Source organism: Anaerotignum sp. (genome assembly GCF_040307045.1).
Classification (GTDB): domain Bacteria; phylum Bacillota; class Clostridia; order Lachnospirales; family Anaerotignaceae; genus Chakrabartyella.
Window position 1 is genome coordinate 173,014 of sequence record NZ_JAWRKF010000002.1, and the last position, 230,686, is coordinate 403,699.

At 39.3% G+C, this 230,686-nt stretch carries 195 protein-coding genes, 2 tRNA genes, 2 pseudogenes, 1 riboswitch and 2 other annotated features (2 of these 202 running past the window's edge); of the genes and pseudogenes, 64 read left to right on the forward strand and 135 right to left on the reverse strand.

Annotation, left to right across the window (positions count from 1 at the left end):
• The 13 genes from ABVZ64_RS00805 to ABVZ64_RS00865 form a co-directional block, all read right to left on the reverse strand.
• Positions 1–735 carry the 5' portion of a flavodoxin family protein gene (locus tag ABVZ64_RS00805; RefSeq protein ID WP_352399158.1) on the reverse strand. It extends 333 nt beyond the left edge of the window, so the window shows 735 of its 1,068 coding nt (coding positions 1–735); its start codon is at positions 733–735; the stop codon falls past the left edge of the window.
• Entirely contained in the window at positions 735–1,925 is a 1,191-nt protein-coding gene (locus ABVZ64_RS00810) for a Rossmann-fold NAD(P)-binding domain-containing protein (protein ID WP_352399159.1), read from the reverse strand. Before ABVZ64_RS00810 ends, ABVZ64_RS00805 begins: the two co-directional genes overlap by 1 nt.
• A 13-nt stretch (positions 1,926–1,938) precedes the next feature.
• Positions 1,939–6,789, reverse strand: a complete 4,851-nt coding sequence (locus ABVZ64_RS00815) for a hypothetical protein (protein WP_352399160.1) — start codon at positions 6,787–6,789, stop codon at positions 1,939–1,941.
• Between the two features lie 406 nt (positions 6,790–7,195).
• Positions 7,196–8,605 carry a S1C family serine protease gene (locus tag ABVZ64_RS00820; RefSeq protein WP_352399161.1) on the reverse strand — a complete coding sequence of 470 codons (1,410 nt, stop codon included), beginning with the start codon at positions 8,603–8,605 and terminating at the stop codon, positions 7,196–7,198.
• A gap of 514 nt (positions 8,606–9,119) precedes the next feature.
• The gene (gene trpS, locus ABVZ64_RS00825) at positions 9,120–10,124 is read right to left on the reverse strand and encodes a tryptophan--tRNA ligase (protein ID WP_352399162.1); all 1,005 of its coding nucleotides are present in this window, start codon (positions 10,122–10,124) and stop codon (positions 9,120–9,122) included.
• A gap of 70 nt (positions 10,125–10,194) precedes the next feature.
• Positions 10,195–10,419 (reverse strand): PspC domain-containing protein, encoded by a 225-nt coding sequence (locus tag ABVZ64_RS00830; RefSeq protein ID WP_352399163.1) that lies wholly within the window; start codon positions 10,417–10,419, stop codon positions 10,195–10,197.
• Positions 10,416–11,120 carry a RadC family protein gene (gene radC, locus ABVZ64_RS00835; RefSeq protein ID WP_352399164.1) on the reverse strand — a complete coding sequence of 235 codons (705 nt, stop codon included), beginning with the start codon at positions 11,118–11,120 and terminating at the stop codon, positions 10,416–10,418. The genes ABVZ64_RS00830 and radC overlap by 4 nt, the downstream gene beginning before the upstream one ends.
• Positions 11,121–11,123: 3 nt before the next feature.
• On the reverse strand, positions 11,124–11,618 hold the full coding sequence (locus tag ABVZ64_RS00840) for a ribonuclease FAU-1 family protein (RefSeq protein WP_352399165.1): 495 nt from the start codon (positions 11,616–11,618) through the stop codon (positions 11,124–11,126).
• Between the two features lie 13 nt (positions 11,619–11,631).
• Entirely contained in the window at positions 11,632–11,919 is a 288-nt protein-coding gene (locus ABVZ64_RS00845; protein WP_352399166.1) for a putative quinol monooxygenase, read from the reverse strand.
• A 171-nt stretch (positions 11,920–12,090) separates the two neighbouring features.
• Positions 12,091–12,483 (reverse strand): (deoxy)nucleoside triphosphate pyrophosphohydrolase, encoded by a 393-nt coding sequence (locus ABVZ64_RS00850; protein WP_352399167.1) that lies wholly within the window; start codon positions 12,481–12,483, stop codon positions 12,091–12,093.
• Between the two features lie 12 nt (positions 12,484–12,495).
• Complete coding sequence (locus ABVZ64_RS00855) at positions 12,496–12,801, reverse strand: hypothetical protein (protein WP_352399168.1); 306 nt, start codon at positions 12,799–12,801, stop codon at positions 12,496–12,498.
• 40 nt (positions 12,802–12,841) lie between these two features.
• The gene (locus ABVZ64_RS00860; protein ID WP_352399169.1) at positions 12,842–13,009 is read right to left on the reverse strand and encodes a hypothetical protein; all 168 of its coding nucleotides are present in this window, start codon (positions 13,007–13,009) and stop codon (positions 12,842–12,844) included.
• A gap of 56 nt (positions 13,010–13,065) precedes the next feature.
• Positions 13,066–14,301, reverse strand: coding sequence for a DNA polymerase Y family protein (locus ABVZ64_RS00865; protein WP_352399170.1), 1,236 nt, complete (start codon positions 14,299–14,301; stop codon positions 13,066–13,068).
• Between the two features lie 448 nt (positions 14,302–14,749).
• Between ABVZ64_RS00865 and ABVZ64_RS00870 the strand changes: the two genes are divergently transcribed.
• The 3 genes from ABVZ64_RS00870 to ABVZ64_RS00880 all read left to right on the forward strand — a co-directional run bounded on the left by ABVZ64_RS00870 (position 14,750) and on the right by ABVZ64_RS00880 (position 16,428).
• Complete coding sequence (locus ABVZ64_RS00870; protein WP_352399171.1) at positions 14,750–15,586, forward strand: metallophosphoesterase; 837 nt, start codon at positions 14,750–14,752, stop codon at positions 15,584–15,586.
• A 161-nt stretch (positions 15,587–15,747) separates the two neighbouring features.
• The gene (locus ABVZ64_RS00875) at positions 15,748–16,269 is read left to right on the forward strand and encodes a peptidylprolyl isomerase (RefSeq protein WP_352399172.1); all 522 of its coding nucleotides are present in this window, start codon (positions 15,748–15,750) and stop codon (positions 16,267–16,269) included.
• Positions 16,270–16,344: 75 nt separating this feature from the next.
• A tRNA-Leu gene (locus ABVZ64_RS00880) sits at positions 16,345–16,428 on the forward strand.
• Between the two features lie 217 nt (positions 16,429–16,645).
• Here ABVZ64_RS00880 and galT read toward each other — a convergent pair.
• From galT to polA, 5 genes are all read right to left on the reverse strand, one after another.
• Positions 16,646–17,602 carry a galactose-1-phosphate uridylyltransferase gene (gene galT, locus ABVZ64_RS00885; protein ID WP_352399173.1) on the reverse strand — a complete coding sequence of 319 codons (957 nt, stop codon included), beginning with the start codon at positions 17,600–17,602 and terminating at the stop codon, positions 16,646–16,648.
• 10 nt (positions 17,603–17,612) lie between these two features.
• Entirely contained in the window at positions 17,613–19,220 is a 1,608-nt protein-coding gene (locus tag ABVZ64_RS00890) for an ABC transporter substrate-binding protein (RefSeq protein WP_352399174.1), read from the reverse strand.
• A 16-nt stretch (positions 19,221–19,236) separates the two neighbouring features.
• Positions 19,237–19,791, reverse strand: a complete 555-nt coding sequence (locus tag ABVZ64_RS00895) for a lytic transglycosylase domain-containing protein (RefSeq protein ID WP_352399175.1) — start codon at positions 19,789–19,791, stop codon at positions 19,237–19,239.
• A 407-nt stretch (positions 19,792–20,198) separates the two neighbouring features.
• On the reverse strand, positions 20,199–20,798 hold the full coding sequence (coaE, locus tag ABVZ64_RS00900) for a dephospho-CoA kinase (RefSeq protein ID WP_352399176.1): 600 nt from the start codon (positions 20,796–20,798) through the stop codon (positions 20,199–20,201).
• Positions 20,799–20,815: 17 nt separating this feature from the next.
• Positions 20,816–23,470, reverse strand: coding sequence for a DNA polymerase I (gene polA, locus ABVZ64_RS00905; RefSeq protein WP_352399177.1), 2,655 nt, complete (start codon positions 23,468–23,470; stop codon positions 20,816–20,818).
• 190 nt (positions 23,471–23,660) lie between these two features.
• Between polA and ABVZ64_RS00910 the strand changes: the two genes are divergently transcribed.
• From ABVZ64_RS00910 to ABVZ64_RS00925, 4 genes are all read left to right on the forward strand, one after another.
• Complete coding sequence (locus ABVZ64_RS00910; protein ID WP_352399178.1) at positions 23,661–24,665, forward strand: ABC transporter substrate-binding protein; 1,005 nt, start codon at positions 23,661–23,663, stop codon at positions 24,663–24,665.
• A gap of 333 nt (positions 24,666–24,998) precedes the next feature.
• Positions 24,999–26,384, forward strand: a complete 1,386-nt coding sequence (locus tag ABVZ64_RS00915) for a hydroxymethylglutaryl-CoA lyase-like TIM-barrel protein (RefSeq protein ID WP_352399179.1) — start codon at positions 24,999–25,001, stop codon at positions 26,382–26,384.
• Positions 26,385–26,399: 15 nt separating this feature from the next.
• Positions 26,400–28,328: an aconitate hydratase gene (locus tag ABVZ64_RS00920; protein ID WP_352399180.1), complete on the forward strand. Its 1,929-nt coding sequence runs from the start codon at positions 26,400–26,402 to the stop codon at positions 28,326–28,328.
• 123 nt (positions 28,329–28,451) lie between these two features.
• A complete protein-coding gene (locus tag ABVZ64_RS00925; protein ID WP_352399181.1) occupies positions 28,452–29,450 on the forward strand; it encodes an isocitrate/isopropylmalate dehydrogenase family protein in 999 nt (332 codons plus the stop codon).
• Between the two features lie 205 nt (positions 29,451–29,655).
• On the opposite strand, the gene ABVZ64_RS00930 is transcribed toward ABVZ64_RS00925, so the two are convergent.
• From ABVZ64_RS00930 to ABVZ64_RS00955, 6 genes are all read right to left on the reverse strand, one after another.
• Positions 29,656–31,230: a CAP domain-containing protein gene (locus tag ABVZ64_RS00930; protein ID WP_352399182.1), complete on the reverse strand. Its 1,575-nt coding sequence runs from the start codon at positions 31,228–31,230 to the stop codon at positions 29,656–29,658.
• A 670-nt stretch (positions 31,231–31,900) separates the two neighbouring features.
• Positions 31,901–32,893: a hypothetical protein gene (locus ABVZ64_RS00935; protein ID WP_352399183.1), complete on the reverse strand. Its 993-nt coding sequence runs from the start codon at positions 32,891–32,893 to the stop codon at positions 31,901–31,903.
• A 379-nt stretch (positions 32,894–33,272) separates the two neighbouring features.
• Positions 33,273–33,758, reverse strand: a complete 486-nt coding sequence (locus tag ABVZ64_RS00940) for a QueT transporter family protein (protein ID WP_352399184.1) — start codon at positions 33,756–33,758, stop codon at positions 33,273–33,275.
• 346 nt (positions 33,759–34,104) lie between these two features.
• Positions 34,105–34,437 (reverse strand): cupin domain-containing protein, encoded by a 333-nt coding sequence (locus tag ABVZ64_RS00945; protein ID WP_352399185.1) that lies wholly within the window; start codon positions 34,435–34,437, stop codon positions 34,105–34,107.
• A 60-nt stretch (positions 34,438–34,497) separates the two neighbouring features.
• Entirely contained in the window at positions 34,498–35,049 is a 552-nt protein-coding gene (locus tag ABVZ64_RS00950) for a hemerythrin domain-containing protein (protein WP_352399186.1), read from the reverse strand.
• A 595-nt stretch (positions 35,050–35,644) separates the two neighbouring features.
• Entirely contained in the window at positions 35,645–36,088 is a 444-nt protein-coding gene (locus tag ABVZ64_RS00955; RefSeq protein ID WP_352399187.1) for a metal-dependent transcriptional regulator, read from the reverse strand.
• Between the two features lie 112 nt (positions 36,089–36,200).
• Here ABVZ64_RS00955 and ABVZ64_RS00960 point away from each other — a divergent pair, with 112 nt between their 5' ends.
• Together ABVZ64_RS00960 and ABVZ64_RS00965 are read left to right on the forward strand one after the other, a co-directional pair.
• Positions 36,201–36,434 (forward strand): FeoA family protein, encoded by a 234-nt coding sequence (locus ABVZ64_RS00960; protein ID WP_352399188.1) that lies wholly within the window; start codon positions 36,201–36,203, stop codon positions 36,432–36,434.
• A 27-nt stretch (positions 36,435–36,461) separates the two neighbouring features.
• Entirely contained in the window at positions 36,462–37,925 is a 1,464-nt protein-coding gene (locus ABVZ64_RS00965; protein ID WP_352399189.1) for a FeoB small GTPase domain-containing protein, read from the forward strand.
• Between the two features lie 126 nt (positions 37,926–38,051).
• Here the strand turns inward: ABVZ64_RS00965 and ABVZ64_RS00970 are convergent, their stop codons facing one another.
• The gene (locus ABVZ64_RS00970) at positions 38,052–38,243 is read right to left on the reverse strand and encodes a YwbE family protein (protein WP_352399190.1); all 192 of its coding nucleotides are present in this window, start codon (positions 38,241–38,243) and stop codon (positions 38,052–38,054) included.
• A gap of 90 nt (positions 38,244–38,333) precedes the next feature.
• Positions 38,334–39,194 (reverse strand): radical SAM/SPASM domain-containing protein, encoded by an 861-nt coding sequence (locus ABVZ64_RS00975; RefSeq protein ID WP_352399191.1) that lies wholly within the window; start codon positions 39,192–39,194, stop codon positions 38,334–38,336.
• A 424-nt stretch (positions 39,195–39,618) separates the two neighbouring features.
• On the opposite strand from ABVZ64_RS00975, the gene ABVZ64_RS00980 reads away from it, so the two are divergent.
• Entirely contained in the window at positions 39,619–40,116 is a 498-nt protein-coding gene (locus ABVZ64_RS00980) for an amidase domain-containing protein (protein ID WP_352399192.1), read from the forward strand.
• 278 nt (positions 40,117–40,394) lie between these two features.
• Here ABVZ64_RS00980 and ABVZ64_RS00985 read toward each other — a convergent pair whose 3' ends face one another.
• Both ABVZ64_RS00985 and ABVZ64_RS00990 read right to left on the reverse strand, forming a co-directional pair.
• Positions 40,395–41,366 (reverse strand): helix-turn-helix transcriptional regulator, encoded by a 972-nt coding sequence (locus tag ABVZ64_RS00985; protein ID WP_352399193.1) that lies wholly within the window; start codon positions 41,364–41,366, stop codon positions 40,395–40,397.
• A 234-nt stretch (positions 41,367–41,600) separates the two neighbouring features.
• The gene (locus ABVZ64_RS00990; protein ID WP_352399194.1) at positions 41,601–41,777 is read right to left on the reverse strand and encodes a hypothetical protein; all 177 of its coding nucleotides are present in this window, start codon (positions 41,775–41,777) and stop codon (positions 41,601–41,603) included.
• A 298-nt stretch (positions 41,778–42,075) separates the two neighbouring features.
• Between ABVZ64_RS00990 and ABVZ64_RS00995 the strand changes: the two genes are divergently transcribed.
• Positions 42,076–43,479, forward strand: a complete 1,404-nt coding sequence (locus ABVZ64_RS00995) for a recombinase family protein (RefSeq protein ID WP_352399195.1) — start codon at positions 42,076–42,078, stop codon at positions 43,477–43,479.
• Positions 43,480–43,658: 179 nt separating this feature from the next.
• On the opposite strand, the gene ABVZ64_RS01000 is transcribed toward ABVZ64_RS00995, so the two are convergent.
• The 4 genes from ABVZ64_RS01000 to ABVZ64_RS01015 form a co-directional block, all read right to left on the reverse strand.
• Positions 43,659–45,083 carry a sodium:solute symporter family protein gene (locus ABVZ64_RS01000; protein WP_352399196.1) on the reverse strand — a complete coding sequence of 475 codons (1,425 nt, stop codon included), beginning with the start codon at positions 45,081–45,083 and terminating at the stop codon, positions 43,659–43,661.
• Positions 45,084–45,129: 46 nt separating this feature from the next.
• Entirely contained in the window at positions 45,130–46,569 is a 1,440-nt protein-coding gene (locus ABVZ64_RS01005; protein WP_352399197.1) for a Na+/H+ antiporter NhaC family protein, read from the reverse strand.
• Between the two features lie 213 nt (positions 46,570–46,782).
• Complete coding sequence (locus ABVZ64_RS01010) at positions 46,783–47,775, reverse strand: ornithine cyclodeaminase family protein (protein WP_352399198.1); 993 nt, start codon at positions 47,773–47,775, stop codon at positions 46,783–46,785.
• Between the two features lie 152 nt (positions 47,776–47,927).
• Entirely contained in the window at positions 47,928–48,581 is a 654-nt protein-coding gene (locus tag ABVZ64_RS01015) for a GntR family transcriptional regulator (protein ID WP_352399199.1), read from the reverse strand.
• Between the two features lie 389 nt (positions 48,582–48,970).
• Here ABVZ64_RS01015 and ABVZ64_RS01020 point away from each other — a divergent pair.
• A pseudogene (locus tag ABVZ64_RS01020) lies at positions 48,971–49,816 on the forward strand (nucleoside recognition domain-containing protein); the annotation flags it as partial.
• Positions 49,817–50,437: 621 nt separating this feature from the next.
• Here the strand turns inward: ABVZ64_RS01020 and ABVZ64_RS01025 are convergent.
• From ABVZ64_RS01025 to ABVZ64_RS01040, 4 genes are all read right to left on the reverse strand, one after another.
• Positions 50,438–52,552, reverse strand: coding sequence for a methyl-accepting chemotaxis protein (locus tag ABVZ64_RS01025; RefSeq protein WP_352399200.1), 2,115 nt, complete (start codon positions 52,550–52,552; stop codon positions 50,438–50,440).
• A gap of 994 nt (positions 52,553–53,546) precedes the next feature.
• Positions 53,547–54,320 carry an ABC transporter ATP-binding protein gene (locus tag ABVZ64_RS01030; RefSeq protein WP_352399201.1) on the reverse strand — a complete coding sequence of 258 codons (774 nt, stop codon included), beginning with the start codon at positions 54,318–54,320 and terminating at the stop codon, positions 53,547–53,549.
• The gene (locus tag ABVZ64_RS01035) at positions 54,313–55,203 is read right to left on the reverse strand and encodes an ABC transporter permease (protein WP_352399202.1); all 891 of its coding nucleotides are present in this window, start codon (positions 55,201–55,203) and stop codon (positions 54,313–54,315) included. The genes ABVZ64_RS01030 and ABVZ64_RS01035 overlap by 8 nt, the downstream gene beginning before the upstream one ends.
• A 46-nt stretch (positions 55,204–55,249) precedes the next feature.
• Positions 55,250–56,239, reverse strand: a complete 990-nt coding sequence (locus ABVZ64_RS01040) for an ABC transporter substrate-binding protein (RefSeq protein ID WP_352399203.1) — start codon at positions 56,237–56,239, stop codon at positions 55,250–55,252.
• Positions 56,240–56,370: 131 nt separating this feature from the next.
• Positions 56,371–56,615 (reverse strand) — a binding site (T-box leader).
• 237 nt (positions 56,616–56,852) lie between these two features.
• Here ABVZ64_RS01040 and ABVZ64_RS01045 point away from each other — a divergent pair.
• The gene (locus ABVZ64_RS01045; protein ID WP_352399204.1) at positions 56,853–57,419 is read left to right on the forward strand and encodes a hypothetical protein; all 567 of its coding nucleotides are present in this window, start codon (positions 56,853–56,855) and stop codon (positions 57,417–57,419) included.
• Positions 57,420–57,530: 111 nt separating this feature from the next.
• Positions 57,531–58,025: a helix-turn-helix domain-containing protein gene (locus ABVZ64_RS01050; protein WP_352399205.1), complete on the forward strand. Its 495-nt coding sequence runs from the start codon at positions 57,531–57,533 to the stop codon at positions 58,023–58,025.
• 137 nt (positions 58,026–58,162) lie between these two features.
• Here ABVZ64_RS01050 and lpdA read toward each other — a convergent pair whose 3' ends face one another.
• The 5 genes from lpdA to ABVZ64_RS01075 all read right to left on the reverse strand — a co-directional run bounded on the left by lpdA (position 58,163) and on the right by ABVZ64_RS01075 (position 65,038).
• Positions 58,163–59,566, reverse strand: a complete 1,404-nt coding sequence (gene lpdA / locus ABVZ64_RS01055) for a dihydrolipoyl dehydrogenase (RefSeq protein ID WP_352399206.1) — start codon at positions 59,564–59,566, stop codon at positions 58,163–58,165.
• 58 nt (positions 59,567–59,624) lie between these two features.
• On the reverse strand, positions 59,625–61,172 hold the full coding sequence (locus ABVZ64_RS01060) for a dihydrolipoyl dehydrogenase family protein (RefSeq protein ID WP_352399207.1): 1,548 nt from the start codon (positions 61,170–61,172) through the stop codon (positions 59,625–59,627).
• Positions 61,173–61,319: 147 nt separating this feature from the next.
• Entirely contained in the window at positions 61,320–62,288 is a 969-nt protein-coding gene (locus ABVZ64_RS01065) for an alpha-ketoacid dehydrogenase subunit beta (RefSeq protein WP_352399208.1), read from the reverse strand.
• 34 nt (positions 62,289–62,322) lie between these two features.
• Positions 62,323–63,288, reverse strand: a complete 966-nt coding sequence (locus ABVZ64_RS01070; protein ID WP_352399209.1) for a thiamine pyrophosphate-dependent dehydrogenase E1 component subunit alpha — start codon at positions 63,286–63,288, stop codon at positions 62,323–62,325.
• Between the two features lie 385 nt (positions 63,289–63,673).
• Positions 63,674–65,038 (reverse strand): sigma-54 interaction domain-containing protein, encoded by a 1,365-nt coding sequence (locus ABVZ64_RS01075; RefSeq protein WP_352399210.1) that lies wholly within the window; start codon positions 65,036–65,038, stop codon positions 63,674–63,676.
• A 339-nt stretch (positions 65,039–65,377) separates the two neighbouring features.
• Here ABVZ64_RS01075 and ABVZ64_RS01080 point away from each other — a divergent pair, with 339 nt between their 5' ends.
• Positions 65,378–65,545, forward strand: a complete 168-nt coding sequence (locus tag ABVZ64_RS01080; protein ID WP_352399211.1) for a hypothetical protein — start codon at positions 65,378–65,380, stop codon at positions 65,543–65,545.
• A gap of 177 nt (positions 65,546–65,722) precedes the next feature.
• On the opposite strand, the gene sigE is transcribed toward ABVZ64_RS01080, so the two are convergent.
• The 11 genes from sigE to glyA form a co-directional block, all read right to left on the reverse strand.
• Complete coding sequence (sigE, locus tag ABVZ64_RS01085; RefSeq protein WP_352399212.1) at positions 65,723–66,457, reverse strand: RNA polymerase sporulation sigma factor SigE; 735 nt, start codon at positions 66,455–66,457, stop codon at positions 65,723–65,725.
• On the reverse strand, positions 66,454–67,308 hold the full coding sequence (locus tag ABVZ64_RS01090) for a sigma-E processing peptidase SpoIIGA (RefSeq protein WP_352399213.1): 855 nt from the start codon (positions 67,306–67,308) through the stop codon (positions 66,454–66,456). Before ABVZ64_RS01090 ends, sigE begins: the two co-directional genes overlap by 4 nt.
• 214 nt (positions 67,309–67,522) lie before the next feature.
• On the reverse strand, positions 67,523–68,095 hold the full coding sequence (locus tag ABVZ64_RS01095) for a cyclase family protein (RefSeq protein WP_352399214.1): 573 nt from the start codon (positions 68,093–68,095) through the stop codon (positions 67,523–67,525).
• 321 nt (positions 68,096–68,416) lie between these two features.
• Positions 68,417–69,703 carry a homoserine dehydrogenase gene (locus ABVZ64_RS01100; protein ID WP_352399215.1) on the reverse strand — a complete coding sequence of 429 codons (1,287 nt, stop codon included), beginning with the start codon at positions 69,701–69,703 and terminating at the stop codon, positions 68,417–68,419.
• Between the two features lie 321 nt (positions 69,704–70,024).
• Entirely contained in the window at positions 70,025–70,909 is an 885-nt protein-coding gene (locus tag ABVZ64_RS01105; RefSeq protein ID WP_352399216.1) for a LysR family transcriptional regulator, read from the reverse strand.
• A 435-nt stretch (positions 70,910–71,344) separates the two neighbouring features.
• Complete coding sequence (gene ligA, locus ABVZ64_RS01110; RefSeq protein WP_352399217.1) at positions 71,345–73,306, reverse strand: NAD-dependent DNA ligase LigA; 1,962 nt, start codon at positions 73,304–73,306, stop codon at positions 71,345–71,347.
• A gap of 21 nt (positions 73,307–73,327) precedes the next feature.
• On the reverse strand, positions 73,328–75,598 hold the full coding sequence (gene pcrA, locus ABVZ64_RS01115) for a DNA helicase PcrA (RefSeq protein WP_352399218.1): 2,271 nt from the start codon (positions 75,596–75,598) through the stop codon (positions 73,328–73,330).
• Between the two features lie 510 nt (positions 75,599–76,108).
• Entirely contained in the window at positions 76,109–76,417 is a 309-nt protein-coding gene (locus ABVZ64_RS01120; RefSeq protein WP_352399219.1) for a YerC/YecD family TrpR-related protein, read from the reverse strand.
• A gap of 86 nt (positions 76,418–76,503) precedes the next feature.
• Positions 76,504–77,223, reverse strand: coding sequence for a phosphatase (locus ABVZ64_RS01125; protein WP_352399220.1), 720 nt, complete (start codon positions 77,221–77,223; stop codon positions 76,504–76,506).
• A 612-nt stretch (positions 77,224–77,835) separates the two neighbouring features.
• Entirely contained in the window at positions 77,836–78,855 is a 1,020-nt protein-coding gene (locus tag ABVZ64_RS01130; RefSeq protein WP_352399221.1) for an aldo/keto reductase, read from the reverse strand.
• Between the two features lie 163 nt (positions 78,856–79,018).
• Positions 79,019–80,260 carry a serine hydroxymethyltransferase gene (gene glyA, locus ABVZ64_RS01135; protein WP_352399222.1) on the reverse strand — a complete coding sequence of 414 codons (1,242 nt, stop codon included), beginning with the start codon at positions 80,258–80,260 and terminating at the stop codon, positions 79,019–79,021.
• Positions 80,261–80,638: 378 nt separating this feature from the next.
• Here glyA and ABVZ64_RS01140 point away from each other — a divergent pair, with 378 nt between their 5' ends.
• A complete protein-coding gene (locus ABVZ64_RS01140) occupies positions 80,639–81,685 on the forward strand; it encodes a hypothetical protein (protein ID WP_352399223.1) in 1,047 nt (348 codons plus the stop codon).
• A 152-nt stretch (positions 81,686–81,837) separates the two neighbouring features.
• Here ABVZ64_RS01140 and ABVZ64_RS01145 read toward each other — a convergent pair whose 3' ends face one another.
• Complete coding sequence (locus ABVZ64_RS01145; protein WP_352399224.1) at positions 81,838–82,068, reverse strand: hypothetical protein; 231 nt, start codon at positions 82,066–82,068, stop codon at positions 81,838–81,840.
• A 179-nt stretch (positions 82,069–82,247) separates the two neighbouring features.
• On the opposite strand from ABVZ64_RS01145, the gene ABVZ64_RS01150 reads away from it, so the two are divergent.
• From ABVZ64_RS01150 to ABVZ64_RS01160, 3 genes and pseudogenes are all read left to right on the forward strand, one after another.
• Entirely contained in the window at positions 82,248–83,174 is a 927-nt protein-coding gene (locus tag ABVZ64_RS01150; protein WP_352399225.1) for a radical SAM protein, read from the forward strand.
• A gap of 20 nt (positions 83,175–83,194) precedes the next feature.
• A complete protein-coding gene (locus tag ABVZ64_RS01155) occupies positions 83,195–83,545 on the forward strand; it encodes a cupin domain-containing protein (protein ID WP_352399226.1) in 351 nt (116 codons plus the stop codon).
• Positions 83,546–83,767: 222 nt separating this feature from the next.
• Positions 83,768–83,827: pseudogene (locus ABVZ64_RS01160) on the forward strand (hypothetical protein); the annotation flags it as partial.
• A 412-nt stretch (positions 83,828–84,239) separates the two neighbouring features.
• Here ABVZ64_RS01160 and ABVZ64_RS01165 read toward each other — a convergent pair.
• The 16 genes from ABVZ64_RS01165 to ABVZ64_RS01240 all read right to left on the reverse strand — a co-directional run bounded on the left by ABVZ64_RS01165 (position 84,240) and on the right by ABVZ64_RS01240 (position 101,351).
• Entirely contained in the window at positions 84,240–84,977 is a 738-nt protein-coding gene (locus tag ABVZ64_RS01165) for a suppressor of fused domain protein (protein WP_352399227.1), read from the reverse strand.
• Between the two features lie 14 nt (positions 84,978–84,991).
• A complete protein-coding gene (gene ftsY, locus ABVZ64_RS01170; RefSeq protein WP_352399358.1) occupies positions 84,992–85,885 on the reverse strand; it encodes a signal recognition particle-docking protein FtsY in 894 nt (297 codons plus the stop codon).
• Between the two features lie 825 nt (positions 85,886–86,710).
• A complete protein-coding gene (smc, locus tag ABVZ64_RS01175) occupies positions 86,711–90,274 on the reverse strand; it encodes a chromosome segregation protein SMC (protein ID WP_352399228.1) in 3,564 nt (1,187 codons plus the stop codon).
• A 22-nt stretch (positions 90,275–90,296) separates the two neighbouring features.
• A complete protein-coding gene (locus ABVZ64_RS01180) occupies positions 90,297–91,568 on the reverse strand; it encodes a dihydroorotase (RefSeq protein ID WP_352399229.1) in 1,272 nt (423 codons plus the stop codon).
• Positions 91,565–92,494 (reverse strand): aspartate carbamoyltransferase catalytic subunit, encoded by a 930-nt coding sequence (locus ABVZ64_RS01185; protein WP_352399230.1) that lies wholly within the window; start codon positions 92,492–92,494, stop codon positions 91,565–91,567. The genes ABVZ64_RS01180 and ABVZ64_RS01185 overlap by 4 nt, the downstream gene beginning before the upstream one ends.
• Positions 92,495–92,513: 19 nt before the next feature.
• Positions 92,514–93,428: an RluA family pseudouridine synthase gene (locus tag ABVZ64_RS01190; RefSeq protein ID WP_352399231.1), complete on the reverse strand. Its 915-nt coding sequence runs from the start codon at positions 93,426–93,428 to the stop codon at positions 92,514–92,516.
• A gap of 1 nt (position 93,429) precedes the next feature.
• Positions 93,430–93,912 carry a signal peptidase II gene (lspA, locus tag ABVZ64_RS01195; protein WP_352399232.1) on the reverse strand — a complete coding sequence of 161 codons (483 nt, stop codon included), beginning with the start codon at positions 93,910–93,912 and terminating at the stop codon, positions 93,430–93,432.
• A 267-nt stretch (positions 93,913–94,179) separates the two neighbouring features.
• The gene (locus tag ABVZ64_RS01200) at positions 94,180–94,662 is read right to left on the reverse strand and encodes a DivIVA domain-containing protein (protein WP_352399233.1); all 483 of its coding nucleotides are present in this window, start codon (positions 94,660–94,662) and stop codon (positions 94,180–94,182) included.
• A 15-nt stretch (positions 94,663–94,677) separates the two neighbouring features.
• Positions 94,678–95,469: a YlmH family RNA-binding protein gene (locus tag ABVZ64_RS01205; protein ID WP_352399234.1), complete on the reverse strand. Its 792-nt coding sequence runs from the start codon at positions 95,467–95,469 to the stop codon at positions 94,678–94,680.
• A gap of 15 nt (positions 95,470–95,484) precedes the next feature.
• Complete coding sequence (locus ABVZ64_RS01210) at positions 95,485–95,772, reverse strand: YggT family protein (protein WP_352399235.1); 288 nt, start codon at positions 95,770–95,772, stop codon at positions 95,485–95,487.
• Positions 95,773–95,787: 15 nt separating this feature from the next.
• Positions 95,788–96,303, reverse strand: coding sequence for a cell division protein SepF (locus tag ABVZ64_RS01215; RefSeq protein WP_352399236.1), 516 nt, complete (start codon positions 96,301–96,303; stop codon positions 95,788–95,790).
• A gap of 30 nt (positions 96,304–96,333) precedes the next feature.
• Positions 96,334–97,041, reverse strand: coding sequence for a YggS family pyridoxal phosphate-dependent enzyme (locus ABVZ64_RS01220; protein ID WP_352399237.1), 708 nt, complete (start codon positions 97,039–97,041; stop codon positions 96,334–96,336).
• A 16-nt stretch (positions 97,042–97,057) separates the two neighbouring features.
• Positions 97,058–98,719, reverse strand: coding sequence for a biotin/lipoyl attachment domain-containing protein (locus ABVZ64_RS01225; protein ID WP_352399238.1), 1,662 nt, complete (start codon positions 98,717–98,719; stop codon positions 97,058–97,060).
• Positions 98,720–98,823: 104 nt separating this feature from the next.
• Positions 98,824–98,946, reverse strand: coding sequence for a hypothetical protein (locus ABVZ64_RS01230; protein WP_352399239.1), 123 nt, complete (start codon positions 98,944–98,946; stop codon positions 98,824–98,826).
• Positions 98,947–99,270: 324 nt separating this feature from the next.
• Positions 99,271–100,332, reverse strand: a complete 1,062-nt coding sequence (locus tag ABVZ64_RS01235; RefSeq protein ID WP_352399359.1) for an acyltransferase family protein — start codon at positions 100,330–100,332, stop codon at positions 99,271–99,273.
• A gap of 473 nt (positions 100,333–100,805) precedes the next feature.
• Positions 100,806–101,351: a hypothetical protein gene (locus tag ABVZ64_RS01240; RefSeq protein WP_352399240.1), complete on the reverse strand. Its 546-nt coding sequence runs from the start codon at positions 101,349–101,351 to the stop codon at positions 100,806–100,808.
• Between the two features lie 1,190 nt (positions 101,352–102,541).
• Between ABVZ64_RS01240 and ABVZ64_RS01245 the strand changes: the two genes are divergently transcribed.
• The 5 genes from ABVZ64_RS01245 (at position 102,542) to ABVZ64_RS01265 (ending at position 105,859) form a co-directional block, all read left to right on the forward strand.
• Entirely contained in the window at positions 102,542–102,847 is a 306-nt protein-coding gene (locus ABVZ64_RS01245) for an ArsR/SmtB family transcription factor (RefSeq protein ID WP_352399241.1), read from the forward strand.
• Between the two features lie 138 nt (positions 102,848–102,985).
• Positions 102,986–103,948, forward strand: coding sequence for a permease (locus tag ABVZ64_RS01250; RefSeq protein WP_502892574.1), 963 nt, complete (start codon positions 102,986–102,988; stop codon positions 103,946–103,948).
• A gap of 181 nt (positions 103,949–104,129) precedes the next feature.
• On the forward strand, positions 104,130–104,405 hold the full coding sequence (locus tag ABVZ64_RS01255; protein ID WP_352399360.1) for a thioredoxin family protein: 276 nt from the start codon (positions 104,130–104,132) through the stop codon (positions 104,403–104,405).
• Between the two features lie 4 nt (positions 104,406–104,409).
• Positions 104,410–105,459, forward strand: a complete 1,050-nt coding sequence (gene arsB, locus ABVZ64_RS01260; RefSeq protein ID WP_352399243.1) for an ACR3 family arsenite efflux transporter — start codon at positions 104,410–104,412, stop codon at positions 105,457–105,459.
• On the forward strand, positions 105,452–105,859 hold the full coding sequence (locus ABVZ64_RS01265) for an arsenate reductase ArsC (RefSeq protein WP_352399244.1): 408 nt from the start codon (positions 105,452–105,454) through the stop codon (positions 105,857–105,859). The genes arsB and ABVZ64_RS01265 overlap by 8 nt, the downstream gene beginning before the upstream one ends.
• A gap of 158 nt (positions 105,860–106,017) precedes the next feature.
• Here ABVZ64_RS01265 and ABVZ64_RS01270 read toward each other — a convergent pair whose 3' ends face one another.
• Positions 106,018–107,100 (reverse strand): sensor domain-containing diguanylate cyclase, encoded by a 1,083-nt coding sequence (locus ABVZ64_RS01270; RefSeq protein ID WP_352399245.1) that lies wholly within the window; start codon positions 107,098–107,100, stop codon positions 106,018–106,020.
• 472 nt (positions 107,101–107,572) lie between these two features.
• Between ABVZ64_RS01270 and ABVZ64_RS01275 the strand changes: the two genes are divergently transcribed.
• The 3 genes from ABVZ64_RS01275 to ABVZ64_RS01285 are packed head-to-tail and all read left to right on the forward strand — an operon-like array spanning position 107,573 to position 112,331.
• The gene (locus ABVZ64_RS01275) at positions 107,573–109,342 is read left to right on the forward strand and encodes a S8 family peptidase (RefSeq protein ID WP_352399246.1); all 1,770 of its coding nucleotides are present in this window, start codon (positions 107,573–107,575) and stop codon (positions 109,340–109,342) included.
• Positions 109,327–111,063, forward strand: a complete 1,737-nt coding sequence (locus tag ABVZ64_RS01280) for a S8 family peptidase (protein WP_352399247.1) — start codon at positions 109,327–109,329, stop codon at positions 111,061–111,063. Before ABVZ64_RS01275 ends, ABVZ64_RS01280 begins: the two co-directional genes overlap by 16 nt.
• Before the next feature lie 26 nt (positions 111,064–111,089).
• A complete protein-coding gene (locus ABVZ64_RS01285; RefSeq protein ID WP_352399248.1) occupies positions 111,090–112,331 on the forward strand; it encodes a peptidoglycan-binding protein in 1,242 nt (413 codons plus the stop codon).
• A gap of 102 nt (positions 112,332–112,433) precedes the next feature.
• Here the strand turns inward: ABVZ64_RS01285 and ABVZ64_RS01290 are convergent, their stop codons facing one another.
• Both ABVZ64_RS01290 and spoIVA read right to left on the reverse strand, forming a co-directional pair.
• A complete protein-coding gene (locus ABVZ64_RS01290; RefSeq protein WP_352399249.1) occupies positions 112,434–112,835 on the reverse strand; it encodes a pyridoxamine 5'-phosphate oxidase family protein in 402 nt (133 codons plus the stop codon).
• Positions 112,836–113,087: 252 nt separating this feature from the next.
• Positions 113,088–114,566: a stage IV sporulation protein A gene (spoIVA, locus tag ABVZ64_RS01295; protein WP_352399250.1), complete on the reverse strand. Its 1,479-nt coding sequence runs from the start codon at positions 114,564–114,566 to the stop codon at positions 113,088–113,090.
• Positions 114,567–114,869: 303 nt separating this feature from the next.
• Here spoIVA and ABVZ64_RS01300 point away from each other — a divergent pair, with 303 nt between their 5' ends.
• From ABVZ64_RS01300 to ABVZ64_RS01310, 3 genes are all read left to right on the forward strand, one after another.
• Positions 114,870–115,421, forward strand: a complete 552-nt coding sequence (locus ABVZ64_RS01300) for a helix-turn-helix domain-containing protein (RefSeq protein ID WP_352399251.1) — start codon at positions 114,870–114,872, stop codon at positions 115,419–115,421.
• A gap of 527 nt (positions 115,422–115,948) precedes the next feature.
• Positions 115,949–118,321, forward strand: a complete 2,373-nt coding sequence (locus ABVZ64_RS01305) for a glycyl radical protein (RefSeq protein ID WP_352399252.1) — start codon at positions 115,949–115,951, stop codon at positions 118,319–118,321.
• A 60-nt stretch (positions 118,322–118,381) separates the two neighbouring features.
• On the forward strand, positions 118,382–119,287 hold the full coding sequence (locus ABVZ64_RS01310; RefSeq protein ID WP_352399253.1) for a glycyl-radical enzyme activating protein: 906 nt from the start codon (positions 118,382–118,384) through the stop codon (positions 119,285–119,287).
• 211 nt (positions 119,288–119,498) lie between these two features.
• Here the strand turns inward: ABVZ64_RS01310 and ABVZ64_RS01315 are convergent, their stop codons facing one another.
• The 9 genes from ABVZ64_RS01315 to ABVZ64_RS01355 all read right to left on the reverse strand — a co-directional run bounded on the left by ABVZ64_RS01315 (position 119,499) and on the right by ABVZ64_RS01355 (position 130,378).
• Positions 119,499–120,506, reverse strand: coding sequence for an HD-GYP domain-containing protein (locus tag ABVZ64_RS01315; protein ID WP_352399254.1), 1,008 nt, complete (start codon positions 120,504–120,506; stop codon positions 119,499–119,501).
• An 888-nt stretch (positions 120,507–121,394) separates the two neighbouring features.
• A complete protein-coding gene (locus ABVZ64_RS01320; RefSeq protein ID WP_352399255.1) occupies positions 121,395–122,576 on the reverse strand; it encodes a M20 metallopeptidase family protein in 1,182 nt (393 codons plus the stop codon).
• Positions 122,569–123,495, reverse strand: a complete 927-nt coding sequence (locus tag ABVZ64_RS01325) for a DMT family transporter (RefSeq protein WP_352399256.1) — start codon at positions 123,493–123,495, stop codon at positions 122,569–122,571. Before ABVZ64_RS01325 ends, ABVZ64_RS01320 begins: the two co-directional genes overlap by 8 nt.
• Positions 123,496–123,756: 261 nt before the next feature.
• Positions 123,757–124,734 carry a pyridoxal-phosphate dependent enzyme gene (locus tag ABVZ64_RS01330; RefSeq protein ID WP_352399257.1) on the reverse strand — a complete coding sequence of 326 codons (978 nt, stop codon included), beginning with the start codon at positions 124,732–124,734 and terminating at the stop codon, positions 123,757–123,759.
• A 139-nt stretch (positions 124,735–124,873) separates the two neighbouring features.
• Positions 124,874–125,941, reverse strand: coding sequence for a DctP family TRAP transporter solute-binding subunit (locus ABVZ64_RS01335; protein WP_352399258.1), 1,068 nt, complete (start codon positions 125,939–125,941; stop codon positions 124,874–124,876).
• A gap of 36 nt (positions 125,942–125,977) precedes the next feature.
• The gene (locus ABVZ64_RS01340; protein ID WP_352399259.1) at positions 125,978–127,165 is read right to left on the reverse strand and encodes a M20 metallopeptidase family protein; all 1,188 of its coding nucleotides are present in this window, start codon (positions 127,163–127,165) and stop codon (positions 125,978–125,980) included.
• Positions 127,166–127,307: 142 nt separating this feature from the next.
• The gene (locus ABVZ64_RS01345; RefSeq protein ID WP_352399260.1) at positions 127,308–128,576 is read right to left on the reverse strand and encodes a TRAP transporter large permease; all 1,269 of its coding nucleotides are present in this window, start codon (positions 128,574–128,576) and stop codon (positions 127,308–127,310) included.
• Between the two features lie 3 nt (positions 128,577–128,579).
• The gene (locus tag ABVZ64_RS01350; protein WP_352399261.1) at positions 128,580–129,137 is read right to left on the reverse strand and encodes a TRAP transporter small permease; all 558 of its coding nucleotides are present in this window, start codon (positions 129,135–129,137) and stop codon (positions 128,580–128,582) included.
• A gap of 62 nt (positions 129,138–129,199) precedes the next feature.
• Positions 129,200–130,378, reverse strand: a complete 1,179-nt coding sequence (locus ABVZ64_RS01355; RefSeq protein ID WP_352399262.1) for a M24 family metallopeptidase — start codon at positions 130,376–130,378, stop codon at positions 129,200–129,202.
• Positions 130,379–131,165: 787 nt separating this feature from the next.
• Between ABVZ64_RS01355 and ABVZ64_RS01360 the strand changes: the two genes are divergently transcribed.
• The gene (locus ABVZ64_RS01360) at positions 131,166–131,957 is read left to right on the forward strand and encodes an IclR family transcriptional regulator (RefSeq protein WP_352399263.1); all 792 of its coding nucleotides are present in this window, start codon (positions 131,166–131,168) and stop codon (positions 131,955–131,957) included.
• Positions 131,958–132,076: 119 nt separating this feature from the next.
• On the opposite strand, the gene ABVZ64_RS01365 is transcribed toward ABVZ64_RS01360, so the two are convergent.
• From ABVZ64_RS01365 to ABVZ64_RS01375, 3 genes are all read right to left on the reverse strand, one after another.
• Positions 132,077–133,285, reverse strand: coding sequence for an EAL and HDOD domain-containing protein (locus ABVZ64_RS01365; protein WP_352399264.1), 1,209 nt, complete (start codon positions 133,283–133,285; stop codon positions 132,077–132,079).
• 401 nt (positions 133,286–133,686) lie between these two features.
• The gene (locus ABVZ64_RS01370; protein WP_352399265.1) at positions 133,687–134,034 is read right to left on the reverse strand and encodes a hypothetical protein; all 348 of its coding nucleotides are present in this window, start codon (positions 134,032–134,034) and stop codon (positions 133,687–133,689) included.
• A gap of 146 nt (positions 134,035–134,180) precedes the next feature.
• Positions 134,181–134,966, reverse strand: a complete 786-nt coding sequence (locus ABVZ64_RS01375) for a TrmH family RNA methyltransferase (RefSeq protein WP_352399266.1) — start codon at positions 134,964–134,966, stop codon at positions 134,181–134,183.
• Positions 134,967–135,238: 272 nt separating this feature from the next.
• Between ABVZ64_RS01375 and ABVZ64_RS01380 the strand changes: the two genes are divergently transcribed.
• The 3 genes from ABVZ64_RS01380 to ABVZ64_RS01390 all read left to right on the forward strand — a co-directional run bounded on the left by ABVZ64_RS01380 (position 135,239) and on the right by ABVZ64_RS01390 (position 137,407).
• Entirely contained in the window at positions 135,239–135,877 is a 639-nt protein-coding gene (locus tag ABVZ64_RS01380) for a lactate utilization protein (protein ID WP_352399267.1), read from the forward strand.
• A 341-nt stretch (positions 135,878–136,218) separates the two neighbouring features.
• Entirely contained in the window at positions 136,219–136,974 is a 756-nt protein-coding gene (locus ABVZ64_RS01385; protein WP_352399268.1) for a potassium channel family protein, read from the forward strand.
• Positions 136,958–137,407, forward strand: a complete 450-nt coding sequence (locus tag ABVZ64_RS01390) for a YaiI/YqxD family protein (protein WP_352399269.1) — start codon at positions 136,958–136,960, stop codon at positions 137,405–137,407. The genes ABVZ64_RS01385 and ABVZ64_RS01390 overlap by 17 nt, the downstream gene beginning before the upstream one ends.
• A 196-nt stretch (positions 137,408–137,603) precedes the next feature.
• On the opposite strand, the gene ABVZ64_RS01395 is transcribed toward ABVZ64_RS01390, so the two are convergent.
• Both ABVZ64_RS01395 and fumC read right to left on the reverse strand, forming a co-directional pair.
• Positions 137,604–138,779 carry an NAD(P)-dependent malic enzyme gene (locus tag ABVZ64_RS01395; RefSeq protein WP_352399270.1) on the reverse strand — a complete coding sequence of 392 codons (1,176 nt, stop codon included), beginning with the start codon at positions 138,777–138,779 and terminating at the stop codon, positions 137,604–137,606.
• Between the two features lie 196 nt (positions 138,780–138,975).
• Entirely contained in the window at positions 138,976–140,340 is a 1,365-nt protein-coding gene (gene fumC, locus ABVZ64_RS01400; RefSeq protein WP_352399271.1) for a class II fumarate hydratase, read from the reverse strand.
• Positions 140,341–140,804: 464 nt separating this feature from the next.
• Between fumC and ABVZ64_RS01405 the strand changes: the two genes are divergently transcribed.
• Both ABVZ64_RS01405 and ABVZ64_RS01410 read left to right on the forward strand, forming a co-directional pair.
• On the forward strand, positions 140,805–141,437 hold the full coding sequence (locus ABVZ64_RS01405) for an HAD family hydrolase (protein WP_352399272.1): 633 nt from the start codon (positions 140,805–140,807) through the stop codon (positions 141,435–141,437).
• Between the two features lie 335 nt (positions 141,438–141,772).
• Positions 141,773–142,147, forward strand: coding sequence for a DUF1622 domain-containing protein (locus ABVZ64_RS01410; RefSeq protein WP_352399273.1), 375 nt, complete (start codon positions 141,773–141,775; stop codon positions 142,145–142,147).
• Between the two features lie 404 nt (positions 142,148–142,551).
• Here ABVZ64_RS01410 and ABVZ64_RS01415 read toward each other — a convergent pair whose 3' ends face one another.
• Both ABVZ64_RS01415 and ABVZ64_RS01420 read right to left on the reverse strand, forming a co-directional pair.
• Positions 142,552–143,280: a YebC/PmpR family DNA-binding transcriptional regulator gene (locus tag ABVZ64_RS01415; protein WP_352399274.1), complete on the reverse strand. Its 729-nt coding sequence runs from the start codon at positions 143,278–143,280 to the stop codon at positions 142,552–142,554.
• Positions 143,281–143,502: 222 nt separating this feature from the next.
• Entirely contained in the window at positions 143,503–144,168 is a 666-nt protein-coding gene (locus tag ABVZ64_RS01420; RefSeq protein ID WP_352399275.1) for a YigZ family protein, read from the reverse strand.
• A gap of 184 nt (positions 144,169–144,352) precedes the next feature.
• On the opposite strand from ABVZ64_RS01420, the gene ABVZ64_RS01425 reads away from it, so the two are divergent.
• Together ABVZ64_RS01425 and ABVZ64_RS01430 are read left to right on the forward strand one after the other, a co-directional pair.
• Positions 144,353–144,574, forward strand: coding sequence for a hypothetical protein (locus tag ABVZ64_RS01425; protein ID WP_352399276.1), 222 nt, complete (start codon positions 144,353–144,355; stop codon positions 144,572–144,574).
• 2 nt (positions 144,575–144,576) lie between these two features.
• Entirely contained in the window at positions 144,577–144,756 is a 180-nt protein-coding gene (locus tag ABVZ64_RS01430; protein WP_352399277.1) for a hypothetical protein, read from the forward strand.
• A gap of 1,308 nt (positions 144,757–146,064) precedes the next feature.
• Here the strand turns inward: ABVZ64_RS01430 and clpB are convergent.
• Positions 146,065–148,647, reverse strand: coding sequence for an ATP-dependent chaperone ClpB (gene clpB / locus ABVZ64_RS01435; RefSeq protein WP_352399278.1), 2,583 nt, complete (start codon positions 148,645–148,647; stop codon positions 146,065–146,067).
• Positions 148,648–149,033: 386 nt separating this feature from the next.
• On the reverse strand, positions 149,034–150,638 hold the full coding sequence (locus ABVZ64_RS01440; RefSeq protein WP_352399279.1) for a family 10 glycosylhydrolase: 1,605 nt from the start codon (positions 150,636–150,638) through the stop codon (positions 149,034–149,036).
• A 327-nt stretch (positions 150,639–150,965) separates the two neighbouring features.
• On the opposite strand from ABVZ64_RS01440, the gene ABVZ64_RS01445 reads away from it, so the two are divergent.
• Positions 150,966–152,219 carry a shikimate kinase gene (locus tag ABVZ64_RS01445; RefSeq protein ID WP_352399280.1) on the forward strand — a complete coding sequence of 418 codons (1,254 nt, stop codon included), beginning with the start codon at positions 150,966–150,968 and terminating at the stop codon, positions 152,217–152,219.
• Between the two features lie 105 nt (positions 152,220–152,324).
• On the opposite strand, the gene ABVZ64_RS01450 is transcribed toward ABVZ64_RS01445, so the two are convergent.
• The 9 genes from ABVZ64_RS01450 to ABVZ64_RS01490 form a co-directional block, all read right to left on the reverse strand.
• Entirely contained in the window at positions 152,325–153,791 is a 1,467-nt protein-coding gene (locus tag ABVZ64_RS01450; protein WP_352399281.1) for a phospholipase D-like domain-containing protein, read from the reverse strand.
• Positions 153,792–154,023: 232 nt separating this feature from the next.
• Positions 154,024–154,545 carry an HD domain-containing protein gene (locus tag ABVZ64_RS01455; RefSeq protein ID WP_352399282.1) on the reverse strand — a complete coding sequence of 174 codons (522 nt, stop codon included), beginning with the start codon at positions 154,543–154,545 and terminating at the stop codon, positions 154,024–154,026.
• 609 nt (positions 154,546–155,154) lie between these two features.
• Positions 155,155–155,511 carry a stage V sporulation protein AE gene (gene spoVAE, locus ABVZ64_RS01460; protein ID WP_352399283.1) on the reverse strand — a complete coding sequence of 119 codons (357 nt, stop codon included), beginning with the start codon at positions 155,509–155,511 and terminating at the stop codon, positions 155,155–155,157.
• The gene (gene spoVAD, locus ABVZ64_RS01465; protein ID WP_352399284.1) at positions 155,511–156,542 is read right to left on the reverse strand and encodes a stage V sporulation protein AD; all 1,032 of its coding nucleotides are present in this window, start codon (positions 156,540–156,542) and stop codon (positions 155,511–155,513) included. The genes spoVAE and spoVAD overlap by 1 nt, the downstream gene beginning before the upstream one ends.
• Positions 156,543–156,548: 6 nt before the next feature.
• Positions 156,549–156,995: a stage V sporulation protein AC gene (spoVAC, locus tag ABVZ64_RS01470; protein ID WP_352399285.1), complete on the reverse strand. Its 447-nt coding sequence runs from the start codon at positions 156,993–156,995 to the stop codon at positions 156,549–156,551.
• 144 nt (positions 156,996–157,139) lie between these two features.
• A complete protein-coding gene (locus tag ABVZ64_RS01475; RefSeq protein WP_352399286.1) occupies positions 157,140–157,565 on the reverse strand; it encodes a stage V sporulation protein AB in 426 nt (141 codons plus the stop codon).
• Positions 157,562–158,188: a stage V sporulation protein AA gene (locus ABVZ64_RS01480; protein ID WP_352399287.1), complete on the reverse strand. Its 627-nt coding sequence runs from the start codon at positions 158,186–158,188 to the stop codon at positions 157,562–157,564. The genes ABVZ64_RS01475 and ABVZ64_RS01480 overlap by 4 nt, the downstream gene beginning before the upstream one ends.
• Before the next feature lie 343 nt (positions 158,189–158,531).
• A complete protein-coding gene (locus ABVZ64_RS01485) occupies positions 158,532–159,236 on the reverse strand; it encodes an MgtC/SapB family protein (RefSeq protein WP_352399288.1) in 705 nt (234 codons plus the stop codon).
• A 177-nt stretch (positions 159,237–159,413) separates the two neighbouring features.
• On the reverse strand, positions 159,414–160,211 hold the full coding sequence (locus ABVZ64_RS01490) for an undecaprenyl-diphosphate phosphatase (RefSeq protein ID WP_352399289.1): 798 nt from the start codon (positions 160,209–160,211) through the stop codon (positions 159,414–159,416).
• Between the two features lie 319 nt (positions 160,212–160,530).
• On the opposite strand from ABVZ64_RS01490, the gene ABVZ64_RS01495 reads away from it, so the two are divergent.
• The gene (locus tag ABVZ64_RS01495; RefSeq protein WP_352399290.1) at positions 160,531–162,141 is read left to right on the forward strand and encodes a DEAD/DEAH box helicase; all 1,611 of its coding nucleotides are present in this window, start codon (positions 160,531–160,533) and stop codon (positions 162,139–162,141) included.
• A gap of 432 nt (positions 162,142–162,573) precedes the next feature.
• Here the strand turns inward: ABVZ64_RS01495 and adhE are convergent, their stop codons facing one another.
• Complete coding sequence (adhE, locus tag ABVZ64_RS01500) at positions 162,574–165,216, reverse strand: bifunctional acetaldehyde-CoA/alcohol dehydrogenase (RefSeq protein WP_352399291.1); 2,643 nt, start codon at positions 165,214–165,216, stop codon at positions 162,574–162,576.
• Between the two features lie 824 nt (positions 165,217–166,040).
• Complete coding sequence (locus tag ABVZ64_RS01505) at positions 166,041–166,976, reverse strand: LysR family transcriptional regulator (protein WP_352399292.1); 936 nt, start codon at positions 166,974–166,976, stop codon at positions 166,041–166,043.
• Between the two features lie 284 nt (positions 166,977–167,260).
• Here ABVZ64_RS01505 and ABVZ64_RS01510 point away from each other — a divergent pair, with 284 nt between their 5' ends.
• Entirely contained in the window at positions 167,261–168,640 is a 1,380-nt protein-coding gene (locus ABVZ64_RS01510; protein ID WP_352399293.1) for a citrate transporter, read from the forward strand.
• 18 nt (positions 168,641–168,658) lie between these two features.
• Positions 168,659–170,509 (forward strand): asparagine synthase (glutamine-hydrolyzing), encoded by a 1,851-nt coding sequence (asnB, locus tag ABVZ64_RS01515; protein ID WP_352399294.1) that lies wholly within the window; start codon positions 168,659–168,661, stop codon positions 170,507–170,509.
• Positions 170,510–170,650: 141 nt separating this feature from the next.
• Here the strand turns inward: asnB and ABVZ64_RS01520 are convergent, their stop codons facing one another.
• From ABVZ64_RS01520 to ABVZ64_RS01550, 7 genes are all read right to left on the reverse strand, one after another.
• Entirely contained in the window at positions 170,651–171,340 is a 690-nt protein-coding gene (locus ABVZ64_RS01520) for a superoxide dismutase (RefSeq protein ID WP_352399295.1), read from the reverse strand.
• 315 nt (positions 171,341–171,655) lie between these two features.
• Positions 171,656–172,291 carry a superoxide dismutase gene (locus tag ABVZ64_RS01525; protein WP_352399296.1) on the reverse strand — a complete coding sequence of 212 codons (636 nt, stop codon included), beginning with the start codon at positions 172,289–172,291 and terminating at the stop codon, positions 171,656–171,658.
• A gap of 182 nt (positions 172,292–172,473) precedes the next feature.
• On the reverse strand, positions 172,474–173,502 hold the full coding sequence (locus ABVZ64_RS01530; protein WP_352399297.1) for a hypothetical protein: 1,029 nt from the start codon (positions 173,500–173,502) through the stop codon (positions 172,474–172,476).
• 1 nt (position 173,503) lies between these two features.
• Positions 173,504–175,102: an MBOAT family O-acyltransferase gene (locus tag ABVZ64_RS01535; protein WP_352399298.1), complete on the reverse strand. Its 1,599-nt coding sequence runs from the start codon at positions 175,100–175,102 to the stop codon at positions 173,504–173,506.
• 18 nt (positions 175,103–175,120) lie between these two features.
• A complete protein-coding gene (locus tag ABVZ64_RS01540; protein WP_352399361.1) occupies positions 175,121–175,348 on the reverse strand; it encodes a phosphopantetheine-binding protein in 228 nt (75 codons plus the stop codon).
• Between the two features lie 17 nt (positions 175,349–175,365).
• On the reverse strand, positions 175,366–176,157 hold the full coding sequence (locus ABVZ64_RS01545; protein WP_352399299.1) for a GNAT family N-acetyltransferase: 792 nt from the start codon (positions 176,155–176,157) through the stop codon (positions 175,366–175,368).
• The gene (locus ABVZ64_RS01550; RefSeq protein ID WP_352399300.1) at positions 176,138–177,655 is read right to left on the reverse strand and encodes an amino acid adenylation domain-containing protein; all 1,518 of its coding nucleotides are present in this window, start codon (positions 177,653–177,655) and stop codon (positions 176,138–176,140) included. The genes ABVZ64_RS01545 and ABVZ64_RS01550 overlap by 20 nt, the downstream gene beginning before the upstream one ends.
• Before the next feature lie 727 nt (positions 177,656–178,382).
• Here ABVZ64_RS01550 and ABVZ64_RS01555 point away from each other — a divergent pair.
• The 5 genes from ABVZ64_RS01555 (at position 178,383) to ABVZ64_RS01575 (ending at position 182,895) form a co-directional block, all read left to right on the forward strand.
• Entirely contained in the window at positions 178,383–178,874 is a 492-nt protein-coding gene (locus ABVZ64_RS01555; protein WP_352399301.1) for a YbaK/EbsC family protein, read from the forward strand.
• Entirely contained in the window at positions 178,871–179,308 is a 438-nt protein-coding gene (locus tag ABVZ64_RS01560) for an RrF2 family transcriptional regulator (RefSeq protein WP_352399302.1), read from the forward strand. Before ABVZ64_RS01555 ends, ABVZ64_RS01560 begins: the two co-directional genes overlap by 4 nt.
• 138 nt (positions 179,309–179,446) lie before the next feature.
• A complete protein-coding gene (locus ABVZ64_RS01565; protein ID WP_352399303.1) occupies positions 179,447–180,079 on the forward strand; it encodes a GntR family transcriptional regulator in 633 nt (210 codons plus the stop codon).
• Positions 180,080–180,193: 114 nt separating this feature from the next.
• Positions 180,194–181,330, forward strand: a complete 1,137-nt coding sequence (locus ABVZ64_RS01570) for an ABC transporter ATP-binding protein (RefSeq protein WP_352399304.1) — start codon at positions 180,194–180,196, stop codon at positions 181,328–181,330.
• Positions 181,327–182,895, forward strand: coding sequence for an ABC transporter permease/substrate-binding protein (locus tag ABVZ64_RS01575; protein WP_352399305.1), 1,569 nt, complete (start codon positions 181,327–181,329; stop codon positions 182,893–182,895). The genes ABVZ64_RS01570 and ABVZ64_RS01575 overlap by 4 nt, the downstream gene beginning before the upstream one ends.
• 199 nt (positions 182,896–183,094) lie before the next feature.
• On the opposite strand, the gene ABVZ64_RS01580 is transcribed toward ABVZ64_RS01575, so the two are convergent.
• The 13 genes from ABVZ64_RS01580 to ABVZ64_RS01640 form a co-directional block, all read right to left on the reverse strand.
• On the reverse strand, positions 183,095–183,910 hold the full coding sequence (locus ABVZ64_RS01580; protein ID WP_352399306.1) for a histidinol-phosphatase: 816 nt from the start codon (positions 183,908–183,910) through the stop codon (positions 183,095–183,097).
• On the reverse strand, positions 183,907–184,557 hold the full coding sequence (hisIE, locus tag ABVZ64_RS01585; protein ID WP_352399307.1) for a bifunctional phosphoribosyl-AMP cyclohydrolase/phosphoribosyl-ATP diphosphatase HisIE: 651 nt from the start codon (positions 184,555–184,557) through the stop codon (positions 183,907–183,909). The genes ABVZ64_RS01580 and hisIE overlap by 4 nt, the downstream gene beginning before the upstream one ends.
• A 13-nt stretch (positions 184,558–184,570) precedes the next feature.
• The gene (gene hisF, locus ABVZ64_RS01590) at positions 184,571–185,329 is read right to left on the reverse strand and encodes an imidazole glycerol phosphate synthase subunit HisF (protein ID WP_352399308.1); all 759 of its coding nucleotides are present in this window, start codon (positions 185,327–185,329) and stop codon (positions 184,571–184,573) included.
• On the reverse strand, positions 185,326–186,051 hold the full coding sequence (gene hisA, locus ABVZ64_RS01595) for a 1-(5-phosphoribosyl)-5-[(5-phosphoribosylamino)methylideneamino]imidazole-4-carboxamide isomerase (protein WP_352399309.1): 726 nt from the start codon (positions 186,049–186,051) through the stop codon (positions 185,326–185,328). The genes hisF and hisA overlap by 4 nt, the downstream gene beginning before the upstream one ends.
• Before the next feature lie 14 nt (positions 186,052–186,065).
• Positions 186,066–186,683 carry an imidazole glycerol phosphate synthase subunit HisH gene (gene hisH / locus ABVZ64_RS01600; RefSeq protein WP_352399310.1) on the reverse strand — a complete coding sequence of 206 codons (618 nt, stop codon included), beginning with the start codon at positions 186,681–186,683 and terminating at the stop codon, positions 186,066–186,068.
• A complete protein-coding gene (gene hisB / locus ABVZ64_RS01605; protein ID WP_352399311.1) occupies positions 186,684–187,271 on the reverse strand; it encodes an imidazoleglycerol-phosphate dehydratase HisB in 588 nt (195 codons plus the stop codon). It abuts the gene before it with no gap.
• Between the two features lie 10 nt (positions 187,272–187,281).
• On the reverse strand, positions 187,282–188,346 hold the full coding sequence (gene hisC, locus ABVZ64_RS01610; RefSeq protein ID WP_352399312.1) for a histidinol-phosphate transaminase: 1,065 nt from the start codon (positions 188,344–188,346) through the stop codon (positions 187,282–187,284).
• Entirely contained in the window at positions 188,343–189,626 is a 1,284-nt protein-coding gene (hisD, locus tag ABVZ64_RS01615) for a histidinol dehydrogenase (protein WP_352399313.1), read from the reverse strand. Before hisD ends, hisC begins: the two co-directional genes overlap by 4 nt.
• A gap of 9 nt (positions 189,627–189,635) precedes the next feature.
• Positions 189,636–190,277 carry an ATP phosphoribosyltransferase gene (gene hisG / locus ABVZ64_RS01620; RefSeq protein WP_352399314.1) on the reverse strand — a complete coding sequence of 214 codons (642 nt, stop codon included), beginning with the start codon at positions 190,275–190,277 and terminating at the stop codon, positions 189,636–189,638.
• Entirely contained in the window at positions 190,258–191,385 is a 1,128-nt protein-coding gene (locus ABVZ64_RS01625) for an ATP phosphoribosyltransferase regulatory subunit (RefSeq protein ID WP_352399315.1), read from the reverse strand. The genes hisG and ABVZ64_RS01625 overlap by 20 nt, the downstream gene beginning before the upstream one ends.
• Before the next feature lie 229 nt (positions 191,386–191,614).
• Complete coding sequence (locus tag ABVZ64_RS01630; RefSeq protein WP_352399316.1) at positions 191,615–192,610, reverse strand: zf-HC2 domain-containing protein; 996 nt, start codon at positions 192,608–192,610, stop codon at positions 191,615–191,617.
• On the reverse strand, positions 192,607–193,248 hold the full coding sequence (locus ABVZ64_RS01635) for a sigma-70 family RNA polymerase sigma factor (RefSeq protein WP_352399317.1): 642 nt from the start codon (positions 193,246–193,248) through the stop codon (positions 192,607–192,609). Before ABVZ64_RS01635 ends, ABVZ64_RS01630 begins: the two co-directional genes overlap by 4 nt.
• A 291-nt stretch (positions 193,249–193,539) precedes the next feature.
• Positions 193,540–195,132: a peptide chain release factor 3 gene (locus ABVZ64_RS01640; protein ID WP_352399318.1), complete on the reverse strand. Its 1,593-nt coding sequence runs from the start codon at positions 195,130–195,132 to the stop codon at positions 193,540–193,542.
• A gap of 236 nt (positions 195,133–195,368) precedes the next feature.
• On the opposite strand from ABVZ64_RS01640, the gene ABVZ64_RS01645 reads away from it, so the two are divergent.
• The 7 genes from ABVZ64_RS01645 to ABVZ64_RS01675 all read left to right on the forward strand — a co-directional run bounded on the left by ABVZ64_RS01645 (position 195,369) and on the right by ABVZ64_RS01675 (position 201,794).
• A complete protein-coding gene (locus tag ABVZ64_RS01645; RefSeq protein WP_352399319.1) occupies positions 195,369–195,746 on the forward strand; it encodes a RidA family protein in 378 nt (125 codons plus the stop codon).
• A 1,289-nt stretch (positions 195,747–197,035) separates the two neighbouring features.
• Positions 197,036–198,694: a biosynthetic-type acetolactate synthase large subunit gene (ilvB, locus tag ABVZ64_RS01650; RefSeq protein ID WP_352399320.1), complete on the forward strand. Its 1,659-nt coding sequence runs from the start codon at positions 197,036–197,038 to the stop codon at positions 198,692–198,694.
• Between the two features lie 9 nt (positions 198,695–198,703).
• Positions 198,704–199,219 carry an acetolactate synthase small subunit gene (gene ilvN / locus ABVZ64_RS01655; RefSeq protein ID WP_352399321.1) on the forward strand — a complete coding sequence of 172 codons (516 nt, stop codon included), beginning with the start codon at positions 198,704–198,706 and terminating at the stop codon, positions 199,217–199,219.
• A 13-nt stretch (positions 199,220–199,232) separates the two neighbouring features.
• Positions 199,233–200,243 carry a ketol-acid reductoisomerase gene (gene ilvC, locus ABVZ64_RS01660; RefSeq protein ID WP_352399362.1) on the forward strand — a complete coding sequence of 337 codons (1,011 nt, stop codon included), beginning with the start codon at positions 199,233–199,235 and terminating at the stop codon, positions 200,241–200,243.
• Between the two features lie 245 nt (positions 200,244–200,488).
• A complete protein-coding gene (locus ABVZ64_RS01665) occupies positions 200,489–200,671 on the forward strand; it encodes a hypothetical protein (protein WP_352399322.1) in 183 nt (60 codons plus the stop codon).
• Between the two features lie 212 nt (positions 200,672–200,883).
• Positions 200,884–200,957, forward strand: a tRNA-Pro gene (locus ABVZ64_RS01670).
• A 624-nt stretch (positions 200,958–201,581) separates the two neighbouring features.
• Positions 201,582–201,794 carry a cold-shock protein gene (locus ABVZ64_RS01675; RefSeq protein ID WP_313524846.1) on the forward strand — a complete coding sequence of 71 codons (213 nt, stop codon included), beginning with the start codon at positions 201,582–201,584 and terminating at the stop codon, positions 201,792–201,794.
• 69 nt (positions 201,795–201,863) lie between these two features.
• Here ABVZ64_RS01675 and ABVZ64_RS01680 read toward each other — a convergent pair whose 3' ends face one another.
• Positions 201,864–202,109 (reverse strand): hypothetical protein, encoded by a 246-nt coding sequence (locus tag ABVZ64_RS01680; protein ID WP_352399323.1) that lies wholly within the window; start codon positions 202,107–202,109, stop codon positions 201,864–201,866.
• 688 nt (positions 202,110–202,797) lie between these two features.
• Here ABVZ64_RS01680 and ABVZ64_RS01685 point away from each other — a divergent pair.
• A complete protein-coding gene (locus ABVZ64_RS01685) occupies positions 202,798–203,118 on the forward strand; it encodes a hypothetical protein (RefSeq protein WP_352399324.1) in 321 nt (106 codons plus the stop codon).
• A 964-nt stretch (positions 203,119–204,082) separates the two neighbouring features.
• Here the strand turns inward: ABVZ64_RS01685 and ABVZ64_RS01690 are convergent.
• The 6 genes from ABVZ64_RS01690 to ABVZ64_RS01715 form a co-directional block, all read right to left on the reverse strand.
• The gene (locus ABVZ64_RS01690) at positions 204,083–205,435 is read right to left on the reverse strand and encodes an alanine/glycine:cation symporter family protein (protein WP_352399325.1); all 1,353 of its coding nucleotides are present in this window, start codon (positions 205,433–205,435) and stop codon (positions 204,083–204,085) included.
• Positions 205,436–205,735: 300 nt separating this feature from the next.
• A riboswitch (glycine riboswitch) is annotated at positions 205,736–205,834 on the reverse strand.
• An 805-nt stretch (positions 205,835–206,639) separates the two neighbouring features.
• Positions 206,640–207,056: a twitching motility protein PilT gene (locus tag ABVZ64_RS01695; RefSeq protein WP_352399326.1), complete on the reverse strand. Its 417-nt coding sequence runs from the start codon at positions 207,054–207,056 to the stop codon at positions 206,640–206,642.
• 229 nt (positions 207,057–207,285) lie between these two features.
• Entirely contained in the window at positions 207,286–208,227 is a 942-nt protein-coding gene (locus ABVZ64_RS01700; RefSeq protein ID WP_352399327.1) for an ROK family glucokinase, read from the reverse strand.
• Positions 208,205–208,753 carry a GNAT family N-acetyltransferase gene (locus ABVZ64_RS01705; RefSeq protein ID WP_352399328.1) on the reverse strand — a complete coding sequence of 183 codons (549 nt, stop codon included), beginning with the start codon at positions 208,751–208,753 and terminating at the stop codon, positions 208,205–208,207. The genes ABVZ64_RS01700 and ABVZ64_RS01705 overlap by 23 nt, the downstream gene beginning before the upstream one ends.
• A gap of 29 nt (positions 208,754–208,782) precedes the next feature.
• Positions 208,783–210,708: a ferrous iron transport protein B gene (gene feoB / locus ABVZ64_RS01710; protein WP_352399329.1), complete on the reverse strand. Its 1,926-nt coding sequence runs from the start codon at positions 210,706–210,708 to the stop codon at positions 208,783–208,785.
• A complete protein-coding gene (locus ABVZ64_RS01715; protein ID WP_352399330.1) occupies positions 210,701–210,946 on the reverse strand; it encodes a FeoA family protein in 246 nt (81 codons plus the stop codon). Before ABVZ64_RS01715 ends, feoB begins: the two co-directional genes overlap by 8 nt.
• A gap of 137 nt (positions 210,947–211,083) precedes the next feature.
• Here ABVZ64_RS01715 and ABVZ64_RS01720 point away from each other — a divergent pair, with 137 nt between their 5' ends.
• A complete protein-coding gene (locus ABVZ64_RS01720) occupies positions 211,084–212,334 on the forward strand; it encodes a stalk domain-containing protein (protein ID WP_352399331.1) in 1,251 nt (416 codons plus the stop codon).
• 842 nt (positions 212,335–213,176) lie between these two features.
• Here ABVZ64_RS01720 and ybaK read toward each other — a convergent pair.
• From ybaK to gpr, 5 genes are all read right to left on the reverse strand, one after another.
• Entirely contained in the window at positions 213,177–213,659 is a 483-nt protein-coding gene (gene ybaK, locus ABVZ64_RS01725) for a Cys-tRNA(Pro) deacylase (RefSeq protein ID WP_352399332.1), read from the reverse strand.
• Positions 213,660–213,665: 6 nt separating this feature from the next.
• A complete protein-coding gene (locus ABVZ64_RS01730; RefSeq protein WP_352399333.1) occupies positions 213,666–214,505 on the reverse strand; it encodes a DNA-3-methyladenine glycosylase family protein in 840 nt (279 codons plus the stop codon).
• A 25-nt stretch (positions 214,506–214,530) separates the two neighbouring features.
• A complete protein-coding gene (locus ABVZ64_RS01735) occupies positions 214,531–215,769 on the reverse strand; it encodes a hypothetical protein (RefSeq protein WP_352399334.1) in 1,239 nt (412 codons plus the stop codon).
• Positions 215,759–216,175 (reverse strand): DUF6762 family protein, encoded by a 417-nt coding sequence (locus ABVZ64_RS01740; protein ID WP_352399335.1) that lies wholly within the window; start codon positions 216,173–216,175, stop codon positions 215,759–215,761. Before ABVZ64_RS01740 ends, ABVZ64_RS01735 begins: the two co-directional genes overlap by 11 nt.
• Before the next feature lie 371 nt (positions 216,176–216,546).
• Positions 216,547–217,560 carry a GPR endopeptidase gene (gene gpr, locus ABVZ64_RS01745; RefSeq protein WP_352399336.1) on the reverse strand — a complete coding sequence of 338 codons (1,014 nt, stop codon included), beginning with the start codon at positions 217,558–217,560 and terminating at the stop codon, positions 216,547–216,549.
• A 247-nt stretch (positions 217,561–217,807) separates the two neighbouring features.
• Here gpr and rpsT point away from each other — a divergent pair, with 247 nt between their 5' ends.
• The 5 genes from rpsT (at position 217,808) to ABVZ64_RS01770 (ending at position 221,997) form a co-directional block, all read left to right on the forward strand.
• On the forward strand, positions 217,808–218,068 hold the full coding sequence (gene rpsT / locus ABVZ64_RS01750) for a 30S ribosomal protein S20 (RefSeq protein ID WP_352399337.1): 261 nt from the start codon (positions 217,808–217,810) through the stop codon (positions 218,066–218,068).
• A 299-nt stretch (positions 218,069–218,367) separates the two neighbouring features.
• Complete coding sequence (locus tag ABVZ64_RS01755) at positions 218,368–218,778, forward strand: C-GCAxxG-C-C family protein (RefSeq protein ID WP_352399338.1); 411 nt, start codon at positions 218,368–218,370, stop codon at positions 218,776–218,778.
• 303 nt (positions 218,779–219,081) lie between these two features.
• Complete coding sequence (locus tag ABVZ64_RS01760) at positions 219,082–220,383, forward strand: thymidine phosphorylase (protein WP_352399339.1); 1,302 nt, start codon at positions 219,082–219,084, stop codon at positions 220,381–220,383.
• A 20-nt stretch (positions 220,384–220,403) separates the two neighbouring features.
• Positions 220,404–221,582, forward strand: coding sequence for a phosphopentomutase (locus ABVZ64_RS01765; RefSeq protein WP_352399340.1), 1,179 nt, complete (start codon positions 220,404–220,406; stop codon positions 221,580–221,582).
• 160 nt (positions 221,583–221,742) lie between these two features.
• A complete protein-coding gene (locus ABVZ64_RS01770) occupies positions 221,743–221,997 on the forward strand; it encodes a TfoX/Sxy family protein (RefSeq protein WP_352399341.1) in 255 nt (84 codons plus the stop codon).
• A gap of 193 nt (positions 221,998–222,190) precedes the next feature.
• Here ABVZ64_RS01770 and ABVZ64_RS01775 read toward each other — a convergent pair whose 3' ends face one another.
• Positions 222,191–223,465, reverse strand: a complete 1,275-nt coding sequence (locus ABVZ64_RS01775; protein ID WP_352399363.1) for an amidohydrolase family protein — start codon at positions 223,463–223,465, stop codon at positions 222,191–222,193.
• Positions 223,466–223,719: 254 nt separating this feature from the next.
• Here ABVZ64_RS01775 and ABVZ64_RS01780 point away from each other — a divergent pair, with 254 nt between their 5' ends.
• The gene (locus tag ABVZ64_RS01780) at positions 223,720–224,292 is read left to right on the forward strand and encodes a GNAT family N-acetyltransferase (protein ID WP_352399342.1); all 573 of its coding nucleotides are present in this window, start codon (positions 223,720–223,722) and stop codon (positions 224,290–224,292) included.
• 136 nt (positions 224,293–224,428) lie between these two features.
• Here the strand turns inward: ABVZ64_RS01780 and ABVZ64_RS01785 are convergent, their stop codons facing one another.
• Entirely contained in the window at positions 224,429–225,883 is a 1,455-nt protein-coding gene (locus tag ABVZ64_RS01785; protein ID WP_352399343.1) for a nicotinate phosphoribosyltransferase, read from the reverse strand.
• A gap of 411 nt (positions 225,884–226,294) precedes the next feature.
• Positions 226,295–226,536 (forward strand) — a binding site (T-box leader).
• 229 nt (positions 226,537–226,765) lie between these two features.
• Between ABVZ64_RS01785 and ileS the strand changes: the two genes are divergently transcribed.
• Complete coding sequence (ileS, locus tag ABVZ64_RS01790; RefSeq protein ID WP_352399344.1) at positions 226,766–229,879, forward strand: isoleucine--tRNA ligase; 3,114 nt, start codon at positions 226,766–226,768, stop codon at positions 229,877–229,879.
• A gap of 217 nt (positions 229,880–230,096) precedes the next feature.
• A protein-coding gene (locus ABVZ64_RS01795) for a redoxin family protein (RefSeq protein WP_352399345.1) crosses the window boundary here: on the forward strand, positions 230,097–230,686 show its 5' end (the start). It continues 673 nt past the right edge of the window; only the first 590 of its 1,263 coding nucleotides appear in the window; it begins with the start codon at positions 230,097–230,099; the stop codon falls past the right edge of the window.

The window sequence follows — 230,686 nt, forward strand, 5'->3', positions numbered from 1 at the left end:
GCAAGCAAGAATTGCAGGGTAAACCTCCTTGGTAATTACCCCACCATAATAACAGCTTGCCTTTTCGCTAAAGTGCATACACATGCGATAAGGGCAACCGCTGCAATCCTGAATGGTACCATTTCTCAGGGAAAGCTCTGTAATATCGCAGTTTCTAAGTTGATCCCGAATCATATTCCAAAGGCCAGCAGTGTTGGATGTGCTGTAATTGCTGGCATGAAGCACAAGAATATTCCCCCGTTTTTTGGCCAATGGCTGATATGCCATCACCCGCTTCACCATTTCTGCCGCTGAAATGTGATACGCCGTCAGGTTATCCGTTTCCAAATTCATGGCTTGTATGTTGTAGTTTAACAAATCCTTGGTGCCCTCAACCATGGCACGCCCCGGGAAGGAACATCCCGCCTGGTTTGCCGTAAACATCAACCCTCGCGCCACGGATTTTGTGTAAAGTTCACTTTCCCCATCAATAATAATGCCGCCAATGCTCCCCTCCAGCATGGAAGTATCCGTTCTCATTTTTTTCAGAAAACGACAATACTCCAAATTGACCCCGGAAATACCCAGTGGGATTGCAAAAATAATCCGTCGGTTTTTCAATGGGCCAAACCCATCCACAGTTTGAATGGTTTCCACTTCATAATCACCTAAGACATCTTCTAGCAAGGCACGCAGCCTTTTGGTACGAATTGCATCCTCACATTTTGGATAAACCAAAGTCAATTTTTCCTTCATTACATCTCCTCCAATCCACGAAAGGCTTTTTCCAATCTGTCAAAAAGCGGTTTCGGCAGTGGCAAGCTTTCCAATTCCAGTCCCCAAGGTGTACTTCTATTTTTGCATCCCATAAATACACCGCCCAAAAAGTTTGAGCTATAATGCCATTCTCCCTGCAAGGTTAAAATTAATGAGATGGCCGCCGAGGAAATGGCTGGTGCAACGTAGGGCTTAAAGCCCAAATCCCTAGTGCGTAAATTGGCATCAATGGCTAACTGGGTTAATTCCTTAGAAAGGCTATCATCGTAAGCTTCTATGCTGTTGGCAATAACCAAATCCTGACCGTGGGGGCCATAGGCTCTGCCCTCCCTTAAAAAGGAAGAAAAGCGTTTCTCCTTCTTCGCATAGTAGGCGGCACGGGCATTCATAACTCCCAAGCCATAGCCCTGAATCTGTTCGGGTAAAAGCCCTTTGCCATCAAAATTCCCAAGCCCATCGGTGTTACTTGCCAAAAATGCCACCTTACACAAGGGGTCAACGGGGTCAGAAACCACTGCAAAAAGCCCTTGAAATCCACATTCTCTAGCCTTTTTTGCAAAAATGAAAATAATGCCTCGGTTGGCTTCAAATTGCGCCATTCGTACATCTTTCACCTCTGCCCCAACGGGCGGAATACCTTTAGACGCACAAAATACGAATATGTCACACTGAAAAAGCTCATCTTCTTTTAATATCACAACCTCTGGCATCTTATGGTAATCCCAAGGATAAGCAGCCTGGTTTAATTCCATTTCCCATCTTTTACAAACAGCATCGTTCACATCATAAATGCCCAAGGTATGGATGCAATCGCCGCCCAAAAGCTTCAAGGCCGTCAAAACCGTACTTCCTACGTCCCCAAGGGCTAATAAATGAACTCTTTTTTTGTGGTCCTTCTTCTTTTCTAGGCGTTCTTTCCATTGTTCTGCCGTGGCCCAATTGAGATTAATCAAAACTGCATTGCCCTTTTCAATGTCTTTGGAAAATAACGCTCGTTCTCCTTGGGATAGCTTTTTGGTCTGCTCCCCTAGGGCGTTGCTGTCAAGGCAAAACAACCCCTCGCCACCCACCAGCTGGCCTAAGTTGGTTAGCCTGCAACAGCCTTTGTTTTTTTCTTTGGGTAATGAAACAGGAATCATTACGCCATGTTGAAATTCATATCGTTCCATGCTTCTCTCCTCTTTACTTCACCAAATGCTTCAGTCGAATTAGCCGTTCAATGTCATTCTCCAAATAAACCGATGCAGGCAAGTGGTAGTCGTAGCTCATACAATTGCCTCGGTCGGGGCATCTGGGAGAAATAACCACCTCGTTTAATCTGTCTAAGGTTAAGCTTCGCTCAAAGGCCCTTTGATATTCCTGCTCCAAAACCCGTAAAATATCCCTGGCATTTTGCAGACATACCATAGATAAATCAAAAATGGCATCTTTCGTTGCATTACTCAAAAATCCGGGCATCACATAGGGCAGCATCAAATTCACAGAATCGATCATACCACTATCTCTGCTTCTGATTTGCTCTACGCCATCCCCACCAATAAAGGGGTACATAGACGTTTCCACAAACCAAGCCAAAAGAGAGGGAATAAAGTATGCACTTTCTACCTGTCGGCCTTGAATTTCCATTAAATCTCGGCCACGGCCCGAAAGCACCCCAACAACAATGCGGTCAATATTCACCCCTTCTTCCTCAAAAAGAGGGTTTAACTCCCGAATTCGATAGCCTTTATGCAAAAGGTCATCCACCAAAATAACAGGGCGGCGGAAAGATTTTATCATCCTTACCTGGCAATCCAAGGGCAAGTATTGGGGAAATTCTTTGATTTTGAAAGATTTGATCTCCCGATCAAACACCTTTTCTGTATGCAAAACCTTAGTGACCGTGTTGGGGATTACAATACCCTTTAAAATTTTGCCAAAGGGTACACACATATTGGGCCCTAATTTTTTTACAGAACTAGGCTCCTTTGGGACACTGTTTGCCTTGGTGATTAGCTCGATCAGACGGTTGTGCATCATTCCTGCATCAAAGGAAATCACCAGCTCCCCTGGGTTCAATTTTGTCATTGCCCTTTGCATTTTACAATGGGCCTCACGCAAGGTAGCCAAAACCCGCTGGTTGCTGTTAAAGGGTTCTTTGATGGATGTTTGCACATTGTGATACAGGGTGATGGGGCTTTTCATATCCACAACGTAAATATCTCTGGCTGCATTTTTCACCAGCTTTAAAAAGCCTTGCCGCTCCAGCACATCCTTTACTTTTTCTGTAATCTCCCCTGACTTCAGGCTGAAAATGCAGTAGGTATAATCCTCCTCCAAGGCCTTAGCGATAGATTCTGTAAATAAAATCTGTTCCAAATCCTCTATTTTTGAATTTTCTCTGGAATAGCAAGCCTCAAATAAGATAATTTTACCCGATGTATTTTCCCTAATATAACTTGCCGTCTCAATGTTTTCAAACTCCCTATAAAGCTCTGTGGTTGCCAAATGACGATAAACCATAATGCCGTCGGGCTTGCCTCGGCCAAACTTATCAAACACCACAGTCATGCCACTGCCACTTTTATGCATGGCCTCCAACAGGTTAGCCACCACATCCGAGGGGATGGTGCTGCCAAAAAGCACCCCTTCCGCCTCCTCCACATCGGTATAACAGGCAACCTCCACGGCTTTGGTTTCTAGGAGCTGTTTATATTGTGGCTCTCTCAAATAAAGGCTGTTTTCATAAATATAGTTTTGCGCCACTGTATCAATTAGGTTGGAAATATCTCGGTTATGGTCAATATTCTCTCGAATACGGGTAGAACTTACATCCTCAAAGTGGGTGGGCAGTTTTAGCTCCAAAACCTCATTTTGGATGCAGTCGTAGGTTCCTTTCTTCTTTGCCCCTGTGTCGACATCCGTCTCCCTTAAGAAAAGGATATGAGGAAAGGTTTGTATGGAATGCTCCACAGGCTCAATTTTATAGGAAGATGCATTTTGCATCACATCACTTCCTGCCACCATATAAACCTCTTTATCGGGAAAAAGCTCCCTTAGACGTTTCAAATCCTCAGGGTTGGCAATATTTACCGGCACATTTTCTGGGAACAGATAAATATTTTCCTCGTTGGCAACAGACATATTGATAATCCGCCGTCTCACCATATGAGGTTGGGTTTTTTTTGACCAAGAAAATTCATCAATGGCCAAATACACAATAAAACCCATATTCCGAATCTCTTTTGCAATTTCCTTATGTCCCAAGGAAAAGGGGTCAAAACTGCCGGGGAAAAAGGCAACTTTGTTGGGCTCCACAAAAGAAAAACTGCCTTGGGTAAACAAATAATCACTAATAAAGCGGTAAATGGCATTCCAACTAGCGGTGTCATTGAAAAATGCCAACTCAGAGGTTTCAGTTTTATCTGTCAATGTCACTAGCTTTTTGCTGATAAAAGCAAAAATATTTTTCTTTTCATCTAGGGTTAGTCCATCACTACCAAATAGTTCGTGGCCAACAACCCAGAAAGCCTCTCGGTTTACGTTGGTGTGATAGCTGGCAAAGCCACTGAGTATCATCCCCATGATTTTCTTTTTTCTTTCCTCATAAATAGCCACATACTCAGGAAATCTAGCGCTATATTTTTCATAATGGCGTACCATAACACCAAGGGTATCCAGGGCAACACTGGCAATACGGTCGTTTGTGCTGCACTGCAAACGATGAATATCTAGGAGAAATTCGTTTAACTCTTTGGGATGCAAATACATCACATATTCACCCAAATATTGAGGGATGTATTTGGAAAACTCAAATTCCCCAATTTCCAAACCCTTGGTCAATTCAATGGCAACCTCGTTACGCTGATCCCAAGAAAGCAAGGGAGCAAGCTTCACCAATGTTTCCCCGGCAAAGTGGCGCACGGTCACCTGCTCACTTACCTTCAATAGGTTGGAGAGATGAGTAGCAACATGAAGCTTTGGCATGGTAACACCCATACGAATTCGTACATACAAAAGCTCAATATTAATAATCTTTATTTTCCATGGGGTTGCGGCCTTTAGGTTTTCCAAAAAAATATCGGAAACCACCCGATCATCCTGAAAAATGCGGTGGAAAGAAACCCCCCTAATTTTGTCTCTAATTCCGTAAGACTCCCCGATCATATATAACAAAAATTCCAAGCTCACATTACCCTTTATCGTGAGGCGTTCCACAATTCTCACCACATACTCAACCAGATCAGCTTTCTTACCATAATCCCCAGCCATTTCTTTTAAGTTCAAAAGAATGGCAGCCCGAATCTCCAAAGATTCCTTCTGGGCAAAGCTTTCCATAAAGGAAATAAGAATTTTTTGTTCCTCATCGTTCAATAAATTTTGTGGCACAGATGGCAGGGTATCTATCAAGATAAAAGCCGTGTCATCAGCCCAATCCGTCACTTTATAATACTCTAAAATAGAGGCAATATATTTTCCCCTTGCTTCTACCTTGCAGTTTTCCAGCAAAGATGTGACCACCCTTTTTAAGCCGTAACCCAACCAACGACGGTGTCGGTCTATCATTTTATGATCGGGCACGATGATCATATGCAGATATTTCTGCCACACATCAAAGCTGGAATTTTCATCCAGAATAATATCAACATTCAAGGGCAATTCCTTTCCATACTCCACATCGTAGCCAGCAATCATATTGCCCAGTAAGTCCCCGGCCTGACGGCGAATATCACCCTCTCTGTGTACCATCAATTCATACAAAAAGCTAATAGACATCTGCTTTTGCTTTTGGTTCATATATGTGAAATATTCAGAAAAAATATCCAAGTATGCCCTTGAATTTTTCCAATCTCTGGCACTTCTAGCTGTTTCTAAAATCGCCCCAAAGGATGCCTCGCGGCTTAATTTGTGCATCAAGCGAATATTGTGATCCACTGCAATATTTTTAAACACATCCACCGTTTCGTTAATATCCAACAATGCCAATTCCTTGTGGGATACCTCGCTAAGTTGCTCCTTGGTCAAATCTGTATTTACGCCAATGGAGTGCATATAGTGTTCAAAGTCCACTAATCGTGAATAGACATGGCGATAGCGGTTTTCTTTGGCTGGATCCAAATTATCCAGCTTGTCTAAAATCACCCGAAAGGATTCTTCCAAAGAATACAGCTCCATGACTTCCTTACCATTTATAAAGCCCTTGCTTTTCACCCGAAAATCGGCATAAATTAAAATCAAAGACTCAGCCGGCAAGTTTTCCAGCTCCAAGTCCCAGGTGGAGTGGTTGGCAGCAATATGGCCAATGTCGGAAAGGCCATTATTTTTAAACCAAATATCTGTGTAATAATAATGCAAATACGGAATTCGTTTTGCCTCGTTGTCCTTACAGCCAAATTTTCCAAGATCGTGACCTGCCGCCGCCCCGGAAATCAACCCCAAATCCACAGGCACATTGGCCTTTGCCAGCTGCCTGCCGATATGCATGGCAATATAATGTACTCCCGCCACATGGGCAAGGGTATCATAGGGTGTAACCTCTCGGCCAATTCTCATAATCTCATAGATATATTGCTCATTAAAACGGCTTAAAAACTTTGCATATTGCCCTTCATAGGGGCTATTTTTCATTTCCTCTGCTGTTGCAAAGGCAAAATCTCGGTTGATGCCAAAGGGTAGCTTTTCTTTTTCATAGGCCAAAAAAACCCGTAATACTTCCAAATAAAAATAAATCCCACGGCGTTCATGAACGTCAAGGATGATGTCCTTTCGATGGGGATACATCTCTTTGATTAAGAAGCGAAAGGTATAACTTAACCAACCCTCCTTCGGCACTTCTTTTGACAAGGAGGCAAGCATTTCTTCGCAATAGAACAGAACCTTTTGGCAAGAAACCTCATCCGTCTCTGTTATGGCAGCAATGGCATGAAACCAATACTCCTTATCCAAAAACATAGCGATGGACTTCTTTTTTAAGCCGGTTTTTCTAAGAAAATCTTTATTGGTAAGGGCCAAGTAAAGCCCTCTGTATATCACAGCGCTTCTTTTTTTATTCATAAGCAGCCTCCCTTGCATCTCTTTTTTCAATTTTAACACTACACCCCCATGCTTTCAATAGGCGTAACCTGTTTGCACAAGATTTCAATGAAATATTTTCAGTTGTTATGACAAATCAACAAAGTTTGTATGGGTTGTTTTCAACTTTAAAACCGAGTATGGTTTTGCATACCAAAATAGTATTCCCTATTAAAATAAGCTTCTCTTTTCTTTGATTTTTTTGTCTCAACAAACCTATTTTTCGCAAGAAAGCTATGAAAACACAGCCTCTCCTTGTATATCCCTGTAGCTTCTTTCTCCTTCTTAATAAAAAAAGCTCGCCTGCTTCAAATCAAGGCTAGCCTTGTTGAAGCAATCGAGCTTTTTTAACAGCGAATCTCACGCTAAAATTTTAGGGGTAGGGCATTTAGTTGTTTTTATCTGCAATGATTAGTTTTAAGTCATGGCCTGTTTCGCCATTTCTTACAACGTGAACATCCACAGTGTCACCCACTTTTGTTTCACCAATGATTTGAACCAGTGAGTCCATATCCATTACAGTTTTGCCGTTGACACTTGTAATAATATCGCCAACCATAATACCAGCCTTTTCCGCAGGGCCACCTTCGGTTACTTCCATGATCAGTGCCCCCACAGGCAATTTATAGAGATTTGCATTTTCGGAAGTAATGCTTGTGCCTTTTATGCCAATATAAGGCTTTGGCTGTGTTCCGTTTTCCAATAACTCTTCTACGATAGGCACAATCACATTGCTTGGAATAGCATAGCCCATGCCCTCAGCCATAGAGGAGTTGTATTTTGCTGTGTTGATACCAACGACTTCCCCAGCACTGTTTACCAAAGGTCCACCACTGTTACCACCATTGATTGCTGCACTGGTTTGCAAAACAGTCAGTTGATTGCCTTCTACATTAATGTTTTGTTCTGTCATACTAACCATACCATCTGTAGCAGAAAGACCCATACCCATGGCATTACCAATGGCAATTACGCTATCGCCAACTTCAAGGCTATCAGAATCACCAAAGGAAGCCACGCTTACATCTTTAACCCCTGCACTTTTCAGATCGTTCCAAGAAACGGTAAGAACTGCCAGGTCTGATTCGCTCTTTGTACCAACCACCTTCGCAGGAACCGTTACATCACCTTCCAATGTTACATAAATAGAAGTGGCACCGTCAATTACATGGTTGTTTGTAGCAATGGCAATCTTTGCATCATCGGAGAAGAAAATTACACCACTGCCTACGCCGTTGGATTCATAAGGAACGCTAAAGGAGCCAAAGTAATCTGCTGTACCGGAAACCTTTGTGGAAATGCTGACAACAGATGGCTTCACCCCTTTGATAATATCCACGGCTGACATGCCAGTCACATTGGAAGAAACCTTTTGTGCGATAACAGGGGTTTTTGTCACCGTAGGTTCATCCTCCAAATAATATTTTACAGCTCCATAGCCTGCGCCAATGCTGGCACCACCAGCAATGCTCACAATTAAGCAAGCCGCAATAAACTTGCCCCAATTGCGTCTTTTCTTAGGCGTTTTTTTCACCTGCTCTTCATAATGATACTCACGGACAGTGGGGCCATCCCCTTTTTCATCTTCATTAGTCTTCTCGTGATCCGCCTCTACATGGGCTTCTTCTTGGTCAAGGCGTTCCTCGTCCATTGTTTGTGTTTCCTCTCCCATAACGTTTTCTGTCATGGTCTCATCTATAGGTTCAGGCTCTGTTGCCGCCACCTTGTTTTCAGTCATTTCTGAATTTTCTGTTTCATTTTTTTTATTGTTTTGATTCATATCTTCGGGTTCGAACATATTGTATGCCTCCGTTCATTCATTTTATGTTATGAGTATACCGCAACCTTTTGAACAAAATATGAACGTAAAATAAATAATCGGTTAATTTAACGAACTTTCCACATACCCTTTAAAAAAGAGGGAAAGCTGTCGAATTTAAATTCGCCTGGTGGGGCTATTCCCTGTCAATGGGAAGTAATATAAGCACCTAGGTTTGAATTGGGCAAAGGCCCTTGGAATTTCATCTATAATTTTACTTTTCCCACTTCCTAAGCAAGCAAGAAAACCATGCCCCATTTATTTAGACCAATGAGGCAACCCCTGTTGCATAGGGCTATGGGCAAAAAAATAAATTTCTTTTTACCCATAACTCTTAAGGAACTCAAAAAAAGCATTGGAAAAAAAGCACGTACGGGCACAATTTGGCTTACATCTTCCAACGAATATCTTTGGTTTTATAGGTATACCTATGGTGACTTTCCCAAAAGTATACCTAATAAAGCCTTAACATCAACCCTCTAACCATGTGCTCTTATCGAATTTTTGTGGGAAAACCAACTTTTTTCTGAACCTTTGTTAAAGTTCTTTCTGCCATACGGCCTGCTTTTTCTGCACCGTTTTTAATCACATTGTCCAGATAATCTTTATTGGCCTCCAACTCCTTCACACGCTTTTGAATTGGCTCTAGATTTGCAACAACGGCCTCTCCAACAGCAGCCTTAAAGGTACCATAGCCTGCATTTGCAAATTCTCGTTCCGCGGCCTGGGGTGTGGCTCCTGTTACAGCACAATAAATCCCCAAAAGATTAGAAATCCCCGGCTTGTCCTCGCCAAAGCGCACCTGATTATCAGAATCTGTCATGGCACGTTTGAATTTATTCATAATCACCCCTGGCTCATCCATCAGTGCTATGGTGTTATTCTTATTTTCGTCGGACTTAGACATTTTCTTTGTAGGCTCTTGCAGTGCCATAATCCTTGCACCAACCTTGCCAATATAAGCCTCGGGAATTTTGAATGTATCGCCATAAACCCCGTTGAAACGTGCTGCAATATCCCTAGTGATTTCCAGATGCTGACGCTGATCCTCTCCAACAGGAACCAAATCTGCCTGATAAAGCAGAATGTCTGACGCCATTAAAACAGGGTAGGTGTATAAACCTGCGTTAATATTATCGGCGTGCTTGGATGCCTTATCCTTAAACTGCGTCATTCTGTTCAGCTCGCCCATGTAGGTGTAACAATTGAGAATCCAGCCCAATTCTGCATGCTGAGATACATGGGATTGATAGTAAATAATATTTTTTTCTGGGTCTAACCCCACCGCAAGGTACTGGGTTAATAAGTCCCTGGCTTGCTTGCGAAGCTTAATGGGATCCTGACGCACTGTAATTGCGTGCATATCAACAATGCAATATAAGCAGTCATAGTCATCCTGCAGTTTTGTCCAGTTGTTTAATGCCCCCAAGTAATTACCCAAAGTAATCAACCCTGAAGGCTGCATTCCACTAAATATTCTTTTCTTTTCATCCGCCATTTGTTTATCTCCTCTCCCGCAACACAATGAAAAAGATGGCCTGTGGAAACTCCCCAGTGCCACCTTACTGTTAGTCTTTTTCTTTATACTCGCCATCGATGTAGCCTGTATCTACAGGAATGATACAAACACAGATAACATAAGCCAAAATACCGATTAAAAATCCTGTGAAAACACTACCCAAAACCCAAACCAAACGAATCAAAGTAGGGTCGATGCTAAAATACTCACCAATACCTCCGCAAACACCGGAAATTTTTACATTCGCACTAGAACGATATAATTTTTTTGTCATAACTGTCCCTCCATAACTTCTTTATTCAATAATTTATTTTCCAGAAAACTAAATGTAGCACCATCCGCAACAATAATATGGTCTATCAATTGAACTTCAATGGCATACAACAATCTTGCCAATTTCGTTGTTGTTTCTATATCTTCAAAAGTAGGTTTACAACTGCCCCCGGGATGGTTGTGGGTAAAAATCACCGCCGAGGCTTGCATTTTCAGGGCAGCCTCCACCACAAACCTTGGGTGTATGACTGCTGAGTTAACAGTCCCTCCTGAAATTTTAACAGAATTAATGACCCTGCGCTTATTATCAAGACAAATCAAATAGAAAAATTCTTTGTTTTTATACGCCATTAAGGATAAGCAATACTCCACTGCCAGGCTTAACGAGTTTAGTACGGGCTTATTCCGCCATCTAGCTTGTATGCATCGCTGGCTGAGCTCCTTTTGCAAAGAAATCAATAAGGCTGTATTTATATTTATGCCACAAAGGCTGGCAATATCATAGGGTTCTGCTTCAACCAGGGTGGCCAGAGAGCCGAATTCTTTTATCATTTTATGGGCAAGAGGGTTTGTATCTCCCCTAGGCACAGCGTAGTAAAGAAGCATCTCCAAAAGCTCGTGGTCCCTAAAACCTTCGCCGCCCTCTTGAAAAAACCGCTGCCGCATTCGTTCCCGATGCCCACTGTGGATATTTGTCCCCATAAGCTACTCCTCTATTTCTAAGGGTTGAATCAAAGCGTCAAAGCCATTGCTATAAATGGTCTGCAATAGCGCATCCAACCGCCTAATGGCATCTTTGACATTTTTTATGGAAATCATACCATTATCCAAGCAATCCGCCAATTCTGCCAAATCAACCACCTTCACGAAACCATTTTCAAAAACGATAACATCCGCCAATAAATCGCTAAAAATATATGCATTATCTTCTTCATTATATTCCGTATCGATTATATCACAATAAAAATAAACCAGCTGGTTTTTTTCGTTCAAAAACTTGCTAACCTTATATCCCTTTCTTATGTAATAGCAGGACATTCCGTGATCAAAGTTTTCCTTAGGACGAAAAACACGCCACTTTGTTATAATCTTGTCCTCATCTTGATAAAGAATTTTATCATCCTTTAAGTATATTGTTTCACTTGGTACAAACCGCTTACGGTAGAGCTTTAGTTTATTCAATGCCGCACCCATCCTCATCTAAAAAAGCTCATTAAATAGGTAACACATCACACTGCATCAATTGGGAATCTTCCTTCAACTGCTGTATGAGAGGCACATAGGTTGTAAAGTGAGGGGAGCTTCTGTGGGCGTCCACCGCTGCTTGGTCCACATATTTTTCTACAAAGTAAAAAACACCCTCCTCCTTGGTATCTCTCACCAAGTCGTAATAAACACAACCCACTTCTTTTCTTGTTTCTTCAACCATTTTTGTGGCTAACTTTAAGTATTCATTTTCATTCTGCTTTGCCACCACATTTTTTGCGATTAACACGATCATGTTTCTCATTCCTTTTATTTTTTATTTGAATTTAGTTTATTATAAGAAATTATACCATAAATTACAAGAATGGAACTTCAAAACCATTGAATTATTTTATAATTATTTATTAATTTTTTTCAACGATCAGGTTAGTCCCGTCTTTAATGGCTTTGTTTTTTTCTAATTTGGTTATTTCATGGAACCCATGGCCATGAGGCGGCTCAAAATTTCCTGGTCTGCGGGGCAAAAATCGTATTTTGGAATCTCATCTACCTTTATCCACCGCAAATCGTTATGCTCTAGCAGCCGGGGTGTGCCTTGTAAAATTGTGGCTCGAAACAAGGTAAGGCCAATGGTAATGTCAGGGTAAACATGGGTTACTTCCATAAAAATCTCCCCCACTTGCACGGTAATACCCAATTCTTCCTGACACTCCCGAATCAAGGCTTGCTCTTTGGTTTCGCCTACTTCTTTCTTCCCCCCAACAAACTCCCATAAAAGGCCTCTGGCTTTATGGACAGGGCGTTGGCAAATCAAAAATTGGTCACCTTGGGAAATGAGGGCTGCAACAACTTCCGTCATATTCCCCACCTCTTAACCAAAATAGCCGCATTCACAAAGCAACCCTAGGCAGTCATTTACTTCCCTGTCGTCAAACAGAGAGCCATATTCACCCTTTACAACCAGTGACTCCATGGATAAATCCAAACGATTGTGCTTTTTCAAAATTTCAAAGTTTTCCGAGGAACCATTTCTGTCTAAAGCCCTCTTGGCAACAGAAACTCCTCCACGCTCGCCAATCTCTTTTAAAAGCCTTGCTGCGTTATAGCCATCTAACCCTTGGGATTCTTCCGCTTTTTTCATCCATTCTGCCGAGAATTTTTTCTCCATATCTGTCATGTTGCTTTCCTCCTGTTTTTTTATCTTCCAAGTATCTATATTATCTATTGATATTTAAAAATATAATTCGTCCCAAAATACACCCAATCACCAGTCCAACAAAGCCGGAATCAATGAAGCTATCACCACTAAAATATACCAAAACCCCTCTGCATAGAAACATTAGGATTAAAAACTTTATAAGTTCCTTCATCATCCGTCGATTCATGTCTCCCCCCCTAAATAAATTAGTAAAAGTTGCTTTTATCTGGTCATGCTTTCCTTCTATTTTTTTAGATGGTTGATTTTCAAGCTTCCACCGCCATAGGCTGGTTCAATCCCCCCAATAAAGGTGGAGCGAACCACCGTTTCCCTTCCATATTTTTTCCGTATCTCATCCATAGCAATATCCGCCTGTTTTTCCTTTGTCCAATCCTCATCCAACAAAGAAAGCTGAATGCAATCTTCCCTACAAAGGTGGCCCGCCCGAATGCCCAAATGGCGTAAAGGCTCTTTTTTCCATGCTTCATCAAAAATACGCTTTGCTGTTTCATACACCGCATTGGTGCAATCAATGGCATTTAAAAGCTTTGTTTGGTGGGAATACACCTGAAAGTCAGTGGTCTTCATGACCACCCCAATCTCCCTTGCGCAAACATTGCCTCCTCGCAGGCGCATGGAAACAGTCTCTGCCAAAGAGAGCAGAATTTTATAGGCCTCCTCCCGTTCCTCCACATCATAAGGAATCGTAGTGCTATTCCCAATGCTTTTCACCTCCTGCACCGAATCAGCCTGAGCAACTGCCGTATCATCTATACCATTGGCGTAGGCATGAAGCAATTTCCCATAACTTTTAAATTCTTGTTCCAAAAGAGCCACTGGGTACTTTGCCAATTCCCCAATGGTGCGAATCCCCATTTTCCGAAGGCGTGGTGCTGTTTTTCTTCCCACCATAAACATCTCCTCCACAGGCAACGGCCAAAGCTTCTGGGGCAACTCCTGGGGATATAAGGTTATGATTTTATCGGGTTTTTCCAGCTCACCTGCCATTTTTGCCAAAAGCTTGTTGCAGCTAATGCCAATATTTACGGTAAACCCCAACTCTTTTTTAATATGTTCTTTTATTTTTTTTGCTCCCTCCAAGGGAGGACCAAACAATAGCTCCATGCCTGTATAATCAAGAAAACCCTCATCAATGCTAAACGGCTCAATGCGATCGGAGTAATTGGAAAGAATGCGAAACATTTCTTCCGAATTTCTGGTATAGAGAGCAAAATCCGGAGGTACGCAAATGAGCTCTGGACACTTTTGCAAGGCAAACCCCTTTGGCTCACCCGTGACAATGCCATATTTTTTTGCCGGGGTGCTTTTGGCAAGGATGATGCCACGACGGCTTTCGCTATCACCTGCAACGGCTGAGGGAACGGTGCGCAAATCCAGCATACCGCCTTCTCTTAGCATTTGAATGGCACTCCAACTTAAAAACGCACTATTCACATCAATATGAAAAATTGTTCTCACGCTGCTGCCTCCTTTTTTCTAGAGTATACCATGATTAAGTCCTAGCTTCAATCTTAGGGGCGATGTGTAAAGTAGAAGAATAGAAAAAATCTCTCTCACCGCCTGACCTTATTTCCCAGTTTTCATGGCTATTATTTTTTACAAAAAGGGTAGATTTCAATCTCCCTTTTAACATATCATTAGAATTTTTATCTACTAAGGTAAAATCCTTTTAAGTTGTAAATAGAAATGCTTGTGTCATCTATGCCCCAAACTTTCAGATTTGTCATCAAACCAAAGATAAGTTTTCAGAGTAAACTTCAGAAATATTTCCACAAAAAACCTTTCAAATCTAGTATGAAACAGAATAAAATCCATCCCCTTTTCAAAAATTATAAAAACCTTTCTTGTTTTCCCTAATAAACAATTTTATAATAAAGAAATACTATGAAAAATGGCGGTGAACCCTTTGAACTATTTTAAAACAAAAATTGCCTGTTCTTTTATAGGTATGGCAGGCTTTTTATACTGGCAAAACAACGGCCTTATGTTAACCCCAAAAACCCTTTGCAAAAATGTTCCCCAGGGCTTTGATGGTTATAAAATTTTGCAAGTTTCCGATTTGCAAAACAAAGCCTTTGGCAAAAATCAAGAAAAACTCCTTCGCAAAATCACAAATGCCACACCAGATATCATTGTCATCACCGGTGATCTTATTGACCGAAACCGTACCAATTTAAATTTAGCCATGGATTTTGTGGATAATGCAGTTCACATCGCTCCCGTTTATTATGTTAGCGGAAACCACGAGCATCAATCGGGGTATTTTGATGAGCTGATAGAAAGGTTAACCAATGCTGGTGTAACTGTCCTAGAAAATGGGAAGTCTATCATTGAAAGGAATGGTGATGCAATAGAGCTAATTGGCCTTGCCGACAAGCGGGTAAACCCTTATTATGAGCAGGTGCTTTCCACCCTACTAAAGGGTTGTCATGAGGGACGCTTTCAGATCCTCCTTTGTCACCGTCCCGAATTATTCCAAACCTATGTAAAAAAAGGGTTGAACCTTGTTTTTACAGGCCATGCCCATGGGGGACAAATTCGTCTCCCCTGGATCGGTGGCATTTTTGCTCCAAACCAAGGTTTTTTCCCCACCTATACTTCTGGGATTTATGAAAAAGGCAGGACTACCATGATGGTAAGCAGAGGACTGGGGAATAGCACTTTCCCTTTTCGCATCTTCAACCGCCCGGAGCTAGTCCAGGTAACCTTAGTCAAAGAAAATAAAGTTTCTAAGAATATTTGATTCCCCTTCCACATTATGCTATAATGAGCCAAGCTATCCCGTTGAAAGGGACAAAAAAGCTCCAAGCCCTTTAGGGTTAGGCTTTCAAATGATTTTTGGCATAAACAAGCATTTTTCTGGCTGAATATCATTTTAAATTTGAATATGAAAGGAAGATTATAATGGCAAAAAACCCAGTTGTAACTTTTGAAATGCAAAATGGCAGCGTAATGAAGGCGGAACTTTATCCTGAAATCGCTCCCAATACAGTGAATAATTTTATTTCCTTGGTGAACAAAGGCTACTACAACGGTCTTATTTTCCACCGTGTAATCAATGGTTTTATGATTCAGGGGGGTTGCCCTGAAGGCACAGGCATGGGTGGTCCTGGCTATCAGATTCGTGGCGAATTTTCTATGAATGGCGTAAAAAACAACTTAAACCATGACAAAGGTGTTCTTTCCATGGCACGTGCTATGAACCCTAACAGTGCAGGTTCTCAGTTCTTTATTATGCACGAAAGATCCCCCCATCTGGATGGTCAGTATGCATCCTTCGGTAAGGTGATTGAAGGTCAGGACGTGGTAGATGCCATTGCAACCGTTCGTACAAGCCGTGGTGACCGCCCTGTGGAGGATCAAGTTATGGTTAAAGTAACCGTTAATACCTTCGGCGAAGTATACCCTGAACCAGAAAAAATGTAAAATTTTCAAAAAAAAAATAAAAAACTGCTTGCATTATAATTTATTTTATGTTAATATAAGCAAGCAGTTTTCCTTGCGGATGTGGCGGAACTGGCAGACGCACCAGACTCAAAATCTGGCGGTAGTGATATCGTGTGGGTTCGAGTCCCACCATCCGCACTTATAAAGCCCGAACATTTTTGTTCGGGTTTTATTTTTTTGTGCTATTCCCCACCTCCATCTACTCATCTGTAGTATATCCCCAAGGCTTTTCTTCCTGCCTCTGGGATACGCCCATTTAGTATGAGCAACTGTTGTGCCCTCCCCCTTGCCTAAGGTCTCTTACTCTTCCTTCTTATATAATAAAAAAGAGGCCCCCGAAAGGTACCTCTCATCTCTATTTTATTTTCCTACGATAATAGTCTGCCGCCTGTTCTGGCAAAACGGCGTTTATGTAACTGCCTGTGGCAAATTCAAAGCCTGCAAAACCTCCGATGCGAGGCAAAATTTCCAAATGCCAATGAAAATCTCCCCCCACTTGACCATCAATCAAGCATATGTTGTAGCCTACATCTTCTTTTAATACACAAACCTTTTGCAAATTTTTTTGCAGCAAAACAGCCAATGCCTCCAACTCCCCCTCAGTCACATTGGCAAAGGTTGAAATGTGCCTTTTGGGGCAAATCCAAAGCTCATAGGGAAATCTAGAGGCATAAGGTGTGATGGCCAGGAAATCTTCGTTTTCCATGACCACACGCAGGGCCTGCTCCTTTTCAAACTGAAGCATCTTGCAAAAAAGGCAACTCTCCTGTTGCATATGTCCCTGCATCAACACTTCCCTTTGGGGCACCATTGGCAAGCCTAATATTTGCCAGTGGGAATGGCGAATGCTCATACCTGCTGAAGGGCCGCAGTTTTTAAATATCTGAATATATTTTACATCTTCTTCCACCACCATCTTGCAATACCGCTGCTGCAACACCCCAAAGATCTTAGTCAGCCTTTGGGCAGAAAATTGGTCAATGGTTACTTCATGATAGGGGGTATCCACCAAAACCTCGTGTTGCCCTTTGCCTGAAATCAGTTCATAGAAGGGGTTCTGGCACAAATCCTTTGCCTCCTTGCTTACAGCAGGAAACATATTGGGAAAAACCCGAATTTGCCAGCAGTCGTCGTCACCATCTTGATAAAGGGGGGCCGTTGTTTTTTCCTCATGCCCACTACAAAAAGGGCATTGCTCACTGCCTTTAGCCTTTACCTCCGTTTTGTGTAAAAATTCATAGGGACGATTCTTTCTGTTTTCTGCACAAAGGGTCCATTCACCCGTAAATGGATTTTTTCTTAATTCAGACATTGTCTCCCCCCTATTCTTTTTTGCTATTAAATGTCCATTCATTGATGGTGTAGAAAATATTTTCTTCTGTTGGTACAACAATGCCCCCAACTCGGTTAGATGTGAACATTGCCTGGTTGCGATATGCAATGCTGATATATGGCAATTCCTCTGCAATTCGCTTTTGCAGGCTGCTATATGCCAGCAGAGTTTCCCCCTCACCCACAGCCTGGTTTGCTGCCAAAAGCAAGGCGTCCATCTGCTCATTTTCATATCCAATGTAGTTTAAGTCACCATTGCTGCCAAAAAAAGAGTATAAATCCGTAACAGGCGACATTTTCCATCCACCTACCACCAAATCAAAATCACCATTCGTAAACTTTTCTTGATACTGCTCAAAAGGCTGTATGTCTAAGGAAACATCAAAACCTAAAAGAGTCAGTTCATCCCGAAGCTTTGTGGCAACCTGTCTTCTGGCACTGTTTTCTTGGTTTGCCAGAATGCTCACATGTAACTGCTCTTGGCCATTCTCCCCTTCTTTTTCCAGCCTGCCATCACCATTTTTATCCACCCAGCCCACATTTTTCAATAGAGTGGCTGCCATATCACTGTCATACTCAAAGGGTGCCACATTCTCCTCATACAACCAGGAGCTAGGGCTTACAGGGGTATTGGCCATCTTTGCATATTGCAAATACACGGTTTCGCAAATTGATTTTTTGGGCAATGCATAGGCAATGGCTTGGCGCATACTTTTATCTTGGAATAGAGTTCTTTTGAAATTAAACCCGATAAAATCATATTGACTGCAGGTGAATTGATATACCCCAGAAACCCCTTCATCGGCATAACGTCCCGTTTCTATGGCATCCGTCACCAAGATATCCGTCATCCCTTGGTCAAAGGCATAGACATCCGTTTCTGCCCCTCCTGTGGTACGGACCGAGATATTTTCAATGGTAGGCGTTCCCCCAATATAGGAAGGGTTTACAGTCAGCTTCATCTCCGAGGCAATGGAGTATGATTGCATGGCATAGGGACCACTGCCCATGGGTGATAAATTTACATCACTTTTAGGGTCTGTTTGCCCCTGATAATACCCACCAGAAATAACGGGGAAGCTTAGTGCCGCCAAGTTTTTGCTAAACGGTGCACGAAAATGGATGTCTATGGAGTATGTTCCTGTTTTGCTGTAACCCGAAACATAATCCAACACTTTTTTATATACCGCATCCTCCTCTGATGCCCGAATGGTCTCGATGGAAAATGCCACATCATCGGCAGTTAGGGCAGCACCGTTTTGCCAAGTAATGTCGTTGCGAAGCTGAAGGGAAACCGTTAGCCCATCTTTGGAGATACTCCAGCTTTCAGCAACAGAGGGGGCAGGTTTACCTGCCTCATCAATGGCAATCAAAGGCTGGTAAATCAGCTTTAAAATGGTATCCACTGTTTCTTCTCTGTTACGCAGTGGGTTCAAAGTTTCCGGCACACGCATAGACAGGGTCAGGACACGGTTTTCAGCCTGACTTTGCTCCACACCGCCAGAAACGGTAAAATTATTGTTTTCTCCATCCTCCTTTGCACATCCAGAAAAAATCAGAGTGCCCAGAAGGAGAAAGACTGTTAATCTCTTTTTCATATGTGCCTCCCGAAAGCTACATACCATAACAAAGCTTATAAAGCTTTTGCACAAGCTCAACTTTTTTTACATAACTATTCGTCTCTGGAAAAGGAATTTCTTCCAGATGATAACCATCCTCGCTATACTGTTGATCCGCCAGCCATTGGCTCACCTTTCCATGACCTGCATTATAAGCGGCTAAAACTGTGGGCTGAACCTCGTGAAACTTTTCCTCCAGCCATTGCAAATACCATGTGCCTACGGCAATACTGGTTTCTGGGTCTTTTAAATCAAGGGTCTCCCCATCCAAGGTGTCCACCCGACTGGCAACCCACCAACCCGTTTCTGTCGTTACCTGCATCAAGCCTTTGGCATCCGCCCTGGAATGGGCATTGGGGTCAAACCTGCTTTCACAGAAAATCACTGCATATATTAAAGATTCTTCCACATCATACAAATTTGCATATTTCTCAACCTGCTCCTTATACTTAACGGGTAGCACCCTTGGTAGCACCACATAATAACCCATTGCTGCCACTGCCAGAAACAGGATGAGCCAGGTAACCAATCTCCTGATAATACGAAACATCTCTTCACCCACGATTCTATTTATATATGAAAGGTTTTTTCGAAAACCTTTTATGCAATATGCTAAATCACCTTAAAATCACATGTTTACTTAAAGATAAAGAACCACAGCAAAACCCTCCCTTTCCTACCTTTTGGGGAGGCTAGTTTTTTTGTGCAGCAAAAATGTCATCTTAACTTGCCCTAAAGCAAGCTTTTTCCCATCCCACAAAAACCCTTTGAAAAAAGAATGTTTATGTGGAACACTTCTCAAAGTATCCATTTAACAAGGCACTTCTCCTTGTCATTTAAAATTATAGTACTCCTGCATTTTAAGCCGGTGTGAATCCCATCCTAGCAAATGCCGGATTCCTATTGTATGGCCATATAAGCCATTTTCACACCAAATTATCGTCCCAGCCAAAAGCATCAGTTCTGTCCATACTTTTTCATCAACGAAGTCACTTGAGCCTGCACATTTTCCAAGGATGAACTGTTATCAATTATTTCTTGGGCATAACTTTTATATTCTGCCCATGATTTTTGATTTCCTATACGCGCCATTGCCATTTCATATGTAACGCCGTCCCGCTCAATGATACGGCGGGCGCGAACTTCTTCATCGGCATAAACAACCCAAATAGCATCACAAATTTCCACTAGGCCAGCTTCCACCAGCAAAGGGGCATCGATGATAATGCATTTTGCATTGTTTTGTTCTTTCAGCTCTTGTATTTGAAGTTGAATCTCCTGTGCGATATATTTATGGGTACATTGGTTCAGAAATTCCAACTTTTCTTTCTCCCGAAAAACAATCTCACCAAGCTTACGGCGAAAAATTTGTCCATCTTCTTGCAAAATACCCTCACCAAAATAGTTCACCAGCTCTGCATAGGCAGGTCGACCTTTTTTTATAATATCATGGGCAATCAGGTCTGCGTCAATGATGGCAGCCCCCTGTGCTTTTAAGCATTGGCTGACAACCCCCTTACCGCTGCCTGTGCCCCCTGTTAGTCCAATTACATTCATAGCAAATCCCTCATCTTTTATTTCGCCTCAAACCATGAGTTACCCTCATGGACATCAACATCCAAAGGAACCAAAAGCTGTGCCGCCTGTTCCATGTTTTCCTTCAAAATCCTTGCCACTTCATCTTTTTCTTCAACATGGGTCTCAATCAGCAGTTCATCGTGAACCTGCAAAATCAAACGAGAGCGATAGCCCCCCTCTTTTAGTGCCCTATGCACACGCACCATGGCAATTTTGATAATATCCGCGGCACTTCCTTGAATAGGCATATTCATGGCAACCCTTTCTCCAAAGGATCTCTGAATAAAATTGTTGCTTTGCAGCTCAGGCATGGCCCTTCTTCTGTGCCACAAGGTAGAAACATAACCGTTTTCTGTGGCCTGAACAATGGTATCATCCAAATATTTTTTGATGTTGGGATATTTTGCAAAATAGGCAGCAATATACTGCTCTGCCTCTTTTCTTGTGATACCCAAATCCTGACTCAAGCTAAAAGAGCCAATGCCATAAACAATGCCAAAATTAACGGCCTTTGCATTGCTTCTTTGCAACGGTGTAACTTCATCAAAAGGCACATGGAAAACCTGAGAGGCCGTCAACCTATGAATATCTTGATTGTTGCAAAAAGCATTGATCAATGTTTCATCCCCGGCAATGTGGGCAAGGACACGCAATTCAATCTGGGAGTAGTCCGCATCCAAGAAGCAGTAATCCTTGCTTTCTGGGATAAAAACTTTCCGTAGCTCCCTGCCCAATTCCAACCGAACAGGAATGTTTTGCAAGTTTGGCTCTGTGGAGCTGATGCGGCCTGTGGCGGTAATGGTTTGGTTAAAGGTAGAGTAGATCTTCTCTGTTTTGTCATCCATCACAGCCAGAAGCCCATCGGCATAAGTGCTTTTCAGCTTTGCCAATTGGCGGTAATATAATATTTTTTCCACCATAGGGTGTTCATATTTCAGCTTTTCCAAAACGTCAGCGGCTGTGGAATAGCCTGTTTTTGTTTTCTTTCCACCCTTCAAGCCTAATTTTTCAAACAAAATCACACCCAACTGTTTGGGTGAATTCAAGTTAAACTCTTCCCCCGAAAGGGCATATATCTCCTTTGTAATCACATCTATGCTTTCTTCCAAATTTTTTTGGTACACCAATAAAGCCTGTTTATCCACCCGAACGCCGTATTCTTCCATATCAGCCAGGACGTAAATCAAAGGCATCTCTATTTCATAAAAAAGCTGATTTTGCTGGTTGTCCTCCAGCTGCTTCTCCATAATTTTTTTAGCTTCAAAAGTTACTTTTGCTTGGGCTGTGGCAAAATTTTTTCTTTCATCTTGGGATAGTTGTTTAAAGTTCTTTTTGTTTCTGCCCTTGCCCAAAACCTCCTCTGCCCCTGGGAAAACCTGGTTTAAAAAGGTTCTGGCTAAATCGTCGTATTCATAGGAAGAACCTGTGGGATTTAAAATATAAGCTCCAATGGCAGTATCAAATGTAATCTTTGGGGTAACGCCAATCAGCCCACGCAAAAGTTTGATATCCTTTTTAATATCGTGGCCAATTTTAACAAATTCCTGGTTCGAAAAGAAGTCTGTTGCCAATTCAAAAAGTTGCTTTTGGCTTAATTCCTGCCCCAATTCAATCCAGCATCCCCCCAACTCCTCCTGAAATAAGGCCATACCTTGACACACGTTTTCATCAGTATAAAGAATGTATGCTGTTTCTTTTTTTTCTAAAATTGCAAAGAAAGCCTTTGCCTCATCAAAAGTATAAATCCCTTTAAAATCATGGATTTGCTCCGCCTGCACCTCTCCTTTTTCAAAGCGGTCATACATACTTTTCAGCTCCAAGCGCTTCACCAAGTCATAGGCGGTAGGGTTAAACAAATCTCGAATTTTGGTTTGCTCTTTCTCAAAGGGAATAGGCATATCCCTCACAATGGTAGCCAAAAATTTGCTTAGCCTGGCCTGTTCTTGAAAAGCACCAAGGTTTTCCGAGGCTTTTTTGGGCTTCACCTCCGGGCTATGGGCGATGGCATTTTCCAAGTCATGATAGGTCTGAATGATTTTAACTGCAGTTTTCTCCCCAATACCAGGGACCCCAGGAATATTATCAGAAGCATCTCCCATCAATGCCTTTACGTCAATAAATTCCAATGGCGTCACGCCATATTTTTCAATCACATCTTTTGCATAGTAATCTTCAGTTTCTGTGCGTCCGCCCTTTGTCTTGGGGATACGTACCTTTAGGGTTTCACTGGCAAGCTGCAATAAATCTCGATCACCAGAAACAACAACGGGCAAAACCCCCTGTTCCTCCGCCTTGGCAGAAAGAGTGCCTAAAATATCGTCGGCCTCATAGCCTTCCACCTCGTATATCTGAATGTTCATTGCTTTAAGCATTTCCTTAAGCAAAGGCATCTGCTCCCGCAATTCATCAGGCATCCCTTTTCTTGTTCCCTTGTATCCGTCAAACTCCTTGTGGCGAAAGGTGGGGGCATGTAAATCGAAGGCAACCGCCAAATGTTCAGGCTTCTCCTCCTCCATCAGCTTAAAAAGAATATTCAAAAATCCATAAACCCCGTTTGTATAACGTCCTTCGCTGTTTGTCAGCAAAGGAACGCCATAAAACGCCCGGTTTACGATGCTATTGCCGTCTATCAACATTATTTTTTCAGTCATAATAGACCTCCTAGTTTTTATAAAAACCCAAAATGGGGAAATCTGTGCGCACTTAGCCATGCTAATAGTTTATTATACACCAAATTTATGAAAAAACATATTACAAAAACCGAAATTTTCCCACGGACAATTTGAATTTCCCCTACCCCTTGCATATAGTAGCAATAAAAACATCCGCAGGAGGTCACTCATGAAAAAGTTCATATCCCTATTCTTAGCAAGCGGAATGACATTATCCCTTTTGGCAGGTTGTTCTTCCCAGCCCACTGCTGAAGCAGAACGAATCCCTGTTAGACTCAATGAAGTGGTACATTCCGTTTTCTATGCACCCCAATATGTTGCGCAAGAACTAGGCTTTTTTGAAGAAGAAGGTTTGGATGTAACGGTTGCCATTGGCAATGGCGCAGATAAATCTATGACTGCATTGCTGTCTGACTCCGCCGACATCGCCCTTTTGGGTACAGAAGCAGGGCTTTACGTTTACAACGAAGGCAAAGAGGACTATCCCAAAGCCTTCTTACAGCTTACCCAAAGAGCCGGCAACTTCCTTGTTTCCCGTGTTGATGAGCCCGATTTTAAGTGGGAAAACCTAAAAGGCAAATCCGTTATCGGTGGTAGATTGGGCGGCATGCCAGAAATGGTTTTAGAGTATGTACTAAAAGAAAACGGCTTAAAACTCAATGAAGATGTAGAAGTTATCAACAATATTGATTTTTCCTCTACAGCAGGGGCATTCACAGGCAACGTAGGGGATTATACCGTTGAGTTTGAACCCGTAGCCACTACATTGGAAAGCAGTGGCAGTGGCTTTATCGTTGCTTCCTTGGGTGAAGCAAGTGGCTATGTTCCCTATACCGTTTATATGGCTAGAGATGCTTTTATGGATGAACATCCCGATGTCATCGAAGCTTTTACAAGAGCAATTTATAAGGGTCAGGTTTGGGTAAAAGAGCATTCCTCAGAAGAAATTGCCAAAGCCATCTCCCCTCAGTTCCCCGATTCTGATATTGCAACTTTGACAACCATTGTAGAACGCTATAAAGCACAGGATACCTGGAAAGAAGACCCTGTATTCTCAGAAGAAGGCTTTAACCTGATTCAAGATATTATGGAAGAAGGCGGACAGTTAACAGCAAGAGTACCTTTTGCCGACTTAGTTAGAACTGACTTTGCAGAAAAAGTAATGAAAAAATAGTATTCCTCGTATCCCAGTGGGCTTTCTGTAGTAATACAGAAAGCCTGTTTTATTTGCTACGACTCACCACCATTTATGTATTATTCGTCAAAATAAATCATTTATTTTTTGCATAAATTTAATATGATTTTTTATTATTATTTATTTTTTCTATTAATATAATTCTACATATCACTAAAAATTGCTGGAATATAGGCATATTTTTGTAAAATGCCCAATTATATATATTAAAATTATGAATTATTTCATATTGACGCAATACAAATTAATTGATATATTTAATAAATAAAAGTTTGTTACAGTGGTAGTGATATCAAAAAACGGGGGGATTAAATGATAACTTTCAACGAAAAAACCAACCTACTAGAACTGAGAAAATACCAGTACAACTTACAAAACGTAGACGAACCAAACCTCTATCGGGATAATTACAACTATGATGAAATCCCAAAATGCACGTTTAACTATCGTTTGGTTCCAATGAATACACCCGAAGAAATCTGGATGACCGATACTACCTTTCGCGACGGTCAGCAAGCCAGAACACCATACACAGTAAAACAAATCACAACCCTTTACGAAATGCTAAGCCGCCTTGGGGGCCCCAAAGGAAAAATCCGCCAGTGCGAATTCTTCCTTTATAGCGAAACGGACCGCAAAGCCATTCGTGCTTGTCAGGAAATGGGGCTTAAGTTTCCCGAAATCACAGGCTGGATTCGTGCCACCAAGGAAGACTTTAAACTTGTAAAGGATATGAATTTACAGGAATGTGGTATTTTGGTAAGTTGCTCCGACTACCATATTTTTAACAAACTGCATAAAACAAGAGAACAAGCTCTCCATGACTATTTAGAAATTGTCAAGGCAGCCCTTGACTTGGGCATTCGCCCTCGTTGCCATTTTGAAGATGTAACACGAGCGGACTATTATGGCTTTGTTGTTCCCTTCGCAACGGAGCTGAAAAAGCTTATGGATCAGTATCAAATCCCCGTAAAAATCCGCTTCTGTGATACTATGGGCTACGGTGTGCCTTACCCAGGTGCAACCCTTCCCCGAAGCGTTGCAGGTATTATTTATGGCATCAACCACTTTGCTCAAATTCCCAGCGAATTGATTGAGTGGCACGGCCACAACGATTTCTATAAAGCAGTGGTAAATGCAACCACAGCATGGCTTTACGGTGCTTCCTCCGTCAACTGCTCTTTGCTTGGCATTGGCGAAAGAACAGGCAACACCCCCTTGGAAGCCATGGTAATTGAATATGCCCAAATGCGTGGCACACTGGATGGTATGGATACCACGGTTATTACAGAAATTGCTGAGTATTATGAAAAGGAATTGAACTATGAAATTCCCGATAGAACGCCTTTCGTAGGCAGAGATTTTAACGTAACTCGTGCTGGCATTCATGCCGATGGCATGGCAAAGGACGAAGAAATTTATAATATTTTTAACACAGCAAAAATCCTAAACCGCCCCATCGGCGTTGAAATCAATAAAAACTCCGGCTCTGCAGGCATCGCTTATTGGTTAAACCAGTACCTAGGTTTAAAAGGGGAAGCAATGATTCACAAAAGCTCTCCGGAAGCAACCGCACTGAAAGATTGGGTAGACAGCCTTTACGAAGATGGCCGTGTCACCTTTATCAGCAAAGAAGAAATGGTTGAAGCCATGAAAACTTTAACCCCCCATCTATACGCAAGAAAGAACAAGAACTAAGGAGGAACCTTATTTATGAACCTTACAGAAAAACTCATCAGCACCCATTTGGTAAGCGGAGATATGACACCCGGCAAGGAAATTGCCATTAAAATTGATCAAACTTTAACCCAGGATTCCACGGGAACCATGGCTTACCTGCAATTCGAAGCTATGGGCATTCCTCGGGTAAAAACAGAGCGTTCTGTGGCTTATATTGACCACAACACATTGCAAACAGGCTTTGAAAACGCAGATGACCACAAATATATCCAAACCGTAGCAAAAAAACACGGCATCTTCTTCTCCAAACCGGGCAATGGCATTTGCCACCAGGTGCATTTAGAACGATTTGGCAAACCGGGAAAAACCCTTTTGGGCTCTGATAGTCATACTCCTACCGGTGGTGGCATTGGTATGCTGGCCATTGGTGCTGGCGGCCTGGATGTTGCCGTTGCCATGGGTGGCGGTGCGTATTATTTGGCAATGCCTAAGGTTTGTAAAATCAATCTGGTGGGTTCCTTGCAGCCTTGGGTAACTGCAAAAGACGTTATTTTGGAAGTTCTTCGCCTCCTTTCTGTAAAAGGCGGCGTTGGCAAAGTAATGGAATACAGCGGGGAAGGCGTAAAAACCTTGAGTGTTCCCCAAAGAGCTACCATTACCAACATGGGTGCAGAATTGGGTGCAACCACTTCTGTTTTCCCAAGTGATGAAGTTACAAAGGCATTCTTAAAAGCACAAGGCCGTGAAGAAGATTGGATGCCTCTTTTTGCCGATGCTGGCGCTACATATGACGAAGAAATCACCGTGGACTTGAGCAAAATCGTACCTCTGGTTGCTTGCCCTCATAGCCCCGATAACATCAAACAGGTAAAAGAAATTGCAGGTTTGGCCGTAGATCAGGTGGCCATCGGCAGTTGTACCAACTCATCCTATACAGATATGATGACCGTAGCCGCTTTGTTAAAGGGCAAAACCGTTGACCCAAATGTTAGCTTGGTCATCGCTCCCGGCTCCAAGCAAGTTATGAATATGCTGGCGGCAAATGGCGCCCTTGCAGATATTATTTCCGCCGGTGCTCGTATTTTGGAATGCGGCTGTGGCCCTTGCATTGGTATGGGTCAAGCCCCAGCAACCAATGCTGTTTCCTTAAGAACCATCAACCGCAACTTTGAAGGTAGAAGCGGCACAAAATCTGCACAGGTTTATATCGTAAGCCCCGAAACAGCCATTGCTAGTGCTCTTTCCGGCAAGGTTACTGACCCCCACGCCTTAGGGGAGGCACCTTTGGTTTCCATGCCAGAGCACTTCTTGGTTAATGATAACTTGATTGTAGCACCTGCACCGGAAGGTGAAGTGGTAAATGTGGTAAGGGGCCCCAACATCCAGCCCTTCCCCAAAAACACAAAAGTACCTAAGGATATTTGTGGCGGCGCATTGATTAAAGTAAATGATAACATCACCACCGATCACATCATGCCCTCCAATGCAAAGCTTCTTCCCTATCGCTCTAATGTGCCTTACCTGGCAGATTATTGCTTAACCCCCTGTGATCCAAAATTCCCTGCTCGTGCGAAAGCAGCAGGGGGCGGCTTTATTATCGCAGGACAAAACTATGGTCAAGGCAGTAGCCGTGAGCACGCAGCATTGGCACCCTTACAATTGGGGGTAAAAGCCGTTCTGGCAAAATCCTTCGCCAGAATTCATATGGCAAATTTGATTAACAATGGTATTCTGCCTCTGGTTTTTGTAAACGAATGGGATTATGACTCCATTCACTTGGGTGATGACTTCACAATCAAATATGCTGTAGACCAAATTCGAGGCGCAGTGGATGGACAGGATGTCATCGTAACCCATGTCCGTACAGGGGAAGAAATTCGCACGCGCCTGAATATTTCCGTAAGACAGAGAGATATCCTTTTGGCAGGGGGCTTGTTGAATTATACGAAAGAATCAAACTAAGGACCAATCCCAGTTAAAATGTTTAGCACAATTTATTACAAAAAAACAGCCACGAAAATGGGTTCTACCCCTACCATCCCTAGAGGGGATAGAACCATTCGTTATATAGCAGGAGGAAAAAAAATGGCATATCATGTTACTTTAATCCCCGGAGACGGCAGCGGCCCCGAAGTGATTGCAGCAGCAAAGAAGGTTGTAGAGGCAACAGGTGTAGATATCCAGTGGGAAATGGCAGAGGCAGGTGCGGCCATGTTGGAAAAATACGGCACCCCCCTGCCTGATGAAACAATTGAATCTATCCGCAAAACGGGTGTAGCCTTAAAAGGTCCTATCACCACCCCTGTGGGCAAAGGCTTTCGTAGTGTGAATGTTGCTATGAGGAAAACCTTTGACTTGTATGCAAATGTGCGTCCCGCAAAAACTTATCCAGGCGTAATCACAAAGTTTGAAAATATAAATTTGGTTATCGTCCGTGAAAACACAGAGGATCTTTATGCCGGCATAGAACGTATGGTAGATAAGGATACCGCCGAAAGCATCAAGCTTTTCACAAGAAAAGGCTGTGAACGCATTATTCGTTACGCCTTTGACTTTGCTGTTAGAGAAGGCAGAAAAAAAGTAACCGCTGTCCATAAAGCAAACATCATGAAATGCACAGACGGTATGTTTCTTGATATTGCCCGGGAAATAGCCAAAGAATATCCACAAATTCAATTTAACGATAGCATTGTTGATGCCATGTGTATGCGCTTGGTGATGCACCCCGAGGATTATGACGTTTTGGTATGCCCTAACCTCTATGGCGATATTGTTTCTGACCTTTGCGCAGGTTTAGTGGGTGGACTTGGCCTTACCCCCAGCGCAAACATTGGTGTGGGCGGAGCGATTTTTGAGCCAATTCATGGCTCTGCTCCTGATATTGCAGGACAGCACATCATTAACCCTACGGCGGCTATTTTATCCGCCTCTCTTATGCTTGCCCATTTGGGTGCAGGCAGTGCTGCGGCAAGCATAGAAAAAGCCATTGAAAGAGTAATCGGCGAAGGTAAAACTCTTACTGTAGATATGGGCGGAACAGCTACCACTGAAGCGTTTACTGATGCAGTTATTGCAGCTTTATAGGCCTTTGAAAGCAATACCTGCATAAACAACGAAAGTGTTCGGATTATAAAATAGGTGGTGCCCATGCAGTTTTGTTTTTCCCTTCTCCCCTTCCCCTATTTTTTTAACCTTATACAAGTAAGTGATATGGATTTTTTAAATCCCAAAATAAAAACCCCCCCTTGTCTACAGTAATAAAACTGCATACAAGGGGGGTTTTTTCGTCTTATTCTTTAATTCCACCACAAAAATCAATGGTTACATAAAGATCCTTCTCTTTTTGTGCAACCCCAATTCCAACGGAATCCATAGATGAGTCCAACATACTGTGATACTGGGCTGGAGTACGAATCCACTGTTGATAAATATTGATGGCGTCGCCTCTTTGCTTTACAATAATCTCCGATGCATTTGTAAAATTTACACCACCCAGTAAAATTCGGGTAAAAGGGTTACTCCCATCTTTTGCAGTATAGCTAAAATAGTTGTTATCCACCATATCCTTTGAATGGCTAAAAGCAGTGCTGGCAAGCTTTTGGTTTTCTACCAAAAGGGGTAGCCCTTGCTCCTTGCGTTTGACTTGGATAATGTCAAACAATTCGTTTTTCAAAGAATCTCTCTCTGACGCAGTCAAACCACTCTTTAGATTGTTTCCATAGGCAAAAGCTCTATTTTGCAACAGTACACCCCGAATGGTGCCCTCGTAATCCAACGGGATTCTGACATAGGTATTATCGGACTCAATAATCCCACTATGCTCCACCAAGCTAATGAAGTTTAACTGCTTAATATCAGAAGAATTTCCCTCTCCCTTTGTTCCCAAATAAGAAAAATGTTTGTTTGGTGCAAATATTTCGACAATTTTGTTGTTTTCAATGGTTGCAAAAAAGTAGGTTTCATAATGACCAAGGTAAATATATCTCTTTAGCCCATAAACCGTATCATCAATACGGTCTGGCTCTCCCCACGCAGACTTCAGCTGTTCTGTGGTTTCACCCAATGAAATAGGCTTGTTTTTGATATAAACCGTTTCATATATATTTCTAAATTCCTTCACTTCTTGGGTTTGAGCCACTTCATTAGAGGAGGTCTTGCTTTCTTCCTTTGGCTTCTCCACCTTTGGGGTTTCCTCTACCTTATCAGCCTTCTTCTCCTCTGTCACTGTCTGTGTTTTATCCAAAGGTAACGGCAGATTCCCCTCAGAATAAGCAACTGCTTTCAAAAGGCCTATTACCGCCTCCTGAAATTGCAAATCTCTCATGGGATAAAACTTTCCATCATTGCCCCCAACCAGGATTTCCGCTTTACGGATCTTGTTAATCACATCAATGGATTGTTGAAATAGCATGGAAATATCCGAGAAAGCATATTCCTCTGGGGCAGAGGGTAAGGTAATGCCCCATACCTTCAAAATCCTGTTTAGCATGATTGCCAATTGCTCTCTGGTCAAGCTATTGTTCGGTTCAAACTTGGTTGGCTCGGTTCCGCTAATGATTCCAGCCTCATAAGCCACAATAACCGCTGGATCATCGCAATCCGTAAAGGGGCTTTCTCCCTTTGCAACCAATTTTTCTCCTTTGCTTTTTTCATATAAAAGCACTACGATCTTACAAAACTCAAGCCTTGTAATTTTTCTTCTGGCATCCAGCAGATCCTCTTGGGAAATCAGCCCCTTGGTATACGCCAGTTCCATAGAAGCCTCAGCCCATGGATCAGCATTCGTCACGATTGCTGCAAAAGCCGGCAAAGATGTTCCCATTGCCATCAGCAGCGTCATGATTACTGCGATAAGCCGCTTCATGTTATCATCCTCTCTATCATTCTTTGGTCTACATTTTTGGTTATATCAGTATCATCAAAGAAACAACTTGTCCCTTCGCAGTGACCTTCCCATAAGTTCATTTGTAAATGTTTTTTTCACCATATATTCTGCACAAGCACTAGAAAATTATACCAAAATCCCAATTCATTAGAATTTTATTAAATATTCCTGTGAAAAATAACAATCTTTCAGAATGAAAAGGACTACAAGCCCTTAAGTCATAATCCAAACAATTTTATCAAAAACAATGAAATGAGACATGATGCAGTCAAGAAAATATCTTTCATCCATAGCTTGGCTGTACCATGCCTTTATTTTTTTTCAATAATATCAAATCACGCCTACCAAAGGCTGTTGCGCTTTTTGTTTTGAGTAAGCTGCACATTATAAGCAAATGAAGACGTCAACCTTCTCTTTCAGGTTTTTTCTTTCCCTAAAGCCAATGCTTCTTTGCCGCCTTATGCCCTTTTAAAGCTTGTCCACCCAATACTTGATCACAAAAAACCTCCCACCGCCCCATCAAAAGGCGGTGGGATAAAAAGGTTCTACATAAGGCTTTTACGAAAAAACTATGAATATTATATCATAATATCTGAAAAACGCAAAATTTTTAGATATCAGCAAATATTTCCCCTTACACACAGCAATTTTATGGGTTGAAATTCGTCATTTGAACGGTTTCCGTTGGTTTTTTGGTCCACTCCAGCTCATCCTCTGGAAGTAGCTCCTGACTTCCGTCTTCCCTTTGTACCAAATAAGTATTTTCAATAAGGCCTGCCAAAGCATAAGGGCCATTGTCTATGTCTTGCAATACAGCGATAGGTTTGCCAGTCTTTTTTTCTATCGCCTCACCAATGATAAATCGATTCCATTGTTGAGACCAATAAATTTCCTCTATTACAACACGATCGCTCTGCTGCACAAACTTAGCATCTGACGGCAATTGCTTTCCAGTATCACCTGCAACCAAATATTTTTGATACCGCGTTAGGTTCAACTTAGGTGCATCCCCTTGGGTATTCCATTTGGCATCTGCGGCTTCACGTACCTTCACCCAGTTGTTGGGGTCTTCCAACTCCGGATTGTTCCAAATTTCATTCCAAGTGGCTTCAATTGCAATTGTTGTATTTAAAACAGATGAAAAATCTGAATCCCTATTATACAAAAATCCCCGCAAAAGTGTGGAGTTTTCAAAAGCACCTACCATCTGGTTTGCAGTTTCCTGCACTATAACAACATCCTTGCCCAACGAATCAACGGGAACAAACTGAATGTTATCCACTTGATAAAATTTCCCTATATCTCCTACATACTCATATACCTCTCCGCTAGGCGTATATGCTGCAACCACTGTATCCTTAGGACCAAAGTTTACAGAAACCACCACATCTTTTTCACCTTGTTCTTTATCCCCATTCACATTTCCATAATACACCGTTACTTTATTCAAGTCGTTTAAATCATAAGTATCCATTCTGCCCGTATCCTTCAGTACGCTTTTTGCTATGTCCTCTTGATTCTTCTCATTCATGCCTGTTATTTGCTTTTTCGTCAGCTTATCCGTCTGCCCATAAATACCCGCTGTATATCCACCAATTAGAACACAAACAACAGCGACGATCACCCATCGTTTTCGTTTCATTCTTCCACCTCCCCCTCCAATATATGCCCACAAAAATAAAAATATTTTAAAAATCCCAAAAGTTGGTTTTTGCAATCCAAGAATGAATGGGAACAAGCATATTTATTCTATTGATTCCCCCTCGCTCTCTCGTGGTTGAGCCATTCTTATACTCTTTTATATGATTTAGCCAGTTAAATATGCAATGATTCCATTTCCTTTTGCAAGTAAGGAAAAGCCCCACAAATCTTCCCTTTTTGTCGTTACCTTCCCCATAATACGAAAAATCTCCTTTATCTCACCAAAGGAACCATGGGTAAGCACTCCAACAAAAACCCATATTTTCCCATATAAATAAGGACGCCATGGTTTCCCAACAATGACGTCCTTTTTTTATCAATTATGCTAATTTCAACCGTGCCATAAGCCCCGGATTTTTCATCAACTGGCGGAAAACAGCATATCCCAAACAGGATACAGCCAAAAACTCACCTAGGGCAACGGTAAACATACCAAAAACCAAAGGGCATTCCCCTAATAAGTAAAGCTCAATACCAATAAAAGCATTGCAAAATACAGGCCACAAGCTAGCACCGAATAATGTTTTGCTGTGGGTGATTCCCCAAAGTGCTGCCGCAGTACAGGTTGTGCCAAAGAACACATCCATCATTCCAAAAGGGCTAAATAAATTTGCAATAAAGCAGCCTAAAATCAGCCCGGGCACATAGCGCTTATCAATAAACGCCAAAAGCACCAAAACCTCTGAGATACGCAATTGGATGGGACCAAAGGCCAATGGCGCAATTGCTGTTGTCATAACAACATAGATTGCGGCGACCATGGCCGTCACAACCAAAAGTTTTGTAGATACTTTGTTTTTTTCCATAAAAAAAACCCCCTGTTTTTTATTTTACGAGATGGTGGGACGGTCTTCCGTCCGTAGCAAGGAACATCTCATATATTTAATTATCCTTAACATATGGCATTATACAGGGGTTTCCCCAAAAATGCAAGGGTTATTTTCTTGGCAATGCTTTGGCCGCTAGGAAGCATAGGTATACCCCGATAAACCCAAATTTGTTTTTTATTGTTTCTTTTTCTAAGGGCATCATCCAGTGTGCTCCCCGATAAGCATCCACGAAGGAATCTGTTTTGACAAAAATAAAAAGCCCTTATGACAAAGGGCTTATCATAAACCATCTGGGTGTTTCCCTTTGCTTCTAAGGACTATATCAAAAAACAACCACCAATAACATCTTAAATCTTTCTTTGCCCAAAACAGCATGGGGATGCTTGGCAGGCATCACGATGGATTGCCCCTCCTTTAGCTCATATTTAACCCCGTCAATTGTAATTTGTCCTACCCCATCCAAGCAAGTCACAACGGCATCCCCATCGGATTCATGGGAGCTAATTTCTTCCCCTTTGTCAAAAGAAAAAATGGTCATGCTTACTGCTGAATTTTGCACCAAAGTCTTACTTACAACCTGTCCATCCTGATAGGAAATCTCATCTTTGAAGGTTAAAATCTGTGCTTTTTTGATATTTTTCAGCTTTTCATTCATTCATATCACCTCATAATTTTTTGTATTTATCTTTTTCCTAGTTCTTCTATTCTTTGCTGTTTACTGAATGTTTTGTTTGCTTAACCAGTCATCAAACTGTCTTTTTGTTTCTTCCGCCTCAAGTGAACCCTCAAATTCCTCTGTCTCCTGATTTACCAACTCAAGGAATCCCAGTGGCAAGCTTCGGTTTGCAAAGGTAAATGCCACATTGTCCTCTTTCTCGATATGCCTTTTCAAAAGGGCAGCATATTCCGATGCATTGGTTATAACATCAAGCTTCACTGCCGATGATGGCCCTTTATCATATTCCTCAAGTGCCTTTTCCAGCTCACCCAAATGATATCGGCCTAAGTCATGTTCTACCAACATACCTGTACGAATTAACTTTTCCGCCACCGTTCCCAATTCTGCCATCATAATGCGAAAAAGAATTTTTTCCTCTTTTCCATGGTGGTGCTTATCTGCATAAACCCTGCAAAAATAAATAAACTCTCGAAACCGCTGTGTATCAACAGCCTTTCCCTCCAAAATTTCAATGCACTCCTCCTTCATCACCTGTGTAAGCTTAATAATATTTTTATGTTCTTCCATTAGTAACTGAATTCCGTCCATATACGCCTCCTCATCTTGTGGCCACATCTTATTTCTTCTTAACTCCACATCCTGTTTGTCCACAAATACGATTTATCATTTTTTCCTTTATCACACTTACTTAAAAATAGTATTGCCTTCAAATGCTGGAGTAATCCCAAAATAACTTTCAATCCATCCTGACACAAGTTTCCCATAGTTTTTCAAATCTGTTTCATAGGTATACGATATACCAAAGTGTTATTTTACTCTGTTGTAAAAACAACACAATTTAAATAAAAAATGAAAATTCTACCTTCCATAAAACTAGATATAAAAACCCCAATAAATTTCAACTTCCCAAACCACAAAAATAGGATGCAAAAAAAGGCATATCCCTAAAATTCTAAGGGCATATGACGTTTTACAATAGGCTATCAAAAACGAAAAGCAAAACAACCACACGATTTGCTTTGTTGTGTAATATCTTTTCATCACACACTTCCTATGGCAAAAAGGGGAACTGGGTATATATCATCTTGTAAAGATTCTGAAACACCCTGTCCCACTTGACCATCTTTTTATGCAACAATCACCAACTATTATGAAAAATTCCCATCATTAAAAAAAGTATAAGTTAAAACGGACCATCTCCCTTTTGCACCTGCAACCATTGGGTAAGCTTGCTAAGGTTTTCAACGGTTTTGCGGTTTAAGAAATGTTCGATTTTTTCAACCTGCTCCAACTCATTGTCCGATTGGTTCAGTATGCGTAAAAATCCGTTCACTACCTCGTGGCGATATAAGAGATATTCCCCTTGGGCAAATCCCAGCTCGGTTAGGTCTATCTGTCCATACTTTTCGGAATGAACATAGCCCAAATCCTTAAGCTGCTGAACCATTTTCGTAACGGAGGAGGGTTTCACATTCAGCATCTTGGACAAATCACTTACCCGCACAATTCCGCTACCTTTATAAATTCGATACACCATTTCTAAGTAATCCTCCATGGCAGAGGTCAACTCTATGTCTTCATTTAATTGATATCCCTTTAAGGTGTAAAACTCATCTGACATATTCATTATTTTTTCCCCTTAATTTTATAACCCATAACATACACGTTTCTGTAATACTAGAATACTATGGTCTTAGAAAGTTTCCTTAACCTAAATTTATTCGAAAGGCGGAATTACTATGAATGTCAATTCTTTGAATGATATAAATCCTGGTGAACACGCTATTGTCAATGCTTTACTGTCTACAGGCAGTATGCGTAGGCGGTTGTTAGATATTGGTTTGGTTGAAAATACAGATGTTGAATGTCTTGGCAGAAGTCCTGGCGGCGACCCCTCCGCTTTCTTAATTCGTGGTGCTGTAATCGCAATACGCTCTGAAGACTGTAAAAATATTATAGTAACGAAAATGTAATCGGAATAAAAAGGGGGAGGTGCACAAATGGGTCTCACAAATAGTTCTATCGGAATCAGGGCAATTGATTCTGGCTTAGAAATTAAAAAACAAACACCTGATGATAAGGTGATTGCCCTTGCAGGCAATCCAAACGTAGGGAAAAGCACGGTGTTCAATGGTCTTACAGGCATGAATCAGCACACCGGAAACTGGCCGGGAAAAACGGTAACCAATGCCCAGGGCTTTTGCTCAACCAAGAGTCACTCTTACGTTCTTGTGGATATTCCGGGAACATATTCCCTTATGGCCCATTCCGCCGAAGAGGAAGTAGCCAGAAATTTTATCTGCTTTGGCAATCCCGATGCCGTAGTTGTTGTGTGCGATGCAACTTGCTTGGAGCGAAATTTAAACCTGGTGTTGCAGACTATTGAGATTTCGGAAAAGGTAATTGTCTGCATTAACCTAATGGATGAGGCAAAAAGGAAGCATATTAAAATAGACTTAGATACAATTTCTCAAAGGCTGGGTGTACCTGTCGTTGGTGCTGTGGCAAGAAAAAAGAAAAGCCTCTCTGACCTTATGGATGTTGTTGATAAAGTTACCGATGGCAGTATTAAGCCTACCCCTTTATCGCTGCGCTACCAAAAGGAAATTGAAGAAGCCATTGCTGTTTTGGAACCCGTCGTAAACAAAAAAGCCGGGGGGAAATTAAATAGCCGATGGTTGAGTATCAAATTGCTAGATCAGGATCAGTCGTTGATCAAAGAAATTGATTCTTACTTGGGGGCTGATTTTTTAAGAGATGGGGATTTAACCGAAGCATTGGATGCAGCAAAAGCCATTCTAGCAAAATACCAGTTAACCTTAGATCAATTCAAGGATAAAATTGTTTCTTCCATTGTTGCCGAAGCAGAAAAAGTTTGCCTTGGTGCTGTGACCCATGAAAAGGAAGGCTATCATGCATCTGACAGAAAAATAGATAAAATTCTTACCAGTAAGCTTACAGGTTACCCCATAATGCTGGCACTTCTTGCTCTGGTGTTTTGGCTAACCATAACCGGTGCAAACTATCCGTCCCAAGCATTGGCAGATGGTTTGTTTTGGGTGCAAGACCGCCTGACTGAGCTCTTTCAATATATGAACGCCCCTGACTGGCTTCACGGAATTTTGATATTAGGGGTCTATCGTGTTTTGGCATGGGTTGTTTCCGTTATGCTGCCGCCAATGGCTATCTTCTTTCCTTTGTTTACATTGCTAGAGGATGCAGGCTATTTGCCAAGGGTTGCCTATAACCTAGATAAATCCTTTAAGCGTTGTTGTGCTTGCGGAAAGCAGGCACTAACCATGTGCATGGGGTATACTATTTTGCAACTTAATTTCGGGGTTGAAGGAAACCCATGCATGACCAGTTCTTATTTCTACAAAGATAATTTACCACCACCAAAAAAAGCCCACGCGTTTCCCATAGGCTTTTCTTTATCTGATAGAACATATAAAATTTCACCATAAACACAGCGTTTTGATTTTTTTGTATCAATGAAAATGATAAATAAAAATATCTATTGTCCTTCTACAAAAAACCCTGGGTAAATGGGTCAAGCAATGTTTTTCTACTTGATTCCTTTTCCAATGAAATCAGCAAATTTCCTGTACCCGTCCTACCTGCCCATCTGTTAACATTACTTTAATCCCATGGGGGTGAAAGTTACTGTTGGTCAAAATTTTCCCAACTATCCCTTCGGTAAGTTTTCCTGTCCTTTGATCAGCCTTTAATACAATTTTAACTCTCCCGCCAATCTTAACATCTGCTCTGTTTTGTCCGTTCATAAACTCTCCTTCTTCCTACCGTATTCTATGCTTCTTGTTCAAGCAGTTATTTCAATTGAACAAACCTAAGGCATCCCCCTTTGTTTTTTTCTAAAAACGGGTTGCATACCCACACCGACGACAAAGTTCCTCACTAGGCTGTCGTGCCGAAAAACCTTTATAGAGGGCCTGAGCACGATCACCCCATAGAATTTCCGTAAGTGGTTTTTCAAAAATATTTCCCAGAGCAATATCCCCTCGGCTATCTAAACAGCAAGGCACAACGGTTCCATCACATAAAACCGCCATCTGGCTACGTAGCCCATGACAAAAAATAGGCTGATTTGTAGGTGGTTGGTCCAAACTGGGCCATGTAAAGCGTTCAGCCTTTCCCAGAAAAAGCCTAGGCGCCAGTGTGGTATTGCCTCTCTGCCTAAGTTTGCTTCTTGCCTCATCTTGGGCAGCTCCCTTCAATCCTAAAAAGCTGCATAAAGGGATAAAAATCCCCTCATTGTCAATGTCATTTGCCCCCAAATTCCACATCCTCAGTTCACAAAAAATCCCTTTTGCTGTTGCAGCTGTAACAAACTTCGCCACACCTTGCAGATACGCTTCCTTAGAATATGCACTGCCTTGCTCCATGCTGTGCAACGATACGCTGACTTTTCGTAATGCAGATGCATGCAACAAAATTTCTTGGGTTTGGGGAAACAACGTACCGTTTGTAGTAATATTCACGTTCATGGAAAGGCCATGGGCCACAGCTAAAATTTCCTCCAACTGAGGGTGAATCAAAGGCTCCCCTAATACGTGGAGATAAATATGGTCCGTATACGGCTTTGCTTGCTGAATGATATATGAGAACTCATCAATCGTCATAAACCGTGATTCACGAGGGTTCCCAACACAAAAACTGCAGGACAGATTACACACATTTGTGATTTCGATGTAGACACGAGATATTTTCTTCATAAGGTTTGCTCACTTTCATTGCTTTTACCCAAAAATTGAAATTACTAATACTTTTTCCTTCATTCAGTTGACAAATTTATGGCTTTAAACCATTGACTGTACCGCAAATAAACATTAACCCAAGTTTCGGAATAAATCAAATCTTTTTTCTTCCCCTTAAACTTACATGGTGTATCATTGCCAAAAACGGCTGACTTTCAAATCAAACTATTCTTGCTTATGGCCAAACCGCCACATGAGCAGAGCTGAAAACATGACTCTCTTTCCAAAAGAGCCTGCATCATAAAACAGAAAAAAGGCTTTGCCCTCCTTACCGAATTGGCCGTAAATTTAAGGGAATGCTTCATAGTAAAATTTACCTAAGTAAGTTCCACCATACACATTCATACATCCCCCTCCATACAATAGAAAGGAGGTGAAAACCATGAAAAAAGCACCCTATGATAGAGAAAAAGCGGTATCCTATGCTCACCAATGGGCATATGGCCGCAATCCTCAATTTTATAACTTTGATCTTCTTGGTGGAGACTGCACAAATTTCGTATCTCAGGCGGTGTATGCCGGTGCTGGGGTTATGAATCCAAAACCCACCTTCGGCTGGTATTATTACAGCCTAAACAACCGGGCTCCAGCGTGGACTGGCGTTGAATTCCTGTACAAATTCCTTGTAAAAAATCTGGGAGTGGGTCCTGTTGGGGTAGAAACAGATATGACTCAAGTTGCACCGGGGGATATTATTCAACTTGCATCAGAGGGAATGGCATACACTCATTCCACGGTAATTGTTTCCGTTGGAGCAAGCCCCTCTCCCGCAAACATCCTTGTGGCGGCACACACCCTTGACACTGACAACCGCCCATTGGATACGTATGAGTATGTTAATGTGAGGTATTTGCACATCACCCATGTAAACTCCTGGTAATTCTTCGCTAGCATCATGCCACTCCGCCTTGGTATCACCCCAAGGCATACTTATAAAGGAAGTTGAGCCCTAGTGGTAAAACTCAATAACCTCAGTACCTATATATTTTAAGTACTTTTCATAACTACTGTTTTTTTTAATTGCTTGCCTAGCAGGTTATGCTGCCTTCATAGTTGCTTTTATACACATTTTAACCATTTGACTTTGCGTCCAGGAATATGAATTCAACCTCGCAAAACTTCAATTTCATGCAAATTTCCCTACGAAGGTGGTTATTTTTACTTTGTTTTTTCCACTGGTCTTAGATACTTAAAATGCCGTTCAGGATTAAAATAAAAATAAATCAATCTGCCTGGGGAAGTGTCAAAACAGTAATCCGTGCTTTCAAAATCAAAAGTAGCCATTGCCTTTTCAATTTTTTCCTCAACACTTCGATTTTCCTGCTCGTAATCAAATGGTCCATGCTCAAAAACCAAATATTCCCCTTCAGGCACATCCACCATGAGCATTTGGGGTGGCACTTCCCCTTTATCATCAATAGAAAGGCGTACGCCATAACATTCCGTACGGGGAATCCCCCAATCGCAGAGTCTTCCCTTGGGATCATTCATATATGCCATAATTTGACCACTGCCGCTGTTAGGCTGGCTCCCTCCATCGTCATCCAGTTTGCCCTTAATACTATCCAGCAAGCCACAAATCGTTTCATAGTCTTGTCCGGGAATAAGGCTTTGTTTTTGCCAAAAGTCCCAATATCCATTGCTTTCATAATTTTTAATGTGCAAAAATTTGTGTGCAGAAATGGTTACCAAATAAATTTTAACATCCTCTGTGGATTTTATCATTCCAATCTCTCCAAAACCGAAAAAGTAGCGATCGAAAGGGTTAATTTTTGTACGAAGGACAACAGGCTTTGGCTTTTTTCGGTATTCACTTGGCGTTATACCATATGCACCCTTAAAAGCTCTTGTAAAAGCTTCATTGGATGAGAACCCATAGTCAAGGGCAATTTCCAAAATGCTCTTTTCCCCATCTCGAACTTCTTTTAATGCAAAAGCTAACTTCCGAAGTCGTAAATAGTCTCTAAATTGCATACCCGAAATCTCTTTAAATTTTCTCGTTGTATGAAACTCAGAATAACCCAACTTATGGGAAAGAACCCGTAGCGTTAGTGCCTCATCGTCCTGGCGGGTAATACATTCATCAATTTCGTCTACAATGCATTGAATTTGCTTATGCCACCGGTACATCTTTATGTTCACCTCATTTCCATCGCCCTAATTTTATTATAAAGAAATTTGGGATCATTGGCTTGATTTTACTTGCTGTTATTCTTCCACTTTTTTGGTTCAACCCTCTTAGCTTTTTCCCGCCTTGACTATGGCGGGCTTCTATCTATAGCAATCAGGTTTTACCTTTTCTACCATGTCCAAAGCCCATTGTATAACCCTGCTTTCCTCAAAAGGCTTGTCTGTCCATAGGGCTTACACCCATTTATCAATATTTGTGGTATTTTCTTGAAACATATTGCAAAGTAGTCTTCTTGCTGTTTCTGGTAATTGGTCCTCCCTTGTCACATACCCTCTCACGCTGTTTCTAACCTCACCGTTTGCCATGAAATGGGTCATCTTTCCTTTCCGCTTTTGCCTTTGTTCTGTCATGCCAACACCCCCCTTGCCTTATACTTATGAAAGCTAAAATTTGTCCTATACCCCACCTGAGCAACTAGCCTTGGGATTTTCCCATTGTTTAATCTTTTATCTTCTTAATACGCCTTCTTTCTAATCAAATGAAATGCACAATTAGCCTTCAAAGGCGTTGACAGTATAGGTAGGATAATAGACAAAGGTCTGGGGTTTTTTCATTGATAAAACCTTGTAACCTAACATATCATTTATTAATAACCCATAATCCCCCACAGCCCTATATGTGGGAAAGGGATTTCAAGGAGCTGAACCCATGGATAAAACATATGCGGTTTTTGGCTACGTCCGTGTATCCACTGACAATCAGCTTGAAAATTATAGCATCGAGGAGCAAATTCATCGTATAACGGCATATTGCAAGGCGAAAGGCTGGGTTTTGATAAAAATATATACCGACGGTGGCTTTTCCGGAGGCAATATGCATCGCCCTGCCTTGCAACAAATGCTTGATGATATGATAAAGGTGAATGTAGATGCTGTAATCGTTTATAAGCTTGACCGTCTAAGCCGTAGCCAAAAAGATACCCTCATGCTGATTGAGGATCAGTTCCTTTCGCACAATGTTGACTTCATCTCCATAAACGAAAATTTTGATACCTCTACCCCCTTCGGTCGGGCAATGATAGGTATTTTATCGGTGTTTGCCCAGTTGGAAAAGGATCAAATTACAGAAAGATTCACCATGGGTAGAATTGGCCGAGGAAAAGCAGGCTACTTTCATGGCGGTGGAAATGCACCCCATGGTTATGATTATGTAAATGGTGAATTAATGGTAAATGACTATGAAGCAATGCAAATTGAGGAGATCTATAACCTGTTTATTCAGGGAAAAAGTATCAATGCCATAACAAAAAGCATGAATGGCAAATATAAAAATCGTAACTGGACAGCAGCAGCCATCAGTAATGCCCTAAAAAACACCCTCTACATTGGCAAGGTGCATTTTAAAGGTGTTGCATATGACGGAAAACATACACCAATAATCTCTCTAGATCAATTCAATGAAGTGCAACGTCTGCTAAACTCTCAACAACGTCAGAATGGAAAAAACACAGCACAAAAGTCCCCTTTTCGTGGAGGGTACCTTTTATCCAGTTTGATTTATTGTGGCCGTTGCGGTGCACGGTATAGTGCAAACCATGGTTATTATAAATGTTATTCTCGCTCAAAGTCTTATTCAAAATTTATTATGGATCCAAACTGTAGAAACGAAAATTGGAACATTCAAGAGCTGGACTCCATAGTAATAGAAACCATCAGTGAGCTACTGGAAAATAAAGAGATGATTCAGCAGCTTATTCTAAAACCTGCATACAACAAAAATCACCCAATCGTTGCAGAAAAAATCAACTCCCGCATTGACACCATTAACAAACAGCTAACAAAACTCATTGAGCTGTACCAGGTAGGTAGCCTACCTATAGAAATACTAACCGACAAGGCGGCTGCCCTAGACCAAGAAAAGAAAATTCTACTTGAACAACTCCCTAGCAAAGAGGGCAATACCCATACCCTCACCCCCTTTATTGGAACAATAAGCACCTTTGAAACAGGTTTTAAAACCTTAGATTTGGATGCCCAAAGGTTGCTGATTGCAACCCTTATCCAACGAATTGAAATCAACGGGGACAATGTGAAACTGCTATGGAGATTATAATTTACCAACCCCATTTGTTATATTATCCTCAACGTTTCGTAATACAAAAATTATAGCATCAATTAAAAGGAAAATATACCGTAACCCATTTTTTTATATTTGGCAACAAAAATACATAACTGAAAAAGGCAGAACTAAGAGTACAGTTTTGCCTTTTTTCAATAACCTTTTGTAAAAATCTAACACGTAGGAAATCTAGAACATTTATTTTTCTTGTTTTCCAGCAAAGAAATCCCTACCGAACATAAAATGCATAAACCAGTGCCAACCAAAACCTCACTCATCCCCAATGGCGTACCCAAAAACTTCCATGCAATGCTGCCGAAAAATCCTGCTAATGTCCCCCAAATAATTCCTCCTGCTGTTGCCTTTTTCCAAAATAAGGCTAATACAGCGGGGATACCAACAGAGGCAGCATAAAAAGTCCAAGCAAACATTAACACATTATACACTCCCTCTACATAAAGAGCGATGATTACAGCAACAATCCCTCCAATCACCGTAAAAATTTTTGAATACCGTAACTCCTCTTTTTGAGATAACTCTCTACTCATCAGTGGTTCCATAAAATCAACCACGAAGGTTTGCGTAGAGATCAATAAATATGTATCTGCCGTTGACATAATGACTGCAATAATGCCGGAAATGGCTAAACCCAAGAGTCCCGTTGGGAGCACCCCAACAATTAATGCAGGTAACGCAGCATCTGCTGTTCCATACACCTCAACCACATCGGGAAAAAGGACAACCGCTGACAATGATAGTATTAAGGTCACAAAAATTGTACCGGCATAAACAGTGTTTCCAATAAACATTCCCCGTCTTGCAACCTTTGGGCTTTTTGATGAAAAAGCTCTTTGCCACATTTCTGCCCCAGCAAATGTGAAGATTAACGTTGTAAAAATAATACCGATAATATCCGGTGTTATATTCATTTTTAAATGATCAGCGGGCACTGATTCAAACAAAACTTTTAAACCACCAATTTTTTCTACGCTCAGTATTGGTAAAATCAGATATACAGACGAAATCAATACCAAAAACTGCAATACATCCGTATAGACCACACCAAACAAACCAGATACAGATGTATAACCAACGATGATAAAAAGGGCAATCCAAACTCCAATCTCAAAGGATACGCCTGTCACTGTCCGTAGTACAGTGGCAAAAGCCGCCAGTTGACTGGCAACCGTAGCCATCATAGCAAAAGAAATTAGCCCCGCAATCAGCAACCGAGCCTTTCGCCCAAAGCGATACTCCATAAGCTCAGGTATTGACTTAATATTGTACTTTGCCCCTATGCCTTGAATGCGTCCAGACATTGCAGAAAAAATATACATACCACGCAAATACGGTAACCCAAGCATGATGCCAACCAAACCTGATGAATACATAATTCCTCCACGGCCAATCATTGCTGACCCTCCTAGGATGGAGGCGCAGACTGTTGCCGCTATGACCAGTGTACCCAAACTTCTGGATGCAACAAAATAATCATCAGAATTCTTCACTTTTTTTCTGCACCAAAGTCCAACGTAGAGAATTACCAGCATATATACAAAAATAATGCATATATCCAGCCCACCAATATTTAGCTTCATTCCTTATCCTCCCTACTTTTTCTGCATTTCCTTGTGTATTCCCTGGCTAAAGTGCCACCCCTTCCTCCACCAACTCAAGATTTTCATCATAGTCTGCTTTTGGCATAAAAATATTGAAATAAGCAAAAAGAACAGTTAGCAGTGTTGCTGCCCATGCAGCGAAGGCATATGGCACATAACTCCAAGGGAGCACGCCAAGGGTAGAAATCACAAGCACTCCGCCACCACTCCATGGCACCAATCCGCCATAGTGGGCTGCCCCTTCAGATAAAGTTCTAGACAAACAAACCATATCTAACCCCATTTTACGGTAAGCCTTATCATACATTCTTCCGTTTAAAATGATAGATACATAAACAGATGAGCTTAGTAGCACAGTTGCCATTGATGTTAACACATTACAAAGCACCAAGGCTCCTTGGCTCTTTACCCGATTCAATAATTTTTCCATAATTGTATCTAAAACACCAATTTTCTCTAGTAAGCCTGCAAAGGTAAACGCGGCAAACAATAACATTACAAGACCTGCAAGGCTCATACAGCCACCACGACTTAATAGTGAATCAATTACCAAATTGCCGGTTGCAGACTTGTATCCATTCCAAACAATACCTGTGATTTCCTTAAATCCTACCCCCTGAAAAATTACAGCTTCGCCCATACCTAAAATAACGCCAATAAACAATACTGGTAAAGCAGGATATTTCATAGCAGCAAAGACAAAAACAAAAATAATAGGAATTAGCAACAAAATGTTAAAATCAAAGGATGCCGCAAGACCATCCCGTAAAGTTGTAATCTCCCCTATGCTTGCTCCCCCACTTTGGGGCAGCATAAACCCCATCACCAAATAGATGATCCCAGCAATCAACGCACCGCCACCGGCAGTTGGAATCATGTTGGTAAATAGTTTAATAATATTCTGTCCTGTGGAAGCAGCAGCCAGGTTGGGTGTATCCGATAAGGGGGACCACTTATCTCCCAAAAAACACCCTGAAACAATTGCACCGGCGGCCATAGGCAAGGGAATACCCAATCCCGTTGCAATACCACCCAGAGCCAAGCCTAAAGAGGTTAATATGCCCCAACTTGTACCTGTTACCATAGCTGCAACTGCCGTCATCAAAAAGGCTGAAAACAGAAATATTGCAGGCTTAATAATGCCTAGGCCAAGATAAATCATATACGGGATTGTTCCACTTGCAATCCATGCGGCTGAAACAAAGCCCGTTAACATCAAGAAATACAACGCAGGCATAGCAGTTTGTGCAACCTTATACACGTTGGAAAATAAGTCGTCCCATCCATGTCCTAAATAAACGCCATAAACGCCGCAAATCACTGCACAATATAAAACCCCCATGGCAGTAGGCGCCTTTGCTATTAAAGCGGTCCATATCATAATCACAACAAAAACAATCAGTAGTAGGATTGACTCTACTAAAGAAATCTTCCTTGGAACTTTTTTTGTTTTTTTCTCTTTCATACTAACTCCAAAATCTGGGCTAATTATGCTTTTTGATATTAGCCAGCAGTTCCGTTTTAAAGCCAACGGGGGGCCGAATAGTATTAAAAATTACATGTATGCTTTTATAAAACAAGCCTTACATATCAAAGAGGGGATGTAAGACTTGTTTTCAGGGAATCATTTACTAGCTTATGTAAAATCAATTTTCCTTTGTCATGCTTTGTTTTTTACTTAAAAATCGGCCACTTCCATCAATGGCAATACTCTGCCAATGCCTTTCTCCACTGCCTTTTCATATATATATTGTCCTAAGGCAATATCCTCTGCCGCAAAGCCAATATTAAATGCCAAAAAGCTCTCGTTGTCATTTTTTCTACCAATTTTACCGTTTACCAACTCTCCTAATTGGCAGTAAAATTCGGGCAAACCACCTTGGAACGCACCTGTCGTACCATAGGACATAGTCTGTTCTAAATGGTCAGTAATAATTTTATCTACACCGCCGTGGAGTAACTCTTTGGGCCATGCACGGCCTGCTTCAAGCCCTGCACCAACCATGCCCGGTTTGATTGCCTCAGCCGGAATGATAGGCGCATGTAATTTTTGGGTACAAGTTACAATAATATCAACATCCTTTACTGCTTCCGCTACGGAAGTAAAAGGAATCACTTCACATCCGCTTTTTTCTGGCATTTTGAGGCGATAATCCTCCAGCATACTCTCCTTCACATCACAAATATGGCAAGTTTCAATGGAGGGCAAAACATTTTTAATCGCCAATAGGTGCATTCTGCCTTGCACACCAGCACCAATAATTGCAATTTTCTTCGAATCCTTTCTTGCACAATATTTCATTGTGATTGCTGTTGCTGCTGCTGTTCGCACTGCAGTCAGCCAGCGACAATCCATAATACAAGTAGGCACTCCAGTTTCAGGGCAATTCATAATCTGTATCCCTAAAATCTGGGGCAAATCATGTTTGTAATTTGAAGGGTACCCACTAACCCACTTAATGCCACAAGCATCCATCCCTTTTAGATAAACAGGCATTTCATGTATAAAGCAATCCTCTCTGGAATGTACACCTCTTTTGGGTGGACACTCGATGGTACCCTTTGCTTGCTCACTGCATGCTCTCTCTATCGATGCAATAATTTCCTCCCATCCAATATTCAAGGAAATTACATCCTCCTGAGATAAATACAAAAACTCAACTTTCTTCATAAATCCTTCCTCCTTACCATCTAATTTTTGTAATGTTTGCACTTCTATAAAAATTAGTGTATAATGAGAAAACCCAGACCATGGGTAAGAAAGGGCTTTTCTGTACCGTGCCGCCAAGCTGGATTACAGAAATGTCCTTTTTCTCTTTCACACTAAATCCTATCTTCGTTCAATTGATCTAGGGTACTTTGATTATGTTCAATTGCCGCCTGATAACATTTTTGCGGGTCTCTTTGACGCAACGCATCCATAATTATTTTGTGTTCCCGAATAGCAAAGGAATCTTCCAGTGGTGTAACTTGAAACTTATCATAAAACAGCAAAAATACGTTGCACCGAATGGTCAGCTCTTGAATATACTTCTGAAAAAAAGAATTCCTTGATGCTTTGGCAATAACAAGATGAAACTTCTCATTAATTTCTAAAAATGCCTGCATATCGTGGGCTTCATGAACGATAATCTGCTGTTTAAAAATGTCCTCAAGTTCCTTCAATTCTTCATCCGTAATATGATAGCAAGCGCACCTAGTGGCTTCCGCTTCTAAAAGTTTCCTGCACTCATATGCATCCTGCATATCTTTTTTGGTTGGCATGGCAACAAAAGAGCCCTTCATGGGATAAGAAACCAATAATCCCTCATAGCTTAGTCGTTTTAAAGCTGCCCGAATGGGGGTCCTACTAATTCCAGTTTCTGCAGCCAGCTGTTCCTCAACAATTTTGTTCCCCGGATACAACTCTCTTGCTATAATTTGCTGTCTGATATAGTAATAAATATAGTCCTCGGGTCTCTGTCCATTTAATTCCATCAGATCTTCCTTTCCAGTTTATCCTATGTTTTATAAATCAATAATACACTATTGTATACAATCTTGTATACTGATATAAGTCCTAAACTTAAGTTCTATTTTTTATGAAGAATTGCTAATATACTTTTCCCAAAGCAACATTTATAGTTAATTTGCCAATGAGATGAATTTTGTTCAAATAAAATAGCTGAATGCCCAGGCCAGATAGACAATAAGGCATTCCTACTATCCTATCCACTTTGTATCACAATCCCAAACGACTGAACTCAAATCATTCTTGAACCCATTCTAACAAATGCTTTTCTTTCTATGCCTTTACAATATGTAATCATCAGATGCATTTTTATAGGCAACTGCAATAAAAATCGTAATACAAAATCATATATCCCATGTGCATGGGATTCGGTTGTAACGCTGCTGGTATTGTTGGCTGCCGCATTATTGACTCCCCAAGAGAGCGCCTTCTAGCAATCCTGACCAACAATTTTGTGCCTTGCAACGGTAGATTTCCTACTTTAATTGCAATTCTAACCATGTTTTTTGTAGGAACAGCAGGTGGTCCTATGGCCTCCCTCCTCTCCTCGTTATTACTAACACTAGTCATTGTGCTAGGCATCCTGGTTACCTTTGCTGTAACAAAACTTCTTTCCAAAACAATCCTAAAAGGCGTTCCATCATCCTTTACCTTAGAGCTGCCTCCATATCGCAAGCCACAAATTGGCAAGGTAATCCTTCGCTCCATTTTTGACAGAACCCTGTTTGTGTTAGGCAGAGCAATTGTTGTTGCTGCCCCTGCTGGTATGGTTATATGGTTGATGGCAAATATAAATATGGGTGATACCAGTGTTTTAAATCATTGTGCCGCCTTTTTAAATCCTTTTGCATCACTTATGGGGCTGGATGGTGTCATCCTTTTGGCTTTCATTCTTGGGTTTCCTGCCAATGAAATTGTAATTCCAATTATCATCATGACTTATATGGCACAGGGAAGTATTCTTGAATTAGATAGCCTGGTTCAAATGAAACAATTATTCGTGAACAATGGATGGACCTGGATTACTGCAATTTGCACCATGCTTTTCTCTCTCATGCACTGGCCCTGTTCTACTGCCCTATTAACAATAAAAAAAGAAACAGGCAGCCTTAAATGGACCTTCCTAGCCTTTGCTATTCCAACTTCCATTGGCGTGCTATCTTGTATCCTCTTTGCAACAATAGCAAGGCTATTTATTTAATTCCCTTTTTACCTAATGCTTCATTCAAAAAAGGCATACTCGTTTAACCAAGTGTGCCTTTTTTCTTTTACCTTCTACTATGCCAACACAAAGTTTCTTTTCTTGGTCTGGCTTCCCCTTTAGTCAAACCCAAGGTGAGACTTAGTCATTTCTATACCTTTCATATAACCTTCCCCTTATCTTCCCATAAAAGTGAATATACCAGGCTTGGTTGAAATTTTGATTTCAAGGAAAAACCTACAGGAACTACCTCTTTGATTGCCGTACCAAATCCCATAATTTTATATGATCTACAAATCTTTTCCATGCCTGTTTCAAGGTTTATTTTTGTAAAGTCCATCCTTCATAAAATACTGGTCTTTAATAGGTTTGCATCAAAAAATTTTCCGAAAATATTTTTACTTACATTATTTATTTCAATTGATTACTCTTTATTTTCTTAGCCTATGTTAAAAATAGTATGCTAAGATGCATGGTTGTATCTTCCTAACGGCGCAAAAAGACCCCCAACCGCTTAGTATTAAAACGGTTAAGAGGTCTTTTGTAGATAAAATTCAGCCTAAGCTAAAAGCCCATGGTTCCCTTCGTTAAGCCTTTGCAATTATATCACAGAGGTTTGAATTAATATTTAAAATCATCTTCCCCTTCATCAAACTGATCCATATCTTCATAGCTTTCTTTTTCCATGCTGTTGAAAAAAGTTTCTCTTGCCCCTACATCAGACTTTAATGTAAACCTTGACAACAATTCTTGTAACAACTGAGCCTGTGCAGACAGTTCTTCGCTGGCTGCCGCTTCTTCTTCAGCAGTAGCACTATTTGTTTGCACAACGGCAGAGATTTGTTCTACCCCAAGGTTTACTTGTGTGATGGCCTGAGCCTGCTCATTGCTTGCATTGGCAATATATTGAATGATTTCAGCGGATTCTTCAGAACCATGCACAATTTCTTCCAAAGAATTTGCAGTACGATTCACAATTAAAGTACCCTTTTCTATTGCATGCAAAGCACTTTCAATCAATGCAGAAGTATTTTTTGCACTTTCTGCAGATTTGCTTGCAAGGTTACGCACTTCATCAGCAACCACGGCAAAACCCCTACCTGCACTTCCTGCCCTTGCAGCCTCAACAGCCGCATTCAAAGCAAGGATGTTTGTCTGGAAGGCAATATCATCAATATTTTTAATGATTTTTCCAATCTCATTGGAAGTACGGCTGATTTCTTCCATAGCCTCAACCATAAGCTGCATCTGCTCCTGTCCATGGTTCGTTGCAGTGGTTGCATGCTGGGCAATGGCCTTTGCCTTTGTTGCATTTTCTGCTGTTTGCTTAATCTGAGAAGAAATGTCATTCATCGTAGCGGATAACTCCTCAATGGAGCTAGCCTGTTCTGTTGCACCTTGGGAAAGGGCCTGTGCACCACTAGAAACTTGATCAGAACCGGATGCAACCTGCTGTGAAGCCACACTAATCTGGCTAAGGGTATCATTTAACATTTCTGTCGTAGAAACCAGTGCCTCTTTGATAATTGCAAACTCACCATCATAGTTTTGCTTAAAATCAAGCTGCAAATTACCAGTACCAATTCGTTTTAACAATTCGGAAATCTCCTCAATGTAGGCAATATAGCCCTTCAGCCGCACAACCGTCTTGTTAAAGGAGTTGGCCACCAATGACGTCTCATCCCTTGTCTTAATATTAAGTTCAACATCCAAATCGCCCTCAGCAATTTTATCTGATACATTAGCCAACTGGCGTAAAGGTTTTACAATATTTCTAGCCGCTATATAGATGATTGCGCAGATTACCAACATAATCGCGCTAATAAAGATAAACAAGATATTTTGAGTTTGTTTAAATGGCTTTTCAAACTCTTGACTAGGCATAGCCGAAACCACTTTCCATCCCGTACTACCAATTGATGAAGTAAAGCCATATAGTTTTTGTCCATCCACATCGTATTCAACAACGTCTGCAGATACATTCATAAGCATATTCTCTGCTTCATCGCCAATAGGAAGGTCAGAAACGGACTGCATTACATACTCAGTCTTTGGGTGATACAAAACAGTGTTATTTCTTGTTACAAAGCAGTAATAACCCGTTTCCCCTAATTTCAGCCCACTAAACATTGTGGTTAATTGGTCCAAGGACATATCAACACCATAAGCACCAACCATTTTGCCATTATTATAAACAGGGCATGCAATTGTCACGACTAATTTTTGTGTACTTTGATCTATATAGGGTTCAGAAACAGCTACCCCCAGTCTTTCCATCATAGAAATATACCAAGCACGTTCTGTAATCTCCCAATCTCCACCCAAATCAGACACATATCCGTCAGACATGATTAACTGGCTTGAATCCAAATCTCCAATCCAAGCTGCTTGAATGTTTGTTGTATCAAGGTATTCTAGCTGCTTTAATTCATTCATGACTGCTTCAAAATCAGGTGAGTCTTTTGCATTCGTTTCAGGTCCAACATTTTCCATAAAATTTTTAAAAGTATTGTTTACAGCACCTGTCTCAACCATAGACATATAATCCGTTAGATATTGACTAATCTGCCATGATGCACTGATGGAACTTCTTTTTATGACTTCATTTGATTGCTCACTGATACTTTCTTTCACATGACCAACGACAATAAAAATAAGAACTAAAAACATAATTACAGATGGTACTATCGTCGTTAAAATCATTTTTCTTACAATGCTTTTTGTAAAAAACTTCATGTTTACACCCCTTTTTCCCCTTGTTTTCCTACAATCCAATTTCAAACTTTGAAATCCGCAAAATAATTCCTCCTATGTTTGGTGAAGGAGGTTAAATCGATTGATTTTATAAATAATGGCGGATTATGTTTACAATTTGCTGATATTACTAGGCCTCAGGCCTTTTTTGCAGCGTTTTTTTAATCTTGCAGAGAAACTTGATTTTTTTCTTAAGTAATTTACTTGCAGTAGCGAATCCCATTATAAGGGAATCCGCAAACAGTCCCACTTGCATTCAAATCAATTTAATTCTATTTTATTTTGTATGTCTGACAAAATAAAATCCTTCTTAGCGAAACCTTATGTAATCCCCTCCTGCTTGCAATATTTGCTGTGCACCGCTTTCCCCTTACAGTACAATTTGGTTTCCGGATCAATGCAATTCATAATCATCTTTCCACCCATTGTTTTATCTGTACAAAGCAAAACCCTTTAAATTTGATATAAAAACAACAGCATCCATGGGCGTCACAATGCCAAAATAAAACTATAGTGATTTATTACAAAATATGTAAAAAATTAATATAATTATTTTGCCTATAAAAAACACCCAATTATTTTGTTAAAATTTGTATATCCTTAATTTAACATAATTTTCCCCGATAATCAATCAAATTATACTAAAAAAATTTTATCTTCGACAAAATTTTGTTTATTTCATGAAAAAACTAGAGTTCAAGGAAAAATAAATTAATTATTTTTTTGAAATTAGAACGTGAAAGAACTCCAGCAAATTCTTCCCTTTGTTAAGAAACCAAATAATTCATATAAAAAAACAATGATATTGCCATTTCTAACTGCATTTTCTGTATTTTTTCTAATACTTAGTTACAATTTCTAATTCCTTTTTGTACCTTAAACTTTCACAAACATAAGTTTTACAGCCATTCTGTTTGCAATTGAGAATATAAATCAACAAATCTATTGTTCATTGTGACCAATAAAAAAGTGCGGCTTAATTGCCGCACTCAATGCTAATTGAAGTAAAGACATCTAATATATCTTCCACCTTCATTTTTTTCTTTTCTTCCTCTGCCAAATCCATGACGATGCCACCCTTATCCATCATGATTAGGCGGTTGCCATATTCCACGGCATACCGCAAATTATGGGTTACCATCATAGCGGTCAAATTCTTCTCTTTTACAACCTTGCCTGTCAATTCCATTATGATCTCAGCGGTCTTAGGGTCTAATGCCGCTGTGTGTTCATCTAAAATCAAGAACTCAATAGGTGTTAATGTCGACATAATTAAAGCTGCCGCCTGTCTTTGTCCTCCCGAAAGTGCCCCCAGCTTTACATCCATTTTATTTTCCAAACCCAAACCTAAAATAGAAAGTTGTTCTTTGTAGAAATTTTCCCTGGATTTATTGATCCCAAAGGATAAGCCAAAAGGTTTCCCCTTGTTATCTGCCAAAGACATATTCTCAAGCATTGTTAAGTTAGGGCAAGTGCCCATTGAAGGGTTTTGGTATACACGCCCAATGGATCGGTACCTTTGATAATCCTTCATTTTAGCAATATCTTTGCCGCCAACCAACACCTCCCCACCCTCGATGGGAATACTGCCGCAAATAATGTTAAGCATAGAGGTCTTTCCACTACCATTGCTGCCAACGATGGAAACAAATTGCCCGTCGCCAACAGTAAGGTGGAATTTATCAAACAAGCACATCTCTGTAACTTGCCCAGGATTATAGATTTTTGTTATATTTTTCAACTCAAGCATGTTCAGCACCGCCTTTCTTTCTGTCCCCCAAAACAAGGACTACCAAGAACAGCCCAGCCATTGCCAACTTTAGTAGGTTTGCGGGAAGCCCCATGCTAATTGCAATTTGAATACAGATTTTATAAAACACACTGCCAACCAAAACAGCAGTGGTGCCTTTTACAAAACCAAAACGCCTAAACAAGGTAGTACCAATGATAACCGTTGCCAAGCCAAATACCACCTGACCCGTACCCATAGTACTGGAGAAGGCTCTTTGTTCTTGGCAAACCACACTGCCGCATAGGGCAACCAACCCATTTGCAATGACAAGACCCAAAATCTTCATGGTGCCTTTATCCTTTGCTAAGGTTGTGACCAAGGTACTGTTATCCCCCACTGCTCGCAATAGCAATCCATTTTTTGTTTTTAAGTATAAATCCAACAAAAGCTTTACAATCAAAGCAAGGACTAGGGCAACGATAAACTTGCGATACATTAAAGACATGGAGCCCAAAACTGTCATTGTTGGCCCTGCCGTAAAAATGGTATCAATGGCACGTTCTACCGCAAGGTTAGATCCAGCAATTTGCAGATTAATTGAGAACAATGCAGTCATGGTAATAATACCTGCCAGCAAATCTCTTACACCCAACCTCACATGAATAAAACCTGTTACAAAACCTGCCAAAGCGCCAAAAGCAGCAGAAATCAAAAGCACCAAATAGGGATCCACCCCGTTTACCAAAAGTACTGCTGTGATGGCAGCCCCTAAAGGAAAGCTACCATCAACGGTTAAATCGGGAAAATCCAATATTTTATAGGTGATAAAAACCCCATAGGATAGCAATGCGTAAATAAAGCCCTGCGTTAGTGTACTAATCAATAAATCAACAAAAACCATACTCCAGACCTCTTTCTATATTCTCTCCTCCAAGATGGGAAAAGCTTTAATTTGTAGCTTCAATTGCTTTTTCTGCAATATCAGCAGGGACTGTGATTCCCATTTCTTCAATGGCACCGGAATTGATATATGTGTCAAAGCTTGTAATGGTTTCGTAAGGCATATCCTCAGCTGCACCTTCGCCCTTCAGTATTTTGGCTGCCATTGCACCAGTCTGCTTACCTAATGCAATGTAATCAATGCCCGCAGAAGCCACACAGCCCAATTTGACCTGCTCGATTTCACTACCGTAAACGGGAATTCCGGCATCGTTGGTTTTTTCTAAAATAGAAGGTAACACTCCAACAACGTTATTATCTGTCAAGTTTGAAATACAATCCACACCTTTTGCAATGATGCTGTCAGCGGCCTGTAAAACCTCTGCTTGCTGTGTTACACCAATGGTTTCAACTGCAAAACCATAAGCAGGGCCTTTTTCCTCATACTCTTTAATTGCAGAAACAGAGTTTGGCTCACTTGTTGTATAAATGATACCAATTGTTTTTGAATCAGGCTGTAATGCACGGATTAATTCCAGCTGTGCCTCCACAGGAAGCTTATCACTGGTACCTGTGATATTGCCTGTGTCCAGTTTTGCCTGTACAGGGTCGGTAATTGCTGTAAAAATAACAGGGATATTTTTATCCTCCGCCGCTGCATAGCAAGCTGTTGCAGAAGGTGTTGCCACGGCACACATCAGTGCCACATTGTTAGCAGAAAAATTCTGTGCAATCTGCATTGCAATATTATCATCAAATCCAGCATTCTGGTAATCTATGGTATAGTCGGTGCCTTCAACCAAGCCGCTTTCCTCTAAGCCCAGTAAAAAACCCTCACGGCAGTTATCCAAAGATGCATGCTGTCCATACTGAGAAATACCAATTACCGGCACATTGGCATTTGCGCTGTCACCCTGTGTTTCGTTGTTACCTCCACAACCTGTTAATGCTGACATACCCAGAACCATTGCCATTGTCATTGCTAAAAATTTTTTCATATAAACCTCTCCTTTTTCTCATCTAATACTTTTTCTATTCTCGTCTCATCTAATCCTATGTAACCGCCTAAGTGGGCACCCAACATCTTTTTCTTTTTATGAGCAAAAGAAAAAGCCCTATCCCCTTAATGTTATGGGACAAGACTTGAAATCCTGCGATACCACCCAAATTGACGATAAAAATCGCCCACTCGCTCACTGTACGATTATACAGTCCGTCTGGATAACGGGTACGGTTCCCGTCGGGTACTACTTGCCGAAGCTTTCGCCCGCCCTCTTAAGTCCATTCACCTATCGCCCTACTGTTGCAATCCCACCATCTGCAACTCTCTGAAAGCGGAACAAAAAGGTTACTCCTCTTAATCATCGGTTTATTTTAGATAAAATCATTATAGCACGCTCACCCAATAAGTCAAGAATTTTCATAAAAATGAAGCTAAAAAAGTTAAAACCTTTCCTTTTATTTCTTTGAGCTTTTACCAAAAGAATGACTTTTCCATACGCATTTAAGAATCCACCTTCCCATTGCTACAACTATTTTCATCTGATATACTTAAATTAAATGCAAACCTTATTTGCGAAACTTAAAATCTTAAAGCAAGGAGAAAATACATTGAAAAAATTCTGCTTATTCCTATTGGTATTTGTCAGCTGGTTTTGCTCTGCCTGCACCACCCCAGTGGATAACACAACAATGTCTATCCAACCCAGTAATTTTTCTAAGGAAACCCAAGAAGTACTAGAAATATTTGATGATGAAGTTGTTTTTTTTGACTGCAATTTAGATGAATCTGTAGCGTCTTATGCCGTCGATTTATGGGCATATCAGGATGGAAAATGGATTTTAAAAGGAAATACCTCAGGGGGCATTGAACGCTTAAATAATAGACTTGCCCTTAGGTTAATGGATAATGGCTACGACTTATATATTATTGATGAAAGTGGCTACTCCAAATACAGTGCCGATGATATTGGCACCGACTTCTCAGTAAGCACATCTGTACTCTCCAAAAAAATAACAAACCCAGTCCCCATTGAATGTAACAAAGAAATTCCCCTGTGGGTGAAAATAGGCACGGATAAACACGGAATTTCTCTTGGGGAAGCCTATGATTTCAGAAATGCGGATTGTAATTCGGGCGTTGCCATAACTGTTACATTCTCAGATAAACAGGTTTGAACCTCACCCCTATAACAACAGAATAGCACAAAAAAAGCAATTCGCCATCTGTGGGGAATACATAAATAGTATTTTTTGCTATACTTTTATTTGTTAAAGGAGGTAGCCCATATGAATCAGAACCAAATAGGAAAATTTATAGCAGAATTAAGAAAAGAAAGAGGATTAACACAAATAGAACTTGGTTCAAAAATTGGCGTTACAAACAAAACAATTTCTCGTTGGGAAAATGGAAATTATATGCCAGATTTGTCACTTATTATGCCCTTATGCATAGAGTTGGGTATCAGTGCAAATGAACTACTGTGTGCACAACGTTTATCTGATTCCGAATTTAAGATGAAAGCTGACGACAATCTACTAGAAGCAATTCAGCAGATAAAAAACTTGAAACACGAAAAAACGATTATTGATTTTTTTACTGGTGGCGGAACTGGTATCGTACTTTCGTGTATCTTTTCTCCCCCTTCAATTAGAAAAACATTTTCCCTACTCATCGGAATTTCAATAATTGGAATAGGCTGGTATAGAAAAGCAAAATTCGACAGATTAATTTTACAATACTTAGTAATATGTAATGAAAATACTTCGGTAAAAACAACATAAATGAACCTATCAAAAAATCAGGGCTCGCCAAAACTTATGGTGACGCCCTGATTTTTCACATAACCTTTATCTTTTGTACCCTAGGATCTTCCTATTCATTTCTCTTTTGAATAGCTTGGCTTGCATTGACCTTGATTCTATTTATTGGGAATATGAATTGCTCTTTTTTCAGCGGCTAAAGCTGCTTCACGCACCGCCTCAGTTACCGTTGGATGGGCATGAATTGTATTAATAACCTCGTCCACCGTTGCTTCTAAGCCAATGGCAAGAGCCCCTTCGCCAATCATATCCGTTGCCCTTGGCCCAAGGATATGCACTCCTAACACTTCGTTATACTTCTTGCCATACAAAATTTTGATAGCACCTACACCGCCGTTAGCAATGAGGGCCTTTCCGTTGGCAAACAGAGGGAAGTTCCCCACTCCATAATCAATGCCCTTTTCTTTTGCACTTTCTTCAGTCAAGCCAACTCCTGCGAATTCTGGCATTGTATAGACACAAGATGGGTTTGTTTTGCTGTCAAAGCTAGCTTTGTGTCCCAAAGCATTTTCCGCTGCCAGCTCTCCTTGGGCAGAGGCGATGTGTGCCAACATAATCTGCCCCAAGCAGTCACCAATGGCATAAATATCCTTTACACTGGTTTCCATATATTCGTTAACCTTAATTTTACCTCTATCGTGGCGGATGCCAACCTTATCAAGCTGCAACGCGGCAGTGTCTGTTCTTCTGCCTACGGCAACCAAAACCTTTTCTGCACTGAAGGCTTTCTTCGTACCCTTCATATCAACCTGAACTTCAGCATCGCCACCTTTATTCCCTACAGACAAAACCTTTGCCTCTGTCAAAATTTCGATACCTTTTTTCTCCATCAAACCACGGAGCATTGTTGTTAACTCGCCATCCATCATTGGCAATAACTTTGGCAATGCCTCAATAATTGTTACCTTTGTGCCAAACGCATGATACGCCGTCGCCAACTCCATACCAATGACGCCACCGCCAATAACTAGCAGGCTCTTTGGTGGATTCTCCAAAGAAAGTGCCCCTGTTGAGTCGATGCAAGCAGGGTTGCCTTCAACCCCAGGAATAGGGGGAATGGCAGGAACAGAACCTGCCGCAATGATAATTTTATCAGCAGTAATTGTTTCTGTTTTTCCATCTTTGTTTTTTACAGATAGGGTTTTTGCCCCTGTAAAAGAAGCCTCTCCTTCCATTACTTTTACTTTGTTTGCCTTCAATAAACCCTTTACACCGCCAACCAACTGGTTCACAACGGCACCCTTTTTAGCCAAAACCGCTTTCCAGTCATAGCCCTCAGCTTTTACCTGGATGCCATATTCAACGGCATGGTTCATTTCTTCCATAATTTCAGCGGCATGAAGCAACGCCTTCGTGGGGATACAACCAACATTTAAACAGGTACCACCCAGTCTGTTTTTTTCTACCAATGTAACCTCTGCCCCAAGCTGTGCGGCACGAATTGCCGCCACATAACCACCGGGGCCACCGCCTATTACAATTACACTTGTTTTATTCGCCATAATGATTTATCGGCTGGCCCAGTCAAAATGATCGAGCCCCGCCGTTTCCTCCTTTATCTTATACAAAAATTAACTCAGGGTTTTCCAAAAGCTGTTTCATATCACCCAAAACTTCCCCTGCCTCTCTACCATCAAACACTCTATGGTCAAAAGTCAACATCATATGCATCATAGTTCTAGGGCAGAATTCTCCTTTGTATTCCACAAATTTTTTCTTTGCAGTACCAAACCCAAGAATCCCCACCTGTGGAGGAGATATAACAGGCGTTCCAAAGTCAATATGATACATACCAACATTTGTAACTGTAAATGTTGCTCCTGATTGCTCTCCTCCCACAAGGGTGTCATCTTTTGCTCTTAGTGCAAGGTCACGCAAAGCCTTGCTCATTTCCAACAAGGAATACTGATCTGCATTCTTTAGTACCGGAACAACCAAGCCTTCAGCAAGGCCAACTGCCATACCCAAATTTACATAAGGGTAAGAACTTATGGTTTCACCATCAAAGGTGGAGTTCAACATCGGGTGTTTTTTTAACATTTTCACTGTTGCCAACATCAGCATATCGTTCATTGAAATTTTGCAACCTAAAACTTCCGCTTTATCCACATATTTTTGGCGCATTGACATCAAATTTGTAACGTCTACTTCTGCAAATACAGTCAAAGGTGCCATGGTTTCGAAGCACTTTCTCATATTCTTGGCAATAGATTTTCTGCGGCCACTTAAAGAAATTTTCACTACTTCCCCACTAGGATGTACATTCTTTACTTCGGGGGCTGCAATAGGTGCCACCTTTGGAGCTTCTAAGTATGCATAAACATCTTTTGCAACAATTCTTCCGTTGGGGCCTGTGCCACCAACCAAAGTCAGGCTGATGCCTGCACTTTTGGCAATGTTTCTTGCCAATCCTGTTGCTCTCACGTGGCCATCCCTTGCTACAGCATTGCCACCCTGAGGAGCACCCTCAGCCATAGCCAATGCTACGGATTTATGGCATACTTCGCACTCATTTGCACACATTGCCTGACTACCTGGAGTTGCCCCCTTGATCAATGCATCATAAGCCTCTTTTGTAGCCGCCACATAAGCAACGGTATGACCAACCTTAACGGTTTCGCCTGTTTTGGCAACCTGATGCAAAATACCATCTGCTGTTGCTTCACATTCCATTGTGGTTTTTTCATTTTCAAATTCAAAGATAGCCTGACCTTTTTTAACTGTTTCGCCTTCTGCAAGCTTCCATTCCCCAACCACACCTTCAATCATGGTTAAGCCTGCTTTGGGCATAACAACCTCACAGACATCAACAGTTGCAGAGGCATCTTGCGTCTCCTGAGGAGCCTCAACCTTTGCAGCATTCGTCTCATCCTTGCTTTCAGCAATGATTGCTACTGCCTCGCCAACCTTAACAACATCACCAACCTGTGCAAGGATTTTAATAAATCCGTCTGCATTTGCTTCGCATTCCATTGTGGTTTTTTCGTTTTCAAACTCCATCACCACATCACCTTTTTTTACCGCCACCCCATCTTCCACTTTCCAAGTAGAGATAGTGCCTTCAATCATGGTTAACCCAGCCTTGGGCATTACTAATTCAACACTCATATATTTTACCCGTAACCCCAAAAGGGTTACAGTTTCCTCCTATTCTTTGGATTTTTTTCAACGTAACCTAAAGTCAAGACAATGCATGCTTTTGCCACACAAAATCATTAAAATGGATACCTTTATCAACAAAGCATTTCTAATCCATTAGAATAAAGCCTTTACCGCATCTACAATCTTATCTGCATTAGGAACGCAAACCAATTCCAACGCTACGTCGTATGGCAAAGGTACATCCAAAGCCGCAACTCTCAAAACAGGGCCGTCTAATTCATCATACATTTCTTCCTGCATCATTGCGGCAATTTCTGCACCAATACCGCCAGTTTTGTTGCCTTCTTCAACAACAATTGCTCTGTGGGTTTTTTCTACAGATTTACGAATTGCTTCTTTATCTAAAGGAGCAATGGTTCTTGGATCCAAAACTTCTGCGCTAATGCCTTCTGCCGCCAATTTTTCTGCCGCTTCCAAAGCTTTTTTCACCATCAAGCCCATAGCAATGATAGTAATATCAGAACCCTCTCTTTTAATGTCTGCAACGCCAATGGGAATTGTATAATCGCCTTCAGGAATTTCTTCCTTCACCTGATATAACTGCTTATGCTCAAAGAACAAAACAGGGTTGTCAGAACGAATTGCACTCTTTAAAAGGCCTTTTGCATCTGCCGCAGTGGAAGGGCTGATGATGATTAGACCAGGGGTATGCATAAATAAGCTTTCCACACAATTGGAGTGCTCTGCTCCTGCGCCAAAAGCAGAACCTGCCGCCGCACGAATCACCATTGGAATTTTATACTGATCGCCATGCATAAATCTCCACTTAGCTACGCAGTGGTAAATTTCACTGAAAGCTACCAGTAAAAAGTCAGAATACATTAACTCAATACAAGGTCTTAATCCTGTCAGTGCCGCACCCGCCCCAACACCAATGATAGATGTTTCAGAGATAGGTGTATTTTTTACTCTATCTTCACCAAAAATTTCATATAAACCTCTTGTAATACCAAAAATACCGCCGTGCTGGGCAACGTCCTCACCAAACACAACAACTTTGTCATCTCTTTCCATTTCTTCTCTTAAGGCATCTGCAACTGCCTGACCATATGTAACCTGCATATTCGAAAACCTCCTTCGATTTTATCCACTAAAATTAAGCAAAAATGTTGTTGAACAAATCCTCAGCTGTTGCTTTGGGAGACGCCTCTGCGAAATCCACCGCTGCATTTAACTCAGCATCAATCTCTTCATACATTGTTTTGATTTCATCCTCTGTGATAAAATCGTTTTCCAGCATATAATTTTCCATTTTTTTCACGCAGTTTCTCTTTTTCTGCCACTTCTCAGTAATTGCAGGGTCACGATATTTACATTGATCCCCTTCAAAGTGCCCTCTCCAGCGGTAGTTCTTCGCCTCCAAAATAGCAGGGCCATTGCCAGCACGAACATATTCGGATAATTCTTTTGCAGCTTCATACACTGCTAAAACATCTGTACCATCAACAACCTTAGATGCCATGCCATAAGCCGCTGCACGGTCAGCACCTGGGTTTTCGATTGCTGTGGACTCATAAATACAAGTGGAAATTGCCCACTGATTGTTATCCATAACAAAAAGGATTGGTAATTTCCAAGCGGCCGCCCAGTTCATCGCCTCGTGAACAGGTCCACGATTGGAAGTACCATCGCCATAATAGCAATACACAATGTTATCTTTCTTTTCCAATTTCAGCTTGTACGCCGCACCAACAGCAAATGGCATATCGCATCCCAAAGTACCGCTCATGCCCAAAATGCCTTTGCTAAAGTCTGCAATGTGATTCACACCGCCGCCCCCACGGGAGTTACCATCTTGTCTGCCTAAAATTTCTGCATATATTTTGCTAAAAGGCACACCCAGCACACTGGAAATACTAACTACACGGTGAGCAAGCTTGAAATAATCTCCCTCTTTGCTTGTAACAAGGGTTCCAACGTGAGTTGCCTCTTGCCCAACACCGCTGTGAATATGTCCAGGCACTCTGCCTTCTTTGTAGATTGCTACCAGTTTTTCTTCAGACAATCGAGTGCCCAATAATTTTTTGTATAGATCTGTTATGAATTCCTTTGAATAAGCCATATGTAGGACCTCCTAATTTATTTTTGAAATAGAATTCTTACTGATGCCTATATTAAAAGCAATTTACATGCCAAGCAAAAATAAAATCCTAAATATTATTATTTGTTCACGTCTTAAAGCCTTTAAATTGTGGCTTATTACCGAAAAAAAATTATTTCGCCCCTCGTCACTTCTTGAAAAAAAAACAAGATTCCAATCAAAAAAAGTGTAGTAAATTCCCAACATATGTTGGCATTCACCTACACTTTTATATTACTTGTCATTCTTGTATTATAAATTCGTCTGTTTTACCTTGTTTTTCAATCAATACATAATCGTTTTTTGTCTACTTTTTTAAAACCTATGAAAAAAGTGTAGTTTTTTTGCAACACTCAATTTTTTTTCTCTACTTCACATTATATCTTTTTATTTTATCATACAAAATACTTCTGTCTATATCCAACAAATCCGCAGCCTTCTTTTTATTCCCCTTGGTTTGCTTCAAAGCCCGCAATATGGCCAGCTTTTCTGCTTCCTCTCGGGCACCCCGAAGGGTAAAATTGTTTTCTAGCTTTTTCTCAGCAATGCTGATTTTTAACCGTAAGCGTTCAAAATCCTCCACCGATAGCTCTCCTGAGTTGGAATAGTTAAAAGCCCTCTCAATCATATTCTCCAGCTCACGAATGTTTCCGGGCCACTGATAGCTCTCCAACAAATCCAACGCTTTTTGATCAACACCCGTAATACGAGAACCCAGCTCTTCATTTAACTTCTCAATAAAATGATTTACCAAGAGAGGAATATCCCCTTTTCTTTGGCGCAAAGGGGGAATTCGAAGTTCTACAACGTTTATGCGGTAATATAAATCCTCACGGAATTTACCTTCTTTCACCATCTCCACCAAATCCTGATTTGTGGTAAACACAAACCTCACATCCACTTCTTTTGTTTTTCCTCCAACCACTTGTATCTCTTTTTCCTGCACAACACGCAAAAGCTTGGCCTGCAATTGTAGGGGCATAGAGTTTATCTCATCCAACAGAAGTGTTCCACCATCCGCCTGTTCAATCTTGCCCTTTTTACCACCCTTCAAAGCTCCTGTAAATGCCCCCTCAGCATAACCAAAAAGCTCAGATTCCAGCAAATTTTCAGGAATAGCCGCACAGTTTAAAATCACGAAAGGCATTTTTGACCTTTGGCTTAAATTGTGGATAGAATGGGCAAAAAGTTCCTTTCCTGTGCCACTTTCTCCGTGAATTAGCACGGCAGAGCGGGTTCTTGCCGCCCTTTTGGTAAATTCGATTAGGCTTTTCAATTCAGGATCTTGGGTAATAATTTGATCAATATTATATTTTGTTCCTGTGTTTTCAAAATAATTATCACGATAAAACTGCACCTGCTTGTTCAAAAAACTCATTTTACTTTCTAACTGCTTCAGGGTTAAACGGCTACCCGTTGACGTAAAAGCAACACCGCCTAATACTTCATCTCCTCGGCGAATCAGCAAGCGGTTTATGACCATAGTTCTTCCATCGTGCTCAAAAAATTCTTCCACGCATTCTTTCCCTGTGCGTACAACGGCACTTAGGCCTTCATTGGGTACAAATTCCTGTAACTTTCTGCCTATGGGATAAGGCTTTGAAATATTATACAATTCCGCGTATTTTTCTGTCATATAAATAATGCGGCTTTGGGTATCAATGATTACAACAACCCCTAAGGACTCCATAAACTCCTTAGCTATGTCCTCAAAATTAATGTTTTGCTTCATTTTAAAACCGCCTTCCTTACCCTATGACATAAATAAAAGAACACACATTAATGATACAAAAAAGCAAACCTGTTTCTAAGCTCCTATTTGTGAAACAACATAAATGAACAACAACGAAAAAAGGTTGATTTTTTACTTACGAATATATTTCGTTAAATACCTTAAACTAATATTAAATTGATTATAGCACAAAAACTACAAAAAAGGTTGCCTTACCAAAGAAAGCAAAAGATATTTGTTGGATTGACCCTAGGAATATTACCTATGTATTTTAAATTTTTTTGTTTAATCAAGCCTGTGTTGGGCATATTATGAATCATATGAAAGGAGGGGGGAAATTTGCGTGCAATAGAATTTACAGAAGGTACGTCTCAATTGCAAGAAGTACGTTATAGTACCCATTCAATCAAACGTCAACAACAGGGTAGAGAGCAACAATTTTTTGACAACGGTCGTGGCAAAACCCTGAACTCTGACTATGAACCCTTACACTACCAAGATATATAAAATAAAACCTCCCCTATAACACCAACGAAGGGGGGGTTTTTATCCCTTTCTACTATATTATTAATCAATATTCTCTTTTTAAACAAAAAAGGCACCCTCCATGTCGAATCAGAAGGGTGCCTCGTTATGTTTCCAAGGATTTCTAAACTTTTATAATTTTCATTCAATAAAATAACCTCACATCATTTTATTAATTTCTTTTTTCAACCTACCAATGATTTTTTTCTCTAACCTAGAGATGTAGGATTGAGAAATACCCAAAAGGTCTGCCACTTCTTTTTGTGTTTTTTCTGAGGTTTCTGGCAAAATTCCAAACCGCATTTCAACAATTTTCCTCTCTCTACCAGAAAGTTTACCCATGGCATTATTTAAAAGCTCCCGATCCACCTCTTCTTCGATGTTCTTATAAATCACATCACCCTCAGTTCCGAGAATATCGGAAAGCAACAGTTCATTTCCCTCCCAATCCACATTTAATGGCTCGTCGATGGATACTTCGGACTTTGTTTTGCTATTCCGTCGTAAGTACATCAATATCTCATTCTCAATACACCTGGATGCATAAGTTGCCAGCTTGATTTTTTTGTCTGGATTAAAGGTATTGATTGCTTTGATTAATCCAATGGTACCGATGGAAATCAAGTCTTCCACATTAACACCTGTGTTTTCAAATTTTCTAGCAATATAAACCACAAGACGCAAATTCCGTTCAATCAAAACAGACTTTACCCGAACTTCGTCTTCACCACCAAGTTGCGCAAGCAGGATCGCCTCCTCATCTGGTTTTAACGGTGGGGGAAAAACATCGCTGCCGCCTATGTAAAAAACATCTTGGCCTTTTCGTTGTAATTTACGCAAAAACAAACCAACACGGTATTTCAATAAAAACAGGAAATATTTCCAGTGCTTCATAATTCGTCCTCCTCCAACAAACAAGGGGGCATTAATCCCTCATATGCCCCTGTAAAAAGATCAAAGGATATACCTATGTATAACTCTTTGTAACCTAAAACCTTTTCACCAAAACAAATCCGACATTCATCCGCAATAAAACCCCATAATGCCCCTTCTGGATTTCCTAAGCTAGTGTAGTGCATAGGCACAAGGCATTCCCTTGCCCCACACATGATTTTTTCACCTTCCTCAACAGAAAACAAAGGTAACACGGTTCCAATTTCCATAACAATGACACCTCTGCCCTCTCTTTTTAGTCCATTGCCCGTATCAATCAACACGCGGCCTTCCGCCCATTTTCCGTTCTTTCGAATGTAAACAGTGCAGAAATCACGTCGTCGCCTGATATGCGCTTCGATCCATTTACCGCCCATTTTCAGCAATATATAGCTAACAGAAATCCCCCAAACCAAATATTGCCACGGAAAGAATCTCTGTTTTAGAATTAGCCCATTACCTAAAATTTTTTGTGCCTGGGTGGACATAAACAGTACATTTAATCCGCCTCCAAGCAAAAAAGATGCAAATAAGGCAGTAAAAAAAAGACGTACAAAATTTTTTAAGCTCTTGGGTAAGTAAGCAATGGAAAGTCCAAGTATGATTAGCCCAAAAGAGAATAAAATGCTCCCATTATTGGGGAAAAATAAGAGCAAAAATAAGCAGTGACAGAAAGCAGATAGAAAAGCGCCTACAAAAAGCCGCCACCCTTTGGCATGAAAACCACTGATTCTTCCTGCTGCCCATAATAGGAATAAATCCATCATCCACTCCCAAAAAAACAACACATCTATGTAAATTGAAGCCTCCATTCTTTCCCTCCTGAAACAAATTATAGGCACGTTCCAGTGCGAAATCTGTCACAATCACTGAAAAAGAACAAAAAAAGAATGGCAGAGTTCGACTTCCTTCGACTCACCATTCTCTTTATTTTGATTTACAGTTTAAGAAACTGCTCTCTGTTTTCAATTTCAAAGTGATGAAATACCATTGGTTACAAAATTGCTCTTAAGAATAAGATACTAATTATTCATTTTCAATTCTTGCAACCACTCGACAAGGATTTCCAGTAAAACCTTCATAGTTCATTGGGAAAGTACACGCCTTGAAAAAGGCAACTTTCTTCCCATTTAATATGGACTTCAAATTACATAAGTTTTCAATTACAAATGGTTCTTGTTCTAATGAAAAATAGTGAATCAGTTTTTTTAGTCTGCATTTGCTTGATCTGACAAAATCCAAGCCTACAATACAAACATTTCTCTTTAGCAATTCATTCAAAATTTCAAAAGAAATTTTTGGAGGCTTGTTATAATACTCTTGGCTACCGTAGCCAACCGTTTCGCTATAGTTACTACAAAAAGCAACAAACATCCCTTCCTCAACTAAGGATAAATCAATATCAGTGGATTCGACCTCTCGCCCCTCTATGGTTGAAATATCAAACACAACACCCTGCCGCTCTAGGTACTCTAATGGAAATTCTTGATTTGTGCAATCAAAGTGGGTTCCAATATGTCCCGGTAAACATTGAGCTGCATTGCCTATGGCCTCGACAAACATTTTGGATGTCATTTTTAATGTGACATCTATAAGCATAATTCTATCTCCTCCCTCTTTTTCAACAAGATGTATTATATCATCATATTTTCTTCTGTGATAGCGTTTTCTTTCGGCAAAAATCTTCATTTTCGGCCTAGTTTAACATAAGAAATTACTATTCATGAAACGGCAAACAAGCTATTTTAGGCTGTAATCACTCTAATTTTGTATTTTTTTCTAAAACATTGGTTTACTAAAATTCTTTAGTTATGGTAAATTTTTTTGTGATTTATTAAAAATAAAAAAAACCTGTATTACAAGGAAATTTTCCCTTTTATCATACAGGCTTTACATTCTCAAAATGTATTTTTTTATTTTTTAATGATATACACGAATAATGGAAGACACTTCTTTCACCATAGACATAGTGGAAATAACGGTCATAGAGTCCATAAACTGCTTTTCCAAAACATCATAGGTTACTATAACCACCTCAGCAGTATTTCCTTGCTTTGTTTTTTGCAGCAGCATGGAAATGCTTACATTATTACTGCCAAACAAACCAGCCAACGCCGCCAATGTACCTGCCCGATCCTCTAGCTTCATCCGTACATAGTAACTGCTTTTGGTTTCACCAATATCTTTAACTGGAATTTTTTTATAACAACTACAGCCAATTCTTCCATTGCAATGAAAGTGCATATTCCTTGCAACATCAATAATATCCCCAACCACTGCGCTACCTGTAGGCATTTCCCCTGCTCCACGGCCATAGAACATGGCATCATCTACTGCATCCCCATGGATAAAAACCGCATTAAAGGAATCTTTTACAGATGCCAAAGGATGGCTTGAAGGAATCATAGTAGGATGAACCTTAACTTCAATTCCATTTTCTGTGTTTTTTGCGATGCCCAATAATTTAATTTCACATCCAAGCTCATGGGCATAGCGAATATCCTTGGCTGTAATCTTTGAAATGCCCTCAGTGTAAACATCATGGAAGGTTACTGGAGAGTGGAACGCAATGGAGGCCAAAATAGCCAGCTTTCTACCTGCATCATATCCCTCAATGTCTGCAGTGGGATCCGCTTCTGCATACCCCAAATCCGTAGCCAACTGCAAGGCATCGGCAAACTCCATACCATCTTCTGTCATCTTTGTTAAAATAAAGTTGGTAGTACCATTGATAATACCCATCACTTCTGTTATTTCATTTCCCCCTAGGCATTGTTTCAATGGGCGGATAATGGGGATACCCCCTGCTACAGCCGCTTCAAATAGCAAATCACACTTATTCTCTTTTGCAATTTCCAAAAGTTCATGCCCCTGCACAGCCATCAAGTCTTTGTTTGCAGTCACAACGTGTTTACCCTTTTGCAAAGCTTCTTTTATGTAAGTTCCAGCAGGTTCAATTCCACCCATAACCTCAACAATCATATCAATGCTATCATCGTTGATAATTTCACTCCACTGATCGGTAAGTTTTTCTGGTGCCACCTTATCCACATACTTCCCTTTGTTACGCACCAATATTTTTGAAATCTCAAGTTCGCTTCCAACTTTGCAAACCATTTGATCCTTCTGTTTTTCAATAATTTTATATACACCGCCGCCAACGGTTCCCATTCCCAAAAGGGCAATTTTACGAATATTTTGGTTCATTATGCTTTCCTCCATCTTACATAACTCATATTAGCTTTGATCATAAAAATATGACCGATATAAAGATTGTACGCATGAAAAGAGCAGATGTCAATATAAAAATGTCTTTTTTTGAAAAACATTTTTCCTTGACTCATATACACATATGTGAACTTTGTCTTTGAAATCTTCTAAAGTTGAAAAAAAACGCCTTTCATATAGTCATCCTTTCTAAAAAAAGAGTAGCGTCCCCTTTATTGAACAAGGCATTCAAAAATCAACGTTTTAAATAAAAAGAACGCATATTTCAAATTGATATGCGCCCTGAATTTTATCTTTTATTTATTTTTTCGTCATCTGGATAATATGTTCTTTAAATTTTTCAACGGCCGGTGGTAAGTATCGATTCACCACATAAGCCAGGTAGACCATTCGCTTAGAATAAGCCGTATCAAAATCCAATTTAACTACATTATAATTTTGAACAGATGGGTTGTCTGTAATAATGGCAATGCCTTGGTTTGCAGCAACCAACCCCGCCATAGAATTTACGTCTTCAAACTGGCATAAAATGTTGGGCATAATTTGCGCCTTTGAAAATAAATCATCAATGATACGGCGCATTCCGCTTTCCTTCGTATAACAAATCAAAGGGTAGGGACAAATATCTTGAATGGATACTTTCTTTTTTGTTGCCAAAGGGTGATTTTCAGGTACGATAACAACCAATCCCTGCTCATACACGGGGATAAACTCTACATCGCCTTCGTTTTCAACCATAGAGCAGAAAATCAAATCATATTTTTCTCTTTTTAAGTTATAAATTAATGTTTTTGTATTTCCTTCGTAGCATGAAAAAGAAATATTTTTATTTTGGGGATCATCCAAAAATCCTGCAATGATTTCCGGCACAAAATTGGTCCCCACAGATGTCATGTATGCCAAACCAACGTGACCGCCACCCACAGAAATCAGCCTCTCGATTTGGTTCTTCCCCAGTTCCAATTGGGTCAGTGCATTCTCCACATAAAACATATAAATCCTGCCGTACTTTGTCAAAACAACATTTCTTCCCTGCTTTTCAAAAAGATTTGCCCCCAACTCTTTTTCCATTGCAGCAATAGAATGGCTTAGCGTAGGCTGAGAAATATTTAATCTCTCCGCCGCTTTTGTATAATGTTCAAGTTCAGCCAGCGTTTTGAAATAATATAATTGGTTTAAATTCATCTCCTACCTCCTTTTTTCAATCATCTTCAACTTAATTATAGCAAAAACATAGAAATAAGCTATATTTTTTTGCCTTTTCGTCATAATCAATAAAAAAAAATAATGAATTTTACATATTAGTCATTTTATTTCAGATTACTTTGTAATTTTTACTATATTTTCCAATCATTTTTATTGGGGACTACTAATTTTTTTTATTAATCTTTTGGTGGATTCTTACTACATCTTGGTTTTTACTAATATTTCTTAAAACATACCTAACAAATTGCTTCGTTTGACTGATACGGACTTAAAACCCAAAGCTTCACCCAATATTTTTAAACAAAATTTTAGTGTTGTTTCAAGACTTGCCATTGTCACTTTTTCTTTTTCCCATTTTAAAAAAGCAGGTATCAATTTGATACCTGCTTTTTTAATGAAAAGCCAAAATTCTTCTTATTCATTAGGCGTAACCTGAAATTTTAAAATAAAATCTTCTTCACTGAGAATAGGAATTCCCAATTCTTTGGCCTTTGTATTTTTGGAAGATGAAGAATATACGTCATTATTAATCAAACAATTGGTTTTCTTCGTCACACTACCTGTCACCTTTCCACCTTTGCTTTCAATGGCTTCAGTAAGAGCTTTTCGGTTGGAAAACTTGACCAAATCCCCAGTGACAACAAAGGTCAACCCCCTAATCAAGGAGTCCTCATCCTCTGTCAAAACCGGCATTTTAATCCTCAAGTATTCCAAAGCTTCATCCAGCAGTTCCCTATGAGAATCAACCTGAAAATAGTGGCTGATACTATGGGCAATTACAGCACCAAAACCATCAATCGCCTGCAATTGGTCTTCCGTGGCACTTTTGATTTTTTCCAAATCATATGCAAACTGAGTGCAAAGCAGCTTTGCATTGCGTAGCCCTACCTGGTCAATCCCTAAGGCATAAATAAAATTGGGCAGCTCAACGTCTTTTGCTTTTTCTATAGAATTGATTAAATTTTGATATGACTTCTCGCCAAAACCCTCCATATTTTTGATTTCATTTTCAAATCTTTGCAACCTAAAAATATCAGGATACTGTTCAATAAAGCCCTTTTCCATAAATTTCTTTAAAGTTTCTTCAGAAAGGCCCTCCATATTCATGGCATCTCTAGAAACAAAATGGGTAAGCCTTTGAATGCGTTGTGCTGAACACTCTGGGTTTGTACAATATAATGCCTCTCCATCCCGTTGTTTTTTCAGCTGTGTTTCACCGCCGCAAACAAAACAGTTTTCTGGGATTTCTGCTGTGTCAGAACCTGTTAGATTCTCAGCAATTTGGGGAATAATCATATTTGCCTTGTAAACCCGAAGGGTATCGCCAATGCCTAATTTCAGTTCCCGCAAAATGCTAACATTATGCACGCTGGCACGGCTAACTGTGGAACCCTCCAGCTCCACAGGGTCAAAAACTGCTATGGGGTTCATCAGCCCAGTTCTGGATGTATTCCATTCAATTTTCCTTAGTGTGGTTTCTGCCATTTCATCCGCCCATTTAAAAGCAATAGAATCCTTAGGGAACTTTGCCGTTGTGCCAAGGCCTTCGCTCAAAGAAATACTATCAAAGGTAAGCACAAGTCCATCGGAAGCAATATCATTTTCCTTTACATGGCTACGAAACCATTCCACCTTTTCAGCCACTGAATTTACTGTGACCACTGTATGCTCCACAACGTCAAACCCCAGTTGTTTCAGCCATTGCAAGTTTTCCGCCTTGCTATCAGACAATTCTCTCCCTTGGGCTTTTACCAATGTAAAGGCAAAAAACTGCACTCGCCTTTTTGCTGCAATCTCACTATTTAGCTGGCGCACAGTGCCACTACATAGGTTTCTGGGGTTTTTATAGGCTTCTTCTTCATCCAATTCTTCATTGATGCGCTTGAACTCTGAGTAGGAAATAACCCCCTCCCCACGCAGCACCAAGCTACCTTTAAACCCAATGTGTAAAGGTAAATTGGCAAACACCTTAGCATTGTGGGTGACATCCTCACCGATTTCTCCATTCCCCCGAGTGATGGCTTGCACCAGTTCACCATTTTCATAGGTTAGCACAATGGTAAGTCCATCTAGCTTCCAGGAAAGAATTCCTGTTTTGTCGCCCAAAAAACTTTTTAGCTTAGCTGTGTCCTTTGTTTTATCCAAGGATAGTATGGGGCTGTCATGTTTCATTTTTTTCAAATTGCTCAAAACGGTATAGCCAACCCTTTGAGTAGGACTATTTGCCAAAACAATGCCACTTTGTTTTTCCAACTCTAACAATTCGTCATATAAGCGGTCATATTCTTGGTTAGGCATGATTTCCATATCATCTTGGTAATAAGCCTTGCTGGCTTCATTCAAAAGAGAAATCAATTCCTTTATTCGTTTCACCATTGAGCCTCAACTCCTAATCCTTTATTCGCTTACTTTGATGAGTTTTGATAATTTCGCCATAAATTTCTTTGTACCTTTTTCGCCAAAAGAAACCTCAACTTCAAAATCCGCGCCACCATTTTGGATTGATTTTACTACACCGATGCCATACTTTGGCGCACGAACCTTATCCCCTTCTTTATAATCCAAAACAAAGTCCTTAGGTGCAGGCATGGGTTTGCGACCAAAGGGTGATGAGATGGTAGATGCTGGCCTTCCTGTTCCTCTTCCACCCACTTGTTGCTGCTTTAAAGATGTAATGGGGGACAGCTTCATGCTTTCTTTCATGGCATACTTCTTTGCCATATCCGAAATCTGGCGAGTAGGCATATCTACCAACTCTTGGGGGATTTCCTTTAAGAAACGTGAAGGGGGGTTATACTGGGTAATTCCATGCTGCATACGGCTTTTTGCATGGGTCAAAAACAGTTCCTCCCTAGCCCGTGTAATGCCCACATAGCAAAGGCGTCTTTCTTCTTCTATGTCTTTTTCTCCACCATACATAACTGCACGGAAGGTAGGGAACATTCCCTCTTCCATCCCAATCATATAAACATAGGGGAACTCCAGGCCTTTGGCACTATGCAGTGTCATTAATACAACGGCATCGTCTCCGGCCTCATAGCTGTCAATATCTGCTACCAACGCCACTTCTTCTAAAAATCCTGATAAGCCACCTTCAGGGTTAGTCTTATCGTATTCAACGGCTTTATTCACAAATTCATCTATATTCTGCAAACGAGATAGGGCTTCTTCCGTTCCTTCTGTCATCAAAAATTGAAAATATCCGGACCTCTTTACCACTGTGTCAATCAGCTCTGCTGCAGATAGGCTTTCCACATCCCTTTGCAAACTTGTGATTATCTCGTAAAAATCACGGAACTTAGATGCTCTGGTTTTCAAATCTGTAATTTCATCCAACCTGCCCAAGGCTTCAAACAAAGAAAGATTATTTTCTTCCGCAAAAAAAACAACTTTGTCAATGGATGCTTCACCAATTCCTCTTTTGGGAACATTGATAATACGACGCAATGCAATGGTATCCGCAGGATTTGCTAAAACCTTTAAATAAGAAAGAATATCTCTGATTTCCTTACGTTCATAGAATCTAACTCCGCCAAACAAGCGATAGGGAATACCTTTTCTTACAAATTGATCTTCCACAGCACGTGATTGGGCATTGGTACGATAAAGCACCGCCATATCCTTATGGGCTTTGCCTTCACTTACAATTTCTTGAATTCTTTCAGAAACAAAACGAGCTTCGTCATATTCATTTTCAGCTTTGTAAATATGCAGGATACTGCCCCCATCGTTTTCTGTCCAAAGGGACTTGTCCTTTCTTGTTTGGTTGTTATGAATCACTGCATTTGCCGCTTCCAAAATTTTCTTTGTAGAGCGGTAGTTTTGCTCTAATTTAATGACTACAGTTTCTGGGAAATCCTTTTCAAACTCTAAAATATTGCGGATATTTGCCCCTCTCCAGCCATAAATACTCTGGTCATCATCACCCACTACACAAAGGTTTTTGTACTTGGCTGCCAACATATAAACCAATTCATATTGGGAAGTATTGGTATCCTGATATTCATCAACCATGATGTATCTAAATTTTTCCTGATATTTATCCAAAACCTCAGGATGGTTACGAAAAAGCATAACTGTCTTATAAATCAAATCGTCAAAATCTAAGGCATTGTTTTCCTTTAATCTTTTTTGGTAAAGACGATAAACCTTTGCAACACGGCTTGCCTTTAAATCGCTGGGGTCAGCTGTTTTTAGGTAATCCTCCCAAGGAATCATTTCTTCCTTGAGGCTGCTGATGATAGACATGGCACCCTTTACGGAAAACGATTTATCGGTTGTAGCAAAATCCAGCTGTTTAAAAACTTCACGCATTAGCTTTTCTTGGTCATCGGCATCATATATGGAAAACTGCCCATCATAGTCCAAGTGGTGAATTTCTCGGCGTAAAATCCGCACACAGGTAGCATGGAATGTGCTAATCCAAATTTCCTCTGCTCCCTCTTTCACCAACTTATGAACCCTCTCCTTCATTTCCTTTGCCGCTTTATTGGTAAAGGTAATGGCAAGGATATTCCACGGCTTCACCCCTGTTTCTAATAAATGGGCAATACGCACGGTCAACGCCCCAGTTTTACCACTACCTGCCCCTGCCAAGACCAAAACAGGACCATCCTTTTGCAAAACAGCCTTCTGCTGCATTTCATTTAGCTGTTCAAACCCTATCATACTACAATTCTCCTCTTCCCTTTTTTAATTCTCAAAATTCCTGAGTTCTGATCATACCTATAATAAAAAAATCATTTTTTAGTTTTCAAATTAAGTTGCTGCCTCTCATCTTTCCAAATCTATAATACCCTTTGCAGGTTTATTAAATTTAGCCTGAGAATACAAATCAAAATACACTGCCTTTTCCAGCTTTTCTATCCCTACTGTATAAGTAAACCTCTCTCCTAAAGGTAAAACCTCTCCCCTAAAGGCAAACGAATATCTCAATATAAAATAACATAATCTTTCAAGTATAACATTTTTCAAGCCCAATCCTAAGCCCGATCCTTTCCTTTCTTTTTCAGTCAGGATTTAAATAAAAAACCCTCGGTTTGGGTTGATTTTTTCTATCAAGACATATTCTTTTTCATGCCGTAAAAGCGGCAAGAAAGGCTGACATCAACGAAAGCGGGAACAAAGTTCCTCTGCCTCATCGATCATCAGCCCTTACATTTTTTGATTCTTGGTCACTTATTTTTCTTCTGCTTCTTGTAATGCCTTAACCCGATCTATTGCCATTTTATACCCGTCTGTCCCGTAATGAAGACACCGATTAACTCTACTGATTGTTGCGGTTGAGGCGCCGGTTTTTTCGGCAATTTCCACATAAGTACATTTTGCATCCAGCATCGCTGCAACTTCCATTCTCTGGGCAATGGCCTGAATCTCATTCACTGTACAAAGATCCTCGAAAAGTTGATAACATTCTTCGATTGTATTCAAACTCAAAATACATTGGAAAAGCTTGTCTGTAAGTTCTGTTTTAATTTTCTTATTCATTTCCAAAGGCCACCTCTTTTGCACTAAAATTTCCCTATATATTAACATACTAAAGTGTTAAAGTAAAGGTTTTTCATCCTCTTTTTTCAGCCTTTGTTGCGTTTTATAGCGTACATTAATTTCTGAGGGTCCGTGTTCAAAACCAGCTCCTTGGGAAAATCAATTTTTTCCATCAACCTTTCTACATACATAACATCCCCTATTCCTGTGTAAAAATGGGCATCACTACTAACCACCACAGGTACATCCTCTTTCATAGCCATGCGAAGCAAAAACACAATGTTCTCATCGCTTCCAGCACGAAAGCCACCTGGCACCAAAGATGCATTGTTGATTTCCAATAATGTACCCGTTTGCTTTGACACCTTAAATATTTCCTCATAATCCATAGGGTATCTTGGATCCCCAGGGTGCCCTAAAATATCAACCAAGGGGTTTTCCATAGCACGAATGCAAGCCCTTGTATTTTCCTCTTTTGTACCTGGGGCAATGCAAGGTGTATGTAAACTGGCGATGGAAATATCAAGCCTAGACAGTGTCCGTTCATCCATGTCTATGGTTCCCTCAAAATCAATGATGTTTAGTTCCACCCCTTTTAACACACGAACACCAAACAACTCATCGGGGATTACATGGAGGTTGGCAAAATACGCATGGGATGTTGTATTTTGCATTGCTGGAGCATGATCTGTAAGGGCAATTAATTCCAAGCCTTTATCTGCCGCCGCCCTGATATTCTCTTGAATGGTACTGTATGCATGACCACTGGCCATACAATGGGTATGGGTATCTGCTAAGATTTTCATAGTCTTCCCTTTCTATTTATACCAATTGACAAACCGAAACCTTCACTTCCACAAAGGCCTTGACGCAAGAATCTATAAATAGTCTGATAAAAATGATTGGTCTGTCAAATTTTTTTGTGCTGTTAGATTTTCAGATTACACGTCTGTTTTTTATTGATATAAAACTTGTGCTTCCTTTTTTCAGCCTAATCTAAATTATTATATCACATTCAGACTTCAAAAGCAAAAAAGGTCTCTACATTATTCGCAGAGACCTTGAGGGTGGAGAAAGTCAACTTTAACAAGTATTCAAGCTTTCATGTTCCCTTATCTATTAAAACAGACGGGATATAAGTGTATCCTTGGGGAAAAATCCACTATTTCCCTAGGTCTAAATACATCCTTCGAAATCAACTTTGAAATTTCTTTGCCTCAGCCCCTTTGTGCCGCCCTAACATACAGTTCTTCCACAGTCACAGATCAGTTACAAAATACTCTCGTCAAGGCCGTGTCGGCTATCTCTCCCATTATCAATACTTCCCATTAAATCAAACAACCGGATCGTTTTTCCATGTTTCAAGTCACTCTATACCCATAAAAACAAACAATTGCCCCTCGCCCTCTGAATTTAAATTAGATAGCCTTGCCAGCTAAAATTTCTTGATAATCCCTCCAATTGCTTTCCAATAACTTTGGTGTGTCTAACCCGTAGGGACATTTCGATTTGCAATGTCCACAATGTAAGCAATCTTCAATTTTGTTCATTTTCTCCTGCCACTGAGGGGTCAAATAATCAGCAGCCGGCGCACGCCGTAATAACAAAGACATTCTAGCACACATACTTATAGAGATACCTGCAGGACATGGCATACAATAACCACAGCCTCTACAAAAATCTGCCATTAGTTCTTCCCTATCTTTTTTAATAATAGACTGAATCTCTTCCGACATTTGGGGAGGTGTCAATTGAAAACTCAGAAAATCATTTAACTCTTTTTCCTTTTGAATGCCCCATATTGGTAAAACATCATATTGGGCTTGAAATGCATATGCCGCAGCAGCATCATGAATTAAACCACCAGATAAAGCCTTCATGGATATAAATCCCATATCCGCTTTCAGGCACCTTTCCACCAAGTCAATATCTTGCTCTGTGGCTAAATAGCTAAAAGGAAACTGAAGTGTTTCATATAATCCACTTTCGATAATCTCCAGAGCAACTGCCAAACGGTGGTTTGTGATGCCAATATGGCGAATAAGCCCCTTTTCCTTGGCTTCAAGCATAGCCTCGTAAATGCCAGTGCCATCCCCAGGCTTTGGACAGAATGGTGGGTTATGGAATTGATATATATCAATGTAGTTAGTCTGTAATTTTTCTAAACTAATGTATAAATCGTCCCAGAATTTCTGGACGGTCACGGCCTCTGTTTTAGTAGCAATATAAATGCTTTGCCTTACGCCCTTCAATGCATATCCGATTTTTTCCTCGCTATCGCTATACATTCTTGCAGTGTCAAAATAGTTAATCCCATTTTTATAAGCCTTTTGTAATAAAAGGGCAGCTTCGTCCATTCCAATACGTTGTATCGGCAAAGCACCAAATCCATTTTTACTTACGACAATCCCTGTTTTTCCCAAATTTATTTTTTCCATGCAATTCCCCCTTGTATTCTAAATCCTTCTGTTCCTTTTAATTAATCGAATGCAACAAAATTATTTATACTCCTTAGAATCCCTTCAGTATTTCAGGAAATATATTAGAAGTCCCCTCCACCAATAAAACTGGTGAGGAGACTTCTTTTCATTCACATTGCCCTTAGTCTTCGTAAATTGGATATTTATCTGTCAACGCTCTAACACGCTTTGTAGCTTCTTCCTTTGTTCCTTCAAAATCTTTTAAAACCATGGCAATCACCGCTGCAATTTCCTTCATATCTTCCTCTACCATCCCTCTAGAGGTAATAGCAGGAGTACCAATTCGAATGCCACTGGTTACAAATGGAGATTGTGGATCGTTGGGAATGGTATTTTTATTTACTGTAATTCCAACTTCATCCAGCATCTTTTCTGCTTCTTTACCGGTAACATTTAATGCACGTAGATCAACCAGCATTAAGTGGTTGTCTGTGCCTCCCGAAACAATGTCAACACCATTTTGTTTCAGGCTTTCAGCCAAAACCTTAGCATTTTTAACTACCTGCGCCATGTACTCCTTGTAGGAAGGGTCCAATGCCTCTTTAAAGCATACTGCCTTAGACGCAATTGTATGCATCAGAGGTCCCCCCTGGATACCAGGGAAAATTGCTTTGTCAATCTTTTGTGCATATTCTTCCTTACACATAATCATACCGCCACGTGGCCCACGCAATGTTTTGTGGGTTGTGGTTGTAACAAAATCAGCATGAGGCACGGGAGAAGGATGTAAGCCCGCTGCAACCAAACCTGCAATATGGGCTATATCTACCATAAAATATGCCCCAACCTCTTTTGCTACACTGCCCATAAATTCAAAGTCTATAGTTCTCGCATATGCACTAGCACCAGCAACAATCATTTTAGGTTTTACTTCCAAAGCCTTGGCACGAAATGCTTCATAATCGATAAAGCCATTATCGTCTACTCCATAGGCAACAAAATTAAAGTATTTACCAGAAAGATTTACAGGGCTTCCGTGGGTCAAATGACCGCCGTGGTCTAAGTTCATGCCCATCACAGTGTCGCCATACTGCAACATTGCAAAATAAACAGCTTGATTTGCCTGAGAACCGCTGTGTGGTTGTACATTCACATGATCACAAACAAATAACTCTTTTGCTCTTTCTCTAGCTAAGTTTTCAACAATATCAACTTTTTCACAGCCACCATAATAACGCTTCGCAGGGTAGCCTTCTGCATATTTGTTTGTCAAGGGAGTACCCATCGCCAGCATAACTGCCTTAGAAACAATATTTTCTGATGCAATTAATTCAATATTATGTTGTTGGCGTTCTAATTCCGCCTCAATCGCCTGTGCCACCTGCACATCAACGCTTTTAATTTCTTCAAATTCTAATCCCATTGGTTCTCCTCCTATTCGCTTCATACAGGTTACTTCATATGACTCCACCTACATTGTACCCTCATCCAACGCTACTTTCAACACCTTAAACCAATACAATTATTCCAAATGAGATCATTATTGCTCTTTTGGGGTAAAAATAACTGTTCGATTTACTAAAAGAGTATAACCAGAGTATACCATTTATAAGACAAAAAACATATTTGGAATAATAGATAAAAAAACAAATGTGCTTGTAATAAATACAGTTAAAATTCCTAACCCCATTTATATAAGATAAACATAACTACCAACAAAATTTATTCTACCCCTATCACCCATTTTCACCCTCTACATACTATATAGAAGAACAACAAACAACTCAAAGGAGGCAATCTTATGGGAGCTTTTGAATTTGATTACAATACTGAACTCAGTGCAAGAAACTGTGGATGTGGATGTAGCTCCAATTCTGACAAAGGCGAGGTTTGCATCATCGCGCAAAAAATCTTCGACCAATGCCGTATTCAAAAATGCTTAACTTCTGACATTTTAGGACCTGCAAGAGCTGCAAAGAATCCAGTTCCCAGCTGTAACGAAATGCTTTGCGAGGGAGATATCATCGTTCCTCCTTGCAACGCTGCTGATGTATCTATCAAAGATTTGGAACTTAAGAAAATCGAAATTATCCGCAAAAAACCCAATCCATTACAGAAAGGGTGCTGGGATATCGAATTGAAGTATGTTTTTGAATATACTTTGGAATTCCGTCGTGCAGATGGCTGTATCATCGGTTGCATCGATGCTACAAACAGCTATAACTTAAGAGTAACTCTGTTTGGCTCTACCGAAGCAGATGTTACAACTGCAACTGATCTGTTTGACTGCTGTGGCAACTCCAAGGGTGGTCCTTTCGTTATCGCCGAAGGCAAAGCTTTAGCATTGGCTGCAGACCTGAAGTATCCTGGTTGCGGCGGTGGCTGTGGCTGCGGTTGTGGCTGTGGTTGTGGCTGTGGCTGCGGTGGCTGCGGTGGCGGATGTGGCTGCAACGATGGTTGCTGTGGCGACATGACAATGGGTGCTCCTGTTGCTGTTAATGTTACAATCGGTCTGTTTACAATCGTTAAATTGTTCCGCACAGTAAATATGCTGGTAGAATCTTTAGGTAGATGCTTACCTGAATCTTGCACATCTACTGCTTCCACAGGAGATCCTTGTGGTAACTTTGAATCTATGCGTTTCCCTCTTGATATGTTCTCTCCTTCTGCAGAATCTAAGTCCTGCTGTGGTTTTGGCCCTACTTTCGGTTCTTCGAACTGCGAAGTTGATAAAGCTTGTGGATGCAACAATACTGGCAACAATACTGGCAACAACAACTGTGGTTGCAACAACAACTGTGGCTGCAATAACAACTGTGGCTGCAATAACAACTGCGGTTGCAGATAATCTTTTTGACCTCACCAAATCACTCTATATCTTCCCCGACCTTCGGTCGGGGATTCTTTTTGCACAATTACCTATTATCCGCTTTTCAACTAATAAAAAAGCCCCATTGGGGGCAAGGGGCTATGATTATGTAAGGGGATGTTTCTCCCCCTTTAAAGCAGCTTAACTTTGAAGCCATCTATAAGTTTATGATAACAATCTTGGCATAGATCAAAAGAGTCATTTCGGCCATCCTGCTCAGAGTAATAACCCCAGGATTTTTCACCATGAAAATACTCTTCCCAAATGCCCTCGCCAACCAGGGGTATCTCCTTACCACAACAATTACAAACCACTTTTGTAAGCACATGGTTTTCTTGAACTGCCATCCCTAATTCCCGCATTTCTTCGCCCCCCAATTTTTCTTTTCATTTCGACTTATAACTGCATTTTATCACAAGAGTTTGCATTTTTCTATATGAAACTGTTTCTAATCGTGGTATCATATAGAAAAATAAACGAACCTCTATTGGGTAATTGCCCACCTTAATCAATAGGGGTAGGCAGAAAGCAGGTTTTACATATGGATCAATATGAAGGGGTTTTGTCCCGTTGTAACGTCTGCCCAAGACATTGTAATATAAACCGGCTCCAAGGACAAAAAGGCTTTTGCCAAAGCGGAGAACTTCCAAAAATTGCATTGGTCAGCTCCCATTTATGGGAGGAACCAATCATAAGTGGTACAAGAGGTTCAGGTACCGTTTTCTTTTCCCACTGTAATTTGCGGTGTGCTTTTTGTCAAAATTACCAGATTAGTGAGGATGGTTTTGGAATGGAGATACCCGTTACACGTTTGGCAGAAATCTTCCTAGAACAACAGAAAAAAGGCTTGCATAATATCAATTTGGTTTCACCCACTCAATTTATACCTCAAATTGCCATGGCAATTTCCATTGCAAAAAGCAACGGCTTGCATATCCCCGTTGTATATAACTCCAATGGATATGAAACTTTGCAGGGGCTTCGTCTTTTGGACGGGCTGATTGATGTTTATTTGCCCGATTTCAAATATTGGGATGAAGCAATTGCAGTGGAATACTCTTCTGCCCCCAACTACCCCAAAATCGCTGCACAGGCCATCTTGGAAATGAGAAGACAGGTTCCCCAAGATATTTTAGATGGAAATGGAATGATGCAAAAAGGGTTGATTATACGCCATTTGGTTCTTCCATCTCACCATAGAGACAGTTGCAACGTGTTAGACTGGATAAAAGCCAACCTAGGTGAAAACACCTATGTTTCCCTACTGAACCAATACACCCCCATGCATCGCGCAAAAACAATCAAACCTTTATCCCGTAAGCTTACAACATTTGAATATCAAAAGGTTACGGAATATTTTTTAAATATCGGCTTACAAAACGGCTTTACGCAAAAAAGAAGTTCAGCAACTTCTGATTACACCCCAATTTTTGATTTAAGGGGTGTAGAAAAACGAACTTTTTCATAAAAGAGAGGAGTACAATTATTATGGTAAGAAAAGAAAGAATCGTATCAGTGGAAGGCTTAAGAGATGGCAAAGGCACCGTGGAAATTCATCACTTCTTAGAAAAAGAAGAAATGATGGGTCATGGTGGTATGTATGCTCGTGTTATTTTAAAACCTCACAGCAGCATTGGCTGGCATCAGCATATTGGCAATACAGAGCCCTATGCAATTATCAAAGGAGAGGGAACCTTCATCGATAATGATGGTTCCAAAACAACCGTATATCCTGGCGACGTTTGTCTGATTGAAGTTGGTCAGTGGCACTCCATTGAAAATAATACCGATGAAGATATGGAGATGATTGCACTGATTCTCAATGAAGAAGCAAAATAAAATGTAATCAAAGGCCACATACATTTGGCAAACCTTCTTCATAAAAAGGTGCGCCTGGCCACTGAAAATCTAAAAATGGTTCTTTTAAGGGCAAAAAACTCTTGAAAATTTGAGCGGGTAGCTTTGGTTATTCGCTCTATTTACATTTACATAATCCCTATTTCCCTAAAGGTCAAATACTCTCCTACTCCAAAAGGTATGAGATGAAACTGCCCTTGTCCTTCCACTTTATTTACTTCAAATTCAAAAAGTAACAGCGGTGGTGCACTTAGTAGCCGTTAAAAATATTTTATTTTCTTAAGAAATACTTTCCTACACCAATTCTTTTATTTGGAAAAAGTGATCGCAAAGGTATTGTTTTATTAGGAGGTGATTCACAATAAAAAACCTAAAAAAGCTTAGAATCATAATTTGGTTAGGTATTATTGGAGGTTCTTTTTGATTTCTTTGCTTCAAGGATACGTTTATCTTTATTTCTTTATTAGGCCTATTCCTTGTGGTGGGAACCCTAATTTATGATGGTATCCACTTTAAATGCCCATTCTGCAAAAAACACCTAGATTTAAGAACACCTGTAGAAGTTTTCTGCCCAAAATGCGGCAAGAGATTAGCAGATTAAATAATTTGCACCAAAAAAGGGCCCAAAGTCAAGTTACTTTGAAGCCCTTTTTAACTTTATAAAAAAATCTGTCCCTTATGAAAAAGTTTCCTTGGGTACGATTTTTCCAACATTTGGTCTGTCTGGAAAAATAATCATTCCAAAGCCAGTTAACTCCGATAACTTCGTCACCAAAGCTTCTGTTCCCTCATTTTGTTTCAAGTCGATTTCCTCTTTATATAACGGAATTAAGGTGTAAAAGTTCACTTGTGTTTCATCCTTGCCTCGCAAAACACTGATTTCCTCTTGCAAAGCCCCTAGCATTACACCGCACAGTTGGGTGCTTTCATCATAAGGCTCATATGCCTCAGAGTTTGGGATGGTATGCCCCCAGCCCAGCCAAGTTTTCAATTCGTGGGGAAATCTGGACAAATACTTCATCAAATTCACTGGCCACCATAGGCGATTATCCACCTTGCCATCCTCAGGTACCATAAGATTCCACTCCGCTGGAAGCAAAAGCATCAGCTCTGCCCGCTCCAAATCCTTATATTGTGGCAGTAAATCTGGTGGTAAAGTCATTGGCAGGGCACTCATCCCCACAGTATAAAGCACATGAAAATCTTTCTTTGTAGGTGCTTCTAATAAATGTACATCTATTTGTAAAAATTCTGAGCTTTGCTCGTAGAAAACCCTTTCCTTTCGGTTAGGAAATAACGCTTTCATATGTTTGTCAATATCCTTATCATAAGGTGTGGTATGCACCGGTCTTTTTTTCTTAGGTGCCATTGGTTCCTTATAGTAAAATTCCGAAACATTTTTTTGATTTTCCATGATAAAACTTCTCCTTATTCCCCAAATAATGCTCTCGCAAATTCTCTGGCATCAAATTTTTGCAAATCCTGTATACCTTCACCAACACCAATGTAGCGTACAGGGATTTGCAGTTCGCTCTTAATTGCCACTACTATACCGCCTTTAGCCGTTCCATCCAGTTTCGTTAAAATAATACCTGTAATACCTGCAACCTCCTGGAATACCTTTGCCTGTTGCAATGCGTTTTGCCCCGTTGTTGCATCCAGCACCAAGTATACCTCTTTATGAGCATTGGGATGTTCCCTTTCAATAACCTTTCCAATCTTGCGTAACTCTTCCATCAAATTTTTCTTATTGTGCAAACGTCCAGCAGTATCGCATATCAAAAGGTCATAATTTTTGTTTCTTGCCGCATGAACAGCATCATAAACTACTGCCGCAGGGTCAGAGTTTTCCTCCTGTTTGATTACTTCAATATCAGAGCGCTGTCCCCAAACCTCTAGCTGATCAATGGCTGCTGCACGGAAGGTATCCGCCGCCGCCAGCAAAACAGAACGCCCCTCGCCTTTATAGCGGCTTGCCAACTTACCAATGGTTGTGGTTTTGCCAACGCCGTTAACACCAATTACTAAAATAACAGAAGGGTTTGGCAATGTTTCTTCTTCTTGAACACCCTCGGATAATATCGCTGTAATTTCATCTGCTAGCATACCTTTGATGAGCGCTGGGTCTGTTGCATGCTCTCTCTTCACTCGCTTACGCAAATTTTCAACGATATTCATAGTAGTTTGTACGCCCATATCCGCCATTATCAGCGCTTCTTCTAACTCTTCAAAAAGGTCTTCATCAATTTTTGTAAAGCCCCCTAAAACAGCATCAACACCACCCATAATATTTTTACGAGTTTTGTCTAAACCTGCCTTCAACTTTGCAAAAAATCCAAACTTCTTTTCTTCCTGTACAGGTTCTTCTACAGTGGTCTTTTCAGCCGATTCTTCTTGTGATACCTCGTCAGCAGCCGCCCCTTCAACAAAATCTTCTGCTTCTTGGGGTGCTTCTATGTCAGCTTGCTCCTCTTCCATGTTCCCATTTTCTTCTTGCACAGCTTCTTCAACAAAATGAGTAACAGCCTCAGTCAACTCATCCAGAAAAGATTCTCCCTCGTCTGTATCTTCTTCCACAAAGCAATCGCCCTCTACTGTTGTAACGAGAATTTCTTCCTCTCCACTTGGCTTTTCCGCCATTTCTGCCGCCAGGTGGGAAAGTTCCTCAACAAAGGCGATTCCCTCTACTTCGTCTTCCACTACAAAGGCTTCTCCATCGTCCAAGGTGATTTCTATCTCCGCCTCATCCACACTTTCTTCTGGAATACACTGTCCTTCCTTATGCTGAACTTCTTGATACAATGTATCGTCGCTTGCTCTATAAATTTGGATTTCCTCGGTACCCATGGCCTTGCCCACCGCCTGCTCCACCGCTGCAGCTTTATCAACACCATCTTCTACTTCTAAAACAAAGTTTTGGGTGTTTTCCTGGGGTGTTTCCACCTCAATACCCTCCAACTCAATTACGCCCTCTTCTTTTTCTTCAGCAAAAAGCTCATCCTTAGTTTTTTTCTTAAAAAAATCAAACAATCCCATTTGTTTTCACCTCTATACCATTTTTCTTTTTTTCTGCCCTGTTATGAAAGCATTCATTTTCTGCTAGGGGTTTTTGTAAAATTTATGTTACCAATTCAAACTTTTCCTTTTCTACATAGCATCTTTTTGTTCCTCAGAAAAGTCAACTGAAATCAATTTCGATATCCCTTTTTCCTGCATGGTTACGCCATACATTACATCAGCATACTCCATAGTTCCCTTTCTATGGGTAATTACAATAAACTGGGTATCTTTTGAGAACTTCTTTAAATATTGAGCATATCTGCTTACGTTTGCATCATCCAATGCAGCTTCAATTTCATCCAAAATGCAAAAGGGCGATGGCTTCATGTGCAAAATAGAAAATAAAATTGCAATTGCCGTCAATGCCCGTTCTCCACCAGATAATAACTGCATATTTTGTAGGTTTTTCCCCGGGGGCTGTGCCACAATTTCAATAGGAGATTCCAACACCCGTTCCGTATCAACCAATTTCAAATATGCCTTACCGCCGCCAAACATCTCTTGGAATACACGACTAAAGTTTTCAGAAATCACTGCAAACTGCTCCCTAAATTGCTTCTCCATTAAAATAGAAAGCTCATCAATAATTCCTCTCAGTTTTTCCTCTGCCTCCAATATATCAGCCCGCTGCTGTGTCAAAAAAGCATATCTTTCTTTTACTTCTTTATACTGCTCAATAGCACCCACATTTACATCACCCAAACCACGAATTTGTGCTCTAATCTCTTTTACAGTACGTCCTACTTCCCGACCTTGCCTACTTTGGGCATATTCCTTTGCCATGCGATGGGTCATTTCATATTCTTCCCATAACTGAGTTGTAATGCGGATTTTTTCTTCTTCTATCTTCTCTCGATTTGTTTCCATGCGGAACAATTCGTTTTCCATCAGCCTTGCAGATTCTCTTTGTCCCATTGCCTTTTCTTCTAGGATTTCAGCCTCTTGGCTAACTTGTGATCTTTGCTCTGTGGTCTTGCCCAGCATTTCTTGCATAGCTGTGGTTTTTTGTCCTAACCCATCTGCATCTTCCCGAAGCTTCCGCTTCAGGCTTTCTTTCATTTCAATGCTTTCCATGAAAGACAGAATTTTTTCTTCATCCTCATTGATTTGTTTCAAAAGGGTTTGATTCTCTGTTTTCAAACGCAAGTTTGTTTCTTCGATATTTCCAATACTCTGACTGTTTTTGGAGATGGCTATCCTAAGCCCTGTTATTTCCTCCATCAGCGCATCACGCTTGCCCTTATCATCCGTTAAAGTATCCTGGAATTTACCAAGTTCTTCACTAACCTCTGCCATTCTTTTTTCGCAGAGGGAAAGAGTCTGTTGGTTATCATTTATATCTTTTTCAGCCCGTTGAAGCTGTTCATTCAACTGACTCTCTTCCAAAAGAACCAAATGCAAACGTTCTTGGCTTTCTTTTGCATCACGTTCCGTTTTTTCCTTATCCCCGTGGCTACCACTCAGGGTAACTGTCAGTTTTTGCAGTCCCAGCCTTTTTTCCACAATTTGCTCTTCAATGTCCTCCATGTCCTCCTGGAGTAGAGCCAGCTTGTCTTGCAATTCTTTAACGACCTTGCCTGCCTCATCCATATTTTCGTGCAACGTGTGTATTTCTCTGCTTCGGCTGAAAATATGGGCAGCTTTTTTCTGCTTGGAACCACCGGTCATAGCACCACCAGGGTTCAAAATATCTCCATCTAAGGTTACCATTTTGTACTGATGCTTATATTTCTTGGCCAAGACCACTGCCTGCTCCAAGTTATCTACAATAACCGTTCGACCCAACAGGTTTTCAACCACCTGACGGTAAATCTCCTCAAAGCCCACCAACTGATGGCCAGTGCCAATTACGCCTATTTCATCCAAAATGGCAGGTCTACCCTCAAAGGTACGGCCTTTGATTGCAGAAATGGGTAGAAATGTCGCCCTACCAAGGTTTTTGTTTTTTAAATAGCCAATAGCCTCTCTGGCATCTTCCTCGGTTTTGGTAACAACATTTTGCAAAGCTCCACCCAAAGCCGCCTCAATAGCAACCTCATAAGCTTCATCCACTTTAAGCAATTGTCCAACAGCACCACAAATACCACGTTTTTCTTTATCGGGTAGGTTCAACAGACTCTTTACACTATGGAAAAACCCTTCATTTTCTTTTTCCATCTCTTTTAAAACCGATAATCGAGATTGAATCTCAGAAAAATTCTTTTCTCCTTTGGATAAAAGTACCTGTGCGCCATCTTTTTCCTTTTGCGCCTCTACCCTATCCTGCTCCAAAGCAAGGAGTTCTTGTTCCATGAAAGTGATATTTTCTCTCATTTCATTTTCTTGTTTTTCCAAAACCTGTATATGTACCTCAAGCTGATGCAAACGACTTTCCAAATGACCCTTTTCAGTATGCAATTGTTCCATTCGGCCTAAAAATTGTTCTTTTAATGCTTCACGTTTTGCAATTTCACCTTTTGCCTCAGTACTCATCTTAATCTGTTCAAAAATTTCATCCTTGAAGCTTTCCGCTTGTGATTCATCACGGTGTACGGCTGAACTTAAGGATGCATATTCTGCCTCCAACAGAGAAAGCTTTTCTTGTTGGTGACCCTTCTCAATGGACAGCGCTGTCATGCGGCTATTGCAGAGTTCCAACTGGTTTTCATTTTCTCCTTTTTGCGCCTGCTTTAGCAAAATCTCCCCTTTGATTCTTTCAAGGTTTGCTACATCATTTTGACGTTGCTCCTCAGCCAGGCGAATTTCTCCTTCTTTTCTCTCTTTTTCTTCCCTTAGTAGGCCAATTTCTTGGTTATGCTGTTGCAGCAATGCTTCTAATTCTTCAGATTTATTTTTCAGAGCTTGAGCTGCATTTTTGCTAGTTTCTTCTTGTAAGAGGTGGTTCTGCAACTGCTCCTGGGCAATCACCTTATTTTTCACTATGCTTAGCAGTTCTTGCTCCATATGGTCTAAATCCTTACAAAAAGCCACAACCTCAGCCTGTTTCAGTTCTTCTTTAAAGGCCAAATAACGATTTGCCTTTTCACTTTGTTTTTCCAAGGGCTCCAGCTGAACTTCCAGCTCCCCAATAATATCATCCACACGCAATAAGTTTTGTTGTTCTTTTTCCAGCTTGTTAGCCGCCTCGTTACGACGGGTTTTATATTTTACGATTCCTGCCGCCTCTTCAAAAATACGGCGACGCTCCTCGCCTTTTGCGCTTAGAATTTCATCAATTCTGCCCTGTCCAATGATAGAATACCCTTCTCGGCCAACACCGGTATCCATAAATAGCTCCTGTATGTCTTTTAAGCGACACGCTGTCCCGTTTATACGATATTCACTCTCTCCCGAACGAAACACTCGTCGTGTTACTTGAACCTCGGTATATTCCAAGGGCAGTTTTTGATCTTGATTATCAATGGTAATGGAAACCTCGGCAAAGCCAAGGGGTTTCCGGTTTTCCGTTCCCGCAAAAATAACATCCTCCATTTTATCCCCACGGAGGCTTTTTGCCCTTTGTTCACCCAAAACCCAACGAACCGCATCAGAAACGTTGCTTTTCCCACTTCCATTGGGGCCAACAACGGCGGTCACACCTTGGTTGAACTCTAATTTCACTTTTTCAGGAAAGGACTTAAAGCCCTGCAAATTCAATCGTTTTAAATACATCCCTGCACCTCGTTTACATCTATCACATGAGAAGTTTGCCGCCAACCATGGTATATATCACCCTTCCCCTTACTTCCCAATCGGCAAAGGGTGAAAATTTTGCTTTGGAGGCAAAATGCTTTGGATCAATATGGTATCCTTGACGAAAATCAACCACTATTAAATCGGCATCCTTCCCCTTGGCAATTCTCCCTTTATTTTCTAATTTTAGTATTTCAGCCGGCTTTGTGCTCATTAGTTCCACCAACTTAGAAAGGGAAATAAATCCCGTTTTCACCAAACCCGTATAACTTAATGAAAAAGCTGTTTCCAAAGCAGAAATTCCATAAACAGCACTGGAAAATACTTTGTTTTTGTCTCCTTCGTTAGATGGGCTATGGCCTGAAGCAATTACGTCAATGCTACCGTCAGAGACAGCTTTTATGATTGCCTCCACATCCTCTTTGGTGCGCAAGGGCGGGTTTACCTTAGCCAATGTGTTATAATCCTCTACTGCTTCTTCCGTCAAAAGGAAATAATGAGGGCAGGTCTCTCCTGTTACCCTGGCACCTCTTTTTTTTGCCTCACGAATCAACTGAGCAGAGCCCTTGGTACTCACATGGGTAACATGAAGTCTGGCACCTGTGTTTTCCGCCAAAATAATGTTTCGGGCAACCATAACTTCTTCGGCCTCTCGAGGCATCCCTGCCAAGCCCAAGCACGATGATGTGAACCCAGCATTCATTACCCCGTTGCCCGATAATCCTCTATCTTCACAATGGGTGATGACAGGCATATCAAACATTTTTACATATAACATGACATTGCGCAAAAAAGATGCTTCATCTGTAAATTCATCGCCATCGGAAACCCCCACAATACCCGCATCATACATTTCACCAATCTCAGCCATTTCTTGGCCTTTGCACCCCATAGACATACTGCCATAAGGGTAAATATTTACCAATGCATGATTCTTTGACTTAGATACGATATATTCCACAACCGTTTTGTTGTCAATGACTGGGTCTGTATTGGGTTCGCAAGTAATGGTAGTAAATCCGCCCCTTGCGGCACTGCGAGAAACAGTTTCAATATTTTCTAAATATTCAAATCCGGGGTCGCAGATATTGCAGTGCATATCAATCAGCCCAGGCAAAACAGTATTTCCACCAATATCCATTATCTTTACATCCTGCATTTCCAAGTTCTTTCCAATTTCTTCTATGATGCCATTTTCCACATAAATGTCGAATACCTCATCTTCTTTGAAACCGGGAGATATTATATGACAGTTTTTCAGCAATGTTTTCATCGGAAAGCACCCCCCATTTGAGTCAATATATAATAAATTGCCATTCGAACAGCAACACTGTTGGCAATTTGATCATTCACAATGCATTGAGGGCTGTTAATCACACCTGCAGAAATCTCAATACCCCGGCGGATAGGCCCAGGGTGCATCACAATGGCATCTTTTTTTGCATAGCGCAACAATGCCTCGTCAATGCGAAAAAACCGCTTATATTCGTCCAAAGATGGTAAAACCATAGTATTTCGGCTATCTTTATGCATCCGAGTGGTTAAAATAACATCAGCATTATTAACTGCCTCTCTGGCATCATAATATACATCCACCCCAAACTTTTCAATTTCTGGTGAAATCAAAGTGGGTGGGCCAGAAACACGAACCTCTGCCCCCAATTTGGTCAATGCCCAAATGTTACTTTTAGACACACGGCTATGAATTAAATCGCCCACAATGGCAACCTTCAATCCTTCAAAACCGGCCTTTTGCTCTTTGATTGTCATTAAATCCAGCAAAGCCTGGCCTGGGTTTTCATTAAATCCATCCCCTGCATTGATAACCGATGCGTCAACAGTGCTTGCCAACAACTGAGATGCCCCCGCCATGGGATGGCGCAGAATAATAAAATCTGCCCCCATTTGATCAACCAGCTGCCCCATATCCACCAAGCTATCGAACTCCTTGTTTTGAATAGAGCTGGTCATATCTACCACGCTGGCACTTAAGTGTCGTGCCGCAAGTTCATAGGAAAGCTTAGCCCTTGCACTAGCCTCATAGAACAAAATAATAACGGACTTTCCTCTTAAGTGGGGCGATGTTTTATTTTTCTGACTTAGTATATATTTCATTGTTTCTGCAGTACCAAGAATATACCGAATGTCCTCCGCAGACAGGTCCTTCAGACCAAAAAAATCCTTTTTTATCAGCGGCATTTTCTGTTCCTCCTAAACTTTAAGCCTTTAGGCGCATCAATAGTTTTTCAAAGCTTTCGGGTAGTGGTGCCTCAAATTCCATGTATTCACCCGTTGAGGGATGAATAAACCCCAAAACTCTGGCATGCAAAGCTTGTCCTTCTACTTTAAAGGGCTGTTTTTTAGGGCCATATACCAAGTCCCCCAAAAGGGGATGGCCAATAAAGGTCATATGAACACGAATTTGATGGGTTCTACCAGTTTCTAGCTGGGCCTCAATCAACGTAAAATTTCCCATTTTTTCAATTACCCTGTAATGGGTTACTGCCCTACGGCTATACTTATGGGTCACTGCCATTTTCTTTCGATCCAATGGGTTTCGGCCAATTGGTTGGTCCACAGTGCCCTCCTCCTCTTGGAAGCCATTAAACACAATGGCATTATATTTTCTGGTGATGCTATGCTCTGCCAACTGCTCCGCAAGGGAGCGGTGTGCAGCATCATTTTTTGCTACCATCAACACCCCAGATGTATCCTTATCGATACGATGGACAATGCCTGGACGCTTTTCTCCATTTATACCCGAAAGCTCATCACCACAGTGGAACAAAAGAGCATTTACCAAAGTTCCTGATGTATGCCCGGGAGCCGGATGCACCACCATGCCCTGGGGCTTATTTACTACAATTAAATCTTTGTCTTCATACAAAATATCAAGAGTAATATCTTCGGGTAAAATTTCAACTGCCTTTGCCTCAGGAATTTCCACGTCAATAACGTCTTTTTCCCTTAACTTGTAATTTGCCTTTACAGCGCCACCGTTCAGGCGAATATGACCCACTTCAATGAGCCTTTGTACCCCACTTCGAGAGAGGCCTTCCATATTTTCAGCAATGAAGATATCGATCCGACAGCCAACATCCTCCTGCTCAGCACCAAAAGTAAAATATTCCATATTATTCATCCTTCTTTTTTTCTTCTTCAGGATCTTTGATTACAAACATAATCAAAAATGCCAATACAGCAACACCAATCACTACATAAATGTCTGCCACATTAAACACAGGCCAGTTAAAAAATGTGAATTCAAAAAAATCAACAACATATCCACGGAAAATACGATCAATCATATTCCCAATAGCGCCAGCAAAAATGAGCACCATGGCCATCCGTACGTACTTATACTCCTTTGTTTTTGGCAGATTCAAATAAAAATAAACCAAAGCGGCAGTTATCAAACCGGTCAGCAGTAAGATGAACCACCGTTGCCCAGAAAACATCCCAAAAGCCACACCCCGATTCTCCACAAAAGTTAAATCCATAAAGCCGTCAATCAAAGCCATAGAACCTATGGGCTTGAGATTTGCCAAAGCCAAAAGTTTTGTGGCTTGATCTAAGCCAATTAAAATTGCTGCTGCAATTGCAGGTATTAACCACATAATTCCTTCATCCTTTTTTCTTTTAAGTTTAAATTTACATTTTTAGTCCCAAAGTGCATCCTTTGCCCATGAGAATCATGATTTTTTTGGTGCATAACAGGGGACAAAAAACCTTCCTCAGTAAAATGCAAAATAGCCGTGGCAGCAAAAATGCTTAGTCACAGCTTATTTTAGTCGCCCCATGTGACCTGAAGAATTTAATATTCCCCAAACCGCACAAAAAGCGGCTTCTCGGGAAAATAATCTCTGTCCACCGCTTTTCTTGGCTTAATATTCAGTTGCTTTTCTTTCCTCATCCTTTTCAGCAAGGATTTCGTTTTTGTCTAGCAGTTCGATTTCAGCATATAATAAAAGTTTTACCCTTGTACGCATCAATTCATAACGGGTTTGTAGCCCCGCCAGTTCCTGCTCTAATTCATAGGTTTTGGTTCGTGCCCTTTGAATAATTTCTTCTGCTTCAAGTTTTGCGTTTTTTACAATCAATTCTCCTTCTGCCTTTGCAGCTGCCTTTGTTTCTTCTGCAGCAGCCTCTGCTAAAGTTAAAGTTCGCTCTAAGGTTTTTTGTAAATTGGAAAATTGCTCTGTTTGTATATCTACCTCGTCAACCTTAGCTTTTCCTTTCAAGCTTTCGTTATAGATCTTTTCATAGTCTTCATAAAGATCGTCCAAAAAGGTATCGACCTCTTCAGGCGAGTACCCCACAGCAACCTTCTTAAAATCCTTGGTAGCAATGTCGTTTGGTGTAATCACGCAAAATCCTCCTTATCAAATGTACACTTCCAGCTCAAGCCCGACTCTATCTTTTTTGGTTTTTCCGCCTATTTCACCCACGCGAAACCTCCCAAAGCCTCGGGCCGAAACCATATCTCCTGTTTTCAATATGTATGATGAATTGGCAACAATTGACCAATTGACGCTTACCTTTTCACTTGATATTAATGTTTGTGCCTTTCCCCGAGAAAGGTGTAGCCCTTCGCCTAAAATTGCATCCAGGCGCATTGAGGCTACAGTAACACGGCGAATTTCTGTGGATTTTGGTGCAAAAACCTGAGCCTTGTCTGCCATCTTCACAGTCACCACAGTCCTAGAAACCTTGTTTAGATTGGCTTGAATATAATCAGCCATTTCTTCTTCAACAAAGCACACTGCTCCGTCCTCAGAAACCAAAATATCTCCAATCTTTCCACGCTCTATCCCTAAACCTAGGATAGAACCAAGATAATCCCTATGGCTTAAATCCGTCTGTCCAAACTTTTTACTCTTTGGTGCTATTTGCAGGGCGATAATGGGAAAATGCTCCTTAGCAATCCATATTTCTCTTGGCGCAAAGCCAAGCATCATCCTCTCTGCATCCTCCACGCCACCAAAAGCCAGCATTTCAACGTCAACAGCGTGTTTTAATCGCTCCATAATCCGAGCACACTTCGCCACATCCATAAAATCACTATACTGTGCTTCATAGCGCTTTAATGCAAACGCAACCTGATCCAACACTTTAGCAAAAAGTAGGCGTTCCTCTCTATCTTGAATGCCTCTTAGCATCTGCTGCTTATTCACAGAATCACCCGCTTCTTACAGCAACATAATTGCCCCTAAAATCAACTGCTTTGCAAGCATCATTAAAATCAAAGCAATCACTGGGGAAAAGTCTAACATCATCCCACCACCCAGGGGAGATTTGTCCAACATCCTACGGCAGGGGCCTAAAATAGGCTCTGTCATTGTGTAAAGAAACTGTCCAATGGGGTTATTGTACCCCAGGGGCAACCATGAAAGTAGGATTCGCCCAAAAATAAGAAGCTCCATCACATAAAAAAACAGGTCTACCGCTCTTACCAGTAAAAATTGTAAATTTTCCAATATTCATTACCATCCTTATCTACTACTGCTTACCCAAGGAAGAATAACTCCCTTTGTTTTTAACTCCTCTTTAAAATCACCTGAAATATCAACATTTTCCGGTGCAATAATAAATATATTATTGGCAACCCTCTGAATAGAACCTTCCAAAGAATAGCAAGTGCCACTCAAAAAGTCCATAATACGCTGAGCAACAGGATATTCTACTTTTTCAAGGTTTACCACAACGGGACGTTTTGTTTTAATTTGATCACAAATTTCCTGGGCATCTTCATAACAGCCAGGTTTGATAATCACTACCTGCATCTGAACATTTGTATTAATACTATATACCTGAGGATTGGCCCTGGATGTTGTAGTTTTACGAGGTGCTGGTGCAGAATACTCCGTCTCTCTGGAAACCTCTCGCAGTCCGTAAGAACTGGGTGCCGCTTCCCTTACAGGAACATCATATTCTTCATCTTCATAATAATCATCATCTTCGTATTCGCCAAACATTAAGTCCTTCATTTTATCTAATATTTTAGCCACTTGTCTGCTTCCTCCTAGTCGTTACATTCTTTATTTTCCTCGGTTAGAGTAATCTCTTTCGCCAAAAATTCCCGTGCCTACCCTAACGACGGTCGCCCCTTCTTCGATGGCAACTTCATAATCTCCCGTCATCCCCATGGATAGCACGTCCATTACTACATTATCAATTTTTTTTGCATTGATGTCAACCTGTAATTGTTTCATTTGACGGAAATATTCCCTATTTTCCTCCGAATTTTCAACAAAAGGTGCCACGGTCATCAAACCTCTGACACGTATATGCTCCTTCTTGGCAAGCTCTCGAATGAACTCCTCTGCATTTTTTGGTGTGATACCAAACTTACTTTCCTCCTCGGCCATGTTTACTTCCACCAAAATATCCATTATCAAACCCTTGGCTGCAGCTCTTTTTTCAATTTCCTCTGCCAGCTTCAAACTTTCCACAGAATGAATCATATCCACCTTGTCGATAATGTATTTTACCTTATTGGTCTGTAAATGGCCGATGAGGTGCCAGTGTACCCCCTCTCCCATTGGTTCATATTTGTCCATAATTTCTTGTACTTTATTTTCACCTAGGGAGGTAAGTCCACACCCAACCGCCTGGCGTATGACTTCAACGGGTTGGGTTTTGCTTACAGCCAAAAGAAGAATATCCTCTCTTTTTCTTCCACTTCTTTGTGCTGCAGCTGTAACCTTAGCCTCTACTTCCCTGATATTTTCTGCAATATAACTCATGTGTGTCGTTCCTCTCTTAATAAAGGTCTTGACCTTCTTTAATATTCTTCGCATCCGATACGATTAAGTCGTAAGCCTGCAATCCATAGGTTGTGCCAGAGCGAATGATAGCATACTCCTGATTTTGATCTAGAATATCAATGGGGACAAATTTCGCCATGGAGCTGTTTGCAACATAAACTCCCGTTCTTGGGGATAAGCTAGCAACCGTGTATTGCTTTGCCGTTTCACCCGCGCCTTGCAAAATAACATCACCTAGCTTTAACTCACCATTTTGATCTACATAAACGTTTTCCTCATCGAATGAAACAATGGAAACCGGCAAAAATTTTGTGTTGCTACCATTTACCAAAAGAACACCATTGTTGCCCAAACTTTCCGTCATACAATCTTTTGGCAGAGAAATCAGAGATTTTTCTACAATGGCATCGTTAGGCACCTTTAATCCCTCGATAGTTGTTTCTTCTAAATAAAACTCTAAAATTCTCCTATTAATAAAGGATTCCATCTGCCCATAGCTAGAGAATATCACTTTTGATTCTTTTTCTCCAACCTCTACCGATTCCACCTTTGCATTTATTTTCTGAACCTCTTCTTCCTGCTGTAAATTCAGCATCTTGTTTTCACCCTTACCCCAATTCACTGTTGCAGAATTTGGTAAGTAGGCAACAATATACCATTGATTACTGGCAGTGATTTTAAACAAGGGATCTCCCTCTGAGGTAGCTTTTGCCTTTGAAATATAGCTTACTTTGCTATCGCCAATTTGCCCTTTGGTAATTCCACCCAAGGTTTCTGGAGTCAATGTCTCCTCCAAGCCATCATAGCTAAGGCACAGCACCCCGCTTCTTTCCGCCCGAATGCTACTTTGGTTTTGGGCTAATTTTTGCTCATACTGAGATTTTTCCTCCGTCAGTTGGGACAGGCTATCAACATTTTCTGTCAACCAAATCTCATTTCTTTGCATCATAAAGCCTTGCACCTGTTCCTTCATGTCATAAAGAAAACTTGCATCGCTTTTCATGTTTCTCCCTCCGTAGGAATCCACAACTCGCTGAATATTTTCTTCAATTCTAGTGATGTCCTCGGAAAATGCAGATAAATCTGATCGATTTTTTTGGCTTTTTAGTATATCTTTATCTAGCTTGTCCAGCATATTTTCGATATCGTTGGTAGTATTCGTATCTTTTACTGTACAAACCACAGCATCTTTGGAAACATAATCCCCCTCAGAATACTGATAAAAAGGCTGGCCAGTTCGGTTGCTTTTAACCAAATATTCGTCTCTGACAATAAGCCCCGTGTATCTTTTTGGGGTATCAATACCACCATAACCAACCGTTTCCACATTCACATCGGAACTCTTAGCCGTCATGGTAACAATTTGTCCAAAAAGATATAGCCCAATTATCATAAAAACAAACATGGGTAAAACACGGCTGACGCGGATACGTCTTTTTCTTTTTCTCCTTCTTTCTTCCTCCCTTTGAGGTGTCACTTCCCTGTTATGTAGTTCTCTTCTGCCCTGAGGAGATGCTTGATCAAGCTTATACAGGGTTCCTTTTGTTGGGTATGACCCCTTGGGCTGTGGCGGATGTTTTTGTGGTTGCCTTTGAGGCCGCTGTTCCGTCCGCTGCGGTGGTTTCCTTTTTCTATTCTTTGAGGAATCTTTTTTCATTGAAATCCTCCTTATCATCTTTTTCAAACAAATTTTATCATATCATTATATAATATTTTTCCAATAAGGTAAACAAAAAATAATCCATTATGTTCCACAGTTCTCTATTCTTTGCACTTTAATTGATTGGCCATCAATTCCTGAGGTAGCATTTCCTCATCTCCTCCCTTGCTGTTACCCAAACCAACCCTGCTACTCTTTCTTAATTGTGCTGTCAACCAATACATAAGCACCCTCTTTTCTCAAATCAACTGATAGTAACAACAGAATGAAAAAAAATAGGCGTGTTACCTTCCTTTGGTCAAAAAATAATCTGGCAAAAAAAATTAAAACTTTACTTTTGGAATTAGTTTCTATGGAAAAGGAAAACAGCCCGACGAATACGGCACTTCCATTTACAATGAAACCCCCACAAGATAGGTCATACTGTATGAGGCTTTAAAAAATGGCTTTGAACTTTTATGGCTTAAAGCATAAAGGCAGACAACTATAAACATATCCAAAACCATATAAATGCGATAAAACGAAACTTTATTCTCAACAGAAATTTCTCATTGATGCATAAAGTAACTACGTCCTTCCAACCTTTCCATAGCATTCTTCATTCTTTTTTTCCTTGTTATTCTCTTTACGGCAAAGCAGGCAAACATCTGAGAAACCGCCCAAACCATCAAAAGCTGAATCCCTACATTTTCTAATAATGGTATTTCATACAACGTCACGAGCGCAAGTATTATTCCATAAAAAAGCATATGAGATTCATATAACTTGGTGCTATACAGTCTAACATAATCGTTATGGATCTTCAGTTTATCAGGCATTGCCAATAATAGCAAAAATAATAGTACTGTTCCTGGTACCAGAAACAAGGTCAAGTTATAGTCCACAGCTAACTCATAATGACTCAGAATATATATTTCAAATCCCCCAAACAAAAGTGTGGCCAAAAACCACGGAAAAGCCTTGCTGGTGGCAGGAATCCCGCTACTTTTGGCAATCATTACACCCATCAGCACAAAGGGCAAACCGAAAAAGATACCATTTCTTGTAGTCAGAAAAACGTCCTGATACACTGCCATAGATTGGTAAATCCATTGGGGCAAATAATGCAAAATTCCATAATATCCATCACCAAGCAACCCAATCAAATAAAGACAGGTGGCTATGATAATCACCATTGAAATAGGTATGCGCGTAATTAAAAAGTGAAGGCTGAATGTAGCAATGATAATAGCTGGGAAATACCATAAATGAACAAAGGTGCCTCGAACCAGTATGCTCTGAAAATATCCCAACAAACCTGCCTTATGAAATGTGCCCAAAAATGTCATCTTCACTAGCTCTAAGGGAATGTAAATGAGGGATAACATAGCATATAACTTCAATATTTTTTTGTTGAACCCTAGTACCACCTTCCCATTTTCAATCCCTTCTCCTGCTAGAAAATATCCTGTGCAACAAAAGAAAAAAGGCACTGCCAGCCTAGCAATGCCTTGCACGAAGAAAAATACCAGAAAATTATTTATTTCTGTACCACTTAATACATGAACCACAATTACAAAAACGGAGGCAATATACTTTGCTAAGTCAATACTTTCATATTTTGTATTAATAACGTTTCACATCCTTATTTTACACTTTTGTCTTTTTAGAACCCCCACAGCTTTTAGCCCCAAAAAGTAACCAAGGCTTTGCTAGACCTTTTAGAAAACTTATCCGTAAATTCCTATGTATTAGAAAGAAGTTCAACGCCAATCCAATATACAGGGGTAAATCCCCCTAAAGAGGGGTGGAATAAACCAAAATACATCATACAGCCCTAAATGTCAAAACCATAATCATTCCTTGATAGACTCCAATATCTATAAATAGTGCCAGGGTTCCTTGGTAATCCAAGCACTCTTGTCCATAGGTATTATGATTTAACCGTTTGCACAGCTTGTGCTTTTCAATTCCAATTACCGTTATATGTATTTCCTAGTATTCACCAATCTTATTCAACAGATCTTCTTTCCCAAGGTCTATAGGGGAAAAATGCATTTGACCAAAAGGGACTGTTAAAATTCATCATTTTATTTTGAAGCTCCTATGCAACACAGTAATTACCGATTTCTCCCGCATAAACCACTTCTCCCGCGCCAACAGACAAAAAATCGTGGGGACGAACCAAACTTTCCTCCTTATCAAACAGCTCTATGCCTGCTTGTTTTAGGAGTTCGGCTACAAATTGAGAACAGAAATATTTATTTTTCCGTTTAACAGGAATGCCTAGATAGCAATATGCTAAACCAAGTAGGCTATATTTATACTGGTTTTTCTGCTGTTTAAATTGAGTAATACCTTCACTGGCCTGATTCCACTGTTCTTCCGTCACCGGTATTTGTAACACCGCAACATCCGAATACTTATGAACTGCAAAAAAACCATCGCTTATGCTTTCTCTGACAAAACCAGCCCGAAAAAAATTATGTATTTCTTTACGCCCAAAAGAAAAAATATCCTCTAGACTATCATCCAGGGAAACTGAACAATGGTTATATCCAACGCCCAACTGCCTTTGAATAAACTTTCCTAAAGTAGTGTTCGTTTTTGATATAACAATATAAATATACCTTTTGTCATAATTTGACATATTTATTTCTCCTTAATATGCAAAAAAATTTTAAAATCCGTCGAGTAGCTCGGCGGTTTTTATGAATAAAGACCTTTAAGATTATATACATTCTGGCCCAAGAAATCCACTGTAAATCACAAGCAAAACAAAATAAAAGATGCATGCTAACTATTGACAGCAGTTTCATTTTACAAAAGAGCCAGCGATTTTGTTTGGTTTTATGTGCAATAGCATTTGAAGTTTATCATCTTATACCTCTAAAACAACAACCCCATAATTCCATCCATAAGAGAAAAAGGGTTATTCCTTGGCTATTTCCATCCCTTGCTCTACCCCAACAAAATTTGTGGTAAGTTTTAATATTTTGTCTTGTGGTTTGCATTTTAATGGCTTTTCTTTGCTGTAATAAAACAACAGCAACGTTTCACGATTGCAACCACAACAACATTGGTACTTTTTTGTAGTACTCTTACTTTACCCCAGCAACACTGTAAAAGTAAACAACAAATTTCAAGGATTTTAACTTACATTGGTTTATTATTCAATTTTAGCCTTTGCTTGTATGCATATCAATTTCTTTTCACCCCCTTGAAAAAAAATTAGCGCTATCAATCCCTTAGAAGAATTCAAAAAACCTTCTGTACAATGATGCTATAATCTGTTTTTCTCTTTAATTTTATAGGCAGCCTTGTTCAGGGCAAACCTTCAAATGCATTTCATGCCTTAACCTACATCTAGGCATTTTAGTTTACACGTTTTCATGTTAAAGACCGCCGTATGCCATGTTGCTTTCTTATCAGTGCTTCAAAATCATAACCAAATAATCCAGAAGTATCTTTTTGAGTTCAAGTATAGTCTCTTTGGTAGGTTACCATTTCAAATTCCCACTCTCATAAGACCATGAAGATGAATGGCCATTCTGCCCTGCTTCCAAAGCACCATCGTTGCATTGAAACATCGCTGCTAATACATCCGAGAAATTACTTTTCTGTTACCAATTTTAATAGAGGTTAGAGGGACTAAAAAACAAAAGCATCATTGTATCCCTTTGGATTAATACTAAGAAAAGTATTCTATAAAAATAATGTAGTCCTGCCAGAAAAATATAACACCAAAATTGAGAAATAAATTTTTTTGATGTATTGACAAAATTTAAAAAGATTCATATACTGTTCATATCAAAATGATTTGATTTGAGGTGATTTGGTTTGGATACAGCCCACAAAAAAAATGCTAAAATCTTCAAAGCGTTTTGCGATGAAAAACGTCTTGCTATTTTGGATCTGTTACGTAGTGGTGAAAAATGTGCTTGTGTGCTCATTGATGAAATGGAAATCGGGCAATCCTCTTTGTCCTATCACATGAAAATCTTATGTGAGTCCGGAGTGGTTGATAGTAGGCAGGAAGGGAAATGGACACACTATCGCATAAGCCAGTCTGGCAGCAAATATGCGGCAGATCTATTGGTTCAGCTAACAACCCCTTGCTTAGAACAAATACCGGACAAATGTTGAAACGAAATAACCATCCTTTGATGGTTTTTCTTTAAGACAACATATCAAATTTTTTTGATATAATATTTTAAGAATGGAGGGGTTTTCTTGCAAACTCTACAATCGGCATGGCTGTTTTTTCAAGATCAGATTTTGGGAATGAAGTGGCTCAATACTTTCATTGGCAACCTGTTATCTACTTTTGGCCTAGACATAAACAACCGGTGGGGGGGCAGTATTCAGTTTTTTCTTTATGATGTGATTAAAATAACTGTACTTTTATGTGTTTTGATTTTTATAATCTCCTACATCCAAAGTTATTTCCCACCGGAAAAAAGTAAAAAAATACTAGGGCGTTTTCGGGGTATATGGGCAAACATTATCGCTGCCCTTCTGGGGACAGTAACCCCCTTTTGCTCCTGCTCATCTATTCCACTGTTTATTGGTTTTACTAGTGCGGGTTTGCCCCTTGGTGTAACATTCTCTTTCCTGATTTCATCCCCAATGGTGGATTTAGGTAGCCTAGTTTTATTGATGAGTATTTTTGGCGCAAAGGTGGCCATTGTTTATGTCATAATCGGCCTAGTGATTGCTGTCGTTGGCGGTACTCTCATAGAAAAAATGGGTATGGACAAATATGTGGAAGAATTCATACGAAATGCCAGTAGCGTGGATATAGATTCGCCCACCCTTACCAAAAAGGAACGTAGGGTGTACGCCAAAGATCAGGTGCTATCCACTTTCAAAAAGGTTCTCCCCTATATTCTGCTTGGGGTTGGTATCGGTGCCATTATCCATAACTGGATTCCCGAGTACTGGATTGAGGCGGTATTGGGTAGCAATAATCCCTTTGGTGTAATTTTAGCCACACTCATTGGCGTACCTATGTATGCAGATATTTTTGGCACAATACCAGTGGCAGAAGCCCTACTCTATAAAGGTGCACAGCTTGGTACTATTCTTAGCTTTATGATGGCGGTTACCACCCTAAGCTTACCCTCCATGATTATGCTTCGAAAGGCGGTAAAGCCCAGGCTTTTGAGTGTTTTCATAGCCATCTGTACCATTGGGATCATTATTGTTGGTTATATGTTTAATGCATTTCAATTTTTACTAATTTAATTTTAAGGAGGATTAGATCATGGCTTTATTTGGTTTTGGTAAAAAGAAAGTAGAAGATAAAAAGGTACAGTGTGCTTGCAACGGCGACCCGTCACCTACTGAAGCCCCAGCAAAAAAGGCAGTTGAAATTGAACAGACATTCTCTGGCTGTTGCTGTGGTGGTCAATGTAACAAAGAAACCATGTCCCAAGCAGAAGCTGCTAAAACAACTGGTGCTTCCATCAAGGTTCTTGGCTCTGGTTGTGCAAAGTGCAATCAACTGGAGGCTGCAACTTTCCAGGCACTAACAGAGCTGGATATGGACACTACAATCGACCATATCACTGACTTTTCCCAAATTGCAGCCTATGGCGTAATGACAACTCCAGCCCTCATCGTGGATGGTAAAGTGGTTTCCTATGGTAAGGTTTTGAAAAAAGATGAAGTGATCAAAATTCTGAAGGAAAACAGGGGGTAACCCAATGGCAGAAAAGAGAAACATTGGTATCGGATTTTTTGAACGCTATCTAACGCTATGGGTTGTCCTATGCATGATAGTCGGGGTTCTAATTGGAAAATTTTTACCTGCAATACCGATTTTTTTAGGTAGATTTGAGTATGCAAATGTATCCATACCCATAGCAATTTTAATTTGGCTTATGATTTATCCCATGATGTTAAAGGTGGACTTTCGTAGCATCAAAAATGTAGGCAATAACCCCAAGGGCTTATTTGTCACTTGGGTAATCAATTGGCTTGTCAAGCCATTCACAATGTTTGGCATTGCATGGCTATTTTTCTTCGTATTGTTCAAAAGCTTCATTCCCACAGACCTGGCTCTTGACTATCTGGCAGGCGCAGTGCTTTTGGGGGCTGCCCCTTGCACCGCAATGGTATTTGTTTGGAGTCATCTAACAAAAGGGGATGCCGCTTATACGGTGGTACAGGTGGCGACCAACGACCTCATCCTTTTAGCGGCTTTCACACCAATTGTTGCCTTTCTTTTGGGCGTAAGTGGTGTGCAAATCCCTTGGGATACCTTATTACTATCTGTAGTTTTATTTGTCGTTATTCCCTTAAGCGGTGGTGTAATTACCCGCCACCTTGTGGTCAAGAAAAAAGGAATTGGGTATTTTCAAAATAATTTTATCCCTAAGTTTGATCATATTACTGTTGTAGGTCTTCTCCTAACGCTGATTATTATTTTCTCTTTTCAGGGAGAGGTAATCCTAGAAAACCCATTGCATATTGTTCTCATTGCAATCCCCCTTATTTTGCAGACATTTCTTATCTTTGCCATTGCCTATATTGCCTGCAAAGCACTAAAGCTTCCCCATAGTATTGCCGCACCTGCCGGAATGATTGGTGCATCAAACTTCTTCGAGCTGGCGGTAGCCGTTGCTATTGCCCTTTTTGGAGCTGGAAGTCCAGTGGCCCTAGCTACCATTGTAGGCGTTCTGGTGGAAGTGCCTGTTATGCTGATGCTCGTACACTTTGCTAACAAAACGAAAGGATGGTTCATAAATGAATAAACCAAAAGTTGCTTTTATATGTGTCCACAATTCTTGTCGCAGCCAAATCGCAGAGGCACTGGGTAAACATCTGGCATCCCATGTGTTTGAAAGCTATTCCGCTGGTACTGAAACAAAACCCCAAATCAATCAAGATGCAGTTCGCCTCATGAAACAAATATACTCTATTGATATGGAGCAAACACAACGAAGCAAGCTCCTGGCAGACATTCCTTTGGTAGATGTGGTGATAACAATGGGTTGTAACGTACAATGCCCTACCCTCCCCTGTAAGCACAGGGAGGATTGGGGCATTGACGATCCCACAGGAAAGTCCGATGAGGATTTCATAAAAACCATTGGCCTCATTGAGCAAAAAATAAATGATCTATGTAACCGTATCAATCAGAAAAGCATATAGAAAAAACTGGTAAGTGAAATCACTTACCAGTTTTTTTGAATTATATGTATTTTATCCTGATCTTCATATATCTTTATCTTAAGGGGCTTACTTTTCGAAAGATAAACTCCTATATTTTTAACAATGCCTTGCTGTAGGGAAGTTCAGCCAGCAACGATTTAGCACACCACAATCTGATTTCTACCATTCTCCTTTGCTTGATACAATGCGGAATCAACACGATACAGACAACTATCAATCCCTTCTGCTGTTTTGTGTTCCGTTATACCAATACTTACAGTAATGCTACAATGGTTTGGCAAAAGCAATTCTTTTTCAGCACAACTGCGAATTCTTTCAGCAACCTTTACCGCCGATAATTCATCCGTATCGAGCAGGATAATCAAAAATTCCTCTCCTCCATAGCGAATGATCATATCCTTATCTCCACAGGCTTCCTTAAGCAACTCCGAAAACCTCACCAAAATCTTGTCTCCCATAGAATGGCCAAAATTATCATTAACCAATTTAAAATGGTCCAAATCAGCTAATAGAAAATAGACGGGTTGCTTTTTATTTTCATTGCTACCCACCACTTTTTGCACAAGCTCACCCAATACCCGTCGATTATAAATATTCGTCAAATAATCAAGCCTGGCCATCTCATGGATTTGCTTATTCGCCAATTCTAATTTATCAATATTCTTCTTTAATTCATTCTTCAAGTTGGTTTGAGTGGAAATATCAACAATCTCTCCAATCAGACCCTGGATTTTTGTTTGTTCCGTCATAAATCCCTTGCTCCAGTAGAGTGCATCCCCATGGTTTTTGTCAGACAATTGGAAACACTTCTCATGATATTGAACGAGCCCCGTTTGTATTAACTTAGTATCTTCCTTATGGTATTTCTCTCGTTCGTTTAATGGTAGATAATCCAAAGAATACACCGTACGATTTAAATAGTCCTCTGGATTCATATTAAAATATTTTTGGTATGCCTCATTAAAGAATATGAATTCAGCTCGACTATTCTTCATAAAAATAGGGTTTGGCAAAGCGTTTAATGCAGTCAAATAGAATTCCTGTTTTTTATTGGCATTTTTCAATTGATTCTTTAACTCCAAGCCTTCCTGCTCTTTCCTACTGATTTCATTCTTACAATCCTTTATCAGTTCTAATATATCATGATTGGTATCTAACTTATTATCTAGACTTAATATCAAAGCCTCTAATCGTCTGATGGAACTCTTTAATTTATCCATATTTAAGCGAGCATCCCCCTACAAATAAATTTTTACAAATTTATTAATATCAAAATTATAACATATCCTTCCATCAGAATAAAAGTAAATTATTTTTTAGGAAAAACCAAGTTTGGATGTTCCAGCAATCATCCCTTGTCAAAATAAAATAATTTTAAGAAAAAATGGTCCCTTTATAGCTTTTGTCTCATCCGCGCCTTTTTGTTTCAAAGCAAACTATCCCTTCCACCGTACATATATGCAAACTTTATTCCCCTGCCCAAGGTAATTATAACATGATCGCACATTTTCTATGGTTTCTGTCAATATAATGTATGTATATTATTAAGTAAGTGATGAATATAGCTTGTAAAACATGTCCCCCCACAAGGGTAAAAACAGGAATAAACGTAGCAAGCAAAATGGTCACCCGTATTCTCATATTCTCTTTTTTTTCTAGCTTTGCACAGTTACCTAAAATGGGGTGAAAATTATGCCAAGAAATTATAGATACGTCGCTAGTACTCCTAGGTTCAGGTTTCCCACCAATAAAAATTCAACAGACTTTAGATTAGATGAAGAAAAAAATCCATTTATCAGTGATATCGAGGTTATCGTCAAGTTTAATGGCGACATTTACAGTTTATCACAAAAGCTAGGTGCTGAGGCTGAAATACTATATAACGACTATGCAATCATTAGAATTGAGAAAACCAAACTTTCATTACTCAATGCAAACCCACAAATTGAACACCTGGAACTACCAAAAAAACTATATTTAGAAGGACCAAATAGCCTAATCAGCTCCTGCATACCCAGTGTTCAAAGAAGCACAGGTTTGGGCCTACGAGGTAACGGCGTCATTGTGGCCATCATTGATTCCGGCATAGATTATACTCACCCCGATTTTCGAAATAAAGATGGAACCAGTAGAATTCTCTTTATTTGGGATCAAACCCAAATGGGTACTCCTCCCCCAGGTTTCTTTAGTGGTAGCGAGTATAATACCCAACAAATCAATAATGCCCTGCAAAGCCCAGACCCTTTTCTTGTTGTACCAAGTGTGGATACCAATGGTCACGGAACAGCTATTTCAGGCATCGCTGCTGGCAACGGCAATGCTAGTGACAGTGTAAACATTGGCGTAGCCCCCGAAGCAGATATTATTGCTGTAAAGGTAGGTTATAAAGGTTTTCAATCTTTTGCCAGATCAACAGAATTGATGAGGGCCTTAAAATACGTCATTGACAAAGCAAAAGGTCTCAACAAACCCGTTTGCATTAACATGAGTTTTGGTATGAACAATGGATCTCACCGAGGCAACTCTCTTTTTGAAACATTCATCTCAGATATTTCTAGTGAATGGAAAACCTCCATTATCGTGCCCACAGGAAACGAAGGGGCTGCCGGCCATCACTTTAGCGGTATAATCAAAACAAATGAAATAAAAGAGATTGAATTTTTTACAGCACCAGGGCTTGAAAGTTTATATCTATCATTGTGGAAAAACTTCGTCGATGATTTTGAGATTGAATTGATCTTCCCAGACGGAAGTTCCTCCGGAATAGTTGGTATAGAAAACCAGACAAAAACAATTCGAAGACCAAATTATGATGTAGATATATTTTATGGCCAACCAAGTCACTATTCTGATTTACAGGAAATATTTGTTGTTTATAGAGCCAGGAATGGAACTTTAAGTGCGGGCCTAAATAAGATTAGGCTGTATGCTCAGACAATCGTAGATGGTAATTTTGACATTTGGCTTCCTACCCTAGAGGAGGTAACAGCACAGACCTTTTTTACCGATTCATCTATCTATAACACGTTAACCATTCCCAGTACGGCTGCTAGGGTGATTAAAGTCGCCGGGTATAACGATCGAGTGGGAAATATTGCAGCATTTTCCGGTAGAGGTGGTGTTCAGCCAAATTCCATCATTCCTGATCTTGCCGCCCCAGCCGTTAATATATTAACCACCAAAACTGGTGGTGGTTATGATACTTTTACCGGCACCAGCTTTGCTGCACCTTATGTTACAGGCTCCGCTGCCCTGATGATGGAATGGGGCATTGTAAAAAATAATGATCCCTTTCTGTACGGCGAACGGGTTAAAGCCTTTTTACGAAAAGGTGCGACAAGGCGAGAGGATATCTTGTACCCTAACGCGACTTTTGGTTACGGCACTCTATGTTTACAAACTACAATGAACTACTTAGTAGAATATAGGTTAGGAGCTGATTATTTTTGGCTAATGGTGTAAATATGAATGGAATTGATCTACCCTTGGAGGAGTTTATTAAACTGCCAACAACCGTAGATTTCAACGTAGTTAATACTGATCGCTTTAAGCAATTTGCAAAAGATAGACCCTTTTTAAGACTCGGTACCCAATTTGCAAATGAATTGGTTATTGTATATACAAACCAAGATAACTTGCCAACTTTATTTGAAGAATTAGGAAATGATATAAATGGGTTCTTCCCCAAAATTATGTCCCCCTTAGACAGCCAAAGCAATGAAGACAGTGGCATCACCCAAATTTTAAATCAACCTTTTATTAATCTTTCCGGCAGAGGTATCATCATTGGCTTTATTGACACCGGAATTGACTTTACAAAAGAGGCTTTCCAATTTGAAGATGGTTCATCTAAGATTTTGAATATTTGGGATCAATCTCTTGAAGGAAGCCGCTCTGACGATGTATACTTTGGTTCCGTTTATACCCAAGAAGATATCAATGCCGCTTTAAAGTCAGAGGATCCCTTTTCCATCGTCCCTTCAATAGATGAAGATGGTCATGGAACCTTTTTGGCCTCCGTGGCAGCCAGTAATGAAAAAGGAGAATATATAGGCGCTGCACCCAAATCCTATATTATGGCTGTAAAACTACGTCGTGCTAAAGAGTATTACATTGATAGATTTCTTTTACCAAAGGACAATCCAAACCTTTACCAATCCACGGATTATCTACTAGGAATTAAGTATATATTGGATCGTTCTGAGGAGTTGAATTTACCAGTGGTTATTTGCATCAGCATGGGATCCAACTCAAGCGGCCACGATGGGAACACCCTCTTTGAAGACTATATTTCTTTCGTATCCCAAAGAGCAGGATATGCATTTGTTGCCGCAGCTGGCAACGAAAGCAACCAAAGGCACCATACCCAAGGGCGAATTCCAAGAACAGGAGACACAGATACTTTTAGTATTAATGTAGGTGAACAGGATACTTCCTTCATTGTTTCCGTTTCTAGCCCCGCCTACGACAAGATTTCCGTTGGCGTTACATCTCCAACGGGGGAGGTCATTGCAAGAATCCCCTTCCGAGTAGGCAGAAAATTCAATCAAAAGTTGATTTTTGAAAGAACTTCAGTATCCATTGAATACTTTAAAGGTGTTAATAACGTCATCCACATTGGTTTTCATAATACGACACAAGGCATTTGGGATGTAACAATTTATGGAGATCATATTATAAGCGGAGAGTATTTTGTCTGGCTACCCATTCAAGGCCAAGTTAGTCCTTTGGTGGAATTATTAAAACCCATACCTGAATACACCATTGTATACCCCGCCACTGCCCCAAGGTGCATTACTTGTGGTGCCTATAATAGTAAGGACAATAGTCTTTATGTTTCATCTTCTTGGGGGCCAACAAGATTACCCCGTATGGCTCCGGATTTGGTGGCTCCCGGCGTTGGTGTAAAAGGAATTTATCCCTATGGTTATGGCACAAAAACAGGAACCAGTGTTTCTGCCGCTATTACTGCTGGTGCAGCAGCACTCATTTTGGAGTGGGGCATTATTCAAGGTAATGTTCCATCAATGGATGGAGATCTGGTTCGAACTTTTTTGATTAGCGGTAGTACAAGAGAACAAAACATGGTCTACCCCAATATAAAATGGGGCTATGGTAGACTTAATCTATATAATAGTTTTTCTGTAATCAAAGAATCTATTATTAATTACAATTTATTATAATGCTCTCTTTAAGAAGGAGGTTTATTATGCTTGGCAATAAAATTTCCATACGTTCAAATTACTTAGGCGGAACTGGGCTTCTTGAAATGAATACTTACCTCACGAATATAGGCAGACCAGCCGAGGGGGCAACCGTAAGTATCATTAACCCTGATAACAATGAAATCATAGAGGAGGTAAAAACCGACGCTTTGGGTCAGATCCCTCCCATACCTTTAGCTGCTCCCCCCATTGAATATTCCATGGATGACAACATGCCTCGCCCCTTTAATCAGTATAACGTAAAAGTAACTTTAGAAGATTACAACGATGCAAACATTAATAATGTGCAAATTTATCCGGAAACCACTGCCGTCCAACAGGTTTCCCTAACACCAAAGTTTGAAGATATTAATATACCTTACCCAGTGCTATTTGGAGACTTTCCGCCCAAAATCCCCGAGTCCGAGGTCAAAAGGCTGCCCTTACCAACAGGGCAAGTTGTACTCCCCCAACCTGTTGTGCCAAGCATTATAATTGTCCACGCCGGCGTACCTGAAGATGCATCTGCACCCAACTACACCGTAGACTTTAAGGACTATATAAAAAACGTTGCCAGCAGCGAAATTTATGCTACTTGGCCAAGAGAGGCTTTGAAGGCAAACATTCACGCAATGCTTTCTTTCACCCTAAACAGAGTCTATACTGAATGGTATCGAGGTAAAGGGTTTAACTTTACCATTACCAATTCCACTGCCTATGATCAAGCTTTTAGCTTTGGCAGAAATATTTTTCAAGAGGTTTCCGAAGTTGTTGACGAAATCTTTACAAGCTATATTACAAGGCCCGATATCAAACAGCCCCTACTTACCCAGTATAGTGACGGTAGACGGGTCAAACGAGATGGTTGGCTTAGTCAATGGGGCTCTAAGGAACTGGCTGACCAAGGATTGACTGCACTGCAGATTTTAAAAAATTACTATGGTAGCGACATTATAATTCAGCAGGCAGAAAAAGTAGAAGGGGTGCCTGCCTCCTTTCCCGGTGCCCCCCTCAATATAGGGTCAACAGGAGAGAGTGTACGAGTAATTCAGGAGCAGTTAAATGCAATCTCCAATAATTACCCTCTCATCCCAAAATTAATAGAGGATGGCGTCTTTGGTCAAAACACGGCAGAATCCGTTAAGATTTTTCAACAAATTTTCAAACTCCCCCAAACGGGAGAAGTTAACCTTGCCACTTGGTATAAAATTTCCGATGTTTTTGTTGCTGTAACCAGACTTGCCTAAATTAATATAAACTAAAAAAAGTACCTATTCTTTTCAGAGTAGATACTTTTTTGTTTTTTATAATCTCTAATTTATTACTATTTTTTAATTCATATTTTGAGATCAAAAACTTTTTTGAATGATGCTGCCATCCCCATGCTGATGCAACATACACTCCCCATGCTGAAGATAAAAAACTTCCATTTTATCTTTTCCCTTGGCCTCAAAAACTTTTTTTGCAAAGTGGCTGTTCTCCAAAACCTTTTCCTTATCTTGCTGCTTATTACTAAAGGCTATTGTTCCTGTAACCTTTACATAATTATATTTTTCATCTGTTGCACAAAAGCAAATATTAGGATTCGCCTTTAACTGTTTGCTTAATGCTGTGTCAGAAGATGCGTAAAAGAAAAACCCTTCCTCACAAATATACGCCACCTCAAAGGGACGGGCGTCGGGTTTACTTCCATCACAGGTTGCCAAGTTCCCAAATTTATTCTTATTCAAAAAATCAATAATCTCTTTCATGTCTACCTCCAAAGTTAAATATTCTTTCCTTTATTTTTATCCTTTTCAAGATAGATATACACAATTTATCACATTACATTTTTATATTTATTTTAACTAGCTGCCTATTTAATTCTATGTAAAATTTTCAAAACCCAATCACTACTTTATACTTTCTGATTTGCTTCATAAAAATAAACGATTAACCCTTGCAAACCAGTTTTTAAACAAAACAAAAGGGTTGTTGTCTCTCGACAACAACCCTTTTGTGCATTAAAGTATAATGCAAATCAAACCGCCGCTTCCTTCGTTTACGATCTTTTGCAGGGTTTCTGCCAATTTAATTTGTGCATCCTCTGGCATACGATAAATTTTGTTTTGCATACCATCACTAACCATAGAGCTTAAGGTACGGCCAAAAATATTCAAATCCCAAATCTTTTCAGGTTCAGATTCATAATCTGAGATTAAGTTATCAATAAATTCTCTAGATTGTTCCTCGTTTCCAATAATTGGTGATACTTCTGTTTCCACGTCCGCTTTAATCAAATGGATGGATTCACCCTTGGCACGCAGTTTAATTCCATATCGACTTCCTTGCTTAAATACTTCTGGTTTTTCCAGCATAATCTCCTCAAATACGGGAGTAACCACGCCATAACCTTTCCGCTTCACATCATTAAGAGCTGTGGCAATCTTATCATATTCTTTCTTCGTTTCAGAAAGCATTCGGATGGTTGAAATCAAGGAATAATCGTTTTCAATGGGCAAATCAACTGTTTCACTCAAAATACGGTAGAATAACCCGTCGTCGAAGGTCAGGGCAACATCCACAGCCCCCTCCCCTGGCAATACCTTATCAGGGAATACTTTCTTTAAGAAATCTTTGTCCTCCAGGCTCACAATGGCATTAGAAACATCTGCCAAGCGTTCTGCATTGTCCATTACTTCTTTTAACCCTGCCACAAGGGATCTTTTCAACCAATGGTCGTCTTCCAAAGTTTCTACCCAGCCAGGGAAGTAGAAACGAATTTCTTTCATGGGGAATTGATATAATACCCGCTCCAAAATCTTTTTGATATCATCAGCCTTCAACTGAGCCACATTTACAGGAATAACCGGAACTCCATGTTCCTCCTCCATGTCTTTGCCCAAGGCAATTGCCGTTTCCCCATAGGGTGCTGCAGTGTTCAAAAGGATAACAAACGGTTTGCCCATTTCTTTCAGCTCGCCTACAACCCTTTCTTCTGCGTCAATATAATTTTCCCTAGGAAGTTCGGTAACAGTACCGTCGGTTGTTACCACAATGCCAATGGTAGAATGGTCAGTAATAACCTTTTTGGTGCCCATTTCTGCCGCTTCCAAAAATGGCATTGCATTTTCTGACCAAGGAGTATGTACCATACGAGGGATTTCCCCATCCATATGTCCCTCTGCCTCTGGAACCAAGTAGCCAACACAGTCAATCATGCGCACCCGCATATCGGTATTGTCCCCAAGGGTAATCTGAACTGCCTCATTGGGCACAAACTTAGGCTCTGTCGTCATAATTGTCTTGCCTGATGCGGATTGTGGCAACTCATCTTTGGCCCGTTCTCTTGAGTGGGCATTCGGAATATTGGGAAGCACCAATAAATCCATAAAACGCTTGATAAACGTAGACTTTCCTGTACGCACAGGCCCAACCACGCCAATATAAATATCTCCGCCTGTCCTGTCTGCAATATCTTTATAAATATCGAATTTCTCCACTATAATTTCCTCCTTTGATTTCAAACTGTATCCATACAATATATTTCTATGAGAAAATAACGGGAATAGAACGAAGAACAGAATATTTTTATTTTTTATCAAGAACTTCATGCCTACTAAAATCTTTATCAACAATTTTTTGTAGACAGGACACCCCTTGTGATTTAGCAGTTACCAAGTATTTGCCTCACAACAAATTATTGAAAACCAAAAAAGTTGATATACAATATTGTTTTTGATATAATTAAGGCACTTTATGAAAAGAATTTATAGAATATACCGTGAAAAAATGAGGAGAAAAAAATGTACAGCATACCACCGGATATTGGAAAAGAAATGCGAAAAATACGAACAGAAATGAGAATTAGTCTAGACACCGCCGCAAGACTTACGGGTGTCTCCAAGGCTATGCTTGGTCAAATCGAAAGAGGGGAATCTATTCCCACTATTTCAACCCTATGGAAAATTTCAACAGGTTATAAAGTAACCTTTTCAAATTTTATTTCAAAGCCCTCCGTGGAAAAAAACATTTTAAGCATTGATGATATTTATCCGCTGCAGGAAGAAAATGGAGATATGCTACTCTATAATTATTTCCCCTTTGACCCTATTTCTGGTTTGGATTTTTTACAGATTCACATGAAACCCCATTGTCGTCACGAATCCTTTCCCCATACAAACGTATTAAACGAATACATTGTAGTAATTAAGGGTCAACTAGAAATGACAATAAGCGAAAAAGTTTATTTACTTAAAGAAGGAGATGCCGTTTCCTTTCATGGGGAATTGAGCCATGCCTATGCAAATCCTTCGAATGAAGAAACGGTTTTTCATAATGTAATTCGATATCGATAATGGGTTCTTTGTGGCAAAATCATCTATAGGTTTTGTCACTTTTTTTATACCCATATTACGCCTATTGGCAACAAAAATTTTGAACTGTTTTTCTCTCCTATCCCCATAAAGCACCGTAACAATAAAATATTCTACTGTAAAACATCCTAAATTTCCATGTGTTTTTATTGGCTAATTTATTTATAGTCATACCACTCTATCACTCTTTTTTGCAGATCAAAAAGATATTTTTTATCTTAATTTGTTCAATCTAACGTGAAATCATTTATTTTCTCTATAGATTTTTGAAATTTGTATTCGTCTTTAATAATTTATATGCATGTTCTAAAAATAATGATTCATTTTGTTGTAATCCATATTGACAAATCCCAAAAACGGTGTAATAGTAAAACCATGATCGAGCGTTATAACATACAATTAATGTAACTCATAACTTTTAAAACGCATGAATGTCATAAGAATGAATAGCTGTTTTCTACGAATTCCATCATCATGTGATTCAACACAACCATCAAAGGAGGTTCAAAATGGATACAACCAATCGAATTGAACGTTTACGCCAAAATTATGTTAACTCAAAGCCATCGATTTGCATTGAGCGAGCAAGAATTTTTACCCAGTCTCATATGCGTACAGAGGGACAGCCTACTCCCATTCGTAGAGCCCAGGCCTTTTATGATTTTTGCAATGAATTTGAGATTCAAATATTCGATGATGAGCTGATCGTGGGAACGGCAGGAAAATTCAGAAGAAGTGGTATCCTAACCCCTGAATTCTCTTGGAGATGGGTAGATAAAGAAATGGATATGTTCGACAAACGCCCCCAAGATCCTTATGAAATGACAGATGAGCAAAGAGAATATGTTCGGAAAAATATTTTTCCATATTGGAAAGGAAAATCCCTTGAAGAACATTTTCTTTCAATTCTACCCGATGCAACTGCAAAAATTGCTGTTGATACAGGAATTGTGGATAATGACTCAAAGTGGCGCCAGGCAGTGGGCGAAGTTACACCAGATTACCAAGACGTTTTATTTCCTCTGGGCTTTCAGGGAATTCTAAAGCAGGCAGAAGAAAACCTGGCAAAATTAGATTATGCTAACCCTGATGACTTAGATAAAATCACATTCTATCAATCAACCATCTTAACCAGCAAAGGCATCATACGCCTTGCCGAAAGATATGCTGAGTTGGCCGAACAACTGGCAAATCAAGTGAGAGAAGAAGATCGCAGCAATGAGCTCTTAAAAATTTCAAAGGTGTGTCGTAATGTTCCTGCAAATCCACCTACCTCTTTCCACGAAGCAGTTCAATTTGTTTGGTTTGTGCAATTGGGTGCAATTATTTCGGAAAATCCCTTGGCGTTAAACCCAGGGCGATTTGATCAATATATGTTCCCATACTATGATGCTGATATAAAATCCGGGGTAATGAGAAGAGAAGATGCCGAGGAATTTGTGCAAGCCCTTTGGCTAAAATTTTCCGAATGGGTTTGGACCATCTCAGCCAATACTACAGGGTATTTTGCTGGATATAATCAATTTCAAAACCTTACCGTGGGAGGTAGAAAACGGGATGGATCCGACGCTACCAATGAGCTCTCCTACATTTGCTTGGAAGCAACCAACAAGGTTAAAACCCATCAGCCCGGGTTAAGTGTCAGAATTCATGCTGACTGTCCTCAAAAATTCTTGGATGCCATAGTAGAACTGGTGAGCAAAGGCACAGGCTTCCCCGCAATACATAATGATCAGGCTGGAGTACAAATGCTTCTTCAAGCTGGATATGAGCCTGAGGATGCCAGAGACTGGAGTAACTGTGGTTGTGTTGTTCCCCACTTCCGTAAAACAGGCCAATGGACCGCTGCTGTAAACATCAACTTTGCGGCTGCTTTGGAATATGCACTCAATGAGGGCAAAAGCAGACTCACCGGAGAAAAACTAGGATTGGATGCCAAACCTGTAACCCAATATCAGTCTTACCAAGAAGTAAAATCCGCAGCTTTGGAGCAACTGAAAAACCTTATCTATCATAGTGTGGTTGCAACAGTTATAGCCCAAAAACTACATACGAAACTGGTTCCAAGACCCTTCCTCTCCACCTGCGTAGAGGACTGTATAAAAAATGGAAAAGACCTTTCTCAAGGAGGTGCCCACTATAATGTAGGTCCTGTCCTTACCGGTATCGGCCTTGCCGTTGTCGCAAACTCCCTAGCCGTAATCAAAAAGCTTGTTTTTGAAGATGAAGTTACCACCATGGCGGAGTTAGATGCAGCATTAAATGCAAATTGGGTGGGCTATGAGGATTTGCGAGCAAAGGCCCTTAGTGTGCCAAAATACGGTAATGATGATGATTATGTAGACAACATTGCCAGAGAAATCGCAAATTACTATTATTTAGAAACAAGAGCTCATACAGATATTTTCGGTTCGAAGTTTAATTCTGCCTTCATGGGGATTTCCAATTACATCCCCACCGGAAGAATTGTAGGTGCAACACCTTGTGGCAGAGAGGCCAAAAAACCCATTACCGAGGGAGTTTCCCCTTATGCCGGAAGCGATATTTCAAGCCCCTTGGCAGCAATGCGCTCTAGTGCAAAAATGAACCATGATGTCCATACTGGCGGCACTTTGCTAAATCTGCGTTTAAGCCAAGACATGGTGAAAACAGCAAAAGGAAAAAGGGATTTAGGCAATATCATCCGTGCTTATTTTTCCCTTGGGGCATTCCACGTTCAATTTAACACTCTTTCCACAGACGTTTTGAGAAAGGCACAAGAAAATCCTCAGGATTACAAGGACCTCTTGGTGCGTGTTGCCGGTTATAGCACCCAATTTGTGAATTTATCTCCAGAGATGCAAGAGGCAATTATTGCAAGAACCGCCCATGAAACCATATAATCACTACAAAAAAACACCTGCTCCCTTTTTGGGGCAGGGGGTGCAAATAGGAGAAATGGTATGAACCAATATACAAATCAAGGTGTCATTATACAAATGCAAGATTACTCTATTCACGATGGTGATGGTGTAAGAACTACCCTATTTCTTGCTGGTTGCAATCTACGCTGTCAATGGTGTGCCAACCCCGAATCATGGACAAAAAAGCAAAAATTGATCTTTTATCGCCACAAATGCATTGGTTGCATGAAATGTACACTAGCCTGTCCCCAAAAATTAGTGCCCTGTGAAATGAACCGTCCTAATGAGCATTGTTTGGTTTGCGGTGCATGCGTTAATGTCTGCACAAAAAAAGCATTGGATTTGGCCTGCATGAAAAAAAGTGTAGACGATGTCATGAAGAAAATAGAAAGAGATGCCTTATTTTTTCGTTATACGGGAGGTGGCGTTACCTTCTCTGGTGGAGAGCCATTTTTACAGCATGAATTCATGGCAGCTTTATTAATAAAACTTGAAGAATTGGGCGTGGAATCATGGGTAGAAACCTGTGGATATTTTGACTTTGAAGTAGTGAAAGAGATATTGCCAAAGTTCGGCCATGTCTTTTTGGATATAAAACATATGAATAAAGAAAAACATAAGCAGTTTACTGGCTGTGATAACAAAATTATATTAGAAAATGCAAAAAAAATATATGCCCTGGGCATCCCTATCACCATTCGAATCCCCGCCATCGTTGAAGTAAATTTAGATGATGCAAATCTAAATAACACAGCAGATTTTATGCAAAAGCATTTACCAAATGCCAATATTGAATTGCTACCCTATCACGAATTGGGAAAGGCAAAATATATTTCTTTGGGTATAAAAGACAAATTTGTTTCCTTTACAACGCCATCACAAGAGCAAATGAACCATGCATACAAAATTTTTAGAAACCACGGAATCGAAGTTGTCACCTATTAATCATCGTGGTAATAAGCGTGTTGCCAAGTTTTTTGCGGGCACTCTATCCCATTGGGCCTCCTTGTTTCAGTTCTATTTCAAGTATGTATTCAAGCCTTTCCCCGGGGAATACTTCTGCCAATGGGACTTCCCGAAATCCGTACAAAAACTCCCTGTTCTTATTTTATACTGTGTGAAACAACAGAATGAGTAGGAACAGGGAACGCAGCATTTAGGTAATAATTTTTACAATGGTTAAATTCAAAACCTTCATTAAATCGATTTCTTTTTGTGTTTCTGTAATGACAACCTTTGGTCTCAAATGATGAATTCGGTTTTGCTGAACCACCAAAGCATTTTGACCATTGGAAAGCTGAACAGTTATCCCCGTGGGGTATGGGGATACATATTCCATTATTTTTTTCACACAATATACATCAAACATAATCCAACAGTTTGACATCAAATACTCTAAGGCGTCAGCCGGGTTCATCGCTTTTCTATAAACTCTATTGGACACCAGAGCATCATACACATCACACACATGAATGATCTTCGCATACAAGTGGATTTGATTACCCTTTAGCTGACGAGGGTAACCAGTTCCATCTTCATTTTCATGATGAGAAAGGACTGCATTCTTTACAATTCCGGAAATCATAAAGTTGTCTTTGATAATATTGTACCCTTCTTCCGCATGGGAACGAATTATTTTCATTTCATCGTTGGTTAGTTTTTCTTTTTTGTTTAGAATATCAAGGCTAATGTTAACCTTGCCAATATCATGAAGGAGTGCCGCTTCAGATAGATGCTTTAATTGGTTATAATTCAAACCCATGCCAATGCCTACAATAACAGATAGCACTGCAACATTAATACAATGAGCGTAAGTATAATTGTCAAAGGCAGCAATATTGACCATATCCACAGATACATCAGATTGACTTAGCAGTTCGTCCACAATGGAATGGGCCATAAGCCTACACGCATCAAGGTTAAAGGATTTCAAGGCCTTAACGGTACTTCTTTTTAGTTGCTCAGAAAGTAATTCCTTTACAAATATGCCCTCGGATATATCATCGTAGATATATAACCCCGCATAGCCAAGTAATGATAATTTGCTTATGTACGCACGTTTCAATATGGTATTCGCATTTAACAGAATACTCCCGCTATCATTATACACAGGAATTGCCAATATCGATTCTTCATTAATTTGGTGTATTGGTAAATATCGCATTGATTGCCACCTATTTACTTTCTATGTACTGGGGACACCGCTTTTAGCTTGTCCATACTAATGGGATACCTACAACTTAGAAATGCACTTTTATAATATGACAAATTTCCATATATTATTTATTTTAATAGATTTATTCAAATAAGCAATACCCTTTGAATCTAGTTTTCTCAATTACAATCTCCCTCTAAATACACGTTTAAAAAACACACCCCCAGAAACGAAAAACAGACATGGTAGAGTAATGAACTATTGGTATTTCATGAAAATTTCGAGTTTAATTTAGAATTATAATCCAACCATTGCTAACGATATATCATACATTTCAGTAAAACCTATTTTACCAAATTACAGCAAAAAATGCAAATTACATTTCAAATTTACGAAATATAATTTAATTATTTTTTTTCATTTATATAACAAAAAAAGGTTATTTTTTGTTATATTACAATCAAAATTTTAGTATTTTAACGCTCTAGTTTTATTTTAAATTACAAAAAAATAATTTTAACTTTATTTTTTCAAAAAAAGAAAAGGTTTTTATGCATAAAAAAATGAATTATTCATTAAAAATTTTAATTTATTCGCCTTTTATAACTATTTTGTTTTCTGGGTTACTTTAGTTATAAAATTTCCACTTTAAATAACACTTAAATTTATGTTTTTAATGAAAATACAACTCTTAATTAAAAAACTACAATTTGTATCCCTTAACATAAAAAATATCCCCACCTTAAACCTAAAAGTGAGGACATTGAACCAGTACAATATTTGACCTATTCTATGATTTCCATTTCTTTTTAAAAGTGCTAAAAAGTTGTGAAGCATTTTTCCTTTCATATGCAAAGAGAAGACAAAGTTACCTGGGCTGGCACTAAATTCTTATTTTTAGTCATTCAGATATTTCAGTGCCGCTCTAATTTGCAATTCTGCCCCAAATTTCATGACATCTTCATCAATACTAAACTGAGGGTGATTTTGTGGAAAAACATTACCCTTTTCCTCATTATGAACCCCCAAAAAGGTCATAACCGACGGAACTCTATGACTAACCTCTGCAAAATCTTCCCCCATCAACCCTGTAAAGCTATCGATATTAAACTCTGTTCCAAAGGTATTTGAAGCAACACTTTTCATGAGATATACCAACTTCTTATCATTGATTAAAGAAGGGTTACTAGGAATAAATTGCACTTTATACTCCATGGAGTATGTTTCGCAAACACCCCGCACAACCCGCTTAAAAGCCGCTATCACTCGCTCCTTGTTTTCTTTTTCATCGGGAAAAAGAAATCTGATTGTACCACCCATTTTCACTTCATCTGAAATAATGGTTCTGGCTGTTCCACCAGAAATCTGACCAATCATAATGACCATGGGGTGCATTGGGTTGTACTCTCTGGTTTCTAAAAATTGTAATGCCTCTATGATCTTTGCAGCGCACATAATGGCATCCTTTCCTGTGTTAGGTGCAGAAGTGTTGCCAGATTTTCCATAAATCGTAATTTCAAATTCCTCTGTTGTCCCCAATACAGCCCCCGCCGTAAGGCCCAACCTCCCTGATTCGATGGCACTCCAATGCCGTAATGCAAATGCTGCATCCACAGGTGGATTTTCTAAAATCCCGTCATCAATCATAGACAACATTCCTGCCTCTTCTTCATTGGGCTGAAATACAAACTTTATATTGCCCTTAAATATATCCCTGTGCCTTGCAAGAACCTTAGCCACAACCAAGAGCACAGCCATATCTCCATCGTGTCCCGATGCATGCATCACACCATCAAAAACAGAAGTGAAGGGAAGACCTGTCTTTTCTTGCATAGGTAAGGCGTCCATACTGGCTCGGAGTAAAATGGTTTTACCACAGCCTTTTTCTCCATTTAAAATACCTACAACACCTGTTCTAGAAATATTTTTCACTTCCATATTTAGCTTTTTCAAATAATCATATATTATTTTTGAAGTTCGAAACTCCTTAAAACCAAGTTCTGGGTTTTCATGAAAATCCCTTCTGAGTGCAATAAGTTCACTTTCAAATCCACTTACTTCCTTCTTTACATCAATCATACTCAATCTCCCCAACATTCGTTCGTTTTGCTGCTTTATTCGATGATGATATACTTAAAACGCATACTGAACTTATCATAAATAATATGCCCACAATTTTCAAAAAAGTGATTGATTCGTTATACAAAACGATACCAGCAACAGAGGCAACCATCAGTTCAAATGTAGAGATAACTGCCGCCACACTTACATCCACTTTGGAAAGCCCTTTTGCATATAACAGATATGGCACAACTGAAACAACCATAGCATACAAAATCATAAAGGGCAATGTATTCATCTGAAAAATTTTTACAATTGTTGTAATTGGATTGGCCAGAATTCCCATCAAAATAGTAGCAATGATAAACGTATATAATGTAACTGTTTCCGATGAATATTTATCTAAAGATCGTTTTCCAAATACATCATAAATTGCGAAACCTATCCCAGATGCCACGCCCCAAGCTATCCCCTTAAATGTAATGGAAACTTGCTGTGGTGAAAAGACACCCGATATACATAAACACCCCAAAATGGTTAGCATAATAATTAGCAAGCTTTTTAAAGTAATCTTCTTCCCAAATACAAATGAGGAGAATACCAACACAAGCCCAGTCTTGGTATAAAGCATTGCCCCTGCAAGGCCTACCCCTATTTCATTTACCGTAAAAATATATGCCACGGAATAAAGGGAGTACCCAAAAATGCTAATTGTAATAAAATCTTTCAGATCAGCCTTTTTTTTTAACTTGTATACACCTTTACCTTTCTTGCTAAAGTAAACCATCAAGATAAGCATAGCAATGAATGTTTTTATGAAACCCATTTCCATGGGTGTAAAGCCATGGCGGGTAATTACCTTTGTAAAAATACCGCTAATTCCCCAGCAAAAAGCTGCAATCATAATGAACAATGGGTATGCATTACTATTCTTCATATTATCTCACCTTAAGAATATCCAAGGCCATATTTAGAAATAATTTTATTTCAATGAATATGCCCCCTGTTAACAACGAGTGAAAAAACTAATTTTTTACACCAGTGATATCTCTTTCAAACCATCGCTCCATTATTTTTTGAAAGACTACACTGTTTGTGAACCTATCATTCCCACCAAGATTTTTCGGCAAAAATCAAAATTGTAAATTGTTGAAAAACCCACGTAAGGGTGTCCTTTCGAGGGTTCTTCAACAATATTTTAGAAATGAGCGTTCACGATCTGTTTAACCTGAGACATGGGAATTCCACATCCAGTAATAATAATTGCTACGTTACTGCCTGGTTTGATGTAACCATCTCTCATAGCCAAAGCGACACCAGTTGCACTGGCTCCCTCAGCAATCAAATGATGGTTTTCCATGATATAAGCAACACCTTTTGCAATTTCATCCTCGCTAACCTGCATTGTTTCATCTACATAGTCACGAGTAATATCAAATGTATATTTATTATCTAATCCAATACCACCAAGGAGGCTGTCTGCAAGGGTTTCTTCTTCAGGCATTTCAATTGGATGACCTACCTTGAGGCTTTCAATCATAACCGCTGCCCTCTCATGGGAAACACCAATCAGCTTTACATCAGGAACTGTAAGCTTAAACCCAAGGGTTACCCCTGACATCAAACCGCCACCAGAAAGGGGAACAATGGCTGTATCGATCTCTGGGCAATCTTCGAGAATTTCAAGGCTCATTGTGCCCTGCCCGCAGATGATTTCTTTATCATCAAAAGGAGGAATTACAACAGTTCCTTCTTTTTCCTGTAACTCATAGCAGTAAACACCTGCTGCGTCCTGAGAATCCCAATTTTGCAAAATAGTGGGGTTCCATCTGCCAATGGCCTTTACTTTCACCGCAGGCACATTCTTTGACATACAAACAATGGCCTTAATTCCTAAACGGCTTGCAATGTGTGCAACTGCCATACCATGGTTACCAGTGGAAAATGTGGATACGCCTTTCTCTCTTTGCTCTTTTGTCAAGCTTAATATTTTGTTTGCGGCACCTCTTACCTTAAATGCACCAATCGCCTGAAGATTTTCAAATTTAAGGTAGATATTGGCACCCGTTTTTTCACTCAATTCAGGAGAATATACTAGGGGCGTTCTTGTAATAAACGGAGCAATTCTTTTTTTCGCCCTCCAGATATCTCTTGAAGTAATATCTTTTACCTGCATAACTTCCTCCAAATCCTTAAAATGTGTTTTTTATATCCGCCCAAAGAAAGGGCTTCTTTAGACGGGTCTTTCATATCACATTGTATTTCTAAAACAACCCTTGAGAATAAAGATGGCTTTCTATTTTATTTATCCTCATTTACTGTGCTTCAACTGCATTCACTTCTTCAATCAACTTATCCAAAATTGCTGCACCATCTTCACCAACGATTTTCTTATACACGCCGTATGCTTTCTGGGCTGCTTCTTCATAAGCTGCTCTTTCTTCGTCGGTAAGTGTCTCTACAACAATGCTTGATTCGGATGTGATCTTATCTAACGCACCACCATTTAATTCCTCCTGAATTTCGAAAGAGCGCGGAATCATTTCTTCTACTGTGTCTAAAACGATCTGCTGAATATCTGCGGGCAGACCATCAAAGAATGTGGGGTTAACACAAGTTGCTGTGATAAACAAGTTGGAGTTCGCCTCTGTTAAGTACTTCTGAACTTCATGGAACTTAGATGTATGAATAGCACTTGTAGGGTTTTCCTGTCCTTCAATCATGTTCAACTGCAAACCGGAATAAACCTCTGTATAGCTCATAGGTGTAGGGTTTGCACCATAGGCTTCATAAGCAGCAATGATCATAGGGGACTGCATTGTTCTAAATTTCATTCCCTTGAAATTTTTGATATCCTTTAAAGACTTGTTGGATGTCCAAGCCATTGCACCTTCTGTCCAAAAGCTCAAAGGTTTGATCTTCTTTTCAACATATTTGTCATGGAGCATACCATTCAACGCTTCACTTGTCTGCAATATTTCCTGTGTTTTTTCCCAATCCTGAGGGAATAAGAAATGTAAGGAGAACAGCTGATTCTCAGGAACTACTGTGCCTGTGTTACCAGGGCTGATAATTGCAAATTCCAAACCACCATTTTGCAACAATTCACACTGCTGTAACGCATCACCAATCTGACCTACTGGATAGATTTCAAGGTTAATTCTACCATCGGAGTTTTCATTCAGTTTCTGAGCGAACTCTTTTGCGTAAACATCCTGCATGTCCCCATCGTATTCTTCATGAGCAAGTCTCCAAGTATATGTTTCTGTACCATCGCTTTCACCGCCTGCTGAGGATGCACTGCTTCCGCCACCTGCACAACCACTTAACACACCGATAGACATAACACTCGCCATTGCAATTGCAAACAATCTTTTTTTCATGAACTTTTTCCTCCTTAAATTTTACGTTTTATTGGTTTATTTATTTAGGTAAGCCAATACGCTTCTTACCTGAAGCTCAACACCATATTTCATAACACTTTCATCAATATCAAATTTTGCATGATGATGGGGGAAATCACTTTTCTTTTTGGCATCTGCAATACCAACCCATGTCATTACAGATGGCACTCTTTGGCTAAACTCTGCAAAGTCTTCTCCAGCAAGGCTCTTAAATTCATCCACATTCCCTCTCGTCTCAAATACCTGGGCAGCGGCATCTTTTACAATTGATACCATATCGCTGCTGTTGAAAAGGGATGGATTGCTTGGAATATATTTAAGCTTATAATCCAAGTCGTTTGCCATACAAGTACCCTTTATCACTCTTTCGAAAGCCTCTAAAACCTTTGGCTTATTGATTTCTTCATCAGGGAAAAGGAATCTGATGGTGCCTCCCAGTTTTACACTGCCTGTGATAATATTTCTAGCAGTGCCGCCATTGATATAGCCAAACATCACGGCAATGGGTAATAATGGGTTAAACTCTCTGGTGCCAAGCTGCTGCACAGCCTGTACCACATTGCAAGCACCTAATAAGGCATCTTTTGCCGTATGTGGTGTTGAGGTGTGGCCTGCTTTACCGATAATTTCTAATTCAAATTCTTCTGTTGTGCCTAAAATAGGACCTTCCGAAAGACCAATACGCCCCGTACTAATTGGGCTCCAAAGATGAAGTGCAAGGGCAGCATCCACATGGGGATTTTCCAGTACACCGGCTTCAATCATATTTAAAGCGCCAGCTTCCTCCTCATTGGGCTGAAAAACAAACTTTACGTTTCCCTGCAACATATCTTTATGTCTGCACAACAGCTTTGCCACAATCAGCTGAATTGCTGTGTGACCGTCATGTCCGCAGGCATGCATGATGCCTGGATTTCTGCTTGCAAAGGGTAGCCCTGTATCTTCTGTAACCGGTAGTGCATCCATATCTGCACGCAACATAATGGTTTTGCATTTTTCTGGTGCTGCTTCGCCTTTTAACGTAGCAACCACACCTGTTTGGGTTACTGTTTCCACTTCAAGCCCTAAGGCAGTTAAATAACCGCATACTTTTTTTGAAGTCAAAAACTCCTGATAACCCAACTCGGGATACTGATGAAAATCTCGACGTAGTGCAATCAATTCATTTTCAAGCTCTGCAACTTCTTTTTTAATGTCAAACATTGTTTTTCCTCCTAATCAGCCATATCCATTGGTTTCAGTTAAATATGAATTCTCCCGTTCCATTGATGGCATTGGCAATCTATGCAAGAGGTGCAAACACCCAACTGCATAATCTGTTTGTACTTTCCATAAAAATATAAGACTAGTTCAATAAGAACAAGGAAAGCTGAGGGCAGAAAATAACAATCAAAGTTATCAATAGCAACATAATTAAGTAAGGTGGTAAACCTTTTACAATATCGCCATAGGGCCGATTAAATATTGCGCAACCAGTAAAGATGTTACATCCAAAAGGAGGAGAAACAGAGCCGATTGCTGCCTGCAAGGTAATAATAATACCTAAATGAATAGGGTCAATGCCGGCCTGCATTGCCAGAGGGAAGAAAATTGGTGAAAGAATGATGATAACAACCAAAGAGTCTACGAACATACAACCAATGAAGAAAAATACTGTTACAGTCAACAAAATCTTCACCGCTGAAGGATCCACACCTAAAATTGTAGATGTTAGCATCTGAGGAATCTTTGCGTAAGAAATAACCCAAGAGAACAACTGTCCACCGGCTACCAGAATAAATACTGCACAAGTTACAACGGCTGTACTCAATGCAATTTTCTGAAGATCTTTCATTTTTACATTCTTGAACACCAACATTTCAAGAATCAAAGCATATAAAACAGCAATTGCAGAAGCCTCTGTTGGGCTGAAGTAACCGCCATAGATGCCCACAAAAATAATGATAGGGAAACCCAAAGGAAGGATTGCTCTTTTGAAAGCCGCCACTCTCTGGGGCCATGTTGCTTTTTCTTGGCGAGGCATTTTTTTAAACCTTGCAAAAAGATAGCTATATACAGCAAAGAAAGCAAGCATCAATATACCAGGACCAACGCCAGCTATAAAGAGATTCCCCACAGAAGATCCTGTGACAACAGCATACATAATCATGGAAATGCTAGGAGGAATCAACAGTGCAATAATGGCGGAACAAATAATCAACCCGGAACTATCGCTGTCTTTATAACCTAACTTCAAAAGTCTTTGACGCATAGGTCTACCAATGGCAACTACCGTTGCCTGGGTGGAACCAGAAATTGCCCCAAACATGGTACAAGTTGCCGCTGTTGTAATTGCCATGCCACCATGGATATGTCCAACAAAAGTTTCAACTAAGTCTAACAATCTCTGGGTGGTAGACCCTGCACACATAATGTCAGCAGCGAAAATAAACATGGGCACCGAAAGGAGAACCTGTGCGGAAACACCAGCAATCAGCTGCTGAATAGACATAGCTAAATCCATGTTAGGCATAAATGCAATCATTACAGCCAAGGGTGCTGCAACCATTGGAATAACCATAGGGAAATTAAAAATTAAGAAAAAAACCATTAAACCCAATAATAAACCTACCATTATTTAGTTCACATCTCCCTTCTCAGATACTTCTACTTCTTCCATGTTTTCACCATGTCTGTAAATACTGGAAATAAAAATCTCGTCTTTGTTTTTCATATTTGCTATGAAAGTTCTCAGATATTCAACCCCACCAAGTAAAAACCCTAAGGGAATGGGAACATAGGTAATCCACATAGGGATTCTAAGAGCCGCAGTCACTCTACCCAATTCCAAAACACTTGTTACATAATGAATGCTTAGGTAAGTTAAGTAAAACATAATGATTGCAGTTACTAAGGAAATAATGCACATCATCACTTTTTTCCCTTTTTTACTTACAATGTCGTAGACCACAGACATACTTATATGTCTTGCCTGTCTTGCGCAATAGCCAATACCAAAAAATGTTACAATGATGTTTAACACTTGTCCAACTTCTTCTGTGAAGGTTAAACTAGAATTTAAAACAGCTCTTGCAAAAACACCGCAAATCAAAATAGCAGCCATCAAAATAATGGAATAGCTGAGAAATAATTCTTCAATTTTTGAAATCATCTCATCGACTTTTTTCACTTTCATACTCCCCTCTTGTCTTTCGAATACTCAAGGAATTTACCTTGAGTATCCGAAACCAGAATTGATTATTTCTTTACCAATAGTTCTCTCCTAAAGTTACAAAATGGTACAGCGCCTGTCTCAGTGATGTAGAAAGGTTCACTTGTATCTACACCGCAATCATCCAACCAAATCCCAGGAATCATGTGGAAAGTCATACCAGGCTGAAGAACTGTCTTGTCACCAGGACGAAGAGATGCTGTGTGTTCGCCCCAGTCAGGAGGGAAGTTCAAACCCATGGAGTATCCGATACGGGAATCTTTTACGAAACCACTCTTTGCAATTGTTTTTGCCCAAATTCTTTCTACATCCTCGGCAAACATACCAGGCTTAATGCCCTCCAATGCAGCTGTAAGACCCTCGGAAACGGTTGCACCCAAATCCAGAACCTTCTGAGGAGCATTACCCAACACCATTGTTCGAGCAAGAGGACAGTGGTAGTGACGGTAGTTACCACTCAATTCAAGAATCACTGTATCGCCATCTTTGTAAAGCTCATCTGTCCAGCTTAGGTGAGGGGTAGATGTTCTTACGCCAGCAGGCATCAATGGTACGATAGAAGAATACTCTCCACCATATTCTTTTGTACCTGTGATCTGTGCATGATAAACAGCTGCCGCTGCATCACACTGACGAACACCAATTTCTACGTTATCATAAGCAACCTGCATTACATTTTCAGCAATAACCGCTGCTTTTTTCATGAAAGCGATTTCGTTATCACTTTTAATGATTTTTACCCAGTTTACAATGTTGTTACCATCTTTAAACTTTGCATTTGGTAAGCTTGCTTCCAAAGCAACCTGGCACTTTGCAGAGTAGTAGTAAGCATCCATTTCTGTTGCCACGACTTTTTTATCGTGACCTCTTTCCTTTAAAATATCTGCCACATACTCATAAGGGTGTTTGGTTGTTGACTGCACATAGTCATCTGTATAAGCATAAATATTTTCTTCTGGAAGGTATGTAGTCAGTCTAGCTGCATTTCCATCCTGACCACGGCCAAACCAGATAGGGAATTTTTCGTCCAAAACTACAATTACACCCTGATGAACATAGAATGACCAGCCGTCAAACCCAGTAAGGTAGTTCATATTGCCAGGATCCGTAACGATTAAAACCTCAATCCCTTTTTCTTCCATGCTTTTTTTCGTATTCGAAACTCTTTGCATGTACTCATCAATAGAAAAATTCAATGTTTTCAATCTTATCTCTCCTTTTATAAATAAATCTAAAATTCATCATGCCTCGGTCATGATGATATTCATTGGAGGCAAGACAAAAAATACATCAGCAAATGGCTGGTTTTCACCTTTGTATCCCCTTGACCTCTAATTCATGAATCAATCATATGTTAATTCTCTGGACAAATCAATGAAACCACTTTAAAATTAGGAGCCGATTTTACAAAAAAAACAAGTTTTTTAGAATTTATGAGAAATGAGGTTTCTCTAAATAGAATGCATGTCCTCACCCCTTTTTTTATAAGTATTATACTTTTTTTTGATTGCAATTCCTTTTGAATTACACAAAAATTACAACGTGTCATACATTTAACCCTAAAATAGCAACAATTTAATCTTATAATTATAGGTATTATTTAATATTTTTTCTAAATTCAGTTTGGACATAATTCCTAAAAACTCCAAGTTATAATTTAATCTAGAAAATTCAAAACTGAAATAAAATCTTGTTTTAATGAACAAATTAGAAAAAAATGAAAATTATTTGAAATAAATCCCATATTTCAAGTAGGTCGTTTTATATAACAGAATTATTTGCTAAATAATAAAAAATACTAATTTATATTTCTTTTATTCGGAACAGTTTTTATATCTAAAATTATTTTTTTCCTTATTTGTATCAGTTCCTTTTCAATTGCATTCTCTAGTTTTATTTCTTTTCATTCGCTATTTTGTTTGTTATAATATAGTAATATCATTCCGTATAGAAGAAACACATAACATATAATAAAACACAAAGGAGAAATCTATGGAGCCATATACACCAAAATACCCCTTACACACCTTAAGCAATGCCCTTGAGGTTTTAAATGTCATCTCACAATCAACCTCTAGTGATGGTATGACCCTAAGTGCCATTAGCGAAAAGCTAAGCCTAAATAAAAGTACCATTCACCGTATTTTAGATACTCTACTGGCCTACCATTTTGTAGAGAAAACCCCAGGTGTGATTAAAACCTACCGTCTAAGTTGGGGTGCCTATAAAATTGGTAATTCTGTTCCGAAGTATCATACCTTGAATTCTTCAAGCTATGCCACCATTATCGAAGAACTTTCCAATAAATTAAATCGATCCTGCATTCTTAGTATTAACAACGAATATGCATCTGTAACAATTTATAAGGTTGACCCTTTAAGCCAGTTGCCTGCTCAAGCTTTGATTGGTGCTAGAAACCCCTTATATGCCACCGCCAGCGGAAAACTTTTTATGCTAAATTTTACAAACGAGGAAATCAAAAATTACTTTCAACATACAGACATTAAAAAATTTACCTCAAATACAATTCTGAACTACATTGACTTTCTGGATGAATTGACCAAAATAAAAACAAATAATTTTGCTATGGATAACAACGAGTATGAAGAAAACTCATCCTGCATTGCAATGCCAATACGTGATTATACAAATAAAATTGTGGCCGCTATTAGTGTAAATTACTCCACCGATGAAGTGAGTGAAGCCATCATCGAAGATATAAAAATTCACCTTAGAAAAGGATGTGATCAGATTTCTAGTTATTTGGGCTATAATATTTTTTGAAACCCAAATAAAAAAGGGCTTTCTACCTGTCATAGAAAGCCCTTTTGATCCCTTTGCAATTTCGTAACACACCCTTGTCAATCTCCGTTTCATTGAGAAAACGTGGTGCGTTTTGGTTTTTAACATCTAAATACTTTATCTGCATATTCTAAGGAAAACAAATATAAAGAAGGTATGTATTCTGGATTCAAACCATACTTTTGAGCAAACTCCGCCACCTCGCCCCAATTACTTTGTTCATAATTCCGAATGCATTCCAAGCTCTCTCCCAGAATCCCTTCCCCTTTTATTAATGTAGCCCTGGTTTTGTTTGGAAGTTCAAGTTCATTCAAGATTACATTAAGATTACCCTCTAAAGCATTATCGATTTTTGAAAACAAACCCACTAAATATGCATCTTGTATATCATTCTCTCTACCCATCTCCTCCATTAGCTTTTCCATAAATACCGCCCGTATGAGTGACTGCTTTGCCAACTCGTCATTTTCATTGCCGGTAATCTCTCTAAGTAAAAGCAACATAATCCAACGCTTCGTATTTTTTATTCCCAAATAGACCAAAGCACTTTTTATGGAAGTGATGCGATTTCCCCTATAAAATACCAGTGTGTTTAAATGGCCAAGGAGCTTATGCATCAAACCCACATCCACCTTTATAATTTCCTCTAATTCATTAAAATCCGGAGTCTCCTTTGATGCTTCTCGCCATAAACGAAAATAGGATGGTTGGGTAATGGTAATACTGCTTTTGGACACAATCATTGGCTTACTAAAATAATAACCCTGAAATAAATCATATCCATCCGCCAAAGCCATAGAAAAATCTTCTCGAGTCTCTATTCGCTCTGCCACAAGCCTCTTTACCCCCTTAAACCTGCGAGCCACCTTTTTTCTTTCCTCAGGAGAAAGGAGGGTGTATTCCACCTTGATGATATCTACAAAAGGCATAATGGTCTCATAGCGTCCATCGTTTACAAAATCATCTAAAGCAAGGATATACTGTTTCTTTTTTAAAAACTTTATTCGTTCAATTAGGGCCTTATCAACAACAACATCCTCCAATATTTCAATGACAATATTTTGCGGCTGGAATAGTAAAGGAACCTCTGACATCAAAATGGCTTTCGAAAAGTTAATAAATCCATATTTACCATTGGTTAACAATGAAAAATCAAACTCTGTTAGTATGTTGGATGCCAATTCTTTGGTGGCAAGCTCATCGTCTATTCCGGGAAAATTATTTTCTTCGCTATTTCTATATAATAATTCATATCCAAATAAGGTTTTGTCCTTATTAAAAATAGGCTGTCTGGCAATATATAGTTTCATATTAACCTCCAATCCTGAATTTTTTCCGCTTGTAGGAGATTTCATCATTTCGTGTCAGCAAGTAATCATTTTTTGGCCTTATATCATATGTTTATAAAAGGGAAAGGATACCAAGGAATAAATTTGGTCATGACTTACTCCCCCTTCCTCTCGAAACATAATTCTATTCTAATGCGACAAGCTATTTTAAGTTCAAGTAAACTTCTATTTACATAATAATTATACTACGAATATAAGGGGAAAAAAATAGAAACTTAAAGTTCTTTCTTAAATTCAGATATATATCCCAATTTTCTTACATTTATAAATAAAATGTAAAGTTTTCTTTTCTTAACTTCATCCCTTCCCTCCAGCAATCCATACTTATAAAATCGTCTGTTTTTCTAACACCACAGATAAATTCAATTTTTGTTCTTACAAAACTTTCTTGAATCAATTAATCTCTTTTCAAATCGTTGCATTTCTCCAGCAATCTGCTCTTGGGTATAGCCCTTATAGCTTTCCAAAAATAAATGATATCGATACTGCAAAGAATCAGGTTTTGGTGGAAACACAATTTCTTTTTCACCAACGAAATTACCCTCTAGTTCATTTCTACATATTTCATCATCTAAAACCGCCATGTACAGACAGGCTTTTGTATATTCCCGGTTCGGTATCCTTGGTAATCTTTTTTTACAAAACATCACCAATAGTAAAAACAAAGCACATAAGCCCCATGTTATCTTTTTTTTCAAATACTTTTTCACAAAAACACCTCCTATCCCTGTTTGAACCCCTGCCATTGTCTTAGCAGAAAAAATAGCCTTGCAAACGCAAGGCCAGAAAACAAATCTTTAGCATATCTTCTAACAACATAGCAAAATAGACGAGAACCCAAAGATCTCTATCCTCCTTACTTCAACCTCTGACGAACCACTTCATACATCAAAAGTCCTGCTGCCATTGAAGCATTTAAGGACTCCGCTTTCCCCGGCATAGGAATCTTGACCCAACAATCACAAAGGCTTGCCGCCTCATCTGATAGACCTCTTGCCTCATTGCCAATCAAAAAGCCACACCCTTTGGTCAAAGGTAAATCGTAAGGATATTTCTCTCCTTTTAAATGAGCAGCAAATAAAGAAATTCGCTGTTCTTTCATTTTACTGGCAATTTCTTGAACAGAAACATTTTGAAATATAGGTACATGAAATATGGATCCCATGGTTGCACGCAAAACTTTCCCATTATAAACATCCACACTACCTTTAGACAGAAAAATCCCATCAACACCTGCTGCATCCGCCGTACGAATCAATGTGCCTAGATTTCCCGGATCGTTAAGTTCCTCAGCCAAAATGAAAAAAGGAGCTTCTTTCTTCCAGATTGTTTCATCAAATTCTTCCTGTTTCTTACAAACCGCCAAAATCCCCTGGGGGTTTTCTGTATCAGAAACCAGGGCAAACAACTCATCACTTACTACATAGGTTTGTGCCCTTTCTTCATAGCATCCAAGTTCTTCTTCTTTTGCAAAATCCTCAGAAACCATAAACAGCTGTACTTCCCATTCCTCTGGAATTTCTGAGACAAAACGAAGGCCTTCTGCAATAAAAACACCTTCTTTATCCCTATTCTTTTTTAAACTTAAGCCTTTGACCCACTTCAATATCTTATTTTGATGGCTTTCAATTTTTTTTGTCATTGGTATCCCCCATTTCTTATTACTTAACCTTATCATAATACAAAAGGTATTTCCATTGCAACAAAAAGAGTTTTTTGTAAAAAAGCCTTCCCCATGGTTAAACCTTACAGTCACTTTAGCATTTACATGAAGTAACAACCATTCGTATAGGTAATATGTTGTTTTAATAGGCGTATATAAAAATATAAGAACTTTTCAATCTTCTATTTGTTTTTACCAATTCTATGATAAAATACAAGTAGCAAACTTAAATATGAAGGGAGATAAACAAAATGAGTACACCAATTGAAAAAAGAAACGGAGCTTTGTGTAAAGCCTTAGTAGCAAAACTAGAATCCAGACATTTTGAAGCATACTACTGTCCTACAGCCAAAGAGGCTATTGAAAAAGCAGTTTCCTTGGTTCCTGAAAAAAGCTCTGTTTCTTGGGGTGGATCAATGACCATCAGGGACATGGGTCTTACCAAGGCCTTTCACAATGGAGATTACCAAGTAATTGACAGAGACTTGGGCAAATCTCCCGAAGAAATTGGAGAACTGCATCGCAAGGGACTCTTAACTGACTATTTCATCACAAGTACCAACGCCCTCTCAGAAGAAGGGATTTTGGTAAATATTGATGGCACAGGCAACCGTGTTGCTGCACTATGCTTTGGCCCAAAAAATGTAATCGTAATCTGCAGTGTTAACAAAATAGCCCCTAACCTGGATGCGGCCATTTCCCGTGCTAGAAACGTGGCAGCACCTATTAATGCCTTCCGTTTCATGGGGAAAACTCCCTGCGTTACCACCGGTTCTTGCAAAAACTGCACCTCCCCCGATTGCATTTGCAGCCAGGTTGTGATTACAAGGCTAAGCAAACCAGCAAAAAGAATTAAAGTTATTTTGGTTGGGGAAGAATTTGGATTCTAATCTACTTACATATATTCCAAGCCAACTAATCATGATGAAATATCCTTCTAGGGTCATGTCGTAATTTTTGCAGCCATTGGGAGAAATATAATAAAAAATTTACTATGATTTTTATTAGCCACCAAATGAAAGAAAACTATGCTCTGCTCCGCAAAAAGCAGAGCTTTTTCTTGGTTTGGCCTGATGAAAAAAATTCCAAGGCTGTGGCTAGGACAAGTTCTCAAATATTGCCACAACGATGATTGAATGTAACTCTTTCCAATGTTTTGTTTTGTGTCTGTCCTTCCTTTTTTATGGAATACTATGCTTTAGGCATTTTCTGTTTGAAGGAGGGTGTCCCAATGAAATCGTTTATTAAAAAATACACTTCTTCTATGAAGTATGAACTATTTATGATAATGCTGGCACTCTTGGCAATCTCAGTTTTATTTGTGCCTATGGATTCAAAAGCCATTATCATCATTGATGACATCATCATTACTTTTTTTATCGTTGACTATCTAACCCGCCTTTATGCAGCGGATAACAAACCAGCATTTATCCGAAGCCATATTATTGATTTCATTGCAGCCCTACCCTTTCATGTTTTGTTCAAAGGCATACGCCTGCTTCGAGCCATTCGTTTCATGGAATTTTCAAGGATCGCTGCCATGCTGACAAAAGTTGGGCGGGTGCTCAGGCCTTTTTTCAAAACAAATGGATTTATTTATTTAATTTATTGGTCCTTTGGTTTTATTATACTGGGAACCCTTGGTATCGCAATCACAGAGCAAAAAAGTCTTTTTGATGCCCTGTGGTGGACCATTGTAACCATAACCACTGTAGGCTATGGAGATATTGCCCCTGTAACTTCCGGCGGGAAATTAATTGCCATCTTTTTGATGGTATTTGGTATTGGCTTTATCAGTACTCTAACCAGCACCCTCACCAACTACTTTGCCCAAAAGGCTCACGCTCAAAAACTTGAAATTCATAGCATTATTGATAGCCTTTCAGTGGTTCAGCAAAAAAAAGTTCTGACCTATGCAAGAAAAATAATTGAAGAAGATAAAACAATGCTTAATACAAAAGGAGAACAAAATGAAAATTCTAGTTGATGCAGATGCCTGCCCTGTTAAAGATATCATCGTAGATATAGCTAAAAAGTTTGCTCTTGAAGTTTTTATGGTTACGGACGCCTCTCATATTTTATTTTATCCTGAAGAAAATGTTCATGTTATCACTGTTGATCAAGGTGCTGATAGCGCTGATTTGGCCATAGCTAACCGCACACAACAAGGCGACCTTTGCATCACTGCTGATTATGGGCTGGCAACTTTAATTTTAGCAAAAAAAGCCATTGTGCTACATCCAAACGGTTTTTTCTATACTCCCGAAAATATAGACCGAATGCTTTTTGAACGTCACCTTTCCAGGGCAATGAGACGTCAGAAAAAGGGACGTAGTGGTCACATTCGCAAACGAACAAAAGAAGATGATGCTTCTTTCTTAGCTGTTTTTGAAAAGGCGATCAAACAAAGTATCTTTTGACGAAAAATAAAAAAGTTCTGGTTTCAACAAGTGGAACCTGGAACTTTTTATTTGTAAAATTTATTTACTTTCTAGGCTATTTTAAGATTAGTAACAAATAGCAGTATACCAGCAATGGTCAACATAGCGGGTAGTTTTTACCATTTCCTTTTCCATTCCCGGAAAAGACTTTTTACATCCTCCTGTTCATTTAAAATTATGGATGGATGCGTGCAATGCCCTCTTCTACTGCCACATCGGCAACCGCTTTCGCCACCGCATCCGCTACCGATTTATCCAATGCAGATGGTATGATGTTTTCATGATTCAGTTCAGCCTCAGTTATCATGGCAGCAATGGCATATGCAGCTCTTTGCTTCATTCCTTCAGTGATTTCTTTGGCACGAACCCCAAGGGCTCCTTTGAAAATACCCGGGAAAATCAAAACATTATTGATTTGATTTGGAAAGTCGGAACGGCCTGTGCCGACTACCGCCGCACCCGCTGCCAACGCCTCATCAGGCATTATTTCAGGGATAGGGTTCGCCATAGCAAAAACAATACCCTGATTCATGGAGGCCACCATATCTTTTGTGACCATGTTAGGGCGAGAAACCCCCACAAAGGCATCAGCACCCCTCATTGCATCGGCCAGTTTACCTTTTTCCTTTTTCAAATTGCTAATGTGAGAAATTTCCTCTTGACCTACATTCAAACCTGGGTCACCCTCGCAAATAATACCATTGATATCGCACATAACGATATTACCAAATCCCATGGAAATTAAAAGCTTGCCAATGGCGATACCAGCGGCACCTGCGCCATTGATTACAATTTTCATATCTCCCATTTTTTTGCCCACTACCTTCATCGCATTAATCATAGCAGCAGCAACTACAATAGCCGTCCCATGCTGATCATCATGAAAAACGGGAATATCGCAGATTTTTTTTAACCTTTCTTCTATTTCAAAGCAACGTGGTGCCGATATATCTTCTAAATTAATACCACCAAAGCTTTTGGAAATCAAATAAATGGTGTTTACAATAGTATCTACATCCTTAGAATCAATACACAAAGGGAACGCATCCACGCCGCCAAATTCTTTAAATAAGACACACTTTCCTTCCATGACAGGCATTCCTGCTGCAGGGCCAATATCCCCTAAGCCCAAAACCGCAGTCCCATCTGTCACGACAGCAACCAAATTGGAACGACGTGTCAATCGAAAAGATTCCTCATAATTTTTCTCTATCACACGGCAAGGTTCTGCCACTCCAGGGGTATATAGTAAAGAAAGATCCTCCCTTGTTGTTACCTCTTTTCTAGAAACCACTTCAATCTTCCCCTGCATTTCATAGTGCAGCTTTAACGCTTTTTCTTCAATACTCATGGATGATACCTCCTATTTACAAATGTATTGCATACCATTTATCTATCAATCCTAAACAAGTTTCATTTTCGCAATAATACCCTCTTGCTAAGGTTAAAAATTGTTATATTTCTTCAAAATACATATTGAATTTAATGTTGATTCAATTCATTTGATTATGCTCGTCCACCCTTCAGTGCCCCTTTGTTCGTAAGCATTAAACCATCTTTTCCGGGCAGAAAAATTCTTCAAATTTTTCATCCGTTAAAAAACCTAACGAAACACAGGCCTCCTTCAGAGAAATATTATCAGCATAAGCCTTTTTCGCAGTTTTAGCAGCATTTTCATAGCCAATATAGGGGTTTAAACAAGTAACCAACATCAAAGAACGCTGAAGGTTTTCATCCATTTTTTCTTTGTTTGCTTTGATTCCCGAAACACAATGCACACGGAAGGAATCTAAGCTATGTGCCAAAAGACGAACGGATTGCAAAAAATTATAAATGCACACAGGCATATAAACATTTAGCTCAAAATTCCCCTGGGACGCACAAATACCAATGGCAGTATCATTTGCCATCACCTGCACCGCCACCATGGTCACTGCCTCACTCTGTGTTGGGTTGACTTTTCCTGGCATAATTGAGCTGCCTGGTTCATTTTCAGGTATCAGAATCTCTCCCAAACCACACCTGGGACCACTGGCAAGCCAACGAACATCATTGGCAATTTTCATTAAGTTTGCCGCCAATGCCTTCAGTGCACCATGGGCAAACACCAATTCATCCTTTGCCGTTAATGCATGAAATTTATTTTCCGCAGTAATAAAGTGTTCCCCAGTCAGGGCAGACACCTCTTCTGCTGCCGCTTGTGCAAAACCTTCGGGAGCATTTAAACCCGTGCCAACAGCAGTGCCGCCCAATGCCAATTCTTGTACTCCTGTAAGACTCAATTCTATCATTGCTTTTGCCTTTTCCAGCATATTACGCCATCCGCTGATTTCCTGAGAAAAAGTAATGGGCGTTGCATCCTGCAAATGGGTTCTTCCTGTTTTTATGATTCCTTTATTGTCATTTTCCAATCGTAGCAGTTCGTCAATCATACGCTGTAACGCAGGAAGGAGCTGTCTTTTCGTTTCTAGGGCAGCCGCTATATGCATTGCCGTTGGAAATGTATCGTTGGAACTCTGGGACATATTCACGTGGTCGTTGGGGTGCAATATCTTCTCCCCTGCAATTTCATTACCTCTATTGGCAATAACCTCATTCACATTCATATTAGACTGGGTGCCACTTCCTGTTTGCCATACAGCCAAAGGAAACTGCTCATCCAACGTCCCTTCCAATATTTCATCGCAAACTAGGCTGATTAAACTACACTTTTGTTCATCCAACTTGCCTAGGCGAAAATTTGCTTTTGCCACAGCTTTTTTCAAAATGGCAAAGGCATAAATTACTTCTAATGGAATTTTCTCGGTGCTAATCTTAAAGTTTTCAAAGCTTCTTTGGGTTTGTGCACCCCAGTATACGCCCACAGGAACTTTTACTTCTCCCATAGAGTCTCTTTCGATACGGTAGTCCATGGCAAATCTCCTTATCTTTTCAAACATTTACATATACTCAATCATAAATTGATTATAACAAAAATCTATAGAAATTAATATTGTCCAAAATGCAAAAGTATTGCCCCTTTCTTGTGTTTTTTCGTGGAAAATGGTACACTTCTCAAGGAGGAGATGTAATAATCTGTACAACCAGTATGGCAATTCGAGTTTTGCCTAACACTACCGATATAGATAAAATCCTCTCTATTGTGGTTATTGTTATGGAATATATTGTCTTAAATGGCTTTCATTTTATGGCTGGACCTTTTGAAACCCCGTTGATGGAGATTTTAAAACACTTATGCATATCATGAAACGTTGTAAGAAATCCCCTTGGCACTGGCCACCCCATCAACTAAGGCAAATTTGAAGATTTTTAAACTCCCCATGGTATCTTAACCATAGCTGAAAAACCAATAAATAAAAATAACAAAGGAGACCCTATGAAAAATATTATTTTTGACCTTGACGGTACCTTAATAGATTCCATGCCTGTTTGGAAAAATACCGGCCAAAATTTTTTAGAAAACCACGGCTTTGTTGTCCCCGAAAATCTACATAGCGTAGTTAAAACGCAAACCCTTGGGCAAACAGCAGAATACTTCCGAACCCATCTTGGCGTGACCCACAGCACAGAAGATATTACGAAAGAAATTATAAACTTTGTTGAGGATGCTTATCGTAATACCATTCCCCTAAAGCCTTATGCCAAAGAATTTTTGGATAAAGAATATAAAAAAGGAACTAAAATGTGTATTTTGACTGCCTCAGAATCCAGCTATATTCAACCTGCACTAGAACGGTTGGACCTTTTAAAATATTTCCAGTTTATCCTTACCTGCACAGAAACCGGTCACTATAAAAACCAGCCGGAAGTTTTCCGCATTGCCATGAATAAACTTGGCGGAAATCTAGAAAATACTGTTGTTTTTGAGGATGCCCTCTATGCAGTAGAAGGCGCAAAAAAAGGTGGTTTTACTGTGTATGCCGTAGCTGACCCCGTTACCGAGGCAGATAGCAAAATAATTCAATCTGTGGCAGATAGATACATAAAAAGCTATAAAGACCTATTGTAAGCATAAAAACCCTATCATCATTGGAAGATAGGGTTTTTATATTCTTTTCTTCAGCCAAAACTTCATCCCATGAATCATTTCTTCTCATAAGTTGAAACTTGCTTTTATATAATTTTTTGTTTTTAGCAAATTCACTGTGTATAAGTTGCAAAAAAGATGAAACCAAATATTGTATGATTTGCAATATAGTGCTAATAATTCATGTATAATTGATTTTATAATACAGTAATTTTAACACAAATTCATGCTTTTGTTGCATATATGTATAATAATTTATAGATTTCTGAATAAAATTGTGATATAATTAATCATACTTTCTGAGAGGAGATTGATAAATGGATTTTTTACGTCATCATTTAGTCACACTTACCGAGGCAGCAATTTTAATGTTTGAATTTGTTGGGGTGGTGGTTTTGATCATCACCGGCATCTTGGGGATTTATAATTATATTCGCCATAGCCCACATACCCGTCTCAATCTTGCCAAAGGTTTGGCATTGGGGCTTGAGTTTAAAATGGGGGGCGAGATACTACGTACTGTTATCGTGCACGAATTCTCCGAAATCCTAGTTGTAGGTGGCATTATTATACTGCGCGCCGCTTTGGCATTTTTAATCCACTGGGGCATTAAAAATGAGGAAGCCGAAGCTCCTAAGGATGAGCTTAATCATGACGAACCTATAGTGACAATCGAACCTGTGGAATGTTAATCAATGTTACTTTTTTAAGGGCAAAACTGACCCTTTAAACTTTTTCGGCAAGAGTAATCCTTGCTAAAATTGTTTTAAAAAGCTTATTGTAAACAAAATCAGGTACCCCTTCTTTAAAATTCTGAGTTTTGACATGTTCGCCTTTTCACTAGTAATTTAAAACTGGTCATTGACTGAAACCGAATAGTCAATGACCAGTTTATTTTTTTCATATAAATCGAAACCTACAACCCTTATTGTACAGTGTGACTTCCAAACTTAAAATGCCTTTTCTTTGTTATCCAACAAAGAGTCCCAGTAAATGAAAAACTTCTTAAATTAAATTTTTTTTGTTGGATTCTAGTAATTTTTTCAAAAAAATCCTATACCTCTTGAAAATACAAGAGGTATAGGATTTTTGCTAATTATTCATCCCAGTTGTGGAAGACATTCTGAACATCATCATCGTTATCTAATAAATCTAATAATTTGTTCATTTTCTTAAGGTCATCTTCGGCTTTCAGCTCGGTATATGTCTGGGGTATCATTGTAACCTCAGCAGACGCCATAGGGATTTTTGCCCTTTCTAACGCTTCTCTAACTGCTGAAAAATCATCAGGATTTGTGGTGATTTCATAGCTATCTTCCTCTGCTGAAAAGTCTTCCGCTCCAGCTTCTAAAGCTACCATCATCAGTTCTTCTTCATCCATTTCAACTTCTTCTTTATCGATTACAATTAAACCCTTTTCGTCAAACATAAATGAAACACAACCCGTTGTGCCCATATTGCCGCCGCCTTTTGTAAACGCATTCCTAACATTAGCAGCAGCTCGATTTCTGTTATCTGTAAGAGCCTCTACAATAACTGCAACACCAGCAGGGCCATAGCCTTCATATCTGATTGTTTCGTATTCAACGCCTTCTTCATTACCTGCTGCTTTCTTTATGCTTCTATCAATTGTATCATTAGGCATGTTATTGGATTTGCACTTTGCAATAATATCTCTCAACTTGCCATTGCTGGCCGGGTCGGGTCCACCTGCCTTTACGGCCACCTGGATTTCTCTACCTAACATGGTAAAAATTTTCCCTTTTGCTGCGTCGTTTTTCTCTTTTTTGTGTTTGATATTTGCAAACTTAGAATGTCCTGACATTAGGAACCCTCCTCCATAAAATTTCACCAAAATAGTTTATCATTTTTTGTGCCAAAATTCAAGAAAAATCGCTTCTCTTAATCTCATATGGCTTTAAAGCCTCATAATCAATGCCTCATAATCAATGTTATTTGAGTTATTATAGTTTTCAATACAATCTCATTCTTTTCGTCCAAAATTTGTTGACCCCTAATATATTTTTCATTGTACCATTCGATTAACTCATACTGTTTCATCTTCCATTAAAGATAGTTTTTCTTCTTGCCACACACCGTAAACCTCGCCTTGCTTGCCAAAAGGTGTGCTTCCCCTAAAAATATCGGTGATTTTTTTCTCAAAACCTTTTGCTTCCTGAGATTTCACCAAAACGGTATAAATGACCTTGTCCAAATATTGAGTGTCAAAAAGAATATGACCATCCTGTATAATTTCATATTGAACTTTCCCTGATTCAGTGTATTCCGAAACCACTTCGTACTTAGCATATAAAATCAGCTCTGCTATTCCAGCAGCCAATACCCCTTCTTTGGCTGCCTTGCCATAGGCACGAACTAACCCTCCTGTTCCCAAAAGTGTACCCCCAAAATATCGGGTAACAACGATTGCTGCATTTTTGATATCTTCACCTTTTAATACATTTAAAACAGGCATACCAGCCGTTCCCTGAGGTTCGCCATCATCGCTAAAGCGCTGCAACTCGTTATGCTCACCTATCTGATAGGCAAACACATTATGGGTTGCATTCCAGTATTTTTTTTTCATTTCATCGATAAACTGCTTTGCCCCATCTTCTGTCTTTACAGGTCGTACAGTGGCAATAAAGCGAGACTTTTTCTCAACTATTTCCGTCTGTGCTTGTGTTAAAATTGTTTTATATTCGTTGAGCATATCTTCCACCCACTATTATAATTTTTCTATGACAAACTTGTCCCCAAAGGTCAGGTTCCAAGTCCTTTTATAAAATTATAACATAAAACACTACATTACAGAAATAAAAAAGCAGTTCTTATAAAAAAAGAAAATCCTTCTTTAAATCTCAAAACTTGGTAGAAACTATGATGGCTCAAACAGAATGAAACATCTGATTTTTGCACAAGATAATGCCGAGGTGATAAAAATGGCTCTAGAATATCAAGACCTTGACGACTTATTAAACAGAAATCCCAAAGCAAAAGATTTTTTTGATTCACTGCCGGAGGATCGTCAGTTTAATGTTCGTCAATATCAAAACAATATTCATTATGACTTAGACCTTCGGCGTTATGCTGAGCATCTATTGAGAGGAGGTTATTAAAAATGTTCGGAAAAGAGTATCGCGACTTGGCAGATTTACTTTTAAACAATGCAAGAGCCCAAAATTATTATAAAGGCTTACCGGATGGCGTTCAACAAGCTATTTCCCACAACAGCTCCGAAATTCGTACAATGAAATCTTTACGTCACTTTGCAAAAGCAGCCGAAAAAACAAACTGCTAATTCAAATGATTGATATAGCATAAAACGCGATACTTTTGCTAAAGTATCGCGTTTATTTTGTATTGATAATAAACAAAGACCGTAGGTTAAACCTACGGTATACAAAGCAGTGCATCACTATTTTGTCGAGGAATATGATTGCTCTGCTTAAAGAAATTAGCAAAATTTAGGCGCATCTCCATCTTTAAGAGGGTTTCATAATGGAGTTCGCTCATATACAGTGTTTATATTTTATCTGACAAACAAAACCATTTTTTATAGTCACCAAGCTAAGTTAGTTTAAACTCTTTCAAAAAATGTTATGTCTAGATACACATTTTCTATTACCCAGGGTCAGTGAATCGAGGAACGAATTTTTTTATAATAATGTATATTGGTTGTTTTTGTGGTACTAACACACTATACCCTAAAATTTGATCAAAATCTGCAAATTGCAAAAAAAACCAAAGTTTTTGCCATAAAATTCATATTTTTTCATACAAAACTTGATATGGTTTACTTATTCAATATTTTAATTTAAATTATTCCCATAGCAAACTTTTTTACATCATTCATCATTCACATAATCTTTCTAACTTAAACTTAAAAAATTACCCATTAAAAATTTCAACAAGCGTTTTATAGCATCATAAATCGTCTATTTTCAAGTTTTCCTTGGATTTTGAAACAAAACCACCTGTATTTGTGAAATGTTCTTTTGTAGTATCTTTAGGAATCGACGTCAAAGCCACACCCAATTTCCTCATTAAATTTTATCAACGAATATAGTTTTTATTTATTATCATTTATTCTAAAAAATCCATGAAAATGATGGCTTGGGTAAAGCCATTTTCTTTTTTCTTCTAATTACCCCATAAAACTTAATCATGCAATCCTAGGCGGAATCTCTAATAGCATATGGAATGGTCTGGACATTCTCGTGTTTTCAAAATCATCACGCCCTTCCACCCTCGTAGCATCCTCAAAATCTTTGCGTTCTCTTCTCTTATTTCATTTTAAAACCGTTTACTCCTGTATTTGCTGCAAACACTATGTGATATTTGCAATTCTACTATATAAAAGAAAACTATTTTGTCGTTAAGACTCATATCAAAAATTCCTTTGTTATTTCATTTTTTGTAGCTGCTGACTACAACTATATTATAACGAAGGGGATTGCTTTTTGCCTCATGGCAGTAGGTTTTTTTATTCAACCCGCCTAAACCCTGGCTTTCTTTTCTATAATAAAGGTGGTAGCTACAATGGAACATAGCTACCACCTTTTCAATCATCTCATACTAATAAACTCAGTCAAAGCCAGATGGTACATTAAATAACCTTATATTCCCCGTTTTCAACATCAACAGTTAATGTGCTATCCGGCATAACTTCATCACCAATAATTTTCTTTGCCAATAAAGTCTCAATGTTACGCTGAACCATTCTTTTTAAAGGTCTTGCACCAAATGCAGGGTCATAGCCTTCATCCACAATAAATTCTTTGGCTCTTGGCGTTAACTGACAACGCAACTGTTTATCTTCTAGGCGTTTGTTCAAGTCTGCCATAATCAGATCAATGATGTGGGTAATATTGTTTTTGTTTAATGGTTTGTAGAATACGATTTCATCCAAACGGTTTAAAAACTCTGGTCTAAATGAGCGATGAAGTAATTCCTCTACCGCCATACGAGCAGATTCCTTGATTTCCCCACTTTCATCCATCCCCTCTAATAAATAAGAGGAACCAAGGTTAGATGTTAGTATAATTACTGTGTTTTTAAAATCAACGGTTCTGCCTTGGGAATCGGTGATCCGTCCATCGTCCAATACCTGCAAAAGAATATTGAATACATCTGGATGAGCCTTTTCAATTTCATCAAAGAGTATAACGGAATAAGGCCTTCTGCGCACAGCCTCGGTGAGCTGGCCACCTTCCTCATAGCCTACATATCCCGGAGGCGCACCGATCAGACGAGACACACTGAATTTTTCCATATACTCCGACATATCAATTCGCACCATATTTTTTTCATCATCAAATAGGCTTTCTGCCAAAGTTTTAGCCAGCTCCGTCTTACCAACACCCGTAGGGCCTAGGAATAAGAAAGAACCTATTGGTCTATTGGGGCTTTGAATGCCGGCGCGGCTACGAAGTATAGCCTCAGAAACTTTTGTAACCGCCTCATCCTGTCCAATCACTCTCTGGTGCAAAATATCTTCTAAATGAAGAAGCTTTTCTCTTTCGCCCTCCATGAGCCTTGCCACCGGAATACCCGTCCAGCGCTCAATAATACGAGCAATTTCTTCCTCCGTCACCTTATCTCTTAGTAGTGTATTCTTACCGCTGTTTTCCTCTGCCAGACGCTCTTTTTCTTCCAATTCTTTTTGTAATTGGGGAAGTTTTCCATATTTTAACTCAGCGGCCCGGTTTAAGTCATACTTTCTTTCTGCTGCTTCAATTTCTGCATTCACATCTTCAATCTCTTCTCGGAGCTTTTGAACAATACCAATGGAATCCTTTTCGTTTTCCCATTTTGCCTTTAACGCAGCAAATTTATCACGCAATTCTGCCAGCTCTTTTTGAGTTTCCGCCAAACGCTCCTTCGATAATTTATCATCCTCTTTTTTCAAGGCAGCCTCTTCGATTTCATGTTGAATAATTTTCCTTTGTATAATATCCAACTCTGTGGGCATAGAGTCCATTTCAGTACGTATCATAGCACAAGCTTCGTCCACTAAGTCAATGGCCTTATCGGGCAAGAATCGATCGGTAATATATCTGTTAGATAAGGTAGCCGCACCAATTATTGCCTGATCCTGAATTTTTACACCATGGTAAACTTCGTATCTTTCTTTTAATCCACGCAATATTGCTATGGTATCTTCTACCGTTGGTTCACTGACCAAAACAGGCTGAAATCTTCTCTCCAAAGCAGGATCCTTTTCAATATACTGTTTATATTCGTTCAGGGTTGTTGCACCAATACAATGCAATTCACCCCTTGCCAGCATAGGTTTTAACAAATTTCCTGCATCCATAGCTCCATCGGTTTTCCCAGCACCAACTATGGTATGCAGTTCATCAATAAAAAGAATAATTTTTCCCTCACTTTTTTTCACTTCGTTCAAAACTGCTTTCAGACGTTCCTCAAACTCACCACGGAATTTCGCTCCAGCAATCAAAGCCCCCATATCCAAGGAAAAAATGGTTTTTTCCTTTAAACTATTGGGAACATCCTCTTTTACAATTCGTTGTGCCAAACCTTCTGCAATTGCAGTTTTCCCTACACCAGGCTCACCAATTAATACTGGGTTATTTTTTGTCTTGCGGGACAAAATCCGAATGACATTTCGAATTTCATCATCACGTCCAATTACAGGATCCAGTTTCTTGCTTCTTGCCTTTTCCACCAAGTCTATGCCATATTTTTGCAAAGCATCATAGGTTGCCTCTGGAGCATCGCTGGTAACACGGGTGTTGCCCCGAACAGACACAAGGATTTTCATAAATCTATCCTTAGTCACATCATATTGCTTAAAAATAGGCTTTAAAACACCATTAGGGGCATTAATCATCGCCATAAATATATGTTCCACAGAAACATATTCGTCGGTCATATTTTCTGCTAGTTTTTCAGATGCCACCAACGTTTTTTCCATATCCGAGCTTAAATAGGTCTGCCCACCAGACACACGGGGAAGTTTCCTAATCTCGGCCTCTACTGTTTGTAGAAGGCCGTTTACATTTACGCCCATCTTTTGTAAAAGTTGAGGAATCAAGCCATCCTCTTGGGTCAATAAATTTGCCAACAAATGCTGTTGGTCTATTTGCGGGTTTCCATATTCCACAGCCATAGACTGGGCATTTTGAATGGCTTCCAAAGATTTTTGTGTGAATTTCTGTAAGTTCATAACCATTCCACCTTCCTTACGAAAACAAAAACAAGTTTTCACTTTGTTTTACTTCTTATCATGGGCTTATTATACATTGTTAGCACTCACTTGTAAAGAGTGCTAACAGAAAAAAATATACAAATTATTTGCAATTGCATACATGTTTTTACAACATTTTGAAAGCCTTTCCTTCAGTTTTACCTATTTTTCTAAAATAATTACTTTTTATAATCCTCTTTCAAAATTTAATTCCCATAGATGCACCTCTTGATTTTTAAGCAACTCATTCCCTGCTCTAACACATTAAACCCTGGTTGGCCTTTGACACTCCTTAAAACTGTTTATAACCTTTTCAAAAGACAAAAACGGCACCCACTTGAACCCGTGAGCACCGTTAGTTACAATTATTTATAGCCTGCTGTAGTATCAATTCCTATAGTTGAAGTGTCTGCATCCCAGTTAACACCAACGTCTAAAAGTTTAGCAACATCTCTTAATTTGTAGTAAGTATAATCGTTGATTGTAAAAGCACTTACACTCTTTCTTTCGCCATCTAAGAATAGCTTTGCCGTAGAGGTGATTGCTGTTGTGTCTTTTGCTGCTACATTACTACCGATTGTACCGGAATAACTTAAACCTGTTAATAAGTTAATGGATGAATCCGCCTCATTCCAAACCGTGTCAAACTGTTTTTCTGTTCCACTGATGGAAGAAGCAATATCCCTCAATTTAAAGTATGTGTAATCATCAATAGTATAAACTTCAAAGGCAACCTGTGCCCCATTAACAATAATTTTTGATTTGGTTGCATAAGCCTTTTTCTTCTCAATCACCGTAGGCTTTTCAGGATCGGTAACCACAGGTGGTTCTTGTGCGGTGTAATATTTCTTTAATGCTACCGCAGCCCCTTGTCTATCGTCAAAAATATCTCTGGCACTAAAGAAGATACTACCATCCACATTATAGCCTTCATTTATTCTTAGCTGCTCTGTTATCTCCTTGGCTATCACATCTTTATAAATGCCTTGGCCAATATAAAGAGTAACTCCAGTGCCTTGTACCATGTTACTCCACCATTTTACCAAGGTTTCATAATCTGCGTACGAATATCCTCGTTCCCAATAAAGCTGTGGAACAATATAATCAACCCATCCTTTTTCTACCCAGGATTTTGCATCGCCATATACAGAATAATAGCCTTCTCCACCATTTGTTGCAGAACCTGCAGGATCAGAACTATTATTTTTCCAAATTCCCATAGGGCTTATCCCAAATTGAACTTTTGGATTAATTTTTTTCACTTCATCGCTTACCATGCGCACCATATCATTTACATGTTGTCGACGGCCATTTGCTTCCTGCCCATCTCTTGTTTGACCCTCAGGCAGTGGATAATTTGATGGGTAGAAGTAATCATCAAAATGGATTGCATCCACATCATAGTTCTTTACAACCTCGCCAACAGTGTCTCTAATATATTCCTTTACCTCAGTTTTACCAGGGTTATAATACATTGCACCATTATAGGTTAAGATCCAATCGGGATTTTTTCTGGCCATATTATCAGGAGAAAGCGCCGCCAGATCAGTCCCCGAGGTTGTAATTCGATAGGGGTTCATCCATGCATGAAATTCCATGCCTCTTTTGTGAGCTTCATCAATCATAAACTTCATAGGGTCATATCCTGGGTCTTTTCCCTGCACTCCAGTTAAAACTGCACTCCAAGGGTTTAATTCAGACTCATAAAATGCGTCTCCCTTTGGCCTAACTTGAACCACCACTGCGTTGATTCCCACAGCCTTTAGTTTATCTAATTTTTGTGTGAATTCAGCCTTTTGCGCCGCTATATTATTTTGCACAGAAGGATAATCAGCACTATACACCGTTGAAATCCATACACCTCGAAATTCCTTTGAATCAGCGGCATACGCAGTCATACCAGTGCTGCTCAATAAGAGGGATGCCGTTAAAATTGTTGCTCCTAATTTTTTTAACCACTTTTTCATCATTTTCTCCTATAATTTTACCAAGATTACCGTTTTTTCCTATTCTATCACATTTTTACCTCTATTGCCATTAAGAATATATTACAACCCCGTGGCAAATAATGGTACTATTTCAACGCTTTTGCCACTCGTGGTTGCACCTTAAAATTAATTCTTTCTATTATTCTAAATAGCCGGCTGAAATTTTAGTCAAAACCCCTTCTAAAATCAACGACAACCGCTTTGTAGCCTTAATTTTCATCTTTTAAAAAAAAGAAAACCCATAAACCTTGCATATTTCTTTTTAGTGTATTACCATAGGAGAAAATCAAAATTGTGAGGTGTATCCCAATGACATATGGCTTAATTGGAGAAAAACTTGGTCACAGTTTCTCCAAAATCGTTCATGAGCAATTAACAGATTATACATACAACCTGATCCCCCTATCCAAAGATTCCTTTCATGATTTTATGTTACGAAAAGATTTTAACGCAATTAATGTAACCATACCTTATAAAGAAATGGTGATTCCTTACCTTGATTGCATCGACCCAAAAGCCGAGGCCATCGGCGCTGTAAATACCATTGTTCATCGAAACAATAAGCTTTATGGTTATAACACAGATTATGACGGCTTCCGTTATATGCTGGTGAAACACCGAATAGAACCTCTAGACAAAAAGGTTTTGATTTTGGGAAAAGGCGGAGCAGCCAAAGCATGCATCGCTGTGGTGAAAGATATGGGGGCAAAGGAGGTTCTCACGGTTTACTACAAAGAAAATCCTGACACCATCTCTTACCAATCCTGCTATGACAGCCACCTTGATGCCGAAATTATTATTAATACAACACCTGTTGGAATGTATCCAAACACAGATAATAGCCCTATTGACCTTGCTCAATTTGAAAATTTAGAAGCAGTGGTTGATGTTGTTTATAATCCAATAAGAACTAAATTCGTGCTAGACGGGGCTTCCAAAGGGGTAACTGCTATTGGCGGGCTAGAAATGCTCATCGGGCAAGCCAAATGCGCCGTAGAAATTTTCTTAGGTAAAAAAATGGAAGATAGCATAATTCAAAAGCTATATACTTCCATACTAGAAGAACGAAGCAACCTAGTTTTAATCGGTATGAGCGGTTGCGGTAAAACAACCCTAGGTAAAAAAGCCGCCCAACAGCTGGGCAAAACTTTTATTGATATTGACGAGGAAATTGTAAAAGAAATTAAGATGCCAATTAGCGAGTACTTTATAAAAATAGGACAACCCTCCTTTCGTGCAATAGAAAAATCTATGGTACACAAATTTTCACAGCAAAATGGCCTTGTTATTTCTACGGGTGGTGGGGTTATCAAAGATAAGGAAAATATAGAAACTCTAAAGCACAATGGTCGTATCATTTGGATCAAAAGAGATGTTACTTTATTAGAAAATGGTAACGGGAGGCCACTTGCCCCTGATGCAGAGGCAACCTTTCGCCTTTATCAAGAACGCCTCCCCCTCTATACAGCTTCAGCTGAAATAGTAAGTGAAAACAATACCTCCTTAGAAGAAGGATTGGAAACTCTTATAAATAACTATATTCATCTAATTTTTAAAGCATAAAAAAAGCGGGGGTTCTTCATGGAACTGCCCCGCTTTTTTTATTTAATATCTTTTTATGTTCTGCCTCTGCCCTAATTTGTGTTCATCATTTGGTTCCCTTTCCATTCACCATGTGCATAAACCTAAGGCTTCTTGCATTCTCCATAATATGTTCTGTATCCCGCCTTTTTCATAGTAATTTTCCATAGGCACAGTATATTCGCCATCTTGGTTATAATAAATCCGATAAAAATAGTCTTGAATCTCTACGGCCTGTTTTGCGTCGGCTTTCATTACCATTTCAATATCTGACTCCAAATTATAGTCCTCTAAATTACGGCGGGTAAAGTTGCCACTACCAAGAACCACTCGGGCCTCCTCCACTTCAGAATAAAGAAAACACGCCATCTTAACATGATATTGCTCTCCCCTTGTATTATACCAGCGGACTTCAACTCGATCATGAAGATCTGCCAGGGTTGAAAGCGCTGGTCGGTTTGGAGATCCATTTTTTTCAACGCCAAATGCATCTTTATTAGGGTCAGCAACAATACGAACTGTAGCTCCTCGATCTGCCGCATTTCCTAAAGCATTTAAAACATCAAAATTACTGAGATAGAAAATCCCCATCCAAATTTCATCTTTGCTTTTTGCCCGATTAATGTTATCAAGAAGGGTATCATAAATTCCCCTCTCTGTAATCAGGCGCATCATAACCGATTCATCATCAATTTTTCCAACAGAGTCTATGCCTATTCTCATATCCTTTTGATATGTGATTTGGGGCACATCCCCGCCAGAAAAGGCAATTACGTTTTTTTCACTCTCCAGTATGTCCCCTACCACATTGCCTCGAAAACGTACCGCTACATTAGAATGATAGCTACTTGGGTCATGGGGATTGGCAGATGTCACAATGGCTTCATTCTCTGAAACAAAGGTCTTTCGATGATTTCCTTTGAAGTTGGCAAGTTTCAAAATAGAACGAACATTAACTCTGGGGCCATCATCATCAAAAAAATTAGGAATCCAACCTGCCCCTTGGGTGCCAAACCATTTCAGGTAACACCGATAAAATCCGGAATATAAAGGATTACTGTCTTTCATTTTGTTTAAATCAGTCACCACTACTTGTATTCCTGCATTTTTCAACCTGGTCAAATTCCTCTGCTCATATACCCCATAAAAATTATTAATCGGGTCTGTGATCAAAATAATAGGCATGTTAGGATACTCTTGTTTTTTTGCAATCAATGCATTTGTAATCTGCTCCACCGAGTTAGGATAGCTAACAATTTCCCTATGATATTCATCATTAAACAAAAATACATCCAATAACAAAAATTTTTCAGATTTTTCAATTAAGTCAAGTTCTGCCTTTAATATATTTTGTTCACGCACAGTTTCTCCATTTTTTTGGTAACTCAAATCATAAAGAAAGGCTACTTCATCCGCTGGATAATACTTCCCCTTAAAAGAAGTTCCTTCCGGATTTTTAGTGCTCTGACTTACAAGGATTGGAACAAAAAGCAGTAGCAAAACCATAATACATTTTGTTTTTATTTGAATTTTCATTTTATTCTGACTTAGCAAAACACATCCCCCTTCTCCCTAAGATTATTTGTTAGGAGTAATCCCCTTTCCAATTCATGAGGCTTATAAATAAGATTTTATTTCTCTGAACAGCCCTGTTATTCAAAGTTTATTTTTTCGTTTAAACATTATTAAACAGTAACGGCGACAACCACAAAATGTCGTGATTATCGCCGCTAGATTCACTTATATTCTTTTTCTACAAAAGTATTAGAACGACTAATCTGTTCCATTAAGATATCGCAACCTTGCCCACACGAATATTTTTATATTTACGCTCGGCAACCTCACACACAGCACAAGCCTTGTCAACAAAAGTAATAACAAAAGACTCAATATATCTGGGTGGTGTTAACGTGCACGGCCACATATGCTTACGAATGGCGTCCTTCTCGATTTTATTCAGCTCAGTTATTTTGCTTGCATTGTCCAAAGCCACTCTGGGATGCCAGGAGGCATGATGGGTCGGAACCCCTTTTTTGGTTCTCCAATCATACAAAAATAAATCATGAAGAAGTCCTGCTCTGGCAGCAGAACGATAGTCCCACCCCATACGAAAGCAAATCAAAAAGCTATAATATGAAACATTGATACTATGTTGCAGTCTGCTGGTATTGCAGTGCTGCACAAACGTATCCATCTTTTTCACCATTTCGTTTTCAATAATATCCCGTACACATTCATGGTACTCCGCTAACAATTCATCCTCGTTTAAGTTACTGAAATCTCTTTTGGAACCAATTGCCTTGTGCATTGGCATCACTTCCTTTTTAAGATTAACATAATGATATCACATAAGCGGATAAAATATTAGGGGAAAATAATGTATGCTTCCCTATCTTATTGCTAATCCTACGTTTTTCTAATTAACAAACTTTAGAATTTCAAACTTTTCAGCTACTCCGCTTTTGCTACTACATTATATCATATTTATTTTTTCCACACAAGGAACAAAAAAAGCAAAATTAAGGGTACTCTTTACCTATGGTTTTGTTACCATTAAACATGGGAATGCCCAATTTCCAACTAAAATTTTCACAAGAAGTTTGTCGACAATTGTCACTCCAATCCCCCTTTTTGTGTTTTATTTTTTGTCAACCTTTAAGGATTTCTTCCAAAGGAAAGCATACTACGTATCTTTTAATTTATATAGTAATGCAAACCTTTCTTTTTTCCGCTTAACACTATATGTTCTTCCTTTTAAATATCATAACATGGGAAAACGTTATAAGGTGTTTATCTCCGTATGAAAATATCTATGTATAATCCGTTGTGACATGATACACTATAGCTTTCCGTGAGCCAAATTTCACAAAAAAAAGCCCTATCTACGATAGGACTTTGTACTCATCTGATTTGCCGTTTACTTCTCTTTTGGATTGGCAAAAAGGGCAACAATAAAAGCAAAAACTACGGCAGCAGTTATTCCTCCCGCAGCTGCTTTTAATCCCCCTGTAAAAATCCCTAGTATGCCAGTCGAATCAACCTCTTTTATTACCCCCTCAGCCAAACGAAATCCGAATCCAGTTAAGGGTACCGTTGCACCAGCACCGCCGAATTCTTCCAATGGCTGATACAAGCCAAGGCCGCCCAATACGCAACCCACACAAACATATAGAACTAAAATTCTGCCAGAGGTTAACTTTGTCTTATCAATTAGAATTTGCCCAATGACGCAAAGGAGCCCTCCAACAAGAAATGCTTTCAAAAAGGGAAGCATCATTTCCCCTCCTTTCCACCACAGCCTTCAATGGCAACACCATGGGCAACCCCAGGAATATTTTGTCCCTGCTGAGAAGATGTTGTGCTAAGCAATGCACCTGTGGGAATAAAAAGCATTCTTCTGATTTCTCCCGACATTAGCTTAGGATAAAAATAGGCACAAAAAGTAACTGCAGAACACGCACAACCACTACCACCACTATGGGTATCCTGAGTCTTTTTATCAAAAATTTCGATGCCACAATCGGTAAACTGGGCACCCATGGTAAAGCCTTCTTTTTTCATCAAATCCACCACTAAACTACGGCCTATTTCTCCTAAATCACCAGTCGCAATCACATCATAATCCTCAGGGGTTCGTCCCGTATCTTTAAAGTGGTTGACTAATACATCCACCGCTGCAGGTGCCATGGCTGCACCCATATTATTTGCATCAGAAATCCCCATATCCATAACTTTACCAGTGGTTATTTCAGTAATACAAGGAAATTTCCCTTTTTTCGCCAAAACAACCGCACCATCTCCAGTTACTGTCCATGTAGAGGAGGGAGGTCTTTGATTACCTAAAGACAAAGGTGCACGAAATTGTTTTTCCGCTGCACAAAAGTGGCTAGACGCCCCCACTAATGTATGATTGGCAAAACCGCCATCAATCAACATTGCACCTAAACTCATAGATTCACCCATGGTTGAGCAAGCACCATATAAGCCGAAAAATGGAATTTGAAAATCTATTGTGCCAAAAGTGGAAGCCGTACACTGGTTCAATAGATCTCCGCAAAGCAGATAATCTATATCCTTCATCTTTAATCCAGCCTTTTGTACCGCCAGCTCCATATTTTCTCGAATAAATTTACTTTCAGCCAACTCCCAGCTTTTTTCCCCAAACATAGAATCTTCAATAATTTTATCAAAATATTTACCTAAGGGGCCTTCCCCTTCTTTTCTACTTACTGTGGATGCTGCCGACATGATACGAACACCCTCACTAAGGCGTACCGTTTGTTTCCCGATTTTTTTAACGCCCATTTTTCATCACCTACCTATAAAATAATAAACCAGTCCAACTACCATTGAGGTTAAAGTACCATATACAATGACAGGCCCTGCTAAGATAAACATTTTAGCACCTGTACCAAAAATAAAACCTTCTTTTTTAAATTCAATGGCTGGGGAAACAACGGAATTGGCAAACCCAGTAATAGGGATTATGGTTCCTGCCCCACAATGTTTGCCCATTTTTTCGTACAACCCAAAACCGGTTAAAACTGCCGCAATTCCGATTAGGGTAATGGATAGCAATAAGGCCGCCTCATCATCAGTGAACCCCGTGTTAAAATAATCTAATAGTAATTGCGCTAATCCACAAATCAGACCTCCTGAGAAAAAAGCCTTTATGCAGTCCATAAAAATAGGGCTATTAGGAGAAGCCTTTTTCACCATCTGATCATACTCTTGTTTGGCACGTTTGCTTGTGTCCATTTTTTTACCTCCTTCGCAATTTGGATACTTTAATTCCCATACCCAAAACTTATTATTTTCAAGTACACAAAAAAAATACCTCTTTCCCCCTGTGCTACTCATATTGGGAAAGATGCAGTAAAAAAAGTTAAGTTCTGACATCATCTATAAGACATAAAACCCATCCACACAGAAGTAAACCAAAGAACCTAAAACTTTACCCAAGGCAAAACATAAAAGTAACCAAGGCAGTCCCTTTGTTATTCTGCCTCGTCGTAATAAAATAGGCATTACGTTTAGCACTTCAGTCAATGCCATAGCCAAAACGCCTACAAAAACACCAATGGCAAGGGCATATCCTCCAGCCAAAATAGGTATCCTTGGCAAACGATAGTCCACAAACATTGTCGTTGTGCCAAAAACGCCACCCAACAAAATAACATCTTCATACAGCATGATATACTTTTCTGTTTTCGTTCTCTTAGCCATTCGTGGCACAATTCCCATAGCAGCAATAAAGGCAAAAATACCTGCTGCTATGGCTACCCCGGTTGAGAGACCTATTACAATTAGTAATGCCTTTGCAATCATTCTCCCCCTCCCCCCTTGGCATTGGTTTTATTCAATCTATCCACGACGCTTGCATTTGTCTCTTTTTCATAAGTGGTCATTTCAATTTCAATTGGTGTCGGGTCGTCTGTAATCTTTGCCTTTGAAAAGTGATTAAAAAATACCATGACACCAACAGCCAGACCAATCGTGTATGGCACAGATAATATAGCTGGCATATCCACATTCTCTCCAAAAAACATATAATAATAGTTTTGAAAAATGAGAGGTAGCTGTGTATCCGAATGGAAGCACATAATCGTGGTAGAAGCACCAGCAAACAAAATAATACAAACAATGCAAACCTTCAATAACTCTAGTGTTTTACTTTCTTTTTTTGCTTTTTTATGATATTCCACCAAAATATCCATTTCTCCTACATTTGAAACCGTTGCATCAGGATATTGATGGTTGATTGCTCGGATCACATCCAAAACTGAAATCAGGTAAGTTGCATTCTTATCTCCTGTTATCTGAAACACAACAATGCCCTCAATATCCCCTTTTGTCTGCCCACCAATATATACCTCAGCAATATCTTTCAGATAAACAAGCTTCCTTTCTATAATCTGGGCTTTTTCAATTGGCTTAATATAAATGTCCATCCCCACGCCTCCTCAATGGAAATTTTATCTATTGCTAATTTTGTTTATATGTTTCTCAGGTCATGATGTTTGGATTTTTTGAAAAAATGATGAGTTGATTATATTGAATACATCTTTCATAGCTACATTCCACTAGCATTCGTGTCCCTCCATCCAAAAAAACAATTCTTCACGCCTTGCTTCCATACAAAATTAAAATTATTCACCTTATCTTTAACTTCTTTTTTCAATTAAAAGAGATGCTGATCCAATGGAGTCTCTTTTGCAATAAAAAAGAAACCCAAAACAAGGTTATCCTGTCTTGGGTTATTATGCTGACTTTTATGAAATTCATTCTCATCGACTATATTTTAAAGCTTTTTACTGTGGGGTCTTCTGCCAAAAAGCTTGTAAGGTCAGTACAAGTGACCATTACATCCCTAGTAATATCTAAAACCACAGTAACCGTTCCGTCCCCATGTTTTTCCATCTCCATATGGAGTATTTCAATATTTCTCTCGCTTAGTTGTTTTTTAATAAAAGTAATGTCCGAAGGCGCATGGTAAAAAGTGATTAATATGGTATCATCAAAGCTTTTGTCTCTTTTGTTTAAATTGCTATGAAGCATGACTTGAATCATCAAAATAAATAAAGTAGTAAACACCCCTAGTGTATACATACCTGCGCCCAAGGCCAAACCGATTCCAGCTGTTGCCCAAAGCCCCGCCGCTGTTGTCAGGCCTTTTATAGAAATATTTTTCACAAAAATCACACCTGCACCTAAGAAAGAAATGCCTGTAATCACATTGGAGGCAATCCTTGAAACATCAACACCAATACCAGCAGTTGTAATAACATCAAAAAAACCATACTTTGAAACAATCATCATTAATGTAGAACCCACTGCAACAATGACATGCGTTCGTATTCCAGCCTCTTTTCTACGTCTTGATCTTTCGTAGCCAACAATTCCACCACAAATACAAGCGATGATGATCCTTAATATAAACTCTGCATTTCCATAAAAGCCAAGTATAGATTCCTCTAAAAACATTTGCTTTAGAATCATATAGGCCCCCTCCTTCCGCTAGTAACTAATATATTGAGCATATAAAAAAACAATACCTTTATCAGTTTATCCTCCTTATTCTTCACTTCAAATGCTTTTACTAAAATTTGAACGCTAATTCAGAAAAAGACCGGTAAAATACCGACCTTTTTTTGCTTTTAACAGTTATAAGTGCTCTTATTTGACGATCATATGTAAAAAGAATTGATCTACAATCAAAACTGTGCCCAAAATAAATACATATAAAGAGAACCATTTTAATTTACCATTTTTAATGATGTTAACCATAAAGCGAATGGCAAAGTAGCCTGAGACTGATGCAGCAATAAAACCCGCTATCATAGGTACCGTACCCAAGGCTTCTGTCAGAACCACTTCCCCCGTTAGCATATCCTTAATTGTAAGAACCATACCACCCAAAATTGCGGGGATAGAAAGCAAGAAGGAAAATCTCGCTGCATTTTCACGGTCCATACCTCGTGCTAAACAAGTACTAATTGTCATACCTGAACGAGAAACAGCCGGCAAAATAGCAACACCCTGCATGGTTCCCACAATCAAAGAATCAAAAATCGACATGTTACGAATTTTCTTTTTCCCACCAGTACGACTATCTGCATAAAGTAGAATCAAACTGGTAAGAATAAAGTTAAAACCAATAAATTTGCCTGTGCCAAAGATAGAATTAAATGTGTCATTAAACAACAATGCAATGACTACTGTTGGAATAGTAGCTGCAATCAAAAGGGCTGTTGTTCTTTGAAAGGGATGGCATATCAATTCCCAAATGTCTTTCCAGTAATAAATGAAAACCGCAATCAATGTTGCAACATGCAGTAAAATGGAAAAAGCTTGAGTTGCTTCATGTATGCCAAAAAGGTTCTGAAACAGCACCAGATGCCCGGAACTACTTACCGGCAAAAATTCTGTCAGACCTTGGATTAATCCCAAAACGATAGCTTCAATTATCTCCATTTTCAAAATTCCTCCTATTTCTAAGCATTTCTTGTAAATTAGTGACAATTCATTATATAACAGAGAATTCACCCTTGCAATTACTATTTTTCCCTGTTATTATAGAGCGTATGGTTTTTTTTTACGGAACCAAGGAAAAACAGTGCTTTAAAAGGGATTTTAAACAGGTATATTAAAAAGATCTTAAGAATATGCCCATTGCGAAAGCACTCATAATTAAATTTAAGTAGTCGAAAGAAAACGTGGAGGGTGACCTCTGACAAGCAATTTCCTTTTTTGTGGTTCTCTTCGGCTCAGGAAAGAAGAAAGGAAACAAAGAATGGAGCATTTAAAATTTGAAGAACTGAACTTATCCCCAGAAATCTGTCAGGCAGTATTAGATATGGGATTTGAGGAAGCAACACCAATTCAGTCAATGGCTATCAGCGTGGTAAAAGAAGGAAAAGACGTAATTGGTCAGTCCCAAACAGGCACTGGCAAAACTGCGGCCTTCGGTATCCCCTGCTTAGAGCGTGTAAACCCAGATGATAGACGTCTACAGGCATTAATCCTTTGCCCCACCAGAGAGTTAGCAATTCAGGTGAGTGAGGAATTCAGAAAACTTCTGAAATATAAGGATAATATTCGTGTACTGCCAATCTATGGTGGTCAGCCTATCGATAGACAGATTGCCGCATTAAAAAAAGGTGCGCATGTCGTAATCGGCACACCCGGCCGTGTTATGGATCATATGCGTCGTCGTACTTTAAAAATGGAAACAGTTCAAATGATGGTTCTGGACGAAGCCGATGAAATGTTAGATATGGGCTTCCGCGAAGATATCGAAATGATATTGACAAAAATTCCTGAAGATCATCAGACATTGCTGTTTTCCGCAACATTATCCCCCGAAATTTTGGACATTACCAGAAGATTCTTGAAAAACCCTGAATTTATCAAGGTTGTTCGTAAAGAATTGACCGTTCCTAATATTGAACAAGCTTACTTTGATGTAAAGGAAAAAACAAAGCTAGATGCTTTAACCCGTATCATCGATGTATATGACCCCCGTTTGGCAATGGTATTTTGTAATACCAAAAAGCGTGTAGATGATTTAGTAGAACAGCTTCAGGGTCGTGGTTATTTCGCTGAAGGTCTCCATGGAGATTTGAAACAGCCACAGCGTGACAAGGTGATGCAAAAATTCCGTAATGGAACAATCGAAATTCTCGTTGCAACTGACGTTGCAGCAAGAGGTATCGATGTTGATGATATCGATGTGGTTTTTAACTACGACGTTCCCCAGGATGAAGAATATTATGTGCATCGTATCGGCCGTACTGGCCGTGCCGGTCGTAATGGCAAAGCCTTCACTTTCTGTGTAGGCAAAGAAATCTACAAGCTTCGGGACATTATGCGCTATACAAAAACAAAAATTGTACAGCAAAAGTTGCCTACATTAAGCGATGTAGAAGAAATGAAAACAAATATCTTCTTGGAAAAAGTAAAAGAAGTTATCAATGAAGGTCACCTAACAAAATATGTTCATTTGGTAGACCGCCTAATGGAAGAAGATTTTACAGCCATTGATATCGCAGCGGCTCTGTTAAAAAATCATCTTGCAGATGTAAATGTTGACGAATTAGATGTGCTGGATGATATCAACTTGGGCGGAACGGAAATTTATGGTGGCGACGATTCTAAGATGGTTCGTATGTTTATCAATGCAGGTAAAAAAAGCAAAATTCGTGCTAAAGATATCGTTGGAGCCATTGCAAACGAATCCGGTGTTCCCGGTAAAGCCTTAGGTTCTATTGATCTGTATGATGATTATACTTTTGTAGATGTACCAAGAGAATATGTGAAAGATGTTTTGGCAGGTATGAAGAATACTAAAATCAAAAACAAAAGAATTCACATTGAAATTGCAAAAAAAGAAAAAAAGAAGTAATTTGTTTTTTATAAACGGGTTACAACCCTAGGGTTGTGATCCTTTTTTATTTACCATAAAAGTTTTGAAAACCTTTTTCTCATCGTGTTTCAAATCACTTTGTTTTTTCAAAGTCAAGCAGTATTAATTAGGTAGAAAAAGGTCTCAGTTTTCATTATATTTATGAATCAAGTCAAAATTAATTATAAGAACCTATTTGAACACAATCAAAGATCCTCTAATTCTAATCATTTTGAGTGTTTACCCTTCTCCCTTCACAACCCAATTCCTCTCCTTATTCTACAAATTTACTTATGCATCTTCCATAAAATCTATATTGTTTCATTTATACTCCTGTAATGCATAATACCCTACACCTGGCCTTACCACTTTATTAAAACAAAAAAGGCTGCATATTTTTATGCAACCCTTTTTTGTATAAAGTATGTGAGATTATTTGCCGTAATAAGCAGACAAATACATTTCTCTTATTTCACTCATCAAAGGATATCTGGGGTTAGCACCAGTACACTGATCATCGAATGCTTCTTCACACATTACGTCCAGTTTACCGAGGAATGCAGTCTCGTCTACACCATGTTCTTTAATAGACTTGGCAACGCCGACTGTAGCCTTCAACTCTTCAACCTTAGCAATTAAGCTATCAACTTTTTCTTCATCTGTTTTCCCAGGTAATCCCAAATATGTAGCTATTTCAGCATAACGTTCTCTTGCATGAGGATATTTGTACTGTGAGAAAGTACCCATCTTCTTAGGAACTTCTGCTGAGTTGTATTTGATGACTTCGGAAATTAACAGAGCATTTGCAATACCGTGCTGTACATGGTGGTGTGCACCAAGTTTGTGTGCCATAGAGTGACATACACCCAAGAATGCATTTGAGAATGCAATACCAGCGATTGTAGATGCATTTGCCATTCTTTCTCTAGCTTCCACATCATCCCGTCCATACTTATAGGCTCTAGGCAGATAATCAAATACCAACTTGGTAGCCTTTAATGCCAAACCATCTGTATAGTCAGTAGCCAGCATAGAAACGTATGCTTCCAAAGCATGGGTTAATACGTCAATTCCGGAAGATGCGGTTAAGCCCTTAGGCTGATCCATCATCATGTCAGCATCACTGATTGCCATTGTTGGCATGATTTCATAGTCAGCGATAGAGTATTTTGTCTGAGTGGAAGGATCAGTAATAATGGCAAAAGGTGTAACCTCGGAACCAGTACCAGAGGATGTAGCAATACATACTAGGATTGCCTTCTGACCCATCTTAGGGAATACAAATACTCTCTTACGAATATCGATGAAGCGCATTGCCAAGTCAGCAAAGTCTGCTTCGGGATGTTCGTACATAATCCACATCATCTTTGCAGCATCCATTGCAGAACCACCACCCAGAGCGATGATTACGTCAGGGCCGAATTCTCTCATGGCAGCTGCACCAGCCTGTGCACAAGGCAGAGTAGGGTCTGGGGTTACATCAAAGAATACATGGTGAGTGATACCCATATCATCTAACTGGTCTGTAATTGACTTTGTATAGCCGTTCTTAAATAAGAAACCATCTGTTACGATAAAAGCTTTCTTTGTTTTATAAACATCCTTCAATTCTTTTAATGCAACAGGAGTACAACCTTTTTTGAAATAAACCTTCTCAGGAGTTCTTAGCCAAAGCATATTTTCTCTCCTCTCAGCTACAGTCTTGATGTTCAATAATTCACGAATGCCTACGTTCTCAGATACAGCGTTGCCAGCCCAAGAACCACAACCCAAAGTAAGGGAAGGTAGCAATCTGAAGTTATAAAGATCACCAATGCCGCCATGAGATGAAGGAGTGTTAATTAAGATACGACAGGTCTTCATTCTTTGTTCAAAGCGTTTGATTTTATCAGGCCCCTTTACAGGATCTACATATAATACAGATGTATGACCAACACCACCATCGATAATCAATCTATCTGTAATATCCAATGCCTCGTCGTATGTATTTGCACGATACATAGCAAGGGTAGGAGAAAGTTTTTCATGTGCAAAAGGCTCTTTTGTAACGTCAACCTCCGATACTTCAGCAATCAAAACTTTTGCATCTTTAGGGCATTCAATTCCCGCTAACTGTGCAATTTGATAAGGGCTACGACCAACAATCTGAGCATTGATATTTCCGGCAGCATTCAGAATAATGCTTCCAACCTTTACTCGTTCTTCATCATTTAAGAAGTAGCATCCTCTATCCTGGAACTCTTTCTTGCACTGGTCATAAACTTTATCTAAAACGACTACCGACTGTTCGGAAGCGCAGATTGTACCGTTGTCAAATGTTTTGGAATGAATTACAGAGTTTACTGCCATAAGGATATCTGCAGTATCATCAATCAAAGCCGGTGTATTACCATTACCTACGCCTACAGCGGGTTTGCCAGAGGAGTAAGCGGATTTAACCATGGCAGGGCCACCAGTTGCCAATACCATATCCGCATCTTTCATAACCTCAACTGACATTTCAATGGAAGGCTCGTCAATCCAAGCAAGGATACCATCAGGTGCACCAGCTGCAACAGCTGCTTCCAAAACTACCTTAACCGCTGCGATGGTACAATTTTTCGCAGAGGGGTGTGGGGAGATAATAATACCGTTTCTTGTTTTTAAACAAATTAGGCATTTAAATATTGCAGTAGAGGTAGGGTTGGTTGTAGGAACAACCGCCGCAATAACGCCGATCGGCTCATAGATTCTTCTATAACCAAAAGCAGTATCTTCCTCTAAAACACCGCAGGTCTGAGCATCTTTATATGCGTTGTAAATATATTCTGATGCAAAGTGGTTTTTGATAACCTTATCTTCCACTACGCCCATTTTTGTTTCTTCTACAGCCATTTTTGCCAAAGGAATTCTATTTTTGGTCGCTGCAGTCGCTGCTGCTAAAAAGATTTTATCTACTTGTTCCTGTGTATAGGTGGAAAATTTTCTTTGTGCCTCTCTTACCTCTTCGATTCTTAGTTTCAAGGTTTCAACGCTGTTTACAATTTCGGGTCTTTTTGCTACGGGAGTTGCTTCTTTTTTCTTTTCTGCTGCCATTTAAAATCCCCCTTACATAGTTTTGGTTTCTTGAAATATTTATCTTTTATCTTATTTTGAAGTGCAGTTGCCCTGCACAAGCTGCCGTATCCCCCATCTATTTTTTGTATATGTAATATAAAATTTAGATGGGGTATGTTTTGACACAGAGAGCAAACCAAAAAAGAAAAATAAAACGCAATTGTGCATATATTATATTTGTCGAATCAATACACACATATTATTGTGCGTTTTTTCCTCTTGTTGCTAATAGTAGCATTACATCTTGTTTTAATCAATAAAAAAATCGAAAATGAACCATACCTATTTAGCGAATAGCATATATCATTTTATATATGGACATAAATTTAAAGCATAATTTTGTTTCCATTAAATAACAAATAGAATTCACATTTTCAACCTAATTTTTTGTTCTATTTGTACATTTTCCAGTACAATTATTCAAAAATGATAAAATTTTGCTTAAAAAACATACGGCTATCTTTGGATTCATCTTGTCTAATATTTTGTACTTACTACATTACCAAACAAACTCGTTCTGTTCTTAAAAAAATAGAAAACTTGATATTAATGAAATTTTAGAAGATAAAACTGCAATTCGCTAATTTTCGACAGATGTTTTCCAAACAAAAAAAGAAGACTCGTACCGATTTTCATCACAAGTCTTCCTCGTTTTTTATTGTAAAAATCTTTTTGTATTAAAATGAAACTATTATTTAATTCCGAATTTCATGTTTTTTCTTATCAACAGCTTCTTTTATTTTCAATGCAACCTTTTTCCCCAAACGGATTTGCCATACATTGCAATAAAACTATTTTTTCCATTAGAAATAACACCCAAATTCACGGGTTTTTTCTCTCAATTTATCAATCAGTTGCTTTTCATATTTCTTAGGGACATGATTTTCCTTAAATATCATAACATCCTTCATATATTTCGCATATGCACCACAGCGCATTTGTATCAGACCATATTTTTCAAGTATATTATCTGGTACGGGAGACACCCACATATACGAATTAGGCACAGTTGAAAGAACTTCAAATTGACTACCACGTTCATAAATATAAATTACCTTTTGTTGATAGCGTTCTTCTCTGTCATGGTCTGTCAAATCTATGTAATCGCCCGTTGGTAGCCGCTCATCCCCATGCACCACTTCAACGCAACCCTTTAAATCTGAATCAGACCTAATATGTTTGCCTGCAATAATACTATCTTTTGAGGTTAGCAGCAAATAATCAAACTCTAGGATTAGGCGGTATGACAAATTTTTCAGCTTAAATAAGGATAAATAATACCCCTCGTGCATCACGTTATAGCGAATGATGCCGACATCATAATGATAATCCAAAACATTCTGAATGGTCTTACTGGAGTTGGTTTCACAATAATGAATCCGCATATTTTCCTCATCATTCAACGTCGTCAAGTAATCAGAAAAAACTTCGGAGATATAGCTGGCTCTTGGAACGGAGATTTTTAAATTAACACCTCGATCATTAAAATCCGAGTAAGCATTGGTCAGATTATTCACCTGATACTGAATTTCCTTGGCATGGCGTAAAAATCTCTGTCCTTCTCTTGTGGTGATTACCCCTTTCGGGGTGCGTTTAAAAATAACTATATCAAATTCCTGTTCTAATTCTTTCACTGCTCGGCTCAAATTGGATTGTGCCACATACAAATTTTTCGCTGCTAGGGAAATGGAACCGCATTTATCAATTTCTATCACATATTTTAAATCGGTAAAATTCATCTAAGCCCCCCTCAAAGTTTACTACGTAAAAAAGTTACGATTTCTTAAAGTGCAAAATTGCCAAAAAAGAACATATTTATAATTATAATGTAATTTTGTTCTAAAATCCACACATTCGTCCTTTTTCTTGTTTTATGCCATATATTACAAACAAGTGCTTTATCTCTACAACCCGATATCTTGTACTCCTAATCCAAAAAACAAACATTGACATACCATCCCTAGCACATATCCTTACAAAATGAATATTGTATTTTATATCATTTTTCAGGGAGGTATCGTGAATGACAAATCTATCTGTTCACCTTACACCGATTCATTTTATATACCTCATTGGCGTTTTTACCATTCTTACCACAATGGTATTAAGAAAAGATACACCCATTGTTTGTGTAATGTTCATCTTCATTCTTGGGTTGGTTAGCAGTGGCAATGTGGTTGGCGGTATCCAGTCTGTTTTCCAAGCAATTCTTTATGCATCAAAAGAATTCATGGAAATCATAGCAACCATCGCCCTAGTAACGTCCCTTTCTAAATGTCTTACTGATTTGGGCAGCGACTTTCTTATGATGCGTTCCATGTCAAAAGTCATGAGAAACTCCTATGTTTCGTGGTGGATTCTAGGCATTACCATGATGATCTTCTCCCTATTTTTATGGCCTTCTCCTTCTGTTGCACTGGTAGGTGCAATTTTGGTTCCTTTGGCCGTAAAAAAAGGACTAACCCCTATTGCCGCTGCCATTGCAATGAATTTATTTGGCCATGGCATCGCCCTTAGCTCTGACATTGTTATTCAGGGCGCTCCCTCTATCACCGCTGCCTCTGCCGGTATTGAGCCACAACATATTTTGCAAAGTGGTTTTCCTCTGTTTCTTATGATGGGTGTTGTTACTGTAGTTTCTGCATTCATTTTAAACAGAAAAAGTATGGTAAATAAAGATGGTGGCACATTATATATGCAAAGCAACGAACAACTAACTACAACAAAGCCATCCAAAGGAGCTGTTTTTATTGCAATTTTAACGCCTCTTGCTTTTGTAATAGACATCATTCTTATGTTTGTGTACGACTTAAAAGGAGGAGACGCCACGAGTTTGGTTTCCGGCACAGCAATACTTGTTATGATAATTGGTTCAATCATTGGTTTTAAGGGAAAAAGTATGGAAAAGGTGACTGACTATATCAAAGATGGCTTTTTATTTGCCATTAAGATCTTTGCCCCTGTCATTATAATCGGTGGCTTTTTCTTCCTGGGTGGCCAGGGTATTACCTCCATTTTAGGGGAACAATATCAAAGTGGCATCTTAAATGATTGGGCAATTTGGCTTGCAGGCATTACACCCTTGAATAAATATATGGTTGTGTTTATTCAAATGGTGATTGGAGGTCTAACTGGTCTAGACGGTTCTGGCTTTTCCGGTCTTCCATTGGTTGGTGTATTGGCTCAAACCTTTGGCACAGCTGTCAATTGCTCCGTTCCAATTCTGGCAACCTTGGGCCAAATTACAGCTATTTTTGTTGGCGGTGGCACCATTGTTCCCTGGGGATTAATTCCTGTTGCAGCAATCTGTAATGTAAATCCTCTAGAATTAGCAAGGAAAAACCTACTTCCAGTGGGAATCGGCTTTTTATGTACTTTTATACTAGCTTGTATTTTAATTTAGCATTAGGAGGCGTATACTATGTGTGGTATTGCTGGATTCTTTAATCCAAAAAAGAACTATACAGAACAAAGAGTCTATTATACAAAAATATTAGAGGATATGTATTCCATTCAGCGTCACAGAGGACCCGATGACTGCGGAACCTTTTTAAATGATACTATTGGGTTAGCCCATGCAAGGCTTTCTATCATTGACTTAAAAACAGGGCGTCAGCCAATTACCAAAACTGTAGCCAATAAAACCTGGGCTATCGTATATAATGGCGAGCTTTATAATACAGAGGAGTTGCGCAAAAGTTTGTTATCAAAGGGATGGACCTTTGATACAGATTCAGACACTGAGGTTATCTTGGTAAGCTACATGGAATATGGACCTGAATTTGTACAACAACTAAACGGTATTTTTGCTTTGGCAATTTTTGATCCCATCAAAAATATTACCTTACTCTATCGTGATCGTTCTGGTGTAAAACCCCTTTTTTACTCCATCACAGGAGATGGCATTGTCTTTTCTTCAGAAATCAAAGGTATTTTTGCTTATCCCGGCATTACCCCTTTGCTGGATAAAGAAGGGCTGAATGAAGTTTTCAGCATTGGTCCTGCAAAAACCTATGGTAAAGGCGTATTTAAAGGTATTGACGAGGTGCTTCCAGGTCATTATATGACCATTTCAGAAGCAGGCACCCAATCTACCTGCTATTGGAAATTGGCAAGTCGTGTTCATGAGGATGATTATGACACAACCGTAGAAAAAACAAAAGAGCTTCTTATTGATTCCATTAAGCGGCAAATGGTTTCCCATGTACCCATCTGCTCTTTCCTATCCGGCGGAGTAGATAGTAGTATTGTAACTGCTGTTTGCGCAGCAGAATTGGCAAAAAAAGGAGAACAAATGAATACTTTCTCCTTTGACTTTGTAGGAAATGATAAATTTTTCGAAGCTTCCTCCTTCCAACCCTCTCAGGATAGACCTTTTGTGGATATTATGGTGAAATACTTGAATACCAACCATCGTTACTTGGAATGTAGTATTCAAGACCAGACCAATTGCTTAAAGGACTCCGTAGACGCCAGAGATTTGCCCGCAATGGCAGATGTGGATTCTTCCATGTTGTTTTTTTGCTCAAAGGTAAAAGATTATAATAAAGTTGCGTTGACGGGAGAATGCGCCGATGAAATTTTTGGTGGATACCCATGGTTTCACAAAAAAGAATGTTTTGAGGCAAACACTTTCCCTTGGACCATGGATTTGGAGGCAAGAAAAGTCTTATTAAAAGATGATTTTATAGAGTACTTGGATATGGATGATTATGTTGCAAAAACGTATGCAAAATCTGTTAGTGAGACCCCAAAACTAGCTGAAGATACTCCTGAGGAAGCCAGACGGCGTGAAATTGCGTATCTAAACCAAAAATGGTTTATGCAAACATTGTTAGATCGTATGGATCGCACCAGTATGTATAATGGCCTGGAGGCAAGAGTTCCTTTTGCCGACCACCGTTTGATTGAATATGTTTGGAATGTGCCTTGGGATATGAAAACAAGAAATGGTGTTGTAAAATCTTTATTAAGAGAGTGCGGCGTAGGTTATATGCCCGACGAGGTTTTGTTTAGAAGAAAATCCCCCTACCCCAAAATTTATGATAAAAACTATGAAAATTTATCGGCTGGCATGGTAATTGAAATAATGGAAAACCCCAACTCACCTGTTCTGCAATTTTTAGATCGGAAAAAGGTAGAGGCCTTTATCAAGAGTCCATCTGACTATGGGAAGCCATGGTATGGCCAACTAATGGCAGGGCCTCAGATGCTTGCCTATGTGGTTCAGATTAACTACTGGATGGAAAAATGGAATATCAAAATCGTTTAACTACCAATGCCATCCTATTACTTTTGTTTTAGCTTTTAAGCTTTCTGATGCTGAAAACTCGTCCCTTAGGAATCCAGATTATATTAAAAAGGAAGCCGGCACAAGGCGGATAAAGATGTCCCTGTGCCGGTTTATCTATCTTTACAATTTTTTTGATTGTAATTTCTTCTTACTCCTTTTCTGCATCTCTATGTCTTTTTGCTGATTCACACACTCTAAATAATTTTTGGTTGCCTGTTCCCAATTGATTACCCGAAACCAATCTTCAATATAATTGGCTCGTAGATTATAATGCTTTAGGAAGTAAGCATGCTCCCAAACATCTAGGGCAAAGATGGGGCAAAAACCTTTAGCAATGGGGTTATTTTGATTTGGCGTTGTTATAATCCTCAAAATTCCATTATCATAAACCAGCCATACGTAGCCAGAGCCGAAGACTTTCATCCCCTCGAATTTAAAGACTTCTTTAAAACTATTATAATTACCATATTGTGATTCAACCATTTCAAACAAAATTCCTCTTGGTGATAAATTTGTTGGCGGTGCCATCCCATTAAAATAAAACCGGTGATTATATACTCCTCCTGCGAAATTTTGCACTGGTACTTGTAATCCATCCTGATATAGGTCCTCAGAAATTGCTATCAACTCCTCCAGTGTCAAGGATTGTAATTCGGGAAAATCCTTTAAAAGTGCATTTAATGTGTTAATATAGGCTGGCAACTGTCTACCATAGTGGATTTCCATGGTTTTTGTATCAATGTAGGGTTCAAGAGCATTTAATTCATAGGGCAACGGCAAATTTACGTAAGGATATGTATTGTTTTCCATTTTCAGACCTCACTTTTCTTTTTCTATTTTAAGAATATTCACCAAAACTCATACTATGCCGAAATTTCACCCTATAAGTTTAAACAGACAAAACCCCCTTGGTTATTAAACAGCAGGTTTTTCCTAATAAATTGTTGTATTACATTTTGATGAAGTAATAATAAAAATGCTATTCCAATAATATTTATAAATTCTACATAACCTGAAACAAAGACAGCGGCAAATGGCTAGTATTTTGAGCCGTAAGCCCATTTCCAAATTAATGAATTTTCTGATTCTTTACTGCTTATGATGTTTAAGTTCACACACTCATATTCAATAATAGTTACGAATACAACTCATATAGTTCTGATTGGCTTTATCCCAATTCACCACCTGAAACCAATCATCAATATAATTTCCTCTTTCATTTAAATGCTTCAAGTAATACCCATGTTCCCAAACATCAATGGTAAAAATAGGGGAAAACCCTTGCTCAATCGGGCTATTTTGATTTGGTGTTGTCAGAATCTTGAGTTTACCTTTGTCGTAAACCAACCATGCATAACCAGCACCAAAAACGCCTAATGCCTCTTTTTTAAAAACATCTTTAAAACTTTGAAAATTGCCGTACTGTGCATTTAGCATTTCCATCAACTTACCCCTTGGCTTTTGATCTCTGGGGGAATCCATTCCATAAAAGTACACGCGATGATTGTATACGCCCCCTGCATAATTTCTGATAGGTGCCTGTAAACCTTTCGGTAACCGATCTGCATTTTCAATCAGTTGTTCCAATGTTAATAATTGCAAACCTTGATAGTCCTTTAAAACCTGATTCAAGTTATTGATATAGCCTTGCAGATGCTTAGCATGATGTACCTCCATTGTCTTTGCATCAATATATGGCTCAAGGTCATTATAATGATATGGTAAAGGTAGGTTCACGAAGGGGTACTGATTATTCTCCATTTTTAGCCCTCACTTTTCTTATTTTATTCTTAGAGTATTCCAATCAACCCCCTACTATGAAGAAATTCCTCCGCATAACTCAGCCTATAATCAACAAAAAAACCTGTTCAAAAAAACTGAACAGGTTTCTAATTGACTAAACCAATTGAATTCAAACACTGAAAAAACAATTGAAAGAGTGCTTATTCAATATTTGTTTTTTCTGCATACATTTGATAATCTTCATGCCATCTTTGATAGGCTTCATCTTCCCTATGATCAGGCAAATCATAAGTACTGTCTAAATAATCTCCAAACCATTGAGAAAGCTTAATGGATCCACCTAAATTCATATGACCCTGATCATAATAATCAGTAGAGGGGTCTAAACTCAATTGCGCCCTAATTTCCTCTCGATCAAAATCCAGATATGCAACCCCCATGCTTTTTGCAAAGCTTTCCATGGCCATGCTCTGTTGGTAACTCCAAGCCATTTTGGGCAAATGAATCATTAAAAGCGGAATATTTTTTTCTTTGCAAAGGGCGATAGATTTTTCGACATATTCCTTGGCGTTTTCATTAAACTCTGGTGAGGCATCTTCCGAAGGCTCCATAAAATCTGGGGGGAATTCCAGGGGTTCACCACCACGAAGATACACATGACCTTTTTTAATAGAATGTTTCATCAATGGAATAGGCTCTGCCTCTGCCCAGTTAATCTCCTTCCACCTTTCGTGATAACGAAATAATGGAAACATATAGGACAGCATTGTCTGTCTGTCATCTGCCGCTGTAACTTCCCTTACAATTTTGTATTTATGCTGTGACATTTTCATGCCATCTAATGCCCGTCGCAAATCTCCTTCTCGTTCCACATAGTCATAGTCCAAAAAAATATTATCACATAATAGCACCACTAATTCTGGTGTTTGATATTCCAAGGATTCAGACAAAAGCCCATACGTAACAGAGGGAGCCTGTAAAGCAGATGCCCTCACATAGCTAGTAAAACCCTGTTGCTGCCACATAACCATCGGGGATACCCCCCTTAAAATTGGGCTACTACCCATAAACAATACATCAATAGAATTTTTTGGTTCATCATAAAAAGCATGAATTTCATCGGACTCATCATCCGGACGGCGCAAATAATCTGACGTATTGGAAAACAATATGGTAAAAATAAACAAAAAGGCAATACACCTAAAAATGATTTTTAAACTTCCTTTCATACTAGAACCCCCTATAAATAAAGTCGGAGGCGTTATAATTTAAACCATATACGCCAAACAAAATGAATGAAAAAATAGCCGCTAAATAGATAACCCAACGGAAAAGTAGGTTTTGCTTCGCTAAAGCCTCTCTTACCTTTATCCCCGACTCTTGCAATAAGCTGATAGTAAGCCATATTAAAGATGAAAAAAGCAAAATCCATAGGTCTTGTACATCAAGACCTAATTTTAACAACCCACCATTTATTAAAGTATCTGAATCCCATTGGTTTATCATAGAATGCATCATATAAGCAGATGCACCCACGCCAGGGGCTCGTGTAATGATTTTGCCTAATGCCACTAAAATTAGTGTTCTTAAAACTTGGAACAAACGCCAACTAAAACACTGGTATTTTATTTCAAATTTTTCCATAAGTTTTTTTAGGGGTTGTTCAAATAAAATCCCCATAACAATTAATGTTCCGTTATAAAAGCCAAACGCAATGTACTTCCATTCTGCTCCATGCCAAATACCAATTAGGAAAAAAACAATAAACTGAGGAATCAATACAGGCAACAGTTTTCCTATGTAGTTGCCAAAAAGTTTTCTACCCTTTTTACCAACCTTCATAAAAAACTTGGATAGGGATAAGGGATAAAATACATAATCCCGAAACCACATACCCAAAGTAATATGCCATCTTCGCCAAAAATCAGGAATGCTGGTTGCCAAATAAGGTCGTTCAAAGTTCTTCTCCAACTCAATACCCAACACCTGAGCCGCACCAGTAGCAATATCAATACCTCCAGAGAAGTCTCCGTAAAGTTGAATGCAGTAAACCAAAGCAGCAACTGCCACATAGGTGCCACCAAAAGTATCTGGATATCCAAAAACCGTATCTACAATTACTCCAGCCCGATCCGCAATTACTAATTTTTTAAAAGCACCCCAAAGCATCAGCTGAACGCCAAACTTTACCCTTTCATAAGAAAAGCCATTGGGGCGGTAAAGCTGTTCAGCCAAAACATTATATCTCCCAATTGGTCCCTGCACAATCTGGGGAAAAAAGGAGATAAACAACCCAAACTTTGCCAAATTTCGCTGTGGTTCGTACTTTTCTCTATAAACATCGATAAGATAACCCACAGATTGAAAGGTATAGAATGATATACCCAATGGCAATAAAAAGCTATAAATGGGGACCTCAGCCCCAATAGAAAATCGGTCAAACAACGCATTTAAATTGACGCCCACGAAGTTATAATACTTTAGTACTGCCAAGATACCAAAGTTGAATAAGAGTGCTGGAATCAGCACCATACGTTTCTTTTTTGTAAAGTTAGCCTTCCAAGCTTTTTTCTGCTCTTTATCCATTTCAGCCTTAGCCAAAGCAAATGCCGCCTTGTTTTTAGCTGACATATTGCCAAGTTGGACTGCCGCCAGATAAATGGTCACTGTCGTTGCTAGCAGATATATAAAATAGCCTGCCCCCGCCATAAAATAAAAGATATAATTAACGAGGAAAAGCGTTACCCATCGGTAACGCTTCGGGGTCAGGAAATATGAAGTGGCCGCCAAAAACAGGAAAACCACAAATTGTACCGAAGTAAAAGCCATAACCCAATCTCCTTAAAATCAATCTTCTTGCAATCTCTGTACCAAAGCCATAATTGCTTCAACAGAATTGAAATTCTCGGGAACAATATCCTCCGCTCCTATTTCGATATCATAGGCATCACACAGTTCCCCAACCAATGACACGATGTCAAAGGAGTCTAGCTCACCGCTGTCAACCAGCTCTTTGTTGTCCTCAAAATCTACATCAGGTCTTAATTCTACTAAAATTTTCAAAAGAGTATCCATTTTCATTTTCCTTTCTGTTATGTGGTTTTCATCATTACAGGGGCTATTCTACCATCTGGCAGAAACCCAAACTTTTCATATAGCCCTAAGGCCGCAGGGTTATCCCTTCTAACCCAAAGCATATATTTTTTTGTCAAACCTTTTCTAGCAAAGAACCAGTCTTTCAAGAGCCCCTCGCCCACACCTAAGCCCCTAGCCTTGGGAGAAACGGCAATATGCCAAAGCATACACCCTTGTTTTTCATCCCCAAAGTGCAGAAAGCCCAAAATTTCTTCATTTTTTGTTGTAACAATAATCTTTTGCCCTTGAATATCATGAAGCAATTCCTCTTTTGTTGGCAACATGGATGTAAAAGGCTCAAAACTTTGATTCATCATAGAGAAAATATCCTCTAGCATCTCCTGGGATGCAAAGGTGAGCTGTCGCTCCTCAAAGATAATATTAGGGGCCATCAAATACATCCGTTGCCGCTCCAGATATGGCACAAGTCCAACCCTTGTCCAACTATCTTCAGAGGGCACTCTTTCTTTTGATGCTAATAGAACTTCCTCAAGTATAATAGGTTGCTGAAGTTCAGGCAATACCCCTGGGGATTTTTCCTTTTCCAAAAAATAATATAAGCGATATAACCTATCTTCTTCAACAAAGAAATATACCCCTCCATCAAAGTCAAATCGACAAACTTTACCCCTCTGTACTAGTTGATGCACATCCTTCTCGGAAAAAAAGAAGTTTGTCTTTTCACCTCTTGAAAGCCTGCTGGCAATCTCTTCCCAAAAAGCTTGCCCATCATTCATCTTTTTTATCATAATACTCCTTCAGACGTAACCTGTCTATCTTTCCATTTAAAGTATGTGGCATATCTTCCAGCATAATCATTACATTTGGAAACATATACTTTGGTACTTTATCCTTTAGCTTTTTCAGAATATAGCTTTGAGTGGCTTCTTTACCACAATAAAACAAAACAATTTTTTGACTTTCCGTATCATAAATACAAGCGCCGTTTTCCACCAAGTCAATGGAGTTTACGGCAGTCTCGATTTCACCCAGCTCAATGCGATGTCCCATATGCTTAATTTGATGGTCTTTTCTAGCCAAAAAAATGATCTCACCATACTCATTATACTTTGCCACATCACCCGTTTTATATATCTTTTCAGGATAATGGGGGTTCAAAGGATTTTGAACAAAGGCTTCTTCCGTTTTTTCCTGGTTATTATAATACCCTGGAGCCAAGCATCTACCACGGATGCACAGTTCTCCAGTTTCCCCCTCTTTTGCCAAACGATCTCCGTTTAATATGAATATGTCCGTATTTCTACATGGATATCCAATGGGCAAGGGTTCATCATCCGCAAATTCACGATCCACAATATAATAGGTGCAATCAACTGTCGCTTCTGTTGGTCCATAAATATTTGCGAATAAAGCCTTTGGGTATTTATTACGCCACGTATTATACTGCTTGGTAGGCATTATTTCACCACAAAAAGCAATTTTTTTTAGAGTTTCAGGCACTACTTTCTCAAGTGTTCCCGTGTTGGCAACAATACAAAATGCCGATGGCACCCAATCAATATAATTTACCTGCTTCTCTGCTACATATTCCATCAGCTTCATAGGGAAAGAAAACAACTGTTTGGGTATAATTTCCATTGTCGCCCCAGTCTTTAACACCGCATAAATGTCTTTGACAGATGAGTCAAAATAAAAAGGTGCTTGATTACCGATGATTTCCTGGTCTGAAATGTCAAAAGTTTCAGTGTACCATTCCGTCAAATTCACCACAGAATGATGGGTAATCACCACTCCCTTGGGTATTCCTGTGGACCCCGAAGTAAATAGGGCATATAGAGGATCTGCATCCACCGCCTTCTTTCTAATTTTTAACAGCGCCTCTTGATTTACCTCGGTTTCTAAAATATCTTCTAGAATCACGATTTCACCCGAGTACTCCAAGTAATCCGCATTTTTTTTGCTCTTGCGATCAATCAACAAAACTTGGGGCTGCAATGTATTTAATATTGAAAGAACCCGATCCTTTGGCATAGTAGAATCGATGGGCGTATAAAAATTCCCACTGTATACGCATCCTAAAAAAGCAGCTATAGAATATGGCGTTTTTTCCATCATTACCGCAACAGGAGCATTCCGTTTACCATATCTTAACAAAAAGGTGCCCACCCTCTTACTTAAAGCCAAAAGTTCTTGAAATGAGATAGCTTCCTCCTTGCTGGCAAAAGCTATTTTATCTGGCAGACGTACCGCAGTTGCTTCTAAATATTCCAATATATTTCTAATCATGTTTTCTCCTCGTTCCGTTAAAGGTTTTCCTTTTAAATCAATAGGAATAACTTGATTTTGAGTATAGCATTTTGCCTATAAATCGTCAAGATAAGGGGGCAAAACCAACAACTTTTTCCTTTCGGTCATCCTGTCACAAAAAAAATGAAGCGCAACACACGGGGAGTGTTACGCCTCAAAATTTTGTATCATCATTGCCCTGTCTCTCGCGTGGTTAAGCTAAGACTTAGCACAAATAATACCGCCTCTAAACAAACTTTTCATATAGCTAAAACGAAACAAAAATTCCAATGAAGGATTTTGTTGTAGCAAGCATATAGCCATCCAATTGAATACGGATATGTGTATACCTTTCACCTTATCAAAAAATTCAGGGAATGATTATTTTTATGCAAAAAAGGTAAAAATCAGTTTAAACAAAAATATAAAAACTGGCCCTTTGAATCAATTATTATTGCCAATATTATTGCCATTTATTTCCCTGAAGATAAGCAATGAACTTCATAGCAATGCAATAAAATAAATTGTCAACCACTTAACTTCTAAATTTTCGGTTATTTATGAAGGAATCATTTCTTTTCAGATTTACAAAGTATACCATATTAATTATCCGTTGACAATTATTTTATTCTCCTTTTTCTATTCCTTGCATAATTCCCTATTTTCTGCTATGATTTAAAAAAAATATAAGAATTATACTATCCGTACAAAAGGAGCTGTAATCATCATGTCAATTGAAATTGTACGGGCATATTTAAAAGAAATGAATTGCCCAAAAGAAGTTATGGAGTTCGCAACATCCAGCGCTACCGTTGAATTGGCAGCCCAAGCAGCGGGTGTCATCCCTGCTCGTATTACCAAAACACTATGCTTAATGTCCAAGGAAGGTCCTATTGTGATTGCCGTTGCAGGGGATGCAAAAATTGATAATAGAAAATTTAAAGATACTTTTGGTCTGAAGGCAAAAATGCTCACGCCAGAAGAAACCTTGGAATCAACAGGCCATGCCGTTGGTGGTGTTTGCCCCTTTGCATTGCCCCAAGGCACAAAAGCCTACGCAGATATATCCATGAAACGTTTCCAAACTGTTTTTCCAGCCGCAGGCAGTAGCAACTCTGCCATTGAGCTAACTTGTGATGAGTTGTTCCACTATGGAAAGTGCATAGAGTGGGTAGATATTTGCAAGGGCTGGGAAGAAGAAAATGAGGTGAACAAATGAAAATTTCAACTAGAGGGCGCTATGGAATTCGCCTTATGCTTTCATTGGCTATTAACTTTGAAAAAGGCACCCTGCCCCTAAAAGCCATTGCTCACGAGCAGCAAATCTCCGAAAAATATTTAGAACAAATTATCAATCCCCTCACCAAGGCTGGCCTGGTGAAAAGCTATAGAGGTGCTCAAGGGGGTTATATCCTTTCCCGCCATCCGAAAGAAATTAGTGTTGGCGAAATATTACAGGTATTGGAGGGTTCTCTCTCTCCCGTTGACTGTGTGGACAACCCAACCTGCCCTAACTCAGACTTTTGCGTTTCCCTTTCCTTGTGGAAGCGTATGAAAGATGCTTTGGATGAAGTAGTGGATAATACAACTCTAGAGAGCATGGCACAAGAATATTTAGAAAAAGAAACAGGCTACCTAAGACAACGAACCTGAGGCTTGAGCGGACGCCTTGTGTTCCTATTATTTCTTTTTCTTCTATATCAAACACATTTATGATTATTGAATATCTTTTAAGCAAGAATGATATAAATTCATTCATACACTACTTCATATGAAAAAGGATGTATCACTATGGAAGAACATATCGAACAAACAGTTTCTATTCCTCGCTATCAGCAAATTGCCGTTGAGCTTGCCTCTCGTATTGTCAATGAAGAATATACCGAAGGACAGAAAATATACGCCCGTTCTGCCGTGGCTAGTCAATACCGCGTTTCTCCAGAAACAGCTAGGAGGGCAATTTGTGTCCTTTGTGATTTAGACATTGTTACCTCTGAAAAAGGAAGCGGTGTAACCATAAAATCAAAAGAAAATGCTCGCAAATTTATTGATCAGTACGGCAAGCGAGAAACCATAGAAACCATAAAAGCAACCCTGATGCAAAGTATTACAAGGCAAAAAAATGAAATGAAAATTTTAAATTCCTGTTTGGCAGACCTAATTTCTGCCACAGAACATTTTCGTTCCACTAACCCCTTTATGCCCTTTCAAATTGAAATTACGGATAAATGTGTGCATTTGAATAAAAATATCTGTGAAATCCAACTTTGGCAACATACAGGAGCAACAGCAATTGCTGTGAAACGAGGAGAAAAGCTTATGCGCTCTCCCGGTCCATATATCGCTCTTACAGAAGGTGATGTCCTTTTTTTTATCACTCAGGATGACTCCTCCCAGAGAGTAGAAACCTATTTATATTCATGAAAAAAACCAACGACATTCGGACATTTAATCCGAATGTCGTTTTTTTCCCCTTGACAAAAGTAACAACTTGATAATAGAATAGAGTTGTTACTTTTAAAAAAAGGAGGAATGCATATGGTAAAATTTGAAAATATTTCAAAGAACTTTAAAACACAAAATGTTTTGAAAAACATTAACCTAGAAATACCAAAAGGACAATTGGTTGCCATCATTGGCGAAAGCGGTTGCGGCAAAACAACCCTGTTAAAAATGATAAATCGGCTAATAAAGCCATCAGGTGGTGCTATCTACATTGAAGATAAGAACATACAAAATATCAATGAAGTAGAACTTCGTAGAAAAATCGGATATGTAATTCAACAAACAGGTCTTTTCCCTCATATGACCATTAGGGAAAACATTGAGTTAATCCCAACTCTTGAAAAAGCCAATTTAAAGGATATCCAAGAAAACACAAAGAAGCTTATGGAAATGGTTGGGTTGGATTGTGAAACCTTCTTAGACCGATATCCCACTGAGTTAAGCGGGGGTCAGCAACAGCGTGTGGGGGTTGCCCGTGCTTTTGCCACAAACCCTGAAATCATTTTGATGGATGAACCCTTTTCTGCCTTGGATCCCATAACTCGTTCAGATTTACAGGATGAATTGGTTCAGCTTCAAATGAAAGTTAGAAAAACAATTATTTTCGTAACCCATGATATGGAAGAAGCCATCAAAATTGCAGATCGAATTTGTATTATGCGAAACGGTGAAATTCTCCAATATGACACCCCCGAAAATATTTTGAAAAATCCCTTGGACGAATTTGTTTCAAACTTTGTTGGTAAAAACCGTATTTGGTCGTCTCCTGAATACATAAAGGTGGGCGATATTATGATTGAAAATCCAATTACTACCTCAAAGGATTTACCAGTTTTAAAATGTATGGAACGTATGCGCCAGAAAAAGGTTGACAGCCTGTTGGTAGTGAATAAGGAAACTGGTAGCCTTTTAGGCATTGTCAAAGCAAGCCGCTTGCGTGGTGTAGAGGATAAAACACAGACGGCAGAAACATTTATGTCTACAAAATTCCCTACCCTTTGCTCCGAACAAAATATATTGGATGCCTTAAAAATTATAGCCGAAAGACAGCTATCCACCGTTCCCGTTGTTTCCCAGAATGGAAAATTAGAAGGACTTATTACAAGAAGTAGTTTAGTAACCACCCTAAGTCAGCAATACTTCGATTATGAACAGGAGGGTGAAGAATGAATTTAATAGATTATTTAGCAGCAAACTTATCCCAAATTCTGTCTCTGCTCATTGAACATATCAAACTAACAGGTATCTCCGTTGGGCTTGCCATTTTGATTGGTGTCCCCTTAGGCATTTTAATTTCTTATGCAGCTAAAGTAAGCAAACCTATATTATCCATTGCAAATATCATTCAAGCAATTCCCAGTATGGCTTTGCTTGGATTTATGATACCTTTTCTAGGCATCGGAACAGTGCCTGCTGTGGTTGCAGTAGTGCTCTACTCCCTATTGCCTATTATCAAAAACACTTATACCGGTATCCAAAGCATTAATCCTCAAACCTTAGAAGCCGCAAAAGGCATTGGTCTAACCCCCTTACAGGTTTTGACAAAGGTACAAATTCCCCTTGCCTTACCAGTAATTATGGCCGGTGTTAGGATCGCCGCTGTTACTGCTGTGGGATTGATGACAATGGCAGCCTTCATTGGTGCAGGCGGATTAGGCTATTTGGTTTTCTCCGGAATACGAACTGTAAACAATAGCCAAATTCTGGCTGGTGCAATTCCCGCCTGTCTTTTGGCACTGCTTATCGATTTCTTGCTTAGCATTGTTGAAAAGCTTGTAACACCCATTAGTTTACAAAAGGGTGAAACATCAGCGAAAAAGAAAAAACGCAAAACGCAAAAGGCAACTCTGGCTTTATTTGCAGTATTATTTGCAATGATTTTCTTTGTCTCTTCCATGGGAAATAGCATAAAAGCCGATAAAGTAATCACCGTTGGCTCCAAAGATTTTACAGAACAGGCTATATTAGGTAATTTGGCTGCAGATTTTATAGAGGATCGTACAGATATTACTGTCAACCGAAAAGTTGAACTTGGCGGCACACAGGTGTGCTTTGGTGCCTTGCAGACAGGTGATATCGATCTTTATATAGATTATAGCGGAACCGCCTATACGGATATGTTAAAACACCCACCCATTAGCGATATGGAAGAAGTGTATGAAACAGCAAAAAGAGAATTGAAAGAAAAGTACAACATTGACGTATTAAAACAAATGGGTTTTAATAATACCTATGTATTGGCCGTAACTGAAGACACAGCAAATAAATATAACTTGCAAACCATTAGTGATTTTGCAAAGGTAGCAAGCACCATGAAATCAGGAACCACCTTCGAATTCTTGAACCGTGAAGATGGGCTGCCTGGTTTGCAGAAAAAATATGGCTTTACTCTAAAAGAAAGTATTTCTTTAGATAGTTCTCCCCGCTATACCGCCTTGATTAATCAAGATGTGGATGTGGTGGATGCCTTTGCTACCGACGGGCTTTTGAAAAAGTTTTCTCTGGTTACCTTAAAGGATGACAAAAACTTTTTCCCTCCCTATTTTGCAATGCCTCTGGTTAAAGGGGAAACTTTGGAAAAATACCCCGAATTGATTCCTGTGATGGAGGAGTTAAGTGATGTTCTAACCGATGAGATTATGATTGAGCTTAATTACCGTGTAGATGAGCTTCAAGAGTCTCCTGACCAGGTTGCCCGTGACTTCTTAATTTCATCTGGATTAATTTCAGAATAATGATAAATAGAAGCCTTATTAACTAATCAACCCTCTTATTTTTTATATAAAAACCTCCTGTTTTGTTGGCAGATTTTTCTACCAAAAAAATAGGAGGTTTTTTCTTTGTATCTTTAATTGAGATTCGAACATCCAAACTGATATCTTGCTTTCCCCACCTTCTTAATTGATGAAACAACAAAAAAATAAAGCCCCTACCCTATAATCCCATTTCTTCAAAGCCCTTTGGTGTCCAAACCAATGTGGAGGCAAAGCCAATTTCTTTCGCCAGGGATGCAACTTCATGGAAACGAAACCCTAAAGAATTTCCATCATGGCTATCGCTAGAAAGCAAAATCGTTCCACCCCGTTTTTTAATCTCTTTTAGGAAATCTGGAGAAGGGTAGGCCTCAGAACGCATCCCCCTATAAATTGCCCCTGTATTAATCTCAAATGGCTTATGATAAGGAATTAAAGCCTCAATTGCATCAATCCCATAGTTTCGATAACGGCTGTCACTGGTTTCAAAAATATCCTTTGACTCATTAAATTTTGTCAGCAAGTCAAAATGCCCAATCATATCAGCCTTTGTTTTATCCAAAACCCCTGCCACAGTTTCAAAATACACCTTTGCATAAGCATAAGGGTCTCCACCAAATAACTCCTGAATATCCTTTTTCATAATTTCTGGGGCTTCATCTACCAACAAAAATTGTCCATCTTTTTTTATGTAATGAACAGATCCAATGGCATAATCAAACTCTGACACAAACTCCTCCGAATAAAAATCTTGCTCTATACCACAATAAATGGAAATTTTCTCAGCGTAAACTTCTTTTAAACGTAAAACTTCTTTTTGATACTCTTTTACTCCCTTTTTGCTCATACAATATCTTTCATCAAAATAGGTATAGCTGTGTCCGCTAAACCCAAGTGAAGTAAAGTTTTTTTCCATTGCCGCCAAAACCATGCTTTCAGCGGTTTCTTTCCCATCACAAAAGGTAGTATGGGTATGAAAGTTCATTTTCGGAATCATTTTGTCATCTTCTCCTGTTTCACCTTATGATCAATCACATGGCGAGACGCTAACTCTCCCCGAATATCATCCAAGGAAATGCCCGCCTCTACCATCAACACCATTACATGATACGCCAAATCTGCAATTTCGTAAATGGTTTCCTTTTTATCGTCAGATTTGGCGGCAATGATAACTTCCGTAGACTCCTCGCCTATTTTTTTTAATATCTTATCAACCCCCTTATCAAACAAATATGTAGTGTAGGAGCCCTCTTTCTTTTCAGCCTTTCTTCCTTCAATCAATTCCATCAGGCTATCCATGGAAAACTCATTATAATCCTCTTTCATAAAAACAGGGTTGTGAAAACAGGAATCTTCACCCAAATGACAAGCTGGCCCTTCTTTTTCCACCTCCACAGTTAGAGCATCCCTATCACAGTCAGTTGAAACAGAAATGATGTGCTGTACGTTACCCGATGTCTCCCCTTTTCGCCAAAGCTCCTGTCTGGATCTAGACCAAAAACAAGTTCTTTTTTCTTCTAGGCTAATTTCCAAGCTTTCACGGTTCATATATGCCAATGTTAACACCTTTTTGGTTTTAGCATCCACAACCACCGCCGGAATCAGTCCCTTTTCATCAAACTTCAATTCATCTATATTAATCACGGATTATACCTCCTTATCTTCTTACGATAATGTTATTCTCGGCCAATGTCTTTTTCAAATCTGGAATGGCAACTTCACCAAAGTGAAAAATGGATGCTGCCAAGCCTGCATCAACCTTAGGCAATGCATGAAAAAGCGTAACAAAATCTTCAATGCAGCCTGCACCGCCAGATGCAATGACCGGCACAGAAACAATATCACAAACTGCCTCCAGCATTTCTAAGTCAAACCCCTTCTTCACCCCATCGGTGTCAATGCTATTCACTACAATTTCACCTGCACCCATCTGATGGCATCGTTTGATCCAGCTTAGTGCCTCCATGCCCGTATTCTCCCTGCCACCTTTGGCAAAAACCATAAATTTGCCATCCACCCTTTTCATATCAACAGAAAGGACAACACATTGATCCCCGTACTTTTTTGCTGCCTCAAAAATTAGGTTTGGGTTCCTGATGGCGCCAGAATTCACACTTACCTTATCAGCACCGCATTTTAAAACTCGGTCAAAATCTTCCAAAGTATTTATCCCACCACCAACAGTGAGTGGAATAAATATTTGAGAAGCAACCTCACGCAAAATATCGGTGAACAACCCTCTGCCTTCCGCAGAGGCAGTAATATCATAAAACACCAATTCATCTGCCCCATTGTCACTATAAAATTTACCAAGGGACACAGGGGAGGAAACGTCAGAAAGCCCCTCAAAATTGACACCCTTTACAACCCGACCATCTCTAACATCCAAACAAGGAATGATACGCTTTGTAATCACAAAATCTCCTCCTTTGTCAAATTGATCGCCTGCTTTAAGTCAATATTGCCTGTGTACAGAGCTTTGCCTAAAATTGCTCCGTAAAGCCCCATGCTTTGCAGTTGATCAACGTCTTCCAAGGTGGTTACACCGCCTGATGCAACAATATCAACCCTAAATTTTTCAGACATCTCTTTGTACAACGCCAGATTTGTTCCTGCTAACAATCCATCTTTGGAGATATCTGTGCAAATGATTGTCTTGACCCCGATTTTCTCAAGCTTTTCGCAAAAGTCAAAACAACTTTCTTCTGAAAGTTCCGTCCAACCTTTGACAGCCACTTTGCCATCTTTGATATCTACACCAACCGCAATTTTATCACCATGTTTTTCCACCATTTTGATTAGAAACTGGGGATGATTCACTGCCGCTGTGCCTAAAATCACACGAAAAACGCCTGCCTCCAAATATTTTTCAACAGTTTCTTCCGAGCGAATTCCACCACCCACTTCAACCAGCAGTCCACTTTCATTTACAATTTCTCTAATCACTTCTAAATTTGGAGTGCCTCCATCCTTGGCCCCCTCTAAGTCTACCAAATGCAAATAAGTTGCCCCTGCTTCGGCAAAAGATTTTGCCACTGCAACAGGCTGGGTGCTATAAACGGTTTTTTTGGCATAATCCCCTTTTACAAGCCTTACAGCACACCCTTCTATAATATCAATTGCAGGAAAAAGCTTCATAAATTCCTCACTTTCTACAATTCACAAAATGCTTTTAATATTTTTAATCCCACTTCACCACTTTTTTCAGGATGAAACTGGGTGCCATAAACATTTTCTTTCTCTACTGATGCTGTTAGCAGATTCCCATATTCTGCCGTTGCTGAAATGGCCTTTTGGCAATCTGTGGCCGCAAAAGAATGAACAAAATAGACACATTCTCCCTCATCTAAGTAACGATATAAAACACTTTTTTCCCTTTCTTTTGGGAAAATCAAAGCATTCCAACCAATATGGGGCACCTTTAACCCCTCACCTATCATAGGGGCAATAGGCTTTACAGCACCTTTAATCAAACCCAAGCCCTCATGCTCACCATATTCTAAGCTTTTTTCAAACAACATCTGCATCCCCAAGCAAATTCCTAAAAGAGGTTTTCCCTTTTTTACTTCTTCCAGAATAACTTTATCCAACCCCGTCTGAGTTAGCTTTGCAATAGCATCTTCGAAGGCTCCCACACCAGGAAGAATAATTTTTTCACTGTTACGGATAACCTCCGCATCCCCTGTGATTTCCACTTGGGCACCAATTACGCCAAAGGAGCTCTTTAAAGAAAATAAATTTCCCACACCATAGTCAATAATTGCAATCACTTACAGCACCCCTTTCGTTGAGGGTATCTCATCCCGATAAGCTTCCTGAATGGATAGAGCCATGTTTAAGCTGCGGGCAACTGCCTTAAATGCCCCCTCAATAATATGGTGCCCATTCTTTCCTGCCATCTGCTTAATATGTAAGGTGATATTGCTCTTTCTGGTAAAGGCAATAAAAAATTCTTCGACCAATTCTGTATCAAAAGTTCCTACCTTTTCCGTAGGTATCTGCAAATCAAAGTCCAAATATCCTCGCCCGGAAATATCCACCGCTGATAAAATCAAAGCCTCATCCATAGGCAGAATAATATGTCCATATCTGGTGATGCCTGAACCATTTCCCAATGCTTCAGCAAATGCCATACCCAAGCAAATACCAATATCTTCCACCGAATGGTGGTCATCCACATAGGTATCACCTATACATTCAACATTCAAGTCAAAACGTCCATGTTTTGCAAAAAGGGTTAGCATATGATCCATAAAGCCACAGCCTGTGGCGATATGACTTTTGCCTGAACCATATAAGCAAAGGGAAAGTTGAATTTCCGTTTCTGCGGTTTTTCTTTTAATCTCACTATTTCCCATAGAACTCCTCCTATCTTTGTGCTATCACTTCTGTTGTTTTTTGTAAAAACAATTCCATCTGCTCCTCTGTACCAATGGTAATCCTAACAAAATCCTTAATTTCTTCTTTCCCAAAGTGGCGTACAAGAACGCCTTTTTTCTTTAGCTGGGTATACAAATCAGCCCCAGTAATTTTATCACTCTTTGCAAAAATAAAGTTTGCTTTAGAATCTAAGACATTAAAACCCAAAGCTTTTAATGCCACAACCGTTTTTTCACGGGTAGTAATGATTTTTTTTGCATTTTCCTTATAATAGCAATCACTATCCACTGCTGCCTCTCCGGCTACCAAAGTCAGACGGTTAATATTATATGGATTGGTGGAAAACTTAATTTTTTCCAAATCCTCGATGATTTCTTTTGAAGCAATGGCAAAACCAAGCCTTGCCCCTGCCATAGAACGTGATTTTGAAAAGGTCATGGACACCAATAAATTGGGGTATTTATCAATAAGCCCCACAGCGGAAACCCCTCCAAAATCAACATAGGCCTCATCAATCAAAACCACATGATTGGGGTTGGATTTTAGAATTTCTTCTATTTCCAAAAGCCCAATTACCATGCCCGTTGGTGCATTGGGGTTTGCGATTACCACCATTTTTTCTATCCCACAGTAATTTTTATAATCAAGTGAAAAATCTACCTTAAGGGGAATTTTTACATGAGGCACATGATATAAATCAGCATAAACAGGATAAAATCCATAACTGATTTCAGGAAAAGCCACACCCCTTTCGTCATCACAAAATGCCATAAAGGCAAAATTAAGAATATCGTCAGAGCCATTGGATAGAAAAATATTTTCTTTATCTACGCCATAAAGCTTGGCAAGCTTTTCTTTCAAAACCTTCCCTTCAGGATCGGGATATAAGTTTAACCGTTCTATTTCATCCTTATTTAGCCGTTCAAATACCTCCGGTGAAGGTGGATAAGGAGATTCATTGGTATTTAGCTTGATATATTGTTGATCTCTAGGTTGTTCCCCTGGGATATACGCCTCTAGGGATGCAAATCTGGGACTTAAAAATTGACTCATTCCTTCCTCTCCTTTTCTATGCGTATGGTAGCAGATTTCCCATGGGCAAATAAGCCTTCCCTCTGGGCAAAAATATTGATTTTATCTGCCTCTTTCGCCAGTGCATCTTTTGTATAATAAGTAAAGGAGGATTTTTTTATAAAATCGTCCACCGATAAGGGGCTAGCAAACCTTGCGCTTCCCGCCGTGGGTAGTGTGTGGTTTGTTCCTGCAAAATAATCTCCCAAAGCCTCGGGAGCATATCGACCTAAAAAAATGGAACCCGCATGACGAATGTCCGCCAAATAATCAAAGGGATTATCTATACATAACTCCAAATGCTCTGGGGCAATCTCATTTGACAGTTTGATTGCTTGGTGAATATTCTCTGTAAGAATAATCTTCCCATTGTCATCAATTGATTTTCTAGCTATATCCTTTCTTGGTAAAAAGGGAATTTGCTGTTCTAAGGAATTTGATACTTCATGTGCCAACTCCTTGCTATCTGTTATCAAAATCGCCCTTGCCATAACATCGTGCTCGGCTTGAGAAAGCATATCCGCGGCAACAATTGATGCATCTGACTTCCCATCGGCGATAACCAAAATCTCACTGGGTCCTGCAATCATATCAATAGAAACCTTACCAAAAACTTGTTTTTTTGCCTCTGCAACAAATGCATTTCCCGGGCCTACAATTTTGTCCACTCTAGGTATTGTTTCTGTGCCATATGCCAAAGCGGCAATGGCCTGTGCTCCACCCACCTTATAAATGCGGTCAATACCTGCAATCTTTGCTGCCACCAAAACATCAGCATTCATTTTGCCACCTTTTGCAGGGCTTACCATAATCACTTCTTTTACTCCAGCGATTTTGGCAGGAATTGCATTCATCAAAACTGTGGAAGGATAATTCGCTGTCCCTCCAGGCACATATAGCCCCACTCTTTCAAGGGGGGTGATCTTCTGTCCCAAGATAACGCCCTCCCTTGGTGTATAAACCATATCTGAGCGTTTTTGGTTTTGGTGATAACCACGAATATGTTCTGCCGCCTCTTCTAAAATGGAAATAAACCCTCTATCACATTCATCATAGGCTGATTGTATTTCTTCCAAAGTTACTTCCATTTTATCTAAGGCCGCCCCATCAAATCTCTGGCTGTATTCACCAAGAGCCTTATCTCCCTTTTGACGAACCTCAGAAATAATCTGAGAAACCACATTGGCAATATCGTTCTTTTCTTCTGTTGGAGATAAAATTTTCTCCATGGTAATTTCTTTATATGTATACTGTTTTATCATGGTATCACCTCAAGATTCCTTTGTAATGACCTCACCCATTTTTTCACACATCTGGCGAATTGGTCCGTTTCGAAACTTATAGCTAGATTTATTTGCAATAAACCTTGCACTAATCTGCACAATATCTTCCCACGGCTCCAAATTGTTTTCCAGCAGTGTGGTTCCCGTTTCCACAATATCCACAATGACATCGGACATTCCCAAAATTGGTGCAATTTCTATGGAGCCATGAAGTTCAATTATTTCAATTTCCAAGCTTTGCTTACGATAGTATTCCCTTGCAACATTGGGGAATTTTGTTGCTACCCTTAGGGTGCGATCGGTATCAATTCGACCTCCCTTTTTGCCTGCAACTGCCATGCGGCATTTACCCATTCCCAAATCCAGCAATTCATAAACGTCACTGGACTGCTCCAGAAGAATGTCTTTTCCAACAACACCAACATCAGCAACTCCACGCTCCACATAGATGGCAACATCAGAGGGTTTTACCCAAAAATAGCGAACTCCATTCTCTTCATTTTCAAAAATCAGCTTACGATTGTTTTCACGGATGGAGGGACAGCCATACCCGATACTTTCAAAAACGCCATAGGCCTTTTCTCCTAACCTGCCTTTTGGCAAGGCAATATTAATCATTTTCTGCAACAATTTCAAGCCCCCTCTCTTTCATGCTCCAAAGCTGCTTATACTTTACTGCACCATTGTTGTTCCTTTGCACCATTACGCTTTGGCCATTACCAGTTAGCATCTCAACAGATTTCAGCAAAGCCGCCGTGTCTGTATTTTCTGCATACAGCAATAAAATATCTGTATCATATTCTTTTTGTAAGTTTTCAAATCGTTCCAACAAATCCAGATAAACTGCAAATCCAATGGCATCTGCATTCTTTTCTAACTTCCGTAGCAAGTTATCATATCTGCCACCAGAGAGAATGCTGCTTGGTACCCCATTGATAAACCCTTGAAAAATAATACCATTATAGTAATCCATGCCGTTAACAATGGAAAAATCTAGGTTCAAATTTTCGCTGCCACCATTGGCCTTAAGGTCAGCAAAGACTGCATCCAGTTCCTCCAAGGCTAGCTTCATCTTTTGATTCACACAAAGAGCCTTTGCTTTTGATAACGTCTCTCCCATAGAACCGTAAAGGGATGACACCTCTACCAGCACTTGCTCCAGCTCATCCTTTACACCGTATTGCTTACAAATGGCCTGAATACTATGTACATTTTTCTCGCTAATGCCCTTCAAGAGTGCCTCATTTTGGGCATTGCCCAACCCAAGTTCTTCAACCAATCCCAGTACAAAACCCATATGGGAAATATCCATAATATAATCATCACTTATAATGGTCAGGCTTTTTTGAGCCAAGCGAATGACTTCCAAAGTGGCGTAACGATCCACCTCTCCTATGTATTCCAATCCCACTTGCATAATTTCTTTATATTCTGCTGCCCCTTTTCTAACACGGTAAACATTTTCGTTGTAGTAAACCCGCTGGGGAATTAGAAAATTTCCTTTTGTATTTTTCACAATGGAAAGGGTTACATCTGGCTTTAGTGCCAATAGTTTTCCATCCAGTCCACTAAAAGTCAATATATTTTCACTACTTAGAAAGTTTCTATTTTCTGCATAAAAGTCATATTCTTCAAACTTGCTCATTTTAAATTGTTTATAACCAAATTGTTCAAACAAAGCACGTAAGCGAAATATCACTTCTTCTTCCTTTTTTAAAAGCATTTTGGGTAACGTCATAAAGCACCTCCGTACGTAAATTTACTTTAATCTTATATCAGTTTACCACTTTAGTCAAGTAGAACATTAAAGTTTACCATCTCTACCTAAATCCCCCCATAGTCGGGTATTAAATTGTAAAAATGATATAAAATGGAAGTTTTTTTGTGTCTCAATGGTTTTTTTCTGAAAATAAACAACAAAAAAACGCCTTATTTCTAAAATAAATTAGAAACAAAAGCGTTTCACATCATTTTGACTCTACCGTCACTTCAAAAATCACATCATCGGTTTTTTCAGTTGATAACTCAATGCTACGGGTTTCGCCCAATTTTTTTAAACCACTCACGAAATCCGCTGATTTTGTTGAAGGGATAGAAATTTTTAAGGTATCATCCTCAGCCTTGCCTACCTCATAACCACCTAGGGAGGTTGCCAAAGTTCTTACATTGTCAATCATGCCCTCTTTATTTTCAACGGTTAATATGACTTGCTGTTGCGCTTCAACAGAAGGTTCCTCGTCCATCAAAGTATAAGTGAATCCTCTAGTCTCTAGGTTTCCAAGTTTTGATGCCGAATCTTCCTGCCCCTGATTCATTGCTATGGGAGCAGTACCTTCCTCTTTTTGACTTACAGCCTTAGGCAAACTCTCTGGCTCTGCCTGCATAGCTTTTTGTTGTGCTTGGTTCTGTGTCCCTTGAGGCGCATTCAATTGTTTTTCTTGTTTTGGTACAACTTCTGGTGCAACTTTTGGCGTTGCTTCCATCTTTTCAGCCTGTTCTGCCACCCCAGTAGCACCAACAGCACTATCCTGAGAATCTTCAGTATTTGCAACAACACTGTTGTTCATATCCTCGGCTCCACCTTCTGACATTTCCTGCACAATTTCATTTTGATTCCCGCGCAAGCTTAAAACCCCCTGCGCCCCTCCCACAGCCACAACAAGCAACGCTGCCGCAGCTACAAGGCTGAATTGTTTCCATTTATATTGAGGCTTTTTCCTAACAGGCAAAGGTACAACCTTTGTTTCCTGCGCCAATTTGTCCATCAATTCATCATGGTACCCCTCAGGCAATTCCTCCTCAGGAAGGTTTCTCAAAGAATCCATGATCTTTTGCAGTTGAACCGCTTCTTCTTGACAGACTTTACATTGCTCTAAATGCATAGCCACAAAATTAGCATCTTCCATATTTAATTCCTGTGCCAAATATGCCCACAATAATTCTTTACACTTGTCACAACTCATGGATTTTCCCCCTCCTTTCTACCTTTATGACGAGTGTCAGTACCACTTCGTTCCCGAATTTTAAAAATTTCTTCTTTTAGATGATTTCTGGCACGGGAAATTCTAGATTTTACTGTGCCTAGGGCAAGGCCGGTGATTTCTGAAATTTCCTCGTAGGAAAGTCCTCGAACATCCCTTAATATAAACACTGTTTTATAGTCCTGTGAAATAGCGTTCAAGGCCATGGTAATTTCATTTTTTTCCTCTTTGCGCATTAGGCTTTCTTCTGGGGTATCACCATCATCGGCTACTTCCTGCTTCCAGGTTCCTTCTTCATCCTCAAGCTCATTATCTAAAGATAAATTTTGTTTACCTTTTCGCTTTCTCATTTCATCTATACAGGTGTTTACCGTAATGCGATATATCCATGTGGAAAAGGTTGAGCGTTCATCAAAATTGGCTATGCTACGGTACGCCTTAATGAATACTTCCTGGGAAATATCCTTGGCATCTTCGCTATGATTCATCATTCTTAGTGCCACGTTATAAACAATTTTTTCGTGCTGTAAAACCAGCTCTTCAAACGCTACCATATCCCCTTCTTTGGCTTTCAAGAGTAAAGCCTTTTGATTCTGATCTTCGGGAGCTTCTTTCGCCATTTTGGATCACCTCCATTTCTTCTTTTCAATACAATCATCATAATATAGATTACATATAGAATCAAAGGAAATTTTTTAGCCAAACCAAAAGTCCGTTTTTTGCTTTCAAAATTCCACAAATTTGAATTCTTCCTAAAAAAGGCTTAACCATAAAGTATATTGGACGTTAAAAATCTTCATTTGTTTCATGATAGCAAAAAAAAATATCAATCTATTGTTAGTATAAACAGAATTTTTGCTTTCCTACAGAAACCAAAAAGGCAAACTTTTTACAAGTTCGCCTTTTTCCAATTATCCCTCTTGATACTGACTATCATCCAAACTAAGGGCTTCCCAAAGTTCAATATCTGGATTTTTCTGCATAAAATTGTTCATTGTATATTGATTTGCAAAAAGCAAAATGGGTCGTTCAAATCGGTCAAACACCAAAGTACTCCTCGCTACCAAGTGGTCTCTAATATCAGTCACTGTTTCTGGGTTTACCCAGCGAGCAACGCTATAATCCAAAGATTCCATACGAATATCTGAGTTGTACTCATTATTTAAGCGGTATTCAAAAACCTCAAACTGTAGTTGCCCAACGGCACCCAGGATAATATCATTATATTCATTATGATAAACCTGAATTGCACCCTCTTGAGCCAACTGTTGCACACCCTTCTGGAACTGTTTAGCCTTTAGGGAATTTACGGGATGCACACGCATAAATAACTCAGGAGGGAATGTTGGCAATGGCTCAAAGAACAACTTTTCCTTTCTATCTGTTAAGGTATCACCGATTTGATAGTTTCCGCTGTCGTAAATACCAATGATATCACCAACAACTGCTGTTTCTACTGTTTCACGCTCATTTGCCATTAACTGGGTGGACTGCGTTAGCTTTAATTGCTTGCCCGTTCTAGATAGAGTGACTGTCATACCTCTGGTGAAAGTGCCAGAACAGATACGCAAGAATGCCAGTCTATCTCTGTGGGCAGGATTCATATTTGCTTGTATTTTGAAAATAAACCCACTGAAGAATTCATCTGTTGGCTTCACTTCGCCTTCTGTGGTTTTTCTAATGCCAGGAGCCGGTGCCCACTCCAAGAAATGTTTTAAAAATGGTGTGATACCAAAATCCGCCAATGCAGAGCCAAAAAAAACAGGAGAAAGCTTACCTTCTTTGATTGCCTGTAAGTCAAATATATTTCCAGCACCATCTAGAAGTTCCATTTCTTCCCTCAAGATATCTAGGTTAGCCTGGGTAATTACCCCTTCTAACGCATCGCCAAAAACCCCTTTGGGACCTAATTCCACTACTCCGTTCTTTTGACGGTATAAAAAAACCTTATTTTCCAGTCTATCATAAATACCTTCAAAGGTAAGGCCATTGCCAATTGGCCATGTAACAGCTGTAGAAGGCAAGCCCAAAGCATCTTCCAAATCAGCCATACATTCCAATGGGTCTTTTGACTGACGATCTAACTTGTTGATAAAGGTGAAAATAGGAATTTTACGCATACTACAAACCTTAAACAGCTTTACCGTTTGTGTCTCCACACCTTTTGCTGCATCAATAACCATAACTGCACTATCTACAGAAGTCAAAATACGATAGGTGTCCTCACCAAAGTCATTATGACCGGGTGTATCCATAATGGAAACAACTTTGCCTTGATATTCAAACTGCATGACCGAAGATGTAACAGAAATACCACGCTGTTTTTCAATCTCCATCCAGTCGCTTTTTGCAGATTTTCCATTTCTTCTTGCTTTTACCGTACCAGCCTCACGAATGGCACCACCGTGGAGCAAAAGTTTTTCAGTTAATGTTGTTTTACCGGCATCAGGGTGAGAAATAATGCCGAAAATTCGTCTTCTTTGGATTTCTTCCAAAATACTCATTTCAGTAAGTTCCTTTCTTTCTATTGTTGACTTTAATTGTTCAATAAAAATACACATTGTTTTTATTTTACCCGAACTTGGAGAAAAAGGAAACAGAAAAATGTGCAAAAAACAAAAAATATGTACAAACTATATGTATGCGAGAAAAATACATTGACGAGAAAATGTCTTTGAGCTAGAATATAAGTAACGCAAAAAGTAAATAAAATCCATCTATAATTTTGGAGGTAATGATTATGATTAATGTTACAAGCACAGATAAGGCACCTGCAGCAATTGGCCCTTACTCTCAGGCAATGTCCGCAAACGGCTTCCTTTTCACAAGTGGCCAAATCGCTATTGATCCTGCTGTTGGGGATGTTGTTGCAACAACAATTGAAGAACAAACAGAACAGGTTATGAAAAACCTCAGTGCTGTTTTGGAAGCAAACGGTTTAACATTCGCTGATACAATCAAAACAACTTGCTTCTTATCCGATATGGGTAACTTTGCTGCCTTCAATGAAATTTATGGCAAATATTTTACAAACAAGCCTGCGCGTTCTTGTGTAGCTGTAAAAACACTTCCTAAAAATGTTTTATGCGAAGTGGAAGTAATTGCATTATTGAAGTAATTTTTATTTGAAATATACAAATTTTTTTCACTTACAGAGCCTTCTTGTATTATAATGAAGGCTTTTCTTATATAAAAGTCAGATAGTCTCATCAGACTGTCTGACTTTTATAGATTCATGAATGATTCATTTTATACTACATTTTCATTCCATCGGCTTTATGCTAAGGTATGTATTGTAAGCACCCGTTCCTCTTTCATTGGAACTGATTTTCTGGCTAGATCGCCTACATTGATTCTGCCAATTTTATTGCCTCCCGTCAAAGTCAGCAATTATCATGTTACCAAACTACCTGCATATGCCTACATAAAGTCTACATCTTTAGTCCCCAATCATGGTTTCTTTTTATTGTTCCATTTTAAATATCTTTTAAAAGTATTTTTTTGCAAGCCCTATCTATTCGTAAGATGCGAGCCAAAAACAGCCCTATAAGATAAAATCCATTTAAAAATCTGCCTTATTCTACTTACAACACCACTTAAATTGGGGAATATTAAGAAATTTGTTATTTGGATAAAGCTTTTTAACTCCCACAAATTTTACAACGGACCGAAAATGATTCTATCACTCCATCCCTTTTAACCCATCTGAAGAAAACGGGCTATCTTATTCAGAAATTCAACAAACAAATATAATATAAACATTTTCCTATCCTAGATTCAACATAAAAAAAGGTTCGCGAATTCCTCCTTCAAAAATCAAAATAAAAAGCCCAAAGCCTTTCCATTTTCCTTACTAATAAAAAAATATAAAATATAAAAGCTTTTTTCTGATGTATTATTGTATTTATGATTGAAAAACGATTAAAGTTTGGAAAAAGAAGTTATTTTTTGAATTCTTTATTATATTTTTAAAATTCTATTATTTTAAAAGTCAATTTTGTTTTTAAAATATGCCTCAAATGTTCAGGAATATATGCACAACGAATTTTGTATTTATATAAAAACATACAGCACTATTGCAAAAATTACCTATTGGTCAAAAAAAATCAAATTTATGTATTGACAAAAATACATTTTAGTTTTAAACTTCCAATAACAAATTTAAACGAAAGGGAGAACAAATCATGTATAACTTTAGCCAAACAGCAAACTACATTATTATTAGCATTATTAGCCTCGTCCTTGTCATTCTCGGTGGGGTTATTTGTGCTTGTAAAAAGTGGTTGGCTGATGATGTAGTCCATTTGGTTGGAGTCGAATGATTGTGATTCCCTAATCGAAGGCTGTACAGTGTATCCACTGTACAGCCTTTTTGTTTACCTAAAAATCAGTTAAGGAGGAATACGAATGGAACAAAGTGGTTGCCAAATTTTGATAGAAACCCTAATTGAACAAGGTGTCACAACTATCTTCGGTTATCCAGGAGGGCAAGTTCTTAACATTTACGATGAACTTTATAATAACAAACATCGTATCAACCATGTACTTACCGCCCATGAACAAGGTGCAACCCACGCAGCAGACGGTTACAGCCGAGCCAGTGGCAAGGTTGGCGTATGTATCGCCACCTCGGGTCCAGGAGCAACAAATCTGATTACAGGTCTTGCCACAGCCAATGCTGATTCCATTCCAATGGTTGCAATTACTGGGAATGTACCTATGGAACTAATTGGTTCTGATAGCTTCCAAGAGGTGGATACCTTCGGACTCTCCATCCCTGTAACAAAGCATAGTTTTCGCGTTAACAGCGTGGAAACCCTTGCCGAAACAGTTCGTGAGGCTTTTCATCTGGCAAAAAGCGGTCGGCCCGGCCCCGTCCTAGTAGATATCCCCAAAAATATACAATTAGATAAAACTACATACGCTCCAAAAGGTATTGTGGAGAAGAAAACCGATCCAAAGCCTGATACAACCCTACTTGACCAGGCCTTGGAGTTGATAAATGAAAGCAAACGCCCTATTGTTTACTGCGGCGGTGGTGTAATAAACGCAAATTGCTCTACAATCATAACCAAACTCGTAGAAAAAACAGATGCTTATATGGTTTGCAGCATGATGGGCTTAACTGCAATGGATAATGACCATCCGAAATACTTAGGGATGAGTGGCATGCATGGAAGATTTGCCGCAATAAAAGCCATGAGTGAATGTGATCTGGTGATTGCTGCTGGTGTGCGATTTACAGATAGAGCAACTGGAAACAGACAAAAATTTGCTTCCAATGCAAAAATTATCCACTTGGATATTGACTCAGCTGAGCATGGAAAAAATATTAATGCAACGTTGCAAATTCCTGGTGATTTGAGTTTTGCACTAAATTACATAACTTCCAAACTGGAACCGAAGAAACATAAGGAGTGGGAAGAAACAGTGCATTCCTACAAAAACAAAACAAAAGATGTTCCCCCTTCTAAGTGCTACTTATTACCCTGGGAGGTGATCGGAGCGGTAAATGATAGAGCTAACCCCGACACAAATATCGCAACAGATGTTGGACAGCATCAAATGTGGGTAGCTCAATATTATAACTTTAAAAGGCCAAGAACCCATCAAACCAGTGGGGGCTTAGGCACAATGGGTTACGGGATGGGTGCTGCCATTGGTGCTACAATGGCAACCGGTAACAGAACCGTTCTTTTCACCGGAGATGGCAGTTTTGGTATGAACCTGAATGAATTGGCAACGGCAGTCTCCCAAAACCTACCGATGATAATCGTTATCTTAAATAATGGCATGCTGGGAATGATTCGACAGTGGCAAAATCTTTTTTTTGATAACCGCTTTATGGCTACAGATCTACAGAGAAAAACAGATTTCGTAAAACTTGCAGATGCTTTTGGAGCAAAAGGCTTTCGAGCTACAAACATAGAAGAATTAAACGAAACCTTAGATAAAGCCTTCGCCCTAAATAGCCCGGTAGTAATCGACTGTCTGATTCCCGATGCGGAAAGCGTTTTTCCAATGGTACCGCCAAATGGTTCTGTGGATAATATAATCTTGAAATGAGGTGATTTCATGTGTAAAGATCATAATCATCAATTTGCAGTTTCCATCCTAGTCACAAATCAATCAGGAACTCTAACAAGAATTTCCTCTCTGTTTAGTCAACGCAATTATAATATTGACAGCTTTACCTGTGGGGAAACAAATAACCCTCAAGTTTCCAGGATGACAATAACCGCAACAGGGGATGCCGCTAAAAAAGAGCAGCTCCTCAAGCAAATTTCAAAGCTCTATGATGTAAAAAAAGTAGAGCTAATGACCCCCGAAAACACAATTTTACGGGAGCTTTTAATCGCAAAAGTCAATGCAACAGGGGAAAGCCTGCAAACAGTGCTGGATGCAGCTAATGTTTTCCGCTCCAAAGTGGTAGATATGTCTCCCGGATCTGTCTGCATTGAAATGACTGGAGAAAGTAGTAAGCTAAACGCTTTTCTTACTTATGTAGCACCGTTTGGCATTCTTGAATATTGCCGAACAGGGCTCATTGCCGTAGAACGCGGCAATAAATGTTTATATGATGTAGAGTAAAACAAAAAACTATATTAATTACAAAGGAGAATTTAAAATGGCTAAAATGTATTATGAACAGGACGCAAAAAAAGAAATGTTAACAGGTAAGAAAGTTGCAGTAGTTGGTTATGGCTCCCAGGGTCATGCTCATGCACTTAATCTGAAAGATAGTGGCGCTGATGTTGTGGTTGCTCTCTATGAAGGTTCTAAGAGTAAAGAACGTGCTGAAGCTGATGGTTTGACAGTAATGACAACAGCTGAAGCAGTTAAATGTGCAGACATTATCATGATCTTAGTAAATGACGAAACACAGGCTAAAATGTACCAAGCCGATATCAAACCTTACTTGAAATCTGGTTCCACCTTAGCTTTTGCACATGGTTTTAATATCCACTACGGGCAGATTGTACCTCCTAGTGATGTTGACGTCATCATGATCGCTCCTAAAGGCCCCGGCCACGTTGTTAGAAGCACATACCAGGAAGGCTTTGGTGTTCCCGCTCTGATCGCTGTATACCAGGACGCTAGCGGTAATGCAAAGGACGTTGCTTTAGCATATGCCGATGGCTTGGGTGCAACTAGAGCTGGTGTATTGGAAACAACATTTAGAGAAGAAACAGAAACAGATCTTTTTGGTGAACAGGCAGTTTTGTGTGGCGGTGTTGCTGCACTGATGAAAGCTGGTTTTGATACATTGGTAGAGGCTGGATACCAGCCTGAAAACGCTTACTTTGAATGTATCCATGAAATGAAACTGATCATTGACTTGGTAGTAAAAGAAGGCCTTTCCTTCATGCGATATTCTTGTAGCGATACAGCTGAATATGGTGATTACATAACAGGACCAAAAATCATCACAGATCAGACAAGAGAAGCTATGCGTGGTATCTTAAAAGATATCCAAGATGGTTCCTTTGCTAGAGAATGGATCTTGGAAAATCAGGCAAACCGCCCTAACTTTAATGCCATGAGAAGAATGCAAAAAGCTCACCTGAGCGAATCTGTTGGTGCAGAATTGAGAAGTCACATGACAAGACATTAATCTCTACCTATTATATGTGGTTAAATTTTTTAAGTTTAATATGGGTGGGCCTCTCAATAGAATTTTTCTATTGGGGGTTAAAAAGCAGGTATCTGATGATGCCTGCTTTTCTATATAATACATTAACTAATCCATATTGATATGCCTCACACCATTTCGGCTGTTTTTGTTTCTACATATACTTACCAAAAACCACTTTAATATTATTTTGTTTTTGTCAAATAATAATTGTGAGGTGATTAAAGATGTCTATTTTAAATGATAAAGAAATACCTATCGGACTTGGTATGGCTCTCTCCCAAAATTTGGATGCAATGAAAGTTTTTGCTTCTATGGATGAAAAAGCTCGTCATAGAATAATTGAACGCTCTCATCATGCCCAGTCAAAAAGCGAAATGCAAAGTATCGTTACTGATTTAATAAGATAACCTGCCTAGCAGGTTATCTTATTAAAGAAAAGAATACCAGATGTTGGAGGTATTGAAGCCTAATGATCTATAAGCTTAAGAAACAAAAAAGGGGTTTTTCCAACTTTTTTTGCATATAATGTAGCAAATAATACAACTTTATGTATACTCTAAAAAACCAAAAAAAGTGTTGACATTTGGTTTTTCATGTTGTATTATATAGAAGTCTTCGACGAGGCGTGGCTCAGCTTGGTAGAGCGCTACATTAGGGATGTAGAGGTCGCAAGTTCAAATCTTGTCGCCTCGATGACTTATAAAAGGTGTTGGAAATGTTGGTTTAACAGCGTTTTCAGCACTTTTTTCTTTATGTTTTGAAGGTGAAATATTTTTATACATTAGCATGATTTTGTACTGTTTTGCTTGGTTTTGCAAGTCAAAATGCAAGTCATAATTTTTATATTAAAATATAAAAAACAACCCCTTTCGGGTCTGAATACGGTCTGCGTACAATTAGCTAAGAGCCAGGCGAAAGCCTGACTCTTTTATTATAATAAAAAAGTTCCCTCGGTGGGAGGGGAAAGCCTACTACCTTACTATTTCATCATGGTTTTAATTCTTTCTGTGGGCTTTCAATTTGCGGTTACTCTACTACTTATCATGTACCTCAGGAAAGCTTATGTAGATGTATCAAATGATTGTCTTTCTTTCCCCCAAAACATCACCTCTCTTAATAAACTTTAAACTTTTTTCTGCAATGCAATTATTTTTCAAAATTTTGCTTGACAGATCTCTTTTGTTGGTGTATACTAATATTAATTTCGTATGTATGATTATTCGTTCTTAAGTTCTGGTCGATAATTATTATCTGACTAATGCTTAAGAACTTTTTTATTTATATGCCCGAGATAATATTTTTTAGGAGGTACTGATTATGAATAACGGTACAGTAAAATGGTTTAATGCAGATAAGGGTTTTGGTTTTATCACACCCGCTAACGGCGGAGAAGATGTATTTGTACATTTCTCTTCTATCCAGACAAATGGTTTCAAATCTTTAAACGAAGGCCAGGCAGTAACTTTCGATACAGAAGCAGATCCCAAAGATAAACGCAAAACACGCGCTATCAATGTTTGTGCGAACTAAACCTTTTTCATTTGCCACCCCTTGGGGTGGCTTTTTTATTTCCTTTGAAATCTATTTATTTCACGCATTTTAACTTCTCACACATATCTGCAACTTGAATGAATGTGCTGCCTTTATAGCTCGATCTTTTATATATCCAACACATTCAAAACCCATTCCGCTTTCACAAATTACGCTCCACAGAACCTCTAAATTCTCAGTGGTACCACGGCTTTCTTCAACTGCCTCCTTAATTTCCTCTTTGATAATGGCATATCCCTTGTGTTGAGTAGATAACATCGGGAATTTCTGATTTTCATATAATAATTCCTCCACACCTCTTCTGCCTAAGGAAACACTAATTTTAACTAGTGTGGTTTCTTATTTTTTTGTGAGATTTTTAACAGTTAATTAACCCACTCTATACCATGAAACAGTTCCCTTATTGGATATACCCCAATATAGCAGGCAAAAAATGATGTTAAAACTATTTATGATTGACTCCTGTACCATACAGGGGTCAGTCCTTTTCATTTACATTTCATTCTGTGATTATTATAATCTTATATTTTCAACTCAACTTTTTGAGATAAAGCAACTCTGACTTAAGGGAGTAAAAAATTTTTCATGATCGAATTATCTAGGATCCCCTTTACTCTGAATAATGCCTAAGTCTTTCACCTTTTTAACATTATTATGTTGTTACAGCAACCTTAATAAGAATGGCAAGTGGCATACATGCTATCAGGGGGCGTTGCAAAACTTTATCAAGCAAAATTATTACTCATTGAAAAAAGGTGGGCGTCTGATGATATAACTATTAATGTACTCCCCAATTCCTTGTTCTCATTTTTTCCATAGTAAACTGTTTCTTTTCATTATGTTCCATTCTTTTACAATCAAAGAAAAATTAATCTGCATACTGTCAAAATGATAACTATTTGTACATGTTGCTTCAACTTAGTGTCAATCTAAAAGATACCGTATATTATATATTAAGACTAGTCCAGAAAGGATCATAAAAATGACAAAGAAAGAGGAACTCCTATTAACCTCCTTACAAGGAAAAACAGGCGAAGAAAAAAAAGAATTTTTAGCAAACAAATATAATTTAAACTGGAACATTAACGAAGGCCCTTGTAAAATTTGGTTTGCAAAGGTTTTCACTTATTGTACTGCTGATGAGTTAGAGGATGAACTCAACTTTTTCTTGTTCTTAGTTAACAGATATGGATACCTTTGGAATATTTGTTTTCATCAGGAAGCTACAATTTTCCTTGGTTGCACATTCCCTTGTGGAACCAAACAAACCATTCTTTATTATTCAATAACATTTGGCGAATAAAGATATACAGGAAAGTACTACAATTAGGTCATTTGAAGACAATGATAACTTAATCCCGCTACTCTGGTTCATCAAAGGACAACCCTCTTGATATTTTCACATAATGGCTAATGCTAAACTAAATGCTTGTTAAACACTTAAAAATCCTCCTGAGAGTGATTGCTGCTAACATCGCTCTTTCCAGGAGGATTTTAGTTATACCGCAAACCATAGTTCTATAAAATTCCGTAAACCTAACTCCAAAACTAAGTTGTGTTTGCATACTTTTCGAGATAAAATACTTTTTTACCAGGGATACGAATCAATACTTAAGCTTGATTTTTCCTACAATTTAGTTATATATCTCTACATAGAATTATTTAGTCCACTGCTCTCGTGCTGTTCCCTCTGTTCTCTCATGCTTTTATTAATCTTTCCATTACTATAAATTTTTACAGTATCTAAGCCTGATTACCTCTTTGTTCCAATCTTTTCTGAGAGCTAATTAAAAAATATTTTTGATAATAAAATTTTCTATCCTATTTTATTTTCTATTCCCAGCCTATCAACCTTAAGGTACTGCCTCGAACCTAGAAAACGTAGCATGTTTTCTAGTCCTGATTGGCAATTGGGCTCTATTCTGCTATAATGAAATACATTAAGGAGGTACAGATGTGGATAAGCCAAAAATATTTTACCAAGCAAAAACACTATGGTTTGTTATGAATTTTAATTCTTAGTATTCTTCATAGTCAAATATTCAATAATATAAATCGCCACATCTTAACATTATGAAAAAATATCTATTAGACATATCCTTTGCAGTCCTTTTATTTTTTTACTTATTAAAAGTAGATCTATATAACCTAACCCCCGCCAACTACTTTGCATTACTTCTGGTAGTTGTATGGCTAGCTCTTCTTGGTTATAAATTTACAAGATAAAAATGAACCCATAGCTTAACTGGGTTCATTTTATGACTTCATTATTTTTTTCCAAAATCTTTGTGTATCTTACTAACAACACCAGCCAACACAAATAGGGCTAAAACGTTTGGAATAACCATCAAACCATTAAAGAAATCCGCTAACTCCCAAACCAATTCAACCTTTAACATGGCGCCTATCACAATACAAACTACAACAACCATGGAGTATAACTTCACTGCTTTCGTCCCGAAAAGATACTTCACATTAATTGCACCAAAGAAATGCCAGCTCAAAATTGTGGAAAAGGCAAAGAACAACAAACAAATTGCAATAAATATATCCCCAAAAGAACCAAATCCTGTTGTAAATGCATGCTGAGTCAGGACAATCCCTGTTTTTCCAGTTGACATTGCATTTGTAGTAATAATGGAAAACGCCGTTAAATTTAGGATTATAAATGTATCTATAAAAACACTGACCATTGCTGTCAGTCCCTGTTCGTGGGGATTTTTAGCTGTGGCACGTGCATGGGCATGGGGTGTAGAACCCATACCAGCTTCATTGGAAAACAAACCTCTGGCCACACCATAACGAATAGCCTGCTGCACAGAAATACCTAATGCACCACCTGCAATTGACTGTGGCTTAAATGCACCCACAAAAATCATCTTGATTGCTTCTGGAATAAACTGAAAGTGCATACCGATCAAAATAATACTTCCCAAAATATAAACTCCAGCCATAACAGGCACAATTTTTTCTACAACGGAAGCCAACCTTGCCGTTCCACCAATAAAGATAAAAAATGCGAACAATGCCAAAGGTAAACCAATCCACAAGGGGTTTAATTGCATATCCCTTGCGCGAAAAACTTCTATAAATGCCGCTGCAATGGAATTGGATTGCACCATATTTCCCATAAACCCTAACGCTAGGATAATAAACACAGCAAAAGCTCCTGCCAACACCTTACCGAAATTTCCCTTGAATGCTTGCTTAATATAATAAACGGGCCCACCTGTCACGTTTCCATCTTCAACAACTTTATATTTCTGTGCCAAAGCTGCCTCAGCATAGATGGTAGACATGCCAAAAAATGCACTTACCCACATCCAAAAAATCGCACCTGGTCCTCCCGAAATCAGTGCCGTTGCTGCGCCAGTCAAGTTACCTGTGCCTACCTGTGCGGCAATGGCAGTGGCTAAGGATTGAAATGGAGTCATTTCACCATTTTTCCCTCTTTCCCCTTTGAAACTCATATTTCCAAAAACCAACTTAAAACCTTCTCCAAATTTTCTAATTTGGATAAAACGTAAGCGGATGGTGTAATAAATACCTGTTCCGCAAAGGAGAACAATTAACAAAAGCCCCCACATCAATGAATTAACACTTTGAACCATTTCTAACATAGTATTCTTCCTCTCTTTTTAACTTTTTCTTTCCGACACTGTTGGGAAAGATTGCAAAGACATTTGGAATTTAGGGCAAACCCAACGACACCATTGTCGATAGGGGCTTCGGATTTCAAAAGGAAAATTTTGCTTGTCTTGCTCCGTAATCACCCAAACAACCCACACTTTACTAAAAAATCTATATTCCTTTTTTTGTCTTTATGTCTTCCAACCACACGAAAAAAGAGCTGATTCTCATCAGCCCTCTAAAGAGTAGAACGTATGCACAGTATGAATTAAATAAATCCACTATGTATCTTTGCATACCCTGTCCTTTTGCCTGAGAGATAGACAAATGCATTCGCACTTGCGTTACACCTTCGGCGCTTCTAAAGAAGACTCTCCAGAGTACATCCCCTTTGGGAATGTAGTCATACTCTAACATAAAGTATGTCAACTTGCAATAATAAATTTCAGTCTTATATGAAAAATAATACTTTTTTGTTAATTATATTTGATTTTAACTGATTTTTCTTTGACTTTTCGTTAGTTATATTAAAACTACAGCTATTTACTCCTTTTATCACATTAATTATTTTTATTATGGTTTGAATTTTCAGCACAAATTCATATATTTTTTTGGATTTTACTCAAACTTATGTTGACTAAATACACTTTTTTAGACTTACACTTTGCTTCCTCTAACCCTTGCTTATAGATGGTTGGTACCAAAGCTTTTAGAACATAAAGTATGTATCAACCCTCCAGCTTCTTAACGATTTTTTCCCCTAGCCCTAATCAATTGTTAGAGCCATCTTATTACAGGTGACCATCAACACTTAAAACCCCTGGGTTTTGTGTGTTGGATGTTTCCTTTTTCGCTTACACATATATGAGCACTTAATATGCATCTGCCCACTGGATATTATCTTTTGCCCCCTTAATAAGACTTGCATTTGTAGGATATAACAGTTGGCACTAGCAGAAACCCCTGAGGGCGTACATAAAAATTTTACTTATGCATTATCCCTTCCGCTTACGTTAAAGAGATTTTTATATATGTTAAACTCCTAATTGTTACTACTTGTAAAAAAACGAAAGCTTTAGAACGTAACGAAAAACCATCCCTACCAACTACATAGCCGAGTTTGATCAAGCCAGTGAACAAAAATAGCGGTCAACCTTCCCTCTTAAGGGCTTGTTGACCGCTTTATGTTCGGTTTTATTTTACGATATAAGGCTGAACCTCACTTGGTAGATCTTCGCCTTTACAACTAATAATCATTGTAAAATCTGTTTCTGTTTCTTTAGAGATTGAATCCAGGTCGTTAATAAAGCTGACAAACTCTTTTTTATCCACCTTTTCTGCGATGTTATTTAATCCATCAATGTAAACCTTTTCAATATCACTATTTTGAGAGAGAATACCACAGACAAAACCTCTAAAGACCTGAGGGCTTTCCATAATAAATCTTGGAGTATCTACAAATCGCACACTATAATGAAGATCGTACATGTGACTACTGTCATCGTCTACAAACACAACGCAACCGTTTGCTTCCTTGCTTGCCTCGTTTGCCATAGTGATAAGTCGTTTTGTTTTACCTACACCTTTTTCGCCTGCAAGAATCTGAACCATTGCAATCTCCCCCTTTATACTGGTGAAATACCTCTGGATTTGAAATTATATAGTTTTAGTAACAAATAGTAGTTACTACTTGTTGTAATAGTAGTATTCTCCAAAACTGAGAAAAATCCTCTTATTTTTTAATCTTTTTCTACTAAAAAAGAATAATTGTTAGGTTTTCACAATGAACCCCTTTATTTTATAGGATATTTTCCATTTTATTGTTGCTATTGCCTATACTCTACTTTTGAAAAACCATTGCTGCCGCTCCATATATCCCTGCATCATTGCGCAGCTCTGCCAACGCAAACTTCTTATCTCTGCAGTGGGGAAAAACATTTGTAGCATATTCCTTTTGTATCATTTCAAGTAAAAATTGGCCAGCTTGGGAAACTCCACCACCAATGACAACCATTTCAGGGTCAACAATGTAACATGCATTGGCAACTGCCATTCCTAAAAGGCGAGAAACATACATGGTGATTTTCAATGCTAATTCATCACCGTTTTTTGCCTCATCCCACAAGTCTTTTGCCGTTACCTTTTCTAGTTTCCTTAAAGAAGATGGCTTGTCCGTCTCATCCAAAAAACTTTTAGCAACTCGCACCATGCCCGTTGCCGATGCATATTGCTCTAAACATCCCTTTTTTCCACAGCTACAGGAAAGGGTTTCAAAGGGATTGATGGTCATGTGGCCAATTTCTCCAGCTGTTCCTGTCTTCCCTGCTAGAATCTGACCATTTAATATAACCCCACCGCCAACCCCTGTTCCCAGGGTAAGCATTAGTAAGCTATTCACTTCTTTGCCAGCGCCAAAAATAAACTCACCAAACGCAGCCACCCTGGCATCGTTCCCAATAAAAACAGGCCTAATCCCAATCATTCTTTCTGCCTCTTCGCCAAGAAATACATCTCCCCAGCCAATGTTCACCGTACCTCTAAGCAAGCCATTGTCTGTTACAGGCCCAGGAGCCGTCAGGCCAATACCTGCGATTTCGTCTTTGTGCATGCTTTTTTCAAGCAAACACAACTCTATTGCCTCGGAAATATCCTGTAATAAGAGGGTGGGTTCTGATCCCTTTCTCGTAGGTATTTCCCATTTTTTTACAAGTCCTTCTCGACGGGAAAAAAATCCCATTTTTATTGAAGTTCCACCAATATCAACACCAAAGCAATAATCCATCTCTAGCCTCCTCGTAGCCATAAACCACCTTGTGAATTAAACTTTTGTATTTTTCAAAAACATCCTCAGAAATCTCTGTGGGTGTAGTCATCAATCTTAACGGTAGTACCCCTTGATCTTTTCTCATGGGTGGTTGTAAATATGGATAATCATTATAATAAAATCCATGTCTTTTATAAAAACCAATTCTTCTTTGGGCAAGTTCATCCTCTGGCATCTCAACCTCCAGCACAATGGGCCTTCCCGCCCATTTTACAATTTCATCCAACTTCCTTCCACCAAAACCTCCATTTCGAAATTCCGGCTTAATGGCAAAATGCTCGAAATAAAAGAACTCGTCAAAGTCCCACATGGCAAACACACCTTGTAATATCCCAGTGTCATCCTTAATTCCATAAAGGCGATATTGCTTCTTATCTAAAAGGCCTTTCTGCCGTTCCTTCTCACGCAATTCCTCCACGGGAAATGCTTCTTTTAAAATAGGATATACCATTTCAAAGGTATCCTTTGTAATTCTTTCAAACATGACTTCAATCCTCCTTGTTCCAAAGAATACTATAAAATTTTAAAAAAAGCAATCCCAACCAGCCGACTGGCATGGTATACCAAAAAAGCTGTGACCCAAGCTGTAATAAACCATAGGCAAAGGGCAAATATAAGGTTTTTTCCCTTTTTTTCCTCACACCAAAACGCAGAGACCGCTGCAACACAAGGTATGCTTAAAAGGTGAAAAACCATAAAAGATATGGCTGACAGAGGGGTAAATACTCCCTCCACTCCACCCAACACACCCAGTGAGGATACCACAGCTTCTTTGGCCGCAAACCCAGAGAGGATTGCCGCAGAAGCTTTCCATCCTTCCTCTCCTCCACCAAAACCAAGGGGTTCAAAAACAGGGCTCATCCCTCTGCCAATACAGGCCAATATACTTTCTGAAGAAAATTGGGTGTATTGAAAATCCAAAGAAACATGGGATGCAAGCCAAATCAAAATGCTCGCACATAATATTACGGTTGCTACCTTTGCAAGATATTCTTCCCCTCTTCTTCCCAGTGTACGCATCAAATTTTTCCACCTTGGTAAATGATAGGGTGGCATCTCCATTATAAAAGGTGCTTCTTCCCCAGGATGAATTATTTTCTCCAAAATCATTGCCCAAAAAACAGCAATTAATATCCCCCCACCGTATAGAAAAAAAATGATAATCCCACCTTTTTCAGGAAATAAAAAACTGACTAAAAGCACGTACAGTGGAAGCTTTGCCCCACATGAAAAGAAGGGAATAATAAGCCTTGTAATTCGTCTGCTTTTCTCCCGTTCTAGGGTTCTGACGCTCATCATAGCCGGAACAGAACATCCAAATCCCGTTAGTAATGGCAAAAAGGCTCTCCCTGATATTCCCAGCTTACGCATTGGTTTATCTAATAAAAATGCTGCCCTGGCCATGTATCCGCTATCTTCTAAAAAAGTAAGCCAAAAAAACAAACATAAAATTTGGGGCAAAAAGGAAAACGCCTTGCCTATTCCGCCAAATATCCCCTCTGATAGAAATGCCCTCCCCCAATAGGGCATATTCGAAAAAAAACGCATTACGATGTCCTGCAGCATCTCCATACCATATTCTGCTCCCTGCTTAAAAAAAACGCCAGGTGAAGGTATGCCTGTCCCCAAAAATGAGCTAGAAAACGTCATATGAAATACAAACGCCATACAAGCAAAAAATAAAGGAATCCCCCATAAGGGATGCAGAAAAACTCTATCTAGCTTTTCTGTTGGATTTGTCTTTGCCACCTTTTTGGTAATAACCTTATTACAGCAAGAAACTGAAAATTCGTATCTGATTGCAGCTAGTTCCCCTTCCCAATCAAACTTCTCATTATTTTCCAGCCACCGCATCCCAGAAAAAAGTCCTTGTTGTTCATTTAACTTTCTTGCAATCAAAGGTTCCAATTTTGACCAAAGCTTGTCCTCTTGCACAACAGTATGCCCCTTGCGTCCTTTGATCATTGCCATATGTAAATTCTTTGCCAGTTCCCCTTTTCCCTCTCCTGAAATGGCTGAGATCACAACAACAGGCACCCCTAATATTTCCGAAAGCCTATCTGTATCTATCATAATCCCTTGCTTTTGTGCGATATTCATCATATTTAATGCTATTACCATAGGTATGTCCAATTCTAACAGCTGTGATGTTAAATAAAGACTACGCTCCAAAACCGTACTATCCACCACTTGTAATAGAATATCTGGTTTTTCTTCTAAAATATATTGTACCGCCGCTCTTTCTTCCGGGGTGTATGGAGAGAGGGAGTAAATACCAGGCAAATCGATACAGAGATATTCCCCCGTCTCCCATATTCCTTCCTTTCTTTCCACTGTAACCCCTGGCCAATTTCCAACTCTGGCATCACTACCCGTTAATGCATTAAATAATGCACTTTTTCCGCAATTGGGGTTGCCTATGAAACCCAATTTATTCACACAATTCCCCTCCTTTCTCAATCACGATGGATGTGGCTTCGCTGTAACCCAAGGCTAATGAAAACCCCCTTATTCGTATCTCAATGGCACCCCTCCTAGGTGCCCAACGAATGCAGTGTATTACGGTGTTTGGCGTAACACCCATTTCTAAAAGCCTACGGTATATTTCTTTTCTACACTTTAATTCAACCACTCTACCTTCTTCGCCTATTTTTAAGAAATCCAAACTTGTCTTCATAGTCTATCCCTTCTATATCTATGCTATTTTTTTCTATTCCATGAAACATTAAGCTATTTTTCCAGACAATACCAATCTGTTTTTCTAGCTATTCTTGGAAATCTATGTTATACTCAAGCAGTAAAGGAAGTGAACGTATGCAACGAAAATTAAGGGGTTTTCTCCTCTTTTTTATACTCTGCTTTTGTGCTATGGCGCCAGCATCAGCTGGAAATATTGGGGTAAAACTAAACGGTTATCCCGTGGCTCTGTCAGCCCCTGCCATAATTCAAAACGATCGAGTTTTGGTACCTATGCGTAGCATCATGGAATCTCTTGGATTTACCGTTATTTGGCACCAAGAGACTTATACAGTAGAAGCCAATAAAGGGGAAACACAACTTCTTCTTACCATAGACAATCCTATAGGAACCGTAAATAAACAACGTGTGACTTTAGATGCAGCTGCAACCCTATCCGAAAATACAACGATGGTACCACTGCGTTTTGTGGCAGAGTATAGCGGAGCAACCGTTGAATGGGATGAGAAAAATGCTTCTGTTCTCATAACCACTAAACAGGTAGCCCAAGGTAACTTGACAGACTCCGTGGTATACATCCAAACAAACAAAATGCAGGGAAGTGGTATCATAATTTCTGCCGATGGCCTAATTGCGACTAATTTTCATGTAATTGAAAATGCGTCCACTGCTCAATTTGTTTTTGCCGATGGTTCCATCTACCAAGGAACTACTACCATCGTAGGCCTAGAGCCTCAAAAGGATGTTGCCATTTTGCAAATTGATAAAAAAAATCTTATCCCAGCAACAACGGAAACCTCTGTGATTAAAGGAGAAGCTGTTACTGCAGTGGGTGCACCCAACGGTGCTAGAAACACCCAAACATCCGGTGTGATTAACGGGTTTAATCAAGATATCATTGAAAGCAGTGCCCTTATTGCACATGGAAGTAGCGGCGGCGCATTATATAATAGCAAAGGCAAGTTAATTGGAATGACAGCTGCCTATAGCGACAATCAATATTTCTCTATTCCTATCAACGAGGTTTTGAAAGTTCCCAGAACTCTTTCTATGCCCATGGGAAGCATGAAAAATTATACATATTCCCCCAGTGCACCAAAAAACCTACGCTACTGGCTGGATGAAGACTATGCATATTTAACTTGGTCGCCCGTTTATGACGCAGAGTACTATCACGTTTATATTGCTTACTCCGAGGGTGGAAAATTTACAAAACTTCAAAACAAGGCCTTAGGCGGTGATGTGTGGTATTGGGGCTTCCCTCAATGCTTTGGTATTTCCACCTCTAATAATCGCTCTATTTATGTTAAAGTTTCTGCTGTAAGAAACGGCATCGAAACGGCAAGTTCAAGCGTTGTGAAGATTTGAATTTTAACTATGAACGAATAAAGCCCCAGCCATTCTGTTTTTTCTTAGGGAAGTTTGAAAAACTGGTTACTGGGCATCCAAAGGGCAGATAGTGGATTTTCACTATCTGCCCTTTGTCTCTCTCATCCTTTTCTATAATGATAATATCTGATATGATGTAGTATTGATTTTATTAAGTTCTAAAAAATCACTATCCACACAAAAAATCCACCCGCTGGCATTATAATATTTTTGAATATTCCCAAATGCTCAGGAATGTACCTGCCCAACTGTTAGATTTGCACCTTTGTTATATGGGTTAACCCTCTATATTGGTTGAATGAAATACAATATTATTTATAAACCTAGTAAAAATATGAAATCACCCATTTAATTTATATATAGAATTGTCTATGTTAACTATTCTTTTACTAAGGTGATCTCATAAAAAGACCTTTCCAACCTTTTGGGAAGGCAACCTTAGTTTTCTCCCCTATTTCAATCCAAAAGTTCTACGCTTTATGGAACACTCTCCACGGTGTTAGCCCTGTGCGCAACCTGATTTTCCTTTGGTAACGATAAATCCCATCTTTGTTGATAAAATATAGAGTACTTGCCTCATACTATAACACTATAATAATATATTTGTCTCCAAACAAAAAAGGTCATAAGGATTTTACTCCTCATAACCTTAATTTAATGAATTTCAAATTTCATTAATCTAATTGGCAGTTCTTTACTCAAACATCATTGCCATTATCATCCTTTAAGAAAATAAGCTGTCTTTCTCAATTGGCTTGATCTTAACCTAAGCAATGTTTTTACGATTCGCATTCAGCCCCAAACTTAAACCAATCATACCCTCATTGGCTAAGTTCTTTTGTTATGTCTGCCTCTGTGGCATCCACATAACCTATTAAATCATAGGGAGCAAGTATAACCTGCTCACCCCTAACACCAGCACTTATTGCAATCTCATCGAATAAAATGGCAGTTTCGTCAATAAAAGTAGGATATTTCTTTTTCATACCCACAGGTGAACACCCACCTCTTATATACCCCGTTAGTGCTAATAATTCTTTCATATGAGTCATTTCTAACTTTTTATTCTTAGATACAGATGCAGCCTTTTTTAAATCCAGTTCCATATTCACAGGAATGCAAAAAACCAAAATACCTGTTTTATCCCCTCGGGTTACTAGAGTTTTAAAAACCTGCTCTGGGGGAAAACCAATTTTTCCTGCCGCATCCAGGCCCGACAGGTTATTTTCATCATACTCATATTCAGATGTGCGGTACGAAATTCCCGCTGTTTCCAAAAGTCGCATTACATTGGTCTTTACCATTCCTTTTTACACCTTCCCTATTTTCATTTTTCTACCATAATGGAACAAATACTGCTGTGCAAACCCTGCATCATTTCCAAATCGTTGTGCGGCCAACCGTTGCAGTTCTTTTGCAGAATGCTTTTCACCACCACAATAAATATGACTAAAAACACGGTTAATCCAAACATCCATAGGAAAAACTTCATATCTGCCAAACGAAAATAATAGAATACAATCTGCTACCTTTTGCCCCACACCACATATGGACATAAGAAGCTGCCGAAGTTCATCTGTGGATAACTTTTCCATTTCTTCCCCAGAGAACTTTCCAGCCAGCACCTTTTCCACAGCATCCACCATATATCTACTACGAAACCCACAACCAAGGCCACGATACATTTCCTCTGTAACACCCTCAAGTTGTTGGGGCGTTGGAAAACTATAAAATTCCCCGTCTATGGGTGTGCCATATTCTTCAGAAAGTTTTTGAATCAAACCACGAATTCTTGGAATATGATTGTTCTGTGATAATATAAAGGACATTAATGTCTCGAAAAATTCTTGTCGCAATAAACGAATTCCAGGGGCAAACAAAACTGCCTCAGCCATAACCGGATCATCCTTACATAATCTTCCCTTTATCTCCCCATAGTTTCTATCTCCATCAAAATATCCTTTCCAAAACGGGATATCTTCCCCACCATAAAAAACGATACTGTCACCTTCTTGCTCAAGAGTAATCACCCTCTCACCAGAGATGACAGTATAACAATTGTCGTTTTCTTTTCGATAGCGGAAACATTGTCCACATTCTAAGGTTTGTGATAGAGAAAAGTCAGGGCAGTGCCAAAGGACTTTTTCCATTTGCATTCACACCTTATTTCAAAAATTAGTCATCCAGTATCAAAAATCCATAATCAATACCGGTTTTTTCCTTAAATAAATTTCTTGCCTTATTGTCGGAAGTAACATATTCCGCTTTCCAAATTCCATTTCCACTATAACAAGCATAACGATTGCCATTGGTTAAAACCACATATGCACAAGTAGAAGTTGCACACTGATATGCAATTTCATTGGCACTTGTAATTGCCTGTGCACTAAAAAGTGCAGCCACAGCCCCTCCTTGCTCAGAAACAATACTCCCCCTCCAAGAAGCCAAGGTATAGGGAGGTAATAAGTCTACATTAAAGGTTGGCAGATAACGATTGATAGAGGTAATTGGATAATATTCTGTCTGCGCATTGGGTAAAACTACTTCCCAAAAATTATTTTCATTCTCTAATATATACTGCTTAATATTTGAAGTATCTGTGCGGTTAGAGAAAACCACAACAGCGTGTTTATTATCCATACGGATTTCTCTTACATAATAATCATCAAATCGTCCTTCAAAAAGACTGATATAATTCAGAATACGTTCATACTCCGCAGACGCAGAAGAAAGTCTTACAATTTTACCATTGTTTTGGTTATATTTTCCCAAAAGCCTATTAAAACTCTCCTCACTTATGGTGCCAGCCTTTCCACTTGGTGATGCAATCAAATACTTTCCTGATTGCTTTGTAGCAGCAAATACGCCAAAGTCCATGCTGTCCTTGGAGACAGATGCTCCATCTATTTCCGCTAAGTCGCTACCATTTATCAATAAAATTTTGTAGTCCGAAGCAGCAAGTCCCTTTTCTAGGTAACCATCTGCCACTAAGGTATCCGTAGTTATGTATTTTCCATCATAATAATTGTACAACTCGCCATTTTTACTCATCCAACCTCTTTTGGGACCATTCACTTTATAATCCGTTTGAGCCGCTGAGGCAATGGACATTAAATTATTGGTCAGTCTTGTTGTTTCGCTTTGCCAAAAAGGCTTGGTGCTCTCAGGCTGTGTTTTTTCAGGCTCGATTTTGCCCACAGGCACACTCTCATTGGGTGATGAAACATCTCCCTCCAAAGAAGGTTCCTCTGTTTCATCTTTCACCGGCGTGATCTCAGGGGGATCATTTTGACCCTCTTGCTCCACAGGTGGCAAGGAGTTGCCTACTTCCGCTTTCCCCAATGCACATGCGCAACATAGAAAAAGCAAAACGCCTATTAAAATATAGGCATATCTCCACTTTTTATTCTTCACAGTAATCATCCTTTTTGTCCGCTATGGCATCGTAAACCGAAAGCAGTTCCTTTTTGTGAATTTCCATAATATCGGCAAACTTATTTTCCATTTCATCATAAATATCAGAATACGGAAAGCGAACTACCCAAACAGGATTATAATGACCGTCTTCTTCTTCAACACTGTCAACTACTCCTGCCAAGGGTTCTGTGTCATAATAATCAAAAATTGCATCATATTCCCAATCTTCAATCTCTTTGTTGCAAGTCAAACGTAAAACAACTTCTTTGCCCTCGTCCTGTTCTTCTGCATATATGTTGTAAACCATTCCCACTTCTTCAGAAAGAGTATAGCTACCTAACTCTTTTTCTAAAAAACCCGTCTCTCTATCCTTTAACATTATTACAATAACGGTATCTTCCATATAGCTCTCCTTCAATATACACAGTTTGTCTATTATTACTAAATTATACTACACTTTCTTTTGCTATGCAAGAAAACCCAGGTCAAAACACCTTTCCAATCCTTGGCTAAAACCCTGTGATTTCGCTTTTTTTTACATATGACGTAAATTGTAAGAATTTGTTCCCATGTTTCATAAAAAGAAAATGCCACCTAATAAATAGGCAGCACCCAACAATTATTTATATTTATTTCATAAGAATATCCCAAACTTATAATGCACTTTGTCTGCTGGTTGACGGCATTTGCAAGGCCCTCTATTAATCCTTAACCGATCCGTTACATCTTGTAACATCAAAAGCTTTCATCAGAGTAGTATTTCTGAAAACAACCTCAGCTGTATCTGCTAATATCATCCATGGTAATTCCAGGGTGTAAAGCTATATTTATGCCATTTGCAATAATATTAGAAAGCCTATCAATAACTGCATCAACTTCTTTTGGTGTAACAAACATATTCTCTGTGTATGGATCCAAAATTTCAGTAATCATTGTGTATTTTTCTTCCTGTTCTAAGCCTTGCAACATTTCATAAAAAGCAGATCCTTCCTCTGTTTGATCTATCATCCCGGCCAAAATCCGATCCATGGTGTCATTGACTAATGTTGCGGCATCCACCACCGTAGGTACCCCTATAGCAATAACGGGAATACCCAATGTTTCTTGATTCAGTTCCATTCTTTTGTTGCCCACGCCGGCACCAGGAGCAACGCCCGTATCAGACATTTGAATGGTAGCATTGATTCGGCTAGAGCGTCGTGCTGCCAATGCATCAATGGCAATCAATAAAGATGGTTTCAATTTTTCCACCAGGCCCTTAATAATTTCCCCCGTTTCAATACCCGTCAAACCCATAACTCCAGGGCTAATTGCCGCCACAGGACGAACAGTTCCCTCTATCTCCTCTGGCAATGCTCCCTGCAGATGTCTTGTGACCAAAATACGAGAAACAACCTTCGGCCCCAATGCATCCGGCGTAATATTCCAGTTACCAAGGCCTGCCACAAGGATGCAATCATCCTCTTTCATTTGAGCCAACTTCCGCAGCTGGTCTACCAATAGCTTAATAATCTCTTCATGACATTCAACGGCGTTTTCCTTTAATTTTTGAGACTCAATGGTTATATACTCACCCTTGGGTTTTCCCATAGCTTCACTGCCAGCGTCATTTACAATGCTTACCCTTGTCAAAGTATAGCAGTCACTTTCTTCCGTCTCTACCACAACACCGTTGGGTTCAGTTTCAACCTCAATGTGCTTTTCATGAATCATCTCCCTAGCTTCGATGGCCAAGTCCGTTCTAATCTGAAAAGCCTTCTTCTCTTTCTTTTTATTCTCTTCCTTCATTCTCCTCGCCGCCTTCACGTTTTTGCCTTATTTTTTCCGCCGTTTTGAAATATATTCATTGACTTATTTTCATTCATCGGGTAGAATATATGGTGTTGAATTAACCAAGGGATGTGCGCCATTGAGCGCCCCAGCCGTGTCGTAGGAGATTAAGCTCCTAAAGGTGGTTAATATGTAGTTATAAAAAGCGATATTCCCCAATATCGGAAACCACAGAAAATGAATGATTAACTAGGAGGAAAACACAGTGGCAAATATTAAATCCGCTAAGAAAAGAATTAAAGTAATCAACAAAAAAACTTTGAGAAATAAAATGATCAAATCTCAGGTTAAAACAGCTATGAAAAAAGTAATCATAGCCGTAAACGCAGGTGATAAGGAAGTAGCTTCTGTTGCATTGAAGAACGCTGTATCTGCTATTGACAGAGCTTATATCAAAGGCATCTACCACAAAAATGCAGTTGCTAGAAAAAAATCTTCTTTAACAAAATTGGTTAACAGCCTGTAATTTTTTATGTCCTAAAAGGATACCCTGCTTACGACTGGGGTATCCTTTCTTTATTTACAAAATTAAGTTTGTCTTTGAATTTTAAGAATCATGAATGCTAACTTCTTTTCGAAATTTCTAAAGCAACCTATTCTTAGGACAAACTATCCCAATCATTTTGCAAATCACTCTTTTGCATTTTCATGAAAACTCAAGTTTTTCCCCTTTTGTTTCAGTTGAAACTTGGGGAGTTGAAAGAGCAGCAAGGTGATAACAACAACTCTTTCATTATAAATATCCTAAAAACCGGGAGGTATCCAATGGATAGTAGAATCGAAAAAGTAATGGAAAACCATCATAAGGGTTATAACTGTTCTCAAGCAGTAGCCTGTGCATACTGCGATTTGTTTGGTGTTGATGAAAAGGAAGCTTTTCGAGCCGTTGAATGCTTTGGTCGAGGCATGGGCATTATGGGTCCCTGTGGTGCAGTTTCAGCTATGGCATACTTAGTTGGCCTAAAAGAGTCCGATGCAAACTTAGATAATCCTCGTAGTAAAGTAAGCTGCTATAACACCTTAAAACCTATGACACAAGCCTTTGTTGATAAAAATCAAAGTTTGGATTGTCGTGTTTTAAAGGGTGTTGATACAGGGGTGGTTTTGCGTAGCTGTACTGGTTGTATGCAGGATGCTGCTGAAATTATCGAATCCCATCTATTAAAACAAAAATAAAACATATTTACTTAAGACCACCTTTGTTAGCCAATTGCAAATCGAAGGCGGTCTTTTGCTTTGTAATGATTTTTTAAAGCAGTTGTGGTATAATAAAGGTATGAAAAACTTTTTTACTTCGAGCAAATGGATAGATGTTTTTATCCTTCTTTCAAAAAAAGTATTTTTTAATTTCTTTATTCATTTCGTGTATGGTAAAATAAATTAATCCCAGTATATCACTCGGTATATATGGTAGGCTTTAAAATTACTTTCTAAACTGATGCCTCATTTTATTAGAAAACCTGTTCAAGGAGGGCTTTTATGAATATCATAGATATCATTTTAAAAAAAAGAGATGGTAATAAATTATCTAATCAAGAAATTGCGTTTTTTGTAAAAGGCGTTACCGATGGAAGTCTGCCAGACTATCAGATTTCCGCCTTTCTTATGGCAGCATTTTTAAAAGATATGGATACAGAAGAAACAGCCTGTCTCACTATGGAAATGGCACGCTCTGGTTGTATGTTCGATTTTTCAGAGATTAAAGGTTTCAAAGCCGATAAACACAGCACCGGCGGCGTGGCAGATACCACCACATTGGTTTTGGCTCCATTGGTAGCCTCAACGGGTGTTCCAGTCATTAAAATGAGTGGCCGTGGTTTGGGTTTTTCTGGTGGCACCATTGATAAATTAGAGTCTATCCCTGGATTCAACGTGAATGTCACAGAAGAAGAAGCCATTGCCTTTGCCAAACAAAGTAATATTGTTTTGATGAGTCAAACAGATAACTTAACCCCGGCAGATAAGAAACTATATGCCCTTAGGGATGTAACGGGCACTGTTGATAGCATCCCCCTTATAGCCGGAAGCATTATGTCCAAAAAAATTGCGGCTGGTGCAGATGGCATCGTTTTAGACGTAAAATGCGGCAGTGGTGCTTTCATGCAGACTTTAGACTCAGCTAAAACCTTGGCCACTATCATGGTTGATATGGGTCGACATGTGGGTAGAAAGGTAACCGCTGTAATCAGCGGCATGGATCAACCCTTAGGAATGAACATCGGTAACAGCTTAGAAGTCATCGAGGCCATAGAAGTTCTAAAGGGTAATGTTAGTGGAGACCTTTTGGATGTTTCTCTTACCCTTGGTGCCCATATGCTCCTTTTGGCAGAACGGGTTAACACTGTAAGTGAAGGAAAAGATTTATTACAGAGCCATATTAAAAATGGCATGGGCCTAGCGAAGTTCCATGAGTTGTTGGTGCAGCAGGGTGGTAACCCTGAAATCATTAACAATTATTCTTTGTTGCCCTTAGCAAAGTGCAAAGAATTGGTTTGCTGCCAGAAGGATGGCTACCTCAATCATATGGATACCGCATTAATCGGCCGTGCATCCTTAGAAACAGGCGCCGGTAGAGCCTTTAAAGAACAGCCCTTAGATTTTGGTGCTGGGATTATCATGAAAAAACGCTTGGGCGACTTCATAAAAAAAGGAGAACCCTTGGCAGAGATTTATGCATCTACGGATGTACAATGTGCAAGTGCCGCAGACTATTTGCAGCAAGCAATTACAATTGGCGAAGATAAACAACCATTACCTCCGCTGATTTTAGAAATTATTTGATTTAAGAAAGGATGATGAATATGAAAAGAGCGATTATTGTTGTTTTAGACAGCGTAGGGATTGGTGAACTCCCTGATGCAAAAGACTTCGGCGATGTTGGTAGCAATACCCTGGTAAATATTAAAAAAGCCCGTCCCCAAACTGATTTGAAAAATTTGTGTGCTTTGGGTCTTGGCAATATTCAAGGCGAGGAAATACACCTCTTAGGGAAAACAGACTCACCTAAGGGTGCATATGGCAAAATGGCTGAAAAATCCATTGGTAAAGATACTACTACAGGCCACTGGGAAATTGCAGGTATTATCACTGCAAAGCCCTTCCCTACCTTTACTGAAACAGGCTTTCCAAAGGAAGTCATGGATGCCTTTGAGCAATCAATTGGAACAAAAACCCTTGGCAATTATGCCGCATCTGGTACAGAAATTATTAAGGATTTAGGCCCTGAGCACGTAAAAACAGGGTATCCTATTGTTTATACCTCGGCGGATAGCGTATTTCAAATCGCTGCCCATGAAGAAGTCATCTCCGTAGAAAAATTATATGAAATGTGCCAAAAAGCAAGAGAAATTCTCTCGGGTGATTATGGTGTTGCCCGCGTTATCGCCCGTCCTTTCGTTGGCGAAGAAGGAAATTATATCAGAACCAAAAATAGAAAGGACTTTTCCTTGGAACCCACAGGTATCACCCTCTTGGACTTGGCAAAGGAAAAGGGCCTTAATGTAACGGCTATCGGCAAAATTGAAGATATATTTGAGCATAGAGGAATAACCCGTACAGACCATACCACAAACAATAACGATGGTATTGACAAAACCATTTTCTATACCAAAGAAGATTTTGAAGGTATCCTTTTTACAAACCTGGTAGATACGGATATGATTTATGGTCATCGCAACGACGTAGAGGGCTATGCCACTGCTTTAGAATACTTCGATAGCAAGCTTCCCGAAATTATAGCTGAAATGAAAGAGGAGGATATTCTCTTCATTACCGCTGACCATGGTTGCGACCCCACAACACCCAGCACAGACCACTCCAGAGAGTATGTGCCTCTTTTGGTTTATGGCAAAAATGTGAAACCAGGGATAGACTTGGGTGTACGCAAATCTTTTGCAGACTTGGGACAAACCATCTCCGATTATTTAGGTCTGAATGCAAACTTTGATGCTGATAGTTTTTTAGATGATATTTTGAAATAACCTATGTAACAAAAAAGCGGTAAGCACTCATCCATGTGTTTATCGCTTTTTATTTCAAACCATCTACAAAATTTTTATTACCAATGACTGAAATTGCGTTTTGCTTCTTTCAGCCAACCAAAACCTTTAAACCCACAACATCTTTGTTCCGGAGGCACATATGAGCGAATTATTGAATTTACCGAACATCGGCAAAGCAGTTGAACAACAACTACAACAAATTGGCATTACTAACCTTAAACAGCTCAGTCAAGTTGGCAGTAAACAAGCTTGGTTAAGCATAAAAGCCTTCGACCCATCTGCCTGCTACAACCGTCTATGTGCACTAGAAGCCGCTATCCAAGGCGTTCGTTGGCACAATCTTGATGAAACAATAAAACAGGAACTAAAAAAGTTTTATCAAGTAAACAAATAATATTTTGAAATATCTTGATCCTTTTCTTCATTCTGTTGTCAAATAAAGATCTAAACTTTGTTTTTCTAAAAATACTCTCTTATAACGAAAAACTAGGAAGTCATGGTTTTCACACATTACTCCCTAGTTTTTTAGTAGAAACTCTTAAATAATTTTAATCCCAGATGCAAAGTGATATAACGCTCCAACTCCATTAAAACAAATGTTTTCCTCTTACAAATTTACCTACAACATGGCGCTCATCACTTAAATAAATCATACGTTCTAATCTCTCTGCCACTGTCAATTCCTGAGGATATGGCAATGTTGTATCATCCAAAACAACAGCATCCAACTCATAACCTTCCTCGAAACTACCCACTTTTCCAAAAAAACTTCCGCCACCGATTGTACCTAAATAAAAGGCTTCTTCCACGGTAAGGGGCCTTTTGCTCTGGTCTACCAATCGCCATCTTAACTTAGATAATTGAATTGCCTCAATCATAGCACGGAAAATGGATAGAACCGTCCCCCCTGCAATGTCACAACCCAATCCAACCCGAATTCCTTCATCTAAAAAATCTCGAATTGGTGGGATTCCGGAAAGCACATTGATGTTAGACTGAGGGCAATGAGCTACAAATATGCCCTGCTCTTTCATCATTTCCATTTCTTCCTTTGGTGGATGAACACAATGAGCCATAATTGTGGGTACATCCCCACCAAATAACCCAAACTGATGGTAGGCATCCCCATAAAATTTTGATGTAGGGCAAAGTTCCTTTACCAGTTCAATTTCACTCAAGTTTTCTGATAAATGAGATTGGACAGGGAGGTTATATTCCTTCTGTATTTCGCCTAACCTTTCCATCAATGGGTCTGTGCAGGACGGAATAAATCTTGGTGTAATAATTGGTTTCGTATTTTGAAAGTGCTTGGCAGTCCCCTCAATCCATCGAATTGTGTCCTCAGCGGACTTCTCTGCATTTTCTTCTTTTAAATAATCAGGCGCATTTCGGTCCATGTTAACCTTGCCCACATAAGACACTAAACCACTTTTTTCTAAAAGGTCCATCAGAACCCAGGTACCCTCCACATGTCTTGACGCAAAAATACAAGCTCTGGTCGTGGCACTTTTCAACAGGTCATCTACAAAAATCCCATAAGCTTTTTTGGCATACTCCACATCAGAAAACTTCCCTTCCTCAGGGAAGGCTCTGGCCTCCAGCCAATCTAACAACTCCATATCCATTCCTATTGAACGGAAGGAGTATTGAGGTGCGTGAACATGCATATCAACCAATCCTGGAATAATTAATTTATCCCCAAAGTCTTTCACAGCCAGATTTTTATATTTTTCTGGTATCTCATCAAACACACCTGCACTTTTACCATTCAGACAAACAACATAACCATTTTCAACACATCGTATTGTCTGTAAATTCTGACTGTAACATATATTTCCTTTTAAAATATAATCTTTCATAATAAACTACCTCTTTTTTTGATCTGTTATAAAGTTGATGCAAATATTTTCTTTTAACGATACATATTTTATTTCCATTCGACCTTCCCAGTATACCATAAGAATACCGAAAAACGATATAAAATCTATCTCCCTGATTTACGATATCCATTGTAAATTATTACAAAATTTATGAAATGTATTGTCCACCATAAAAATAAAGTGACTTTTACTCCATCTAGGTGTACAATCAAAAAAATATCGAAAGGATGATGCTTATGAATGAAAAAATCAAAATTCGCATTGCAACCTGGGCAGATGCAAAACAACTTTTAGCCATCTATGCCCCTTATGTTACAGAAACAACCGTAACCTTTGAATATGATGTCCCTTCCATAGAAGAGTTTACATATCGTATCAACAATGTCCTTCAATCATTCCCCTATTATGTGGCTGTTATGGATGATGAAGTTGTTGGTTACTGTTATGCCTCCCCCTTTCGCACTCGTGCCGCCTATCAGTGGATGGTAGAAACCACTATCTATATAAAACAAGACTTCCGTGGCTCAGGTATTGGCACCATGTTATATTCCTCCTTGGAAGCCACCCTAAAAAAACAAGGTATTTTAACGATGGTGGCCTGCATCGCCTACCCTAATCCTGCAAGCATTGCTTTCCATGAGGCCAACGGCTTTGAGAAAGTCGGCCATTTTTCGAAAAGTGGATATAAGCTTAGTCAGTGGGTGGACGTGGTTTGGATGGAAAAACATATTAATCCCCATAACCAAACTCCCACGCCCTTTGTTCCCTTTTCAAAAATAAAAGAGGGTAACATAACACATCTTTCTTAATACAAGATAATCAGACAATCTTATCTTCACTCTTTTTTTGGTAACTGAGGCAATATACAAGAAAATCTATAATTGTATAAAAAATTAAAAAGGTAGAAGTAGATATTTTATATCTCTCCTACCTTTAATATTGCTTTTATTTCATACTCATCTCATCTATCAGCTGGTTTTTTAACTGAGCTAATTTTTCCGATAAATCCACAGGAACGATATGAGGGTTGTTTAATCTAAGATGCTCGTCCCAAAGAGATTTTTTCTCTCTGTTACAAAATTCCTGAATTTCCATTGTACTTGGAGATTCATATACCAATTTACCATCAATAAAAATAGGAACCAAAAGTTCTTTTACATAATATGTGCCTGCTGGCAAATGCATATTGCGCCATTTTGCACTGTTATCACAGATTTTTAAGTACTGATTCTCATCTATGCTTTCGTCATCCATAGCAATCAAGTCAGCCTTAATTTTATCTGTCTTTTTATCATAAATTCGGAAAACCTTTTTAATACCAGGATTGGTCACTTTTCCAGGGTTATTGGAGAGCTTGATTTTCGGAATAAATGTACCATTTTCATCTTCTTCTGCTGCCAACTTATAAACCCCGCCAAAAGCAGGACAGTCATCACTGGTGATCAACTTTGTTCCAACACCCCAAAGGTTAATTTTTGCCCCCTGAGATTTCAGGCTTGCAATTAAATTTTCATCCAAATCACTAGAAGCACTGATGATTGCGTCTCCAAATCCGGCTTCTTCTAACATGATTTTTGCACACTTGGAAAGGTAAGCTAAATCTCCGCTGTCTAAACGAATACCATACTTCCCCGTCAATTTTCCTGCTGCTTTCATCTCCTGGAAAACCTTAATGGCATTTGGCACGCCACTTCCTAGTGTATTATAAGTATCTACCAGTAACAAACAGTTATCTGGGAATAACTTTGCATACGCTCTGAATGCTGTTATTTCATTAGGAAAACTCATAACCCAACTATGGGCATGCGTCCCTTTCACAGGAACATCAAACAACTTCCCTGTTAACACGTTACTTGTGCCACAGCAACCACCAATCACCGCAGCCCTTGCTCCTAAAGTTCCAGCATCTGGCCCTTGGGCCCTTCTAAGGCCAAATTCCATAACTGGATCACCCTGAGCAGCCCAAACAACTCGGGAAGCCTTCGTTGCAATCAAACTCTGGTGATTCACAATGTTCAATAATGCTGTTTCGATTAACTGAGCCTCCATAATCGGGGCTGTCACCCGCAACAGGGGTTCATGGGGAAATACTACCGTTCCTTCTGGAATTGCGTAAATATCTCCACTAAATCGAAACCCTTCTAAATAATAAATAAAGTCCTCATCAAAAATATTTAGACTTTTCAAATAGCTAATATCTTCTTTTGTAAATTGCAATCCTTTGATATACTCAATGGCCTGCTCCAATCCCGCGGCAATTGCATAACCATTTCCGCTGGGGTTCTTTCTGTAATAAAGATCAAACACTACTTTTTTCTTGTAGGCACCTGTAGCAAAATAACCCTGCATCATCGTCAATTCATACAGGTCTGTTAACAGTGCCATTTCTCGTCCTTTCATAGCTGATTTTCTCCTTTATTCTTCTCCTGCCAGCAGGAACATTTAACGAAACATTCTTATTATACACAAATTAAGGCAATAAAGCAAATTTTTCCACACTTGCTGCTCTATTTTTATACAATACTACTTTTATTTTGTAATAAACGTCGTTTGATATTGAAACCCAAGGCTAATCCTAAAATTAGTTTTATCTTTTTATGCTTTCCTTATTTTATCCTCATACGTGTATTTTTCATTTTTGATACTTGTAGTAAAAAACTGATATTATTATCCTCACTTTTCAGCTTTTGAGTCCCAAAAAATCGTATACAGTAGTCACGTATACAACATACTTGCAAAAAACAGAGAAAAAACTGCAAAAAACTCTTTACAACTTTTTAGGCACAATGTATAATGCTAACGTATAAAGATTAAAACACTATGAAGGAGACAGTATATATTTTCATTATGTTTGCAGAGAGTCGGGGCTTGGTGAAATCCCGTCATCATAGAAAATATAGAATATCACTCTGGAGTGGCAGACCAAACAGCATCAGCCTAGTAGACTCTGTCGTTAGCCCGCGTTAAGGGTCGGCGTCATTATTGTGATGCTTCGAGTGGATGGCAATGTTGCTGTCAAATCAGGTGGTACCGCGAGCCCTTTCGTCCTGTGTTGGATGAAAGGGCCTTTTTGGGTTTATTGTGGTAACAAAATACTTTCACTCAAAATTGTAATGGTTTCTGCAAAATCAATCATTTAACCATTTTTGCATGAAAGTTGAATGGTCATATTGAAACTCGTCAAGAATTGAAGAGTAACAACAGCATCATTCTCTACAGCAAAAACCACCGTTTCATTTTAGCTAATAATGTTTTTATAAATGAAAACAAGGAGGAATTAATATGTACGACAAAGTGCCCACCAATTTAAACTTCGTCGAAAGAGAAGTACAAGTAGAAAAGTATTGGAAAGACAATGACATCTTTGGTAAAAGTATCAAGGCAAGGGAAGGTGCTCCCGTTTTCACCTTTTATGATGGCCCCCCAACTGCAAACGGTAAACCCCACATCGGCCATATCATCACTAGAGCCGTAAAGGACCTGGTTCCCAGATATAAAACGATGAAGGGTTATAAGGTTTTAAGAAAAGCTGGCTGGGATACTCACGGCCTTCCCGTTGAATTAGAAGTAGAGAAAGTTTTGGGTTTGGATGGCAAACCACAAATTGAAAAATATGGTGTAGAGCCTTTCATCGGCAAATGTAAAGAAAGCGTTTGGACATACGAAAAAGAATGGCGTTCCATGAGTGATCGTGTTGGCTTCTGGGCTGATATGGATCATCCATATGTAACATACCATAACGAATATATTGAATCCGAGTGGTGGGCATTAAAGCAAATCTGGGATAAAGGCCTCCTATATAAAGGACATAAAGTTGTTCCTTACTGCCCTCGATGTGGAACTGCTCTTTCTTCCCACGAAGTTGCTCAGGGCTATAAAGACGTTAAGGAAACATCCGCTATTGCAAAATTCAAAGTGGAAGGCAAAGAAAATGAATATTTCTTAGCATGGACCACAACTCCTTGGACACTGCCCTCAAACGTTGCATTAACAGTAAATGCAGAAGAAACATACGCTAGAGTAAAATATCAGGATTATGTTGCTATCATGGCACAAGCTTTGTTAGATACAGTTTTAGGCGAAGGAAACTATGAAGTTTTGGAAACAATGAAAGGTCAGGCATTGGAATATATGCGTTATGAGCCTTTGTTCAGCTTCTTAGAAAATGACCCTAAGGCATTTATCGTAACTTGCGATCCTTATGTAACATTAACTGATGGTACTGGTGTTGTTCATTCCGCTGGTGCCTTCGGTGAAGACGATGCTCGTGTTTGCCAGAAATACGGTGTGCCCCTTCGTCAGTATGTTGACAACCAAGGTAATATGACAGAAGAAACAGGCCCCTTTGCTGGTATGTTTGTAAAGGATGCAGACTCCAAAGTAATCGAGCAAATGGAACAAGATGGCTCCTTATTTGCTGCTGTTCCTTTTGAGCATAATTATCCCTTCTGTTGGAGATGTGATACACCTCTGATCTACTACGCAAGAAGCACTTGGTTCATCAGAATGACAGCCCTAAGAGATAGATTGGTTGTAAATAACCGTACAATCAACTGGTATCCCGACAACATTAAAGAAGGACGTTTTGGTAACTTCTTAGAAAACGTTATCGACTGGGGTCTGTCCCGTGAACGTTATTGGGGTACACCATTGCCTATCTGGGAATGTGAATGTGGCCATAGACATACCATCGGCAGCATCGCCGAATTAAAAGAAATGTCTCCCGACTGCCCAGAAAATATTGAATTGCATAAACCTTTTATCGATGCAGTTCATATCACATGCCCTGAGTGTGGTAAGTTGATGACTCGTGTTTCCGAAGTTATTGACTGTTGGTTTGATAGTGGAGCAATGCCTTTTGCTCAGTGGCATTATCCATTTGAAAATAAGGATGTTTTTGAAGAAAACTTCCCAGCTGATTTTATCAGTGAGGCCGTTGACCAGACTCGCGGTTGGTTCTATACTTTGTTGGCTGTAAGCACACTGCTTTTTGACTGTGCGCCTTTCAAAAATTGTATCGTTCTTGGCCATGTACAGGATAAAAACGGTCAGAAAATGAGTAAACACAAAGGCAATGTAGTGAACCCTTGGGAAGCATTAGATAAGCAGGGTGCCGATGCCGTTCGTTGGTACTTCTACGCAAACAGTGCCCCTTGGTTACCTAGCCGTTACTATGATGAAGCAGTAAGCGAATTGCAGAGAAAATTTATGGGTACTCTTTGGAATACCTATGCATTCTATGTTCTCTATGCAAATATCGACCAGTTTAACCCTACCAACTATAAACTGGAATATGACAAACTGCCTCCTATGGATAAGTGGATCTTATCTAAATTGCAAACATTAAACAAATTTGTTGATGAATGCTTAGATGGCTATAAACTGACAGAGCCAGCAAGAGCAATGGCAGAATTCGTAGACGATCTTTCCAACTGGTATGTAAGAAGAAGCCGTGAACGTTTCTGGGCTGAAGGTATGGAACAGGATAAAATCAATGCATATATGACTCTTTATACCGTACTGGAGACTATGTGCAAACTTTCTGCTCCCTTCACACCTTTCATCACAGAAGAAATCTATGGAAACCTAGTTAAAAAAGTTGATTCATCTGCTCCCGAAAGCGTTCACCTTTGCAATTGGCCAGAATATCACGCTGATTGGGTAGATGCTGAATTAGAAGCAAACATGGACTTTGTATTAAAAGTTGTAGTGGAAGGACGTGCCGCAAGAAATGCAGCAAACATGAAAAACCGTCAGCCTTTGGCAATGATGTATGTAAAAGCAGAAAAAGAATTGCCTGAGCTCTACCGCAACATCATCACTGAAGAATTGAATGTAAAAGCTTTAACCTTTACTGATAATGTAGAAGAATTTACTGCTTATTCTTTTAAACCTCAGTTGAGAACACTGGGCAAAAAATATGGCAAACTGGTACCTGCCATTGGCGCCGCTTTAAAAGAGGTTGATGGTGCATCCTTTATGGCTACACTGCGTAGGGATGGCAAAGCAACCCTCACCATTGATGGAGAAGAAGTGGTTCTGGAAATGGATGATGTTTTGGTTGATACCTCCGAAAAGGACGGTTTCGTTGCCAGTGGTAACAATAACCTGACTGTTGTTTTGGATACAAACTTAACACCAGAACTGGTTGAAGAAGGTTTTGTCCGTGAAATCGTAAGTAAAGTTCAAACAATGCGTAAGGAAGCAGATTTTAACGTAACAGACCGCATCCGTGTATTCCATAGTGGAAATCAGAAAATCGCCGCAATCTTAAATAACAATGATATTTCTACTGATGTTTTAGCAGAAGAAGTTGTTGCAAAAGAAGGCGGAGAACATTCCAAAGAATGGAATATCAATGGCGAAATTGTAACTTTAGGTGTTTCTAGGGTTTAAACCGTTTAAAACAGATAATGTTTCATAAAAAAGAGGTATCTGCAAGAATGCGGATATCTCTTTTTTCCTCTATTAACCCTAAGGACCAAAACAAAAACCTTATTTTGCATATTCCCTTTCATCTAAGTCATACTATAAAGTGATTTAATCACTTTACATTAATTACAAATTAGGGTATAGTTAATTCCTACTATTAAAATATGAAAGGAGCGTACTTATGGGTTTTTCTTTAGAAACCAGCGTCCCCATTCTGACTGTTTTTTTCCAAGGGTTAATTAGCTTCTTCTCCCCTTGTATCCTGCCTTTGGTACCACTTTATATCAGTTATTTAGCCGGTGGCGCCAAAACGGTTGCTCCTGATGGAAGTATTCAATACCCCAGAAAACAGGTAATGGTCAATACCATTTTCTTTGTTGTAGGTATTAGCTTTACCTTCTTCGCCTTAGGCTTTGGGTTTACATCTTTAGGTCAATTCTTCAATGCCAATCGCATCCTGTTTGCAAAAATCAGTGGTATTATCATGGCCTTTTTTGGTCTTTATCAAATTGGTGCATTTGGCCGTTCTGACGCATTTGAAAAGGAGCATCGCCTACCCTTCCATTTAAATAAATGGACAATGGGGCCGTTACCTGCCCTGCTTTTAGGCTTTACCTTTAGCTTTGCATGGACCCCATGCGTTGGTCCCGTATTAGGTAGTGTTTTACTTATGGCAAGCTCCGCAGGTTCTTCCACTGCTGGCTTTGCCCTGATTGGGGTTTATACCATTGGTTTTATTCTACCTTTTTTAGCAGTTGGACTTTTCACCCA

What these genes read in the sequence shown, in the direction of transcription:
- ABVZ64_RS01155 (WP_352399226.1), top strand. Translation starts at nt 83,195, where the DNA reads ATGGTAAGAAAAGAAAGAATCGTATCAGTGGAAGGCTTAAGAGATGGC.
- ABVZ64_RS01275 (WP_352399246.1), top strand. Translation starts at nt 107,573, where the DNA reads ATGCCAAGAAATTATAGATACGTCGCTAGTACTCCTAGGTTCAGGTTT.
- hisB (WP_352399311.1), bottom strand. Translation starts at nt 187,271, where the DNA reads ATGGGAAATAGTGAGATTAAAAGAAAAACCGCAGAAACGGAAATTCAA.
- ABVZ64_RS01090 (WP_352399213.1), bottom strand. Translation starts at nt 67,308, where the DNA reads ATGGAGGCTTCAATTTACATAGATGTGTTGTTTTTTTGGGAGTGGATG.
- ABVZ64_RS01625 (WP_352399315.1), bottom strand. Translation starts at nt 191,385, where the DNA reads ATGACGTTACCCAAAATGCTTTTAAAAAAGGAAGAAGAAGTGATATTT.
- polA (WP_352399177.1), bottom strand. Translation starts at nt 23,470, where the DNA reads ATGACTGAAAAAATAATGTTGATAGACGGCAATAGCATCGTAAACCGG.
- ABVZ64_RS01000 (WP_352399196.1), bottom strand. Translation starts at nt 45,083, where the DNA reads ATGAAGCTAAATATTGGTGGGCTGGATATATGCATTATTTTTGTATAT.
- ABVZ64_RS01040 (WP_352399203.1), bottom strand. Translation starts at nt 56,239, where the DNA reads ATGAAAAAATTTTTAGCAATGACAATGGCAATGGTTCTGGGTATGTCA.
- radC (WP_352399164.1), bottom strand. Translation starts at nt 11,120, where the DNA reads ATGGGGACAAATATCCACAGTGGGCATCGGGAACGAATGCGGCAGCGG.
- ABVZ64_RS00815 (WP_352399160.1), bottom strand. Translation starts at nt 6,789, where the DNA reads ATGAATAAAAAAAGAAGCGCTGTGATATACAGAGGGCTTTACTTGGCC.
- ABVZ64_RS01580 (WP_352399306.1), bottom strand. Translation starts at nt 183,910, where the DNA reads ATGATTCCGAAAATGAACTTTCATACCCATACTACCTTTTGTGATGGG.
- ABVZ64_RS00935 (WP_352399183.1), bottom strand. Translation starts at nt 32,893, where the DNA reads ATGAAACGAAAACGATGGGTGATCGTCGCTGTTGTTTGTGTTCTAATT.
- ABVZ64_RS01390 (WP_352399269.1), top strand. Translation starts at nt 136,958, where the DNA reads ATGAAAATTCTAGTTGATGCAGATGCCTGCCCTGTTAAAGATATCATC.
- ABVZ64_RS01730 (WP_352399333.1), bottom strand. Translation starts at nt 214,505, where the DNA reads ATGGAAAAAGTCCTTTGGCACTGCCCTGACTTTTCTCTATCACAAACC.
- ileS (WP_352399344.1), top strand. Translation starts at nt 226,766, where the DNA reads ATGTACGACAAAGTGCCCACCAATTTAAACTTCGTCGAAAGAGAAGTA.
- arsB (WP_352399243.1), top strand. Translation starts at nt 104,410, where the DNA reads ATGGCAGAAAAGAGAAACATTGGTATCGGATTTTTTGAACGCTATCTA.
- ABVZ64_RS01375 (WP_352399266.1), bottom strand. Translation starts at nt 134,966, where the DNA reads ATGACAAAAAAAATTGAAAGCCATCAAAATAAGATATTGAAGTGGGTC.
- ABVZ64_RS01310 (WP_352399253.1), top strand. Translation starts at nt 118,382, where the DNA reads ATGAACCAATATACAAATCAAGGTGTCATTATACAAATGCAAGATTAC.
- ABVZ64_RS01415 (WP_352399274.1), bottom strand. Translation starts at nt 143,280, where the DNA reads ATGTCAGGACATTCTAAGTTTGCAAATATCAAACACAAAAAAGAGAAA.
- ABVZ64_RS01780 (WP_352399342.1), top strand. Translation starts at nt 223,720, where the DNA reads ATGAATGAAAAAATCAAAATTCGCATTGCAACCTGGGCAGATGCAAAA.
- ABVZ64_RS01145 (WP_352399224.1), bottom strand. Translation starts at nt 82,068, where the DNA reads ATGCGGGAATTAGGGATGGCAGTTCAAGAAAACCATGTGCTTACAAAA.
- ABVZ64_RS01330 (WP_352399257.1), bottom strand. Translation starts at nt 124,734, where the DNA reads ATGCAGGTAAAAGATATTACTTCAAGAGATATCTGGAGGGCGAAAAAA.
- ABVZ64_RS00875 (WP_352399172.1), top strand. Translation starts at nt 15,748, where the DNA reads ATGGCAAAAAACCCAGTTGTAACTTTTGAAATGCAAAATGGCAGCGTA.
- coaE (WP_352399176.1), bottom strand. Translation starts at nt 20,798, where the DNA reads ATGAATGTAATTGGACTAACAGGGGGCACAGGCAGCGGTAAGGGGGTT.
- ABVZ64_RS01185 (WP_352399230.1), bottom strand. Translation starts at nt 92,494, where the DNA reads ATGCCGCTGATAAAAAAGGATTTTTTTGGTCTGAAGGACCTGTCTGCG.
- ABVZ64_RS00955 (WP_352399187.1), bottom strand. Translation starts at nt 36,088, where the DNA reads ATGAATATGTCAGATGAGTTTTACACCTTAAAGGGATATCAATTAAAT.
- fumC (WP_352399271.1), bottom strand. Translation starts at nt 140,340, where the DNA reads ATGGACTACCGTATCGAAAGAGACTCTATGGGAGAAGTAAAAGTTCCT.
- ABVZ64_RS01340 (WP_352399259.1), bottom strand. Translation starts at nt 127,165, where the DNA reads ATGTTTGACATTAAAAAAGAAGTTGCAGAGCTTGAAAATGAATTGATT.
- ABVZ64_RS01755 (WP_352399338.1), top strand. Translation starts at nt 218,368, where the DNA reads ATGGATAGTAGAATCGAAAAAGTAATGGAAAACCATCATAAGGGTTAT.
- ABVZ64_RS01015 (WP_352399199.1), bottom strand. Translation starts at nt 48,581, where the DNA reads ATGGAATTAAATGGACAGAGACCCGAGGACTATATTTATTACTATATC.
- ABVZ64_RS01220 (WP_352399237.1), bottom strand. Translation starts at nt 97,041, where the DNA reads ATGAGTTATATTGCAGAAAATATCAGGGAAGTAGAGGCTAAGGTTACA.
- ABVZ64_RS01265 (WP_352399244.1), top strand. Translation starts at nt 105,452, where the DNA reads ATGAATAAACCAAAAGTTGCTTTTATATGTGTCCACAATTCTTGTCGC.
- ABVZ64_RS01240 (WP_352399240.1), bottom strand. Translation starts at nt 101,351, where the DNA reads ATGTCAAATTATGACAAAAGGTATATTTATATTGTTATATCAAAAACG.
- ABVZ64_RS01225 (WP_352399238.1), bottom strand. Translation starts at nt 98,719, where the DNA reads ATGAAAAAAGATTCCTCAAAGAATAGAAAAAGGAAACCACCGCAGCGG.
- ABVZ64_RS01455 (WP_352399282.1), bottom strand. Translation starts at nt 154,545, where the DNA reads ATGCACAAGGCAATTGGTTCCAAAAGAGATTTCAGTAACTTAAACGAG.
- ABVZ64_RS01190 (WP_352399231.1), bottom strand. Translation starts at nt 93,428, where the DNA reads ATGGAATATTTTACTTTTGGTGCTGAGCAGGAGGATGTTGGCTGTCGG.
- ABVZ64_RS01060 (WP_352399207.1), bottom strand. Translation starts at nt 61,172, where the DNA reads ATGAGTGTTGAATTAGTAATGCCCAAGGCTGGGTTAACCATGATTGAA.
- ABVZ64_RS01665 (WP_352399322.1), top strand. Translation starts at nt 200,489, where the DNA reads ATGTCTATTTTAAATGATAAAGAAATACCTATCGGACTTGGTATGGCT.
- ABVZ64_RS01675 (WP_313524846.1), top strand. Translation starts at nt 201,582, where the DNA reads ATGAATAACGGTACAGTAAAATGGTTTAATGCAGATAAGGGTTTTGGT.
- ABVZ64_RS01300 (WP_352399251.1), top strand. Translation starts at nt 114,870, where the DNA reads ATGTACAGCATACCACCGGATATTGGAAAAGAAATGCGAAAAATACGA.
- lspA (WP_352399232.1), bottom strand. Translation starts at nt 93,912, where the DNA reads ATGTGGTTAATACCTGCAATTGCAGCAGCAATTTTAATTGGCTTAGAT.
- ABVZ64_RS01705 (WP_352399328.1), bottom strand. Translation starts at nt 208,753, where the DNA reads ATGTTTGAAAGAATTACAAAGGATACCTTTGAAATGGTATATCCTATT.
- ABVZ64_RS00950 (WP_352399186.1), bottom strand. Translation starts at nt 35,049, where the DNA reads ATGGACGGAATTCAGTTACTAATGGAAGAACATAAAAATATTATTAAG.
- spoVAD (WP_352399284.1), bottom strand. Translation starts at nt 156,542, where the DNA reads ATGGGCGTTAAAAAAATCGGGAAACAAACGGTACGCCTTAGTGAGGGT.
- gpr (WP_352399336.1), bottom strand. Translation starts at nt 217,560, where the DNA reads ATGAAGGAAGAGAATAAAAAGAAAGAGAAGAAGGCTTTTCAGATTAGA.
- ABVZ64_RS01475 (WP_352399286.1), bottom strand. Translation starts at nt 157,565, where the DNA reads ATGATTGCAAAGGCATTACTAATTGTAATAGGTCTCTCAACCGGGGTA.
- ABVZ64_RS00995 (WP_352399195.1), top strand. Translation starts at nt 42,076, where the DNA reads ATGGATAAAACATATGCGGTTTTTGGCTACGTCCGTGTATCCACTGAC.
- ABVZ64_RS01335 (WP_352399258.1), bottom strand. Translation starts at nt 125,941, where the DNA reads ATGAAAAAAAGATTGTTTGCAATTGCAATGGCGAGTGTTATGTCTATC.
- ABVZ64_RS01480 (WP_352399287.1), bottom strand. Translation starts at nt 158,188, where the DNA reads ATGGACATTTATATTAAGCCAATTGAAAAAGCCCAGATTATAGAAAGG.
- ABVZ64_RS00965 (WP_352399189.1), top strand. Translation starts at nt 36,462, where the DNA reads ATGGGTCTCACAAATAGTTCTATCGGAATCAGGGCAATTGATTCTGGC.
- ABVZ64_RS01315 (WP_352399254.1), bottom strand. Translation starts at nt 120,506, where the DNA reads ATGCGATATTTACCAATACACCAAATTAATGAAGAATCGATATTGGCA.
- ABVZ64_RS01360 (WP_352399263.1), top strand. Translation starts at nt 131,166, where the DNA reads ATGGAGCCATATACACCAAAATACCCCTTACACACCTTAAGCAATGCC.
- ABVZ64_RS01525 (WP_352399296.1), bottom strand. Translation starts at nt 172,291, where the DNA reads ATGGAGAATAATCAGTACCCCTTCGTGAACCTACCTTTACCATATCAT.
- ABVZ64_RS01575 (WP_352399305.1), top strand. Translation starts at nt 181,327, where the DNA reads ATGAATTTAATAGATTATTTAGCAGCAAACTTATCCCAAATTCTGTCT.
- ABVZ64_RS01030 (WP_352399201.1), bottom strand. Translation starts at nt 54,320, where the DNA reads ATGCTTGAGTTGAAAAATATAACAAAAATCTATAATCCTGGGCAAGTT.
- ABVZ64_RS00830 (WP_352399163.1), bottom strand. Translation starts at nt 10,419, where the DNA reads ATGACAAAAAAATTATATCGTTCTAGTGCGAATGTAAAAATTTCCGGT.
- ABVZ64_RS00910 (WP_352399178.1), top strand. Translation starts at nt 23,661, where the DNA reads ATGAAAAAGTTCATATCCCTATTCTTAGCAAGCGGAATGACATTATCC.
- ABVZ64_RS01490 (WP_352399289.1), bottom strand. Translation starts at nt 160,211, where the DNA reads ATGGAGATAATTGAAGCTATCGTTTTGGGATTAATCCAAGGTCTGACA.
- ABVZ64_RS01760 (WP_352399339.1), top strand. Translation starts at nt 219,082, where the DNA reads ATGAATATCATAGATATCATTTTAAAAAAAAGAGATGGTAATAAATTA.
- ABVZ64_RS01350 (WP_352399261.1), bottom strand. Translation starts at nt 129,137, where the DNA reads ATGAAAGTGAAAAAAGTCGATGAGATGATTTCAAAAATTGAAGAATTA.
- ABVZ64_RS01555 (WP_352399301.1), top strand. Translation starts at nt 178,383, where the DNA reads ATGTCAATTGAAATTGTACGGGCATATTTAAAAGAAATGAATTGCCCA.
- ilvB (WP_352399320.1), top strand. Translation starts at nt 197,036, where the DNA reads ATGGAACAAAGTGGTTGCCAAATTTTGATAGAAACCCTAATTGAACAA.
- ABVZ64_RS01520 (WP_352399295.1), bottom strand. Translation starts at nt 171,340, where the DNA reads ATGGAAAACAATACATATCCTTACGTAAATTTGCCGTTGCCCTATGAA.
- ABVZ64_RS01095 (WP_352399214.1), bottom strand. Translation starts at nt 68,095, where the DNA reads ATGCTTATAGATGTCACATTAAAAATGACATCCAAAATGTTTGTCGAG.
- ABVZ64_RS01505 (WP_352399292.1), bottom strand. Translation starts at nt 166,976, where the DNA reads ATGAATTTTACCGATTTAAAATATGTGATAGAAATTGATAAATGCGGT.
- ABVZ64_RS00985 (WP_352399193.1), bottom strand. Translation starts at nt 41,366, where the DNA reads ATGTACCGGTGGCATAAGCAAATTCAATGCATTGTAGACGAAATTGAT.
- ABVZ64_RS01285 (WP_352399248.1), top strand. Translation starts at nt 111,090, where the DNA reads ATGCTTGGCAATAAAATTTCCATACGTTCAAATTACTTAGGCGGAACT.
- ABVZ64_RS00920 (WP_352399180.1), top strand. Translation starts at nt 26,400, where the DNA reads ATGAACCTTACAGAAAAACTCATCAGCACCCATTTGGTAAGCGGAGAT.
- ligA (WP_352399217.1), bottom strand. Translation starts at nt 73,306, where the DNA reads ATGGTGAAACGAATAAAGGAATTGATTTCTCTTTTGAATGAAGCCAGC.
- ABVZ64_RS01120 (WP_352399219.1), bottom strand. Translation starts at nt 76,417, where the DNA reads ATGAATAAGAAAATTAAAACAGAACTTACAGACAAGCTTTTCCAATGT.
- glyA (WP_352399222.1), bottom strand. Translation starts at nt 80,260, where the DNA reads ATGGGATTAGAATTTGAAGAAATTAAAAGCGTTGATGTGCAGGTGGCA.
- ABVZ64_RS01640 (WP_352399318.1), bottom strand. Translation starts at nt 195,132, where the DNA reads ATGAGTATTTTGGAAGAAATCCAAAGAAGACGAATTTTCGGCATTATT.
- ABVZ64_RS01550 (WP_352399300.1), bottom strand. Translation starts at nt 177,655, where the DNA reads ATGATTAGAAATATATTGGAATATTTAGAAGCAACTGCGGTACGTCTG.
- adhE (WP_352399291.1), bottom strand. Translation starts at nt 165,216, where the DNA reads ATGGCAGCAGAAAAGAAAAAAGAAGCAACTCCCGTAGCAAAAAGACCC.
- hisC (WP_352399312.1), bottom strand. Translation starts at nt 188,346, where the DNA reads ATGAGTCAATTTTTAAGTCCCAGATTTGCATCCCTAGAGGCGTATATC.
- ABVZ64_RS01065 (WP_352399208.1), bottom strand. Translation starts at nt 62,288, where the DNA reads ATGCAGGTTACATATGGTCAGGCAGTTGCAGATGCCTTAAGAGAAGAA.
- ABVZ64_RS01035 (WP_352399202.1), bottom strand. Translation starts at nt 55,203, where the DNA reads ATGGTTTTTGTTGATTTATTGATTAGTACACTAACGCAGGGCTTTATT.
- ABVZ64_RS01720 (WP_352399331.1), top strand. Translation starts at nt 211,084, where the DNA reads ATGCAACGAAAATTAAGGGGTTTTCTCCTCTTTTTTATACTCTGCTTT.
- ABVZ64_RS01405 (WP_352399272.1), top strand. Translation starts at nt 140,805, where the DNA reads ATGAAAAATATTATTTTTGACCTTGACGGTACCTTAATAGATTCCATG.
- ABVZ64_RS00845 (WP_352399166.1), bottom strand. Translation starts at nt 11,919, where the DNA reads ATGATCGTGTTAATCGCAAAAAATGTGGTGGCAAAGCAGAATGAAAAT.
- ABVZ64_RS01645 (WP_352399319.1), top strand. Translation starts at nt 195,369, where the DNA reads ATGATTAATGTTACAAGCACAGATAAGGCACCTGCAGCAATTGGCCCT.
- spoVAC (WP_352399285.1), bottom strand. Translation starts at nt 156,995, where the DNA reads ATGGACACAAGCAAACGTGCCAAACAAGAGTATGATCAGATGGTGAAA.
- ABVZ64_RS01685 (WP_352399324.1), top strand. Translation starts at nt 202,798, where the DNA reads ATGACAAAGAAAGAGGAACTCCTATTAACCTCCTTACAAGGAAAAACA.
- ABVZ64_RS01410 (WP_352399273.1), top strand. Translation starts at nt 141,773, where the DNA reads ATGGATTTTTTACGTCATCATTTAGTCACACTTACCGAGGCAGCAATT.
- ABVZ64_RS01445 (WP_352399280.1), top strand. Translation starts at nt 150,966, where the DNA reads ATGACATATGGCTTAATTGGAGAAAAACTTGGTCACAGTTTCTCCAAA.
- ABVZ64_RS01570 (WP_352399304.1), top strand. Translation starts at nt 180,194, where the DNA reads ATGGTAAAATTTGAAAATATTTCAAAGAACTTTAAAACACAAAATGTT.
- ABVZ64_RS01050 (WP_352399205.1), top strand. Translation starts at nt 57,531, where the DNA reads ATGAATCAGAACCAAATAGGAAAATTTATAGCAGAATTAAGAAAAGAA.
- ABVZ64_RS01165 (WP_352399227.1), bottom strand. Translation starts at nt 84,977, where the DNA reads ATGGAAAATCAAAAAAATGTTTCGGAATTTTACTATAAGGAACCAATG.
- ABVZ64_RS00915 (WP_352399179.1), top strand. Translation starts at nt 24,999, where the DNA reads ATGATAACTTTCAACGAAAAAACCAACCTACTAGAACTGAGAAAATAC.
- ABVZ64_RS01535 (WP_352399298.1), bottom strand. Translation starts at nt 175,102, where the DNA reads ATGGCTTTTACTTCGGTACAATTTGTGGTTTTCCTGTTTTTGGCGGCC.
- lpdA (WP_352399206.1), bottom strand. Translation starts at nt 59,566, where the DNA reads ATGGCGAATAAAACAAGTGTAATTGTAATAGGCGGTGGCCCCGGTGGT.
- ABVZ64_RS01320 (WP_352399255.1), bottom strand. Translation starts at nt 122,576, where the DNA reads ATGATTGATGTAAAGAAGGAAGTAAGTGGATTTGAAAGTGAACTTATT.
- ABVZ64_RS01540 (WP_352399361.1), bottom strand. Translation starts at nt 175,348, where the DNA reads ATGGATACTCTTTTGAAAATTTTAGTAGAATTAAGACCTGATGTAGAT.
- ABVZ64_RS01420 (WP_352399275.1), bottom strand. Translation starts at nt 144,168, where the DNA reads ATGCTCAACGAATATAAAACAATTTTAACACAAGCACAGACGGAAATA.
- ABVZ64_RS01125 (WP_352399220.1), bottom strand. Translation starts at nt 77,223, where the DNA reads ATGAAAATCTTAGCAGATACCCATACCCATTGTATGGCCAGTGGTCAT.
- ABVZ64_RS01530 (WP_352399297.1), bottom strand. Translation starts at nt 173,502, where the DNA reads ATGAAAGGAAGTTTAAAAATCATTTTTAGGTGTATTGCCTTTTTGTTT.
- ABVZ64_RS01765 (WP_352399340.1), top strand. Translation starts at nt 220,404, where the DNA reads ATGAAAAGAGCGATTATTGTTGTTTTAGACAGCGTAGGGATTGGTGAA.
- sigE (WP_352399212.1), bottom strand. Translation starts at nt 66,457, where the DNA reads ATGAAGCACTGGAAATATTTCCTGTTTTTATTGAAATACCGTGTTGGT.
- ABVZ64_RS01070 (WP_352399209.1), bottom strand. Translation starts at nt 63,288, where the DNA reads ATGGCTTATTCAAAGGAATTCATAACAGATCTATACAAAAAATTATTG.
- ABVZ64_RS01255 (WP_352399360.1), top strand. Translation starts at nt 104,130, where the DNA reads ATGTCCCAAGCAGAAGCTGCTAAAACAACTGGTGCTTCCATCAAGGTT.
- ABVZ64_RS01740 (WP_352399335.1), bottom strand. Translation starts at nt 216,175, where the DNA reads ATGGAAGATACCGTTATTGTAATAATGTTAAAGGATAGAGAGACGGGT.
- ABVZ64_RS00860 (WP_352399169.1), bottom strand. Translation starts at nt 13,009, where the DNA reads ATGAATCGACGGATGATGAAGGAACTTATAAAGTTTTTAATCCTAATG.
- ABVZ64_RS01325 (WP_352399256.1), bottom strand. Translation starts at nt 123,495, where the DNA reads ATGAAGAATAGTAATGCATACCCATTGTTCATTATGATTGCAGCTTTT.
- ABVZ64_RS01690 (WP_352399325.1), bottom strand. Translation starts at nt 205,435, where the DNA reads ATGTTAGAAATGGTTCAAAGTGTTAATTCATTGATGTGGGGGCTTTTG.
- ABVZ64_RS01305 (WP_352399252.1), top strand. Translation starts at nt 115,949, where the DNA reads ATGGATACAACCAATCGAATTGAACGTTTACGCCAAAATTATGTTAAC.
- ABVZ64_RS01715 (WP_352399330.1), bottom strand. Translation starts at nt 210,946, where the DNA reads ATGAAGACAAGTTTGGATTTCTTAAAAATAGGCGAAGAAGGTAGAGTG.
- ABVZ64_RS01105 (WP_352399216.1), bottom strand. Translation starts at nt 70,909, where the DNA reads ATGAATTTAAACCAATTATATTATTTCAAAACGCTGGCTGAACTTGAA.
- ABVZ64_RS01395 (WP_352399270.1), bottom strand. Translation starts at nt 138,779, where the DNA reads ATGAGTATTGAAGAAAAAGCGTTAAAGCTGCACTATGAAATGCAGGGG.
- ABVZ64_RS00895 (WP_352399175.1), bottom strand. Translation starts at nt 19,791, where the DNA reads ATGTTTCGTATTATCAGGAGATTGGTTACCTGGCTCATCCTGTTTCTG.
- ABVZ64_RS01485 (WP_352399288.1), bottom strand. Translation starts at nt 159,236, where the DNA reads ATGATTCTAAAGCAAATGTTTTTAGAGGAATCTATACTTGGCTTTTAT.
- ABVZ64_RS00970 (WP_352399190.1), bottom strand. Translation starts at nt 38,243, where the DNA reads ATGAACGGACAAAACAGAGCAGATGTTAAGATTGGCGGGAGAGTTAAA.
- galT (WP_352399173.1), bottom strand. Translation starts at nt 17,602, where the DNA reads ATGTCTGAATTAAGAAAAAATCCATTTACGGGTGAATGGACCCTTTGT.
- ABVZ64_RS01010 (WP_352399198.1), bottom strand. Translation starts at nt 47,775, where the DNA reads ATGAAGAAAGTTGAGTTTTTGTATTTATCTCAGGAGGATGTAATTTCC.
- ABVZ64_RS01250 (WP_502892574.1), top strand. Translation starts at nt 102,986, where the DNA reads ATGAAGTGGCTCAATACTTTCATTGGCAACCTGTTATCTACTTTTGGC.
- ABVZ64_RS01290 (WP_352399249.1), bottom strand. Translation starts at nt 112,835, where the DNA reads ATGAAAGAGATTATTGATTTTTTGAATAAGAATAAATTTGGGAACTTG.
- trpS (WP_352399162.1), bottom strand. Translation starts at nt 10,124, where the DNA reads ATGGCGGATGAAAAGAAAAGAATATTTAGTGGAATGCAGCCTTCAGGG.
- ABVZ64_RS01025 (WP_352399200.1), bottom strand. Translation starts at nt 52,552, where the DNA reads ATGAAGTTTTTTACAAAAAGCATTGTAAGAAAAATGATTTTAACGACG.
- ABVZ64_RS01565 (WP_352399303.1), top strand. Translation starts at nt 179,447, where the DNA reads ATGGAAGAACATATCGAACAAACAGTTTCTATTCCTCGCTATCAGCAA.
- ABVZ64_RS01380 (WP_352399267.1), top strand. Translation starts at nt 135,239, where the DNA reads ATGAGTACACCAATTGAAAAAAGAAACGGAGCTTTGTGTAAAGCCTTA.
- ilvN (WP_352399321.1), top strand. Translation starts at nt 198,704, where the DNA reads ATGTGTAAAGATCATAATCATCAATTTGCAGTTTCCATCCTAGTCACA.
- ABVZ64_RS01365 (WP_352399264.1), bottom strand. Translation starts at nt 133,285, where the DNA reads ATGAAACTATATATTGCCAGACAGCCTATTTTTAATAAGGACAAAACC.
- ABVZ64_RS01430 (WP_352399277.1), top strand. Translation starts at nt 144,577, where the DNA reads ATGTTCGGAAAAGAGTATCGCGACTTGGCAGATTTACTTTTAAACAAT.
- ABVZ64_RS00980 (WP_352399192.1), top strand. Translation starts at nt 39,619, where the DNA reads ATGAAAAAAGCACCCTATGATAGAGAAAAAGCGGTATCCTATGCTCAC.
- ABVZ64_RS00810 (WP_352399159.1), bottom strand. Translation starts at nt 1,925, where the DNA reads ATGGAACGATATGAATTTCAACATGGCGTAATGATTCCTGTTTCATTA.
- ABVZ64_RS01425 (WP_352399276.1), top strand. Translation starts at nt 144,353, where the DNA reads ATGAAACATCTGATTTTTGCACAAGATAATGCCGAGGTGATAAAAATG.
- ABVZ64_RS01005 (WP_352399197.1), bottom strand. Translation starts at nt 46,569, where the DNA reads ATGAAAGAGAAAAAAACAAAAAAAGTTCCAAGGAAGATTTCTTTAGTA.
- ABVZ64_RS01785 (WP_352399343.1), bottom strand. Translation starts at nt 225,883, where the DNA reads ATGAAAGGACGAGAAATGGCACTGTTAACAGACCTGTATGAATTGACG.
- hisD (WP_352399313.1), bottom strand. Translation starts at nt 189,626, where the DNA reads ATGATAAAACAGTATACATATAAAGAAATTACCATGGAGAAAATTTTA.
- ABVZ64_RS01100 (WP_352399215.1), bottom strand. Translation starts at nt 69,703, where the DNA reads ATGAACCAAAATATTCGTAAAATTGCCCTTTTGGGAATGGGAACCGTT.
- ABVZ64_RS01495 (WP_352399290.1), top strand. Translation starts at nt 160,531, where the DNA reads ATGGAGCATTTAAAATTTGAAGAACTGAACTTATCCCCAGAAATCTGT.
- ABVZ64_RS01150 (WP_352399225.1), top strand. Translation starts at nt 82,248, where the DNA reads ATGGATCAATATGAAGGGGTTTTGTCCCGTTGTAACGTCTGCCCAAGA.
- ABVZ64_RS00930 (WP_352399182.1), bottom strand. Translation starts at nt 31,230, where the DNA reads ATGAAGCGGCTTATCGCAGTAATCATGACGCTGCTGATGGCAATGGGA.
- ABVZ64_RS01230 (WP_352399239.1), bottom strand. Translation starts at nt 98,946, where the DNA reads ATGTATTGGTTGACAGCACAATTAAGAAAGAGTAGCAGGGTTGGTTTG.
- ABVZ64_RS01270 (WP_352399245.1), bottom strand. Translation starts at nt 107,100, where the DNA reads ATGGATAAATTAAAGAGTTCCATCAGACGATTAGAGGCTTTGATATTA.
- ABVZ64_RS01560 (WP_352399302.1), top strand. Translation starts at nt 178,871, where the DNA reads ATGAAAATTTCAACTAGAGGGCGCTATGGAATTCGCCTTATGCTTTCA.
- smc (WP_352399228.1), bottom strand. Translation starts at nt 90,274, where the DNA reads ATGTATTTAAAACGATTGAATTTGCAGGGCTTTAAGTCCTTTCCTGAA.
- clpB (WP_352399278.1), bottom strand. Translation starts at nt 148,647, where the DNA reads ATGAACTTACAGAAATTCACACAAAAATCTTTGGAAGCCATTCAAAAT.
- ABVZ64_RS00820 (WP_352399161.1), bottom strand. Translation starts at nt 8,605, where the DNA reads ATGTTCGAACCCGAAGATATGAATCAAAACAATAAAAAAAATGAAACA.
- ABVZ64_RS00945 (WP_352399185.1), bottom strand. Translation starts at nt 34,437, where the DNA reads ATGAATGAAAAGCTGAAAAATATCAAAAAAGCACAGATTTTAACCTTC.
- ABVZ64_RS00925 (WP_352399181.1), top strand. Translation starts at nt 28,452, where the DNA reads ATGGCATATCATGTTACTTTAATCCCCGGAGACGGCAGCGGCCCCGAA.
- ABVZ64_RS00940 (WP_352399184.1), bottom strand. Translation starts at nt 33,758, where the DNA reads ATGGAAAAAAACAAAGTATCTACAAAACTTTTGGTTGTGACGGCCATG.
- ABVZ64_RS01140 (WP_352399223.1), top strand. Translation starts at nt 80,639, where the DNA reads ATGGGAGCTTTTGAATTTGATTACAATACTGAACTCAGTGCAAGAAAC.
- ABVZ64_RS00975 (WP_352399191.1), bottom strand. Translation starts at nt 39,194, where the DNA reads ATGAAGAAAATATCTCGTGTCTACATCGAAATCACAAATGTGTGTAAT.
- ABVZ64_RS00855 (WP_352399168.1), bottom strand. Translation starts at nt 12,801, where the DNA reads ATGACAGATATGGAGAAAAAATTCTCGGCAGAATGGATGAAAAAAGCG.
- ybaK (WP_352399332.1), bottom strand. Translation starts at nt 213,659, where the DNA reads ATGGTAAAGACCAATGTAATGCGACTTTTGGAAACAGCGGGAATTTCG.
- ABVZ64_RS01635 (WP_352399317.1), bottom strand. Translation starts at nt 193,248, where the DNA reads ATGGCGAAAGAAGCTCCCGAAGATCAGAATCAAAAGGCTTTACTCTTG.
- ABVZ64_RS01630 (WP_352399316.1), bottom strand. Translation starts at nt 192,610, where the DNA reads ATGAGTTGTGACAAGTGTAAAGAATTATTGTGGGCATATTTGGCACAG.
- ABVZ64_RS01700 (WP_352399327.1), bottom strand. Translation starts at nt 208,227, where the DNA reads ATGGATTATTGCTTTGGTGTTGATATTGGTGGAACTTCAATAAAAATG.
- ABVZ64_RS01130 (WP_352399221.1), bottom strand. Translation starts at nt 78,855, where the DNA reads ATGGAAAAAATAAATTTGGGAAAAACAGGGATTGTCGTAAGTAAAAAT.
- ABVZ64_RS01510 (WP_352399293.1), top strand. Translation starts at nt 167,261, where the DNA reads ATGACAAATCTATCTGTTCACCTTACACCGATTCATTTTATATACCTC.
- ABVZ64_RS01440 (WP_352399279.1), bottom strand. Translation starts at nt 150,638, where the DNA reads ATGATGAAAAAGTGGTTAAAAAAATTAGGAGCAACAATTTTAACGGCA.
- spoVAE (WP_352399283.1), bottom strand. Translation starts at nt 155,511, where the DNA reads ATGCTTCCCTTTTTGAAAGCATTTCTTGTTGGAGGGCTCCTTTGCGTC.
- ABVZ64_RS00890 (WP_352399174.1), bottom strand. Translation starts at nt 19,220, where the DNA reads ATGAAAAAGAGATTAACAGTCTTTCTCCTTCTGGGCACTCTGATTTTT.
- ABVZ64_RS00840 (WP_352399165.1), bottom strand. Translation starts at nt 11,618, where the DNA reads ATGAGGATGGGTGCGGCATTGAATAAACTAAAGCTCTACCGTAAGCGG.
- hisA (WP_352399309.1), bottom strand. Translation starts at nt 186,051, where the DNA reads ATGAAGCTTTTTCCTGCAATTGATATTATAGAAGGGTGTGCTGTAAGG.
- ABVZ64_RS00960 (WP_352399188.1), top strand. Translation starts at nt 36,201, where the DNA reads ATGAATGTCAATTCTTTGAATGATATAAATCCTGGTGAACACGCTATT.
- ABVZ64_RS01345 (WP_352399260.1), bottom strand. Translation starts at nt 128,576, where the DNA reads ATGGTAGGTTTATTATTGGGTTTAATGGTTTTTTTCTTAATTTTTAAT.
- ABVZ64_RS01075 (WP_352399210.1), bottom strand. Translation starts at nt 65,038, where the DNA reads ATGAAGCAAAACATTAATTTTGAGGACATAGCTAAGGAGTTTATGGAG.
- ABVZ64_RS01180 (WP_352399229.1), bottom strand. Translation starts at nt 91,568, where the DNA reads ATGAAAACATTGCTGAAAAACTGTCATATAATATCTCCCGGTTTCAAA.
- ABVZ64_RS01770 (WP_352399341.1), top strand. Translation starts at nt 221,743, where the DNA reads ATGAGCGAATTATTGAATTTACCGAACATCGGCAAAGCAGTTGAACAA.
- ABVZ64_RS01545 (WP_352399299.1), bottom strand. Translation starts at nt 176,157, where the DNA reads ATGATAAAAAAGATGAATGATGGGCAAGCTTTTTGGGAAGAGATTGCC.
- asnB (WP_352399294.1), top strand. Translation starts at nt 168,659, where the DNA reads ATGTGTGGTATTGCTGGATTCTTTAATCCAAAAAAGAACTATACAGAA.
- ABVZ64_RS00850 (WP_352399167.1), bottom strand. Translation starts at nt 12,483, where the DNA reads ATGACGGAAGTTGTTGCAGCCCTCATTTCCCAAGGTGACCAATTTTTG.
- ABVZ64_RS01385 (WP_352399268.1), top strand. Translation starts at nt 136,219, where the DNA reads ATGAAATCGTTTATTAAAAAATACACTTCTTCTATGAAGTATGAACTA.
- ABVZ64_RS01695 (WP_352399326.1), bottom strand. Translation starts at nt 207,056, where the DNA reads ATGGTTCAGATTCTTGCAGGCGAAAAAGGTGTAGGTAAAACAAAACGA.
- ABVZ64_RS00990 (WP_352399194.1), bottom strand. Translation starts at nt 41,777, where the DNA reads ATGACAGAACAAAGGCAAAAGCGGAAAGGAAAGATGACCCATTTCATG.
- pcrA (WP_352399218.1), bottom strand. Translation starts at nt 75,598, where the DNA reads ATGATAGGGTTTGAACAGCTAAATGAAATGCAGCAGAAGGCTGTTTTG.